Below are 228,569 nucleotides of genomic sequence, written 5' to 3'. Positions count from 1 at the left end.
TCATTACCTACTGCATTTCATAACTCATAAGGCTGTTCATAGCCAATTACTTAGATCTAAATGATAGATTTTACGCGAAAAGCTCATTAGGAATTTGATGAAAGCTCATGAGCTTTTTGCGACAAGTTAATTACCCTGCGAGATAGTGGACGAATAAAGCAAATCGCCTAACTTTGTAGCAGGCTCCTCTCCCCGATGGGAGACCGTAGTTTTTTCCACTATAAGACAAGTATATAGCACACTCAGAGCAACGACAATCGATATAGTATGGTTCCTTTCGTCCACCTACACGTTCACTCACAATTCTCAATCCTTGATGGGCAAGCCTCCGTCTCGGCTCTCGTAAAGAAAGCCATCGGGGATGGTATGCCCGGTATTGCCCTTACGGATCATGGGGTTATGTTTGGGATTAAAACATTCTTCGATGAGTGCAACAAGGTCAATTCAAAGCATCGCTCCCGCATCTCCGCACTCAAAAAAGAGATAAAGGAGTTGCAAAAAAAGGAGTCTCTCACTCCCGAGGATAAGAAACAAATAGAGAAATGGGAACAGGAGGTAAGTGAGGTAGAGCGCCAGATGTTTAAGCCAATCTTCGGCTGTGAGGCCTATTGTGCACGACGTACTCGCTTCGACAAGGACAAAGACGTACCGGATCCCTACAACCCCAGCCGCTCCATAGACCGAAGCGGATGGCATCTTATCCTCCTTGCCAAGAACAAACAAGGGTACCTCAATCTCTGCAAAATGGTATCCGCATCATTTACCGAAGGAGAGTATTATCGCCCCCGTATCGACAAAGATTTGCTTGAGCAATACCATGAAGGGGTTATCGTAATGAGTGCCTGCCTGGGGGGAGAGGTCCCTCAACACATCCTAGGAGGGCATCCCGAGCGAGCAGAAGAGGCCGTGCGTTGGTTCAAAAATATCTTTGGAGAAGACTATTACCTAGAGGTGCAACTCCATCAAACGGATGACCCAAATGCCAATCGAGAGACTTTTGTGCAGCAGCTGGCTGTGAACGAAGTGATCTACGATATTGCAGAGCGCACGGGCGTAAAGGTGGTGGCAACGAACGACGTCCACTTTGTCAATCAGGAGGATGCCACGGCGCACGATATGCTCATTTGTTTGGGTACGAAGAGAGATCTAGACGACCCCCAGCGTATGCGTTATTCGCAGCAAGAGTGGCTCAAAACTCAAGAGGAGATGAATGCGGTGTTTGCAGATCGCCCCGAGCTTCTCTCCAATACGCTGGAAATCCTAAACAAAGTAGAGTTCTATTCCATCGAAAATCCGGCACTCATGCCGGACTTCCCACTGCCCGAGGGGTTTGATGATGCTGACAAATACCTTCAATACCTCACCTACGAAGGGGCTAAAATGCGCTATGGCGACCCCATCCCCGAGGAGGTAAAGGAGCGGATTGACTTTGAGTTGAACACGATTAAGTCGATGGGATTCCCCGGATACTTCCTTATCGTGCAAGACCTCATTCAGGCAGCTCGAGACATGGGAGTGTGTGTGGGGCCGGGGCGCGGTTCGGCAGCAGGTTCGGCCGTAGCCTATTGCCTCAAGATAACGAACCTAGACCCCTTGAAATACGGCTTGCTCTTCGAGCGATTCCTCAATCCAGATCGTATCTCCCTCCCGGATATTGACATAGACTTCGACGACTCCGGGCGTGCAAAGATCCTCCAATGGGCTACCGAGAAGTACGGACACAAAAACGTGGCTCAGATCATCACCTTTGGCGAAATGAAAGCCAAAAGCTCGATTGCCGACGTTGCGCGCCTAAAACATATACCGGTAGAAGAGAGCCGACGCATTACTAAGCTCATCCCCGATAAGTTTAGTGATAGCGATATGGAGCTTATACACAAGACGCCCGGCTATGAAAATGCAAAGGGCAACGTAACTATCGAACTATCTACTTTAGTCGTACCCGAGCTAAAGAAACTACAGGTCGGGAGCAATACTCAGATACAAGATACCTTCAAGTATGCACAGAAGTTGGAGGGGAGTATTCGCAATATTGGGGTTCATGCGTGTGGAGTGATCATCGGGAAGTATGATATAAGCGACGTAATCCCTATTTCGACTTCTTTCGATGAGAACGGAGAAAAGGTATTGATTACCCAGTACGAGGGTAAGGTGATCGAGTCCACAGGTCTTATCAAAATGGACTTCTTAGGACTCAAGACGCTCAGTATCATCCGAGAGGGATTGGAGAATGTAAAACACCGATTCCATAAGGATATTGACATAGACCACATTCCTCTAGACGACGAGAAGACATTCAAACTCTTCTGCGAGGGACGAATGGTGGGGATCTTTCAGTTCGAATCCGCAGGGATGCAAAAGTATCTGAGAGAGCTACAACCCGATCGATTTGAGCTACTCATTGCGATGAATGCCCTCTATCGCCCGGGGCCGATGAAGTATATCCCTCAGTACATTGCCCGAAGGCACGGTAGAGAGGAGATCATCTACGATGTGCCGGAAACCAAGGAAATACTTGAGGAGACTTTTGGTGTAACCGTATACCAAGAGCAGGTAATGCTTCTATCTCGCTCTCTTGCCAATTTCACACGTGGCCAGAGTGACTCCCTCCGCAAGGCGATGGGGAAAAAGAAAATTGAGGAGATGGAGAAGCTCAAGGCAGACTTCCTCAAAGGGGGCGTAGAGAATGGGCATTCCAAAGAGGTCCTAGAGAAGATTTGGATGGACTGGGAGGACTTTGCCAAATATGCCTTCAATAAGAGTCATGCTGCTTGTTATAGCTGGCTGGCTTACCAAACGGCTTACCTCAAGGCGCATTATCCGAGTGAGTTTATGGCGGGCAACTTGAGTTGCAATCTCAATAATGCTCCGGAAATAGCGAAACTCATGAAGGAATGCAAGGCAATGGGCATCCACCTTCTTTCTCCCGACGTAAACGAATCGATGCAAAAGTTCAGTGTCAATAGCAACGGCGACATACGCTTTGGACTTAGCGGCATCAAAGGGGTAAACCAAACAACGATCGATAAACTCATCGAAGATCGAGAGCAAAATGGCCCCTTTACAAGCATCTACGACTTTGTCGCTCGCATCCCCCGACAGTTTATCAATAGGAAAACGATGGAAGCATTCGCCCTCTCCGGCGCCTTCGATAGCTTCGGTATTGAGAGAGAGAGCTTCTTTGCACCTCCTGTCAACTCCCGTGAGGATTCATTTATAGCCACCCTGCTTGCCTATGGTCGCATTGTGCAAGAGGAGAGTTCGTCTCAGAGCATGGGGCTGTTTGGAGAGAGTGAGGAGCTTTCGATCCCAGAACCGGAAGTCCCCCAAGCCGAGCCTTGGAATAATCTTACCAAACTCAGTAAAGAGTACGAACTTGTTGGTATCTATATTAGTTCGAATCCCCTGGAGCCTTACCGCCTTATCCTAGATAAGCTTTGTACCGTAAAGCTTGATGATCTCGACAAAAAGGACTTGGAGGAATTCAAAGACACCAGGATGGTATTTGCCGGATTGGTCACAAATGTGGTGGAAGGCCTGACCAAGACAAACAAACCCTATGGTCGCTTCACCCTCGAAGATTTGTCCGGTTCTCACGAGTTTGCCCTCTTTGGGAAACAGTACCTTGAGTACAAACATTTCCTCAAAACCGAGATCTTCCTGATCTGCCATGCCAGTGTAAAACCGTGGCAATTCAAGAAGCCCGATGAACCAGAGCGATTCGACCTTTCTTTCAACTCAATTGAACTTCTGACCGACGAATACTATTCTTCAATCAAAGAGGTTGAGTTATTCATCCCCTATAAAGAGATCGACGAATTGTTTGTCAAAGAGTTTATCACCGAGATAGATGCCCATGGTAGTGAGAAAGGCAATAATGCCCAAACAAAGCTTATCATATCCTTCTGTGATGAGTTTGGCAATCCGATAGAGAGGTACCTAATGACCGAGAGAGCATTCACTCTAGGCACTTGGTTGGTAGATCTTTTGGAGTCATTCGAGATCCCTTATTCCGTAAAATAGAGTATATTTGTAGTATAAATAAATTAGTAACTAAAGAACAGTTTGAACTATGGCAATGCAAATAACTGATACGAACTTTGAGGCACTTCTTGCCGAAGGTAAACCTATGATCGTAGATTTTTGGGCTACTTGGTGTGGTCCTTGTCAGCTTGTTGGTCCTATGATTGACGAGCTTGCAACCGAATATGATGGACGCATCATCGTAGGTAAGGTAGATGTAGATAGTAACCAAGACTTGCCTGCACAATTCCGTGTACGCAATATCCCTACCATCTTGTTTATCAAGAATGGAGAGGTGCAGAATAAGCTCGTGGGAGCACAATCAAAAGCTACCCTCATCGCAGAGGCAGAGAAGCTTCTCTAAAAAGAATCAGAACCTTAGCCCTGATATATTGAGGCTGATATAACGGGTTGATTCCCCCCTCGGGGATAGAATCTTCCTATTAATAGACAGGGAAACAGCGGAGTCCGTTTTTGGAGTTCGTTGTTTCCCTTTTTGTTTTCCTAATCCCCTCGTGCTAGAAGAGCCGACATCCGCCCCTTTTTCCCACTCAATAGGAAGCGACAAATCACGTAATCAATAGGGTAGAGTACAGCCTAATTATCCGTTGCTACTGCCTGAGATTCCCCTAGAAGTTGGCTAGTTTCTCGCTCAATCTTGCCTAGAAAAAACTTACTTCTCAAGCAGATTTCTTTCCCTTTTAGGGCAAAGAGCGGTATGCAGAAGGGAATACAATTCCCTCCAGCACACATAATCCGAAAATGTCGAGAGATAAAATGGGACAGCTCCTTTGGCTGCAGAAGTGTTATTAATGGGGGAAAAACGAAAAGTAAGATAGATCGTATACCTCCGCGCTGCCCTCGGGCTAAAATGAGGGGTATTTAGGGGCCCTGTACATGTCTTTTGGTGTTGGATTTAGCAGACGTTTAGGACGCGTAAACGCCTGGTAAATGTGTGGTAAATAATAGGAACTCAATGTCTTGCTTGTCTAGTTCCATCGCTTAGTTATATCATTTTTATTTGTATCTTCGCAGTAGGAGAGCAATAAGATGATCGCACGGGCAGCGATAGCCGAGGCTATATCGGAGGTTCGAATCCTACCCTTATTGCTCTCTTTCTATTTTTTCTAGCTTTTTAAGCTCGCCGATTGGAGTTCTCCCCGCTGTCCTTAGGATATTATGATTTATGTGTTTTTTATATTTTACATCTAGTTAAGTAGTGGTTAATCATTTACTTCTCAAGCTGCATTTTTTTTTAGGGCAAAGTAGTGGCATACAGAGGGGGATAGAAGCCCCTCCGGCACACATGATCCGAAAATGTCAGGAGATAAAAAGGAGACAGCCCCTTTGGCTGCAGAAGAGTTATTTACGCCAGAAAGATGGTTGCAGGATGCAGATTACCGTAAAGACCTCTAGGCGCCCTGCCAACATGATGAAGCTCAAAATAATCTTTTCAAACCCTGTAGCATAGGCAAAATGCATAGAGAACTTACCGAACGAAGGTCCTACGTTACTGATGCAGGTGAAGGCGGAAGAGGCGGCTGTAATAAAGTCGTTGCCAGAAATGGTTAAGGCGATGGTACCAATCAAGATCAGCGTGATGTACAAGGAGATAAAAGCAAGCACCTGCACCACATAATCGCCCGAGATACTATTGCCATTGAAGCGCACATTCGTTACCATCTTGGGGTGGATTCGCTTCTTAAACTCGTTGTTTAGGTTCTTCACCATCACCATAAAACGGCTCATTTTAAGCCCTCCGGCTGTAGACCCTGCACATCCACAGATGGCCATCATTATCATCCCTAAGCAGAAGAAAAGAGGGTGCCACTCATTCATATCTGCCGTGACATATCCGGTACTACTAATTAGGGAGATGACTTGGAAAGCAGCGTGACGGAAGGTGCTTTCGGCCGTGTCGAACAGATTTTGGTACGAAAGCCAAGCCGTAGAAAGTATGATGCAAATCCCCACGAATATAGTAAACCAGCGAAACTCTTCGTCGCGGAAAAGTTTGCCGGGTTTTTTCCCGAAAAAGGTAAAGTAGAGCAGGGTAACATTAAGGCTCCCAATGAACATGAATAGGGTAATGAGGTACTCTATATAGGGAGAATTGAACTCTAAAATACCATTGTCTCGAGTAGAATATCCTCCCGTAGAGACGCAAGTGAATGCATGGCAAATGGACTCAAAAAAATTCATTTTTCCACACATTAGAAGGATGGTAAGTAGAGCCGTTAGCCCCAAATAAACAATCGAAAGTCTTCTTGCCACCTCGGTGATACGCGGCATGAAACGATCGTGTTTGATACCCGTAGTTTCCGCATTATAGAGCAATCCTCCTCCAGAGCCTAGTGTAGGCATAAGGGCCAAGGTAAAGACAACGATACCAATACCTCCCTGCCACTGTATAAGGCTACGCCAAAGAAGAATCCCGTGGGGTAACTGATGTACTGAGGTGAATATGGTAGCTCCGGTAGTGGTAAAGCCGGATACAGTCTCAAAGAAAGCGTCAACAACAGTAGGGGTATAACTCCCAAAGACAAAGGGAAGCATTCCTATCAAAGAGAGTATTAACCAAGTGGTTGTAACCGACAGCATCCCTTCTCGGATCCCTGTATTCCGATTCTTTTTTGCGAGTTTCCCATAGAAGAAAAGAAACGACCCTACAACTGCCATGATGCCAATTGTATAGAGGAACGGCATTGCATCCCCCCCTCGTGTATAGAGTGCAACAACGAAACAAACTAGCAGAAAAAGGGTCTCAAAAAGGCACATACTGCCAACAACCGAGGCAATAAAGGGGAAATTAATCCCCGATGACTTAGATCTTTGAGCGTGAAGAACCGAGAACATATGTGCTTGTGGTTTACTCCTCGAATAGAGCTTTTACCTTGTCGATAGCAAGCTCGTAACAGAATACAACTACCAAATCGTAGGGTTCTATAATAGTATTACCATCAATCATATGAGGTACACCATTGCGCACCATTCCTCCTAGAGTAATTCCCTTGGGGAGTGCTAAGTCTTTTACAGGCTTTCCTGTAATGGGAGAGCCACGACGTGCAACGATCTCGGCAACGTCGGCATTGGCTATCGTCAGACACTTTACGGTGCTTGTATCCTGCCCCAAGAGAGAGCGGTATATGTAGCCGGCAGCTATCAGTTTTTTGTTGATAATAGTACCTATATCAAGCCGTTCTGCTAGAGGTATGTAGTCTATATTTTCTTCTTTGGCAATGGTTTTGAACACCTCGTATCGTTTGGCTGCTAGGCAGGCTAGTACATTTGTTTCGGAGTTCTCCGTTAGAGCCATAAAAACCTGGGCGTTTCGTATCCCCACCTCTTCAAGTAAAGCAGGATCTCTACCATCCCCATGATAGAGGGTAACATTAGAGGGGAGTTTGTCCCGAATTTCCTCTATACGGCGTTTTTCTTTCTCGAATAGAATAAACTCAATACTTCTATTCGCTTTGGCAATGGTACGCATGGCGATGCTACTGGCTCCCATCACGACCACGCGCTTTACCTCTACTTTCTTCTTACCGGCTAGCTGCCTTACTTCGTCTATATCGCTGCCTATGGCCGTAAAAAAGACAATATCTCCGTGTTCTATAGAGGTTTGTCCCGAGGGGATAATGGTCTCAGTCCCACGTTTAATGGCCACCACATGGAATTTTTTCCGCTCTACGTGGGGGAGTTCGATCAGCTTCTTTCCTACGAGTTCAGAGCCATTGCGTACCTTTACTCCTAGTAGTACAATATTGCCATTAAAGAGCTCTATGTATTGTCTCGCCCAAGGGTTTTGGAAGGTTATATTGATCTCCTCGGCTGCAAGTTCTTCCGGATAAATAAGACTGGTAACGCCAAGTCCCTCAAAGAAACGTGTGTATTCGGGGGCTAAATATCGGTGGTTGCTTACACGAGCAATCGTTTCCGGAGCACCAATAGAAGCTGCCAAAGTACATGCCAAGATATTGGTAGGCTCGTCTGGCATTACGCTAATGAAAAGATCGGCGTGCTGCACATTGCAATCGCGTAGATCATGCGCGTCTGTGGGATCGCCCACCACGGCAAGAAGCTCCGCAGAATTCGACAATCCACTCAAACGCCTAGGATCGGGATCCATCAGCGTAATATCTTGTTGCTCCTCTGCCGATAATTTATTGGCAAGGTGTGTGCCAACTTCTCCGGCTCCGGCGATTACAATTTTCATCGAAGTTGTTCTTTAAGCGAGAGAATAGTCTGTGCAATACTCTGAGCATCTATACCAGAGAACGAATACTGCTCTCTAGGAGTTCCGTGAGGGATGAATTGGTCGGGTATTCCCAAGCGTTTAACACGCCCTTGGTAGCCCATCTCGGCGAGGGTTTCGAGGACAGAAGATCCAAGACCTCCGTGTACAGCGCCATCTTCTACCGTAATTACGGCTTGATAATGGGTTGCAACATATTCGAGAAGGGTAGTGTCCAGTGGCTTGAGGAACACCATATCATAATGAGCCGGTATAGCCTCTCCTTTTTCTTTGAGTAGCTCTATGGCCTTGCTTACTTCTGTGGCAATAGCTCCTATAGATAGAATGGCAATCTTTTCTCCCTCCTGAAGTAATTCACCTTTGCCAATGGGTAATATTTCCATGTTATTACGCCACTCCGGACACGAACCCGAGCCCCGTGGATAGCGTATGGCAAAGGGCCCGTCTTGCCCCTTATAGGCTGTGTACATCAAGTTGCGCAGCATGTGCTCGTTACGAGGAGCAGCTATCGTAAGATTGGGGATGCAGCTGAGATAGGATAGGTCAAAAGCCCCCTGATGGGTAGCTCCATCCTCTCCGACGAGTCCGGCTCTATCGAGACAGAGCACTACATGATAGCGAGGGAGACAGACATCGTGGATCAATTGGTCATACGCTCGCTGTGCAAACGAAGAATATATGTTGCAGAAGGGGATCATTCCCTCTCGTGCAAGCCCTGCGGAAAACGTTACTGCATGCGACTCTGCAATACCCACATCATAGCTCCTCTCAGGGTGAGCTTTCATCATGTAGGTCATAGAACAGCCTGTAGGCATAGCCGGGGTAATCCCTGCAATACGCTCATCTTGATCGGCAAGTTCAACTAATGTTTGTCCAAAAACGTCTTGAAACTTAGGAGCCTCTCCAGCCTTCTTTTTATCGAGTCGCTCTGCCGTAAGAATATCAAAATGCCCAGGTGCGTGCCAAATAGTTGGGTGCTTCTCAGCAGCAGGATAGCCCTTTCCCTTTATCGTGCGAATATGGAGAATCTTGGGCCCTTTTAAGTCCTTTATTTTACGCAATACCTCTACCAATCGGAGGATATCATTCCCATCTATTGGACCGAAGTAGCGAATACTCAGTCCGTCAAAGAAAGAGGATTGATTGTTAGAAAAGAGACTTTTAATGCTATTATTTAGGCGTAAGATATTACGCTTGTTGCCATCGTTGATAAGCTTTATATGCTTCAGCCCTCGATAGACATCGTATCGAACTGTGTTATAGGCATGGCTCGTATTAAGATCTACGAGGTAATGATTGAGCCCTCCTACGTTAGCATCAATAGACATATTGTTGTCGTTGAGGATAACTAGGAGGTTGTTGGGGAAAGAAGAAGCATTGTTCAGCCCCTCAAATGCCAAGCCCCCTGTCATAGAACCATCCCCAATAACAGCAATTACGTTGCGCTTTTCTTTATTGAGTTCCGCCGCAACAGACATCCCAAGAGCCGCTGATATAGAGTTGGAAGCATGCCCTGCGGGGAATGTATCGTACTCACTTTCATCGGGGAAAGGGAAGCCCGCTATACCTCCCCACTGACGCAAAGTCTCAAACTGATCGCGTCGTCCTGTGAGAATTTTGTGCGCATAGGCTTGATGCCCTACGTCCCATACAATACGATCGTAAGGGGTGCGGAATACATAATGCAGAGCTACCGATAGCTCCACGGCTCCCAAGCTAGACCCCAAGTGCCCCGGGTGCTGCGAAAGGACATCAAGGAGGAAACTTCTAAGTTCTCTACAGAGTTCCGAAAGCCTATCCGGAGAAAGGGATCGAAGGTCTTTAGGGGAGTCTATCCCATTAAGTAATGGATAGGGAGTAGCCATATTAATGCTCTTTTGAGGTAAAGAAATGCGTTAGTTGCTCTTGAGAAAGGGTTTCTTGGCTCCCTTCTGCCATGTCTTTTAGGGTAAACATTCCCTGCTTTAGCTCTTCGCTACCGGCCAATATGACATAGGGAATGGCAAGACTATCGGCATAGCTCATTTGCTTTTTAAGCTTGGCAGCATCGGGATAAATCTCCACGGAGATACCATCAGCTCGGAGTTTTTGCACGATAGGAAGCATCTGCTGCACCTCTTCTTTTCCAAAGTTAATAATGAGCACTTGGGTAGAGGTATTTGTGGTCGTAGGGAATGCATCCAGCTGCAGGAGGACGTCGTATATACGATCGGCGCCAAAAGAGATACCTACCCCGGACATTCCATCAAGCCCGAAGATGCTCGTGAGATTATCGTATCTCCCTCCTCCTGTAATGCTCCCAATGGCTACATCTTTGGCTTTTACCTCTAGAATGGCTCCCGTATAGTATCCTAATCCACGAGCCAAGGAGGGGTCAAAAAGGATTTCTGTTGTAAGGTGCTGGGAGGCTAATCCCTCGAATATAAAACTCAATTCTTCTACACCCTTACAGCCAATTTCGGAGGAAGCGAGTAGGATAGCCAAGGCTTCTAGTCGCTCCCTATTTTCTCCCTCAAGGTGGAGGAAGGGCTGGAGACGTTGGATGGTATCGTCGGAGAAACCTTTGGCACGAAGCTCTTCCATTACTCCGTCAAGCCCGATTTTGTCACACTTATCCATAGCAATGGTAAGCTCTGTGAGCTGATCGGGGACGCCTACCACCTCTGCAATCCCCGCGAGGATCTTGCGGTTATTGAGGTGCAGGCGTGTTGCTATTCCTAAACGAGAGAATACTTCGTTGATAATCAGAATTAATTCTATTTCGCACAAGAGAGAGTCTGTCCCGACCACGTCGGCATCGCATTGATAGAACTCTCTATAACGCCCCTTTTGAGGTCTGTCTGCTCTCCATACAGGCTGTATTTGAAAGCGTTTGAAAGGGAATGTTATCTCATTTCTGTGCTGTACGACAAAGCGAGCAAAGGGCACTGTAAGATCATATCGAAGCCCTTTTTCGCTTAGTTTATTAGCGATGTGAGGTAGGTTCTTTTCATCGAAATCCTGTTGGGTTACATCGCTCAAGAAGTCTCCGGAGTTGAGCACTTTGAAGAGCAAACGATCGCCCTCTTCTCCATACTTCCCCATCAAGGTCGAAAGTAATTCGAGAGCCGGAGTCTCTATTTGTTTGTATCCATACAAGCGATACACGTCGCTGATGGTATTGAATATATAGTTGCGACGCTGCATCTCAAGAGAGCTAAAGTCGCGAGTCCCTTTTGGTATAGATGGTTTATTCATTTTAGTCTATGCTTAAAGTAGGCAATACGTTGATATATTGTAAGTGTAACAGCATATTCATTGCGTTCGTCTTCGGGATATCGGGTGCAATAGGAGGGAGTCCACTCCGTAAGATCAAACTCCGGGAAATAGGTATCTGCCTCTGGGAATCCCTTTTCTACACGAGAAAAATAAATCTTATCTGCTAGGGGAAGGGCTGCAGCATATAGTTGCGCTCCTCCTATAATAAAGACCTCTTCTTCCCCGGCTACAGCCTCCAAAGCCGCTTGTAGAGTAGAGTAGCACTCAACCCCATCGGGCGGAACTAATGTAGAGGAGACAACGATATTACGTCTATTGGGTAGTGCCCCATTGGGGAGGGAATGAAAGGTGTTTTTCCCCATAATGATGGCATGCCCCGTTGTTGTTTCCTTGAATCGTTTAAGATCTCCGGGTAGATGCCACAATAGATCGTTGTCTTTTCCAATGGCATTGTTGGCAGCCACGGCTACTATTATAGATAAAGTCATAATATGCTTATACAGCGATGGGAGCTGCGATATGAGGATGAGGGGTATAATCCAATAGTTTGAAGTCTTCAAACTTAAAATCTTCTAGATTGCGCACTTCCGGATTCAATTGCATTATAGGCAAAGGGTGAGGAGTACGCGTTAGCTGTAGAGACGTTTGTTCCAGATGGTTGCAATACAGATGAGCATCCCCGAGAGTATGTACAAAAGTTCCCGGCTTAAGCCCTGTTACTTGGGCTACCATCATAAGGAGTAACGCATAAGAAGCGATGTTGAAGGGCACGCCAAGGAATACATCCCCCGAGCGTTGATACAGTTGCAGACTTAGGCGTCCATCGGCTACATAAAACTGCATTAAACAGTGACAAGGAGGGAGTGCCATCTGATCGATTTGGGCAACATTCCAAGCACTAACTATCAATCTTCTACTATCGGGAGAGGTGCGAATATCCTCTACTACTCGAGCTATTTGGTCATAGGTCTCCCCTCGATTGTAACTAGGCCAAGAGCGCCATTGCACTCCGTAGATGGGGCCTAGATTTCCCTCGGGGTCTGCCCATTCGTCCCAAATAGAGACACCATGCTCTTGTAGGTAGGCAACGTTAGAATCTCCTCGCAGGAACCAAAGAAGCTCGTATATAATGCTCTTGAGATGAAGCTTTTTTGTGGTAAGCAATGGGAACCCGTCTTCCAAATCGAACCGCATTTGGTGCCCAAAAATACTTTTAGTACCTGTGCCCGTACGATCGGAGCGCAAAGTCCCCTCGTCCATAATCTTTTGGAGTAATTCTAGATACTGTCTCATAATCAAACCAACAGCTAATAAGGCAAAGATACAAAAACTAGAACTATTACCGAGGAGCCTTCTTGTACAAGAAGATGGCGATTATAGCATAGATGGCATTGGGCATTTGAGCTGCTACAATAGGGGATAGGGCACCCGAAGTCGAGAAACTAGAGGCAAGGGTAAGAAAAAGTATATAGGTAAAGCTAAGAGCAATACCAATAGCGAGGGAAAGCCCCGTTCCCCCCTTGCGCTTTCGGGAGGAGAGCGAAACGCCTATTATAGTGAGGATGAAGGCAGCAGGAATAGCTGCATAACGTTTTTGCAGCTCTACCTCCAGCAGGTCCACATTCGTTGCCCCTCGAGATTTTAGTTCCCCGATATATCGGTGGAGCACGGGGGTGGTATAGGTCTCGGCATCTACGGCAGAGATAAGGAAGTCTTGGGGCTTTAGGTTAATCGTGGTATCAAGTTGAGTTCCACGTTCCAAAGTGTCCCTTTTTGCTCCATATCGAGTAATACTATAATCGTATAATCGCCAAGTATTAAGAGTGTCGTACTCTGCCGTTTGGGCGGTAAGTCTGCTCTTTATTGTATTGTGCTCGAACTTATCCAACATAAAGTTGTAGCCCGTTTTATTATCCGCACTATAAGAATGGATATAGGCAAATAGGCTAGGGGAGACCTGTATCTGTACACTCTCCGCATAGGTTTGACGCTTATCCCTAAAGTATTTATTCTGAAAATCGTTGCGAACACGGCTCCCGGGAGGGATAACAAAGCTGCTCAATAAGAACGTGAGTAGGGCAATAATTGCCGCCGAAAAGAGGTAAGGACGCAATAGCCTTTTAAAGCTCACTCCGCTAGCCAATATAGCAATAATCTCAGTCTTCTCTGCCAGTTTAGAAGTAAAGAAAATAACTGACAAGAAAACAAAGAGAGGGCTAAACATATTTGCGTAGTAGGGTACGAAATTGAGGTAGTAATGGAAGACAATTTCGTACAAAGAGCACTCCGGATTGAGAAATTTGGAGATACGCTCATTGATATCGAAGACTATGGCTACAGATAATATCAGCAAGATAGACGAGAAATAAGTCCCTAAGAAAAGCCGAATGATGTAACGATCCAATCGGAGAAACATCGGCTTAGAAGGGTTTAGTATTCCATGTCTTATATACCTCTTGACACTATCTATACGCATACCACTTGCAAAAGTAAGAAACTCCCACTACATGATCTAAACTAGACGCTGTAGTGGGAGCTCTTAATCAATGTGTGTTGTCTCGCAAGGATTCGAACCTTGACAAACAGAACCAAAACCTGTTGTGCTACCATTACACCACGAGACAAAACCGTGAGCAACTCTTATCGAATTGCGAGCGCAAAGGTAGTAACTAATTCTCGATTGTGCAAGTACCTATAGGAGAAAAATCACAGATTAGTGATTATGTGAAGCCTTAGATGATGAGTTGGTCCATCGTTCGCTTGGGTACATGATGCACTTTATCCTCCGTGCGATAGTAGCGAATATCTCCATCGGGAGTAGGGAGGGGCTCTATAATAACCTCCTCAATGGGCTTGCCTAGTGCCACCACAGTAATAGGGGTGTAACGGTCTGTATCCAAGGATAATAGGTCGGACATTTTTGCACTATCAAATGCCGCTAAAATACATCCTCCGTAGCCAGAAGAGCGTGCCATTAGCGTAAGAACCTCAAGCTGAATGCCTTCATCAAAACGGGAAGAAGCCGAAATAGTGCGATCTAATACCTGTACAACAAAAGCAACCGGACGTTCTTCTGGAGAAGGGCCTTGCCAATCCGGCAAGTATGCAGCCCAGTGGAGTAATGCAAAAATGGCATCTACTTGGGCTTTGTCTGTTACAATCCTATACTTTAGAGGCTGGGCATTCTTTGCAGAAGCAGTGTAGCGTAGAGCCTCTATCCAAGATCTAATTTCTTCTTCTGAGAGCTGCACGGAAGAATCAAAGCGTCGGTAACTTCGATTGCTCTCAAGTAATTCGAGCAGTTTCTTTTTCTCCATCATAATAGTTCTGTTTCTATTCTTTATGTACTTACTATATAAGTTGTAAGGAGCAAAGCCTTGTGGAGTAGCACAAGCTTGGCTCTTGAGCACAAACAACCCTTCAACCTTTATTATTCCAAACACAAACCGAACATAATATGTGTTATAGTTGAATTGAGGAATACTTATACCTGCAAAGCCCCGATAAGCTCTGCCACGTTCGTCATCTGGTGACGCTCCATATAGGATTCTATTCCATCTGCAATCTTTTGTGTTACAGAGGGATCTACAAAATTGTAACACCCAACTTGAATTGCAGAAGCACCGGCAAGAAAGAATTCAATCGCATCCGAAGTAGAAGCAATTCCTCCCATACCAACGATAGGGATATGCACCTTCTTTGCCACCTGCCATACCATGCGTAGAGCTATTGGTTTGACGCAGGGACCCGATAGGCCTCCTGTAATTGTAGATAAAATAGGACGGCGCTTCTCGGCATCTATAGCCATCCCAAGTATGGTATTTATAAGGGAAAGACTATCTGCCCCGGCATCCTCTACAGCCCCTGCAATCTCCGTAATATCAGTGACATTGGGAGATAGTTTTACCATTAAGTGCTTAGAGTAAACAGCCCGTACTGCACTCACAACTTCATAGGCACCTTTGGCTGTTACACCAAAAGCCATACCACCCTCTTTTACATTGGGACAAGAGATGTTTAGCTCTATGGCCGGTATCTTATCTAAGGTAGCCATAAGGGCAGAAGTCTTAACGTAGTCCTCTATATTAGAGCCACTTACATTTACCAATACTTGTGTATCGTAATCCTTTATTTCGGGATAAATATGCTCTACAAAATAGTGCGCGCCCTTGTTTTGTAACCCCACAGCATTGAGCATTCCCGAAGGGGTCTCTGCCATCCTTGGATAGGGATTCCCCTCTCGAGGCGACCAAGTGGTACCTTTTACGACAATCCCCCCGAGCCTATTTAGATCCAGAAAATCACAATATTCCGTACCGTAACCAAACGTTCCGGAGGCAGTCATTACAGGGTTTCTCAATACCAACCCTTTCCCAAGATCTATAGTTGTATCTATTGTATTGCTCATGACCATAGTAATTCTTCCGTTCTAAAGACAGGCCCTTCTGTACATGTACATTTATGCCCTTCGGTTGTATTTTCTACACAGCAAAGGCAAGCCCCGATCCCACAAGCCATTTTATTTTCGAGGGAAACTTCGCAAGGAATGGAATGCTGCTTTGCCCAGCGAGCTACGCTTTTCATCATAGGGAGAGGACCACAAGTATATACACTACTATATATATATATAGGTGTAGCACATATACTGTGATCAGTTACTCGTCCTTTTTCTCCGAAGGAGGCATCTTCTGTAGTGCAATAGAGATTCCCTATATTTTTGAATTCGTCTTGCAATACGAGAAGAGACTTCGTACGAGCTCCTAGCAAAAACGTAGGTTTGATACCCTCTTGTTGCAATTTTTTCCCGAGCATGAGTAGAGGGGCAATTCCTACACCTCCTCCTATTAATAGAGGAGTCTCCCCAGAGAAATCACGGGAATAAGAGAATCCGTGTCCTAGAGGAGCAATCAGATCAATAGTTGCCCCTGGAGAGAGAGTACACCAATAGGACGACGCCAAACCCACTTTTTGTACAAGCAGCACAAGGCAACGCGTCTCGCTATTATAGTCACATATAGATATAGGGCGGCGCAGAAATGCACCACTTTCTTTGGCGAGCAATTGTGCAAATTGCCCCGGCATCATCTCTCCTTGATAGGTCTTTGGGAGCTGTAATTCTAGCTTATAGTAACTCTCATTGAGTGCGCTATTGGATAGAATTATACTTTGTAAAATCTCTTTCTTCATTCACTGAGGTGTCATTCGTTTCTCTCAGCAAAGATACAGCCTACAAGTCAAATGAACCATTATTTGAGCACAAAGGTCTCAAAGCTTCCATCCGAATAAAAGACGCGAATTTCGGTAATACTCCTTTTTTCTGTAGAACTTTGCTGCAGAAGGGTCTCGGAGACGACCTTACTGATCAATTCCTCCGGTATTTCTCTAGGTGGAGCTACTTTTTCTGCACCGTTTTCCCAGCCTTTTTGATTTGTATTTTGCTGAAATACAGAAGTATCAATTCCTTCTCTAAAGCTATTTTCGAGGAATAAACCCTCTCTATTTTGCGATATTTCTATTCGTTCCTCCCCCTGCCCGAGAATAATCCATGTAGGATTCCATTCCGGGAAACCATTAGCGATTTTTAAGAGAGTGGACAAAGAGGGTTTGTTTCTATTCTCTAATGTTTGGGAAAATGTAGCAGGAGGAATACCCGCTTGTTCTGCAAATGTTTTTGCTGTCATTCCCAAAGACTCCATCATGTAGCGAAGCCTCTGAGTAATTTGGTCTATAATGGCAGGTATATTGTCCATAATTTCTAGTAATTCTGCATTCTCATTTCCATGCTGCAAATGTACAAATGATTTTCCACTTTATGGTTATGGCTTTGATTTTTACAGAATGTCCATTCTCCTCAAATGCATCTGCGATTCTCATTCTTTGAGTATGCATATACAGATTATACCCTATATTACTTCTCAATAAAAGCACTATTCTACTCTTTATCAACATAATAAGTTGCACTTATGCAGTCTACAGAATAGAATGAATAGCAATTGAGGAGTAGTCACCTAAAATCCGGATATAGAGTTTCAGTATACAACTATACTAGATTCATTTTCAGATACTTATTTACAATTTCAAGCCTATTATATTATAGAAAACCAGGTGATTTCTCAATTAAGAATCAGAGAGAAAATGCAAATCAAACACATCCGAATCATTATGATAAAGACGTGTTTTTACAGCCACTTACGTGGTTTTGAAAAACACATGCAGTAAAATGCAAATGAAAACATCGTAAAATCATTCATTTGACACACGCAAATGAAGAAATCAAAATAACTGATTGAAACTCTCCTCTTCCCTTTTGAGGAGTGAAAAAAGTGCCTGATTTTGCTTTTTCAATATTTCTATCCTGATGAGTGGTGAGGCTAGAATATTGAAAAATTGAAGCCATATGTTATGTTCGATTCAAGACGTCCTAATCGAGGATCTAGACGAGGGGAGATTTTCTCCAACAGCCTCCTCCCCCTAACCACCCTCCATGGATATGAAAAATTAAAAGCAGAGGACTTGAGAAGATGGTAACCTAGAAAAGAAAATTATTCTGGATAGAAATAAATTCTATTCTACCCTACTTCTTGCAGAAAATAGGGATAAAAAGGAAAGAAAACCAGCGAAGAAATATTCAGAGGAATAGGCATAAAAAAGTACCCCCTGGACTATATCAGAGGGTACTTTACTGCAAAGAAGGGAAAGATCTCCCCTCCTCTATTTCGAGTTGGGGAGGTCTACGAGTGCGAGAAATTCATCTTCGGATAGAAGAGGAATACCTAGGGCAAGGGCCTTCTCTCGTTTGCTGGGGCCCATATCCTCTCCGGCCAAGATAAAGGAGGTTTTCTGGGAAATAGAAGAGACTTTCTTCCCTCCTAACTGCTCTATAATCTGCGTATACTCGTCCCGAGTATGCTGGCTAAAGGTTCCACTTATCACGATAGATTTTCCCTCCAGAGGGCGCGAAATCGCTTCAGAAAAGCCTTCTTCCGAGGGGTTGGATAAGGTCACTCCAAACTCTTTGAGGGCTGCAATAATCTTCTGATTACGCTCATCGGCAAAGAAAGAAACAATACTCTCAGCAATGCGTTCACCAATGCCGTCAATAGTTTGTAGCTCCTCTTGGGAGGCTTCCATCAGAGATTCGATCGAATTGAAGGTGCGAGTTAGGATTTTTGCCACGTTTTCTCCTACATAGCGAATGCCTAATCCAAATAAAATAGCAGGGAACGGACGCGATTTGGATTGCTCTATACTACCGAGAAGATTCCCCGTAGCGCATTCCTTAAACCCATCAAGAGAGAGAATATCATCGGCTGTAAGGCGATACAAATCACAGATGGATTTGACAAAACCGCGGCTGTAAAGGGCATCTATCGTCTCGGGGCCAATGGTAATATCGGCAGCCTTTCGTTGCGTATAATGCTCTATGGAGCCCTTTATTTGCATAGGGCACCCTAGTTTATTCGGACAGAAATATCCGACTTCACCTTCAGCCTTTATAAGGGTCGTACCACAGTCCGGACACGTAGAAGGAAAGACGATTGGCAGGGCATCAGACTGCCGAAGAGATTTGTCAACTCCTGCTATTTTAGGGATGATTTCACCCCCTTTTTCCACATATACATAGTCCTTTTGATGCAAATCCAATGAGAGGATAAAATCAGCATTGTGTAGGGTGGCTCGGCGTACTACCGTGCCCGATATCAGTATGGGAGCAAGGTTTGCAACGGGGGTAATAATCCCGGTTCTTCCCACTTGATAGGAGACATCAATCAACTGAGTAGAGGCCCGCTCCGGTTGGTATTTATAGGCGATAGCCCAACGTGGGCCTTTGGCCGTAAAACCGATTGTTTGCTGTAATGCAAGGGAATCCACTTTGAGGACAATTCCATCGGTGGCGAAAGGAAGGGATCGACGAGCTGTATCCCAATGGTCAATAAAAGCGTATATATCCTCTAGCGTAGAGCACTGGGTACTGTAGTCCGAGACTTTTATTCCCCAAGACTTTGCCAAACGAAGACGTTCTGCATGGCTATCTATATCTAGCCCATCCACCAATAAATAATAGAAAAAAGCATCAAGTCTGCGCTCTGATACTACGCTGGTATCTAACTGTTTTAAGGTGCCCGATGCAGCATTTCTCGGATTGGCAAATGGGTCTTTTCCCTCTGCTAAGCGTTGGCTATTTATCCGCTCAAATTCGTCGTATGGGAGCAAAATCTCTCCTCTCACTTCTACTCTAGGGGGGATATTCTCCCCTAATAGCCGAAGGGGGATTGAGCGAATTGTGCGAATATTGTTGGTAACATCGTCGCCCTCAATGCCGTCTCCTCTCGTAATTGCTTGGCTAAGCTCACCATTGAGATAGATCACGGCGATGGAAAGACCATCGAACTTGAGCTCGCAATCTAGGGTCAAAGAGCCTCGCCCCGAGTCTAATCGCTGCCAAAACTCCCGTACCTCGTCATAATTGTAGGTATTGGATAACGAAAGCATGGGGACGGAATGCCGCACCGACACAAAACTAGGGTTCCGATCACTTCCTACTCGTTGGGTAGGAGAGGTGGGGGTAATAAGCTCGGGATGTTGCGCCTCCAGATCAATCAATTGTTGCATCAGACGATCGAATTCTACGTCAGAAATCAGAGGCGTAGAAAGTACATAATAGCGATAATTATGCTGTTCGATTTCGCTCCTTAGCTGCTCTATTCTCTCTTCTACTCCGGGCATAATTGATATATAATTAGATCTTGATACGCACCATGTTGCCACTGCCATTGGGGTAATTGAGCTACCCTTTTATAGTGGCTTTGATCAAAAAACATCACGGCTTTGGCATTGTCACCTACTACTTCCGCATACAATTGATACAGGCGTAATAGATCAAAAGTATAATGCTCTACGCACGACAACATCCGTCTTCCGTAACCCTTATGCTGCCACGAGGGTAGCACAACGAGCCCCACGGCAGCTCGCCGATGGAAATGGTCGTAGTTGTAAAGCTCTATGTATCCTATGGGGATGGGATTTTCCTCTCCTGGGAACTTTACTTCTGCAATGAGCATGAGGGATCCATTTTCTATGAGATGCGAATTGCCAAGCTGCACAAACTGCTGCGCCTGGTACCTTGCCAAAGGCTCGTATAGCGTGTTACTTTCGGCTAGCAATGGATCATTTTCCCAAGAGTGAAGCAACTGGGCATCCTCCGGCTCTACAAGGCGTAGAGCAAGTTCTTTGTCCCTCAAACAGTCTAATCTCATTGGCTTGCCTACTTAATGGATTATACTCTCCTTTTGTCCGTTTTATCGGAAAGACTGTGTGAAGTCACTCCTATCTCGTAAGGCTCTTGCGAGGGTAACTTCATCCGTATATTCTAGTTCATCCCCCATAGCAATTCCTCTTGAGAGCAAACTCACATGCACCCCTAGAGGGGCTAAACGTTTGTATATATAGAAGTTAGTAGTCTCCCCTTCCATGGTGGGGCTGATGGCTAAGATAACCTCTTTTATTTGCTCTCTAGGAACGCGCTCTACGAGAGACTCTATTTCTAAGTCTTGGGGAGCAATGCCGTCAATGGGGGATATAACCCCTCCTAATACATGGTACAAGCCTTTGTACTGTGCAGTGCGTTCGATAGCCATAACATCGCGGATATTCTCCACTACACAGATGGTTTGTGTATCGCGAGAGGGGTCGGAGCAGATCGGACAACATGGGCTATCGCTTATGTTATGACACCTTTCGCAGTAGATAATATTCTCCCTCAATTCTATGATGGAGGAGCCTAATAAATTGGCAAAGCTCTCCGGTCGGCGCAAAATATAAAGAGCCAACCGAAGAGCTGTTTTCCGCCCGACACCGGGCAATAATGATAGTTGGTCTACGGCTTTTTCGAGCCACTTAGACGGATATTTCGAAGTCATTTAATCGTCGAAAACATCTAAGTCGTTACCCTCTTTGTCGTAAAACTTATAGTCTAAGAATGCAATACTTTGGTCTTCTACCAACTTAAGTCCACGGGAATACTTCTTACGCCATCGAGAAAACTCAGATGGAGAGAAGATCTCATGTCTCTGTAGGTAGGCAGCAACATAGGGGTTTACATGCAAATTGCATTGTCTTACATTATGATTCTCTATGAGGTCGGCCACCTTTTTTTCTATCTGCTCAACAAGGAGTATTGAGGCTTGCATTTTGCCCGTACCCATGCAAGTAGGGCACGTTTCTTCGGTATGCTCGGTAGTTGCTTCGCGCACTCTTTGGCGCGTTATCTGCATGACACAGAACTTGCTAAGTGGGAGAATGTTGTGTTTAGCCCGATCTGTTTTCATAAGAGCCCTCATGTGATCGTATAACTGCTTACAATGCTGAGGGTCGTTCATATCGATAAAGTCTACAACAATGATTCCGCCCATGTCTCGCAATCGAAGTTGACGTGCAAGTTCTTCCGCGGCAGAGAGATTCACATCCAGAGCTGTATCCTCTTGCGCATTCGACTTGCGCGAGCGATTTCCACTATTTACATCAACCACGTGCATTGCCTCCGTCTTTTCTATAATGAGGTATGCCCCACCCTTGTAGGTAACAGTGCGCCCAAAGAGTGATTTTACTTGCCTGGTTACGTCGTAGTGATCGAAGATAGGCTTGCTATTGTCGTAGTACGATACTATGTCTGTGCTATCGGGAGCTATAGTCGAAATATAGTCCTTAATAGCCCCATACATATCCTTGTCGTTTATAGCAATTTCCGTGTAGGTAGCGGCACTAAAGGTATCCCTTAATAGACTTAGTGCCCTATTGGGTTCTGCACATATGAGCGCAGGAGCTTTTGCTCGAGGGAGCTTCTTAACGCTATCGTTCCATCGATTGACCAAACGATTAAGCTCCGCATGTAGCTCTAGAGCCTTTTTCCCTATTGCCGAGGTACGTATCACTACTGTAAATCCCTCCGGTTTAATACTCTGTATCAGGCTTTTAAGCCGCTTACTTTCTTCCTTTGAGGAGATTTTTTTCGATACAGAAACCTTATTGCCAAAGGGGAATAACACCATGCTGCGCCCTGCAAGAGATAGCGTAGTAGACAGGCGAGCTCCTTTGGTCGAGATGGGCTCTTTTGTTACTTGTACCAATAGGGTTTGACCGGCAGATAAGACATTCTCTATCTTACCCTCGCGAGGGAGGGAAACACCCGGCGCTACCTTGGTGAGAGGGGGAAGATTACGGCCTTGAGCTATCATCTTTAGGTAATTTTCGGTAGCTCCAAACTCCATCCCCAAATCATAATAATGTAAGAAAGCATCCTGCCCAGACCCTATATCCACAAAAGCTGCATTCAGCCCAGGCATAATCTTCCTTACCTTTCCGAGGTAAATATCCCCCACGGCGCAAGAAGAGTTGCTCTTTTCTCGCTGAAATTCCACGAGTTTACGATCCTCAAGAAGGGCCATAGCCACTTCTTTGGGTCGTACATCAATGATTAATTGACTATCCACGTGTTTACTTTGTTTACTTGTGATATAATCTTTGGTAGTCTGCTACCAATCCTAGAGAGGAAGAAGGGATTTTATCTGCTTTGGGGCAATATCCCATCTTTTTCTCCTTAGGAAACAAAAACTCGGGCTCTCGTACTGTCTCCCCCATTATAACCACGCAAGAGGGATACTACCCACATTTAGGAGTTCCCTCTTACGAAGAGCCTGCAAAGGTTTCAGCACAAGCCCGAACCCTAAAACAGCCCAAAGGCTGCAGGGTTACTTCTTCTTATGACGATTCTTCTTCAAACGTTTTTTACGCTTGTGTGTTGCCATCTTGTGTCTTTTTCTCTTCTTACCACTTGGCATATTGTCTCCAAATTAAAGGGTGAAACTTACTTTGTTTATTGTTTTTGGTAGCTCTCAACGCTATGTTAATAGAGCCACTTTTGATTTATTTCTTGATCTCTGTTCCCCCCAGCATCTCAGAGAAAACTTTAGAAGGCTTGAAGCTGGGAACATTGTGCTTCGGGATAATAATAGCCTCCTTCTTTGAGATGTTGCGAGCTATCTTCTGAGCTCTCTCTCTAATAACAAAACTCCCAAACCCTCTGAGATAGATATTGTTGCCCTGAGCCATCTCATCCTTGACAACATCCATAAAAGTCTCTACGGTACGCAATACTTCGTCACGATCTAATCCTGTTCTCTTAGCTATCTGAGCCACAAGGTCTGCCTTTGTCATTACTATCTTAATTTATAATTATCTGATACTCTATACAGTTTCGGTGTACAAAGGTAGCAATTAATTCGCTTGGAAATACAGGCTTGTAGTATTTTCCTATCACGGGGAAATGAAGCACAAGTGAGAAACGGAGAAAATGCTGCTGCCCTAGACTTAAAAAAGTATAGGCCTAGAGCAATATTTTTCTTGGCTGGAAACAGAAAATTTCTCAGGTAGAAACCGGGGGTATTCTTAGGCTAAATATTTTTTGATACTAGCCTAGTTTTCTGATGGCTTTGCCTTAGTCCTAATGCTTCGGCTAGGGGGCAAAGAATCCCTTCTAGAATAATTAGATCTATCGGGTTAGGCTCCAGAAGATGCCTCTTACTGCCCCCTTCTCTAAAACTCTAGAATCTTTTTCGCCAACTATTCGTGCTAATCACTTATAAATTGGTAACTTTGGGGCGAAAACTAAATCTGCTCACCATTTAACCTTTGCTCAGAGGCTAGGTGGGTGCGGGTAGAGTTTGTTATTTAGGCAACAGATAACATATAATATAATGACAGGAACCATGAAGAAGGCTATTACACTAGCCGAGCTCACCGCCAAGTTTCACGACGGTATGTCTGTGATGATGGGCGGATTCTTGGGGAATGGAACCCCGGAACGAATTGTAGACGCCCTCGTAGAGAGCGGCGTTAAGGATCTCACTCTCATTACCAACGACACCTCGTATCCCGAAAAGGGTTGCGGTCGTCTCATTGCCAATCATCAAGTAAAGAAGCTCATTGTATCACATATTGGTACGAATCCTCTAACGGGAGAGCAGCTCAATGATGGCTCGTTAGAAATCGAGTTTAGCCCTCAAGGTACTCTAGCTGAACGCATCCGCTGCGGAGGCTCTGGGCTTGGTGGTGCACTCACTTCTACAGGTTTGGGCACTGTTATTGCCGAAGGTAAAGAGTTGGTAAAGGTTGATGGAAAAGAGTATCTACTTGAGAAGCCCATCCGTGCTGAGTTTGCTTTTCTCAAAGGCTCCATTGGCGATGAAAAGGGTAACCTCGTGTATAAAGGGACTTCGCAAAACTTCCAACCTCTCATGGCAATGGCTGCAGATACCGTTGTAGTAGAGATTGAAGAGTTGGTGCCGGTAGGAGCTATAGAGCCCCATGCTGTGCATACCCCCAGTATCTTTGTAGATCATATCGTAGTAGATAAATAACCCATTATTAATAGGAGTGTAAACTATACTAATACAATAAGTTTATGAGTAATCCAAAATCTATGATTCGTCTGCGTATGTCTCAAGCAGATGCACACTATGGTGGCAATCTTGTAGATGGTGCACGTATGCTGCAGCTCTTTGGTGATGTGGCAACAGAGCTTCTCATTATCCAAGATGGTGACGAAGGTCTCTTTTGTGCCTATGACAACGTAGAGTTTCTAAACCCCGTATATGCAGGAGACTACATCGAAGCTGTAGGGGAAATAACCCATGTAGGTAATTCTTCTCGTAAGATGACGTTTGAAGCTCGTAAGGTAATTAAGCCTCGTCCTGACATTAGCGACTCTGCAGCCGACGTATTGGCAGAACCCATCGTAGTATGTCGTGCTACAGGTACCTGTGTGGTACCCGTTAAATGCCAGCGTAATAAATAAGGTATAGTTCGGTATGGAAAAACTCATTATTACAGCTGCCATTTGTGGTGCAGAGGTAACCAAAGAACAGAATCCTGCGGTACCCTATACTGTAGAAGAGATTGTGCGTGAGGCCAAAAGCGCCTACGATGCCGGTGCTGCCGTTGTACATATCCACGTACGCGAAGATGATGGAACGCCCACTCAGAGCCGAGATCGCTTCAAAGTATGCATGGATGCTGTGCGTGAGGCTTGCCCTGATGTTATTCTTATTCCCTCTACCGGAGGAGCTGTAGGGATGACTGCAGAAGAGCGTTTGCAACCCACAGAGCTATTCCCCGAAATGGCAACATTGGATTGTGGTACATGTAACTTTGGAGACGAAGTTTTCGAAAACACCATGCCCATGATGCGCGCCTTTGGGAAGAGAATGCTCGAAAATAATATCAAGCCCGAGTACGAATGCTTCGAAATGGGACACTTGGATACCATCTTACGTATGGCTACCAAGGGCGAAGTTCCCGGTGATCCTATGCAATTTAACTTCGTATTGGGCGTTCCGGGCTGTACTCCTGCAACAGTAGAAAATCTTGTGTGGCTGGTTAATCGCATCCCCGCAGGTTCTACTTGGACTGCCACAGGTATTGGCCGCAGTGCTTTCACATTGGCCGCTCCCACCATCGTAATGGGGGGAAATGTTCGCGTTGGTTTTGAAGACAATCTGAATATTTCTCGTGGAGTGCTTGCTCGCTCTAATGGAGAGTTGGTAGAAAAAGTGGTGCGTCTATCTCGTGAATTGGGTCGTGAGATCGCCTCGCCTGCCGAAGCTCGTGCCATCCTCTCTCTTCATCCTCTCAAGTAGTTATTTATCATTAAAACGATTAATTCAATATAATTCGCTCTATGCAAAAAAAAGGCAACAAATACGGTACGCACCGCGTACTCGATCCTCAAGGCGTACTTCCACAGCCTGCCAACAAGATTGACAACAACATGGATGAGATCTACGACAACGAGATTCTCATTGATGTACAAACCTTGAATATTGACTCTGCTAGCTTTACACAGATCCACGAGCAAGCCGGCGGCGATAAGGCAAAAATCGCAGAAATCATGCTCGGCATCGTAGAAAAGCAAGGTAAGCACCGCAACCCTGTAACAGGTTCTGGTGGTATGCTCCTCGGGACTGTTGAGAAGATTGGTGATGCTCTCAAAGGCAAAATCGATCTCAAAGAAGGAGATAAGATTGCTACTCTCGTATCTCTATCGCTTACTCCCCTTCGCATTGATAAGATCAAGGAAATTCGCCCTGATGTAGACCAAGTGGACATTGATGGTAAGGCTATTCTTTTCGAAAGCGGTATCTATGCTAAGATCCCTACAGACCTTCCCGAAAAGCTAGCTCTCTCTGCTCTCGACGTGGCTGGTGCTCCTGCTCAAACAGCTAAGCTTGTAAAGCCCGGCGATACAGTATTGATCATTGGTGCCGGTGGTAAGAGCGGTATGCTCTGCTGCTACGAAGCCATGAAGCGTGCCGGTGTTACAGGTAAGGTAATCGGTCTTTGCCACTCTCAAAAGAGCGCAGACCGTCTCAAAGCCCTCGGCTTCTGCCACACTGTATTTACAGCAGATGCTACTCAACCCGTACATGTAATGGAAAAAATCTCTGAGCTAACAGGTGGCCAAATGTGCGATGTTACAATCAATAATGTAAACATCCCCGATACAGAGATGACAAGTATCCTCTGCACCAAAAACGATGGTGTAGTATACTTCTTCTCTATGGCAACCAGCTTTACCAAGGCTGCTCTTGGTGCAGAAGGTGTTGGTAGCGACGTTACGATGATTGTAGGTAATGGCTATACAAAGGGTCATGCCGAAATCACGCTACAAGAACTCAGAGAAAACGAAGCTCTCCGTAAGATCTTTACCGATCTTTACGCATAATTTGACCTAGAGAGATAGATGTAGGGCATCTCCTAGAGAGGGGAGGTTCTACATCTGTTTCCAAAGCAATCACGCTCTTTTTTGGGGCGGGTTCTCCCCCTCATTTGCTCATCTGTTTACCTCCGCTGCCCGGCTCACAATTAAGGTACTGAGGTCAACTTCGAGAGTAACTCCCTACTAGGGAGGGTTCGTGTTTGTTTCTTTCCTCCTTTAAGGCAACCTCAGATATTATCTCAAGAATATCTCCGAAATGAACGAAAGTAGAAGAAAATACTATTTCCCTGACGTAACCGATGAACAGTGGAACGACTGGCATTGGCAGGTGAAGAATCGGATTGAGACACTCGATGATCTCAAAAAGTATGTTACTCTCACCCCTGAAGAAGAGGAGGGAGTACGAGAGTCTCTCAAGAGCCTCCGTATGGCTATCACCCCCTATTACCTTAGCTTAATAGATCCCAACGACCCTAACGACCCCGTACGTAAGCAGTCTGTACCTACGGCCAACGAGCTAATCATTAGCGAAGAAGACCAACTTGACCCTCTAAGTGAGGATGAAGACTCTCCTACTCCGGGGCTTACACACCGCTATCCCGATCGTGTACTGTTCTTAATTACAGACATGTGCTCAATGTATTGTCGCCATTGTACACGTCGTCGGTTTGCGGGACAAAAAGATGCGGCATCACCTCGTGAGCGAATCGATAAGGCTATAGAATATATCGAACGTACCCCCGAGGTACGAGACGTGCTACTATCCGGAGGAGACGCTTTGATGGTTAGCGACTCTATGATCGAGTATATCTTGCAGCGTTTGCGTGCTATCGATCATGTGGAAATTATCCGCTTTGGCTCTCGTACTCCCGTAGTTTTGCCACAGCGTATCACTCCTGAGCTAGTGGAAATCCTCAAGAAGTATCATCCCATTTGGCTCAACACACATTTCAATCACCCCAATGAAATTACGGCAGAGTCGAAGGCTGCTTGCGAACGACTAGCCAATGCCGGAGTACCCCTTGGTAACCAAACGGTATTGCTCCGAGGGATTAACGACTGCACCTACGTAATGAAGAAGTTGGTACATGAGTTGGTAAAGATTCGTGTACGCCCCTACTACATCTATGTATGTGACTTGTCTCGTGGTATTGGTCACTTCCGTACTCCCGTATCTAAGGGTATTGAGATCATAGAAAACCTTCGTGGGCACACCTCCGGATACGCTGTTCCTACTTTCGTGGTAGACGCTCCCGGTGGTGGAGGGAAGATCCCCGTTATGCCCAATTATATCGTATCTCAGGCTCCTAATCGGGTTGTACTTCGCAATTACGAAGGGGTACTTACCACCTATACAGAGCCTGCTCATTACGAAGAAGAGTGCCATTGTCCCGAGTGCGAAAAGCAACGCAAGGATGGTGTGGCAGCTCTGCTTGCCGGGCAACAGCTTGCCATCGAGCCTAGTAAATTGGCTCGTAAAGAACGCAACCGCAAGCGTCAAGAAGGTAAATAATCACGTTTCTCTCTCCATCAATGCCTTTTATATCAGGCCTTACTCAGCTGCGTAGTCTTTCCATCGTAGGAATGGCAAAAAACACAGGAAAGACGGAATGTCTTAACTATGTTTTGCGTCGTTTGTGGGAAGAGTATCCCCAAGTAAGTTTGGCATTGACCTCTATTGGTATTGATGGGGAGCGTCGGGATCAAGTAACTCAAACCGATAAACCCGAGATTTGTCTACACCCCGGCACTCTCTTTGTTACGGCCGAAAAGTTTTATCGTAACAAGATGGTTGCAGCGGAGGTGGTAGGTATCGATGAGCAATACACCACTTCTCTCGGTCGAGCCATCTATGCAAGGTCTAAGGGAACAGGCAAGGTACTGATTGCAGGCCCTGCCTCAACAGGAGGTTTGAAACACATTATAAGGAAGATGCGAGATAGGAACATTGATCTAACCATTATCGATGGCGCCCTATCTCGTATCAGCCTAGCTGCTCCCTCCGTGTCAGAAGGAATGATTCTAGCAACAGGGGCAGCTTATAGTGTACAACCGGAAGAGTTAATCCGCAAAACACACCATCTCTATCGGCTTATACAACTGCCGGAGTTTCCGTCAAGAGCTATTGCAGAGAATCTCGCAGATGCAGAGAGAGGGATGTTTGTGATTGATGCTGAGGGGAATGTTTTTGAGACAGGATTTGTTTCTGCCCTGTCGGATCGAATTTGGCAGGATGTGGAATGGTTGCAACGGGGGGATACCCTTTTCGTTGCAGGCGTAGTCTCGGATCTTCTTTTGGAGAAACTCAGAGTGATAGATAGCCATCGAATGCTTGTAGTACGAGACTTTACTCGTCTGTTCGCTTCGCCTCTTGCCATCGACAAGTATCTCTCTTCGGGGAAGGAATTGCGCGTGCTCTATGGCACTAAGCTCATGGCTGTTACCTTTAATCCCCTAGCCCCCTCCGGCTATCGGCTTGATTCTGAAAAGATGTGTACACGCTTGCAAGAGTCGTTGGGTGTACCCGTATATGATGTATGTCGGTTATGAATGTATTGCGGAATAGTATAGAGTCTATTGCGGGTCTTCGCTTTGTTGTAAACTCGCTAGAGCTGGCCTCCTCCTCCGGTAGGCAGGCTCTTCTAGAGACTTCTTGGACTTCGAGTAGAGAAAATATACTGCAACGCCTCGAAAAAGTAACGCGCTTCTATAAGTATTTAGAGGACGAACAGAGTAACAAGGGGCTGCAAGAGTTACATCTTCTACTGCAAGATGTACGCAATATAGCCGGCTCTATTGCTTTACTAAAAGAGCGGCGTAGCAGTTGTAGTGATGTAGATTTCTATGAGCTTAAGTGCCTTGCGCTGGTTGCAGCCAAAGTGAGTCGCTTAGCAAAGATGCATTCTCTTCAATTGGAAGATATGCCCTCTTTAGAAGCTCCTCTCTCTATCCTCGATATCGATGGAGAGCGTCTTCCCTCTTTCTTTATCTCTGATGGTTATAGTGCCACCTTAGCGCAGCAACGAAAAGAGATAGAGAGAGCTGAAACGGACGAAGAGCGAGACCGATTAGCTATGGCCGCAGCTCAGGAAGAGGATCGGGTGCGTCGCCGTCTGACGAAAGAGTTAGCCCCCTTTGCCGATGACTTTAGTCGCGTACTTGGAGCTCTGGCAATGGACGATCTTTTGCTGGCCAAGGCTCGCTGGGCTTATGAGCATCACTACTGCTGCCCTACCCCTTTATCGGCAGATTCAGAGACTAATTTTTGTGATCTAATTCACCCGGAAGTCGCTGAAAAACTGGCAGAACGTGGAGAGCACTTCCAGCCGGTATCCATTCGCTTTGGCGCGCATCCAACCCTTATAACAGGAGCTAACATGGCAGGAAAGAGTGTATTGCTTTCTGCTATTACATTGGCACAAGCTCTTATGCAATACGGCTTTTATGTACCGGCAAGGGAAGCTAAGATTGCTGTTGTAGATTACATCATCAGTTCTATAGGAGACGGCCAAAACTTTAACGAAGGACTCTCCTCTTTTGGTGCCGAAGTCTTGCGTCTCAATAACATTGTGCAAGCCATTAAAGCTGGCAGTGTCCTCTTGGTTCCGATAGATGAACCTGCCCGCACTACAAATCCGGACGAAGGCTGCGCCCTCGTGGACGCCCTCGTGAGGCTATTTGCAAAGTACAATGTACGCTCCGTTATCACCACACACTATAGCGGTATATCAGCACCTTGTTGCAGATATAGAGTGCGTGGATTTATAGAAGAGAGGTTGCAACTCCCTCTCGAAGTAAATAAGCTAAACAAATACATTGATTACTCCCTAATCAAAGACTCCTCAGATACAGCCCCACACGAGGCTGTACGTATTGCTGAGATTTTGGGTATTGATAAAGAGTTGCTCCAGTACTGTAAAGAAAAATTGAACTTATAGAGAATGAATAAGAGTAAAGTAGGGATAGACTTCTCTAAAGTAGAACGCGCCCGTCATACAGCTCGCGAGATTGCCAATGAGGTACAAGAGTTTGTAGATAGGTACACTACGGTGGCAGTAGAACGTACGCTCTGTCGCTTTATCGGCATTGACGATGTTGATGCCAATGGAGTTCCCCTCCCAAATGTTGTTGTAAACCATCTTCACGAGAATAAACTTCTATCGGATGGGGCTCTGTTTTATATAGCCAATGCCATGGCAGCAACGGGGAAAAATCCCCAGCAGGTGGCAGAAGGTGTAGCAGAGGGAACTATAGATCTAAAACGCTATCCATCGCTTGATAAAGAGGGTGTAGCTAATACCTTAGAACCCTATATCCTAGAGGGGATAAAGAAAATTGCCGCTAAGCGAGCTCGCCGTGAAGAGTATCTTCGTACCATAGGCGAGGGACCTCAGCCTTATTTATACGTGATCGTAGCTACAGGCAACATCTACGAAGACGTAGTGCAGGCTCAGGCAGCAGCTCGCCAGGGGGCCGATATTATTGCGGTTATCCGCACCACGGGACAAAGTTTGCTCGACTATGTACCCTATGGAGCAACCACAGAAGGTTTCGGAGGTACGTTTGCTACTCAAGAAAACTTCCGCATCATGCGTAAGGCTTTGGATGAAGTGGGAGAAGAAGTTGGACGTTATATCCGTCTCTGTAACTACTGCTCCGGGCTCTGTATGCCCGAAATTGCCATCATGGGAGCGTTCGAAGGGCTTGATGTTATGCTCAATGATGCTCTCTATGGTATCCTATTCCGAGACATCAATATGCAACGTACTCTTGTAGACCAGTACATGAGTCGCGTTATCAATGGCTTTGCCGGAGTAATCATCAACACCGGAGAAGACAATTACCTCACTACGGCAGATGCTGTGGAAGAAGCCCACACCGTACTTGCCTCCGACCTAATTAATGAGCAATTTGCTCTAAAAGCAGGTCTTCCCGAGGAGCAGATGGGACTTGGGCATGCCTTTGAGATGGATCCTATGCTAGAGAATGGCTTCCTTTATGAGCTCGCTCAAGCTCAGATGACAAGGGAGATATTCCCTAAGGCTCCGCTCAAATATATGCCTCCTACGAAGTTTATGACAGGGAATATATTCCGTGGCCACATACAAGACGCTCTCTTTAATATGATTGGGATCTGGACACATCAAGGCCTTCAACTCCTTGGGATGCCTACAGAGGCTATCCATACCCCATTCATGAGCGACCGCTACCTCTCTATCGAAAACGCGCGTTATATTTTCAATAATATGCGATCGATTGGCGAAGATGTAGAGTTTAAGGAAGGGGGAATCATGCAAACCCGCGCACGTTTGGTCCTAGACAAAACAATTAACCTCCTAGACGAAATCAATCAACAGGGTATCTTTACCGCCCTTTCTAAGGGTACATTCGCTGATGTAAAGCGTCCTATTGATGGAGGAAAGGGGTTGGATGGTGTTGCTTCCAAGGGAGATCATTACTACAATCCAACGATTGAATTGATGAAAAACTTTAGAATAGAGGGTAAGCTATGAGTGGTGGATTATATTCGATGGAAGAAAAGGACTTTGACCGCACGCTAGACTTAGCGAAGGTAAAGCCCTATGGAGATACAATGAACGATGGTAAGATACAGCTGAGTTTTACTCTACCTGTACCCATCGGTGCAGAAGCAGAAGAAGCAGCAAAGCTACTACTCAAAGAGATGGGTTTACAAAACCCCATGGTAGTTTTCTCTAAGGAACTTACCAATGGATTTACCTTCTTCAACTGCTATGGCAATTGTAGTCACACGGTAGACTACTCTAATATTTATGTTCCTAAAGTAGAAACTACCACTTGGGATATGGGCGAGACGGATGATTTTATTCGTACGAATATAGGTCGTCCTATCCGCATTATAGGAGCAAGTACAGGTACCGACGCTCACACTGTGGGTATTGATGCCATTATGAACATGAAGGGATTTGCCGGCCATTATGGTCTGGAGCGATACGACATGATCGAGGCTCTCAATCTCGGAAGCCAGGTGCCCAACGAAGAGTTTATCAGCAAGGCCCTTGATTACAAAGCCGATGCTCTACTCGTATCACAGACCGTAACACAAAAAGATGTACATATCAAAAACCTTACAGAACTCGTAGAGCTTCTCGAAGCAGAAGGCCTGAGAGATAAGGTTATATTGGCTTGTGGCGGTCCGCGTATTACGCATGAGCTTGCCAAAGAACTCGGGTATGATGCAGGTTTTGGTGCTAATACTTTTGCCGACGATGTGGCATCCTATATAGCACAGGAGCTCCACCGTCGTATGGAAGAAGGGTTAGTAGAAAAGTAAATCTCTGAACAAGACAAAAAGAAGAATCAATTAAAAGCATATAGCCATGGACAAGAATGAAATAAGAGAGACTATTGCACGGCGTGTAGCTCTCGAACTAAAAGATGGAGATGTAGTTAACCTCGGTATAGGACTACCGACAATGGTTCCCAATTACCTTAAAGCCGATGTTGAGGTAATGCTCCAGAGTGAAAATGGAATGATCGGCATGGGACCTGCTCCCAAAGAGGGAGAAGAGTCTGCAGAGTGGACCAACGCCGGAGGCGGTTTTATTACAGCGGTACCGGGTGCCGCTACATTCGATAGTGCTACTTCGTTTGGGATCATCCGTGGTGGACATGTGGATGTAAGTATTTTGGGAGCTCTCGAAGTGGATGAAAACGGAGACCTCGCAAACTGGATTATCCCGGGTAAAAAAGCGCCGGGTATGGGGGGAGCAATGGACCTCCTCGTAGGTACTCGTAAAGTAATTCTTGCCATGGAGCATACCGCCAAAGGAGCCCCAAAGATTCTCAAAAAATGCCGTCTCCCTCTTACGGCACAGGGACAAGTAGATTTGATTATCACAGAAATGTGTGTGATTGAGGTACGCAAAGGTGAGGGATTGGTAGTAACGGAGCTTAATGAGCACTTTACTCGCGAGGAAGTTATTGCAGCTACAGAAGCTTCTATTATCTTTGCGGAAGATTTGCGCCCAATGCGCCAATGAGAAGAGAGACTATTATTAAGAATCAAATAAATCACTATGGATTTTTCACAAACTCCACAAGAGCAACTGTTCTTGCAGATGATCACTGCTTTTGCAGAGAAGGAAGTAAAACCCTTAGCTGCAGAGATTGATGAACAAGAACGCTTCCCCATCGAAACAGTTAAGAAGATGGCGAAGTTGGGTATTATGGGGATCCCCATTCCTACTCAATATGGCGGTGCCGGTGCAACCAATCAAATGTACTCTATGGCTGTAGAGGAACTAAGCCGTGTATGTGCTACCACTGGGGTGGTCGTATCGGCTCACACCTCTTTGTGTTGTGCTCCTATCCTTGAGCATGGTACTGAGGAGCAAAAAATGAAGTATCTACCCAAGCTTGCCTCTGGTGAGTGGATCGGCGCATTTGGTCTCACAGAGCCCAATGCCGGAACAGATGCCTCTGCTCAACAAACCTTCGCTGTAGACAATGGTGATCACTGGGTACTCAATGGTACTAAGATCTTCATCACCAACGCTGAGTATGCACACGTGTACATCATCTTTGCAATGACCGATAAGAGCCAAGGTAATCATGGTATTTCTGCATTTATTGTAGAAAAGGATATGCCCGGCTTTAGCATTGGTAAGAAAGAGCTTAAGCTCGGTATCCGTGGATCTGCTACGTGTGAGCTTATTATGGAGAACTGCATTGTTCCCAAAGAAAACCTCCTCGGCAAAATCGGCGGTGGCTTCAAGATTGCCATGAAGACCCTCGATGGTGGTCGTGTTGGTATCGCATCTCAAGCTGTAGGGATTGCCCGCGGTGCTATGGACGAAACTGTTAAGTACACTAAGGAACGTAAGCAGTTTGGTCGCAGCATTGCCAAGTTCCAAAACACACAATTCCAGCTTGCAGATCTACAAACTCGCATCGAATGTGCTCAGCTTCTCATCCGTCGTGCCTCTTGGCTCAAGGATGCCCAACTCCCCTACTCTGTAGCTGCAGCCGAAGCAAAGCTCTTCTGTGCAGAGACAGCTATGGAGGTAACAACTAAGGCTGTACAGTTCCATGGCGGTTATGGCTATACTCGCGAATATCCTGTTGAACGTATGATGCGCGATGCCAAGATTACAGAGATTTACGAAGGAACCAGCGAAGTTCAACGCATGGTTATTTCTGCAAACCTATTAAAATAAGAAGGAGGACTATAGATGTTGAAAATAGTTGTTTGTATCAAACAAGTTCCCGATACAACTGAGATTAAGCTCGATCCCGTAAAAGGAACGCTCATCCGTGATGGGGTACCTAGCATTATGAACCCCGATGATAAGGGTGCGCTAGAGCAAGCCCTTCTCTTCAAAGACAAGTTTGGTGCTGAGGTAACCTGTATTACGATGGGACCTCCTCAAGCAAAGGAAATCATCCGCGAAGCTTTCGCTATGGGTGTAGACAAGGGATATCTTGTAACAGACCGTCGTTTTGGTGGTGCTGATACCCTCGCAACAAGCTACACCCTCTCTCAAGCTCTTCGTACTCTTGAGTATGATATTATCTTGGCTGGTCGTCAGGCTATCGACGGGGATACGGCACAAGTTGGTCCTCAGATCGCTGAGCAACTCGACCTCCCCCAGGTTACTTATGTTGAGAACGTTGAGTTCGATGGTAAGGACCTATTGACCGTTCGTCGCAATGTAGAAGAAGGTCACGAAGTACTCGAAGTAAAGCTTCCTTGTATGCTTACTTTCCTTGCTTCTGCCTACGAACCTCGCTACATGAACGTACGTGGTATCATGGAAGCCTTCGACAAAGAAATTGTTGAATTGAATGCCGATAGCTTCCCCGTGGATCCCGAACGTTTGGGTCTTAAGGGCTCTCCTACGAGCGTTAAGAAGTCATTTACCAAGGGAGCTAAGGCTATGGGGACTCTCCACGATGAGATCACTCCGGAAGAAGCTGCCGATATTATTATCGAAAAACTCAAAGAGAAATTCATTATCTAATGCATACTATGGACAAGGAACAATATAAAGGAATTCAAGTCTTTGCGGAACAACGTGAGGGTGTAGTTCAGAACGTTGCATTCGAGCTAATCGGTAAGGCACGTGAATTGGCAGACTCTATTGGAGAAAAGGTTACAGCTGTTCTTCTCGGACAGAATGTAGCAAACCTCAGCCAAGAGCTCATTGCTGCTGGTGCAGACCGCGTACTCCTTGTTGAGCACGATCTCCTCAAAGACTATGTAACAGAGCAATACGCACAAGCTATTACGCACCTCCTCAATACATACAAACCCGAGATATTCCTCTTAGGAGCTACAACGATAGGTCGTGACCTTGGTCCTCGCCTCTCTGCACGTATGCACACCGGTCTTACAGCAGACTGTACCTCTCTTGAGATCAACGAAGATCGTAATCTTCTCATGACTCGTCCCGCCTTTGGTGGTAACCTCATGGCTACGATTATCTGTAAGGAACATCGTCCTCAGATGTCTACAGTGCGTCCCGGCGTGATGCGTAGAAAGGGAAGCGATCCCTCTCGTAAGGGGGAAGTAGAAAAGGTAGAAGTACCTTTTGACGAATCGAAGTGCCGCGTTCGCTTAGTACGTAAGGAGCGTGAAGAAAAGAACCTCATCGATATTACAGAAGCACACGTTCTCGTATCAGGAGGTCGTGGTGTTGGAACCAACGATGGTTTCGAAAAGCTCACCGCTCTTGCAGCAACCCTCGGAGCAGAAGTTTCTTCTTCTCGTGCAATGGTTGATGCAGGCATTATGTCACACGATCGTCAGGTAGGTCAGACAGGTAAGACTGTTCGTCCTGATCTCTATCTCGCATTGGGTATTTCTGGAGCTATTCAGCACCTTGCAGGTATGGAAGAGTCTGAATACATTATCGCCATCAATAAGGATAAGTTCGCTCCTATCTTCCAAGTTGCAGACCTTGGTCTCGTAGGCGACCTCCACAAGATTGTACCCATTCTGAACGAAAAGCTGAAAGTAGAACTTGCTAAGTCGGGTCGCTAATCCCGCTTAAAAAGATTTGCTATGAGTACTTCGTACACTACAATTCGTCTCGATTGTAATGGTGCTATAGCAACGCTTACAATCGACCGACCAGAAAGCCTCAATGCGCTCTCTCGTAAAGTATTGGAGGAGCTAGAACAGGCTTTGCACGAAGTCGCTAGTAATACGGAAATCCGCGTCCTTCTCCTCACCGGGGAGGGGCGCGCTTTTGTTGCCGGAGCCGACATTGCCGAGATGCGTTCACTCTCTCCATCCGAGGCTAAAGACTTTGGAGCGTTGGGTAGTCGAGTATTTCGCACGATCGAATTAATGCCAATGCCGGTTATTGCAGCCGTCAATGGATTTTGTTTGGGAGGTGGGTGTGAAATGGCTCTTAGTGCAGATATCCGTATTGCTTCGTCTAAGGCAAAGTTTGGACAGCCTGAGGTTGGCTTGGGTATTACACCCGGCTTTAGTGGCACTCAGCGATTGCCTCGTACAATTGGTGTAGGGAAAGCAAAAGAATTGATCTATACGGGTCGAGTTATCAAGGCAGACGAAGCTCTTGCCATAGGCTTGGTCAACCAGGTTGTGGAGCCAGAGGTGCTTGTAAATACGGCTCTTGAGCTTGCCCAAGAGATTGCATCCCAATCGCCCAATGCGGTGCGCCTATCCAAAGAGGCTATCAATAGAGGCTTACAAAGCGACATTGACACAGGCATTGCAGCAGAGAATACGCTCTTTGGTCTTGCCTTTGCACATCCCAATCAACAAGAGGGGATGTCCGCATTCTTGGAGAAGCGTAAACCTCAATTCTAAATCAAAAGGATGAACATTCTCCCCCTCTTGGGAGGTTGTATTCAAAATTAATACTACAGATAAGATGAAAATAGCAGTTATCGGTAACGGTACCATGGGTGCAGGCATTGTACAATGCGCAGCTCAGCACAATATGGATATCGTAATGAAAGGACGCAGCAAGGAGTCTCTTGATAAGGCAATGCTCAAGCTAAAAAAGAACTTTGCACGTCTCGTAGAAAAGGGTAAGATTACAGAAGAACAATCTGCTCAGTACTATGCTCACATTAAGGCTACACAAGACTTTGCAGATATAGCCGACGCCGATCTCATTATTGAAGCTCTCTCCGAGGATATGGAGGTAAAAAAGGCAACGCTTCGCAATCTTGATGGTATCATCAAACCAGAAGCTATCTTTGCTACCAACACGTCTTCTCTGAGTATTACAGAACTAGCCTCGGTAACGAATCGTCCTGCAAAGGTGATTGGTATGCACTTCTTCAATCCTGTACCTCAGATGAAGTTGGTAGAAGTGATCAGCGGACAATGTACATGTCCCGAGGTGCTCGCTGTGGTTCTTGACCTTTGCGCACAACTCGAAAAGACCGCAGTGCGTGTGAGCGAAGCTCCCGGGTTCGTTGTAAATAGGATTCTTATCCCCATGATTAACGAAGCTATCGGTGAACTTGCTGATGGCGTAGCTACTGCAGAAGAGATTGATGCCGCTATGAAGCTTGGAGCCAATCACCCCATGGGTCCTCTCGAATTGGGAGACTTTATTGGGCTTGATGTTTGCCTTGCCATTATGGAAGTGCTTCATAATGAGTATGGCGACGATAAGTATCGCCCCCATCCTCTCTTGCGCAAGAAGGTACGCGCCGGTCAGCTCGGACGTAAAACGGGATATGGCATCTACGATTATTCTAAATAAGATCGCCACCGTTTAAGATCGTTCTAAGCTAAACAATATAGTAGGGTTGAGTGCACCATGGGGTGTATTCAACCCTATTCTTTTCTATTCATTTGCCTTTGAGAGGTACTTCGAGGCTCCCTTTTGGAGAAGACGTCAGAGGATGTCGGCACTCTTCCTTCTCTTTACCCAGAAAAGCTAGCACCCCCACAAAAGACTCCATATCTGCCCAAAAATCTTCCCCCCTCTTGCCTAAAAATGAAACCGATTTCACCCAAAAGGAGGGGACACTTTCAGCTAAAAAGGGCCCCAATTCTACCTGAGAAAGATTTCTATTTTAGCTAAATACTAGAAGAGTACTACTCTAACCTTTTTCTCTGTACATGAAATAAAACCTTTAATCGCACATCTTCCCTTTTCCTTATTACAGGAGAAAGAGATACAAGACCTAGTCTATTTTGTATCTTTGTAATAACTATTCAGAAGACCATTTGAGTAGGAAATAATTGACTCCTCTCCCAATAGTTCCCTCTATGATTTTGCCCCCTCCTGCACAAGCCATTTCCCCTCATCTCGGTATTTCTCCGGCAAAAGAAGTCCTCACCTTTATCTTGAGCCTCCTTTTGGGGTTTGGATTGTTTGGTGCAATTTACACCCTGCTTTCTCCCCTATTATCTCACTCGATATTTGGTATTGCCATTACGCAAAATATCGTTGTTTTTTTGGGGGCAGCATCGCTCTATGCCTATTTTGTATTCCGCAAAAAGGCTCCCAAAGCATTGGGTCTAACAGCTCCACAACCTATTATACAAGGCAAAAGCAGATGGTACGAAGGAGGAATTATATTGGGAATAACACTCCTTGTTTGGGGAATATCAGCCCTGTTGCAATATGCCGCGGGAGAAGCTATCGAAGCACTACCCAAAGAGGTAGGGGCATGGATAACCCAATACGAAGAAAAAAGTAGATCCATGCTAGAGATGCTGCAGGGTGATGGCTCTGTAGAAAGTCGCTTGAAACAGATCCTTATCATCGGTATGCTAACGGGCGTTTGCGAAGAGATTTTGCTGAGAGGGGCTTTACAACCTCTGCTTATTCGCCTAACTCATAGCCCCCCCGTTGGCATCCTCTTGACAGCTATCATCTTTAGCTTATTACATCAGTCAGTCCTTAATTTTCTTCCCATTATGGTACTAGCCCTTTGGTTTGGATGTCTTCGTCACTATTCCGGCTCTATAGTTTGGGGGGTACTTATCCATATACTCAATAATAGCTTGGCTCTCTTTTAATCGCTTATCATGATGCAATCTCAAGAAGACTCTTTCCTTTCTCTCCTTGCCTCTCGCTGTATCGATCAATATGGGGCTGAGCTTCATCAATGTTGTTTTGTATTCCCATCTCAGCGTGCCGGCACTTTCTTTCGCTATGAGCTAAGTAAACGCCTAACTCAACCCTCCTTTTCTCCACAGATTATTACAGTAGAGAGCCTTACTGAGAAACTATCCGGACTCAAATCAGCACAACGTACCCAACAAGTTTGCCTTCTCTATCGCGAGATTGTAACCCTAAGAGAAGAACTCGGATTTCCCCTTGATGAGAAAAGCAACCCTCATCTCCCCTTTGATCATGCTGAGAAGCTTTTGTCGGACTTCAACGATATAGACAACTACCTCGTAGAGCCGGACGAGATTTTCCACAACTTAAAGGCTCTAGATGATCTTACCTCCCTCAATTATATAAGCCCGGAGCAAAAAGAAGCAATCGAAATCTTTTTTGGGTACCTAAGCAAGGTTAATAGTGATAAGAAAGAACGCCTTGAGGAGCTATTCTCGGCGATGACCACCGAGATGCAACTTCTCTATCATCGTTTTCGTGCCACCCTCGAGAGTTTAGGATTAGGGTATAGTGGGATGCTTGCCCGCCGTGCTGCAGAACTAAGCGAAGAGACTTTTGACAGGAATCTACAAAAGCTTCTCTCCCCATCTGTTAGGCATATTATTGTTGCAGGATTGTATCACCTATCAACAGCCGAACGCGAGATACTAAAACGCCTGAAACGCACCAATAACCACTACTCCACCTCATTTTATTGGGAAGAGGTGAAGCTTGCGAATCATACCACCCCCTCCGACTGGAGCTTTCTGATCGGAAAAACGATGCAAGAGAGTAAGCAAGAACTAGGAGGCGAGTGGCTAAGTACCCAAGAGAGAGGGGTACCCAAGATAGATATTGTACAGATCCCTTCGGATATAGGGCGGAGTAAGTTAGTGCCTACTCTACTCCAAGAACTCATAGACGATGCTCCACGTGCTGTAGAAGATTTGCAATGTGCCATTGTACTCCCCGAGGTTAATACGCTACTTCCATTGCTTGATGCTCTACAAGGGATTTCCCATCCCATCAACATAACCATGGGGTATCCCCTCCATCTCTCCTCGGTGGCGGTATGGCTCCATAGATATATTGAGCTGCAGCAGTTTACCCGATGGAGTGAAAAAGGGGAACTACTCCCACTTGACGCTCTTGAGCATCTCATCAAGCATCCGCTAAGCAACCTTTTGGTAAGTAGTGAGGAACTATCTCCGCTCAATGAGGCTCTTCGATATAACTATTACTATATCAGCTATCAGAAGATATGCACTCTTTACCCTCAAGGCTTTCCCGAGCCACTTCGCCTTCTGATTGAACCCATATCTGAGAAGTCAGCCCTAATCCAAAGGCTTATAGCTCTACTCGACCGGCTTGCCTCCCTGCTGCACCAAGAAGATAATGATACTGAAGAGGGGGACTCAAAGGGAGGCTCCGAGCACGTTCACTACATCCGAGTGCTTGAGATAGAGTTTATCAAAAAACTAAGAGACCTTGTTATACAAGTGGGTAACCTACTCCCTTTGATGGGAGATACCGCGGAACGCACCATTCTATACCGTCTTCTCTTTAAGTTGGTAGAAGAGGAGACCCTCCCTTTCGAGGGAGAACCGCTGGAGGGGTTGCAGATTATGGGATTCTTAGAGAGCCGGCTCATTAACTTCGACTATCTCATTATCCCCGAGAGCAACGAGGGAGCACTTCCTCACAAACGCCCTATCAACAGAGGATATATCCCGTACAACGTGCGCTTGGGATACGATATGCCTACCTATCGCTCCGATGATTATACGGAGGCTTATTACTTCTATCGACTTGTAAGCCGTGCCCGTAGGGTTTTCTTTATTGTGGACAGTAGAAGTGAAAAAGAGCCCTCTCGTTTCTTGGCACAGCTACGCTACCTCTTCCATCTCACACCCCAAGAGCATACCGTAAAGGTATCTATGCTGGCGACTCAAACGCCCAAGATTGTCATCCCTAAGGATGAGGCGGCAATGGCAGTCCTTAGGGAATACACTACGAGCAATACGGACGACGTAAAGAAAGCTCTATCGGCTAGTAGCCTCTCTACTTATGCCCTGTGTCCTCTGCAATTTTACTACAAATACATACGAAAGATTCCCGAGGTGGAAGAACGCACAGATCTACTCTCCCCGGGGGATTTTGGTACTGTTATACACGACGTAATGCAGCACCTGTATGAGCCCTATGAGGGTAAGTTGCTTTCTTCTCAAGACTATGAGTGGTTGATCGATCCGCATACCTCTCTGCCGAGAATCAGTACAATAGTAAACTCCTACTATGCCCAAAATGTACTGCATCAAAATAGTACTCCCAAAGGAATTGAGGGGATGCACCAAATGTACATTAGGATGATAATGGAGGAGATTTACGCTGTCTTGAAGTTTGATGCGCAGTACATCCGAAGGGGGCATCAACTCGCCTATGTAGCCTCCGAGCAGCGAATTGATATGATAGAGCCTCTCCCAGAACTGGGGATTGATGTACGCTTCAAGGGCTTCATCGATAGATTGGATGAAGTAGATGGTCTCTTGCGCATTGTGGATTATAAAACGGGGTCGGACTCCCAAACTTTCAAAGATTGGAGTCAACTCTACTTTGCTCAAGAAAAATCTCAGCACCGCAAGGCTATTGCCCAAATCTTCCTTTACTCGGAGGCCGTTCTCCGCTTGGAGGAAAACGGAAGGGCTCAGCAAGAGGGGCTAAATTGGCTACAACCTAGGCACAATCGGGTACAACCCTCTCTATATCAACTAAAGGGAATGTGTAGTAATAAGGAGCACTACAATCCCCTAATCAGGCTTAATCAAACGGAAATAGAGGACTATGCAACCTCAGAGATACGTGATTCGTATTGCCATGAGCTGCACAAAGTCCTCCTCCGTCTCTTCTCTCTGGATGTACCCTTTGCTCAAACAGAAGACGAAGAAGCATGCCGTTATTGTGCTTTTAAGGCTATTTGTGCCCGCTAATGTATCTCTAATAGCTCATAAAGTGCTTACTTTGCATAGCCGATAAGCGTATCGGACCTATTATTTTGAGACAGAAAAGACAATACATATATATGGCAACAAAACAAAATCTTTTTGCAGACTTCTCTCCTACTTCGGCAGAAGAGTGGAAAGCAAAAATTACTGCCGACCTCAAAGGCGCTCCCTACGACAAAAAACTCGTATGGCGCACCAAGGAAGGCTTTGACGTACAACCATTTTACCGCCGTGAGGATCTCAATGGATTGCTCACCCCAATGGTTGCTCCCGGCGAGTATCCCTATGTACGCTCTACCAGACTTAACAACGAATGGTACACGCGGCAAGAGATTCATGCCTCTTCGCCGGAAGAAGCAAATCGTATAGCTCTTGATTTGCTCTTCAAAGGCGTAGATGCTCCCTCATTCACCCTTGCCGCCTCATGGATTACCCAAGAGGGGCTCTCTGCACTCTTAAAAGATATCGAACCAACAGCTATTGAATTAAACCTTAGCTGCTGTGTATCTCAAGCCGCTCGCTTGGCTCGTGAGCTTACCCTATACTTCCAAGGTAGAGGGATCGATCCAGCCCAAGTTATTGGCTCCATCAACTACAATCCATTTAAGAGAGAGCTTGTGCGTGGGAAGCGCAATCCCGATTGGCGTGCCGAGGCTCGTGGCGTTGTAGAAGCAGCTCAAGCCCTCAAGGGGATGCGAGTGCTACAAGTAGATGCCTATATGCTCGCTAATGCAGGGGCATACATAACTCAAGAACTAGGCTATGCCCTAGCCTGGGGAGCAGAGATACTTTCCGCTCAAATAGAGGATGGCTATACTGTAGAGGAGGCAACAAAACGTATCAAGTTCAATTTTGGCATCAGCTCTAATTATTTCATGGAGATTGCCAAATTCAGAGCCGCACGTTGGCTTTGGGCGGAGATTGTGGCAGCACATGGCGAAGAGTATCGCGAGGTGGCAAAAATCAATCAACACGCCGTTACTTCACAATGGAACATGACTCTCTACGATAGCTACGTGAACCTACTTCGTACACAAACAGAGGCCATGTCGGCAGCCCTTGGTGGTGTAGACTCCATCACGGTACTTCCCTTTGATACTCCTTATGGTTCGAGTGACGACTTCTCCATGCGCATCGCTCGCAATCAGCAACTTCTACTCAAAGAAGAAAGTCACTTCGACAAGGTTATAGACCCCTCTGCCGGCTCTTACTATATCGAAACTCTAACCTCAAACATTGCTCACAAAGCATGGGAGTTGTTCCTCTCAATTGAGCAGGAGGGCGGTTTTGCTGGGGCTGTGCGAGAAGGCAAGGTACAAGAGAGAATCAACGCAACCAATCGCACTCGACACGAAGCGGTGGCACAACGCAAAGAGTCTCTACTCGGTACCAACGAATTCCCCAACTTTGGAGAAACGGTACACGATAAGGTTCCTCAAACAAAAACACATCACCACTCTTGTGGTGTAGACCACTCTAAGGAAGAGAATGTACTCGCCTTGGACTTCAGCCGTGGGGCTTCGGACTTTGAGGCACTACGCCTTAGTACGGAGCAGGCTACCAAGCAACCCGTGGTTTTCATGCTTACGATTGGTAACCTTGCCATGCGCCTTGCTCGCGCCCAATTTGCTGGCAACTTCTTCGCTTGTGCCGGATACAAACTCATCGACAACCTAGGATTCGACACTATCCAAGAGGGGGTAGACGAAGCATTTAGCAAGGGGGCAGACATAATAGTACTCTGCTCTAGCGACGATGAGTATGCCACCTACGCTCCGGAAGCCTATCAAGCCATCGGGGGGAAATGCCCCATGGTAGTAGCTGGGAATCCGGCTTGTCGCCCTGAGCTAGAGGCTCTGGGGATTGAGCATTACATCCATGTGAAGAGCGATGTTTTGGCTACACTCGCTAGTTTCAATAAGCATTTTGGCATCTAATCCGTAGAGTAATATTATGTACACAAGACCCAATTACGCAGCTATCGACATAGATAAGCAGGGCTTTACTACGACCCCTACGGTACAAAGTATGCCCTCTATAGAAGACGAGGCTTGGCTTACTCCTGAGCAAATCCACGTTAAGAAAGTATATACCCACGAGGATATAAAAGACCTAGAGCACCTCGATTTTGTATCGGGGATTCCTCCCTATTTGCGAGGTCCTTATAGTGCTATGTATCCTCTCCGCGCTTGGACTATCCGACAATACGCCGGATTCTCTACGGCAGAAGAGTCCAATGCTTTCTACCGACGCAACCTTGCTTCGGGGCAAAAAGGGCTCTCCGTTGCCTTTGACCTTCCGACGCACCGTGGATACGATGCGGATCACCCCCGAGTAGTAGGAGACGTTGGTAAGGCCGGCGTTTCTATCTGCTCTCTAGAGGATATGAAAGTTCTTTTTGATGGGATCCCTCTATCTAAGATGTCCGTTTCGATGACGATGAACGGAGCCGTTCTTCCCATCCTTGCCTTCTACATCAATGCCGGTCTAGAGCAAGGGGCTAAGTTGGAAGAGATGGCAGGTACCATCCAAAATGACATCCTCAAGGAGTTCATGGTGCGTAATACATACATCTATCCTCCTGAGTTCTCAATGCATATCATTGCGGATATATTTGAGTACACTTCGCAAAAGATGCCCAAGTTCAACTCCATATCCATCTCAGGCTATCATATGCAAGAAGCCGGGGCTACGGCAGATATCGAAATGGCCTATACTCTTTGTGATGGAATCGAGTACCTCCGTGCCGGGATTAACGCAGGGATAGAAGTAGATAAGTTTGCTCCTCGTCTCTCCTTCTTCTGGGCTATCGGGGTAAATCACTTTATGGAGATTGCCAAGATGCGTGCCGCACGTATGCTTTGGGCAAAGATTGTCAAAGGTTTTGGAGCTACCAATCCCAAGAGTTTGGCTCTTCGTACACATAGTCAGACGTCGGGATGGTCGCTTACAGAGCAAGACCCCTTCAACAATGTAGGACGCACTTGTATCGAAGCCATGGCAGCTGCTCTCGGGCATACTCAGTCTCTACATACGAATGCGTTGGACGAAGCTATTGCCCTCCCTACGGACTTTTCGGCTCGTATTGCTCGTAATACTCAAATCTACATTCAGCAAGAAACCATGATCTGCAAGGAGATAGATCCTTGGGGCGGTTCCTACTATGTAGAGACGCTTACCCACCAGCTTGCAGAGCGTGCTTGGCAACATATCCAGGAGGTAGAGGCCATGGGAGGGATGGCCAAAGCCATCGAAACAGGGCTTCCCAAGATGCGTATTGAGGAGGCTGCTGCTCGCACCCAAGCTCGCATTGACTCTCATCGCCAGATTATTGTGGGTGTAAATAAGTATCGTTTGGAGAAAGAAGCTCCTATCGATATCCTTGAGATTGATAATACAGCCGTGCGAGAGCAACAGATTGCTCGCCTTAAGGATTTGCGTAGCCACCGCGACGAAAAAGCCGTACAAGAGGCTCTTGCTGCTATTACTCAGGCTGTCAAAACAAAAGAAGGCAACCTACTAGAACTTGCCGTAAAGGCAGCATCTTTACACGCTTCTCTAGGAGAAATCTCAGATGCATGTGAGGCAGTAGTAGGTCGCTATAAAGCTGTAGTTAGAACGATTTCCGGAGTGTATTCAAAAGAAACTGGTGAAGATAAAGACTTCGCCTATGCTACTAAGTTAGCAAAAGAATTTGCCCAGCGTAATGGGAGACAACCACGCATTATGATTGCAAAAATGGGGCAAGATGGTCACGATCGTGGAGCCAAAGTGGTAGCAACGGGATATGCCGATGTTGGGTTCGACGTAGATATGGGACCTCTTTTCCAGACTCCGGAAGAATCGGCTCGTCAGGCTGTAGAGAATGACGTAAACATACTTGGGGTTAGCTCTCTTGCTGCCGGGCATAAAACTCTTATCCCTCAGGTTATCGCAGAACTAGAACGCCTTGGGCGCCCCGATATTATCGTAACGGCCGGAGGTGTTATCCCCGCTCAAGACTACGATTTCCTCTATCAAGCGGGAGTTGCTGCGATATTCGGGCCGGGTACTCCCGTTGCCTATTCTGCAGCAAAATGCCTCGAGTTACTCCTCGAAGAGGGGGATAACAAGTAGACTCTAGCCCTTCTTTCCCTTTAGGTATCAATCGGAAGTCTCTTTTCGGTTGATACCTTTTTTGTCAATACTGCTCCAAGAGACGAAAGCGAGCCCCATACATTTATCCTTATCACTTGCGACAAGGTACTCGGATATTGGGTAGGTCTTAGTACTTTTGTAGCCAGAGCAGAACTATATGATACGCATCGACATTATAACGGTACTCCCGGAGATGATAGAGCCTCTCATAGGGTATTCTATACTAGGCAGAGCGCAGCGAGAGGGCTTTGCCAAGATTGTTTTGCACAATCTTCGGGACTACTCTACCGACAAATGGCACCGAGTAGATGACTATCCTTTTGGGGGAGAGGCTGGAATGGTGATGAAAATAGAACCCGTTGTCAATGCCATAGAGAGCCTACAAAAAGAGCGTACCTACGATGAAGTTATCTATACATCGCCCGATGGGGAACGCTTCAGTCAAGGTATGGCAAACGATCTAAGCCTTAGAGAAAACCTCCTTATTTTATGTGGGCACTACAAGGGTATCGACCATCGCATACGTGAGCATTTCATCACCCGAGAGATATCTGTTGGAGACTATGTACTCACGGGAGGCGAACTCCCTGCTGCTCTTATGACTGATGCTATCGTGCGTCTTTTACCGGGCGTATTGGGGGATGCAGAGAGTGCTCTGAGTGATACATTTCAAGATGATCTACTAGCCCCCCCCATATACACACGCCCTGCCGAATTTAGAGGTTGGCGCGTACCCGATATTCTACTAAGTGGGCACGAAGCCAAAATCAATGCCTGGCGAGAGAGCCAAGCGCTAGAGCGCACAAAAAGGCTTCGCCCCGACCTCCTCGAGAAGTACAATAAAAAACCATAGCACTACGATAATTATGTCACAGCTAACCGAACAAACCGTCGCTCGTTACCTCCTAGAGGTCGAAGCCGTAAAGTTACGTCCTAATGAACCTTTTACTTGGGCATCAGGCTGGAAGAGCCCCATCTACTGCGATAATCGTCGCACCCTATCTTACCCTTCTGCACGCGATTATATCAAGATGGCAATGGCAAAGGCGATTGCCGATCGTTACCCTCAAACGGAGGTAATAGCCGGAGTTGCTACGGGAGCCATCTCTTGGGGAGCTTTAGTGGCAGATGCTTTACACCTCCCTTTTGTGTATGTACGCTCTCAAGCTAAAGACCACGGAATGCAAAATTTGATTGAGGGTTATCTCCCCGAGCAAAGCAAAGTACTTGTGGTAGAAGACCTTATTTCTACGGGAGGTAGCAGCCTCAAAGCGGTAGAGGCTCTGCGTGCGGCAGGTGCTGATGTATTAGCCCTCTATGCCGTGTATACACATGGTTTTGCCGTGGCTGAAGAGCTGTTTGCCGAAGCAAAAGTGCCCATGCATACACTGAGCAACTATGGAGCCGTTCTTACCGAAGCAGAGAAAATTGGATATATCACACCCGATCTCAAACCTCTACTCGATGAGTGGCGCAAAGATCCTGCACATTGGCGTCAATAGTTTTTTGGAGGAATAATAATTCGTCTCATGTCCGACTTCAAAAGCAAGAAGGTTGGCATTGATGCCCCTTGTGAGGCAGTCTTTGCCAAACTTTCTAATCTAGAAAATCTTCGTTCGCTTGCTCCGCTTGCAGAAAGCAAGGGGATTGAAATAAAAAATATCACCTCCGATAGTTGTTCGCTCGGTGTGCCCAAAGTTGGGGATATTGCCCTATCTGTAGAGAAGCGTGTACCCCATTCGCTCATTCGTCTCGTAGGGCAGACAGTCCTTACCTCCTCTCTTAGTATTGAGATACAGCTCTCTTCGGAAGAGGTGTCTAGCACAGGGTTAGTCCTTTTGTTGGATGCCGATATCCCTTTCTTTGCTCGCATGATGGTAGAAAAACCTCTCAAAGAAGGGTTAGACAAAGTGGCAGAAATGCTCACTAAGGTGCAGTATACATAAACAAAAATCAATGCTCTCATGGTGCATCCCAAGTCTCTTTACCTGTGGATTACCCTTCTACTCCTCCCTTCGTGTGGTGTAGATGTGCGTTCCACTGTACCCGATGCACCGGTGTACTACGAGATAGACTTTGCATCGTCGGAGGCAATCCCTTTGCGACAACCATCCGGTTACCTTCGTATCGAAGAGCGCACCATAGAGAATAGTGCCATAGGGTTTGGGGGACTGCTCGTTGTCCATAGTATGCTTGAGAATGGAGTTTACTATGCCTACGACCTTGCATGTCCGCACGAGGTGAGTGCAGATGTACGTCTTTTTGTGAATGATCAATTGGAAGCTGAGTGCCCCCAATGCCATAGCACCTATAGTATCCTCTATGGAGGAGGAGGGCCTACAGGGGGACCAACAAAAGCTCCTCTTAGGAATTATGCCACTCAGCGCACCTCACGTGGTCTCCTTGTTTACAATCGCTATTAGTCCTCTGTTTGCATGATCCGTCTGTACCGAGTCCATCCCCCGTTTCCTCAGATAAGGCTGTTATTTGCCCTTATCTTCTTGAGTGTTTTTCCGATCAAAGACCTCTTGGCTCAGTCTGATTACGCAATTGGTACAGCAAAAGACTTTGGCGATATAGAACTTATCAACCGAGGAGAAACCCTCCGAGGATTTCGTCTGCATCCCTACACAGGTGCTCCCTATCAGAGTAATATTGATACCATGGCTCTCGATTACTACAGACGAAAGATGGTGGAGGGGAAAGGGCTTGCCATGGGATACACCGGCAATCTAATTAGCCCCCGCCACTTCAAAACTTTCTTTGATAGAGAGCCCGACTATGCCACTTTTAGCTTTGGATCGGCTTATCAAGGAATCCTTTACCACCCCGATAACCTACTCTTCTACAACACCAAATCGCCCTATACCAACATGCTCTATCAGCGCAATGGTACTGCAGAGCAGCGAGAGGAAGAGCTTGATATGACCATGGCGGTGAACCTTGGGAAGGCGTTCAATTTTGGAGGAGACTTCAACTATTCTTATTCCAGAGGTCAATACATTGCCAACCACTCTAGTGGGGTGAGTTATCGACTTTTTGCCAGTGTCCTACTCCCTAGATATGAATTATTTACCTCGGCTGGTAATAATTATATCAAGCAAAACGAAAACGGAGGCTTGGCAAAAGATGGCTATATAGACTCCCCACAAGAGTACGGATCCGGGCGTACAAATATTAGCTCTATTGAGATGCCCGTTAAATACTCTTCGGGTGTTGGTAATGCCATGTGGGTAGGGCATATCATGTTGGCTCACCGCTATAACTTAGGCTCTCTTCGGGACTTCCGTAGGGGCAGCACCCTCCCTAATGGCACAATTACGGAGCGAGATACAGCTCTTTTTGTTCCTGTTGGTAGCATCGGGCACCGCTTTTCGTACGACCGTGGGGTACGTCTTTTTATCGCAGAGAGAGCCAATTCTCTTCCCTCTGTTTATGGGCAAACATATAATCATCTGTGGCGGAAACCCGGAGCAACTCAGGATACCCTCTCCTTCCATCCGCTGGACTCCACTCGCATGGTTCAGTTTGCCAATACTTTTTCCTTATCCCTTCGCGAAGGATTTCGCCCCTGGGTAAAAATGGGGCTTACAGGCTATGCTCGACTCGAAAACCGTGCGTTTTATGTACAAGACTCAATTCCCGGGAAACAAGAAACCAAAGAGTTTGCCACCTATATAGGAGGACGAGTTGAGCGGCATAATGGTACCGGATTGAACTTTGACGCAGGAGGGGAAATCGCCGTCTTGGGTGCGGATATTGGCTCTATGCGCTTCTCCGGCAATGTATCATCCCAATTTTCGCTTTGGGGAGTACCAATTGGTATTGAGGCTGATGCCCGCTTTCATTTCCTCCGAGTACCTCACCTATGGCGTCATCATCACGGATCCTATGTGTGGTGGGATAATGAATTTGGTTTTACAAAACAACTCGTAGTGGGCGGGAAGCTCTCCGCTCCTCAGTGGGGTACTGAGTTATCACTGCATTCGGCTACACTTGCCAATACGATCTATTTTGATGCAACACGCCGCGCCCAGCAATATGCCCCTCCCATCGAAATACTTGAGGGGAGACTAAAGCATCGGTATCATTGGGGTATTTTGGGGTGGCAAGCTGAGGTCGCCTATCAGCTGTCGAGCAACCAAGAAGTAATGCCTTTGCCTACCCTTGCGGCCTATGGGTCACTTTATCTAGACTTCTATACGGCACGCGTTATGCGCACGCAGTTGGGGATTGATTGCCACTATCACACTCAGTACTATGCCCCTTACTACGAACCTGCGGTGCAGCAATTTATCAATCAGCAAGAAGTAAAGATTGGGAACTTCGCCTTGCTTAATCTCTTTGCCAACTTCAAACTAAGAAGGGTGCGCTTTTTTGTGATGCTCTACAATGCCGGAGAGATGCTGATTCAACCCTCTAAACGCTGGTCTTTGGCTCACTATCCCGTCAATCCAATGACTCTCCGCTTGGGTATCAATTTCGATTTCAACAACTAACGGAGCCTGCCATCTCGCAAGAATGCCCTATCTTTGTTGCAAAGAAAAAAGGAACAAATAAGAATCTCCCACCAATAGATGTACCGACTCGTAAGCCATCTTGATAAGCTGCTTGCTCTGCACGATTGTGTGATCATACCTTCGCTAGGGGCTATTATCAAAGAGTATGTACCGGCTCACTACAGTGATGCAGAGTACATGGTATATCCTATGGAAGAGTGTTTCCATTTCAATGGGGAGCTTCGCGAGCGTGACGGACTTCTCGATGATTTGTATGCGAAGAGCTACCACGTAAGTATGCGCCGAGCACGCAATTTGGTAGATACTGACGTGGAAGAGCTTCGTCGCGATATGATTCGTCTTGGGGGGATCTCGATAGGTCATGTAGGGCGTCTTATGATTGGGGCGGATGGGAAAATGGATTTCCAACCCGAACGTAATCGTCTCCCTCTTGGGTATGGAGAGGCTTATGGGCTTAGCACCTATACCCTACCTCGTTTAAGTGAAAAGACCCTTACTTCCCTTGCGATAGAGGAGGCAAAGCCCCTTGTAGAGGAGTTGGATGCCACCACAGAAAAAGCAGATCCCTTGCAACAAAAGTCGGATGCTAAGTACCTACATTTTCGTGTTTCGCGCCGCGTTGTGGGTTGGGCTGCCGCCGTTGCTGTGCTCCTTGTCTGCCTACTCCCGGTAACCACCCACCCCGTACAAGAATACTTTAGTGCGAGCTTTGTTCCCACAGAGACGCAACAAACATCCATTTTGCCGGGAGAAAAAACTTTGCAACAGGGTAAGAATGCTACAGAAACTACCTGCAAAGAAGAAAATTATCAGGCAGAATCCGAAGAATTATCACCCAGTTCTCTAGGGGATTATTACGTGATAATTGGATCTTTCCGAACTGAAGCCAAGGTGAATGAATTCCTAGAGGCTCATAGAGATAGTGCCTTTGCGGCCTCCATGGGAGCCGTAAAAAAAGGAAAGAATCGCCTGATCTACGCTAAACGCTTTACTTCAAGCGACGAGGCAGAGAGCTATCTTGCCACCCTTCGCAAGTCCGGAACGGAATACTCCGAGGCTTGGTTGCTCCACTATTGTGAGTAATCTCTACTCTCCTACTTATCTCCTCCAGAGGCGTGGTGCCCCAAAATATCGTTGATGAAATGAAAGCCTTGGCAAAAAGCCTTGGCTTTGTTGCTTTAGGGATTGCGAGGTCTCACCCCGTTCCTCAAGAGGTACGCGACAGCTATATATCCAGCCTACAAGAGCAGGGCGTTGGGGACATGGGATACTTGGAGCGCAACCTAGAAGTACGATTCGACCCGGACAAACTTGTATCGGGAGCTAGGAGTATCATTGTAGGAGCCTTTAACTACTTCCCGGAAAAAACACAACGCACCGATGCTCCCCAAATTGCCTACTACGCCTATGGAAAAGACTACCATCGTGTAGTAAAAGACAAGCTATTTACTCTACTCAAGTACCTACAAGAGCGAATAGATACTCCCTTTTCTTCGCGTGTTTTTGTGGACTCGGCTCCTCTGATGGAACGCTATTGGGCGGTACAATCCGGGGTAGGAAAAGTGGGACGTAATGGGCTTCTCATAGTCCCTCATTTCGGTTCGTTCTGCTTTTTGGGAGAGATTGTAACCACTCTAGAACTACCGGCAGACGCTCCCAGCGAAGGCTCTCCCTGTGGTCGCTGTATGCGCTGTGTAGAGCATTGCCCTGCCCAAGCAATTAGCAAAGATGGTAGCTTCTCACCAACACGTTGCCTTAGCTATCAAACCATTGAGCACCACGGGAGCCTCGAACCCAAGGTGGTGGCACAACTCGGAGAGCGTATATATGGCTGCGATGCCTGCCAATTGGTATGCCCTCACAATCGCTTTGCTTATCCGCATCAAGAGGGGCTATTGAAACCTGCTCCCGACCTATTGGAAATGACAAGTGAGGACTGGAAAAATCTGGATAACGAGACGTTCGAACAACTTTTTGAGCACTCTGCCGTCCAACGTGTTGGGTTTGATGGACTCCGTCGCAATATCAATTCGCTACTCATCTCCGAAGAGACGGAAGCCTCTACTCAAAGTGAAAAGTGAGTAGAATCATGCGAGGGGTAGCACTTCTCAGTGCCTGAGTAAATCGAAAGCGAGCATCATCTGCTATATCGGGTCGCTCGTGCTGTATCACGTCTCCTAAGCCATAGGAAAGAGACAACTCAGGACAAAGTTTGAAGAAGGGAAGATAGATATCACAGCCCACCCCCACCTTAAGACCATATTCTACAGGCTTAAAATGAACAGCATCCCCTCGCTTTTGTCCGATTTGCAATGCGGCATAACCTCCGGCGAGCATATAGGGACGAATGTTGTTCATCCGCTGAGAAGAGTACTTAAGCAACAAGGGGAACTCTATCAGATTGGAGCGAGAGGAGAGCCGTTCGATCTGATTTTCTCCATCGGAAAAAGAGATGGCTCTCTCGGATAAATGCAGTGTAGGCACAAAGCGAAGCTCCCAGTTGAGTTTAATAGTATAGTCTGCAATCAGTCCCACAGAAAAGCCTGGGGTATAGTCCATAACCTCTCCATACAGAGGGGCACTCGGTGCTCCACTTGCTGAAGAAGAGGTTGATCCCGAATTTATTATTGCGAGATCCTGCGTGTGCATCCCCACATGAAACCCGAGATGAAACACACGATAATCCGCATAAGGGCGGCGCTGGACTACTTGCTTTTGCCCCCTTGCAACCGCTACACTCCCCCCTAAGAATAGAAGGGTTAGTAGGAACCATCTCCATAGAGAAGAGGTGTATTGTGCGACTAACTTACGTACTACCACGCTGAGATAACGTGTTAGCTTGGCTTTTTATTGTACTTTTGCTTGTCGGATATACTGCAATGAATTAGTAGACAATAGTATGATAGAAGTAATCAATTTCTCCGATCGCCCGTCGTTGATGAGTGACTATATGGCTGAGCTCCGAGATGTGAATATACAAAAAGACTCTATGCGTTTTCGTCGTAACATAGAGCGCATAGGAGAGCTCCTTGCCTACGAAGTGAGCCAGCATCTCAACTATGCAAAAGAGGAAGTACAGACACCGCTTGCCATAGCACACAATTATCGTCTGCAAGATCCTGTGGTTATCGGTACTATCTTGCGAGCCGGACTACCCTTTCATGCCGGTTTCTTGAATTACTTCGATCATGCAGAAAATGCCTTTGTATCAGCCTATCGTAAATACAAAGACAAACTCAAATTCGACATTTTTGTAGAATACATTGCTTGCCCCGATCTTACGAATAAGGTACTCATTCTCACAGACCCCATGCTTGCAACCGGCGGAAGTATGGAACTTGCCTATCGTGCTTTGCTCTCTCATGGCAAGCCCCGCCAAGTACACTTTGTATCGGTAATAGCTAGTCAGCAAGCCGTAGACTATCTAAGAAACGCCATCGATCCGGATACCGATGCAACTATTTGGGTAGCTTCTATAGACCCCGAGCTTAACGATCACTCCTACATTGTACCGGGGTTGGGAGACGCCGGAGATCTCGCCTACGGAGAGAAACTCTAATCATTTTTCTCATTGGCATCTACGCCCTCTCCTATTCAACTTGAGTTACTTGCCCCTGCAGGGAATGTAGAGTGCGGTTTGGCAGCTCTCTCCTCGGGGGCAGATGCTATATATGTAGGTGCTCCCAAGTTTGGAGCCCGAGCGGCAGCCAATGTTTCTTTATCAGACATACAGCACCTTGTCTCCGTAGCTCATCGCTATGGAGCAAAGGTTTACGTCGCTTTCAATACCATTCTATATGACAACGAGCTCTCAGAGGCTGAGGCACTCATTCGTCGTCTCTACCTTATAGGCGTTGACGCTCTTATAGTGCAAGATATGGGGCTTTTGACCCTTGATTTACCCCCTATTGCCCTACATGCCAGCACACAATGCCATAATGCCTCAGTAGCTCAATTACAACGCTTAGCCGCCTTAGGTTTTGAGCAGGCTGTACTCGCTCGTGAGTTGACTATTGAGGAGACGGCCGTGCTGCATCAAGCGGTTCCCGACCTTCGTCTAGAGACCTTTGTCCATGGTGCTCTCTGTGTCAGTTATAGCGGTCATTGCTATCTCTCCCAGGCATTTGCCGGCAGAAGCGCCAATCGAGGAGCCTGTGCTCAGTATTGCCGATTACCCTACACATTAGAGGATGCTACAGGGCGCAAGATTGTAGAAGGTAGCCACCTCCTATCCCTCAAAGACCTGAATAGATCGTCTATTCTCTCCCAACTGGTAGAGGCAGGTGCCGTTAGTTTCAAGATTGAGGGCCGGCTCAAAAATGCCTCTTATGTACGCAATGTCACAGCCTATTATCACCAACTTTTAGAAGGCATTGTTACGGCTCAACCTGAGCGATATTCAAGGTCTTCTCTAGGACGAGTTTCCCTCTCTTTTACTCCCGATCCTTTCAAGAGCTTCTCGAGAGGAGCCACCACGTACCAACTAAGAAAAGGGGACTTTAGTGAGATATTAATACGCCCAGAAAGTCCTAAGAGTGAGGGAGAGTTTATCGGGGTTGTCTCCAAAATAGAAGGGAATAGCCTATGGCTCGATCGCAGTTGTGACCTTGCCAATGGGGATGGAATCGCCTTCTATACCCCTACAGGGACGATGGAAGGGACGCGCATTAACCATCTGCAAGAAAAGGGGAAAATCGTTGTAGACAATCCAGGGAATCTTAAGCCGGGAACAAGGATCTATCGCAATTATTCAACCCAATTTGAGCGCGTAATCAATCGCCCCGATAGCTCAGAGCGATTGTTGCCCGTGAAGCTCAAATTTGGAGTTCTTCCCTGGGGATTTGTGCTCGACTTGGAGATCGACAACCCCCAATCCAAGGTAACAACACGCGTCACACTACCCCACAAGATAGAAAAAGCCATGCAAAACGGGGAGGTTCGTCTGCGGGATGCCCTTGCCAAATTAGGTGGAACCGGCTTTTTCTCCACTGCAATTGAAGTCGATACAAAGGGATTTTTTGTGCCCTTGTCTGTTGCAAGTTCACTAAAAAGATTGGGTGTAGAGGCTCTTGATAGAGCCCTTAGGTTGCATCATTTGGCCCATCCCATTTACCGACCTTCTTACGCAAGTATCCCACAAGCTATAGGCACCGATGGTACCATTACCTTTGATTACAATGTAGCCAATTGTGCTGCAAAAAAAGCCTACCAGAGCTGGGGAGCTCGCCAGATTGCCCCTGCATATGAAGTCTCTCCCACAAAAGATGCTCCCCTTATGACCTGCCGGCATTGCATTCGCCGACATTTGGGTTATTGTACACGCAGCAAGCGAAAGATGCCTTATAAGGAGCCACTCTACCTTGTACACGGCAAAGAGCGTATCCGTCTCGCATTCGATTGCAAAGAATGCAACATGAAACTTTACTCTGCCCAATAGGCTGGACGTTTGTGTATTGAGATTGCCTAAAAAGTATTACCTTTGCAGCCAGTCTGCAACCGCTGAGCACAGCAAAGTCTAGTCGAAGCGGGTGTAGTACCCTAAGTTTAACTCGTTAATTGATAAAACGAAATGTATCTAGACTCAGCAAAGAAGAAAGAAATCTTCGAAAAACATGGTCAATCTGCTACTGACACGGGTAGCGTAGAGAGCCAAGTTGCTCTTTTCACTTACCGCATTGCCCACCTTACAGAGCACCTCAAAAGCAATCGCAAAGACTTTGCAACGGCTCGCGCTCTTAAGATGCTCGTTGGTAAGCGTCGTCGCTTGCTCGACTATGTAGCAAAGAAAGATATCGAACGCTATCGTAAACTCATTGCAGAATTGGGTATCCGTCGTTAATCGAAATTCCATTCTGCTTCTCTCGAAGAGGTGCTCTTAGGGTCTTTCCTAGGGTCTCTTCTATAAGAGTGAATCATTGCCTCTCTCTTCTTCGTCTTCGCCTTGTGCGTAGCATGGAAGGGAGAGGTTATTTGTATTAGATCATTGATATTTTCTGACAGTAATCCCCGAACTCATACATTATACATATATTTGTGACGGGGAATGAGAGTGTATCCGACTAATAACTCTAAAATTCCTCCGGGTATACCCGTATTTCTCTTAGGAGGCATTGGCTCCGTAAAGATTAGAGAGAAAGACTAACGACAAGTAGGAAAACAAACGACAAACTAACGAAAATGAAAGATTTTTTGAAGATGTTCTTAGCCTCGATACTTGGCTTTATCGTGGCATCGGTGATACTCACCTGTATTACAGCTTTCTGCATGATGGGTTTCATTGCCGTTGTGGCAAATCAATCTCATAAGAGTGTAAGTATCCCAAAAGAATCTCTCTTGGTAGTAGATCTATCTTCAATCAAAGAGATTGAAACGGACTCTCCTTTCGATAATTTCTTAGGCTCAAAACGAGAAAAGAGTCTTACACTTACCGAAGCTATCCGCAGCATCCGATATGCGGCAGAAAACCCACGCATTGAGGGGATTTACCTTACAAGTGCTATGCCTGAGGCTGGTTTGGCTTCTATTGACGAGCTACGTCGTGCCCTCAAGGACTTCAAGAAGTCCGGTAAGTTTGTTATTTCCTATGCGGACCAATACAGCCAAAAGGGATACTACCTAGCCTCAGTTGCCGATGAGATCTATCTCAATCCCCAAGGGGCTGTGGAGCTTGATGGCATGTATGTATCTAATGTCTTTTACAAGAATGCATTAGAGAAGTTTGGTGTAACTATGCAGGTATTCAAAGTGGGTACTTATAAGGGGGCGGTAGAGCCTTTCCTTCTCGACAAACTAAGCGAACCTAACCGAGCTCAGATCACCTCATTTACCTCCGAACTTTGGAACAATATGCTACAAGGGATCTCTCAGGAGAGAAATATTGCCCTTGACTCACTCTCTAGACTTGTAGATCGCGCTCCTATGTTCCTATCACAGCAGGAGCTTGTAGCCTCAAAACTAGTTGACAAACTCTGCTACGAGCGCGAGGTCATCAAGATGTTTGAGGATGAGTATGGAATAAAAGAAGATCACTTTGTAACTCTCAATCAAGTATATAACAGTGAGCGTCGCTACGACAATTCCGGAGATGGCACAGTACAGGTACTATTTGCCGAAGGGGAGATTACTTCAGGGGTTGAGTTTGGTACCATTACCGAGGCTCTTGTAGGTCGCCTACTAAAAGCGGCAGATGACGATGATATTGATGCCGTAGTTCTCCGCGTAAACTCCCCTGGGGGTAGCAGCTATGTCTCTGACCAAATTTGGGACGCAGTGCGCTATACCAAGAGCAAGAAACCTATTGTCGTTTCTATGGGAGACTACGCAGCATCCGGTGGTTACTACATCTCTTGTGCCTCCAACTACATCTTTGCCGAACCTACAACCATAACAGGTTCTATCGGGATCTTTGGATTATTCCCCAACTTTGCAGGGACTGCCCAAAAGTTCTCCGTTACCGAAGATGGTGTAAAAACAGCAAAATATGCCGATTTTGGCAATGTATTTCGTCCCATGACAGACGAAGAGCGAGCTTTGATGCAAGCTTACATTGAGCGAGGCTACGATACGTTCCTCTCCCGTGTTGCAGAGGGACGCAAGTTAGAAAAGTCTCAAGTTGACCTTGTTGCACAAGGACGCGTATGGACTGGGAAGCAGGCATTGGCCCGCCACCTCGTAGACGAACTCGGAGGGCTGGATGAAGCCATCGCCAAGGCTGCTGAACTTGCAAACATAAATACGCCCTCGGTGTGGTACGAGTCAAGTCGTCAAGACAAGTTCTCAAACTTAGTGGATCGTTACCTGTTTGAAAACTCCGATAACTTGGTACGTACTATACTTACCGAAGAAGAAATCGAAGCTCTCAAAAAAGCTCGAATTATGCGCAGTAGTACCGGCGTACAAGCTCGTATGCTGTACGACATTCAGTTTTAACAAAGCAGATTAATCGCACAAAAGAGGAGCAAGAGACCCCTAAGAGGCATACCAATCTAGCGTTGGTCTCTTCCCCTCTTGCCCATGAGGTAGCGCGAAACGTATGAAATGAAACCCGTTGGCACATCCCCTTGGCTCGCCCCGGCTGCTGCACTCTATGGTGCAGGAGTGAGGCTACGCAACTGGCTCTACGACCGTAATATACTTTCCGGTAAGAGCTTCCCTATCCCTATTATCTGTGTAGGGAATTTGGCTGTTGGGGGAACGGGCAAAACTCCTCTAGTGGAGTATCTAATAGAAACACTCCAAAACGACTACAGAATTGCCGTCGTAAGCCGAGGATACAAACGAGCCTCCAAAGGGTTAATACACGCAACTCCTGAGTCTACAGCACGTGAGATAGGAGATGAACCGAGGCAAATACTCCGCAAATACCCCCATATTACAATGGTTGTGGAGGGGAATAGGAATCGAGCCATTGAGTACATTATGACTCTTCCTGAAGGGGAACGCCCACAAGTTATCCTTCTAGATGATGGGTTCCAACACAGAGCGACAAAAGCTTCTCTAAGTCTATTACTCACAGATTGTCAGCATCCATTTATGAGTGATAGGCTACTACCGGCAGGGAGACTTCGCGAACCTATAAAGGGGAGACTTCGTGCGGATGCCGTAGTGATAACACGATGCCCTAAGGATATGTCTCCCATGGATCAGCGCATTATGGAGCGGAACCTATCACTTTATTCTAATCAGACAGTCTATTTTTCGACGATTCAATATGGTCAGTTGTCTCCTCTATTCCCAGAAGAGGCAATACCCCAACTGATCCAAGAAACTCATACAGCACGTGTTATCGCCATTGCAGGTATTGGGCAACCTGAGCTTTTCTTTAGAGAATTGTCTCGTAGATTCTCTCAAGTAGAGACTCATACTTATGCAGATCACCACGTATTTTCTCCCCGAGAGATCGCACAAATGGAAACATGGCTGCGCTCTTCTTGCGATTTCATCATTATGACAGAAAAGGATGCCATGCGCCTAGAGGGTGGAGATTACAAGCTCTCCCCTCTTCTCCGGCAACGGATTTACTACCTTCCCATCCGAACTCTATTTTTGGGACGTAGTGCAGAGCGGCTGCAAGAATTACTGCACACCACGCTACGAAAGTACTATCCCAGATAAATCACTTCCAACACTTACTACATCTTACGTATATGCCAACTCCTATTGCAGAATTGGGCGAGTTTGCCCTGATCGATAGACTAACCCTCCAACACCAAACAACCCAATCTTCTACCCTCAAAGGCGTAGGGGATGATGCCGCTGTACTCTGTGCCCCTGAAGGACAAGTGCAAGTGGTAACAACAGATTTACTTCTAGAGGGAGTGCATTTCGACCTAACCTACGTGCCCCTCAAACACCTCGGGTATAAAGCCGTAATGGTCAATCTATCTGACGTTTTTGCGATGAATGCAAAACCTGCACAGATAACCGTCTCTATTGGTATATCCTCCAAATTTTCTGTTGAGCAGATCGACGAACTCTACGAAGGTATCTATCTTGCTGCCTCGCGTTTTGGCGTGGATGTAGTGGGTGGTGACACAAGTGCCTCTCTCAATGGACTTGTTATCAGTATCACGGCTCTCGGCTATGCTCGCCCAGAGGAGGTTGTGTATCGTAGTGGAGCTAAGCCCACAGACCTCATTTGTGTATCGGGGAACTTGGGTGCTGCCTATATGGGATTGATGCTCCTAGAGCGTGAAAAGCGTGTGTTTGAAACGGATCCAACGCCCTACTTCACGCCAGATTTCGATGGTAGAGAATACCTCATAGAACGCCAATTGAAACCCGAAGCTCGAGGGGATGTGATCTCTACACTACTTTCCCACGGCATACGACCCACGGCCATGTTGGATATATCGGATGGTCTCTCTAGCGAACTTCTTCACCTCGCACAAGCCAGCCATGTGGGTATCAGACTCTACGAAGAGCGAATCCCCATAGATCACGAAACATTTGCTGCGGCAGAAGATCTGCACCTCTCCCCGATTGCCGTTGCTCTCAATGGTGGTGAAGATTATGAACTCCTATTCACCGTTCCCCTATCCTATGCCGATCAGATCCGAACGATCCCCGGAGTGCATATCATCGGACATACAACAGAAGCCGACGAGGGATGCCATCTCATTACCGGAGACGGATCGCTCTCGCCCCTAGAAGCTCAGGGATGGAACGCCCAACAAAAACTCCAAGAAAACTCTCAAAAATAACTCCTCACACCAACAATGATCAAAACAAAAAGGCTGGGAAAATTCACCGCTTCCTTCCGAACGATTGGAGAATATACCCTATTGATGCGACAGGTGTTTAGTCGCCCTGCTCGCTGGAGCATGTTTTTCAAGCAACTGGTACGAGAGATTGCAAAGATTGGACTAGACTCCATTCTCATTGTGATGATCATCTCTTTCTTTATTGGTACGGTTATTACCATACAGCTTGCCATCAACATTAGCTCCCCTATGATCCCTCGCTTTACGATTGGCTACTCTACAAGAGAGATCGTATTGCTAGAGTTTTCGTCCTCCATTATGTGTCTAATCCTGGCGGGAAAGATCGGTTCGAGTATAGCATCCGAACTCGGGACTATGAGGGTCACAGAGCAAATTGATGCTCTAGAGGTAATGGGCATTAACTCGGCTAATTTCTTGATTCTCCCCAAGATTATAGGGCTTCTGCTCTTTATCCCCGTACTCTCTATTATCAGTATGGCCACGGCTATTGGGGGTGGATTCTTAGCAACCTGGCTAACCCCCTCACTCACGGCAGAAGACTTTGAGTACGGTATGCAGCTCTACTTCAATCCCTACAACGTACTCTACTCTGTCATCAAAAGTCTTGTATATGCCTTCATTATCACCTCCGGCTCTAGTTACTTCGGCTATAATGTAAAGGGGGGTGCCTTAGGAGTAGGGGTAGCGAGTACCAATGCTGTGGTAACAAGCAGCGTACTCATCCTCTTAGCCGATGTGTTACTCACTAATCTCTTGCTCATCTAACGGACTATGATAGAAGTAAAGAATCTTGTCAAAGAGTTTGAGGATAAGCAAGTCCTCAAGGGTATCTCTACTGTCTTTAAGAGTGCCACCACCAACCTTATCATCGGGAAAAGTGGGGCGGGTAAGACTGTATTGCTGAAGTCTCTCATCGGACTAGTTACCCCCACTAGTGGAGAAATTCTTTTTGATGGGGAGGGCATTCTTCAGTTCGATAAGGAGAAGAGAAAGCAACTCTACCGCAAGATGGGGGTGATGTTTCAAGGGTCGGCACTATTCGATAGCATGACTGTGTTGGAGAACGTACAGTTCCCCTTAGATATGTTCCTCCGCAAGCCTCTCAAAACTCGCCGATCCATTGCCCAAGAATACCTCAAGAAAGTGGGGTTAGCAGATGCTGCTGCCAAATATCCCTCTGAGATAAGCGGTGGTATGATGAAGCGTGCTGCTATTGCTCGTGCCTTGGTAACAAGACCCAAATACCTCTTTTGTGATGAACCCAACTCGGGGCTAGACCCTAAGACCGGCGGGCAAATAGACCAACTCATCCATGACCTGACCAAAGAGTTCGAGGTAACGACTATCATCAATACGCACGACATGAACTCGGTACACAACATCGGTGAGAATATCATATTCCTCTACCGTGGAGAGAAAAACTGGGAGGGCTCTGCCAGCGATATCGAGAAGACGGGGACACCCGAACTAAAGCGGTTTATCTTGTAACCACCCTGAAGGAAGCAGGAGAACAAATAGGCTCGGGAGGGTAGCTCCGGACCGAGTCGAAAAGACGTAAGAAAAGGGTCGACACTTGTGATAAAAGTGCCGGCCCTTTCTTGTCAAAAGGAAGCTCTCTCTGGAGGACCTATTACAATGGTAATTAGCTTGTCGCAAAAAGCTAATGAGCTTTTGTCAAATTCCTAATGAGCTTTTGTCAAATTCCTAATGAGCTTTTCGGAAAAAGCTAATGAGCTTTTGCCAGATTCCTAATGAGCTTTCAGGAAAAAGCCATTTGCAGCTTAATTTACACCGCTATATAGCTTGATTACCGGCTATTCCTTTTCTTCAAGAATCTCCGCTATCTTTTCATACGTCTTCCCATTTCGGATTGTAATGTACTTATAGAAATCTTGTTTCATCAGTTTCCTATGATATGTGGTTTTCAGGTATTCAGCCTCATCATACTTTCCCCAAAATATCGCATTTCTACCAACATAAACTATCTCGTTGCAAAATTCTGATTGGGTTATAAAATCTACAATGACTGATTTTTCAACTTGATTGGGAATAAAAAGGACATCCTTTCTTGCTAAATCTTCCCCCCACCAACTAGGTAAATCCGCTCTTTCTTCTAAATAATCTTCCTTGCTAATCAGAGCAAAAGGAATGGGAAAGTCATAATTTCTTTCTAATACATCTGCTATCTTTGAGATGCAACTTTCAAGACTTTGAACACTTTTGAAAAACAAATTTCCACTATTGATGTACGAATCAACACCCTCAAATCCCTCATCTGAAAGTGTTTTTTTCAAATCACTCATGGAGACTTTGTGTTTTCCGCCCACATTGATACCTCGCAATAAAAGTATATATACCATACAACTCATTCTCTAAAAGATTTCTTACCAATCATATTCTCTTTCCATTGTTGTTTAAGTAGAAAAACAATAGACCCTATCGATAGAAAAAGGTTGGCCTCTCAAAAGGGAAAGAGAAGCCAACCTTTTCAGTATGGTTCTAGGTTCTATATCTATTCAGGCAGGTCACTGCCATCGAAAGCAAAGGGCAAGAGTCCTCTATTGTCGTGGAGTACGAGGGCTTGTTCTTTGCCTACCATAATCACCTTAAAAGGCTTCTGGTGCCTACTACTCGTCTCCATAAGCACTTGGCGACATGCTCCACAAGGCGTTATGCTCTCTACTCTATCTTCTTCACTAAAGGCCACCAACAATAGGATCTCCACAGCCTCATTGGGATACTGCGCTCCGGCTGCGAAAAGAGCCGTACGCTCAGCACACAAGCCCGAGGGATAGGCGGCATTTTCTTGATTACTCCCCACTACGACCACGCCATTAGAGAGCAGAAGAGCGGCTCCTACGCGAAAGCGGCTATAAGGGGCATAGGCATTACGAGCAGCCTCTACGGCAGCCTCCTCCAAACGAAGGAGCGTGGCATCGAAGTCTTTTCGTTGGATTCGTTCGTAAGGGATAGATAGTGTGTGCATTGTTATAGAGAATCAGAATTTATAACCAAAGGTGATTGTTGCACGAATATTGCTGTTTGAGAGCTTTATTGCATTGGGGGTAGAGAATACATCTTTCTTGAGAGGAGCTCCACTACGATCTGACAACATCGGGAATGCGTAAACATAACTATTATTCTGTGCTCGTACTAAAGAAGCATCTATATAGAAGTCTCTAGAGAAGCGATACCCTACCCCTCCACCAAAGATCCATTGGGTCTTTTGAATGGTATAGTGTGGGAGTGTACCTGCTACAAGCATCGGAGTTTGGCTACTGCCCTCGAAGGTGGTAAGTCCATTCCCAGGCTTCATAGGAGTGGTAGAATAAGCCCATCCCAAACGCAGACTGAGCGCAGGCAATACGCGCACTTCGCCCCCTACACGCACGGTATGTTGCGATCCGTAATGAGATTCAATGGCCCTATTATCCGAACTAGCCGAGACTGACCCCGGGAACTTAAGACGCATCATACTGTAGGGCATCAAGTCATAATCCACACTGATGAGAGCTCTATTGCCAAAGGTATAGGCGAGCCCCACTACAAATCTACTGGGAGTGGTAACAGAATAGGCATTGCTCCCCTTAGGTGTTTTCCCTTCGAAGCTGTACACCTTCTTTATATTCTTCCCATCATCAGTTAGTGAAGTATAGCGAGTTCTTGCCGTAGCATAGTAGCGATCTTCCAGAGAAAGCCAAGTGGGAGAATGGTAGGCAAGACCGATTCGTAATCCATCGGTAGGGCGCAATATTGTACCAATACTGAGTCCAAAACCGCTCCCTGTGGTAGCTAATTCGTTGTAAAGCTGAAGGTAGTCATCGTATGAAAAGTCTTCGCCGTAGGTAGATGCAAGTTGCTTCTCTACAGAAGTGTACTTGAGTGATGCACCCAGATAGTAACGATCTCCCCAGTTGTAGCCGAAGTTGAAGTCGTAGGCATTCACAGCCCCCCTCTCCTGCATCTGTAAGGTAGCACGTTTGGGACCAAAGGGAACCTTAGAACCCGATCCATCGGGGTAATAGAAGTTAGTAGTATAAGGGCCTGCTCCTCCAGCACCCGGATTGATGAAAGCGGCCTCATAACCAAGAATCGTCATCCACGAAGCATTGGCGTTGTAGAGTCCACCTTTTTGAGGGTCGTAGAAACTATCGTAGCGGAGGTCATCGGGAGTAATCATTGCAGTATAGTCTGCAATAGAAAAGGGAATTCCCTTGACACCATTATAGTCGAGAAGAGTGCCCTTAGGATTCGTTTCTGCTTCGAAATCTCGATCGTACCTAACTACTCTATTGCGACTAATACCAAACGAAAATCCATTGCCCGTAGAGGGGTTATAGTAAGAAGAAATAAAGCCTATCTGGGGAATTTTTACGTTACTAGTACTATGTTTTAATTCTTGATTGTACCAAGATGCCGTTGTAGCACGGTTCGAAAACCCGAAGGACATCGCCATTTCCGATCTGTGAAAGACGGCTCCACCTGCGGGGTTTTGGGATATAGAGGAGAGATCTCCCCCTAAGGCAGCAAACGCTCCCCCCATAGCTTGAAAACGAGCCGACCCGTCTATTTCAGTTCTACTTAGAGAAAAAGCATCCGTCTCACTCTGTGCATAGACCGAGCCCACCCCCACAAGAGAGCAAGCCACGATCCCCAAATACATTTTCAAAAGTCCATTCATGATCTATAATAATTGCATTGGTGTTTATCTATTTCTGCGGATATATCCTCCCAATTCTTAGCGACGTCCTCGAGAAGTTGTTGACGAAGAACCTCCTCCATCATAGCTACCGCGCGAAGAGCTGCTCCCACTACTCTGTGAAGAAGAGCCTGAGTCAAACGAACGGTGCTGCTGTATGGTTTGCTGCGAAGAAGAGGTACTGCGTCTTGGCTCCGAAGGAGTATCGTAAGTGCCTCTACGCTGAGGTTGGTAAGACTCGTATTGGCTTCTCTGCGAACGAGAGGGCACTTCTCTTTGCTCTATACGTTGCTGTGAGCGGTCTATCCGTTGGGGTGTTGTTCCTTCGTATGAACCGCGACGCGCGGGGCGTTCGGTAATACCTTCGGTACGACGGCGCATTGGCTCATCCGTGGATACGCGCGAATTGTTCGTGCGAGAGTCTTCTCCATAAGAACCACGAGCGTTGCCTGAGCGAGAGGGACGATACTCTCTAGGATTATAGGAAGTATTATCCGTTACACGATTGGCGTTTTCTGTCCAATAATTACCTCGTGTTTCGTTTACCGCTTCTAAGCGACGAGCCTCACGATCGGAGAGCTGCTGATTTACAGAAGAAGCTGTAGTCACTGAGCCTCCGTTATTGCGAGAGCTATTACCTGCAGCCCCGTAATATTCGTTATTGCGACGACCATTGGGAGTTCGATTTACAGAGTGGTAATAGGAGCCAACATAGGGGTCATAGCCATAACTACCATAATATCCGCTATAATAACCATCTATAAATCCCTGGTGATAGCCATTGTGCCAAGCATAGTAGGGGTTGCTATAGTAGTCCCAAGCTGAGCCCCAACCCCAGCCCCAAGAGCTGTATCCCCACCAACCATACCTGCGGTAGCGAGGGTAAGAAGGCCCATACCATACATAATACCAGTAAGGATCGCCATACCAAGGCGAGTACCAAGAATAATACCCTGGGTAATACCCTGAATAGTAACCGGGATAGCCCCCATAGTAATTGGAGCCACAACCATAGCCACAATTACCGCAACCGACTCCGAAGTAGATGTTCACATCTCCACCTCCGTAGTAGGAGCATTGATCACAATTGTAGCCACAACCGTAGTAATCTTCGTCCGTGTATATGACAATACTATTCCCTCTTTGTACAACAATGGTAGAGGGGTCATGGAAGCGTGCAATACGATCGGTATAACGGCCCCGTGAGGAGCGTGGGCGAGTTTTGTAGTCACCTCCTCTTTCTCTAGAGGCATATTGCTTTGAGGTATTGTTCCCTCTCCTTACAGAACGCCTAGAAAGAGAGTCGTTTGCATTCCCCCTCCGGTTGTAGGCGTCAATATCTCGGTCGGAAGGATCATCGTAATAGTCCTCTTGGTCATATTCATCCTCGTAATTGTCGTACGCATAGCGAGAGTTTTCTCTATTGGCACGAGCCCACTCTTCTTCGCGTTGCCTACGCTCTCTCGCAAGTCTCTCACGTTCTGCTTTTTCGCGAGCTGAGATCGCCTTACGCTGCTCCTGCACCTGCTTCTGATTGTTGTAGATATCATCAAAATCCCAATCATTCTGAGCAGATGCCGAGGTTATTCCCAAAACTGCTATCCCCATGAGGATTAGCCATCTGTTTCGTTTCATAGTCCTTATAATTAAAGTGTTGATGTTATTCTTTTTGCTCAATAGAAGCCCTCCCGCACGGAGAACCGGAGATATTCATTCTATCTCTCTATACTCTCTAGTATTAGACAGCTTCGTAGCACCAATGTTTAAATATGCCAGACCACTATCCGCGGGTAAAGATACACAAATCCCGCAACTAGAAGACACAATGCGCCCAAAGAAGAAAAAAAGACAGGCTGATAATGAATTTCATATTGGCTAGAAATAGAAACTTTTCTGGGCAGAACTCTCCCCTCTTACTGGCTGAAAAACATTTTGCTACAGGCCTAAATCCGAAAAAATTCTACCCAGTCTCTTTTTCTGTTTTCACAGCACATCTGATGTTTATACCAGGCACCTGCCATCTGCTGCAAAATGATTACTTTTGCAGGCAGCACTCTTGTTTTTTGCCTCTCTCTAGAGCGAGAAAAACAGAGGAGCGGAAGATTTTTATAGACAATAAATACACTCATAAAATAGAATAGGATAAATGGCTCAAGAAGATCTTTTCAAGAAAATAGTATCCCACTGCAAAGAATATGGATTTGTATTCCCCTCTTCGGAGATTTACGACGGGCTGGGAGCAGTGTATGACTATGGGCAATATGGCGTTGAGCTGAAGAATAACATAAAAGCCTTTTGGTGGAAGAGTATGACTCTATTGCATGAAAATGTAGTGGGGATAGACTCAGCCATATTTATGCATCCCAAGATTTGGCAAGCCTCAGGGCATGTGGATGCTTTTAACGACCCCCTTATCGACAATAAGGACTCGAAAAAACGCTATCGTGCCGATATCTTGATCGAGGATTATCTCGCCAAACTTGACGAAAAAATAGACAAGGAAGTTGCAAAAGCTGCAAAGCGTTTTGGAGAATCTTTTGATGCTGCACTCTATCGCGAAACCAATCCCAGAGTACAGGGCTATCTAGCCGAGAAAAACGAAACACTAGAGCGATTCTCCAAAGCACTCAACGACAACGATCTTGAGGCAATCCGCACCATCATCATAGACAAAAATATTGTTTGCCCCATTAGTGGCACCTGTAATTGGACAGAAGTACGCCAATTCAATTTGATGTTTGCCACAGAAATGGGCTCTACGGCAGATGGTGCCTCAAAAATCTATCTGCGGCCGGAGACGGCTCAAGGGATCTTTGTTAACTACCTCAATGTGCAGAAAACAGGGCGTATGAAGCTCCCCTTTGGGATTGCCCAAATAGGGAAAGCCTTCCGCAATGAGATTGTGGCCCGTCAATTTATCTTCCGTATGCGTGAGTTTGAGCAGATGGAAATGCAGTTCTTTGTAGCTCCCGGTGAAGAGATGAAGTGGTTTGAGTACTGGAAAAAGACACGTATGGCATTCCACAAATCACTCGGACTGGGCGACAACAAATATCGATATCACGACCACGAGAAGCTAGCGCACTACGCCAATGCAGCTACAGATATTGAGTACGAAATGCCATTCGGATTCAAAGAAGTAGAAGGAATTCATAGCCGTACCAACTACGATTTAAGCCGTCACGAGGAGTTCAGCGGAAAGAAACTCCGCTACTTCGATCCTCAAACAGGAGAGAGCTATATACCCTACGTAGTGGAAACCTCTATCGGGGTAGACCGCCTATTCCTCAGCTTGATGTGTGGTGCTTACTGCGAAGAGCCTACAGAAAATGGTGAGATGCGCATCGTACTACGCCTCCCAGCGGCCCTAGCTCCCATCAAACTCGCTGTACTCCCACTCGTACGCAAAGATGGTTTGGACGAAAAGGCACGCGAAGTGGTACGTGAGCTTCGCTTCGACTTTACTTGTCAATACGACGAAAAAGACTCCATCGGGAAGCGTTATCGTCGTCAAGATGCCATAGGTACCCCCTATTGTATCACTATTGACAATCAAACAATGGAGGACAATACTGTTACCATCCGAGAACGCGACACGATGGAGCAGCACAGAGTTGCTATAACAGATCTCCGCAAAGAAATCGCCCAAAAGGTGGATATGGGGACTTTACTACGGAAAATAGCTTGTGACAGCCATGAATAAGAGAATATTTCCAATCTTGATAGTTGTTGCCACTTTGATGGCAGCACTGCTACCTGCATGCCAGAGCTCAGTAGACTCCTCTGAGGAGTGGCGTCGCCGTAACGAAAAGGCCTTTGCAGACTATGAGAGCAAAAGTGAGTATAAAAAGGTTACGACAGATGGCTCTCTTCCCTACGTCTTTATGAAGACCAAGACCAAAGGCACCGGTACAGAGCATCCTATATCCACCTCGCGTGTGATTATCCACTATGCTATGTACCTCCTTGTTTCTACATCGTCTACAGGTACAGCGCCCTTGGATGGTAACTTTGATCAAGAACAGGGGTTACGCCTTTCACTCAATAGAGGAGAGAAACAAAGGGCGATTGCAGGTATGCAAATTGCACTCCAAAATATGGTAGTAGGAGATCATACCGAGGTGATTATCCCTTGGTATCTAGCCTATGGTGCTAAAACTACTAAATCACAGAACATTAACATCCCAGGTTACTCAGCTTTGAGGTACGAGATTCGTCTTGATAGCATCGTACCTGAATCTGCTGAATAACTCTCCCAAGAGGTAGTCTATATTATTTGCAATCCAACTAGATATTAATGGTATCCAGACCCCATATTCTTATATCTAACGACGATGGTATTCACGCCCCCGGCATAGCAGCCCTGAGCACTATGCTTCGCACAATTGGGGATGTTACCGTTGTTGCCCCAGAGGGAGCGAGATCGGGAGCTTCGTCTCAAATCACCTCTTCCCTGCCCTTGAAACTGACCAAGATGGAAGAGGAAGAGGGCTACCGAGTCTATCGCTGTACCGGCACTCCTGCCGATTGTGTAAAGCTAGCTCTTAACGTACTATTCTCAAAAGAATGCCGTCCCGATCTTGTTGTGACCGGAATTAACCATGGGCGTAATGATGGTATCTGTATTGTTTATTCGGGTACCGTTGGGGCAGCTCTAGAGGGCTGTATTGCGGGTATTCCCTCCCTAGCGGTATCGGTCAATGACCACGGAGAGGATGCGGAAATGCGCTATGCCGTAGCCTACACAAGCTCACTAGTCCGTTGGATGCTCTCGAACAAAATACCAACACATACGATGCTCAGCCTCAATCTCCCTAGTACTGCACCCTTGGGATTCAAGGTGGCTCCACAGGCAGTAGGGCGCTTTAGAGACGAATTCTTAGAGAGCACAAATGGATCCGGGGGACGAGTATACTGGATGGTAGGAAGCCAAGTAAAAACAGAGGATGAACCCAATACGGACTGGGATCTCTTGGAGGAAGGGTATGCAACCCTCACGCCTATCCGTATTGACATGACCGATAGGAATTTCTTGCCTCAGCTCCATGAGGCATTTCGCGATGGTCTCCCCGAATAAAATCACATCCCCACGATGCGATATTTCTTGATAGCAGGAGAGGCTTCGGGAGACCTTCATGGTGCTCACCTCATCAGAGCCATAAAAGCTGAAGATCCTTCGGCTACATTCGCATTTATGGGCGGAGATCAGATGGCCTACGAAGCGGGGAGACGACCTATTGTCCATTATAGTAAGGTTGCCTTTATGGGGTTTATTTCAGTTTTGAGGCATCTCCCCGAGATTCGCTCTGCAGCTCATCTCGTACAGCAAGAGATCAAGGATTTCGATCCACATGTTGTAATACCCATCGACTACTCCGGGTTCAACTTTCGTTACATTCTCCCTTTTGCGGACAAGGCATTGCCCCGCACTTCCGTCTTTTACTACATCCCTCCCAAAGTGTGGGCTTGGAAGAAAAGGCGTACAAAGAAGCTCCGTACCCTTTGTACACAAGTGCTGAGCATCCTCCCCTTTGAGGAGGAATTTTTGATTCGCCACAAAGTCAATGCCTACTATGTAGGTAATCCGTGTGTAGACGCAGTGGGAAAGTATTGGGATACGTGGGGCGACCCACAAGCAAAAGTAGACCTACTCGATAAAACACCTCAACTCACAATAGAGCATCCGATTGTAGCAATACTCGCAGGGAGCAGACGTGCAGAGATAAAACAAAATCTGCCTCTTATGCTCTCCACCCTACGGACTTATTACCCAGAGTATCAATGCGTCATAGCAGGAGCCCCAGGCATTGAGGTAGAGTTTTATACCCCACTCATCCAAGGACATAAGGCAGAAGTCCTTTTGGGACAGACCTATAGCATCTTGGCAGCAGCAGATTTTGCCCTTGTAACATCGGGCACCGCTACCCTAGAGACGGCACTCATCGGGACTCCTCAGATAGTCTGTTACCGAAGCATCGGATCTCCTCTTGTCAATTGGGCTTTTTCGCGCTTGCCTATCTCCTACTTCTCTCTGGTAAATCTCATATTAGACACCCCTCTACTAGAAGAGCTACTTGCGGCCAAAGCAACTCCTGAGCATCTCCATAGTGCTATTGAGCGACTTCTAGCCTCAACACAACAGATCTCAGAAGGCTACGCACGCCTACGTTCCCAGCTCGGACGTGTGCCGGCTGCTCGCACTGCTGCCCAAGTTATCACTCGCTCTATCATTCATTAGTAACAAAGACATCACGCTATCTTTCGATGAAGAATATCCGCAATTTTTGCATTATTGCCCATATCGACCACGGTAAAAGTACCTTGGCAGACCGTCTTCTTGAGTATACAAAGACCGTATCCGGCAAGGACCTTCAAGCTCAAGTACTCGACAATATGGACTTGGAGCGCGAGAGGGGTATCACCATTAAGAGCCATGCCATACAGATGGAGTACGAAGAGGGAGGAGAAAAATACATCCTCAATCTGATAGATACTCCGGGACACGTGGACTTTAGTTACGAGGTCTCAAGATCTATTGCCGCCTGCGAGGGTGCTCTCTTGGTGGTAGATGCAACTCAGGGGATCCAGGCTCAAACCATCTCCAATCTATACATGGCGATAGAGAATGACCTGACCATTATCCCTATTATCAATAAGTGTGACCTAGCGAGTGCCACTCCCGAGGAAGTAGAGGATCAGATTGTAGATTTGCTAGGGGAATCTGCCGAAAACATCATACGAGCAAGCGGCAAGACCGGCATGGGAGTTGAGGCTATTCTTCATGCCATTGTAGAGCAAGTCCCCCCTCCAAAGGGAGACCCGGAAGCCCCCCTTCAGTGCCTTGTTTTCGACTCTGTTTTCAATCCATTCCGAGGAATTATCGCGTACTACAAGGTGGTCAATGGCTCGATCAAGACAGGAGATAAAGTAAAATTTATCGCCACAGGTATGGAGTATGAGGCCGACGAAGTAGGCGTACTCAAATTGGAGATGGCACCCCGTAAAGAGGTAAAAACAGGCGATGTTGGCTACATTATATCAGGGATAAAAACAAGTAAAGAGGTACGAGTGGGCGATACCATCACCCATATAGCGCGCCCGGCTCTGGAGGCGATTGAGGGTTTTGAAGAGGTGAAACCGATGGTATTTGCAGGGGTATATCCTATCGAAACAGAGGATTTCGAAAATCTTCGTACCTCTCTTGAGAAATTGCAACTCAATGACGCCTCCCTTACATTTACCCCTGAGAGCTCGGTAGCATTAGGTTTTGGATTTCGGTGCGGCTTCCTAGGTCTGCTCCATATGGAGATTGTACAGGATAGGCTTGACCGAGAGTTCGGCATGAACGTAATAACCACAGTCCCCAACGTTTCTTACCAAGTGTACGACAAGAAGGGGGCAATGAGCGAAGTGCATAACCCTTCCGGCCTGCCAGATCCCACCCTAATTGATCATATCGACGAGCCCTATATCCGCGCTACCATCATCACTCAAGCTGCCTATATTGGCCCCATCATATCCCTCTGTATGGATAAGCGAGGCATTCTCATCAAGCAAGAGTTTATATCGGGGAATCGCGTAGAAGTACTCTTTGATATGCCCCTAGGAGAGATTGTTATCGACTTCTACGACAAGCTAAAAAGTATCTCTAGAGGATATGCCTCTTTTGACTATCATATCAGCGACTTCCGCCCATCCAAACTCGTTAAGTTGGATATATTGCTGAACGGAGAACCCGTTGATGCCCTCTCTACCCTAACCCACATAGACAACAGTGTGTCCTTCGGGCGGAGGATGTGCGAAAAGCTCAAAGAACTTATCCCTCGTCAGCAATTCGATATTGCCATACAAGCAGCTATCGGAGCAAAGATCATTGCACGAGAAACGATCAAAGCCGTACGTAAGGACGTAACCGCCAAGTGTTATGGGGGGGACATTTCGCGTAAGAGAAAACTTCTAGAAAAGCAAAAAGAGGGAAAAAAACGAATGAAACAGATTGGTACAGTAGAGGTGCCTCAGAAAGCATTCCTTGCTGTACTCAAACTCGACTAGACCTATAGAAACATAAGGTCGGAGGATCAGATATGGCAAAAAACGACACAAAGGGAAAAAAGAGTAAGGCCTCTTCGAGCCAAAGTGCAGTAACAGCACTGGATGGGCATATACCCCCTCAAGCGGTAGAGCTGGAGCGTGCTGTGCTGGGAGCAATACTACTTCAACCCGGAGTTATGGGCGATGTAGCAACGATTCTTAAGCCGGAGAGCTTTTATGTAAGAGCACACGAAACTATTTTCAGGGTGATTTGGGAGCTCGAAGCGAATCAGAAGCCTATCGACATGCTCACCGTCACAGAAGAACTTCGTCGTACAGATCAGCTCGAGGAGGTAGGTGGAGCCGCCTACATTGCCAACCTTACAACTAGTGTGGGAGCGACTGCCAACGTACTCTATCACGCCCATATCGTTGCCGGCAAAGCCACGAGCCGCAATTTGATTTCCTTTGCCTCCGAAGTTCTCACCAAGGCGTACGAAGATTCTATTGAGTCTGAAGTACAGATGCAAGAGGCCGAAGCGGCTCTTTTTGAACTCTCAAAACAGAATATCCAGCAAGATATTCGCCGAGCCGACTCGCTTCTAGAAGAAACCATATCGGAGATACAAGAGGCCAGAAATATAGGAGATGGTATTAGTGGTATATCCTCCGGCTTCCCTGCGATAGATAAGATGACCGCAGGGTGGCAAAAGTCCGATCTCATTATCATTGCAGCGCGTCCTGCCATGGGTAAGACGGCATTTGTCTTGTCAATGGCCAAGAATATGGCTATCGACCTAGGTATACCGGTAGCTATATTCAACCTCGAAATGAGTGCGAAACAACTTATAAAGCGTCTCATCAGCAACGTATGTGAGATACCGGGAGAGAAGTTAAAGAATGGTCAGATGGAAGCCTATGAATGGACGCAACTCAGTACCAAGCTACGAGATATTCAAGACAAACCTCTCTATATAGACGACACTCCGAGCCTCTCTGTTTTCGAGTTTCGTACCAAAGCTCGCAGGTTAGTACGGGAGCAACATGTAGAGCTTATTATCATAGACTACTTACAGCTGATGAATGCCCAAGGTATGAGCTTTGGTAACCGAGAGCAAGAAGTAAGTACGATATCCCGCTCTCTCAAGATCCTAGCCAAGGAGCTAAACATTCCCATTATAGCCCTTTCTCAGCTCAACCGTACCCTAGAAACACGACAGGGGGACTCCAATAGTAAGAGACCTCAGCTCTCAGACCTTCGTGAGTCCGGAGCCATTGAGCAAGATGCCGATATGGTATGTTTTATCCATCGTCCCGAGGTATACAATATCAAGGTTAACCCCGAAGACAATACATCTACCCAAGGGATGGGCTTCTTCATTATCTCAAAACATCGTAATGGACCTATCGGAGACGTAAAACTCATATTCCGCGGTGAATACACAAAGTTTGCCCCCTACGATAGCGTTAACTTCGTTACCATCGATAGCGGTATCGGAGGAAACTTTTCGCCCATTGCCCTTGATGGGAATTCCGTTCCATTCTAATACCTATCCATGCTTCCAGATACAATGGTATTACAGGGTAAGACAGCTTTGTTTTTCACCTTAGGGTGTAAACTAAACTTTGCAGAGACCTCTACCATAGGTCGGCAATTGCGAGAGTTGGGAGTAGTATTGGCTACGGAGGGCTCCTCTGCCGATATATGTATCATCAATACCTGCAGCGTAACGAGTGCGGCCGATCGCAAAGATCGCACCCTCATCCACCGAGTAGTTCGGGAGAATCCACATGCAGCCGTGGTAGTCATGGGGTGCTATGCCCAACTGAAGGGGGAAGAAATTCTCAACATCCCGGGCGTAAATATAGTAGTGGGGGCTGGCAGAAAAAGTGAAGTCGTAGAGCATCTTATTACTTTCTTCTCCGGAGAAGGGGTGACACCTACCAATAAGCACCACTACGCAGGTGAGCGGATTCATCTACACCGCTTCGAAGAGGGCTGTAGCAGCGACGACAGAACGCGACACTTCCTAAAGGTACAAGATGGCTGTAACTACGGCTGTACCTATTGTACCATCCCCAAGGCTAGAGGGGTAAGTCGCAATGGAAGCATTGCCTCTTTGGTTGCTCAAGCAGAAAGAGTGGCCCAAGAGGGAGGAAAAGAGATTGTACTTACAGGAGTCAATATTGGGGATTTCGGCCGCTCCACAGGCGAACGATTTGTAGACCTAGTGCGGGCCTTGGATCAGGTCGATGGCATAGAACGCTACCGCATTAGCTCTCTAGAGCCCGATCTGCTCTCCGATGAGTTGCTCGAAGTTGTAGCTCAATCAAGAAGCTTTATGCCCCACTGGCACCTACCGCTACAGAGTGGTAGTGATGCCGTACTAGCCCTAATGAAAAGGCGGTACCGCACCCAGCTTTTTTCTGATCGTCTGGCGTGTATCAAAGAAATGATGCCGGAAGCCTTTATTGGTGTGGATGTAATTGTAGGGATGAGAGGCGAAACTCCTGAGTTTTTCGAAGAGAGTCTTGCCTATCTTGAGGGGCAACCTGTAACACAACTCCATGTATTTAGCTATAGTGAACGCAGTGGTACACCTGCTCTATCCATACCTCTCGTAGTATCTCCCGAAGAGAAAAAAGAACGTAGTAAAGCCCTTATCGATCTATCGAATCGTAAGCTAAGCAGTTTTTACAAAGAGCACGAAGGAGAAAAGCGTCCCGTACTTTGGGAGCACTCTTGTGTAGATGGTAAGATGTATGGTTTTACAGACAATTATATCCGACTAGAGCACGAATTTTGCCCCGATATTGCTCTATCAGGAGCTATCACACAAGCCACAATTGGGACGGAAAAAGAGCCGGGTATAGCCTTTTGCTCCCTAGAATGAAAAGATTATGAGCACGGCACCTCTTATCACCATAGGGATCCTCAACTGGAATGGGAGCCATCTGCTCCGTAAGTTCCTCCCCGATGTTGTACGCTGTACGCCTAGTGATAAGGCTTGCATTGTGGTAATTGACAATGGCTCTACAGACGACTCCATTGAGGTCGTGGAGAGGGGATTCCCATCCGTAAAGCTCCTTAAATTCTCAGAGAATTACGGATTTGCAAAGGGCTACAATCAGGCTTTGGCACAATGCGAGACTCCCTATTATTGTTTGCTTAATAGTGATGTAGCCGTGACAGAAGGATGGCTAGATGCTCCTCTTGCTATGCTTGAAGCAAATGCTCGTCTCGCAGCAGTACAACCGAAAATACGAAGCTTTCACCATCCCTCTCAGTTTGAATATGCAGGGGCAGCAGGAGGCTTCATAGATCATCTAGGGTATCCGTTTTGTCGAGGTCGGGTATTCGACACCATAGAGGAGGACAAAGGGCAGTACGATACAGAGGCTTCTATTTTTTGGGCTTCGGGAGCCTGTCTATTTGTTCGCCGTGATGCTTACCTCCAAGTAGGCGGATTAGATGAGCGATTCTTTGCTCATATGGAAGAAATTGACCTCTGCTGGCGATGGCTACGGAGTGGCTACGAAGTGAGATATACCCCCAATAGCACAATATATCATTTGGGTGGTGCCACTCTTAGCACTAGTAATGCTCGCAAGGTGTATCTCAACTTTCGCAACAACCTTCTGATGCTCTATAAAAACCTTCCTAGGAAGCAAGCAAAAAGACTTCTCCCCAAACGTATGCTACTGGATGGGCTATCGGCAGGCATGTATCTAGTCAAAGGAAAATCTCGTTTCGCTTGGGCTATCTACAAAGCTCATAGAGACTTCAGAAAAATGAAACAGCACTACACTCCCCCTCTTGCTGCTCCACCAGTGCAGCTAAGCAGCGTATATCCACACTCTATTGTCTGGCAATACTTCTTCTTGGGCAAGCGACATTTCTCCGACTTAAAGCCCTAAAACGGGAAATTCAACACTACATCAGAAAGCTATCTCACTACTTTTGGGGATAGCTTTTACTTGTATAATATGCTGGGCTAGCCTATCTTTGCATTGTATTACTAATTGATTGTAAGAAGCATGTCACTACGCATAACGCAATTCTACTCGGCAGATACGCTCATGAGCGATCTTATTTGTGAACGATACGACCTCCTACTCGTTATTACTCGCTTTGGTATCCCCCTTGGGTTTGGAGACCAAACTATACGCGAGGTTTGTGAGGAAAATAATGTACATGTAGAGACACTTATTGCTGTAGTCAATACTATTGTATCCCATAATACCAAGCCCAGCCGAGAGCTGCTTGCATCGCTTTCTCCTATGGCTTTAGTGGACTTCTTGAAGCGTTCTCACCATTATTTCTTAGACTATCGCCTACCCAAACTTTTGGTGCACCTCCGTCGTGCCATAGAGGGCGGCCCCGAAGAGATCGTATTTCTCATCAATAAATTCTTCGATCAATATGTAGCTGAGGTGCACAAACATATGGGATATGAGGATAAAAACGTGTTCCCTTATGTACGTGCTCTAGTAGATGGTACTCAAAAACGGGGTGCCGGGGCATACAATATAGACATATTCTCTCGCCGGCATGATAAGGTAGAGGCTCGTATTGGAGAGCTTAAGAATATCTTGATCAAGTATTTCCCCGATGGTAGCGGCTACGAGCTAACTAGTGTGTTGCACGAGCTATTCTCTGCCGAAGATGACCTCGCTACACACAACTTTGTCGAAGATTTCCTTTTTGTTCCTCTTATCCGTTCGATGGAACAGAAGCAAAATTCATAATCCCTCATACCCTTGGGGCTAAAGTCTTACTCTTAGAGGAAATAAAATTTGAGATGATACAAAGCGTACATAAACTACTCATCGTAGAGCCCAATCCGGTAATTGCTTTGGGGATAGAAGCGGTGATCAAACGATCGAATAAGTTCAGAACGCAGATCGCATTTGAGATTGATATAGATAGCATTATCTCTAGCATTCATTTCTTTACTCCCGATATTATCTTGATGAATCCCATCATAATGGGGGTACACTTAGACGAACGATTCTTGAACACAGCACACGCCAAGATCTTGGCGCTTACCACCGGGTCCGTTGATCCCTCCTTGCTTTATAGCTACGATGCCACCATCAATATTGGAGACTCTGCTGAATCCATCCTGCAAAACCTCCTCTCGGTTATTAGCCAAGCCGAAAACGAAGAGATGGATCTAGACAGCGAACGCCTACTCTCTCCGAGAGAAAAAGACGTAGTGGCTTACGTGGCAAAGGGGCTTACCAACAAGGAAATTTCTACCAAGCTTTCCATCTCTATTCACACTGTAATTACCCACAGACGCAATATTGCCAAGAAGCTTAAGATCCATAGCCCTAGCGGACTCACGATCTATGCCATCGTCAATAAGCTTGTAAATATCGACGAAATTCATACCTAGTAATAGGGGTATATTTTCCCAAAAGGTCTCCCCAGAGAGTGTGTTCTCATCCCCCGAATACTCTCTGGGGATTCTTATAAAAAGGGGCTCTTCTCACACACAAAATAACGGGCAAGTCATTAGCAAGTAGCGCTCAAGGTCTTGCTTTTCTAGTTCCATGATTTATTTATCTCGATTTTATTTTTACCTTTGCATCAAAGATTGGTGAGATGGGAACCATACCCATCACGCCCCTCCTCCGCCAAAGGCCTCTAGACCTTTGGCGGTTGTATTTTATGGGGGCATATTACTCTTATCTGCTCTCTAGCTAAGTTTGTAGTCAATAATCGATGCTACTTGCCTTTGTGCGCAGCAGTGGCTCCCCTCTGTCCGTAATAAAGAGGTTCAAGACAAGTAGGTGCGGTATATATCATAAGAGTGGCATCTGCTCTTTTCCCTTTTATTTCAAGCCTTAATCCATATAAAAAGGGGCTCCTCACAAGAGAAGCCCCACTCTATAACCCTAAAAGAGTTTCTATTTTAGAGATAGGTGTTTAGTCATCCATACGTACAAACTTGAGGCTCGAATCGAACTTCAATTCCAACCCATTGGAGAGTTCCACTTGGTAACCACCTCTCCTGCGCTTCTCGATCTGCCTAATGGAGGTACCGGGGAAATTCTTAGCCACATAGTTAGAGATGGCATTTGGAACGATATTTTTGGGGACTATACCCGGCTCAGCATCAACGTCTTTCCAAATGCCTTTCCCATCAAACTCTATGCGAGTACCATCCACCAACACAACTTCGTAGCTCTTACCGATCAAGTCATTATCGACAGTCACATAAGAGACTTCCGACGTAAAGTTCGCTTTCACAAACTGCTGAGCCACTTTGGGCAATTGTGCAAAGGGGATAGGTCTGTCATCATCTTTCATAGAAGTAAGTGACAACATTAGGGTTAGGCTCACAAGCGAAGAGAGCACCAATAGAATCTTCTTTTTCATTTTCTTTCTCATTAAATCAATACTAAAACTAAAGACACGTCCTGTCCTTATTTACACACTAAACAGAGTCGGTATAAATAAGTTCAAACCTCTCTGAATTATGTGATACATACCAAAAATCGCCTCGGGAATAAAAGGAGAAAATCAATACCCTCCCATCAATTTCGCGGCAAACATAATACAAAACATTCGAATACAAGCTCTTTTTATTAGCGCCCCATAGAGAAGCTGGGAAATAAAAAGCTGATAAAAATCAAAAGGTTAAATTCTACCCCCTGTAAATCAATACCTTGAGATAACACTTTTCTTTGATACATCCATATTTTCATCACAGAAAAAAGTGACAAGAAAAATGATTGACAAATCGAAAGTATGACTAGAGTAGAGAAATCACAGTGCTAGTCAGGCTGAAAATATAAGGATATGTACCACTAAATCCTTTGTAGGGAGAAAAATCTAAAGTACAGGCCTAGAGCCCACTCCCTTATTGGGCAAGAATTATTTCTGTCTAGGGTGAAAATCCTACACAAGTTACCCAAAATCTTTTCTGATTTTACCCAGAGTAAACCGATGTAACTCACTCCCAATCTTCAGGAGAATTTTCATTGAGGACCGGGAGAAAGGGACGATTTTATTGAGAGGAAATAGCACTTCTCTGCTCCCAATTAACCTGAAAGCTAATTAGCAACCTAACAATTACTAATGACCCATCTTATAAAAGCTCATTGGCTTTCTCTCAAAAGCTCATTAGTAATCCGACAAAAGCTCATTAGCTTTTCATTAAAAGCTCATTAGGAATTTGACGAAAGCTAATTAGCTTTTGACTGAAAGGTAATGTTGATACAACACCACCGATAAAGCCCCAAGAGAAAAGGGCATAAAAAAACTCCTGCTCTACCGGAGTGAGAGCAGGAGCTATAGAAGTGATTTATCTCCCTAAAGAAAGGGAAATAAGATTATTCTTTAGATACTCTTAAGCTGCAATTGCTGCTGCAAGTTCGGGAGCAGCACCGAAGATCAAGATAGCAACGAGAAGGGCAAGAATAGCGTAGAGCTCGGGGAATACGGCCATCACCATAGTTGCACCGAATACGTTGTCACCACCACCAATCGTCTTGATACCATTAGCACAAACTTGAGCCTGACGAATAGCAGAAAGAAGACCTACAACACCAAGGGTAAGACCTGCACCAAAGATAGCCCAAGCAGCGATAATGTTGAGGCCGGCACCGAGTTGTTGTACAAGGCCAAGAGCCATAAAGAAACCAACGAAGCCGTAAAGACCCTGAGAACTAGGAAGAGCTGAAAGAGCAATGTACGAACCCATTGCATCGGGATTCTTCTTCATAGCACCAACGGTAGCATTACCGCAAATAGTTACACCAATTGCCGAGCCAATACCAGTGAGGGCCACCATGAGGGCAATTCCTAAGTAGGTTAGAACGTTAATCATACTTTGAACTGTAATTAATTGATTGAGTTATTTGATTTTTCTATTATTGATTACTTGAAAGGAGTGTATTGACGCCCCCCACCTTCAAACTCTGCATTCTTGTAGAATTCAACAAATGTAAGACGTAGAGGGTGCACCAAAGAGCTAATCATACACAGCCCAAAATTGAGACCATGACCAAATAGCAAAATGATTGCCATTACCACAAAATTGAGACCTACAGGGAGCCCTCCGCCCACTTGTACGGCAAGGTTATTAAACACCCCACCCAAGATACCACCAGTCAAACCGATAGCAAACAGACGAATGTACGAAAGCGTATCTCCCAAAAGTCCGGAAGCATTGTTGTACGTTGCCCACAAACCGGAACCAAAATTGAGGAAGATATTCTTGCCTGGTGTATTGTAGAATAAAGCAATAACAAAGGCGAGAGCAGCAATCCCCAAGAGGACTTTTGATGCCATAGCAAGCATAGGATTACCTTCACCCAGCATCATCGCTACGAGCCCAAGGCCTCCGAAGAGGATCAAGATAGCCCAGCAATAGGTAGCCAAACCATATTTGAATCCCTTCTGTACTTGCGTCTTATAGCCGGCAATAAACTTACCGAATACAATCTGAATAAGCCCCAGCACAACGGACAAATACATCATTGTGTTCTGGTTGAGGATGTAGGTATCGGGCACAGAGCCGAGTATCGTACCTCCGGTCCAAGGCATTACCATACCAAAGACAGTCCCCATGAGAGAACCTACGATGGCGGTAGTTCCACCTAACCACATGAGCATACTACACACCGACTTAACGCCATCCTCTTTAGCTTTCGTCTTAGCAACGGTGGCTCCTATCAAAAGCAATAGTCCATATCCACCATCTCCAAAACAAAGAGCAAAGAAGAGCATAAAGAAGGGAGCAAATAGTGCCGTAATATCCAATTCCCCGTAATTAGGAAGCGAATACATCTTCGTTATCATCTCGAAGAGACGAGCATAACGATTGTTTTTAAGCTTCACAGGGACATTGTCATTCTCTTGGATCTCTACCTGCTCGTAGTAGCAAGGTACTCCATCTAGAGCGGGAGCAATTTTGTCTGCCACTCTCTCGGGCACCCAGCCCTCCAATACCATAAGGGTATCGTTAGCCTCGGGTTCCGCCTGCAAGAGAGCATTGGCGAAATCAAAATCGCGCTCGATGAATCGATCATATCCATCTAGTTCGCCCAAGCGAGTATCAGCAAATTCAACAATCCTATTATGGGTCTCTTCTGCCTCCTGCTGTAGGGTTTCCAACTTCTTTTGCATCTCATCCATAGAAGCCGTTGGAGCCTTTACCTCATCGGCTTCGGGGCGAACGTCGCCACTTTGTCCAATCGTAACAAAGTAGGCTTGAGCGCGAAAATCATTAACCTTTACGGCGCGATACTCCTCAATCCATTCCTCCTTGAACTGCTGCGAAGCCACTACATAAAAATGCAGCTTGTAACCAGCATTCTCAAGTTTCTTCATCAGATCGAGGTCATACTCACCCCAAATACTCCAATAGTCGATCTCACGTCGTTGGGCAGCAATCTGGTTAGCCAGATTCCTTTCCTTCTCCATGAGCTCCTCTATCTCAGACCTCACAGCCACTCCTTGCTCCTCAGATTGAGGGAGGATCATAGAAACCTCCGGAGCATCTTTGGATCGCAATGATTTTACACGACGACGCAGGTCTGCCAAGTCTTTACGCTTAGCGAGGAGGGCTTGTAGGTTATCGAACTGCTTAGGGCTCTTAGTTTCCTTGATATGTACCACACCAAGCTCACGAAGACTCTGCAAAAAGCCCTCATACTCTCTGTGGTATATCAAGAAAAGATACTTCTGCATTTTTTCAATCATAGCAGTGCCTCCTTTTCTTTGCGTTCGCGTTCTTCAATATTGGCTCGCATGATCTTCTGAGACGATTTAGAGAGACTCTCTTCATCTTCAAGGTATCGCTTAATCTTACGAATAGCATCCTTATACCCTGGGATCTGTACCTTCTCAAAAAGATTTACCTTCTGAGTGGTCTTCTTACGAGCATACTCCAAGAATTCTAGTTTGAGGCCAAGGAACTCAGCTTCTATACCAGTAGTAGCAAGCACCTTGAGCAACTCTAGTCCCTCAGAGAACCACGAAGGAGAATTGAACAAACTAAATGGCTTCACCTCGAAGTCTATCTTATCCAAGACCGGCACTATAACACCGGCAATCTTCTTGGTAGACAACTTCACATCCTTCACAGATATAAGCTCCGGATTAAACTCATTCCAAAGCCCTACCATGTGCTGATAACTAGAGATGCCATCTTCTAACTTTTGTTCCAATTTCACCACTTCGTCTTTCGTCTTCTTCACCTCAAGACGGAGAGCACTCTCCTTACTTTTGATCGTAGGGAGCGTACGCACTCGCATCTTCAGCTGCTTCTCTTGCTGATGGAGCGAAGTTTTGTTGTATTGAAACTTAATAGCCATGACTCTTATCTATCAGGCTTTATTCTCACCAACCCAATACTTCTCTACAAGAGACTGCTTGATGTTTACTTCTGCAGGAGTAAAGTGCTCTCCAAAAAGTTTCCAAGCAATATCGAGCATTTCAGTCGTATCAACATTCACGTCAATAGCAAGCAATTGTCGAGAATAATCGTCTGCAAAAGCAAGAGAACGATTATCGTAGTCGGTAAGGTCGAAACCGTTCTCCATCTTCGTTTGTGCATTGGCAGCATCGGAGAATAGACGTACGGCGGCATTCATCACCTGAGGATGGTCGTCACGAGTCTTCTTACCAATTACAAGCTGCTTCAAACGAGAGAGAGAGCGGAATGGGTCGATAATAACCTTACCCACATTGCTATCCTTTCGGAGGTAGAGCTGACCCTCGGTAATATACCCCGTATTATCGGGCACAGCGTGGGTGATATCGCCACCACTCAACGTAGTAACGGCAATAATGGTGATAGACCCACCATCGGGGAATTGTACCGCCTTTTCGTAGATCTTAGCAAGGTCTGAGTAAATCGAACCCGGCATAGAATCCTTCGAAGGAATCTGGTCCATACGATTTGATACGATAGCCAAAGCATCCGCATAGTTGGTCATGTCCGTAAGGAGCACGAGCACCTTTTCGTTCTTTTCTACCGCAAAATATTCAGCTGCTGTAAGAGCCATGTCTGGGATAAGCAGACGCTCTACAGAGGGGTCTTCGGTTGTATTGATGAAGCTAACAATACGATCGAGAGCACCAGCATTGCTAAAAGTGTTCTTGAAGAAGAGGTAGTCGTCGTTGGTCATCCCCATCCCCCCAAGAATAATCTTATCACTCTTGGCACGCATGGCCACCATAGCCATTACTTCGTTAAAGGGTTGGTCCGGATCCGCAAAAAATGGAATCTTTTGTCCAGTTACGAGGGTATTATTGAGGTCGATACCTGCAATACCGGTTGCAATCAACTCAGAAGGTTGCTTACGACGTACGGGGTTTACAGAAGGACCACCAATTTCTACTTCACGTCCTTCGGGCTGCGCTCCTCCATCGATAGGAAGACCATAAGCATTGAAGAAGCGTCCTACAAGCTGATCGCTCACCTTGAGCGTAGGAGCCTTGCCGAGGAATACAACCTCTGCATTGGTAGGAATACCTTCAGTACCCTCGAATACCTGGAGGGTAACTTCGTCGCCAACGATTTTTACGACCTGAGCCATTCGTCCATGGATCAAAGCCAACTCGTCATTACCAACCCCTGTAGCACTTAGCATACAAGTTGCCTTGGTAACATTCGAGATCTTGGTATATATCTTTTTAAAAGCTTGTGTTGCCATATTAATTTTCTCTATACGAGGTCTCTCTTTCCCTGGAGATTACTTGCCACTCTTGGCAATCATCTCTTCGCATTGTGCCAAGTACTTCTTAAAGTCATCGCTCTCAAACTCTGAGTAGTTCATCTGCTTGAGGACGTTGATAAGGCCCTTAAAGAACGCCGTTACCTGATTGAAATCTTCAAACTCAAACTCGGTATGGCAGATCTTTGCTACAAGATCCAACATATACTTTTGGCGAGCAAGAGGAGAGTTACAATCGATATCGTCGAACGCATCCTGCTGAAGGATTACGAAGTCAATAAGCTCCGCTTTCCAGAAGGTAATGTGATACTCTACAGGTACCCCGTCGTCCCCTAAGATGTTGATCTGCTCAGAAATTTCCTTACCACGCTGCAAACGCATCTTTAGCTCATTTACTTTTTCGAGCCAATCGGGTGCAATGTGTTGCGAGATGTACTTTTTGAACTCAGGATATTCGAGATACTTAGAATAACTATCAATAGGATTAACGGCCGGATAACGCTTACGGTCGGCACGCTCTTGCTCTAGAGCGTAGAAGCATCGAGCCACCTTCTTAGTGTTTTCTGTCACAGGCTCCTTAAGGTTACCCCCGGCAGGAGATACCGTACCAATAAAGGTTACAGAACCGGTCTTACCATTTTTGAGATAAACGAACCCAGAGCGAGCGTAGAAGTTGGCTACGATGGCCGAAAGCTCCATTGGGAAAGCATCAGGTCCAGGAAGTTCTTCCAGTCGGTTTGACATCTCACGAAGAGCTTGTGCCCAACGAGAAGTAGAGTCCGCCATAAGGAGAACACGAAGACCCATTGTACGATAGTACTCAGCAATAGTCATAGCCGTGTACACAGATGCTTCACGAGCCGCAACAGGCATGTTTGAGGTATTAGCGATAATGATCGTACGCTCCATGAGCTTACGTCCGGTGTGAGCATCTACAAGTTCTGGGAACTCAGCAAAGATTTCCACAACCTCATTTGCACGCTCACCACAAGCAGCCATAATCACGATATCTGCCTCAGCTTGCTTAGAAATAGCGTGCTGCAACACGGTCTTACCCGTACCAAAAGGTCCAGGAATAAAGCCCGTACCACCCTCTACGATAGGATTGAGTGTATCGAGCGTACGTACTCCGGTTTCGAGCAACTTAAATGGACGGGGCTTCTCTGCATAGCAAGGAATGGCTTTCTTTACGGGCCATTTCTGAATCATTGTAACAGAGTGCTTTTCGCCATTCTTATCCTCAAGTACTGCGATTTCTTCATCAGCACGATACTTGCCGGCAGGCTTAAGGCTTACAACTTTGTACTGCCCTTCGAAAACAAAGGGAACCATTATCTTGTGGGGTTGGTAGTTTTCATCAACCTCACCAAGCCAGCCACCTGCCTCTACAAGATCACCTACCTGAGCGAGAGGTTTGTACTCCCACAATTTATCTTGCTCTAGAGGATAGGTATAGGTACCACGTTGTAGGAAAACCCCATCCATCTTATCGAGGTCATTTTGCAGACCATCGAAGTTCTTGGAAAGGAGGCCGGGACCGAGAGTTACCTCCAACATATGACCAGCAAACTCAGCCAGATCCCCTACCTTCATACCACGAGTACTCTCAAACACCTGCACAAACACCTTGGCACCGATGATCTTGATCACCTCACTCATCAGGCGAGTTCCACCCACCGTGATAAAGCAAATTTCGTTTTGAGAGACTGGTCCATCTACCTCAACGGTCACAAGGTTGGACACAATCCCCTTAACAACTCCTTTTGTCATGGATATATTATTTCTTTTGATTTCTCTTGAACTCGTTGAGAGAGTCGTTGCTCTCCTTTTTGAGTGTTGCTACAATGGAACGGAATGTTTCTTCTCCCGTTTTCTCATTGAGCTCCGTCCAGCGCTCTATGATACGTAGCTGTAGATAGTATGCCAAGATGGTCTCAACATTGAATGTGCGATCGAAGACACGCTCCTCTAACCAATTCCATTTGAGGACATCTAACATGCGCTCCCGACGAGTAATATCAGTCTCATTTTGCACCGAAGAAAGAGCAGCAATGTACTCCATTTCCTCTTCGGAGAGACCAAAGTTTGTAGCTGTTGACGTCTTTAATTTGCGCTCAACCTCGGAGTCTCCCACGATATAATCTTTGGGATCCCAACCTAGATTGCGACTTGTAAAGGCTGCAAACACATTCCTTATGTCAAGATTAAGACGCGACCACTCTGCTACAAAACTATTTTTAGCAGGGAGAGCGAACTTGGTATAATAGTAATCGGCAAGTTTATCCTCAAGGCGAAGGGGCCACATACGTACCTCTTCCTCATCGTCTTGTAGGTCATCTTCCTCGTCCTTCTCTATCACAAAATCCTTAAGAAAATCTATGATATAAGCTGGTAAATGGTGCTTAGGAAGTCTCGTACCCTTCTTGAGAGCGTCCACCACTGCAGCAACCTCCTCGTAAGAAAGTAGCTGAGGTTGTTCGTCTGCCTCCAACGCTTTCTCCGGAGATTCGAGGTAATCGATAAGGAATCGATTATCGCGCTCCCAGCGAAGCATCTCCAAAAGCTTAAAATCGCTTGAGGTAAGTACCTCTCTAAGCTCCTCTACAAAGAGCTCCGAAGAAAAGGGGAGTTTTCTATCGTCTACACCAATATTCGGTAAACCCGATATTGTGGCATAATACTTTGCCATGGTGCACTTAGAATAACATTTCCACAAGACGAGGACGCAAGAAGCTCTGGAAGAAAGACTTTAGTTCTTCTTCTCCAAACTGAATCTTGTACGAGCCATCTGCGGGTTTTAGGACAAAATTGGTTGCCGTACCTGCTACTTCGTTAATGGTAACGCCCTTATTGAGAAGGTCCTTAGCATTTGAGGCGAAATACTCTTCTAGCCCCTTGGCATCGGCTGTTTCAATTACAACATCGTTTCCAGGAGTCCAATTTTCAACAATCTTGCGAATAACTTCGCGCATAAAGTTGGGATCTTCAGCAGCTGCTTTTACGTTACCTTGAGCAATCTTGTCGGTAATAGAATTTGCCACAGAAGCCTTCAAGGCATCCAGGGTTTGAGCAGCATAGAGTTTGAGTTCTGCCTCAACATTCTTTTTGAGTTCATCAGATCTCTTCTCAGCCTCACGGATGATTCTCTCAGCTTCTGCTTTAGCTTGGTTGAGCATTTCGTCGCTTTTGCTCTGAGCATCAGCCACGAGTCTATCAGCTTCTAGCTTCCCTTTTTCAACCCCTTCGTTGAAAATTTTGTCAGTTAGTTCCCGGATCTTAGCATCCATATCTTATCTATGTTATAATTTGTATTCCCTATTTTCATAGAAAACTACAACTCCTCTTGCACACCAAAAGTAGCAACAGGAGCCATACCCTCTATACTCCGCGCAAAGGTACAACAAAAGCTTGATTTATAGGCCTATTTGGGTAGTGTCCCAACAAAGGCCTACAGACCAAGCTTGACAAATAGAAACAGAGAAAGTCTATTTTACATACTTAATGTAATCTCCATAACCCTGCTCCTTCATTTTCTCCAATGGAATGAAGCGTAAAGATGCACTATTGATACAATAACGTTCCCCTCCCAATTCTTTCGGTCCATCTTCAAAAACATGACCAAGATGGCTCCCCGAAGATTTACTCCGAACCTCTACACGCACCATTCCATGTGATGTATCCGTACGTTCCACCAGAAGTTTATCGTCTATAGGACGTGAAAAAGCCGGCCATCCACAGCCACTTTCAAACTTATCTGTAGAAACAAACAGGGGCGTACCATCCACCACGTCTACATAAATCCCCTTTGCATAATGATCATAATACTCATTTTGGAAAGGAGGCTCTGTACCCTGCTCTTGAGTCACTTTGTACTGCATAGGAGTTAGCTTACGGCGCAACTCGTCCTTATCCACATAGCGTTGTGCATGTGCTCTTGCTATTTTATCTTTTCCTATGTGGCAATAGCCCGAAGGATGTTTCTTTAGATAATCTTGATGATAAGCCTCGGCCGGATAAAAATTCTTCAAAGGAATGCACTCCACAACAATAGGCTTAGGATACTTTTTTGCCAAAGTTTGAAGCATCTCCTTGGCTACCACTTCATCCTGAGCATTAGTATAATAGATACCCGTTCGGTATTGACGCCCAACGTCATTGCCCTGCCGATTGAGAATAGTAGGGTCAATTACATCGAAATACAATCCTAAGATAAACTTTAGAGGAACCACCGAAGCATCGTACTCAACACGAATTGTCTCGGCATAATCGGTATCTACATCCTCGTATTTGGGATTTGGACGAGTGCTATTAGCGTAGCCAACAGTGGTCTCTACCACGCCCTGTACTCCATCAAAATAGCTTTGCATTCCCCAAAAGCATCCTCCTGCTAAATAGATTGTCTTTAGATTCTCTTTTGCGGGATGAGGAGCTTGGGCTTCTATTACGGGTTGGTTTACTGCGATCATTTTGTCTGTTGTTTAGTTACTACTTTCTCTACTCTCAAAACGGATAATAACTTGTGATGGTTCACCATTAAACCCAAAGAGAAGAATAGAATTATGAGAAAAAGGGAATCGCATACAGCAGATAGAGAAAATAAAAGGAGGACTTGATCGCCTCAAATCCTCCCTTTTCTTTCTATTAGTAGACCTTATTGTCCGTGTTTATAACACAAACTAATTAGTCGAGCTTGTGAACCACGATACCGGAACGGAGCTTAGGCTCAAACCAAGTTGTCTTGGGAGGCATAATGTTCCCCGTATCAGCAATATCCATAATTTGCTTCATAGTAACAGGATAAAGAGCCAAAGCAACCTTCATCTCGCCGCTATCAACACGCTTCTTTAGCTCGCCGAGGCCACGGATACCACCAACGAAGTCGATTCGCTTGTCTGAACGCAAATCCTTGATACCCAAAATCTCATCCAAGATTAGATTAGAAGAGATGGTAACATCCAATACCCCGATGGGGTCGTTGTCGTTATAAGTACCGGGCTTTGCTGTGAGCGAATACCATGTACCACCGAGATAAAGAGCGAAGTTATGCAACTTAGCAGGCTTGTAAATATCGGCACCCTTCTTTTCTACGATGAAGTTCTTTTCCAAAGCTTTTAGGAAGTCAGCTTCGCTCAAACCATTGAGATCTTTCACAACTCGGTTGTAATCGATAACCGTCAGTTGGTTTGCGGGGAAACAAACGGCCATGAAGTAGTTATACTCTTCGTCACCCTTGTGATTGGGGTTATTCTTTGCTTTCTCAGCACCCACGAGGGCAGCAGCAGCCGAACGGTGGTGTCCATCAGCAATATAGAGAGCTTCGAATCCTGCAAAAATCTCTGTGATACGCTTGATATCAGCTTCTTGATCGATGATCCAGAACTTATGACCAAAGCCATCAATATCAGCGACAAAATCGTAAATAGGAGCAGCATCGGTGTAACGAGCTACGATAGCATCAAGTTCAGCATTGTCGGGATAGGCAAAGAAAACGGGCTCGAGGTTAGCGTTGTTTACACGAACGTGCTTCATACGATCCTCTTCTTTGTCTCTACGGGTAAGCTCATGCTTCTTGATTACACCATTCATATAATCTTCTACCCATGCACCTACTACCAAACCATATTGAGTCTTACCATTCATGGTTTGAGCGTATACATAGTAGTTTTCTTTGGCGTCTTCAACAAGCCATCCCTTCTGTTGGAAGAGATCGAAGTTCTCACGAGCCTTGGTATAAACACGTTCATCGTGCTCATCCGTACCTTCGGGGAAGTCGATTTCGGGCTTGATGATATGATAAAGAGACATCTCATTTCCTTTTGCTTCAGCACGAGCTTCTTCGCTGCTGAGGACGTCATAAGGACGAGAAGACACCTTCTCTACGAGGTTAACGGGAGGACGAAGTCCCTTGAAAGGTTTAATTCTAGCCATACTATATACTCAAAGAAAAAAATCGAAATAAGGGGAGACATGGTATCTCTACGATAAAAACCCATGTACTCCCCCTCTCTATCGATCTTTTTGTGTTCTAATACTACAAAAAAGAAATTACTTGTTTACACGGAACTTTTCCACACCATTGGCTATAAAGTCAACGATTTGGTTAGCAGCTGCAATACCTGCATTGTTGTTGGCTTCGCCGGTCTGTGCACCCATCTTTTTGGGAGTAGAGAAGTAACGATCGCCGAGGGCAGCTACCATAGCTTCGTGGTTAGCGGGCATAATGTCCGTGAGATAGCGAAGGTCTGTACGCTCTGTGAGAGCCTTTAGTACGCCCTCTTCGTCAATAATCTCCTTACGAGCAGAATTGATGAGAACGGCATCCTTAGGCATCTTCATAAGAAGATCGTAGTTGATAGACTTAATCGTCTCGGGAGTAGCAGGAGCATGGAGCGAAATTACATCGCAAGTAGCGAACAATTCGGGCACAGTAGCAATAGGAGTTGCACCCGATTCTTTGATAGCTTCTGCAGGCACAAAAGCATCATAAGCAAAGATTTCCATACCAAAGCCTTTGGCGATACGGGCCACATTGCGACCCACATTACCATAAGCCAAGATACCCATCTTCTTATCCTTTAGCTCACTACCCGACTTGCCATTGAACTGATTACGAGCATTGAATACGAGAAGACCCATCACAAGCTCAGCCACAGCATTTGAGTTCTGACCGGGAGTATTCATTACACACACGTTGTGTGCGGTTGCCTCTGCAAGGTCTACATTGTCATAACCGGCACCTGCACGCACTACAATCTTGAGATTCTTTGCGGCATCAAATACTTCCTTATCAATTTTATCACTACGGATAATGATAGCATCTACATCGGCAACAGCTGCGAGGAGCTGGCTCTTTTCGGTATACTTTTCTAGCAATACAGTTTCGTAACCTGCCTTGCTTACAATATCCTTAATCGCTGCAACAGCAGGAGCAGCAAAAGGCTTTTCTGTGGCAATAAGAACCTTTGTCATAACAATATATTAGGATTAAAAAAAAGTGCTCTGCTCACTAGACGAGACCTCTAGAAGAACTAGAAGCATCTAGAGAGCTAGAGCACTAAGATGTGATTAATTAGTGTTTGCTTTCGAACTCCTTCATAGCGTCAACGAGAGCCTTCACGCTATCCATTTCGAGAGCGTTGTAGAGGCTTGCACGGAAACCACCTACCGAGCGGTGACCCTTGATACCGATCATGCCACGCTCTGCAGCGAAAGTGGCGAACTCAGCTTCGAGTTCTTTGTATTCGTCGTTCATCACGAAGCAAACGTTCATGATAGAGCGATCTTCGGTAGCTACAGTACCACGGAATAGTTTGTTGCGGTCGATTTCGTTGTAGAGGAGCTCAGCCTTGTCGAGATTGCGCTTTTCGAGTACCTTGAGACCACCCAACTCTTTGTACCACTTGAGGGTTTGGAGAGCTACATAGATGGGGAATACAGGAGGAGTATTGAACATAGACTCCTTCTTGATGTGAGTGTTGTAGTCGAGCATTGTGGGGATAGGACGCTCGAAACGACCAAGTGCATCCTTCTTTACAATCACGAAAGTAACACCGGCAGGAGCCAAGTTCTTTTGTGCACCACCATAGATAAGATCGTACTTGCTGATATCTACAGGACGGCTGAAAATATCGCTAGACATATCGCACACCAAGCGAGCCTTGCAGTCGAAGTCCTTGCGGATTTCACTACCATAGATGGTATTGTTGGAGGTGTAGTGGAAGTAGTCTACATCTTCGGGGATAACGAAGTTCTTGGGGATGTAGGTAAAGTTCTTATCTTCGCTAGAAGCCAAAACTTCTACTTCTCCACCAAATACCTTAGATACATATCCGGCTTGCTTGATAGCATTTGTAGCCCACGTACCTGTGTTGATATAGGCAGCCTTCTTGTGCATAAGGTTAAGAGGTACCATATAGAACTGAAGGCTTGCACCACCTCCAAGGAAGATAACTTCGTATCCTTCGGGGATATCGAGAAGTTCCTTAAAGAGCTGAGCAGCTTCTTCGATCACAGCGGTAAACTCTTTACCGCGGTGCGATACTTCAAGTACAGAAAGACCTGTACCTGCAAAATTCATTACTGCATCAGCAGCATTCTTGATAACCCCTTGATTTAGAATTGAGGGTCCGGCATAAAAATTGTGCTTTTTCATCACCGCAACTGTTTTTATTGATTACTTATATTAGTCTATTCCTATTATCATACGAAACCGAGGCTTGGAATGTTGCACATCCCCCAACCCCTAAGCACCTACAAAGGTAAACTAAACATTTGAATAAAGCCAAATACACCCTAAGACATCCCTCTTTCTTCACAAAGAGGACTCCAAAAGAAGCATTCAGGATGCTGCCTGAAAAGAAAAACTTTCTTGCCCTACAACAAAAAAATTCTTGGGCAAAAGAAAAAACTTTTCCAGGTAGTTTCCGGGTACAAATCCAGCTGATTTCTCCCTGCCCTACTGCCCTAAATATTTTATTTCCTTGGGATAGCCCTTAAGATCTGCGCAATACAAGTGAAATAAAATTAGTACAGGAAGCAACATCCTCCCCCCCTTGTTCACAAAAAAAAAAGAGTCGACCCTTTTGCTAGAAAGGCCGACCCCTTTTTGAGGAAATCAATGAAGAGGTACTATCCCCTAATTAGCGGGGAGATAAAATCCTCTAAAGCGAAGGTTTAAAATTCATTCGGACTAAATGCGAGGCACAATCCACCAAAATTACCCGATTGATCCACCTGTACCATCACATTGTTTTTACGATCGATATAGGTAGGTATGGCCGATTTCGAATACTTCTCCCAACCTTTTCCGGTAAAGAACTTCTCGATATAGGTTGAGTTAATCACTCTTACATCGTCAGTAAACAGAAGTGCTATTGCATACTTACCGGTATAATCTCCTTCACCTTCCCATACAATCATCATGGGAAAATCTTTTGAGGTTGTATTAACAACGTCACCGAGCTCATTCTTATCAAGAGACTTAAAGTAAGGTTGCTTCTTGTACAACTCAAGAGCTTCTGCCAGTGTGTATTTGCCAAATTCGAGGATTGGCAAAGGAATATCCAACTCCTCTTTCATAAAGGAATCTGCCATCTGGGGATTGCCTTTGAAGAACTGCACTTTGGGAACGAATGCGCTTCCATCCGTAGGTTTATTTAGCTCAGCCACAGCAGCCATATTGGTGTCCTTATTATAATACACAGGATTACCGTGGTCAGAAAGTGTGGTGATCAAAAATCCCATAGAGCGCATATACTCTGTAACATCATCGGGTTTAGGACGCTTATCGGGAGCTACAAAGATAGCGCACTCCTCTACGAAAGATTTGGTTTTCACATCAAACCAATAACGGGTGCTAGGGAAGTTAGGGTTACCGGTCTTAAAGGAATAGACACCCTTGTCCGCCATCGTTGCTTCGGGATCAAGAGTGTGTCCCATACGAGCCTCAAAGCGAGTTACCATATCAAGGGTATTATCAAGCCCCATAAGAGGAGCCCAAAGCCCTGTTGCATGCCCCTTCTTATCAATACGAGACCATGATGTAATAGCCTCATCAAAAGGAGCGAAAACATAAGAAATATCGCTATCACTACGATGCGAAATGAAGACGACCCATCCACGTTGTTTATGAACAAATACCCCTTCTGTTGCCAACTTGGTCGCAGTCTTTTCTTGTACAAAACCTTGACTTAGGAGGCTTGCTACAAAAGCTCCTTCGGACTCTGTATTTGCAATCTTTTCCATGGCATAGCGATACTTGCCCTCAGCATCAAACTGGAGGTAAATGGTACGGGCTAGCCCTTGGTCTCCATTTATCTTGACTGTGAGAGTACGTGCCTCGGCATCTTTTGTCACAATCTGCCCCAGCTGTTTGGCCTCAGCTTCGAGAGCATCATAGCTCTTACCGAAAAGGGAGCTAGGGAGCGTTACCAAAATAGGAGCGGGCTTCGGACCTGGAATTTTACCGCAAGCGGCCATCAAAAGCGTTAATACCACAAGGAGTGTAGCAGGGAATAACTTTCTTGTCATTGTTCTGATTTTGACTTATTTATCTACTATATATTCGATTTCCAACAAACCATGCTTAGCATGAAATTCTCTTAGAGAGAATATGTTTTACAGCTTCTCAACCTAGCCAAAAAGGCGCTATTGATCCGCAACAAACATCCATCTCGGGACAAATGTAACTTGATTTTATATACTTTCACCATATTGAGAACGAAATCTGCACCACTCCAATAACACATTAAACATCCGCATGTCTTTCGCTCCAAGACGTTGTTTTTAGGTCAATTCCACATAATACTCTCATAAAAACCGAATAAAACTGAAAGAAAAGACAGAAAACATTGTTCTTTCACAGGAAGGCATTTCTCTTTTCGAAGATGCTGAAAAAGGGGAGAACGAAGATGAAAATAACGCCCCAAGGCTAGGGAATATAAGGGGTTTTAGTTGCACGATGCGACTAAAACGTGCAACTTTACTAAAGACAACATTCATACAACGATATATTACTACTTTTGCAACAAGCAACACCACACAACATAGATAAAGAAAGGAGAGTTGTATCCACATCCTTTACGAGGTTGGGTATGACATTACTTATAAAAAAGGACGTATGGAAGGGAGTATCACTCCACAACAAATAGATATTGGTGCCATCATATCGGCAAAGTGGGGGCAAAGCGTTCCGCACTTTGTTGTGCGATTGGTAGAGAGACTTATCCATCAGCGAGAAATCAATGAGATACTGCGAGACCATGGGCACCTGCAAGGCGTTGCTTTTATGGATAAGCTGGTGGAGATTTTTCGGCTTTCTCTGGGTTTTGTTCACGAGGAGCGTTTGCCACAAGACAAACGTGCTCTTTTCGTCTCCAATCACCCTCTAGGAGGGTTAGATGGCATCTGTCTTACTCACATGCTCGCAGGGCACTATCAATCAGACATTCGCTACATTGTCAACGACCTCCTAGGGAATCTCAAACCTCTAGAGTCCATTTTTCTCCCTGTCAATAAGTATGGTTCCCAGAGCCGTAGCTCCATTGAGAGAATGAATGCCGCTCTAGCAGGCGACCTTCCGGTGATCACTTTCCCTGCCGGTCTTTGCTCTCGCCACTTTGATGGTCGCATCCAAGATCTCACATGGCAAAAGAGTTTTGTGCGTCATGCCGAGGAGTTCCATCGTCCCATTGTACCCCTCTTTTTCGAAGGTTATAATAGTAAACGCTTTTATAGGATAGAACGAGTGCGCAGAAGCCTCGGGCTCAAATTCAACATCGGCACTGCACTACTCCCCGATGAGATGTTTCGTGCCCAAGGCTCGTCATTCCGGGTTTGGGTAGGAGAGCCTATCCCCTATCAAGAGCTACCCTCAATGGGGAAACGCTCGGCAGATATTGCCCTCGCCATTCGCGAACGTGTATATCGTCTCCCGCAAGAGAGTACGCCATCGTCCCTCTAGTTATTCACCTCAACCACTTTATTGCAATAATCTATGCAACCCATTATAGCCCCTATTGCTCCGGAACTTATCATGGGGGAACTTACCCCCGACAAGTTGCTTCGCCCCACAAATAAAGGACGCAATAACATTTATATCTTCTCAGCACACGAGGCTCCACACACCATGAGAGAGGTAGGACGACTACGAGAAGAGGCCTTTCGTGCCGGCGGTGGGGGCAGTGGTCTTGCGTGTGATATCGATGAGTACGACCTAGATCCTCTGGGCTATAAGCAACTCGTAGTTTGGAACCCCGAGGCTCAAGTGATTGTAGGAGGCTATCGCTATATTTTAGGTTCCGACGTGGTAAAACATCCGAAGGGTACCGATATACTTGCCACTTCTCATATGTTTGACTACAGCGATGAGTTCGTACGAGATATTCTTCCCTATACAATAGAGTTGGGACGCTCGTTTGTTTCTCCCGACTTCCAGTCTACCCGCTTTCACCACCTCTCCATCTTTGCATTAGACAACCTATGGGATGGCTTGGGAGCACTCACGGTACTCAATCCTGAGATTCAGTACTTCTTTGGTAAGGTAACTATGTATGCCAATTACAATCGTCGTTGTCGCAATCTCATTTTACACTTCATGCAACGCCATTTCCACGACGATCGCCACCTCGTTACTCCCAAGCAACCTCTAACCGTTGATGTTGATCCGGAGGAGATGGATCGGCTATTTTCAGCAGGAACTCTCAGTGCCGATTATCTAGCACTCAAGCGCGAGGTTCGCAAAACAGGCATCAGCATTCCACCTCTCTTCAGTGCCTATATATCCCTCTCACCCCAACTCCTCTTCCTCGGCACAGCGATTAATTACGAGTTTAGCGAGGTGGAAGAGACAGGGATTCTGATCCGTATAGATCAAATTTTAGAAGAGAAAAAAGAGCGACACATCAATACGTTTCAGAAAACGCCTCACCCCGCGAGCTAGAGCAATAGAGATGGCACAACACAACGACCTTGGCGTATTGGGCGAACGAGCTGCCTACCGCTATCTAGAACAATTGAAGTACAAAATACTCGATACGAATTGGTCTATTGATGGCAAGAAGGAGGTGGATATTTTTGCCACAGACGAGAGAGAACTCATCGTTATTGAGGTCAAAACGCGGAACGAAGATTATTCTGTTTCTCCATTGTCGGCAGTTACTAGGCGTAAGCAAGCCAACATAATATCCCTTACAAACGCCTATATCCGTCTAAAGGGCATTACCCTACCCATACGGTTTGATGTGCTCACAGCCGTTTTCCATCCCTTTGATCAATCCTTTGATATAGAGTATTATAAAGATGCCTTTAGGGCAACAGTACGAAAGAAATACTAGCCAAGAAAAACAAAACAGCACTAGAAAGCACAAGTTTGCATACTTGAAGATGCCAATTTGCTCTCTTATATTGCAACTAACATACACCTACCATAATATTTTTAATACCTTTGCATATAAAGAGTAAAGGTTATTATATGGAAACAACATATACTATAGGCATAGATATTGGAGGAACCAATACTGTGGTAGGTGTAGTAGCGACTAATGGCACTATTCTTGCTCGAGAAAAATTCCCGACACGTTCTTGTGGTGCCAATTTCACTTGTTTTACAGATAAAATAGAGAGGTATATTCACGCGCTTACCCAGCAGTATAATCTTGCCGGCAAGATTGATGGAATTGGGATTGGTGCTCCCAATGGTAACCATGGAAATGGTACCATAGCCTTTGCCTCTAACCTCCCATGGAAAGAGCCTTTTCCCATCGTCCAGCTGCTCCAAGAGCGAACGCATCTACCCGTTGCCCTTATAAACGATGCCAAAGCTGCCGCTATTGGAGAACGCACCTACGGAGCGGCACGCGGCATGCGCGACTTCATTATCATTACCTTGGGCACTGGTGTTGGGAGTGGTATTGTAGCCAATGGAGAGCTTATATTTGGTCATGATGGACTAGCCGGAGAACTGGGACATTTTATAATTCGCCGTGGGGGTCGCCCCTGTGGTTGCGGACGTTGTGGATGTTTAGAGACCTACTGTTCGGCACGCGGTATGGCAAGCACTGCGATAGAATTGCTCCAAGAAAGTACAGAAGACAGCCCTTTGCGCCACATCCAAGAGGAGGAAATCACGAGTAAGGCCGTCTATGATGCCGCCGAAGCCGGGGATCCGATTGCTCAAAAAGTATTCGAGATAACAGGTGAGATATTGGGCGAAAGTTTGGCAGATTTCATGACCTTTTCGAGTCCGGAAGCGATTATTCTCTTCGGAGGAGTTACGGCAGCCGGGGAGCGATTGCTGCAGCCCATCCGGAAAGCTCTTAACAAAAATCTTCTCTGCGTTTACCAAACACCCAAATTACTTCTCTCTCAACTTCCTACCGATGATGCCGCCATATTAGGCGCTGCAGCTGTAGGAGTAGAGGTAGCCCTCCGCGCTAGTGGACAAAGTAAAGGCGCAATGGCTTCGTAGTAATATTGCATCCTTTTCAAATTAGATATCAAACTACTATGGCAGAAAAATCACATCCTATTGCTCTCGTAACAGGGGCTACATCGGGTATCGGTCGTGCAACAGCTTTGAGGCTGGCACACATGGGATACGATGTTATCATTACAGGTCGTCGTGGCGAGCGTCTTGCTGCCTTGAGTCAGGAGATAGAAAAAGAAACAAAAAGCCGCACATTGCCTTTGGTTTTTGATGTACGCTCCTTTGAGGAAGTTCAGAAGCATTTAGGCACTCTCCCCTCGGAGTGGGCTGATATTGAAGTGCTTGTAAACAATGCCGGATTGGCCGCTGGGATGGAGCCTCTACAAGACGGCTTGGTAGATGATTGGGAGCGAATGATTGACACCAACATCAAGGGGCTACTCTATGTAACCAAAGTGGTTTCTCCTGGGATGATCGCTCGTGGGCGTGGTCATATCTTTAATATTGGCTCTATTGCAGGGCGTGAAGTATATCCTTCCGGCAACGTGTATTGTGCGACCAAACATGCTGTGGATGCTCTCTCTAAGGGGATGAGAATCGACATGCACAAGTATGGGATAAAGGTAACTCAGATAGCACCCGGAGCGGTAGAAACGGAATTTTCTCTCGTTCGCTTCCATGATGATGCGGCTCGTGCTGAGAAAGTTTACGAGGGCTATACGCCCCTCACTGGCGAAGACATCGCTTCTTGTATAGAAGCTGCCCTCCGCTTACCCGACAACATTTGCTTGGCAGATATGCTTGTTCTCCCTAAGGCTCAAGGATCTAGTCGAGACTTCCACCGCAAATAACACCCTGCGGATACCCCTTTTTATCCCTCCATACTACATTATCGCGGAGGATTTAGTCCTATTCTGAGGGGCAGTTTGGGAATTGAGAGTTACGAGATCTCGCTCCCCAAGCCGCCCTTCTTTGTTATGGGTAAAGCTCCAATACAAAACATCCTTCCCCAAACATTTCGATCACGAACTGGGTAAAATCTTCGTAATGTCCCAGCCCAGATTTTTCTGAATTCTGCCCTGTAAATATTTTTGTCTTGCCCAAGATTGCAAAAAGTTCTACTCAGTTTTCAGGCAAAGTTTGGGCAAGATATTTTGGGGACGTCTCCACGCCTCTAAGGGGAGCTAACAGGATTCGTGGAGGGCGCTCCTCCTTCACCATGAGGGGAAATAAACAACCATTCAACCCCTCGACAGGCAGTTCCTTTCAATCTCTGTTACACATCATCTTCACAACCCCTACATTCGTTCTAATTAATTCGGTAGCATATAGGGGTATAAGTCATCTATTATAGTTACTTTTGTAGGGAATAATTCCGTTGTATTACTTCAGGAAAGGAGTTTGTAATAATATCAGTCGTTGGAATATGGACACAAACAAGTTAGTGTATGTTGCCCTTGAGCTAGGTAGCTCTCATCTCAGCGGGCTACTTGCCTACAAAGATGCTCTAGGGCGCGTTGTGCCTATGGCTTCGCGTCGGGTGGAGAGTAAGGGCAGTATCGTACATGGGACTATCTACAACATAGATGTAGCAAGCGCGATAGCCAAAGAGATCATCAAAGACTTCGACCAAGAGCTAGAAGGCAGTGGTTATAGCATATCCCAAGTCTACATTTCGATAGATTGTCGTTCTCTTCATTCTCTACGACATATCGTCTCTCACAGCTATGATGGGGATGGAATACTCGCCACTGAAGAGCATGTAAAGGAGCTGGAAGAGGAGGTGCTAAAAGAGCAATTTGATGGATACGAAATACTCTCCGTACTCCCACCCTACTACCATGTGAATGGACGGAGAGAAAACTCCATTGTGGGAATGTTGTGCCGAGAAGTGCGCGCCTACTACACATTGCTACTTGTACGAAAGACCTATGTTCGCCTCATCACCGACTTGGTAGAAAAGAGATTGCGTCTAAAACTCGCCGGTATCTTAGCAGCTCCTATCTGCGAAGCGCAGGTAATTTTGAGTCCCGGGATCCGGCAAATGGGATGCGCTCTTGTGAATATCGGAGCCGATTGTACTACGGTATCTGTCTACAAAGAAGATGCTCTAGAGTTACTGCGCGTTTACCCTGTAGGAGGGAATGCTGTAACGGGCGACCTCACTACGTTGCATATCCTACGAGAGGATGCTGAGGAGATCAAGTGCAACCGACTTAGCACAGTAAGCGAGATGAAAGACGGAGATTATTTTGTAGAAATTCCCTCTTTTATCGGCAAAGAGGCTCAACAAATTAGGCTCTTAGACCTCAACCGCTGTGTACAGGCCCGCATGAAAGAGATTATTGCCAATGTACAAGCTTTGGTAGAGAGCTCCGGAGTGGCTAATCGCATCGACGGAGGATATATTTTCACAGGCGGAGGTTGCCTCATTGGCCGCTTCAATCGTCTACTAAAAGACATGGGAATTAATGACTCCATACAGATCACCTCTGTCAACGACAAACTCTTCTTTGCAGAGCCCAATACGGATGAGTTTTTTGCAAACCCCTCTCAATATGCAAGTATTGTAGGCGCCATTTATTGCGCCACAAAGGGATGCTTAGAGGTTGCCAATACGGTGTTCTCTAGCCTGCCCCAAGAAGAAGAGTTTGAAAACGAGCCCTCAAAGCCTCTACAACAAGATGAACCTCTCAACGTATCTGCCGAAGGAAGAACAACGAGACGTGAAGAATACACAAGAGAAGAGGACGAGGATTCAAACGGCAAATTCGACCCAACAACTAGGAGAGACGAGAAGAAAAATAAATTCTCTATTGGGAAGGTCTTCAAAGATTTCCTTGACGCGGCTTCTAACACACAGCCCGAAGACGAAGAAGAATAAAGAGCAAGCACTAGAATCGAAAACGACATGTTTCCAGAAGATAATAAGGATATAAATGATACTCCACTCAAGAGAAGCGAAGAGGGTTTTTCGATTGAGTTTGATGTAAACTCAGATAATGCTTCAGAGACACCAACTCTAGCGCCCGCCCAAGAAACTGTCTCTCGAGATTTGATGGAGGAGCACGAAGAGGTACTAAAAGGGGGACTCCCGTTCGACCTACTTACCACCTCCATGGCAGAGCGCAAGCCTATAAAAATTGTGGGTATCGGCGGTGGGGGTGGTAATGCAGCTGAGCATATGTACCTAGAGGGAGTAGAAGGTGTAAGCTATCTAATCCTCAACACTGATGTACAGCAGCTCAACGACAATAAGATCCCTCACAAAATCGTACTTGGGGAGAATGTAACAAGAGGACTTGGTGCCGGTGATACGCCTGAGATTGCTCGCCAAGCAGCTCAAGAGAGTGCGAATAAGATTAGAGAAGCCCTCCGCGATGGCAATACAGAGATGGTATTCATCACAGCCGGCATGGGGGGTGGTACCGGTACCGGTGCTGCCCATGTCGTGGCTAATATTGCCAAGAAGGAATTGGGACTTCTCACAGTAGCCATCGTCACTATCCCGTTCGCTTTTGAGGGATCACACAAGATTATAAAAGCCCTAGAGGCGGTAGAAAAACTCAAAGAAGAGGTAGACTCCATCCTAATTGTCAATAACGAACGCCTCCGTCAGTACAACGCAGCGCAAAAGAATTCCTTTACCAAGTCTCTCTACATAGGGGACACCGCTGTATCTAAGGCAGCCAGTAGTATTTCCGATCTCATTATCAATCCGGGGTATATAAACCTTGACTTTAATGACGTAAAGAAGACGCTGAACAACGGAGGGGTAGCTATCATTAGTACCGGTATTGCAAGCGGAGAAGATCGTCTTAAGAAAGCTATTGATGACGCTCTCTCCTCTCCCGTTCTCAACAACAACGACATTACCCAAGCCAAGCGTGTGCTGATAGCTATTGCCCATGCTCCCGACAACGACGAAGATCCAACCTACAACTTTCAGACGGAGGAACTGGATGCACTCAACGACTTTACCTCGGGGATGCAAGACTATAAACTCATACCCGGGTTTTACGAAGATAAGTCTCTCAAAGAGAATCTACGAGTAACCATTTTGGCTTCGGGATTCGATCTCTCTGCCACTATCGAAAGTGCCAATCTGGGAGACCCTATTGCCAAGAGCGAACTACTGCAGCGACATAAAAATCAACAGCAACTCATCAATAAATACTACGAGGGAACTCAGTCGGTCGATAACTTCAATCGTAAACTTCGTGGGCACCTCAACCTTCCCTTTATCCTCAAAGAAGAAGAGCTTGATGACGATGAGTTTATAAATGCCCTACTCAACACTCCTGCGTACAATCGTAATCATGAGGAGCTTGAGAGCCTGCGCAAACTGAGGAATCCCGACATGGGAGGAGGAGAAAACAAAGCGAGTGGCTTCAGTGGTACCAATGCCATTGACGATAAGCCCCTCGTAAGCAATGTTATCGACTTCGACTAAAAGTGAGAATATCCCTACTATACTAACTCTATTTATCCGTAATGTTCTATGAATCTATTCGATCAAATAAGTGAAGATATAAAGAGCGCAATGCTCGCTCGCGACAAGGTAACTTTAGAGGCTCTACGTGGAATCAAAAAAGAATTCCTCGAAGCAAAGACGGCCAAAGGAAGCAATGGAGAACTACCGGATGACAAGGCTCTTGCCATCATTCGCAAACTACTAAAGCAAAGACGCGACAGTGCCGAAATTTACACGCAAAATGGCCGTCCCGAGCTTGCAGAAGCCGAACTTGCGGAAAGCCTTGTACTTGAGCGTTATCTTCCCAAACAACTGAGCGAAGAAGAGCTCATGCCCATAGTGCGAGCTGCCGCCCAAGAGAACGGCATTACAGATCCCAAGCAAGGCGGTCGTCTGGTAGGTATCCTCTGCAGGCAACTAGCAGGGAAAGCGGATGGCAAACTCATTGGAGAGGTTGTAAAAAAGGTACTAGCTTCTGAATAAATCCTATACAGAATTAATCTCTGTATGGTGTACACAGTGTAAGTATTATATGTCGTATTTATTGATATTAGGAGGAGGAGAAAGCGGTGTAGGTGCCGCTATTCTCGCACAAAAGGTAGGGCTTCCTTGCCGAGTTAGTGATAAGGGGAAATTGAATCCTCAGTACCGAAAGGAACTAGAAAAACGAGGGATTCCCTACGAAGAGGGCAAGCACTCCCCCGATTGGCTCCTCGGTGCCAACGAAGTAATTAAGAGCCCCGGGATACCGGATTCTCTCCCCCTAATTCAGGACTTTATAAAGCGTGGAGTCTCTGTTATTAGCGAAATAGAGTTTGCCTCTCGATACCTACCGGAGGATACAAAGGTCGCTGCCATTACGGGTTCGAATGGTAAGACCACCACCGTCAATTGGGTTACTCACATCCTAAAAACAGCAGGATACGATGCTGCTATGTGCGGCAATGTTGGGTTTTCCATGGCACGACTTGTTGCGGAAGATCCTCACAAATACTATGTAGTGGAAATGAGTAGTTTCCAACTCGATGGCACCTACAAATTCCATCCCAATGTGTCCGTACTGCTCAATATTACCCCCGACCACTTAGATCGCTACGAGCACAAGTTTGAGCTGTATGCCCTATCCAAGATGCGTATTACTCAGCAACTTGGCAAGGGAGATAGCTTTATCTATTGGGAAGAAGACGCTTTCATAAAGAAATACTTGGAGCAACACACAATGGAGTGTTCCCTACTCCCATTCTCTCTACAAGCTGGTGGAGCAAAAGCTCTATATGAGATCGATAAAGAAACGCTCCATATAGAAGCCCAACACGACCTACCGGCTTTCTCTATCCCCAAGCGTGATTTAGCCCTTGTGGGGAAACACAACCTACTCAATGCAATGGCTTCTGCTCTCGTAGCTCGTGAGTTTGGGGTGAGCAATGAATGCCTCGGCAAAGCTCTAAGAGACTTTAAGAATGTTCCTCACCGTATTGAGTTCGTAGCAGAGATCAATGGCGTACGCTATATCAATGATAGCAAGGCAACAAACATCCAAAGTACCTTCTATGCCTTAGAGGCGCAAACTGCCCCCGTGGTACTAATCCTAGGAGGGACAGATAAGGGAAATGATTATTCGGAGATCGAAGATGTAGTGCTCAGCAAGTGTCGTGCCCTTATATTCATGGGTATAGACAATGATAAGCTACACCGATCCTTCGATGGTAAAATTGCTCAAATACGCGATGCCCGATCAATGGATGAGTGCTTAGCCCATGCTCAAGAGCTCGCCCAGTCCGGAGATGTAGTCCTACTCTCCCCTGCGTGTGCCAGCTTCGACCTTTTCAAAAACTACGAAGATCGAGGAGAGCAATTTAAGGATAAAGTGCTAGCGACTAAGGATAGATAGCCTCCCCCAAACAGAGCGGTATATGCCAATAGATGTAGTATCGAAAGCCGATGGATTGCGTAAGAGTTTCTTTCGCTCCAATCGTGTAATTGTCAGTCTTTTCCTTGTACTTTGGGCTATTGCTGTGCTGGTACAATTCAGTGCTATCAGTTTCTTGGCAGGAGAAGAAGGGCGAACTTTTTTGGGAGTATTAGTCAAATCTTTGGGGATCATGCTCAGCACGCTGGTGCTATTCTTTTTGTTCTCCAGTATCCAGCGCCGTGATAGATTGATAAATACAGGGTGGCTAATCTACCTTCTCTCTGTGCTTGGGATAGTACTGGTTCCCTTCATCGGATTAGAGATTAATGGGGCCCGACGCTCCCTCCCCATGCCCATAATCGGTTCTATTCAACCCACAGAGTTTTTCAAAATTGGGATTGTCTTTGTGGCTGCCATGGTATTCGGGGATTTCAATCACCCCATCAGCCGATTGGCAGACAAGCTAATGAACCTACTAAGAAGGGTCTTTAGGGGGATTCCACAATTCGAGTGTAGCCCCACGGCTTCTTTCTTTATTCTGGTATTTACCCCCCTATTCTTCGTCTTCTCCCATGCTCTATCTATGACTATCTTTTTGGTCATTCTCTCCTTAATACTCGTACTATATGGGGGTAAGGTCGATCGCTTTTTTATCAGGGTAGTGCTAGGTATGGTGATCGTTGCAGGAGTAGGATTCTTAGCCATAAAATATACTCCGGATAGTGCGGTGCGTGGCACCAAACTCGAGCGCATGATCACCTGGAAAAACAGATTGGAGCCCGACCGTGCAGGCTTAACAAAGGAGGAATATAATGCCTTGTCGAAGACTCAGCAAGACTCTCTAAACTACGTAATAACAGACGCCACGATGCAAGAGAAGTATGCAAAGATGGCAGTAGCAAGAGGGTTACACAATGGGATACAAGGAGCGGGGAATAGCAAGATGCGTCACTTTATGCCCGAGATATATAACGACTTTATTTACTCTCTTATCATCGAGGAATATGGTTATTTGGGGCTTATCGGGGTACCCATCATATATCTATTATTACTACTCTACATTCGCCAAATAGCCCAAGACTCAAAATATCGCTTCTACGAAATTGTCCTCTACGGCCTCACCACGAGTATCGTGCTCCAGGCTCTTGTCAATATGTTTGTAGCCACTGGTATGATCCCCGTTACAGGTCAGACGCTCCCCCTTATAAGCTATGGAGGATCCTCTCAGTGGGCAGTATCCATTCAGTTTGGGCTTATTGCGGCCGTTGTCTCCATTATTTACAAGGAGAAAATGGCTGACAAAAGAGAACAAGAGGAGCGCGAAAAAACAGAGACAGACGCTATTATCGAAACCTCCCAAGCCCCTATTACAGAAGAGCTAGAAGGCATCGAGGAAGAAACAATCAACGAACATGAATAAGTCAATAGAGCGGATTATCATATCAGGAGGAGGTACCGGGGGACATATATTCCCGGCCATAGCTATTGCCGATGCGGTACGAGCCCGGTACCCCAACGCCGAGATTCTTTTTGTAGGAGCTGAGGGGCGCATGGAAATGGAGCGAGTGCCCAAAGCCGGCTACAAGATAGAAGGGCTCTCTGTTCGTGGTCTCGATCGTAAGCGTCCATGGCGCAATTTCAAAGTATTGCTTGACTTCCTCCGTTCGGAACAAAAGGCAAAGAAGCTGGTAAGGGAGTTTAATCCTCAAGTGGTAGTAGGTGTGGGAGGATATGCTTCCGCCCCTACACTTAGAGCGGCTCAACGCTTAGGAGTACCCACCCTCATCCAAGAGCAAAACAGCTTTGCGGGTAAAGCCAATAAGATGCTGGCTACTCGAGCAAAGTATATCTGCGTTGCCTATCCCAATATGAACCGCTTTTTCCCAGAAGAATCCATCGTCTTAACGGGGAATCCGGTTCGCCCTATCCTCGAAGACTCTCCCCTACCCGATAGAGGTGAAGCCCTCGCCCGTTTTGGGTTTACCGACGAAAAATATCCTCTACTGATGGTCGTAGGGGGAAGCCTTGGAGCTAGAACCATCAACGAAAGTATAGAAGCAGGGCTTGCACTCCTCAAGGAAAATAAGATACGCTTGATCTGGCAAACAGGCAAGGCCTTCGCCTCTAGAGCCCAAGACGCTATTAAGGCGTTAGGTCCCGATGCAGCGCAATGGATCGTATCAATGCCCTTTATTGATCACATGGAGGATGCCTTCTCTTGTGCCGATGTAGTGGTATCTCGCGCAGGGGCCACCACCATTAGTGAACTATGCTTACTAGGGAAGCCCTCTATTCTTGTTCCCTCTCCCAACGTCGCAGAAGACCACCAGACCTGCAACGCAAAGGCTCTATCCACTCGCAATGCAGCCGTATTAGTCACAGATATTGATGCTCGCAATCGGCTCGTGGATGAGGCTCTAGCCTTAATAAAAGATAAGCAGAGGCAAAATGACATGTCAGCGAATGTCAAGCAATTGGCCGCACCTCATTCAGCTCGTCGTATCGTAGAGCTTATAGAAAGTATCATCTCCCAATAGCAACTAGCAAAGCACCTATCCTATGAACAAAGATAAGCTCTATAGCCACGTATATTTTATTGGCATCGGAGGTATTGGTATGAGTGCCTTGGCTCGTTATTTTCATGCCAAAGGCTCCTTGGTAGAAGGGTATGATCTGACTCCGAGCCCACTCACGGAGGCTTTGCAAAGCGAGGGAATCTCCGTACACTACACCGATGATCCCGAGTATCTTGCTCGTTGTGCTTTCCCTCTAGCAACCACACTCGTTGTGTACACACCAGCTGTCCCCGACCATTTGGGAGAGCTACAATACTTTAGACATGAGGGTTACCGAGTAGTAAAACGGAGCGAAGCCTTGGGAGCCGCAGTGCAAGATGATCTCCTACTCGCCGTGGCCGGGACGCATGGAAAGACTACAACATCCTCGCTTCTTGCCCATCTTTTGCACCATAGTAAGGTAAAAACAAATGCTTTTTTAGGTGGAATTAGTGCCAATTATCAGTCTAATCTACTACTAGATTCAACTAGTCCTTACGTTGTAGTAGAGGCTGACGAGTACGACAGATCTTTCCTACACCTGTACCCTTATATTGCGATAGTCACCTCCATGGATCCCGACCATTTGGATATTTATGGGACTCCCGAAGGTTATCGTGAGGGCTTTGCCCAATTCATCCGACAAATAAAACCGGGAGGGACCCTAATCTATAAAAAGGGGATTACCTCCACTCCCGCAACACAAGAGGCAGTCAAGTGCTATACGTATGCTATGGGCGAGACAGCCGATAGTTACTCCGACAATATCCACTTCGATGAGGGACGTCTCTTTTTCGATTGGCACTTCCCGGAGCGAGGCATAGAATTCAAGAATCTAGAATTGGGGGTACCTATTACTATCAATGTAGAGAATGCTACAGCAGCTCTCACGGCAACCTGCTTATTAGGAGTAAGTGAAACGGAACTCCGTTCTGCACTAGCCTCTTTTCGTGGTATTCATCGTAGATTTGAGCGTTTGCTAGATACCCCCAACAGAGTACTCATAGACGATTACGCTCATCATCCTGAAGAGCTGAGAGCCTCCATAGCCTCTGTACGAGCACTCTACCCCCACGACAAGATAACGGGGATCTTCCAACCTCACCTATACTCACGTACACAAGATTTTTATACTGAGTTTGCCGCGGTTCTTTCTGAGCTAGACGAGGTTATCTTGCTGCCCATCTACCCTGCGCGAGAAGAGCCTATACCGGGTGTTTCTTCCTCTCTTATTTTAGATAGGGTCTCCACGGCGGAAAAGTCTTTAATCCCTAGAGAAGAATTGGTAGAAAGACTACGAGAGAGAGAGAATCTTAATCGAGTAATTCTAACACTAGGCGCCGGAAATATTGACCGTATCGTAGCTCCGCTGCGAGATATGCTCCTGGAGCGAAATTAAATGTCCTTGAGAATGAATCGTAAACTATTTTTCTTCATTGTAGGACTGCTCCTAATTGCTACTCTTATCACCCTGGCAATCACGACGCATCGCGATCGCAGTCACATCCATATTGTCAAGTATGTTGCCAACATACAGAGAGTAGAAGGTGCTGCCAATATAGACGAAGAGGATGTAATACATGAGCTGCAACAGATGTTCCCAAGTGGGAAAACTAAAAGTATAGACTCGATTGATGTGCATAAGATTGAGGAAAAACTAAAACAAAACGGACTCTTCGAAAAAGTAAATGTCTACTACACCCTAGAGGGAGAGTTGCATGTGGATATTACCCCCGCAGAGCCGGTATTCTTAGTGGTTAGCGATAACAAAAGCTATTATGTATCGAAAGCTCATAAATGCATCCCCGCAGAACAGCTAGGGAAGTACTCACAACCCCTACTTGTAGTGTATGGGGATGTCGATGAGCAGGAGGCTACGGGAGAAATCTATGATCTCTGTAATCTCATTTCGTCCGATGCCTATTGGAGTAGCTTTTTCACAGGCATCCGAGTACAACCAGGGAGTAAACATGTAGTAGCCGACACACAATACGATCACCTCTCCATCAACTTTGGTTCGATGGGAGATTGGAAATATAAATTGTGGCAACTTCGCACCTTCATAGACCAAGCCATCCCAAAGGTAGGTTGGCAGGCCTATAGTCAGATTTCCCTTGAATACCCCAACCGCATTACAGCTACTGAGCGCATTTCTCTCTAGAGAGGTGGACAGAGGGAACAAGATGGAGTAAGCCTCCGAAAAATTGGAGTGCTCTCCTTTTGCAAGACATTCCCCTATCGAAAAAAAGACATACATCAAAACATCTAGATAAACAAACGATAAGTTATGAACAAGATTATCAAAAGCATTCTAAGTATTCCCTTTGCTCTGGTAGTACTTCTTACTAGCTCTTGCCTCAAACCAGAGCCATGCAATAGCAAGTTTCAATTCGAGCAAGAAAGTATCACGCTCAAAATAGGTGAACAAGTTACACTAAAATTCAGTGGATATATTTCCAAGAAAACCCAGATTTCATGGAGTGTAGAAAAACCCAATGTTGCCTCTGTGGATAATGGAACCGTACGTGCCTTGAATGCCGGTACTACCAATGTGTATGCAGAAGCAACCATCAATGGAGTAAAAAAAACGGCCCGATGTACCATAACTGTAAGCCCAGAAGGTCTCAAGTTTACAGACTCCAATCTCCCTAAGAGGATACTACAACTCCATCCTGAAATTGACACGAATAAAGATGGAGCTATCACTCCGGAGGAGGCTCTTCTGCTTACCGAATTAGACCTTGAAATTAAAGACAAGACAAAGGCAACAGCAGAGGAAAAAATTACCAGTATTGACGGAATCGAATTGTTTACCAACCTTACCTTCCTCAATCTCAAAAACCAATTTATCAAAGATGCCACCCCTGTAGAGGCTCTCAAAAAGCTCGAAAAGCTCTACATTACTTACACAGAGATCCCGTCTATACAAGTAAAAGAAATGCCGGAATTGCGCGACCTCCGTCTCTTTGGCAACAAGAATATAAAGGAGATTGATGTTAGAAGCAACACTAAGCTTGATACTCTCTATATCCAAGACACTCAAATCTCAGAGATTGATGTAACCAACAATAAAGAGCTTATAGACCTCAATGTAAACCGAACAAACCTCACTCGCTTAATCCTTGCAGACCTTCCCAAACTTAATCAAGTCCTTGCCGTTAAATGTCAGATTTCTAGCGTTTCATTCAAGGGGTTACCTGCTATAGAGAAGATCTACATTGATAATAACCAACTAACGAGAGTTAACTTGAAAGACCTGCCCGCTCTCATGCACCTAAGTGTTTACAATAATAAGTTGCAGACTCTAGAGCTAGACTTACCTAAGCTCATGTTCTTACACACCCACGAAAACGAGCTAAAATCAATCGATCTTAGCAAGCTCCCGATGCTCTTCCATCTGGATATTGATAAGAATCCTCTAGTCAAGATTGATTTATCGTCCAATAAACTTATACGTGACCTAAGGTCAGAATACATCCCCACGCTTGAGGAAATAAACTTGAGGAATGGTGAGTATAACGAAGATGCCCAATACGAAATCAAAGAAGGCAATACGGGCCTTAAGAGAATATTGGTGGACAGCGGAGATGAAGAAACACACCTACGTAACCTGTTTCCTGCCGGTTCTGGTGTAGCCATCCTAGCCGAATAAGCAACACTTTTCCACGTTGAGAAGAGTATAATTAAAAACCTCTCACTCCATCTTTTGGGGTGGGAGGGTTTCTATTTATGGGCTTCCTTATGGAAAAAGCTCTCCAATTGTCAAGCATTTCTGCACTTCTTTTGATGGCTACAAGATGGCTAAGTCTAATATTCTTATTACCTTTGCAGTTGGAAAAGTCCATCGGGATGTAGCACAGTTGGTAGCGCGCCACGTTCGGGACGTGGAGGTCGGAAGTTCGAGTCTTCTCATCCCGACCAACAAACAGGAAGACGTGTTGAGTAAATCTTTATTCAGCACGTCTTTTTTATGCCTCCTATCTGACAAAACGACATTAATTGGACATTTTGTCTGACAAATCAGGGAAAGGCATATTTTTTGCATCCATGTAGAGCAAATAATTGTAGAGCAAATAATAAAGCATTGACCTATGGAAAATCAAAACAGACAATCAACAACTCAGCAACAGAGTGCTCTCAGCCTTTACGCTCGCGACCTTTGTCAAGCTGCCAGTGCGGGAAAGTTAGATCCTGTGATCGGGCGCGATGAGGAGATTCGCCGTGTGCTGCAAATACTATCCCGAAGAACGAAAAACAATCCCATCTTGATAGGAGAGCCGGGGGTGGGCAAAACAGCCATTGTAGAGGGGCTTGCACAACGTATTATTCGTGGTGACGTACCAGAGAATCTTCACGACAAAAAGATATTCTCTCTTGATATGGGAGCTCTCATCGCTGGGGCTAAATATCAGGGAGAGTTCGAAGAACGACTCAAAGGAGTAGTACGCGAAGTGGTGGAAAGCCAGGGACAGATCCTCTTGTTCATCGACGAGATTCACACCCTAGTAGGAGCCGGTAAAAGCTCCGGAGCCATGGATGCCGCCAATATTCTAAAGCCAGCGTTGGCACGAGGCGAACTGCGTGCTATCGGGGCAACCACTCTAGACGAATACCGAAAGTATTTTGAAGTAGATAAGGCCTTGGAGCGTCGATTCCAAATGGTAATGGTCTCAGAACCCGATGAACTTGCCTCAATATCAATCCTGCGAGGGCTCAAAGAGCGCTACGAAAATCACCACAAAGTCCGTATCCTTGATGAGGCCATTCTATCCGCAGTGCATCTATCACACCGCTACATCACAGATCGATTTTTGCCCGACAAAGCCATCGACTTGATAGACGAAGCGGCTGCACGACTCCGTATTCAAATCGATTCTCAACCCGAGGAATTAGACGAAATAAGCCGACGCATCAAGCAACTAGAGATCGAACGCGAAGCAATCAAGAGGGAGCACGACAAGGAAAAGGTGTCTCAACTCTCCCAGGAGATTGAAGAGCTCCGTAAGCAAGAAAGCGAACTATCATCTCGCTGGAATAAGGAGAAGACGATCATCAACACCATCCAGCAATTGAAGTCCGACAAGGAGCAACTATCCATTCAGTCCGATAAGGCCGAACGAGAAGGAGATTATGGCAAGGTAGCAGAGATCCGCTATGGTAAGATACGAGATATTGATGCCCGAGTAGAAGAAGAGCGAAAGAAGTTAGATGAAATCCGCTCAGGAGAACCTCTTATCAAAGAAGAAGTCGGTAGCGACGATATTGCCGAAATTGTAGCCAAATGGACTGGTATCCCAGTGAATCGTATGCTTACGAGCGAACGAGAAAAGCTACTCCACCTAGAGGAAGAATTGCATAAGAGAGTGGTTGGGCAAGACGAAGCGATACGCGTGGTTTCCGATGCTGTACGCCGCTCCCGTGCCGGCCTACAAGACCCTCGCCGCCCTATCGGTAGCTTCATCTTCTTGGGTACTACCGGAGTCGGGAAAACAGAACTTGCCAAGGCTATGGCAGAGGTGCTTTTCGATGACGAAAGCATGATGACTCGTATTGATATGAGCGAATATCAAGAGAAGTTTAGTGCAACCCGATTGATTGGTGCACCTCCAGGGTATGTTGGATACGAAGAGGGAGGGCAGCTTACCGAAGCCATACGACGCAAGCCTTACTCTGTGGTTCTATTCGATGAAATAGAAAAAGCGCATCCCGATGTATTCAATCTCCTATTGCAAGTATTGGACGACGGACGTCTAACAGACAATAAGGGGCATGTGGTCAATTTCAAGAATACGATCATCATAATGACGAGCAACTTAGGGAGCTACGAGATTAACCAAAAGTTTGCCCACATTACCCCGGAGAATAGGGAAAGAGTGGAAGAAGAGGCTCGAGAAGAGGTGTGGGCTATACTCAAAAAAAGTATCCGACCCGAGTTCCTCAATCGTATCGACGAAGTTGTAATGTTTAAGCCTCTCACTGCACAAGAGATTGCAAGCATTGTGCGTCTGCAGTTGCAGTCCATTGGCACCCTCCTAAAGAGTAGCGATATAGAGCTGACTTACTCAGACGCTGCCGTTACTCGACTCACGGAGTTGGGTTATAGCCCTGAGTTTGGGGCACGGGCCCTCAAGCGTGTTTTGCAAAGAGAAATCCTCAACGAACTCTCAAAAGCTTTGCTGGGGAATAGTGTTGACAAGGATCGCCCCATCCATATTGATGTGGATGCAGAGACGAAAAAGTTCACATTTACCAATATCTAAATTTTACAGCCCGTGGAGAAGAATTCCATGGGCTGTAATTCTTTCTTTTACCTTCAATAGATTCTCTACCAGAGGGGAAGTAAGAAGTCTGTCTTCTAAGAAGAGATTCTGAAACACCCCTCTAGCACACCATTGCTCCCCCTCCTCTTGCTTGAGAGATGGATGAAAGGGGGAGATTATTGTTATTGTTTTTATTACCTTTGTTTTGGTAGATAGGGAATCTCTCTTGAGGGCTTACCTACCCTAAAGGCATCTTATAAGCATAGAGATAGCAACAGATACAAGATGACAGTACAAGACGAATTTAAGCACTTTGCAACCCGTAAGCTAGGGCTCAACAGCAATACCCTACACCATTACATATCCGCAAACGGAGGTTATGTATCCCCTACTATCATAGAAGAACGCCAGCTCAATGTGGCTCAAATGGACGTATTCTCTCGTCTTATGATGGATAGGATCATTTTCCTTGGCGCGGGTGTAGACGATTATACCGCCAACGTAATACAAGCTCAACTACTATTCTTGGATAGCTCTGATCCCGGAAAAGACATCTCTATTTATATCAACTCCCCAGGAGGATCTGTATATGCCGGTTATGGGATCTACGACACAATGCAGTATATCAGTTGCGACGTATCTACTATCTGTACGGGTATGGCAGCCTCTATGGCGGCAGTACTGTTGGTAGCCGGCTCTCATGGAAAAAGGTTTGCACTACCGCACTCTCGTGTCATGATTCATCAGCCTCTGGGCGGAATGCAAGGGCAGGCCAGTGATATCGAGATCGCAGCAAAAGAGATCTTGCGTGTAAAGGGAGAGCTTTACAAAATCATCTCTGAGCACTCCGGGCAACCACTAGAAGTCATTGAACGCGATAGCGATCGAGACAAATGGATGACAGCCGAAGAGGCTCAGGCTTATGGTATGATTGATAAGGTACTCAACCCCAAGCCAAAGAAAGGAAACTGATTGACCTCTATACACACAAAGAGATAGTACTCCTCCAGTAAAAAGAGAGATGGCTCCTAAAAAGAAAGACGGCAATCATAAGCATTGCAGCTATTGTGGACGTGGAGAAGAAGAAGTAAACTTCTTGATACAGGGCGAAGAAGGTGTAGCCATATGTGACCTTTGTATCAACGAAATGAACAAGATGATCCGCCAAGCGATGGGTCCCGCTCCTGTAGATAGCACGGTAGAGAACCCTCCCAAAGCAGACCTTTGTTTTGAAAAATTGCCCCGCCCCAAAGACATAAAAGCCTTCTTAGACCAATATGTAGTTGGGCAAGATGCTGCAAAAAAATACCTCTCGGTTGCTGTATACAACCACTATAAACGGGTGCTCCAAGTCCCCAATGACGAAGATATTGAGGTAGAAAAAAGTAATATTATCATGGTAGGGCCTACGGGTACAGGTAAGACACTCCTTGCCCAGACTATAGCCCGTATGCTAGACGTACCCTTTGCCATTGCAGATGCTACCGTACTTACCGAAGCTGGTTATGTAGGGGAAGATATTGAAAGTATCCTCACTCGTCTTTTGCAATCGTGCAACTACGACGAAAAAGCAGCAGAGCGCGGGATTGTTTTCATTGATGAAATAGACAAAATCGCGCGCAAAAGTGATAATCCCTCCATTACTCGCGATGTAAGTGGAGAGGGTGTGCAGCAAGGGTTGCTCAAGTTGCTTGAGGGGTCCATTATCAATGTACCTCCAGCAGGCGGTCGCAAGCACCCCGATCAAAAGTTCATCCACGTAAATACTCGCCATATTCTATTTATCTGTGCAGGGGCTTTCGATGGTATCGAACGAAAAATTGCCAACAGATTAAATACTCGCTACATTGGTTATCAAGAAGAAGGTGAGCGTTCTCATGTTGATCCTCAGCATCTTCTCAAACATGTCTCCCATCAAGATCTTAGAGCTTATGGGCTTATTCCCGAGATCCTTGGGCGTCTTCCCATCCTTACTTATCTTGATCCTCTAGAAAGAAGTACCCTCAAGAGCATTCTTACTGAACCTAAAAACGCCATTATCGGTCAGTACGTAAAACTCTTTGCAATGGATGGAATCAAACTTCATTTTACCGATGAGGCTCTCGACTATATCGTGGACAAAACGATCAAAGAGGAACTGGGAGCTAGAGGACTTCGCTCCGTAGTGGAAACAATCATGATGGAAGCGATGTACACCCTCCCGGGTAATACCGACGTTTCCGAACTTCTCGTAACACGAGAATACGCACAAGAGCATAGCAAGGAACTACATATTCGCAATTAGAAGAGAGATTGCATTCTATCCCCCACTCCTCTAACATGGATCTAACCCTACTGGCTCATCTCAAAGAGCATTTTGGCTTCGAGACATTCAAAAATCACCAAGAAGAGATTATCTGCGCCCTATTGGAGGGCAAAGATTGTTTTGTGTTGATGCCTACCGGAGGGGGGAAAAGTATGTGTTACCAGTTGCCCGCCCTTATCTCTGAGGGGACAGCAATTATCATCTCCCCTCTCATTGCTCTTATGAAGAACCAAGTAGATGCTTTGCGTAGCTACTGTAATGACGACTGTGTAGTGCACTTCTTTAATTCGTCTCTACGCAAGAGTCAAATGGATCTTGTGCGACAGGACACCCTAGCGGGGCGAACCAAACTTCTCTATGTTACCCCCGAGTGTCTTACTAAGGAGGAGAACCAAGCTTTCTTACAATCTATTTCTATTTCCTTCTTTGCCATAGACGAGGCTCATTGCATCTCCGAGTGGGGTCACGACTTCCGTCCGGAGTATCGTAAAATACGCCCTATGATTGATGTTATAGGACGCCGTCCCATCATTGCTCTCACGGCAACAGCCACCCCCAAGGTGGAGCACGATATCCTGCGAACCCTACAAATTCCTCAAGCTCATATCTTCCGATCTTCATTTAATCGACCCAATCTTTTCTACAGCATACTCCCTAAAAATGAGGATGTTGACCGCAACATTGTTCGATTTGTCCTCTCAAACCCTCAAAAAAGTGGCATAGTCTATTGCATGAGTCGGAGCAAAGTCACTACTTTTGCCGAGATTCTTCGAATTAATGGTATCCGTGCCCTTCCTTACCATGCCGGTTTGGATGCTCAAGAGCGAGCTGCTAATCAAGATGCATTCCTTAGCGAAGAGTGCCAGGTAATTGTAGCAACCATCGCCTTTGGCATGGGGATAGACAAGCCCGATGTACGCTTTGTCATTCACTACGATATGCCTAAAAGTCTTGAGGGATATTATCAAGAGACCGGTAGAGCGGGACGAGACGGAGGAGAGGGAGTATGCATTGCTTACTACAGCCAGAGCGACATGCAACGGTTGGAAAAGTTCATGCAAGACAAGAGCAATAGTGAGCGAGAGATAGGCAAACAACTACTTGCAGAAACAAGTAACTATGCCGAGTCCGCCCTATGTAGGCGCAAGCTCCTACTTCATTATTTTGGAGAAGAATACAGAGAGGAGAATTGTGGAAATTGTGACAATTGTACGATGTCAAAAAAGAAATTAAATGCAAGTGAGTGGTTGCAATCTCTCATAGAGACGATACTCGCACTCAAAGAAAAATTCAAAGCAGAATACGTAGTAGACGTGCTAAGAGGCGTGGATACTGCGGATACAGAAGCCTATGGCCATACCGAGCTAGAGTGCTTTGGGCAGGGAAATGATGTAGATGCCGATCTATGGCAATGTGTCATTAGCCAAGCAGTGATAGGTGGATTTATAGATAAGGATGTAGAGAACTATGGTATCCTAAAGGTAACGGCAAAGGGGAAAAAGTTCCTAAAGAAGCCTACCAAATTCGAGATCGTAATTGATGATCAAGAGGATGATGAAGATGCCATGATGGGTAAAGAGGATGCTTCCGGAGAGGCAGGAGACCCCGAGCTTTTCTCTATCATGAAAGAATTTCGTAAGACGATGGCTCTACAGCTAAAGGTGCCGGCTTACGTAATCTTCCAAGATGCCTCTCTCAAGGCTATGGCTACACTCTATCCCACCACCGAGGAGGAGTTACAAAACATCCCCGGTGTAAGTTCGAGTAAGGTAAAGCGTTACGGAGCAGAATTCCTCAAGCTCATTCGCAAACATGTGGAGGAGAATGAGATAGAACGCCCCATGGACTTCCATGTACGTACGATCCCCAATAAGTCTAAGATCAAGCTCACCATTATCGAACAAATCGACCGCAAAGTATCGCTCGAAGATATTGCGTTCTTCAATAACTTAGAGATTGACGAGCTCCTCACGGAATTAGAAGAAATCGTATACTCCGGCACGGGCATCAATATCGACTATGCCATCAAAGAGATAATGGATGATAGTGATGTTTTGGAGGTATATACCTACCTCAAGCAATCAGAGACGGACTCCATAGATGCTGTTCTCGAAGAGTTTGGGGATGTCTATTCCCTAGAGGAGCTACGTCTTATTCGCATCAAATTCATATCCGAGCAAGCCAATTAACCTAGCCCAACCCCCATTTCTCTAAGCAATAAAGAAAATGAAAAGACTCAACTCCCTACGCCCTTGGATTCTAGCCATCGGGCTATCATGTGTCTCCATGTGTACCCTATTGGCTCAGCAAGTCATAGACGAAGTAGTTTGGATGGTGGGGGATGAAGCGATCCTTCGCTCCGATGTAGAATATCAAAAGCTACGCCTTCTCTCTCAAGGTGTACGGCTAGATGCCAACTCAGAGTGCGCTCTACCGGAGCAACTTGCCGTGCAAATGCTCTTCCTTAACCAGGCAAAAATTGATAGCATCACGGTAGATGATGCGATGATCAATCGCTATGTAGAAGCCAATATCCAAGGGATGATAGCGGAAGTTGGATCTAAAGAGAAACTCGAAGAGTACTTCAATAAAAGTCTAACTCAGATCCGAGAAGACCAGAGACGGCAGGCCAAAAGCGGGGAAATCGTGCGTGCCATGCAGCAAAAGCTGGTGTCGAACATCTCAGTAAGCCCGTCAGAGATACGTGCTTACTTCGCCTCTATCCCCACAGACTCTCTACCCTATATTCCCACCCGACTAGAGGTACAAAAAATTGTGCGTAAGCCCATTGTAAAGCTGTCGGAGATCGATCGCATCAAACAAAAACTTCGCGAATACTCTGAGGAAGTCAACTCTGGAAAAACTTCTTTCTCCACCCTTGCTCGTCTTTACAGCGAAGACACTCGCACCGCCCTCAACGGAGGAGAATATGGATTTGTGGCCAAAACGAGTTTGGAAAGTGAGTTCGCTCGCATTCTCTTCGATATGCCCAACAACAAACGAGTTTCTCCCATTATCCAAAGTGAAGAGGGATACCACATTGTGCAAATCATAGAAAAACGTGGTGATCTTATCAACTTCCGCCACATTCTCTTGCGCCCCAAAGTTGCCGACGAAGCCCTCGAGACAGAGGTTACCAAACTCGATAGTATAGCTGGTCAAATAACGAGTGGAGCCCTCTCCTTTGAGGCTGCTGTAGCTCAATATTCGCAAGACGAAGATACGAGCAATAGCGAGGGCTTACTCGTAAATACCAACTACCAAAGCACCTATGCCGGCAGTTCGTTCTTCCCTCTTGAGGAGCTTCCCCAGGATATTAGCCGAGAAGTGGCTAATCTGAAGGTAGGAGAGCTGTCACGAGCTTTCGTAATGATCAATGAGAAAGGCAATAGAGAGGTCTTGATAGTAAAACTTCGCAATAAGCACGATGCCCACCGTGCTACGCTTACAGAAGACTATCAAACGATCAAAGAAATGGCTCTCCAGCAAAAGCGAAACCAAGAGCTCGATGATTGGGTACGCACACAACAACTCAAAACATTTATCGAAGTTGCCGAGGGTTATCGCAATTGTGACTTCAAGTATCCGGGTTGGATTCACGATAATAAATAACCGAACAAAGGTCACACAAAAGCCATTCTCCCTCCCTAAGAGCATGGATTGATCCCTATCTCGATAGAGAATGTCGAACAAAGACTCTCACCCTCACACTAAAGAGCACGCACGGTGGCAGATTTCCACTGTGGTGCTCATTGGTTTATTTATTCTCTTCTCTTCGTTTGCCCTAATGCCACCACCTCCTACCTTAGGGGGTAACACGCAAGCAAAAGGGACACGACGCATCATCCTCGATCATGCAGATCGCCTAGAGTATAACGCCGAATTAACCCCCGGGGTGCAGCGTCTCGTTGGGAATGTACAGCTACGTCATCTCAATTGGGTAATGACCTGCGATAGCGCCTTTCTCGACCAAGAGACGGATCAATTTGAGGCTTTCGGAAATGTGGAAATACACGAGGGGGACTCTGTAACCATCCTATCGAAATACCTCAATTACGATGGGATGGCTCGGTTTGCAAGACTCAGAAACACCGTAGAACTTCGCAACTCCACTGCCACCCTCTACACCGATAGTTTGGATTATGACAGGGTTGCAGGTAAAGGGTATTACTTCGATACGGGAACCATTGTAGACTCTCTCAATACCTTAACCTCCATCTATGGGGAATACACCCCCAGTACAGACCAAGCCATCTTTCGGGATGCGGTGGAGCTTGTCAATCCCGATTTTACTCTGAATACGGACTATCTCGTCTACAATACGCGAACTAAAATTGCGGTATACGATGGGCCTACATATATTGTTTCGGACTCCGGTCATATAGAAAGCACACGAGGGGTATACGACACAGAACAAGACCTAGGTATCCTACTCGATCGCTCTATAGTATACAACACCCATGGCACCGTAGAGGGGGATTCTCTACTCTACGACAATCGGTTGAAGTTTGCAGAGGCCTTTGGTAATATGGTGCTGATTGATACCGTAAACCAAGCAATACTTAGAGGGGAATATGGTTATTATGACGAGAATAAAGAGTATGCCTTTTCTACCCAACACGCTTGGCTTACGGATTACTCAAAGCCCGACACACTCTATCTTGGAGCCGATACTCTTGAGTTAATCACCCGAAAGCAGGAGCCCAAGGACATTCGCATAACGCGAGCCTACCACAATACAAGGGTGTATAGGAATGACGCCCAAGCGGTAGCAGACTCCCTCCATTACTTCTCCATGGACTCTACAATGGCTCTCTATGGTGCCCCTATTCTATGGAGGGATAGTATGCAGCTGGAGGGAGATACAATACGCCTGCACTTTGCCGATGACACGCTACATCATGCAACAGCATGGCTCAATGCAAAGGCTATGCGCCTATTGGAAGAGGATAAGTTTGAGCAAATCAAAGGGGATTCTCTCATTGCATTCTTTGCAGATAGTAGCATACGAGAGATGCAAGCCCACGGAGAGGTAGAGATGGTGTACTATGCCTTGCAAGAATCCATCAAGCACTACTATGCGGTGGGTCGCATAAAGTCGCCCCATGTATATACCTACCTCGCAGCAGATACCCTGCAAAAAACAATCTGGCAAGGCCCCGCCTCGGGAGGGATTCACCCTATTGAGAGTGTAAGACCGGACATATCTAGGATTAGCGGCTTGGTTTGGCAGCCGGAGAAACGTCCCCAATCTCCCGACGATCTATTTACCCAAGAGCTAGATTCTCTAGGGGCTCCTATCCCTTACACACACCCTCATACCTCCACCCTCCGAGGCTTTAGCGGAGCACAAGCCGCATTGGCAGCTTATCAACTCCTAGACAAAGAGGTAGAGAAGCTAGAGACTCAGCAAGCCGCTCTAGAGCAGAAAGAGTCTCAAGACGATGGCAACGATAAGGACAAAGCGGAGCAAGAAGAGAAACTAAGTCTCTACATTCGCCGCCCCGATGACAGCACACCCTCTTGGCTGGCTCCCCAGCCTCTTGATATTTTCAATAATGCAATGAAACAACTATGGGACTCTTTTTCTTCTTCAACAATCAACGAACAAGACGCTTCGAACACAAGCCAATCTATTGGAATCAAGAGCGAGAAGCCCTAGAGGAGCGAGTTGCGCGCATCCGAAAAGAACTCGAAGAAAAAGGAGAGATCTCTCCCGACAAAAAAGTAGAACTCTACAATACAGAGACTCTTTTAGGGAAACAAATTGCCGAGCACGAGGCTAAGAAGGGAGCGCAAACAGAGGAGCATCGCACTCAGTTTGCTGACGAACTCCATTCCTCTATGTTGCAAAATATGCGCCATCTTAGTCAGCAAGAAGAGAAAGGGATATCGGGTAGAGGTAGAATAAATGAAATACTAAAGATCCTGCTCGTACTTCTCGTATTGGGAGTATTGGTATGGTTCCTCTATTATAAACAATGAGCGATATAATACATGTACTCCCCGATAGTATTGCCAACCAAATAGCGGCAGGGGAGGTTATCCAGCGTCCTGCATCCATCCTGAAAGAGCTGGTCGAGAACTCTCTTGATGCCGGTGCGAAGCGTATTATTGTGGAAGTAGAAGAGGCCGGGAAGGCGAGTCTCAAGGTTACGGACGATGGCTGCGGAATGTCTCAAATGGATGCTCGCATGGCTTTTGAGCGTCATGCCACCAGCAAAATCTCTGACGTCCAAGATCTCTTTTCTCTACGCTCAATGGGATTTCGGGGGGAGGCTCTAGCCTCTATTGCCTCCGTTGCGCAAGTTGAGCTGACGACGAGACGCGCTGAAGACGAAATGGCTACCCAACTTACCCTTAATGGCTCCGACGTTGTGAATGTACGCAACGTTGCTGCCCCCGTAGGGAGTAGTTTTATGGTGCGAAATGTCTTCTTCAATGTACCGGCACGTAGGCGCTTCCTCAAATCCAATCAGACCGAGCTAAAACACCTTATAGAACAATTCGAGCGCATCGTATTGGTCTATCCCGGGGTTTCTTTCTCCTTTTATAGTGATGGAAACCTGACGCTCAATCTACCGGCCACTACACAGCGGCGCCGTATCACAGACACGCTGGGACAGTCTGTAGATAAGGGGTTAATTCCCATCCATTTCGAAAACGAGATCTCCAATATCAACGGATTCGTATCCCTACCGGACTGCGCAAAAAAACGAGGTGCAGAGCAGTTTCTGTTTGTCAATGGGCGATATATGCGCCATCCCTACTTCCATCGTGCCATCCTCTCTGTGTACGAGAAGCTACTCTCCCCCGGCTATGCCCCCAATTATTTCCTGTTCTTTTCCATCGATCCCTCTCGTATTGATGTAAATATACACCCCACAAAAACGGAAATAAAATTCCTCGACGAACAAGCCATCTTCAAGCTCCTAGCCATCGCCATTAGGCAGTCGCTGAGCACAACTATGGCTGTACCGACCATCGACTTTGAGCATAAAAACGTGGTAGATATCCCTATTTATTCAGGGAAACAAAAAGAGGTACTCCCCTCTCCCGACCAGCCTTTGGATCCGAACTACAATCCGTTTAATTCGACAGATCTACCCACTACCCAGTCAAGTGCTAAGGGGTATTCAGCCCCCTCTCGGCGACCGAAGGTGGATTGGAAGTCTATGTTCGAGAGCTTCGAGCAACACAAAGAAAACAGGGCTACCACCTTCTCTCAAAAAGAAGCAGCCCCAATCTCTCCGGAAAGCTGCCCAGTTTCAGAAAAAAATCCACCCGAAAATCAACTTTTTTCTACCCAAGAAAATTTTTCTTCTCAGGCAGTAACTCTAGAGAAAACACCCTGCTTTCTCCACGATAATAAATACATCGTTAGTTCTGTTAGTAGAGGTGTTGTTCTCATCGACTACAAGAGAGCCCAACAACGGATTATCTACGAAGAAGTAAAGAAGGAGTTTGCCAAAGAGGGAAAAGAACACGCAACTCGTAAGCTACTTTTTCCCGAGTTATGCGCATTCCTCACAAAAGATGTTGCCCTGGTGGATGGTCTTCTTCCCGAACTAGAATCCATCGGATTCGAAATTTCTTCGCTCGGGGGAGGGAGCTACTCTATCTTAGCAGTTCCGGAAATGGTGGAGACAGATGCAAAAGAACTAGTCGAACAAATTATATCCGATGCCCTAGAGCAATCCATCTCTACTAAGGATGCTCTTATAGAAATCCTCGCCCTCAAACTATCGAATTATAGGGGGGCAATTAGCAACCTCCCAGTCTCTCCGGAGGGGATTGAAGCACTTATTGCGAAACTATTCTCCTGCCAAGAGAGCACCTACACTCCGCAGGGGAAATTGATCATGCGCGTATTGTCTAACAACGAAATACAGCAAAGCTTCGACTAAAGGCCCTGTCTCTTCACGCCCTTCTTTCTCCCTCAAGCTCTAGGTCTTAACCTCATGTGTTACAATAAGATTACTCTAGGGCTGATGGGATTGTATTTCTAAAAGGGGATAGGGAGGATAGGCCTACATTAAAAAGAAATAGCTACTTTTGCACTCGTATTGCGATAAAGGCCTATTACGGTGTCGCAGCACATAATGGGTCAAGCACTCTATGAAACAGAAACTTTTTTCTGACTTCTAGAACAGGGAAACCAAGAAGGACGCATAGAGAACCTGCCCATTGTTTTTTTGATAGTAAGGTGAAAACAATAGCCATTCCTCCTCCCAATGAGTAATGAAAGAGCAAGAGAAATGGTTCTAACCCAAGAGAAATGGAATATCACTACATGACTCAAGACGGCTTCGACCGTCTAATGGATGAAATTAGTCGTCTGGAAAGGGAGGAGCGTCCTGCCATAGCCCAAGCAATTGCTGAGGCTCGGGACAAAGGAGACCTCTCAGAAAATGCGGAGTACGACGCTGCTCGCGAAGCTCAAGGGCTGCTCGAAGCAAAGATTTCGCAACTTAAAACACAAGCTGCTAACACACGCATTATAGACGAAAGTACGATCGATACTAGCAAGGTGCAACTACTAACCAAAGTAAGAGTAAAGCGCCTTGATGACAATTCTATTATAGAATACACGATTGTGCCCGAGATAGATGCCAACTTCAAAGAGCGGAAACTCTCCGTTACTGCCCCTATCGCCCGAGGTCTTATCGGAAAAAAGGTGGGAGAAATAGCCGAAGTACAAGTTCCCATAGGGCTTCTTCGTTTCGAAATTTTGGAGATCTCTATCTAAGGGTCTCACTCCGTAGAATTACAAATTGGTAATAAGCTATGAGTTCGATTTTTTCTCGGATTATTGCAGGAGAGATTCCTTGTTATAAGGTAGCAGAGGACGAGCGTCATTTTGCATTCCTAGACATCAATCCAAAGGCCGCAGGGCATACGCTTGTAGTTCCTAAGCAAGAGGTTGATTATATATTCGACCTCGATGATGAGAGTACAGCTGCCCTCCACCTATTTGCCAAAAAGGTAGCAAAAGCCATTGGCGAGGCTATTCCGTGCCGCAAGATAGGTTCTTTTGTGCTAGGGTTAGATGTTCCCCATGCACATATCCACCTCATACCCCTACAAGACGAATCGAGCGTAAATTTTGCCTCGGGACAGCACCTTGAGCTAAGTAGCGAAGAGATGCAACGTATTGCAGACAGTATAGCACAAAAGATCAAATAAAGAAGAAACGGACCAAGCTGGATCTTCTCCTCCCCAAAAGGCAAAACCGTCTCTACCCTATCACTCCCATACAAGTTTTATTATTTGTATGGGAGTTCTTTTTTGAGTCAAAGAGATTTTAGAAGAATAGTTTAGATATAAAGTACTTCAGGAAGCAAGAGATAAGTAACCAAAGGGAGCTATTATAGAAATTCAAAATATTTCTTCTACAAAAAGGTCATTATAAAGAAAAAACTCCTATCTTTGCTAGGGAAAGATTGTACGTAATGAATTTTTTCGATTTTGACTTTGCGGACGAAGTCCTAGACGGACTGGATGCCATGAATTTTTCAGAGCCAACCCCCATACAAGAGGCGACTATTCCACCTCTTTTGGAGGGTCGAGATCTTCTTGGATGTGCCCAAACGGGTACCGGCAAAACGGCAGCTTATCTTCTTCCCATCATTAATCGAATCTATTTAGGCGAGTTCGAAGAGGGGTATATCAAGGCTATCGTAATGGCTCCTACACGAGAATTAGCACAACAAATAGATCAGCAAATTACGGGATTTGGATACTTTGTTTCTATCTCCTCTCTCGCCATATATGGGGGGACTGATGGATCAGCTTGGGCACAAGCTCAGCGGGGAGCCGAGCGCGGGACCGATATTGTTGTAGCCACCCCGGGCAGGCTAATCTCTATGCTAAACCTGCAAGCTGCGGACATATCTCACACTTCCTATTTTGTTATTGATGAGGCAGATAGAATGCTTGATATGGGCTTCTATGATGACATAATGAGCATCTGCAGACGCCTACCCAAGACCTGCCAAATTGCACTCTTTTCGGCCACAATGCCTCCCAAGATAGAGGAACTCGCTCGTAGTATTCTTAAGGATCCGGTACACGTTGCCATCGCAATATCCAAACCTCCCGAGACCATTCTACAGAGTGCCTATATCTGCTACGAAGCACAAAAATTACCCATTGTTACAGACCTCTTATCCTCAATGTCTGAAGAGAAACCAACCAAAACGGTGGTATTCTCTTCTTCAAAGCTCAAGGTACATCAGCTTGCTACTGCTCTAAAAAGCAGAGGGGTAAATGTTGCAGAAATGCACTCGGACCTCGACCAGACCACGAGAGAGCAAGTGATGCGTGACTTCAAAACGGGTTATGTGGAGGTGCTTGTAGCTACGGATATTGTAGCCAGGGGTATTGACATTGATGACATCAAGGTAGTAATCAATTACGATATGCCTCATGATCCCGAAGACTACGTACACCGCATCGGACGTACGGCAAGAGGCACTGACGGAAGAGGCGTTGCCATCACCCTTGTCAACGAAGAAGAACAACGTAGCTTTGCTTCCTTAGAGCATTTCCTAGGATACTCGATATACAAAGTCCCCATAGGGTCGGAGTATGGAGAAGCCCCTAAGTACTCCCCAAAAACATCTCAAAAGCGTTACAATAACGGAGGGAATAGACGTCGCCCGAAGGGAGAAAAGCAAGCCAAAAGAGCTTCTAACGGAAAACAAAAACAGACACAATCTGAAAACGGAACAACCCCCAAAGGACGGGTTTCGCACCGCTCTAGAAAACCCTTTTTCAGAAAAAATCGATCTAAGGGGGAAGAATAAACACTATTATCTCTATTGCCAATAATGAAGAAATCAATGAAAGAACCCATATTACTCAGTGAAGTCTCATCTGGGACAAAGGTTGGACAAACGAAAAGCCAGATCATTGCATATTGTATCGAACATGGTCCTTCTACCATTACCGATCTCGCGCATCATTTAATGCTTAGCACGCCTACCGTTACTAAGTTCATCACAGAGCTTGAGAACAAGAAGTGTATTGCCAATTATGGCAAGCTGGAGACTAATGGAGGGCGTTATCCCTACATCTATGGGTTACACCCCGAAGCAGGGATATTCATCGGAGTAGATGTACAGCACGATCGTATCCACATTGGACTTATGAATTTGGTGGGAGACATCCTCCTACAAGACTACGATATTCCTTACACGCTAAGTGATACTCCGGAAGCTCTCAGCGAACTTTGCAACCTGATTCGCTCCTTTATCTCGGAACATAAGATTGACACGAGCAACCTACTCAATATCAATGTCAATATGCCCGGGCGTATCAACTCTCTAACGGGGCATAGCTACACCTTCTTCCAACAGCTACAAAAAGAAACTTCACTTGCAGAGATTCTCAATAAAGAACTAGGTTTTAATGTTTCGTTGGACAACGATACACGTGGCATGGCTTACGGAGAATATACGCAAGGGGTAACAGCAGGCTCTGATGCTAAGAACGTACTCTACCTCAATCTGAGCTGGGGACTTGGGCTTGGCATTATCCTCGATGGTAAAATCTATACAGGTAAGTCCGGCTTCAGTGGTGAGTTTGGACATATGAGTATCTTCGACAATGAGATACTTTGCCCATGTGGGAAGAAAGGCTGTATGCAAACTGAGATTGGCGGACTCGCTCTCCATCGCGTACTCACCCAACGTATTGCTGCGGGAGAGGTATCTGTGCTTTCTGACCTCTACAACAAAGGGCAGAATATCACGCTGTCCGACATCATCGATGCTATCAATCATGAGGATGTACTCTGTCTCGAAGTTCTCGATTCGATTGGGCGTAAACTAGGTAGACAACTTGCAGGACTCATTAATATCTTCAATCCCGAAGTAGTGATTTTAGGAGGGGCATTGGCCGCAACAGGCGAGTTCCTACGCCTCCCCGTTGAGACGATTGTACGGACCTATACGCTCAATGTAGTAAGTAACGATACGTCCATCAAGATTGCCACCCTCGGGAAAGAAGCCGGGCTTATTGGCTCTTGCATGATGGCTCGCTCTCGCCGCTTTGGCAAAACAAACTAATCTAAATACGGAGGGGAGGATAAAATTTCTTCCCCTCTAATTCTTTCCCTCTTGTTGCATATTTCGCAAGAATAGTGTTACTTTGCACCGAGAGGGAGGAATAGCCTGTCAAGGCTACTCTCTCTGAGGAATATAAAACTAGATCACGATTGCCTATCGAAACATTGCTACTCTTTAGTTATTAGAAGATCATAGCAATATGAAAGATATAAAGCTGAGATCAGACGATGAGTTGATCTCACTCTATGCTGAAGGTTGCAACGAAGCCTTCGATGCACTTATCGACAGATATGACGGTGAGTTGCTTTCTTATATACGCCTACAAGTAGGCGATAGCGATGTGGCAGATGACCTGTTCCAAGATACTTTTATCAAGGTTATTCATGTGCTCCGTGCCGGCACCTATCAGATGCAAGGCAAGTTCCGTCAGTGGCTGTTTAGGGTCGCTCGTAATATGGTAATAGATCACTTTAGACGCACCAAGGCGCAGCATGTGGTCTCTATCCATGACGAAAATTTTCGCGAAGAGTATCTTGATAGACTTCCCTACCCTAGCCCTAACATAGAGGAGCAGTTGGTAGAGCAAAATCGCAGAGACCTACTACACTCTTGTGTGGCACGTCTCCCCAAGGAGCAGCGAGATGTACTCATCTTACGCTACCATAAAGACATGAGTTTCAAGGAGATTGCCGATTACACCGGGGTTAGTATCAATACAGCATTGGGACGAATGCGTTATGCTCTTATGAACCTGCGTAAGATGGCCCCTCGTCAAGCCTTTGACTAAAATAGCCAGGCTCCTTACGAAAACCTAAAGCTCTCTCCTGCCATTCGGGAGGGAGCGAAAAAGTTTTCATAAGGAGTTTTGTGTTTTTTAAGTACCGCTATTTGGATTTTGTATTGTACATTTGCAGGGAAATAGTATCGATGGATCTACATTAGGAGACATAAAGTTCTCCTTGTCGTTGTAGAAAGAATCGTCCCTTTTTCTGAACTAATCGCTAAGTAGAACTTTCCCCTCTGGGTAAGCGATTTCTTTTCGAGTTTAGTAAGTTTTTGGAATTGATCGATTCGCCATCGTATAGCCAATCATATATTATATCACCTCCGTAGTCTACATAAGCCTTTACGATAAAAGGAAAGACCAAAGGAGCACAAAGCAAAATAGCAGAAGGTAATTCACACGATGCAAACAAAGTACACTATTGTATCTCTTGATGGCAAGACAGACGAAGAGCTGCGCGCTATCTCCCAAGAGTTGGGGATGAAAGACATCCCCTCGGGCAGAGATAAACTCATTTATGCCATTCTAGACTTCCAAGCTGAACTCCAGGCAGAAGTTGGAAAAGAACAAGGAAAATCTAAAGCAGATCGGGGTAACTCTAAGCGTCACGATACAAGCAACACAAATACAACAGAGGAGAAAGCCTCCTCTCAATCTAAGGAGAAAGATCGCTCCAATAACCCAAAAGGGGCGCCAAAGGCCTCCTCGAATACCCCCTCTTCTCCCAAGCAGAAGAGTCTCTTCTCTCCGGACATGGACGACGAAGCGCGGAAAAAAGCCATCGAAGCTGCCTCAGCCGAGAGTGCAAGTCATCTAGCAGGAAATATTAAGACGGAAAGCTCCTCAATCCATCCGGCCTTACTCTCTTCCAGCTCCATCCCGGAAGAAATAGCTTCAACCATCAAACACGAAGATACATACCCCAAGGGATCAGCAGCCATCCTCCCCGACACTCCGGCCCCCCAAGAGTCTCAAGAGTCGAATTCTCCGAATAAACCGACGCAAATGGTATTCACCAATGCCAATGCCAAAGACTCGCTACTCGACTCCATCATGCCACTAATTACCCCCACAAAGGGCACAAATGGAGAAAAACCTGCAGCTCCCCAAGAGCGTAAGGGGCAGAAAAATGCAGAAAGGAGCAACCGCAATCAACACAATCGCCAAGATAAAGCGGGAAAAACAGAGAGCCACGGCGAAGAAGAAACCCCTCTATACAATTTCGAAGGAATGCTTCCTTGCATTGGAGTATTGGAGGTTATGCCCGATGGATACGGCTTCTTGCGTAGTGCCGATTACAACTACCTCTCCTCGCCGGATGACATATACCTCTCACAACAGCAGATCAAGACCTATGGGTTAAAATCGGGAGATGTGGTAGAGGGAACCATCTATCCTCCTCAAGATGGAGAGAAATATTTCCCCTTTGCCTCTCTTGAGAAGGTGAATGGGAAGCTCCCGTCGGAGATTTTAGACAGAGTGCCGTTTGACCACCTAACTCCGCTTTTCCCCGAAGAAAAATTCAAGCTCGAAAGTCTTGATGTGGCAGGCGTATTCGACAAAACAGCCATGCGCATTGTAGATCTATTCTGCCCCATAGGTAAGGGACAACGTGGGCTTATCGTATCCCAGCCTAAGACAGGTAAGACAATGCTTCTAAAGGACATTGCCAATGCCATTGCAGCCAATCATCCCGAAGTCTATGAGATCATATTGCTCATTGATGAGCGCCCTGAAGAAGTGACAGATATGGCTCGCAACGTTAATGCTGAGGTTATCGCCTCCACCTTTGATGAGCCGGCTGAGCGTCATGTAAAGATTGCAGAAATCGTGCTAAGCAAGGCAAAACGTATGGTGGAATGTGGGCATGATGTTGTAATCTTACTAGACTCAATCACGCGCCTTGCCCGAGCATACAATACTGTGCAACCGGCCTCCGGCAAAGTCCTCTCAGGGGGTGTTGATGCGAATGCTCTACAAAAGCCTAAACGATTCTTTGGTGCGGCTCGTAATATCGAACACGGAGGGAGTCTTACGATACTCGCAACAGCCCTCACCGATACGGGCTCCAAGATGGACGAAGTGATCTTCGAAGAGTTTAAGGGAACAGGGAATATGGAGTTGCAACTCGACAGAAGAATTGCCAATAAACGCCTCTTCCCGGCTATGGATATCATGTCAAGTAGCACCCGCCGAGATGATCTTCTTCTCGATCCTGTAACCCTCAATCGCATGTGGATCTTGCGGAAATATCTATCAGATATGAATCCCATCGAAGCTATGGAATTCGTTAAACAACGTATCGAATCTACGGATTCAAATCTTGAGTTCTTAGCATCGATGAATAGCTAAAAAGGCCATAGTTCAATGGTTTATAAGTACCTTCTCTCCCGATAGGAGTGGAGGTACTTTTTTGTTATGGAGAATTCTTTTTAAGGAGGCAACCTCCCCGATCAACAAGATACAGTGACACTTAATTGTTCGATTGAGGGAGCAATTATTTGGGAGTACCCTACTTTATTCACAAAAGACAGGCCTTAGTCTCATTTTTATTTGCTTAATTTGTAAGCGAATTGAGAGAGGATCCCTATACGTTGTAGGGTTGCCTCATCAAAGGAATGCGTATGGAAGATACTAACTTGATGCCCCAAGAGAAAAACCTCAACACTACAGCACCCGATGCTGCTGAGGCTACTACTCCCGAAGCTCCCGTAAACGGAGCCGACCACTCTACTGAGAGTCCTGCTTACAAAACTTTCTCTTATGAGGAAATCGAAGCTATGACTTGTCCTCAGATTGTAGATGCAATTGCACTGATGTCTCAATCTGAAGTCTTACCCTCTCGCCGTGATGTCGACGCCCTAAAAAAGGGATTTGACAGGAAAAAAAGTGCGTACGAACGCGCGGAGACAGACGAAGCGAAAGCCCAACTCGAAGAGGCAAAACTACACGAGAGTCGCTTACACGATATCCTGGAGACCTACCGACTTCGCTACCAACAAAACCTAGAGGAGGAGCGAAAGAAGCAGGAGGAGAACTACGAACTCAAGCGTCAACTCATTGAGACCTTGCGCTCCATCGTTTCGAGTCAAGACGACTTTTCGACCATCCGTACGCAATACTACGAACTAGAGGAGAAGTGGAAAAGCATTGGCCAAGTGCCCGAGGCAAAGTACAACGACCTCCAAGCCGAGTATAGTAGATTGCGCGAAGAATACTACGATCTTCGTCAGATGAACGAAGAGAGCCGCGCCTACGACTTCCGCAAAAATCTCGAAGCCAAACAAGACCTCATAGCACAAGCCGAAGAGCTCAGCACTCGTGAGGATATCATAGATGCGTGCAAAGAGCTACAGCAACTACACCGCGAGTGGAAAGAAATTGGCCCTGTAGAAAAGTCTATGCGTGAGGAGATTTGGGCTAGATTCAACGAGCTATCTCACGATCTAAATAGGCGTCGTCAAGAGTTTTTCGACAACCGAAATGCCCAAGAAGAGGCCAACCTCTCCGCAAAACAAGAGATCTGCTTGGCAATAGAGTCGCTACCCATCGATTCGTTCAATAACGCTTCAAAATGGAAGAGTGCCACCGAACAAGTGCTCAAGCTACAGGAGCAATGGAAAGAAACCGGGCACGCTCCACGCAGTGAAAGCAATGAGATCTATAAGCGTTTTAGATCGGCTTGCAATTTCTTCTTTGATACAAAAGCTCAATTCTTCCAGACCCTACGTGAACAATACGATCAGGCTGATGCCACCAAGCGCAAGATCATAGAAGAGGCAGAGTCTCTTGCCCCCAGTACGGATTGGAACAAGAAGGCTAAAAGGCTCAAAGAGCTACAAGAGGAATGGAGAAAGGCAGGACGTTCGTCCAAGCGCGTAGGCGATGAACTTTGGGCTCGCTTCCGCACAGCATGCGATACCTTCTTCGAAGCTCGTAAGAAACAAGGCAATGCACGCAATACAGAGCAGGTAGCCTGCCTAAAGGAGAAACGTGAAATCATTAGTGAAATTGAAGCACTAACAGAAGAGGAAGGCACTCCGCAAGAAGAAATGCGCAGCAAACTTAACGCCCTTATGGAGCGTTTCAATGCTGTGGGGCATGTGCCTTATCGCGATAAAGAAAAGGTGTACAACGCCTACTATCGTGCCGTAGACAAAGTGTACGAAAAGTTCCAAATGGAGCGCAATCAGCGCCGTCTCGAAGCCTTTGCCTCGGATATAGACAGCATGGGTGGAGACCTTAAGAAGCTAGAGGATGAGCTAGAAAGACTCTACCGCACTCGCGAACGCATGTCCAAGGAGCTGCAAACCTCTACCGGCAATCTAGATCTCTTCTCGGTATCGTCTAAATGGGGCGACTCCGTGATGCGAGATATAGAGCAAAAGCAACAACGCTTGAAACGAGATCTAGCCTCTGTGGGCGAAAAGATCCGTCTACTCCAAGAAGCAGTGAAGGAAGCACGTGCAGAGAACAAATAAGATCCTCTTGTCACTACTTCGGACATTCACGAATAACGATTAATTGTGTCACTCAAAGGAGGTCTATTCGGCCTCGTTTGAGTGGCTTTTTGTTTCTAAAAAGAAGATGAATTTGCAAGAAGAGGGAGAGCATAAAGAGCGACTTCTAATTACAGGAGCAACAGGTTTTATCGGCAAATACATCCTAGAAAAAGCTATAGAACTTGGGTTTGATGTATGGGTGGCAGTGCGCAAAGAGAGTGCAAGACAACACTTCGAGGGGCTACCTATCCACCTTTTGGAAGTTGATTTCTACTCTGTAGATCAGATGGCGCAGCAGTTCGCAAAGATTCCCCTCTCGCTATCCACCGAGGCTCCTTTTCGCTACGTTATCCACAACGCAGGTCTTACCAAGACGCCCCATAAGAGAGAATTTCAGGAGGTCAATGCCGAGCATACACGCCGTCTACTAGAGGCTCTTGAGCGTATGCCTGCTCTACCCGAGAGGTTCGTACTGATGAGCAGTATGGGTAGCTATGGAAAGAATCGTAGCCATCACCCCTTGGATGCCTCTATGCCGCACGAGCCGAATACGCTCTACGGAAAAAGCAAACTCCTCGCCGAACACTATGTGCGCCAGTCGGACTTTCGCTACACCATCCTCAACCCTACCGGGGTATATGGATTTGGCGACCAAGACTATTGGCTCTCCATCGATACCATGAAAAAGGGATGGAGTTTTCTATCAGGACGCAAGCATCAACAGCTCTCTTTTGTATATGTGCGAGATCTGGTGCAAGCGCTATTCCTCGTAATGACTCACCCCGATGCCGAAGGGAAAAATTATCTCGTTTCGGATGGGCAAACGTACGACGACCACGACTTCACCCTTTTCGCATCAAGGCATATCCATCGCAAAGTGCGCGAAGTGCGAGTTCCCCTCGGCATCATATATATAGCATGTGTTTTGGGAGCACTCTACGGAAAGCTCACGGGGCATCCCATTGCACTAAACTTGGATAAATATCCCATCCTCAAGCAACGCAATTGGCAGTGCAATATCGCTCCCCTTCTAGCCTTAGGGTATCGCCCCCAATACGATCTAGCCAAGGGACTTGACGAAGCATTCGCTCTTGCCAAAAAGAAGGAGGGACGCTAAAACTTAGCCGTCGGAGGGCACTTTCCACCCAATCCTCCAACAGACAACTTGACCTAGAATAGAAAAGGAAAAACTCCTGCCCTAAAAATAAAAATTTATAGGCTGATAATTCACCGATTATCAGCCTATTTTTGTATCCATTTCTGCCCAGAATCCCTCCCCAAACCACCCTAGACAAAAAGAGATTAGCACCCGATAAAAGTAATTGGTCTGCATCTTAATTCATAGCACCCCAAAAAGAACTACACTCCAAGCCAAAGAGGTCAAATACTTTATTAACCTTATCAAGGCGAAGTGTGGTCTTTTCCTACTTCAATTCACGAACGATGCGTAGACCCTCTCCAGCTTTCTATAATAGATCTACTTGTATCAATTTTATTCTTTGCACATCTCTTTCACGTACTGCGCTATGATCGTCCTCACTTGCATCTTATATCAATTGATTGAAGTATCCTCATTCTGAATATAGACCCATTTTTCCGTTTTCAGGAATACAAATTCCATGGAAAACAGTTAGAGTTTTTCCCCCAGATTATCGAGTATTCTAAAGCCAATTCTGAACTCATCTTCAATTTTCAACAGAAGTAGAATCAGTAGCATAAGAAGGATGAAATAGTTCTTGGCATGGACTTGCACATCGTCACCTACAGGTATTACTCCATGTGCATATTGGTTCCGGATAGCAGGGCCATTAGTGTATTTGTTATTATTGAGATAGTAAGAGAACAGATTACGCTCAGATTCGCAAAGCAGGTGGTCGTCAATTTCTAACAAATCATCTTCTTTCCATTTGTCTAGCAATTCACGAACAGGCTTGCTGTGATGCCAATACGATACTACACGATTGCGCCAAAGGCAACCTAGTATTTCAATTGCAGATTGGTTGTTAGGTTTTAGTACCCCTTGTTCATCAATCCTAACATACCCTTCAGCAATTAATTTGTTTATCTTATTCTTATGGTAATCTTTCTTATAAACTGAATAAGGGACTTCACAACTTGTGATAAAATCATAGAAGTTATGAATCCTTGTAGTATCAAATCCATCAACAACATGAAGGACTTCTGCTGTTCGGAACAAAAGCATCATCGGTTCTAAAATCTCCAAGGAATTCCTCTTGATCACGTAATACTTATTTTCAAAAAGACTTTTAGCATCTGTGGGTAGCAATGGTTTTCCCAAAGAGAATAGCCTCGGATTTATATCTCCCTCTTCTACAAACAAATTATATTGTTTTGAAACTGAATCCAACTCAGGTATGATAGTTCGACATTTGACCACCCAATCTGCATCTTCTGCTGGCAATGCTAATTGCAAAGCTGGATAACCATAGTATTCCTTAAAATGATTCTCGTAGAAGTTTTTCACTAAGGATTCCAGCCTACACTCCATTGCAGGAAGCACTCGCGAATATAGGTTTGTATTAGCTAATGCGAAGAAGTTCTTGAGCCGACAACTTTGATTCATGAAATAGGCATCTTTGCCATGATCCATACAAGCCCATTCCAAACCACCAGTTTCAGAATCTTTATTGACGAGGTTTATCAGACAATCCTCACCCAGCAGACCGAAAAGATTTCCAAAAACGAGAATCTTCTCCGTTTCGTTCAAGCCCTCAATATATTTCCAGCTATGAACTTGTATAAACCCATTTTCTCGTTTCCCTATTCTGGTTGGTGGAATATTATCACTTCTATCATACTCTACACCATACTTGAGATGAATTGCGGTTGCCTTGTCAAACAACTGCTCATTCATTCGCTTTTCCACATCTTGTGCAAGAAGTCTCGTTTTTGGAGAAAGAACAATCTGATCAGCATTGTCCTTTATCTGCATCACGAGCCTCACGTAGTTGAGGTTAGGCTCGCCCTGGTTCAAGAAGTCTACAATAATCTGCTCCTTGTCGGCAGATGTCAATGATGCGGGGAAGAAGTACGTCCCACCATTATCATTTAAGTTGCTGCGTGCATATTGATCCAAGAGGATATGAGCAGATAGACTATTACTCTTCATCTTGCTCTTGAGATATTTCGCGAACTTATTTACGATCCGTTCCTGTTGCAGAATCAGACGCAAATTGCCATCTTCAGTAAGCACCTTGTCCAAAAAAGGCTCATCAAGCAAATCTAAAAGATCATAATTAGCGACTACCTCCCAGAATGATTCTGTATAGCTCCAGTCTATTAACTTGTAATAATCATATAGTGCTTCTTTTGGGATAGCTAATAGATATCTCACAATAATTTCTGAGAAACTCTTGACCATTGATTTCAAACTATCAATATAATCCTCTTTCCAAGTTGATAGATGGTTGTCACGATCTATATGTTTTTTGATGTGATAGAGTTCCAGAACATCATTGATATCCTTGACGAATTTTGATGCCTCAAAATTCATCAATAGGTCCTCTATTTGCTGTAAACTCCAACCTATGCTCAAATCATGTTGGGAATAGTATTGTACTCTATGTCTTTCCATATTTATATCTATGAATTTATAATAGGTGCTATCTCCCTCACATACTACGCTATGCTTGTTCTCCATCATATAGGGATAGACCTATACCTTATTAGGAGTAAATATAAGGAACATAAATCTATTATCCCCCTTTTCAGGGATATTTTTAGCTCTAAAAGTCTAACACAACCTTGCAACGATAAAGAGAAGTTCTAATGAGAGGAGATTGAAGATAGATGACTATATTCATACATATATTTATCTCTTCTGATAAGGCCTTTTGATAAAGAGGATGGCAAATGAGAAAGATCCATATTCTCTGCTAATTTAATCAATCCTGACAAAACAAGAGATATAATGGAAGAAGGAAAGCAAAAGGAAACATACAAGAGAGGGGAAAAAAAAGAGACATGCAAGACGCAAACACTTTCGCCGCCAAAGCCAAAACAACCTTGAAATAAAAAAAACCACCACACTATTGCCGAAGATAAAAATAAAAACTATCCTTACGTGCGATTAAGACTAAATATTATAGCAATATGAAGCTAGAAAAGTTTTTATCTATCCTCGGTTGGATAGCTACGGCAACAGCCATGGCGATGTACACTTCTTATATCCCACAGATTGGATCCAACCTTGCCGGACATAAAGGCGATTGGCTGCAGCCAATGGTAGCAGGCATCAACTGCACTCTATGGGTAGGCTATGGATTCATTCGCAAGAAGAAGGATTGGCCCATCGTTATAGCCAACCTCCCGGGTATTATCTGTGGCTTCTTGGCCTCCTTCACAGCCATGTAAAAGAAATAATGTCCTAGCGGAGAGACAAACGAATAACAGAACGATAGAGGAAATTCAGCAATAGCTGATTGTTCAGAAAGCAAGACCTCAGGAGTGCAACAAGGCATATCCCGAGGTCTTTTTATTTAAGCGCAAATAAATTATATCTGTTGCTACTCTCAATAGAAAAGAGCCCGCAGGGAAGTCTCCCCCACGAGCTCTCTCAAAGTATATATCAGACTATACGTCTAGATTTTATTACTCTACAATAGTAACCCATCCATAAGGATCTTCTATATCACCATACTGAATAGCACGGAGGCGATTATAGAGTTCTTCGCAACGCTTACCCGGCTTACCATCCTTAGAGATCTGGTAAGTCTTGTTTTCATCGAGGTCATCAATACGAAGAATAGGGCTGATCACTGCAGCAGTACCGCAAGCTCCGGCCTCTTCGAACTCTGCAAGTTCGCTTTCGGGTACATGACGACGCTCTACATTCATACCCATATCCTTAGCGAGTTGCATCAAACTCTTATTGGTGATAGAGGGGAGGATAGAGGTGGACTCGGGCGTAATGTATGTATTGTTCTTGATACCAAAGAAGTTGGCAGGGCCGCATTCGTCGATATACTTCTTTTCCTTTGCATCAAGGAAGAGACATGCAGAGTAGCCCTTGTCGTGAGCAAGTACCGTAGGAATCATACCAGCGGCATAGTTACCCCCAACCTTGATCGTACCGGTACCCAATGGAGCTGCACGGTCATAGCCACGCATAATAGCCATAGGAGTAGGCTTGAATCCTTCTTTGAAGTAAGGACCAACAGGAGTTACAAATACGATAAAGAGATATTCGGGAGCCGGCTTAACACCAACTTGAGCACCAAGCCCTAGAAGAAGAGGACGGATGTAAAGAGATGCACCACTCTCGTAGGGAGGAATGAAACGTTCGTTGAGTTTAACAGCCTTGATGCAAGCCTCTTCGAAAAGTTTCTGAGGTACGGGTTGCATCACAACACCCTCTGCTGAGCGGATCATACGCTTAGCATTCTCGTCTATACGGAAGATACGCACCTTTCCATCTTTGCCCTTGAAAGCCTTTAGCCCTTCGAAGGCTTCTTGTCCATAATGAAGGCAGGTTGCCCCCATATGCATGGTGATCGTTTCTTCGGAAGACACTTCTAGTTCTCCCCATTTGCCGTCGCGGTAGTAGCAACGTACGTTGTAGTCGGTCTTGTGATAACCAAAACCCAAAGATGACCAATCAAGTTGTTCCATAATACAGTACGTATTTGAGATTTGTATAACTCCTACAAAAGTAGCCATTATCGGTTAAATGACAAAGGTTTTACCGAAGGTCTTGCCTCAAATATACCTTTGTGATAAGCTCGTTGCCCATTGACATAGGTACTTTCGACGCTATGATGGAAGCTATAACCTTCAAAAGGCGACCATCCACAACGGCTCACAATACCCTCTTTGTTTACCTCTGTATTCTCCCGAGGATTGATAAGGACGAGATCGGCATAGTACCCGGGGCGAATATATCCTCGCTCTTGTAGCGAAAATAAGTCACTAGGGCGGTGACACATCTTATCCACCACCAACTCTCTAGACCACAAGCCCTGCTCAGCAAGTTGCAGCATTACGAGTAGAGAGTATTGAACGAGGGGTCCACCCGAAGCTGCCTTGAGAGCTCCTCCTTCTTTCTCCTGCCAAAGATGAGGGGCATGGTCCGTGGCTACTATATCCAACGCTCCGTCTATCAAACCTTGGCGCAACGCCTGGCGGTCTGCTTCCGTCTTTATGGCAGGATTCCATTTAATACGTGTGCCAAGGCGAGCATAATCCTGATCCGTAAACCAAAGATGATGCACACAGACCTCACTTGTAATATGCTTTTCTTTTAAGGGGAGGTCATGGCGGAATAAAGCTACCTCTCTAGCTGTACTCAGATGCAACACATGGAGGCGAGTGCCATACTTTGTAGCTCTATCGAGCGCCTCCGACGTACAGCGGTAGCAGGCCTCGTCACTACGAATAAGGGGGTGGCAAGTGATAGGAGGATCCTCTCCATAACGCTCAACGTACAGGGCTCTATTACGGCGAATTATCTCTTCGGACTCAGAGTGAATGGCTATGAGATGAGGGCTCTCTGCAAAAAAAGTCTCTACTGCCTCTCTACGATCCACCAACATATTGCCTGTAGAGGCTCCCAAAAAGAGTTTAATCCCGGGGATTATCTTTAGATCTAGAGAAAAAAGGCTATCTGCATTGCTATTTGTTCCTCCCACAAAGAAGGCATAATTTGCCCAAGAGACCTCGTGCGCATGGTCGCGCTTCCACATAAGAGCATCGTACGACGTGGTGGCGGGGTTCGTGTTGGGCATATCCATAAAGGAGGTTACCCCCCCGGCTATGGCTGCTCTACTCTCGCTCTCTATATCTCCCTTGTGGGTAAGCCCCGGGTCTCTAAAGTGTACTTGGTCGTCAATTACTCCGGGAAACAACCACAACCCCTCACAATTTTCTATCTGAGCATTACGCGCCTCTTCGGGGATTTGTGTTAGGGGCATTATCCCTTGATAAATTGCCGCAATGCGCTCCCCATCAATTAGTACAGATCCGAAGAAAGTTTTTCCTTCGTTTGTTATCTGAGCATTAAGTAGTAGTTGTTTCATAGTAGTTCGTAGTGTTTGGATATTTCCCCCGGTCGTTCCTTAATTTGCTTTGCGGTGCGGATATCCTTTGAAAGTATGCCATAAACGCAACTTGAGTACCCCCGTGAACGCTTCGCCAAAGATGGAACTGCTCATCTTGGAGACCCCTAGTTTGCGATTGATAAAGATGATGGGCACTTCCGTTAGCTTGAAACCGAGACAAGCGGCTACGTATTTCATTTCGATTTGGAAGGCATAGCCTTTGAAATGGATAGCATCAAGATCAATTGCCTCTAGCACCTCCCGACGATAACATACAAAGCCGGCCGTAGTGTCGTGTACCTTCAACCAGGTAACGAAACGGACATAATAAGAAGCCCAGCGGCTCATCATGATACGATTACGAGGCCAATCCTTCACGCCTCCACCCTTTACATAGCGAGAGCCCACAGCCACATCATACCCTTGATCGTGACACGCAGCATAAAGACGAGGGAGGGCTTCTAGAGGATGACTAAAGTCGCAATCCATCTCGAAAATGTAGTTATACCCCTCAGAGAGACACCATTTGAAGCCTGCAATATAAGCCGTACCCAAACCGAGTTTTCCCTTTCGCTCCAACAGATGGAGACGCTCAGGGTATTTCCCCATCTCCTCTTTTACGATGGAAGCCGTACCATCAGGAGAGGAATCATCCACAATAAGTATCTCAAAATTACCCTCTAGAGCAAATACTTGGGTAATCATATTGGCGACATTTTCTCGCTCGTTGTAGGTGGGGATGATAATAATCTTATCCTTCATACTATAGCGCAACTCTCCTATAATTGCTATCCGTTTCTTTAGTTGCTACAAAGGTAACACAAAAGAAAAAGAGAACATATCACCTATCTCCTACAGACCTCACCTATGCAAGGATTAATGTACCTTTGCCCTGAAAAAGAAGACAAGCCCCAGGGGAATTATACGCACCCTCACCCCAAAAAGAACATCATGCATGATCTAGACAAACAGATAAACCAAAGGCTCGAAGATCTGGCAAAGAAGGAGAACCTCCGTCACCTCTCTCTCCCTTACTCCTCTCTAGGGAAATGGATTGTAGTCAATGAGGAGAAGCGTCTCAACCTATCCGGCAACGACTATCTCGGGCTTACTGAGCGTGATGATCTACGTGAGCAGTTCGCCGCCCTTCATCCCAACTGTAGTAGTCCCTCAGGCAGCACTTCTTCTCGCCTTCTATTGGGGAATTATGAGGAGGCAGCTCTTTTCGAAGAAGAAATAGCAAAGGCTCTGGAGCACCCGGCTGCCCTACTTTTCAATAGTGGATACCATCTCAATACAGGCATTCTCCCTGCATTAGCCCATCTAGAGGGCGTAAAAGTATATGCAGATAGGATGGTACATGCAAGTATTATTGATGGGATACGCCTAAGCCGGCTCCCCTTCACACGTTTTAGACACAACGATCTTGAGCACCTTACGGAGCTATTAAAAGAGGATGAAGGGAAGTATCGTATTTCCATCGTTGCCGTAGAAAGTCTCTACAGCATGGATGGCGACGAAGCCGATCTCGAGGCGCTTGTTGCTCTAAAGAAGAAGTATCCCTCTCTTGTTATCTACTGCGACGAAGCACACGCCATAGGCACCCACGGAGCCAACGGATACGGATTGGCAGAAGAACAGGGAATACTTGCCGATATTGACATACTAGTGGGCACTTTCGGAAAAGCCCTAAATAGTATGGGAGCCTATGCCGCAATTAGCACCCCTCTCAGGGAGTACCTCGTCAATATGGCTCGCCCCCTTATTTTCTCTACAATGCTACCACCGGCTGTTATAGCTTGGAGCCGATACATATTCGCATTATTGCCCCAATTAGGAGAAGAGCGTGCTCAATTGAGGCAAGTAAGCCAATATCTCCGTTCGTCTCTCCAAGAAAAAGGATACTCTTGCCCCGGGGTGGCTCAGATCTTGCCCCTAATTATAGGAGAAAATGGGGCTTGCGGTCTTTTGGCAGAGAGGCTACAAAAGGGAGGATTTGAGGTAAAACCGATACGCTACCCCACCGTAGCTCTCGGGACAGCGCGCCTACGCCTTTCTCTTACCGCAGCCATTACCCCTGCCGATCTCGCCCCAATGCTACAAATGCTAGAGTCTCTCCGATGAAACAGCTCCTATTCCAAACCACCCCTACACCGGCACCCTCCCTCCTCATCTTTTGTAACGGATGGGCTATGACTCGCGCCGCTATAGAACACCTTACACTCCCCCTCGGGTATGATCTCCTGCTCGTAGAAGACTATAGGAGTCAAGACTTCTCTTTCGACTTTTCTCCCTACTCTCATGTAGATCTTGTAGCCTGGTCTATGGGAGTATGGGCAGCTACTCTACTTCATCAGCGCAATAAACTACCCCATCTCTCTAGAGCCATTGCCATTGCAGGTACCCCCTATCCAAGGCACGATGATTGGGGGATCCCTTGTGCCATCTTCGACGCAACAAGAGACCATCTCAACGAAGGGAATAGAGAACGATTCAACCGACGAATGTGCGGAGGTAAACGGCTACGGCATCTATTCGAGTCCCTTAAAACACGCTCTACCGAAGAGTTAAAAACAGAATTGTCTTACGTGGGAGCGCAACCACCTTTCCCCATTGAGCAGGGGCAATCACCTTGGACTCATGCTATAATCCCCGTCAAAGATCGCGTCATTCCCTCTTGCAATCAACTTGCGTGGTGGCATAATACGGGAGTAGAAGTCGCTACACTCCCCAAAGCTGATCACTACCCTTTTAGTGCATTCTCCCATTGGGAGGAACTCCTCTCACCCGATATACTTCCTCATGAATAAAGCCCAACAAGGTATCGCCCGCTCCTTTGCTCGTGCAGCCTCATCCTACGATCGGCATGCCCTTGTGCAAAATCAGATTGCTCAACACTTGGCAGCTTATCTACCCCAAGGTGCAGAGTACGACCATATTTTAGAGTTCGGTTGCGGTACAGGCCTACTAACCAAAGCCCTGGAGGGAAGAATTAAAGCCCAACATTGGTTGCTCAACGATCTTAATTCCACCATTACAGAAAAGGCAGAACAGTACCTAGAGCACCAAACTTACACAAAACTCATAGGAGATATATCCGAAGTATTATCCCAAATTACTACTCCGCTAGACCTCATCGCTTCTGCTTCTGCCTTGCAATGGATAGAGGATCCTTTTCTTCTACTTACTAAAGCAAAAAAACTCCTTACCCCCCAAGGGACTTTGCTCATCTCTACATTTGGGGAACGTAATCTACACGAGTTGCGCACCCTCACGGGGCGAGGGCTCCACTATTTTCCCTCGTCGGCGTATAGGGAGTTTTGCTCACGAAACTTCAAAGATGTGGAGGTGCAAGAAGAGGAGGTAGTACTTCGTTTTTCTTCGTTGTTCGATCTTCTGCATCATCTACGAGCCACCGGCGTAACCCATCTCCCCAATGACAATATTTCCTATCTTTGCGGTCGTACCCAGCTAGCCCAGCTAGAGAAGGAGTACACTACAAAGTATCCTCACGCTCAAGGAGGAGTCTCCTTGACCTATCACCCCATATATATAAGGTGTAGCAAAAAGCTCCTCTAAAGAAACCCTCTAAGCAAACATAGAACTAAAGAAACAAATATGAAACGAACAAAAATCTTTACTGTCATTGCATTGGCAGCCCTTACATTCCTTGCCATCGGCTGTAAAAAGGAAAGCAAGATTACAGGTATAGTATCCCCCGATATGAAGGGCGAGATGCTACGGATTTATGACCTAGATCAAGAGGATAGCACTATCGCATTAGACAGCATCACCCTTGATGGCTCCAATTTTGAATACGTGTTCAAAGGCGAAATGGGCAAAGTATATCGTCTCATTTCTACCAACGAAAGTATCAACGCTATGGTGGTAGCAGAAGCCGGGACTCTTACCCTAGACACTACTTGCAACGCTTTCCGTGGTACACCTATCAATGACGAGAATGCCGATATCTACAAAAAGATACAGGAAGGGATTGCCCAAGGAGGTGACAATTGGATCCAAGAAGTCTACACTCTTTCTGAGCAATTCTACCTTAAGTATGCGGACGTAAAAGCAGGCTTTTTGGGCTACTACCTCTGCAAAATGACCTGTGAAGAAAGCAGCAAATTAAGCGATCTATTAGACAAAGCAGGGGAAGCCCTCAAGGCTATGCCTCTGATTAAGGCAGATATCGCACTCTTTGCGAACCTCAAAGAAACGATGCCCGGCAACCAATTTAGGGACTTCTCGGGCGAGGATATGGAAGGTAATAAAGTATCTCTCAGCGACTATGTAGGCAAGGGTCAGTATGTACTTGTAGATTTTTGGGCATCTTGGTGTGGTCCCTGCCGTAAAGCTATCAAGAATGAACTCCTCGCCATCTACGAAAAGTACCGCAACAAGGGTCTTGGCATCATTGGCGTAGCAGTATGGGATGGCAAAGAAGATCATCTCAAAGCTGTAGAGGAATTGGGTATCGCTTGGCCTCAGATCTTCGATACTGAGGGGAATACAGCTACCGAACTCTACGGAATTACGGGTATCCCCCAGATTATGCTCATTGGCCCTGATGGTAAAATCGTTGCTCGCGATTTGCACGGGGACGCTATCGAAGAGATAATCGCTCCTCTTTACGAAACCACGAGCGACACAAAATAATAGACACTGCACTCTCCTCCCCGCATAGGGAAGAGTCGAAAGAAAGGTGCTGCATAGGGATATCCTTTTCCCTATGCGGCATTTTTGTTATATCGCTGTCCGGTAAAAGAAACAATAAGGGGCTGGTTTCCACAAATGGAAATCAGCCCCGGTTGTTTTACCTTTGGCGTTAGCGTTAGAATGTACAATAGTAAGACATGAGTAAAAGTCCAACTTTTACCGGACAGCAATAATTTCAAACCTTTTTATGCTCCGGGAAAAGGGGTATTGCCAAACCTGCTCAGATGCCCTTCTTGAGTGAGGCAACGTGGTTCCATGTGCCGCCATTGAGGACGTTGTCAAATCCATTGCGTTCGAGGATGACATGGGCTTGAGAGCTGCGGCCTCCACTAAGACAGAAGACTATGATCGACTTCTTACCCTTGAACTTGTCAAGCTTCGCTTCGATCTGATCTAGTGGAATATTGACTGCACCGGGGACACTGCCCGAAGCAAATTCGCCGGCAGAGCGGACATCGACCAAGAATGCACCATCCTTGATGGCCTCGATGAGTGTCTGATCATCGGGACGAGAGAAAAGGCTTTTGATAAGTTTGAACATGAAAAAGTTATGATGTTTTGTAGGAGTGATAAATGACATTATTATTTGGACATCCTGCTCTGACAGACAAAGTCTGTCTTTGGGATGCTTGTCTGAGAGATGGCTTCGAAGCCTCCATCGACATTCGTGAAGTTGCGATACCCTCTTGCCTGAAGGATGCTTGAGGCTATCATGCTGCGGTAACCACTGGCGCAGTAGAGGTAGACATGTTGGTCACGAGGGAGATCTGCTATCCAGTCGTTGATGTAGGCGAGGGGACGGCTGTAAGCCTCTTCGACGTGCTCTGCCGCGTATTCGCCCTCCTTGCGGATATCAACGATGATGCCCTCTTTGAGAGGGAAGTGTGCGGCAAGGGTTTCTGCAGAGATGCATTCGACATGATCGATCTCTTTGCCCGAAGCCTTCCAAGTCTCGAAACCTCCGTCAAGGTGGCCAAGGACATTGTCAAATCCCACACGACTGAGCCTTGTGATGACCTCTTCTTCACGCCCCGGTTCGGTGATGAGGACGAGGGGTTGTTTGACATCCACGATCATGGCACCTACCAAAGGTGCGAAGTCTCCGTCAATACCGACGTTGATCGAACGAGGGATGAAACCTTGTGCAAAGGTCTGGGGAGATCGCGTATCGAGTACCAAGGCGTCGGACGCTTCCACAAGCTGTTCGAGCTCTGTCGCCGATAGGGCAGATTGACCACGCTTCAGGATATGTTCGAGGCTGTCATAGCCTTGCTTGTTCATTGCCACATTGCCCCCGAAGTAAGCGGGAGGAGGGAGGAGACCCTCGATCACAGAAGCGATGAAGGTTTCTTTGTCAGGTTGCTTGAGGGCATAGTTCACACGCTTCTGGTTGCCAAGGCTGTCCACGGTTTCCTGCATCATGTTTTTTCCACAGGCCGACCCCGCACCATGACCGGGATAGACCACGATGTCGTCCGAGAGTGGGAGGATCTTTTCGTAAAGACTGTCATAGAGCAGCCCCGCAAGTTCTTCCTGAGTGAGGTTGGCTGCCTTCTGTGCCAAGTCGGGACGCCCCACATCTCCCAAAAAGAGGGTGTCGCCACTGAAGAGTGCCGTCTCACGACCTTCTTCATCGATGAGGAGGAAGCATGAACTCTCCATCGTGTGTCCCGGAGTGTGGATGACCTTGATCTTCGCCTTGCCGAGCTCAAAGGTCTGACCGTCTTCGGCCACGATGGCATCGAAGCCGGCCTTGGCCGTAGGACCATAGATTATGGGGGCTCCCGTAGCATGGCTCAGGTCGAGATGACCGCTCACGAAGTCGGCATGGAAGTGTGTCTCAAGGATGTACTTGAGTCGGACACCGTCACGCTTGAGGCGTTCAATATATGGATTGATCTCACGAAGAGGGTCAATGATGGCGGCTTCGCCCATGGAGGTGATGTAGTATGCACCTTGGGCGAGACAGCCTGTATAGATTTGTTCTACTTTCATAATATGTTCGGATTGTTTTGTTATGATGCAAAGATGAAATGTTTTTCTTCTCTGTACAGCTACTTTGGTCACATAAGGGTGTTTCTTTAGGAGAATATCGTCTCTTTCAGGATGATGTATATACCCATGACAAAGACGAACCACCCAAAGGCAGGCTTGAGTCTCGCTCCATCGATGCGGTGAGAGAGCTTCATGCCCAAAAAGATACCGAGGATCGCAAATGCGGTGACAGAGAGGAGGAAGCCCCAGTCAAGATCCCTCAGTCCGCTCTCGCCCAAGAAGCCCAGCAGGGACTTCGCAGAGATGATAACGAGAGAGGTGCCGATGGCTTGCTTCATAGGCAGTCTCCCGAGAATGACGAGGGCAGGGATAATGAGGAAGCCACCACCTGCACCGACAAGACCTGTAAGCGAACCTACCACGAGACCTTCGATGAGGATCAAGATGTAGGGATACTTGCGGTGAGTCCGGGCCGATTGTGGGGACTTGGGACTTTTTGTTGTCGGACGGATCATGCTGATGGAGGCCACGAGCATAAGGATGGCGAAGAGGAGCATGAGCATCATACTCCTATCGATGATGAGATCCCCCAGCCTGAGGACCTCTTGCGGTATGGCAGGGACAAGATAAGCCCTCGTTAGGAAGACGGCAACGATCGACGGCAGACCGAACAGGATGGCTGTGCGCACATCCACAAGCGAGTGACGGTAGTAGGAGATACTCCCAATGATGCTCGTGGCTCCTACGATGAAGAGCGAATAGGCCGTACCCAAGATCGGGTCGATGCCAAAGAGATAGACCAATACGGGGACGGTGAGGATACTCCCTCCTCCTCCGATAAGTCCGAGCGAAAGACCTATTAAGATAGAAGCTAAATAACCTGCGATGTACATAATGAGCTCGGTTTGATTAACGACGCAAAGGTCGTCATAAGCCGCACCCCATACAGCTACTTTTGTTACATAAGGGTGATTTTGTTGCGCCCGAGTCGGACCGCTCCCGACTCTTCGATCTGTTTGAGCAGTCTCGAGACCACCGCTCGGGCTGTTCCGAGTTCCGTAGCCAACTGTTCGTGTGTGATCTGTATGGTATTGCCCTCGACGAGTTCGGCCTTCTTGTGGATGAGGTGCAACAGGCGTTCGTCCATCTTCTTGAACGCTATGGCATTGATCGTCTCGAGGAGCTCTTCAAACCGCTTGTGGTAGGTGCGGAAGATGTAGTTGAGCCACTCGGGGTGCTCTTTTATGAAGAGAGATACCTTGCTGATCGGCAAGAAGAGGATTTCTGCATCATCCTCGATCTCTACCTTGACCTTGCTCGTCTCGTTGTGCAAGCCTCCGAGGAAAGACATGATACAGCTCTCTCCTGCTTTGATGTAATAGAGCAGGATCTCCCGCCCATCGTCCTCGGTGCGTATGACTTTCATAACCCCTTTGATAACGATGGGTATGGAGCGGATGTGCGAGTTCTCGTTGAGGATCACACTGCCCGCCTTGTAGGTCTTTAGGATACCATGGGTGTAGAGCTTTTCGACGAGTTCGGGCGAACTGCGAAATTCGGTTATGTCTTCTAATTGCTTCACAGGGACAAACGTAATAAAAAAACATGACTTCGCCCCGGCTTCAGCTTTAATGAGGTTATCGACTAATAGCCTTTTACTTGTCGTATGTATTGTGCCGGTGCCGATCCCCTCCACCCGATCCGAGGGAAAAACCTTCCTCCTCTACTATCAACTTTTTCAGTACACCACGAGGTGCTGCATGGAGACAAAAGTCCTCTATGCGGCATTTTTTATTAGACAATCTTATTCGCAAAAATGATGTACCTTAGCGAAGAAACAAAAGAGGACAACCCTTATGAATACATTCTTTATCCTAGGTTTGATTGTGCTAATATTAGCCCCCGTTATATACCGCTTCCCGATGCTGCTTGCCGGCTATAATACCATGTCTAAGGAGGAGCGTGCAAAGATTGATGAGAAACGCCTCAAAACATATGCCGCAGGAGGGTTGGCAATATTGGGGCTCGTTACGATGCTCTTTGGTTTCCTGCCGGAGGGGGCTAAGTGGGTAGATATCTCTTATGTGTGTTTTATTCTTGTATTCCTAGTTGTCTTTCTTGTAGCAACAAACAGCAATCGTATGCAGAAAAAATAGCCCTGTAAACCCAATCTTCATGCCTAATTTATTTTCCTTAATAGGGTAATTTCCCGAAAATTATAGGCCAGAATAATGAAAAAAATCAGCCTATTTCTATTCAAATTCCACCCTACATTCTGAGGCACTCTCTTGCTCAAGGAAGAGAGGGGCTTGAGGTATAATTTCTAAAAAAGCGCCCTACACAGAAGAAGTAGAAGTCCACTTCCATGAAAGTTTTCTGTGACATTTGCTCATTGGTAGGGTGTTCAGACACCTCAGAAGACTGCATTAAAGTTTCATGTTTGTAGAGAATTTGCTACTTTTGCCCCAAAATAAAATGTCAGATAGGTATTTGAACTTATAACATGGAATCGAAAAAAGAAAAAGAGACGACTGCCGGAGAAGTTATCTCGCGTGGCGAACAGTTTGCAGAACGTTACTCCAAGCCCATTATGTATGGCGTATTAGGAGTTATTGTTGTGGCCTTTGGTATATGGGCATACATACAGTATGTAAGTAAGCCTCGTGCAGCTAAGGCTTCGGCAGAATTGTTCCGCAGCGAGGAGCAATTTATCATGGGTGCAGATAGTGCTGTACTCAAAGTAAACGGCGTGAGCGAAGAAGGCGTCCTCCGGATTATCGACGAATACTCCGGCACTGCTGCTGCCAACCTTAGTCATCTCTATGCAGGCATTGCCTACTACGATCTTGGGAAATACCAAGAAGCTTTGGATGAACTCAAGAAATTCGATGCCAAAGACAAGATGGTAGCTCCTTCTGTTGTACGCCTCATGGGCGACTGTATGGTTGAGCTAGACAAATTGGATGAAGCCGTAACCTACTTCGAAAAGGCCGCATCTCTTGCCGATAATGATGTAGTCTCTCCCGGCTGTTTACAAAAGGCAGCTCGTGTGTACGAGGTACAAAAGAAGTACGACAACGCTATTGCAGCCTACGAAAAAATTGTAGACAAGTACTACACTGCTTCTGAAGTAGATCAAGCAGAAGCAGATATTGTACGCGTTAAAGCTCTTGCCGGCAAGTAATAAAATAAAGGGCATACATCTGGATAGATTATGCCAAGCATAAATAAAAGAAGGGGAGGTACCCAGAGAGAGTCGTGAGAAAATATCACCCTCTAAAGGTACGCTCCCCTCTCTATTTGTAAAACCATTACAATAGTAAAACCCATCAAGACCCTATGACAAGTCTCGAACCAAACCACGCGGAGACTCACTACCAATTGCGCAGTTGCTCCGCCAAAGAAGTACATATTGCCGTAGCCGTAGCCGAGTGGAATAACGACATCACATTTGCCCTACGTGACGGAGCCTTGGCAGCATTAGAAGCCTCCGGGGTACCCAAAGAAAATATCAAAGTGGCTTACGTACCAGGGGCCTTTGAACTCACATATGCAGCTGCCTCCTTCCTCCAAGCAGAGACACTATACGATGCTGTTATCATCTTAGGTTGCGTAATTAGAGGAGAAACTTCGCATTACGATTGTATTTGTGATGGCGTGAGCTATGGTATTACCTCCCTCAACAGAAATGCCTCAGCACCAGTCATTTTCGGTCTTGTAACTACCGAAAACAAGCAGCAAGCTCTCGATCGTGCCGGCGGGAAATTAGGCAATAAGGGTACAGAAGCTGCACTGACGGCACTAAAAATGATTGATTTCTCTTGCGAGATTAATCAATAGTTTGTACCTTTGCACTCGGTTCAAGTTCGGAGAGCGATCTTGAGTGCAATTAGGGCAGTTACCAGAGTGGCCAAATGGGGCTGACTGTAACTCAGCTGGCTTACGCCTTCGGTGGTTCGAATCCATCACTGCCCACGCACAGAATACACTTCTCCCTAGCAATTGTTTAGGACAAGAAGGAAATGCGGAAGTAGCTCAGTCGATAGAGCATCAGCCTTCCAAGCTGAGGGTCGCGGGTTTGAGCCCCGTCTTCCGCTCTATCCTCCACAGGGATTATGATGAATCTATATGATTTATACAACCCTTTGGAGGATTTGTCGTAAAAGAAAGTAGCTTATCCTACTCTCTTACACGTGGGTGGCTCTGTGCGCCTATGAGGTCGCCCGGATGGTGGAATGGTAGACACGAGGGACTTAAAATCCCTTAGCTATTGCAGCTGTGCGGGTTCAAGTCCCGCTTCGGGCACCCTAACCCACTCCCCAAGTTGGTAGGCAAGGGATTTTACGAGAGGGATCCGCCTTGCAGAGATCTAGAGCACATAAGGATACGAGAGTATCCTTTTTTATTTGTACACATCTAGTTCCATCTTCCCCCTCCTCTTGCAGTTGAGACTCCCCACATCCAAAGAGAGAAAAACAACCGCAATAGGAATACGCACATCAGCCCCCAGTCTTTCCACGCCCCTCTCCCCTCTATTAGGCTTTATACTAGAGCCTATAAACCGAAAAACACGAGTGAGAAACTTGGTCATCTCAAAAAAAATGCTTTACTTTGCACCCGATTACGGCTCTGCATGGGCGCTTGATTGTATAGAAGTAATGATGCTAAACTTCGTATCGAATAGCAATATGTGCAGCAAGTAATTGACAATGAGTATAATAAGAAATAACGACTATACAAAGAGATGTCTAAGGCTTGTCAAATTACAGGTAAGCGTGCGATGGTGGGAAACAATGTATCGCACTCTAATCATAAGACGAAGCGTGTCTTCAATGTAAACCTCTTCGAGAAGAAATTCTATTGGCCGGAACAAGATTGCTGGATCCGTCTCAAGGTTTCAGCAGATGGTCTTCGTTTGATCAACAAAATCGGTCTTAACGAAGCTCTAAAGCGTGCCGCAGAAAAAGGATATATAGGCGCATAAATTCATAGGCAGCAATAGCAAAGAATCAATATGGCAACTAAAAAAGCAAAGGGGAATCGCATACAAGTAATCCTCGAATGCACAGAGCATAAAGAAAGTGGTATGCCGGGCACTTCTCGTTATATCACCACCAAGAATCGTAAAAATACAACTAACCGCTTGGAGCTAAAGAAGTATAACCCGATCCTTAAGCGTTATACTCTTCACCGCGAGATTAAGTAAACATAGGAGAGAAAAGAAATGGCAAAGAAATCCGTTGCAACTTTTAGAAGCGGTAGTAAAGATGGCCGCGCCTATTCTAAGGTAATCAAGATGGTAAAGTCTCCTAAGACGGGTGCATATTGCTTCCAAGAGGAGATGGTACTTAACGAAGCAGTACAAGAATTCTTTAAGTAAGGGTATCCGGTTCTTCTCCACCTCTTAGATCTCTTTTCAAAAAGAGCAAGATAGAGTTTCCCTCTAGGGAAGAAAAGAAGAACTAAGAATTACTTTTCATCTATAAAGAGAGCTGTATTAGGATTAATCCTGATACAGCCCTTTTCTTTTTAGGGGATACCCTCACACGAAGGAGAGTAATAAATAGGCGCTCCACCTCCCCTCCCTTTTCTCTTTCATAGAAAGAAGAGAGTATCTTTGTGGAAAGAAAAAGAGAAGAAAGAAGATGGCACATGCAAAAGAGCGAATTATACTAGGAGTAGACCCAGGAACGCAACTCATGGGGTATGGACTGATTCGCATTACTGCATCTCAACCCAAACTTTTAGCATTGGGAGTAATAGAACTAAGCAAATACGAAGATCATTACCTCCGTCTAAGTCACATCTTCAGTCGAATTACTGGTTTGATTGAGGAGTTTTTACCCGACGAGATGGCTCTCGAGGCTCCATTCTACGGAAAGAATGTACAGAGTATGCTCAAACTCGGAAGGGCGCAAGGCGCCGCTATGATAGCAGGGCTGCAACGCGGGCTGCCCATTACAGAATATGCACCACTACGCATAAAGCAGTCCATTACGGGGAGTGGCTCTGCATCAAAAGAACAAGTAGCTGCAATGCTACAGAGAATACTCTCTATACCAGAGACTGACATGCCCAAGCATCTTGATGCCACAGACGGCTTAGCGGTAGCACTCTGCCACTTCTATCAGACGAGTAACCCCCTGGCCTCGTCAGACAAAGTCATCCGAAACTGGTCTGATTTTGTCAAATCCAACCCTAACAAAGTACATGGACTCAAATAAACAAAAAAAATCCACCTCTTCCAAGAAAACTTTAATTCACTGAATATCAAACAGAAAAATAGAGTAAAACAAAAGAATATCATCTCCAACTCTCTCTTCACACTGCCTACGTATTGCAGGAATAAAAAAAAGCAGTACCTTTGCACTCGCGGGTGAGTCCTATACGGTCAGCTCCTTGTGATCCCCCCAGGGCTTGATCGCAGCAAGGGTAGCAGGTTGTAGCGACGCGATATAGGTTGCTCACCCCAACCCTACGAATGCCTCTTTAGCTCAGTTGGCCAGAGCACGTGATTTGTAATCTCGGGGTCGTTGGTTCGAATCCGACAAGAGGCTCAAAAGTGATAGTGGAAAATCCTCTCCCAGTGCTATGATGGCATCTTGGAGAGGATTCTTTTTTTATCAGACATCATTCCAAATCTTCGCCTCTCTCCTACCCTATGAACTTTGAACTAACAAGCCAATACAAGCCAACAGGCGATCAACCGGAAGCCATCAATCAACTTGTTGCAGGGCTCAAGCAAAACATACCGGCACAAACTCTCCTTGGAGTCACGGGTTCCGGGAAAACCTTTACCATCGCCAACGTAATAGCGCAAGTCAATCGTCCGACCCTTATTGTGAGCCACAACAAAACCTTGGCGGCACAGTTGTATAGCGAGTTCAAAGCCTTTTTTCCCCACAATGCGGTGGAATACTTCGTCTCGTACTACGACTATTATCAACCGGAGGCTTATCTGGCAACCACAGATACTTACATAGAAAAAGACATGGCCATCAATGCCGAGATAGAAAAGATGCGCCTACGTACTACGGCGTCTCTACTATCCGGCCGAAGGGATGTAATTGTCGTTTCATCGGTATCATGCTTGTATGGTATGGCCGATCCTGGTGTTTTTTCGGATTGTATCATCACATTAAAACGAGGGATGACCTATCCAAGAAGTCGGCTCATGCGCGACTTGGCAGCAAGTTATTATATCAACAACAAGGCAGAGTTCACCTCTGGATGCTTCCGAGTGCATGGCGATACTATTGACATTTTTCCGGCGATAGAAGGGTATGACGGTGTAGCATACAGGGTAGAATATTGGGACGATGAGATTGACTCTCTCTCTGTTATTCACCCCGTCTCCGGCGCCGTACAGGGAGAACTAGACAACCTAAGCATTTACCCTGCCAACCTATTTGTCACCACCAAAGAGCAAACAAAGCAGGCCATCGAAGAGATTAAAAAGGATCTTGCTCTCCGTGTAGAAGAATTAGAAAGCATGGAGAAGCACTACGAAGCAACTCGCCTACAAGAGCGTGTGAAGTACGACGTGGAGATGATGAGCGAGATTGGCTATTGTACCGGGATAGAGAACTATTCTCGCTACTTCGATGGGCGAAGTGCAGGAGCTCGCCCCTTCTGTCTCCTCGATTATTTTCCTCAAGACTTCCTACTCGTAGTAGACGAAAGCCATGTAACCATTCCCCAAGTGCGAGCTATGTATGGCGGAGACAAGGCTAGGAAAACCTCCCTTGTCGATTATGGATTTCGCCTCCCGGCTGCCCTAGACAATCGCCCTCTTACGTTCGACGAATTTAGAGAACTTACCCCCTCTACCATATATATAAGTGCAACGCCTGCTGAGTACGAATTAGAAGAAAGTGAGGGGGTAATTGTAGAACAAATCATACGCCCCACAGGCTTGCCGGACCCCATCATAGAGGTCAGACCCACGGAACACCAAGTAGACGACCTGATGGAGGAAATACAGCAGAGGCGAGAGCATCATCAAAGGGTATTGGTCACAACCCTTACCAAACGAATGGCAGAGGAGCTGAGCGAATACCTCCAGAGGGCCGGCATAGCTACGGCCTATATCCACAGCGATGTAGACACCCTAGAGCGAATACGCATCCTCGACGAGCTTCGAAAAGGGGTGTTTGATGTATTGGTAGGGGTCAATCTTCTCCGAGAAGGACTAGATCTTCCCGAAGTCTCCCTCGTTGCCATCCTCGATGCCGATAAGGAGGGATTCTTGCGTTCGCACCGCTCTCTCACTCAAACAGCAGGTCGCGCAGCTAGGCATGTAGAGGGGAAGGTACTTTTCTATGCCGATAAGATAACGGAGAGCATGCAGCAAACTATTGATGAGACAGCGGACCGAAGAGAGCGACAGCTTGCCTACAACAAAGCGCACAACATAACGCCTCGTCAAGTGGTCAAATCGGGGACAAGCCTAGTCTCCGGTAGCGACCTACCCTCTGCCCTCCCCGACAAAGTCTACATTGAGTCTAGCATACCCACAAAAGATCCTATGGTAGAGCATCTTAGCGCATCCCAGCTCCGAAGCCTACTCGATAGTACTCGCAAAAAAATGTACGAAGCAGCAAAGGCTCTCGACTTCTCGGAGGCAGCAAGACTAAGGGATGAAGCCAATAATCTAGAGGATAAGCTCCTAAAGTTAGAAAGAGCTTCCTAGAACTTTAGCTGTAGAGAGTAGCCTAAGATTCAAATATTTGTAGTACCTTTGCACCCGAAATGTGAATGTAAATCATTAATAGAAACGTCAGTATGAACAGTTACGAAACCGTTTTCATCCTTACTCCCGTTTTGTCTGATCAACAGATGAAGGAAACGGTACAGAAGTTCGTCGATCTTCTCAAAGAACAAGGTTCTGAGATCGTGAACGAAGAAAACTGGGGACTCAAGATGCTTGCGTACCCCATTGACAAGAAGACAACAGGCTTCTATCAATTTGTTGAGTTTAACGCAGAACCCTCTGTGATCAAGAAGCTCGAAGTAAACTTCCGCCGCGATGAACGCGTTTTGCGTTTCCTCACTATCCGCCAGGATAAGTTCGCTCGTGAGTATGCCGAGAAGCGCAGAAATCTCAAGTCTAACAAGTCAACAAATCAATAAGCCATGTATAGTAAAAATAAGGGCGATATCCGCTATCTAACCCCCATGTCGGTGGATTCTAACAAGAAGAAGTATTGCCGTTTTAAGAAAAGTGGCATCAAGTACATCGACTATAAAGACCCCGAATTCCTTAAGAAATTTCTCAATGAGCAGGGACGCATTTTGCCACGTCGCATCACAGGGACTTCGCTCAAATTCCAGCGCCGTATAGCTCGTGCTGTAAAGCGTGCCCGCCATTTGGCTCTTTTGCCTTTTGTTACCGACTTGATGAAATAACAAAGAGAGGAGATAGAAACATATGCAAGTTATATTAAAGGAAGACGTCCTCAACCTTGGGTATAAGGACGATATTGTAACCGTTCGCGACGGATATGGTCGCAACTATCTGATCCCTCGTGGCATGGCTGTTATAGCTAGCGAATCTGCAAAGAAGGTGCTTGCCGAAAGCCTCCGCCAACGTCAGCACAAGCTTGCAGCCATCAAGAAAGCTGCTGAAGATCTTGCTGCTAAACTAGAGGGTGTTACTCTCTCGCTCAAAGCTAAAACATCTAAGTTTGGTGTTATTTTTGGTAGTGTTACTAGCATCCAACTCGCGGAAGCTCTCCAAGAAAAGGGCTTTGAGATCGATCGTAAGAGCATCTATCTAAAGAACCCCGTGAAGGAAGTTGGGAACTACGAGTGCCAACTCCGTCTCCACAAAGAAGTGCAAGTAAGCATTCCTTTTGAGGTTCTTTCTGAAAACTATCAGGAACTAGAAATCAAGAAGGAGGAGATCATAGAAGAAACTCCTGCTGTAGAAGCAGCTCCCGAAGTTACAGAAGCTCCAGAGGCTACTACAGAAGCATAGGCTAGAATATAAGTATCGCTCTCGCTCCTCTAGGGAGGGGGTAGGCCTTACTCTCAGGCACTCTATAGTCGCGCACTATAGTCGAAAGTTGCACAGACAAAGGTTAGCAGTACCCTTAGCGATATGATATTTGCACAACATTACCGACCTCTAAACCCTGTACAAACAAGGGTCTGGAGGTCGGTTCTTTTATTTGTTTTATAAGCGAAACGTCCTCTTCCTATATTGAGGGCTTGGGCAAAAGACTTTCCTTTTTGGGCTATGATTGAATGGATTAAAGAGGTGTTTTGGACACCGTCCGACATACAAACCATTATTGCCATTTGCCTTGTTTGTGCCGTAGGGCTGATGCTGGCAAAAATAAAGATGGGCAAGATATCCCTCGGGATCACCTTTGTATTCTTCGTGGGGATCCTTGCTGCGCATTTTGGGTTGCGAGTAGATCCCACAATGCTCACTTTTGCACAAAACTTTGGATTGGTACTCTTTATCTATTCGCTGGGTGTACAAGTTGGCCCCTCGTTTTTCCCCTCGCTCAAAAAGGGAGGCATTACAGATAATCTTCTCTCGGTACTACTAATTGGCATTACCCTTGTGCTCTGTTGGGGCATTTATGCAGTAGTCGGCATTCCCATAACAGAAGTAATTGGTATTATGTCTGGGGCAGTAACCAACACGCCGGTATTGGCAGCGGCACAAAGCACACTTGCCGGCATTGATCCCAGCTCTACAGATGCTCAATCGAATATGGCGCTGGCATGTGCTGTAGCTTACCCTTTGGGAGTTGTAGGGATGATCCTTGGGATGGTGATCCTCGGAGCTCTTCGCAAAAAAGGAGAAGAGAAAGGCTCTTCCGCCATCCAGCACAATACGTTTATCAATGAGTTTATTGCCAATAACCCTGCCATCCTAGGACGCACTATTGCAGCTATTGCACACGATGTGGATGCTAAGTTCGTTATTTCTCGCATTTGGCATAACGGAGCCGTTGTTTTACCCACCTCTCAAACCATTATTACGGAAGGGGATCACCTGCTTGTTGCTTCGCATAAAGAGGATGTTCGAACGATAGAAATGCTTTTTGGCACTAAGGCTTCGAAGGACTGGAACCGAGAAGACATTGATTGGAACGCCGTAGACAAACAACTCGTCTCCAAAAGACTCATCGTTACGCGCCCCGATCTTAATGGAGAAAAGCTAGGCTCTCTCAAGCTCCGTAATCTCTACGACATTAACATAACGCGCATCTATCGATCCGGTATTGAGCTATTTGCCTCACCCTCTCTGCGCCTTCAGCTAGGCGACCGACTCATTGTGGTAGGAGAAGCCAATGCTATTGCCAATGCCAAAGAGAAGATTGGAGATGAAGTAGGCGTACTCGATGTCCCCAATCTGATTAGCCTATTTGTAGGATTGGTACTAGGGTGCGTCGTTGGATCAATTCCTATATTTATCCCAGGTATCTCCATGCCCATAAAACTAGGATTGGCCGGAGGCCCTATTGTCATAGGAATTCTAATGGGAGCATACGGGCCTCGCTTCCGACTCTCGACCTACATAACCAATAGTGCAAGTTTGCTACTACGCCAACTTGGTATCGTGATGTATCTAGGTTGCCTAGGGCTGGCAAGTGGAGCGAATTTCTTCGATACCATTGTACATGGCAACGGCTGGCAGTGGGTGCTGATAGGGGCAGTTATCACCATTCTACCCATATTGATCGTCGGCTGGATTGCTATGAAGTTTTCCCGTCGCTCCTATGGAGCTACTTGCGGGATGCTGTGTGGGAGTATGGCCAACCCCATGGCTCTAGATTATCTTACAGACAAAGTACACGATGATAGCCACAATGTAAGCTATGCTACGGTCTACCCTCTCTCTATGTTTCTACGGATCATCACGGCACAAATTCTTTTGCTACTTATTGTATAAGCAATCAATCTCTCAAAAGCCTCTAAAGGGAGCAGGGAAAAATAACGCACCCTCACCCCTCTATTGGTTGCCATACAAATCGCAGTATTCTTGGGAATTCATCCCTCCCAAATTATAGAGGAGCATCAAAAGTCCTATGTAAATTAGCTTTTCACTCAAGTAAAAATACCATGTCTACAACGTACAATCGCAATGTTGATCTTCTCAAAGGGGTAGCTATACTTCTTGTCGTCGTAGGACACTCTTTCTACTTTTCTTTCATCGAACATGAAAGCGCGATAGCATTCATAGCCCTAGCGAGTATACACATGCCCCTATTCTTTGTTATATCGGGGTATCTGTCAGGATGTAAAAACCCCAGCACTGCGAACTTAACATGGATTCCTAAATACATCAAATCCAAAGCACAAAAATTACTCCTACCGCTCCTTATCATACCCGCCTTGTATGCCTTATGCATGAATGCGAATGTCGAAGCGGCTCGAGTATATTACCTAGAGTCCATTGTACCTAGTACGATGCATGCAGGGTATTGGTTTACGCTGGCCCTATTCCAAACATTCTTGTTCTTTCTTCTCTTCAAGGTTCTGATCCATTTGACTATTAAGCTACCCTTTTTCTCTCGAAAGGGAGAAAATTTGTTCCTAGAGCTTTTCTGGATGATTGCAATCATCCTACTTGTCCGTCTCTTTATAGCTCCCAGTCTACTCACGAGCCACGAAAGAATCTACAAAATGATTAGCTTTTCTAAAGTCGATGACTTGCTTCCCTATTTCTTCATAGGGTACTTACTATCTAAAAAAGAAAAGTACATCTCTTTACTCAAGTCCCCCATACTTGTGGCGATTGCAGCTTGTCTGTTTTTCCTGTTTTTCTACGATAAGATTGCCTACGATCGCTGGAGATACGACTATGTCATAACCATTTCGGGCTTAATTATCCTCTACAATGTAGTGACACGGCTACACTTCAGAGATGGAAAGAAAACCATTTCTCATCTATTCATCTACTTAGGTAAGAACTCTCTTCCTATCTACCTCATACACTATTTCCTCCTTCCTGAGCTTCCCATGGTCAAAGAATTTCTAGATCAAATTGGGAACCCCAACCGAATATTCCTTGTCGAAACAACACTAGCAACCCTCAATGCCCTCTTCGTGATCGGCGCCTCCTTATTTGTTACTAAAGCGATTCGACTGAATAAGTATCTTGCATTTTTGCTCCTTGGGGATAACTTACCTCAAAGAGAACGCTTCAAAGGAAATTCTCAAGAGGAAGCGTAGTGTATACGTCATTATAAGAGTTACGCCTATATGGCAAAATAACTATTTTTTGTGAGCCATATACTACCTTTGTAGCATGAAAGAGATCGAAATTGCAGCAAAAACAGAGCTACATTCTCTAGAGATAATGGCTCCGGCAGGTTCATACGAATCCTTAATGGCAGCCATCAACGCCGGAGCTGATAGCATTTATTTTGGCATTGAAGGGCTTAATATGCGCTCCAAAAGTGCCTATAACTTTACGAGAGAAGACCTTTATAAGATCACTGAGATCTGTCGCAAAGCCGGGGTAAAGAGCTACCTAACCGTCAATACCATCATTTATGATGGTGATATGACCTATATGCGGCAACTCATTGACGATGCAGCGGCAGCCGGCGTATCGGCTATCATTGCCTCCGATGTTGCGGCTATGACCTATGCACGCAAAGTAGGAGTAGAGGTACACCTCTCTACACAACTTAATATATCCAATACAGAAGCCCTGCGCTTCTATGCCCAATTCGCCGATGTAGTGGTACTTGCCAGAGAACTCAACATGGAGCAAGTGAACGCCATACATCAGGCGATAGAAACAGAACCAATTACAGGCCCCAAAGGCGAGGCGATCCGCATTGAGATGTTCGCTCACGGAGCCCTCTGTATGGCTGTATCAGGCAAATGCTATTTAAGTTTGCACGAGCTGAATAAGAGTGCCAATCGAGGATCGTGTGGACAGATTTGCAGACGAGCTTATCGCGTATATGACAAGACGAGCGACGTAGAACTAGAGGTGGAGAACGCCAATATCATGTCACCCAAAGACCTCAAGACTATTCATTTCCTAAACAAGATGATAGATGCCGGAGTACGCGTCTTCAAGATCGAGGGGCGAGCACGAGGGCCGGAATACGTAGATACCGTAGTACGGTGCTACCGAGAAGCGATAGAGGCAATCTGCGAAGGCTCCTATACTCCCGAGCGCATTGCGGAGTGGGATGCTCGGCTATCCACTGTCTTCAATCGGGGCTTTTGGGATGGATACTATTTGGGGCAACGTCTTGGAGAATGGACGCCTATTTATGGCTCAGCCGCTACCAAACAAAAGATATACAAAGCCAAAGTGACCAACTACTTTAGCAAACTAGGAGTAGCAGAGCTAAGCCTAGAGGCAGGCAGTTTGGCTGTAGGGGATGAAATCCTAATCACGGGACCAACAACCGGCCTGGCACGCATCACTTTGCAAGAAATTCGCTTCGATCTACAGCCCGTAGAGCGAGGGGAACAAGGTACACGGGTATCTATCCCTGTTCCCTCTAAGGTGCGCCCCGGAGATCGTGTATACCTCTTCGAGGAGCGGACAGAGCGGCAAGAATCCTTTGGAACAGAAACACCAAACAAATAAATATAAACCATTAAACCTACTAATAGAGAGATGAAAGACCAGAATTACCTCTTCTCAATTGATCTAAAAGTACGCGACTACGAGTGCGATTTGCAGGGCGTTGTAAACAATGCTAACTACCAACACTACATGGAGCATACCCGTCACGAGTTTCTGGAGTCGCTGGGGGAAAACTTTAGTGCAATGCACGATGTGGGTATCGATGCTTTTGTGTATAAGGTATCCATTACCTATAAGAAGTCGCTTCGCAGCGGAGATTACTTTAAAAGCGCGCTCAATTGCTACAAAAAAGGAGCTAAACTCATCTTCGACCAATACATCCTATTCCCCGATGGGACAGTGAGCGCCCAAGGGGAAATAGAAACAGTTGCTGTACAGAATGGCGTAATCACCCGAGGGGAAGTATTCGACAAGTTACTAGAGGGAATAGACTCGAATAGATAAAATTTATTCTACTCATTTTTAGACAGATAGCGAGGTTGAGAAAATATTTTTCTCAGCCTCGTGCAGTATTTAGGGGTTTCGTGCATTTACTCTATAGAAGCCTCTCCAAACAGGAAGAGTCCGAGGAAGGAGTTTCTAAACAACAAGAAACAGAAAGAAAAAGCTAAGGCAAACAAAATAGAAGTTCGCGAGGGAGCGAAGCAAAGACGAAGTAATGAATCCAACGAGCCCAACACACCAACACTCCGGAATGCGCCCAACACACCAACACACACTGCGCCATACTAAGTTTTTGTTCTTACTCCTGTTTGTGGTCACGATTAGCGGTTGTTCCCTGGGTCCTCACGAAGGCCTCATTTGGGATTATCGTAACGAAAATCTTGAGATTGCTCTTGTTGATGATAAAGGGCAATCGCTGATCGACCCAACAACTGACGAGGGGCTCGCCCTACTCGACTCTATCTCCATTGATTACGATGGTAAAAACTATCCCCTTCACGATCGTATCAATAGAGGCTTGCGTGCAATGATAGAGGGATACAGAGACTTCTTTTTACGCCAAAACTCGGGTCGTTACGTTCTTAGCTTTGGGGAGTTCCAACCTAACTATAAGGATCTACAAGTATTGTACCTTAACCTCCCCGGCGGGGAACGTCGCCGCATCTCCTTTATCCACACCCTCAAAGGGAATAGATTCAACAGTTCGGTTTGGATTGACGATGAGCTGGAACCTCAAACCAAAGAACTGAACAACGTAATCATTCACCCTCAAAACAATGGAGCCGCTTTCCGTGTATCGAAGAATGCAAAAGCAGCCCCTGTCACCTTATATATCCACCCGCGCTTGCCGGATAGCTGCCTTTACAAAGACAATCTAACAAATGATCTCTCTATTCCTAGAAAGGAATATTCGTTCTACAAGATTACTTTCCGTGGCAAAACTTACCCCCTCTTAGAAGGGAATAAAATAGAAGGACTAGGGCTCACAACAGGCAACAGTCGTTTCCTCCTCGCCCACCAAAATCATTTCAAATCTCCCTATTTAGCTTTTGGTCCTTTCCGACCCGAGGATGATATACACAATGCAGAAATCGTTGTTAGCTATCGTGGTAAAGAACATACAATCTTGCTCAACTGCTACCTCAACGAGAAGAAAGAATCTGTATATGAAGCCTGGTTGGGTGACGAAAACAAGAAAAATATTTTCTACTTTCGCAGCGGACCACTTGTAGAAGTAGACTGGAGGTAATGACAGAGCAGGAATTGTGCGATGGCTGTAAGGCTGGTAATCGGGAAGCATACCGAGAGCTTTACCATAACTATGCACCATTCTTGCTACACCTAATACAGCGGTATGTAGGAGACTTAGAAATTGCAAAAGATCTGATGCACGATGCTTTTCTTTCTATTTATCAGAAGATAGAAAAGTTCGAATACCGAGGAGAAGGTTCTCTAAAGGCCTGGCTCTCACGCATCTGCCTCAACGACAGCCTCATGTGGCTCAGGCAAAAGCAACGCATTACCATACACTCCCTTGATGAGGAACTGGATGCAAATCAAGAGATACCCTACGATACCCCACAAGAAGAAACAATAGAGAGTATCAGCGAAGAGGTGCTACAAGGCTTTATACGCGAGCTCCCCGATGGCTATCGTACCGTCTTCAATCTCTACGTTTTTGAGGAAAAGTCCCACCGAGAGATAGCCCAGTTGCTCAACATTAATGAGCGCTCCTCCTCCTCCCAATTAGCACGTGCTAAGAAGCTATTAGCGCAGAAAATAACCTCTTGGCAGTGCAACAACTAAACAACACACCACACCTCCTTCTCCCAAAGAGAGAAGAGCTAAAGAGATAAGAACTCGATAGAATGAACAACAACACACCACAGAAACCGCTAGAGCCTTGGCTCCAAGCTCTCAAGAAAAAGGTGGCAGATGCTCCTCAAAAGGAGAGTCTACCCTTCGATCTTGATGCTGAATGGAGCAAGCTCGAAGCGAGTTTGCCCAAAGCGTCTACGCCCCTCGCAGCACACAAGGGGGGCAGACTCCTTAGGTTCAAAAAGTGGTCTGGAGTAGCCGCCTCCGTAGCTCTGTTGCAGCAAGGGGCTAAGATACTTCGCTATAAGGGTTATGGTGCAGTAGCTGCCGCCACCCTGGTAGTAGGGATTGCCGGGCTTACTTGGGTGATGCTTAAGAAGCCCAATATGCCCCAAGAAAGCCCAACGCCCGCAATTGCACAGAACGAAATTGTAGAGCCCTTGGTTCCTTTAGCTCCGGAAACGATAGAGGAAATCCCCTCCTCTCCGGTATCTCCCCAACCCTCTCCTATAGCAAAAAAAGAGATGGTAGAACAGCCTTTTGTAGAGACACAACCTCAGGCAACTCAAAGCGAGGAGTCCCTGCCTCAAGAGGAGACTCTCCCGACTGAGAAGGCTCCTAGAAATACATTTATAGGTCCGGAAGCTCCTGAGGATAGAAATCCCCGACGAGAATTGATAGCTGATGCCAACCCACGCACCAGCTCTCAAATAAGAGCGGGACTATTTGTAAGCAATGTGGCGGCTTCAAAAAGACATGGCGACATGTCATCCCCGGCGGGTAGTGAGTCTCAGCTTATGTCGCGTACTCTCAATCAACCCATATCCATCCCAGGGTCGGCTTTTGCCTATGAATCAGCCTCTTTTACACACAAACTCCCATTCAACTTGGGAGCTAAAGTAAGTTTCGGTCTAGGTCGTCATTTCTCTCTAGAGACAGGGCTGGTCTATACCTTTTTGCGCAGTGATCTAAACAACTACAAATCCATGGGGCATAGGGCAATGCAGCAAATCCACTACCTCGGTATCCCCATTGGATTTAATTTTGCATTCTACAAAAATCAAGATTTCCGCGCCTATGTAGGAGCCTCGGGGCGTTTGGATAAAGCAATAAGTAGCACCTTGATGGGAGAAAACCTTGGAGAAAACCCATGGCAAATCTCACTACAGGGGAAGATGGGGCTATCCTACGATATTGTACCCAACTTGGGTCTGTTTGTAGAAACAGGAATGGCTTATTACTTCGATGACCAAAGTCGTCTACAAACATTCTACAAGCAGCATCCCCTAACCTTTGCAATATCTGCAGGTATCCAATTAAACTACTAAACTGATTTTATATGCTTATGAGAACAAATCTTCTACGCAACTTTCTATTGGGTTCTCTCACACTCCTAGCTTTTTCAATTAAGCCTCTACAAGCTCAAACGAGTGAAAACACACCGGTAGTTTCTACTACTCCGGAGGTATCGTCTTCCCTCCGCACTCACAACAACATGTGGTACTTCAAGCCTTTTTCTCTCCTCTATGGAGCTCAAGTTGGCTATATGAATAATGTGCGTGATCGCGTTTTTGTTGGAGGAGAAGTTGCTTTTGGTGCCTGGAATGGAGCCCCCTATTCCATAATGGCAGTCCCTTCTCTCCGCTATTACTATAGGCTGGGAGACATTACTCGTTCTTTTGCTGCATACATCTCACTAAAAGCACAAATAGGTTGCTACTATAGGCTAGCAACAAAGACTCCTTACGATCAAGAGAAAAGTAAAAGTACCGCTCTATTCGTAGGAGCCGGGATAGGAACCGGATTCCAAATCGCTATTGACAAAGCAGGGAGACTCCACATATTCTCAGAAGGGACACTCCGCCTCAATAACCTCGAAGGCGATAGGGAGTTGCCCTCTCTGGATGGCGACCACAATTTTAGCAGCAGACTAACCTACTATACCATGATGTGCCCCACATCGCCTATTGAGTTATCAATCGGGGTTTCTTACTTATTCTAAAAACGATCTAAAAGATAAGACACACACCTTCACTTGATTTGAGGTGGGCTACTATTCTTTCCCGAGGATAGTAGCCCCTTCTGTTTTTCTCCCCAAATAAGTTTTTGAAAAGGCTCTCCGAGCTAGGTCTATCCTCATTTCGATCTGCCCCTCATACTCCCCCTGAGAATCTATCGTAGCTTCTCCCTTCAGTCTACAAGGAGAAAGGGAATGTAAAAGCAAAAATTATTGTACCTTTGGGATCGGTATAGGCTGCTACTCCGAGCGGGAAAAGCACGTAGAAAAAGAAAAAAATGCACCCAAAACTCCCTTAGGGAACTGGGTGAAAACGAAATAAAAATAGACTGAAAAGGGGAAGCAAAAGCACCCTACATTGGAAAGAAAATTAGCGTACAAATTTAGGATACAACTCCTACCCTTCTCTAAGGGAAGAGACTAAGGAGAATTGCAACCTAGAGCACTATAGATATGGAAGATATAGAAGATCGAATAATAAAGATCGACATAGAGACCGAGATGAAAACAGCCTACATTGACTACTCAATGTCGGTAATTGTGTCCCGTGCTCTACCTGATGTTCGCGACGGATTTAAGCCTGTACATAGGCGCGTACTCTACGCGATGAATGAGATGGGCAACGTATACTCTCAGCCCACACGTAAGTCTGCCAAGGCGGTTGGTGAGGTACTTGCAAAGTACCACCCCCACGGTGATAGTGCCGTGTACATGACCTTGGTACGTTTGGCCCAGCCTTGGAACCTCCGATACACGTTGGTAGATGGCCAGGGGAACTTTGGGTCGGTAGACGGAGACTCGCCCGCTGCAATGCGTTATACGGAGGCTCGCCTTACAGAACTTGCCGGGGAAATGCTGCGTGATATTGATAAGGAAACCGTCGACTTCCAAAATAACTTTGACGATACTACTCAAGAACCAACAGTACTCCCAACGCGTTTCCCCAACCTACTTGTCAATGGGGCTTCGGGGATTGCTGTAGGGATGGCTACCAATATGGCTCCCCACAACCTGAGGGAGTGTATTGATGGGTGCGTTGCTTACATTGATGCAGGAGGTGCTCTAGAGGTAGCTGATCTTATGCGTTACATCAAGGCCCCAGACTTCCCCACAGGAGGGTTTATCTATGGCTATGCCGGAGTAAAAGAGGCTTTTGAGACAGGTAGAGGACGTATCGTACTAAGAGCTCGCACAGAGATAGAGACCGATAGCAATGGTCGTGAAAATATCATTGTAACAGAGATTCCCTATCAAGTAAATAAAGCCCAACTTGTAAGCGATATTGCTCAATTAGTTAATGAGCGTCGTATCGAAGGGATCTCCAATATTAGTGACGAATCAAGCGGTAAGGGCGGTATGCGCATCGTAATAGAAGTAAAGCGCGATGCCAACGCTTCGGTGGTGCTCAACCATCTTTTCAAGCTCACTCCCCTACAAAGCTATTTTAATGTAAATAACATTGCGCTCGTAAAAGGGCGCCCCTGCCTACTCAATCTGAAGCAACTCATCGGAGAATTTGTAGATCACAGGCATGACGTAGTGCGTCGCCGTAGTATCTTCGACCTCCGAAAAGCACGAGAGCGTGCACATATCCTAGAGGGGTTGCTCATTGCGGTAGACAACATTGATGAGGTTATCCACATCATACGCTCTTCCGAGAATGCTCAGGAGGCTCAAGAGCGACTTCGTGAGCGTTTCGAGCTATCGGAGCTACAAGCTAGAGCCATTGTAGACATGCGTCTGCGTGCTCTTACGGGACTTGAGAGCGACAAACTCCGCGCAGAGTTTGACGAACTCATGAAAACGATCCAGTACCTCGAAGGTCTTCTTGCCGATGACAATCTGCTTATGCAGGTGGTGAAAGACGAACTACTAGAGGTTAAAGAGAAGTTTGGCGACCCCCGTCGTACTGAGATTGTCTTCTCTAGCGAGGAATTCAATCCCGAAGATTTCTATGCAGATGATGAGATGATCATAACCATCTCACACCTAGGATACATCAAGCGTACTCCCCTAAGTGACTTCCGTAGCCAAGCACGTGGCGGGGTCGGATCAAAGGGTTCGACAACGCGCGAAGAGGACTTCATTGAGTACATTTACTCTGCCTCTATGCATGCCACTCTACTACTCTTCACGACCAAGGGTAGGTGCTTCTGGTTGCCCGTCTACAAGATTCCGGAAGGAGCAAAAAGCACCAAAGGACGAGCAATCCAAAACATCCTCAACATAGAGGCGGACGACCGCATTACGGCCTGCATCCGCATCAAGAAACTCCAGAAGGACCCCGAGTTTGTGGCTTCGCACTACCTCGTGTTTGCGACCCAGCAGGGGATGATCAAGAAAACTCCGCTAGAGGCTTATTCTAACCCCCGAAGCAAGGGTGTATTCGCCATCAAACTAAACGAAGGCGATAGCGTAGTAAGCGTTCGCCTCACCAATGGTAAGACTGAGATACTTCTTGCCAACAAGGGAGGGCGTGCTATCCGATTCCCCGAAAGTAAAGTACGCTCAATGGGGCGCGTTACCACCGGAGTACGTGGGATGATCTTAGACGAAGGAGGAGAAGACGCCATCGTAGGAATGGTAGCACTCAAAGACCCCGAAAAAGAGACTATCTTGGTAGTAAGTGAGTGCGGTTATGGCAAACGCACGACCCTCGATAGCTACCGCATCACCAATCGCGGCGGTAAGGGGGTGAAGACTATGCAGATCACAGAGAAGACAGGATCCCTCGTGGACTTCCGCTCCGTAACAGACGAACTCGACCTAATGATCATCAATCGTAGTGGAGTGGCTATACGCATGCCTATGTCTTCCATCAACGTGATAGGACGTGCTACCCAAGGGGTTAAGCTCATCAACCTATCAAGCCGAGGAGACGAAATTGCCTCTGTATGTATTGTTGCCAGCGAAGAAGCTGAAGCAGAAAAAGCCCTACTAAAGGAAGGAGCTTCCGGTGAAGAAGTAAACCTCACCTCCGAAATAGATTCTAATGATTACGAGGAGATAGAGGACGACCTCCAAGAACAAACATCAGAAACAGAAGAGGATAAAACAGAATAACAGAACAAAAAGAACTTACCATAGAGGGAAGAGGAACCTATCGAACCTCTCCTATCTCGTAGGATCCTTACTCACTAAGGTCAGTGTAAAGCGTATAAACTATAAAAAACTATTCGCAATGAAGACAACGAAGAAAGTAATGTCTATTGTATTGACAGCCCTCATGACTAGTGGGTTTGCCATGGCACAAAAGGCTAATGTAAAGGGAGCTGAGAAGATTGCCGATAAAAAAGGAGATTACAACGAAGCTCGTGCTCTTATCAAAGCGGCTCTCGAAAACGAGGAAACAAAGGGCGACCCCAAAACAATGTACATTGCAGGGTATGTAGAAGAGAGCAACTTTACAAACGAAAATGTAAAGCAACTAGAGGGAGTAGAGCCCGATCGTGCTCAGATGAATAAGGCCCTTCTAGATATGTTTGGCTACTACATGGGTACCATTGATATGGAGACTGCCGCCAATGGTGGTAGTACAGCACCTGGGAAATATGGTAAGAAGATTAAGGACGCTTTTGCCAATAACCTTCTCTATTTCATCAATGCAGGGGGGTACTACATGGAGAAGCAAAATTACAAAGAAGCTCTCCGTGCGTTCTCAGCATTCAAGCAAATAAAGAAGCTTCCTATGTTTGTAAATACTCCGATAGCAGCTGTAGACTCCAACTCCATGATGGTGGATTTCTTCTCTGTGATCAATGCTTATCAAACAGGGGATAAGCAACTTACCATCAAGCTTGCGGAGGAAATCAAAAATGTAGAATACCGTCGTAATGATCTTATACAGATCCTCTCTCAAACCTATCTTGAGAGTGCTGATACGGCAAAATACATTGCAACAATGCAAGAAGGGCTTGCCTTGTATCCTAACGAATCGTACTACTCAGTCAATCTTATCAATACCCTCATACAGATGGGACGCACAGAGGAAGCTATTTCTCTTTTAGCCTCTGCCATCGAAAAGGCTCCTAACAACGCTCAACTCTATGACGTAATGGGGAAACTCTATGAGACAACCGACGAAGACAAGAGTCTTGAGTGGTATGGAAAGGCTCTCGCTATTGACCCTGAATTCACGGAGTCGAACTTCAACATGGGACGCGTGTATTACAACAAAGCTGTAACTCTTAAGTCGAGCGACAAGTACGATGCAGCTACCGACAAGAAGATTACCGAACTCTTCCAAAAAGCGCTACCCTACTTAGAAAAGGTATACGAGAAGAATCCGGATCAGTGCTACTACATACTTGCTCAAGTGTACTACAATCTCAAAATGGGAGATAAGTACGACGTTATCAAAGCTGCCTATGGGCTATAATTGATAGTTGTAAAAGGACAAGGCTATAAGAAATTTAATCTGTAAGACATCATAAAAAATTTATTGGTTTCTCTTGCTGTTGCTCTCATCTGCACAGCAACAGCGTCCGCACAAATGTTCAATCTTCGTGTAGAAGCAGGGCCTGTATTTTCATTTTCTTCACTCGCCGAACATGGTACTAAAGTCCACAGTGCAGGCACAAAAGTAGGATATCATGTAGGAGCATTGGCAGATATAAGTCTTACTAAGGGCCTTTATGCAAGTACAGGATTATCCTTCGAAATGAAAGGGAGCAAGGATCATTCTTACCTGGATGGGAAAACTTTGAAAGTCAGCAAAGAAGCCCTGAATGAGATTACAATGCACTATCTACAGGTCCCCATTAATGTAGGATATGGCCTATCTCTCACTCCCAGCATTCGTTTCGCAGTACAAACTGGGCCTTATTTTGCTGTAGCTCTAGGAGGTACGCAAAAAACAAAATCCAGGATTACAGAAGCAGTAAAGAGCTTCAATATATTCAAGGAAGGGGTCTTTGGGCTTGATAAGCCCAACCGCTTCGATCTTGGGTGGGGAGCTTCTGCTATGCTATATCTTGGCAGCATTTATGGCACCATAGGGGCAGACTTTGGCTTCCTCAATGTAGCCCAAACAGATCCGTCAGGAATTGCAAATGAGCTAAAGGGGTTGTCACTGAAGAACTCTACCGTTCATATCGGACTTGGCTATTGCTTCTAAAGCATCTCGCCTGTAGAGAAAATAGTTTGTAACTTTGCGGGGGAATACGTATTGGGGTATCTCAATGGGTATTTCCCCTTTGATATTTATAAAAACGGCATTTGGCAATGAAAAAGACTCTCGTAATAGTGGTTCACCCCACACTCTCCACCTCAACTATAAATAAGGCTTGGAGCGAAGCTGCTTGTGGGCATGCTACGCTTCATTTTCTCTACGATGCTTATCCCAATGGAGCCTCTTTTGATATCGCCGCCGAGCAAGCTCTCATCGAAGCTCATGACCGCATTGTTTTTCAATTCCCACTCTATTGGTACGCAGCACCCTACCTACTAAAAAAATGGCTCGACGAAGTTATTACTTACGGCTGGGCATATGGCGAAGGCGGTGATAAGATGGAGGGAAAAGAGCTAGCAGTAGCAGTCTCCTGTGGAGGGAAGAAAGAAGAATTTTCCGAAGGAGGAATACAATGTCATTCCTTGGCTCATTATATGCAGATTTTTGACGGGATTGCAGCTTTTGTTCGGGCTAAATATATTGGGTTTCATGCCCTATACGACTCTTACAATCCGGCAACAATAGAAAAATTGGCAGCCAATTGCAGTGAGTACGTTAGGTTTCTAGAGCAAGACTAACCTACAAAGAGACCTTTCGTTTGATTTCCACAAAATAGCAACCATACAAAGAGAGAACACTATGACAAAGAAATCTGCTTCTACAGAGTACACCGTGCATCTAGAAGGGGTACAGGTGGCTCGCGCAGAAAATCAACTTATACACAATGTTACGATACGTCTGGCGCATAACGAATTTGCTTACCTATCGGGACCTGTGGGGGGAGGTAAGAGTTCTCTCTTAGAGCTTCTCTACGGAGAGCTTCCCCACACCCAAGGGAAAGCTTATGTCTTGGGCTATAATCTAGCTCACCTCAAGCGCAATGCTCGCCAGGCTCTTCGCCGTCGGATGGGTATTGTATTCCAGTCTTCGGATCAATTACTTTACGATCGTACAGTAGCAGCCAACCTCGACTTCGTACTTCGTGCTACCGGGAAATACCCTCGTCTCGAACGCCAGCAGCGCATAGAAGAGGTTCTCGACAAAGTTGGGATGCAGGGTAAAGGTTACAAGATGCCCCACGAACTCTCGGGAGGGGAAGCCGAGCGTATTTGCATTGCACGCGCACTCATTGTCAAGCCCGAGCTTATCTTGATGGATGAACCTACAGCAGGACTAGACCCCCAAACCGCTCTATCCATCGGACAACTTGTGCAACAAATATCTAAGGAGGGAACGGCTGTGCTCATGGCAACACACAACCACGAACTCATGCGAGAACTCCCCGCGCCCACCTACACCATAGACGCTACTTCTCGCTCTTTACAGCTCTCTTTCCCCGAGGGGATGGAGCCTACAGAGGCCTAATTCGGTTCTATCCAAAAGGCTCTTTCTAGTTATCTTAATCTCTACGATACCCTATGATTGTACTCAAGTTTGGCGGTACTTCGGTAGGTAGTGCACAACGTATACGGGCAGTGGCACACTTGGTCTCTGCTATTGCAGGGCGCAAAATCGTGATATTATCAGCAATGTCCGGAACCACGGACGCTCTCGTTCAGCTAGCACAGCGGATTATCAATGCCCAGTGGCAAGAGGCCGAGGAGGCTGTTGCTGCCCTAGAGGCTCGCTATCATTCTGTGATAGAGGAGCTCTTTGAAACACCCGCCCTCCGTAAAGAAGTATGGCAAGCCTTAGCTCCCATTTTCGCAGAATTACAGAGCCAAACGCACAACGAGGCTTTTACTCAGAACGACGAAAAGCGTATTCTCTCTCGGGGGGAAATCATCAGTACCACCCTTATGGCATTTACTCTGCGCGAGTATGAAAATCTAAATGCCGTACACCTTGATGCTCTCTCCTTTATGCGTATCAACCACAATGGAGAGCCCGAGCCACAACACATAGAAAAACATCTAACCCCCTTACTTACAGCAGCGCCCGACCCCAATGCTCTCTTCTTGACAGAAGGGTATATCTGCATCAATGCCTTCGGCGAAATAGACAATCTACGCCGTGGAGGAAGTGACTATACAGCTACCCTTGTAGGAGAGGCAGCTCATGCTAAAACGATAGAGATTTGGACAGATATAGATGGGCTCCATAATAACGACCCTCGGGTTGTAAACGTAACTAGCCCTGTACGCCGTCTCCACTTTGGCGAAGCTGCGGAGCTAGCACACTTTGGCTCCAAAATACTCCACCCCACTTGTATAGAGCCGGCTCGTCGTGCCAATATCCCAATACGCCTACTCAATACACTCGACCCACAGGCTCCCGGTACCCTCATTTCGTGTGAGACCAGTCGCGATATGGTCAAAGCTGTATCCGCCAAAGACGGGATTTCCCTTCTCACTCTACGCCGCCACCCTCATATTAAGAGTGGGTCTCCTCTATCCGATTATATTATTGCTATTACCCAATTGATTGCAAAACATAACCTGTGTGTAGACCTCCTGACAACGATGGGGGATAGCTATCTCATCGCCGTAGAGGAGGCTCCCGAGGTTGCCCTTTTTGCAGAAGAAGCCGAGGAATGGGGTTCTGTTCTCTACCAAAGGGATATGACAATCGTTGCTGTTGTGGGGGATATGGGCTGGGATCGCATGGGCTTCGAGTCCCGCATCCTAGATGCCATTGATGATATTCCCATTCGTATGATCTCCTACGGAAGCAGTAATTACAGCCTTGTACTTGTAGTGGGCTCTGTAGACAAAAAGCGTGCTATGATTGCGCTCTCCGATCATCTGTTTGCCAATATCAATCTACAGTCTCCCGAAATTGGCTAAGCAGCCTAGCGTCTACTACTCCTGCATGACACTACGACAAGTCCTACACCTCGTCCGTCCTCATACCCTACCCGCCTCCGTTGCCCCCGTCGTTACGGCTCTTGCTCTTGCAGCCTTAGATGGGTTCTTTTGCCCTACAACCGCCATTCTCACCGTGCTAGTGGGGGTATTAGCTCAAATCGTAAGCAACATTGCAAACGATCTATTTGATTTCAAAAAGGGAGCGGACGGAAAGGATAGAAAAGGCTTTGAGCGACCTCTTTCCCTTGGTAAGGTTAGCTATCGGGAGGTCAAATGTCTACTTATTATCAGCATCGTTGCAACCGCTCTTACGGGCATTGCCTTAATCCTACTTACCTTCCCTTGGCTTTCCATTGTGGGGGCACTCGTTATCCTAGGAGCCATTGCCTATACGGGAGGCCCCTTCCCTTTTGCCTATCATGGTTTGGGAGAAGTTATGGTGTTTCTCTTTTACGGATTGGTAGCCGGTGGGGGTACTTACTACATCCAGAGTGGGACACTCTCCTGGGAAGCTATAGCACTTGCCTCTGCCATGGGGTTTGCCAGCTGCAATATACTCGTTGTCAATAATTATCGCGATGTGGCAGAAGACGCCCTCTCGGGGAAGCGCACCCTTTTCGTACGCTTTGGAAAGTCTCTTGCCCCCAAGCTCTACCTTGCCAACCTACTCTTATCCGTACTTCTCCTATTCCCCTTTTATTCTATTATAGGGATGCTATCTTCGGGGATTTATCTTGCCCAAATGATGCACCTACAACGTACAATGCTCCATACAGAGGGAGCGCAGCTCAATAAGGTACTAGTACGAACGGCGCAAGGAGTCGTGCTTTTTGCCCTCAATGCGTTGATTGTAATCTTCGTTCACTACCAATGGGGCGCGGCTCTCGGAGGGTTGCATCATCACTAAACCTCTAGGCGGAATATACTACAGAGAATGCATAACACGTTAGTAGGATATATGGAAAGAAACAATCCTCTCTCCCCTCTCATGGCACATCTCTCGGTGGAAAAGATCTTTTCTACCCCTCTTCTTTGGGCAGTATTGCTCGTACTTTTACTCCCAACTTCGCGCGCTAAAGCTCAAGAGAGGGAACAGTCTTTTACGTTCCTCAATATTCCAACATCAGCCCAAACAATGGCTATTGGCGGGCTAGCCCTCACCTATGTAGATGGGATGGATGGGCAAGCTTTTGACAACCCGGCTCTATACGGAGAAGAAGCCGCAGGGCGCCTATTTCTCTCCTACCTCAACTACATGTCGGGGGCACATGGCGCCAACGCTATGTATGGGCTCCCCGTGGGTGAGCGCGGTGCGTGGGCTGTGGGCGTGAGAGCTCTGAACTATGGGAAACTTACAAGCTACGACAAAAACAACATACAAGGCTCTACCTTCTCCGCTACAGACGTTGCTCTGCAAGGGGTATTCAGTTATGAACTAACTGATAAGCTACGAGGAGGAGTTGCCCTTAAGATGCTATACGGCAATATCGAACGCTGCAATAGTTTTGGTGTTGCGGTAGATGCCGGAGTGAGCTATTACGATGGAGAGAAAGGTCTCTCTTTGGGTGCTGCAATCACGAATGCCGGAGCAACAATCAAAGGATACAGTGAGAGAAAGACTCCTCCGGCTTGGGATCTCAGGCTCGGTTTCTCCCAACGCTTTCTACATGCCCCTTTTCGCATCCATGCTACAGCCTATGGACTTAATCCTGTCATCCTCCGCTCTTCGCTCAGCACCTCCCAAAAGTTTATGACTCGCCTCGTTCGTCATTTCACACTGGGAGCCGAGTACCTTATGGACGATAAACTGTGGATTGGTCTAGGCTACAACCCTAGAGTTGCTCAAGATCTCAAGGTACAGAATGGCAATCTCCTCTCAGGGTTTTCTCTTGGAGTTGGCTTCAACCATCGCGCATTTCGCCTAGGGATCGCAGCTTCGCGCTACCATCCGTCTTCTCTTAGCCTCATGGTTACGTTTTGCACGAACTTTGGTAGCGATCAGTATGTTTTCTAATCAGGATAATTCATATAAGTCTCTCTTCATATGACGGATAGGAAGATCACGATTGCCATTGACGGCTATAGCTCCTGTGGCAAGAGTACAATGGCGAAAGCCCTAGCTAAGTCTCTGGGATACATCTATATTGATAGTGGAGCCATGTATCGCGCTGTTACACTCTACTCTCTACGACACGGGATGTGGAACCAGGGGGAAGTGGATCAAGAGCGCCTAGCTAAGGACATGCCTCAACTCAAGGTAAGTTTTAAGCGAGACAGCCAAGGACAACTACGTACACTACTCAACGACGAGGATGTAGAAGAAGCTATCCGCACGATGGAGGTATCCAATCATGTTAGCCCCATTGCCGCACTTCCCTTCGTGCGCTCAGCATTAACCCTACAGCAGCAAGCCCTAGGAAGAGAGAAAGGAATTGTAATGGATGGGCGAGATATCGGCACCACCGTTTTTCCGTTTGCCGAACTTAAGATATTTGTCACTGCTCGCCCCGAGGTACGTGCCCAGCGTCGTTTTGACGAACTACGAAGCAAAGGGGACACGACCTCTACCCTTGAGGAGGTCCTCACCAACCTAAAAGAGCGAGATCACATCGACTCTACTCGTGCCGTTTCTCCGCTACGCCAAGCCGAAGATGCCCGAGTGCTCGACAACTCAGAGCTCACCCTAGATCAGCAAGATGCAGTTGCTCTCTCGTGGGCTAGAGAGACCATTGCCCAGTGCTCTGCCTCAAAATGATCACCATCGAAATAGATCATCGGTCGGGTTTCTGCAACGGTGTCGTTCATGCCATCAAGAAAGCCGAGCGAGAGATGGCCTCAGCTCCTGAGGGAGAACTCCTCTATTGCTTGGGGGATATTGTACACAACAAAAATGAAGTCGATAGGCTCGAGAGTATGGGGCTTGCCACCATCGATTACGAGCAATTCAATGCTCTCCGTGGCAAACGTGTACTCTTTCGGGCACATGGGGAGCCACCTGCCGTATATCAAGCCGCCCGAGAGCGAGGAATCACAATTGTAGATGCGACCTGCCCCGTAGTGCTCCAGCTGCAAAAGCGAATCCGCAAATACTATCAAGAGGGAGCAGCACAGCACACCCAGATTGTCATATTTGGCAAGAGAGGACACGCCGAAGTCAATGGACTAGTAGGGCAAACCAATGGAGAAGCCATCGTGATACAAGAGCCTGAAGAGATTGAGCAACTCGACTTCTCTCGCCCCATCTCCCTTATATCCCAAACGACAATGTCTCTCGAGACCTTTGGAGAAATTGTAGAGAAAATTAAGGAGCGAATGCACCCGGGCGTAGCCTTTACCTTCGCCGACACCATCTGCCGACAAGTAGCCCTCCGCATCCCACACATCCAAGAGTTTGCCCTGTGTCACGATCGCATTTTCTTCATTGCGGGCAAGAAGAGCTCGAATGGGAAGGTGCTATTTGAGAAGTGTCGCTCAACCAATCCTCAGACCTTTTTTCTCGGCTCCCCCGAGGAACTAACCCCCGATATGCTACCATCCGGAGAAGACGAAAGTATCGGTATCTGCGGGGCAACCTCCACTCCAAGATGGCAAATGGAGGCCCTAGCCAAGCATCTACAGCAGCTGCTCCCCAATAGCCAAATCCGCTAAGCAGGGGGGCTTCATCCTCCCATCTCTTTTCCCGAATCTAAACCTGAATTTTACAGATTTCTCCTTACTAAAATAACGATCCGTCTAGTAAGAGATTATAAATCTTCCGTCCCCACCCGAAATTTCGACACGTCAGGATTTACTTTTCAGCACGTCATAAATCATTTTCCAAGTATGGAAAATGATTTTCGGCACCTCAGAAGCGGTATAGGATCCTGAAAAAGAATTACAGTCTCCACAAAGAGGGGGTATAATACAAGTGAGGGTCGGACAAGTCCGACCCCCACAAAATTGAAATTCGTACTAGGCTCTAATATTAGATAACCTTGCTGACTACATGACCGATACGTACGATGTAGGCATCCTCGCCGGGAAGAGCTACTTCTATTTCACGATCACCAAGTTCATTTCTGTACACAATTTGTCCCATTACGTCATAGACGTAAACGGCATCCCCATTAGGATTGGAAATGGAGAGGACTCCATTAGCCAAACGAGCTGTAGGCTCCGTAAGAACAAGTGGAGTATTTGCAGTAACATTGCGTACCAATCCCATTTTTGAGAAGTCACTCACGATAAGATCTCTTTCAGTAGCCTTAACAGCCTTAACTCGGTGATAGAGAGCATCACCCTGTACATCCTCGGGTACAGTCACATCAATCGAAGTACCATCGAAAAGAGGCTCACCAAAGTATGGTGCAAGGTAAGACTCTCCCTTCTTAAAGTTTTGTGTTACCTTGAAGTTATCCACAAAAAGATACTCGGGCCCTTTGACTGCGAAGAGAGCAATGATAGAACGCTTGCTACCATTCTTAAGTTGTACTCGATAATCTTGCCAACGATTGATAATGGGCATCTCATTCTCCTCAGCGGGATATACAAGATCTGCCTGCTCATAACGCTCTGTCTCTTCGTTGTAGTTGAAGAGGGCAAGAGCAGCTTGTGGGAATTGGTTACTTTGCTTGGCATAGGCACTATAGAGACTCATAGAGACATTCACCACGCCACCTCCATGTGAGAGATCTAACTCAGGAGACTGCATAGAAGCACTAACTCCATGGTTGATGTACTGCCAGCCATCAAAGCCGACATAGTCCGTACAGGGAGAGTAAGAGTACATCTCCCATCCCGGCATATGGAGGTCTTTCGGGAATGCTCTACTATAGCTACCCGAGGGATGATTGTCTACTGACCATCCGGTAGAATTGCCCTCAAGATCCTTAACACCGGTGAAGTCCTCATCAATAATTGTAATCTCGGCGTCTTGGTATACTCGTCTATCATGATAAGCCATATAAGTATAGCGACCTGCGGAGGGTACCCCAGACCAAGATGCAACATAGCGTCCTGCTGTGAGTTCAGACACATCCTTGAGTTCAGGTTTAGCAATGCCATTTACAGCCTGATCAACAGAGTGGTAAGACTCTTTTGTTCCCTTTGCTGCGCGTACGTTATAGTAGTAAGTGTACTGAGGCTCAACACCCGTTACCTTGTAGCTAGTGCCTTTCACCTCTTGTCCTACGATCACATCCTTACGTACCATAGGTTGCTGCCCCATAGGATTGGGAGGGTACATTGGATCGGGTTGCATACAGTAGACATCAATGAAATAGCGATCAGCTCCTTCAACGGCTTCCCAATTGGCAACAAAGCTATCACCCGTGAAGCTGGTGTGAGGAGTAACCTTTGGAATAGGTAGATTGGGCTTCATTTTGAAAATCTCAACATCGTCGAAGAGAATATCAAAATGGAAATCTCCTGTCTCAGCAATTTCTCTACTCTTAGGCATTACCATAAAGCCCATGTTGACAATGGTGCTGTGTCCGGCACCGGCAAAAGTCATTTCATACGTATTCCATTCTTTCGAAAGCGTAGTGATCTCAGGAGTAAGCTTACGTAGAACATCCCACGAACCTTTATAAGTTGGGAAATCACTATCGCAATACCAAGAGGTCTCGGCTGCTTCTACAAATAGCCGTACAGCACAAAGCTCTGGATCAATCTCCTGCGTCACCTTAGCCCTAAAGCGTAGAACAATGATATTATCACTATTGGGCTCCTCCTCGTGGAGAATTACATTCTTAAGATCTAGAGGTGGCGTATTAAGTTTTGCACCCTCCTTACTCCCTAGGTGGATAGTACCTCCGGCAGCGTGGGTATAACCCTTGCCCTTACACTCTTCAAAGGTAAGATCCTTGAAAGATCCACCCCAACCACGCCAATGGGTATACTTAGGGTCTATATTTTGCCATATGCGATACTTATAGGTCCCATCAGGAGCACAGATGGTACCGACAGTGTCCGGTTCGGCCTCTGTACCGGCAGTCATTAGCGAGAAGTCCTCTCGGTGGAAGAGGGTTAACTTGCCCATAGATTCCGAGGGATGAGAGCCTTCCCGAAGAACCGATGGTTCATTTACGACTCTAATCTCCACCCCCGTATCGCGAAGATTAAGATTAGCTTTTCGGCTCTGAAGTTTCTGAGCCGAGAGCGACGCTACTGTTGTCATCGATAGGACAACAGACATAAGTGTAATCGTTCTTTTCATAGATCCTTACTAACATTAAGTGAATATGATATAGTAAGACCGACTACAAGAAGAGAAGCTTTTTCTCTAGCATCGTAATCGGTCTTTATGAATTAAAGGTCTAATAGAGGATAACTTTATGCCGCTCTATCTCTCCTGCAGCATCTGACACTACTAGCACGTAGACACCCGGATAACCTCTATAGACGAGCTGGTCTTGTGCTTGTACAAGCCGGATTCCCTCCAAGCTATAAAGGACTAATTGGCTATCAGGATGGGTTGCCGTGATCGTCTGATCCGCAACCGCTATATCCGTAGCGGTATTGCTAGTTACTGACTCTACAGCATTGGCTTGCCCCATCTTCATCTGTCCTATCAGGAGGTGGAATTGATCTACAGAGCGATCTCTAAATGCGAGACGAACCTCCTTACCTACATACTTTGAGAGGTCTACCTTGTGGGCATGTAAAACACAATAAAAACGCTCCTCATCGTCAATAGTTTCCTTCATATCTAGAATCTCCTGCTCCGCCTCAACTTGGTAGATAGGCTCAGTTGCAAGGAATTTCTCAGGAGTTGTTGCCTCAGCATCTGCAACAATATAAAGAGCGTAAGAAGCAGGCATTTTGGCATCCTCTGACGCAGCAACCCAGTGGAACCAAGGAGTACCCTCCTCTACCTTAAAGGAAGGAGTAATGAGCCAGTGATCTGCAGGCTTATTGGGACGTTCATTCACATACATACCATCCTCCTTGATTTGACGACGGAAGGCCGAACTGGACATGAAGAATGTGTAATTGCCACCACCCTTAATCGGTAATACACGATCTATAAAGCCCCTGTCGATATTACATCCGAAAGACTTTGCTTGGATATTAGGCATAAGAAGACTCATGTCGTAGATCAAGAAGTCTCCCGTACGGTTGGGAGGGAAGAAAGAACCTGCACGTCGCTTGTAGACCGAAGACTTACGATCTGTACGATACTGATTAGGCTTATCGATCTCGGGATCATAGGTTTCGTTGATCCACTTGAGAATGGGCATTGTTCCATTGATGTGATATTTGTCAGCCTCAAAGAGGGATACTCCTCCATCGTTAAGAGTTGTGATGAACTCGGGCGAAGTACACTCGGCATGTGTCTTAGCCTCTCCCAGTGAATACCCTAACTGAGCATCGGCAGAGCCATCAGACTTCACGATGTAGCGATCCTTGTTATAGAAGGTCTTTTTCACAGTGAGTGGGAATCTATTCCCTGTATGGAAAGCACAGATAGGTCCAAAACATCGAGTATAAGAGGCCATTGTCTGACCATAGCTATAGGAGTTTGAGATCAACTGATGAGCAATAGGACCATTATCATCCGTTAGGTTGTAAGCAACAACCCCGATCAAGCCCGCGGAGTTCGTACCCATTGAGGAGACGTCTCCCGCATTCATACAACTCTTAAGCTCCGGATAATCAAAAATAAAGTCTTGAGTAGACTGAGGCATGTATCCAATGATACCTCCAGCAAATCCATCCTTTGCCCAGATGTCTCCAAAGTTGGCACAACCTATTATAGTAGTATTGGGCGAAGAAGCAATGATCCCCCCTGCGGTCTTGTGTATACCCTGACCATAAACAGCGACATTGGCATAGTTAACGCACTCGGTAATCTTCATGTTTTTTCCCAAAGAGGAGCCGGCTATACCTCCACCACTACTCCAGCAAGAGATTCGCACGTCAGGCCCTACCTTACAACGAGTGATCGTACACCCTTCGGAGATACGCCCTGCAATGGCACCTACAGATGCAAATCCATAGATATGCCCAGAGGCAATAACTACATTCTTAACGGTAGCTCGGGGACCGAGAACCCCAAAAAGGCCTACGGCCATATGAGCCTCATCTCCTTCTACTTCTAGCTGTTGCTTATCATAAATGTAGAGATTGTAGATCTTGTGCATGCCCCCATCATACTCTCCTTGGAAGCAACGATTCTCATCTCGATGGAAATCTTCAATAAGAGGTCCTCCAATGGGCAATACAGGAGTACCCTCAGAGAAAGTAATATCTGCTGTCTGCTTGAGATATTTCCCGGCAAAGCTATTGGATTTATCAACCTGATCAGCTAACGTACGGAGGTCCTGCTCCGTAGCAATTTGGTAGGGATTCGATTTAGAGCCATCACCCCCAGAGAAGAGACCTTGCCCAAAGAGAGTGTGCGAGGTTCCCAATAACAGGAGTGAGACTACTGATAATTGTTTTAGTAAACGCATTACTTATATCTGTATTATAGTAGGTGTTATTTATTTGCAAAGTCTATAACATGCCCTCCATCCCAGCTCTTCCATAGTGAGAAGGACTCAGAGATGAAGGGCATAGGAATGAGACTACTTAGCAATGACCTTCGTAAAGATCACAGAACCATCTGTTAGCTCAAGGCGAACTAGATAAACACCTTCTTGTATACCGGTAGCTGAAATCATATGACCAGCCATGTCATAAACCTTCAAATCGGTATAAGGTACATTTACCTCAATAGATCCGTCTTGTACCGTTACGTGAACATTCTGATTAGCTATCATATCTACAGCATCAAAGCTAGAGAAAGAAACTCTCCTTTGTGCGGCGTTAAGAACCTCATTACCGAGGAGTCGCATATCATTGTTTTCTACGTTATCATTGGTAGGAAGCTCTTGGTAGTAGTGTAGGAATGCAATTACATTAGCCTGCTTCATGGCATCCTCTAGGGTATTATTACTACCCTCTAGAAGGATTGCATTTTCTGCAAGCTTACCTGTCGTAGCATTTGTAGAATTGATGGGGAACTCCTTGACAATCTTGAAGTCTCCATTCTCTTCAAACTTCACTTCAGTACCCTTGAATCCTGCATCATCCACATATCTAAGTACATTGGTGTGTACAAAACCTGGGATGGGAGAGGCACTATACTTCTGATCACGGGGTGCTATCTGATCTTGAGTAACCATGATCGTTAGATATACAGGGCGTGAACGATCCAGACGAGCTGAAGCATGTCCTTCTACAATAACGTTGAGTTTATTGTCATCCTTCTTGAACCAAGGTTTCACCTCTAGGCGTACAGAAGCAGGATTTCTCTTCGCATCGTCTACGACCTTCTCTAGCTCTGTTTGATTCTTTATGATACCACAGACAGAGCCATTCTTGCCTCTTGCATCGTCGAGTGCAGCTACAGGCTTACGATTGAACATATTGGTCGGAGAGCTGGGTCTTACCAAAGTTATATCACCATTATCATTCCTCACACCATAGAATGGAGCCAAGCCCTTGCTATAGGGATGCTCCATAAAGTCGGGAGCAAAGAAGGAGTGATGAGATACCACAGCCAAATTCTTTCGGATCTTCTCGTTTTCGGGTTTGTTGATAAGATCTTCCATCCATTTTACACCAGCGGGGCAATACTGACAAGCCTCAGAAGTAAAGACCTCTACAAGTGTCGTACGCTCAAAAACTTCGTCTCTTCTGAGAAGTTCTAGATCAGCTGTTTGGGTTGAAGGGGTCTTGAGAGCGACTCCATTTACTTCAAGGAGTTTGACAGTTAGCTTAACCTTACCAGAGATACCTTCATGATTGATTGCTTGCAACTCAACAGATTGTGTCAAAGAAGAGGGTACGTATTTGTCTAACTCTATAGTTTGTTCCTGCTTTTTACCGCCTAACTCTGTCTCAACCTTAATAGTAGTGATATCCTTGATACCGGAGTTGAAGAGAGATACAGTAGGCTTCAACTCTTCATCTGTGAAGGCGAATGCAGGTACTGTTAGGCCACGCAACTCACCACGATTTTGGATTGTGGGATCTACAGTCTTAGGTTCAACGATGATCTGCATCAAGAGAGGACCTTCCCACTTGTTCACCTTGCTATTGAACTGAGCCTCACCAATTGTATAAGTACCCCAGTTTGTTGCAATCCAAGCAGAGTTGGGGTCTTCTCCGGGAGTAAGGTAGCTACGTACGAGGATCCCACCCTTAGCGGCAGCATCGTAAGCGTAAGCCCCTGCAAAGAACTCGCTTTCCTCTGTAATTAGATAGGGATTAGTAAAGAAGAGACTATTCCATCCATCCTTAAATTTGCCCACAGAGGTCACCTCGATAGGATCCCAAGGAGTAATAACTACGGGATTATTGATATCCGTTCTATCAAGAGTCAATACTGTCTTAGCAAGGAAGATACAAGGGAGTGTGACATCGAAGTAACCAGGATTGTCATTAACCTGATTATCTTGCAAACAAGCAGCAGAGGCAAAGCGAATACCTACTACCTTGCTACCAATATGATCCTTAAGCAACTCCTTAGTTATCTTGATAGCACCACCATGGTAACCTGCCCAAGATGGACCTGAAGGCTCTACAGCTTCGTAGTTAGGAGCCTCATAACCACAATATCCTACATAGAGGTAATTATTATCCTCTTCAACATTGTCAAAAAAGGATGGAGCAGAGTACATCGACTTGTTTAGGTTACGACGATCTCCATAAGATGGTGAATTATCGGTGTACAACATACGATAGGCAACGCGCTCACCATCTGCCTTTGCTGCATTAAGATCTAAACAACGAGAGTCAATGGCAGGAGCATTATTCTCCTTTGTAAAGTCATACGAATACTTCACTTTATAACGCTCAGGACCCAAAGGTATATCTTCAGGATTATCACTATGAGACTTCACTTCTTGGTATGGGATGATGAGGTAGTAGGTACTACGGAAAGATGTTTCACCCTTCTTAAGCTGCTGCTTTACAGTAAGCTCTCCAGAGAATTCTACCTCTGCAAAGTCATTGATCTCAATAACGATACGGTTGCACCAAGTACCACCTTGGAAGTCGAAGTTAAACTTATGAGTCTTACCATCATTGGGGAGAGTAAAGTCCTTAACACCGGGTACACCACCGCTGTAGTTTAGCTCTTCTCCGTAACCAAAGATTTTCATCCTGACAGATTGTCCATTAGCCTGTAGTGCCTTTGCGGTAAACTCTACTGTGTACTTTCTGTCTCCATTGGAGAGATCCATAATAGGAGATGTAAGACGTGCATTAGCCCCAATCATATCAACGGGCAAACCGGATCCTTCCATATCCTTAGCATTGATAGAGAACCCATTAGGAGTCCAATAGAGCAACGCCGTACTCCAGTCCGGTTGGGAGAGTTGGTCATTGAGGAGGGTCTGCACGTAAGATACTTGCTTTCTAGTACCATCAGGATTGGGCTTAATGGTTGCATTAGCGATCTTATAGACGCCATCCTGCTTAGCCTTAATCTCTCTAGTGATGATGGAACGGAAGAATACCTCGTTCCATGGAGTTCCATCGCTATTCTTCTGCTGAACACTGACATTACTCCAAGTAGCAGTGAAGCTATTGGATGTCACATTCGTGGGAGACTCCAGAGCAGGAGGAGCCAAAGAAATCTTCCATCCCTGCTGCTGAGCTGAGAGCGATAAGGATGAAAGGAATCCGCAATAGATAAGGAGACACAATGTGTACCATAATCTACTGGTAAATGAGAAGTTTTTTTTCATTTTGTTCGATTCTATTTGTTACTAATCAGTTAATTCGAATAATAGCCCCCATAGCAATCCGTCTTGAAGCGTATTGCTATGGGGAATTAGGATTCTTTATCTAAGGGTGTAGACTACTTTATAACCTTGTATATGTGTCCTTCTACAAGTACATAGTAAATACCCTCTGGTAGATCGCCAATAGCGATAGGCGAGGTCTCAACCTGACGAGCGAGAATAAGTTCGCCGAGCGTATTGTATAGAAGTGCTTGAGTAGGAGCTGATAGTCCATTGATATATAGTTGTCCTCCTTGTATGAACACCAAATAGTCAGCGTTAGAGGGTGTCTCAACAGCATTATTCTTCACTAGGATTGCTTCAATCTGCAGGTCCTTAGACACGGTAAGGTTGATAGAGAGCTTCTTAGCTCCTTCAGTATAGTCAGCACCATTGATCACCCACTTATCTAACTGCCATTTAGACCCATCAGGCACGGATACTTGACAAGTTATCTCAGTACCCTCGGCTACCTTAGAGCCAGAGGCGATCTCCTCTTGCGTCTTAGTATTGGTTACCATTAGCTTACCTTGGGTCTCGGGTTTAATACTATAGGATAGTGTGTACTCAACAACCTTCTTGATAAAGGTTGCTTCTACTGTCTGATCCTTATCCATCGTAAGCTCGATCGTGAGACCTTTGTCTGATAGCGTAGAGCCATTGACAACCCATTTCTCCAGTTCAAAACCATCGTTAGGCGTAGCTGTGAGTTGCACCTTAGTATCTGTATCTACATCAGATCCCGAGGCGATAGTCTCGCCATTCTCTCTGTTTGCCACTAGAGAACCATTGGCACCGGCAGTATAGGTTAGCTTGTAAGATGATGGAGCCGGAGCTACACAAATCACCTTGATATTTGTCTCTCCTTCAATGAAGAGTGTAGTCTCCTTAACACCGGCAAGATCCTCCCTTAGGACGTTGTTAATGAACCACTCCTTAACTTCGTTCGTTCCTGGGTTAATCCAAACTGAAATCTCCGTTCCCTCTGGGATACGATCTCCACTCTTGGGGAAGGTAAATTCAGTATCCTCTGGATTCTTTTTGTACTTAATAAACATAATACCACCCTCTATCGGCTCTATCGACCAAGTTACTGGATACTCAACAGCTGCCCCCTTCTTAAAGGTGACACGGATATTCATAATACTCTCTACCTTGGTCTCTAGTTCTGTCTTACCGGCATAGAACTGCTGGGGCTCATCATTGATATACCACTGGTCTACTTCGTAACCCTTGTCTGGCTTTGCTGTTATGATGATACTTACTCCTGCAGGTATCGTTTGCCCCGATTCAAATGGGGTGATACCAGATGGTAGATAGACCTCAGCCTTTTCGATAGAGCCGTGTTCCTCCGCTGCATAGTTGACTTGGTAACCAGACTTTCCGGGCTTGAAAGTGACATATATCAATGCCGATTCTCTCACTGTAAAGAGATATAGATTGGGATCCTCCGCAGAGGGTTGTACCTCCTGATTGTTGTAGTACCACTTATCAACCATATAGTCAGGAGCAGGCGTAGCGCGCACAGTAAGCTCTGCCCCCTCTTGAATATCCCTTTGCCAATCAAATGAAACATTATATCCATCTTCGGGGTCTACGAAGGTTGCTGTTATACTACCACCTTGTCCCTTCTCTAGTGTGATCTGGTGCTTGGGAGGACGTTTCTTAAGAACAGCTTGTACAGTGAGATCTTCAGTGAGGATCTTTTGGAGTCTCTGTGGCATATAGAGATTAGGTTCTTCCTCTACCCCATTGACAATCCACTTATCAACCTTATAGCCCTCATTGGGAGTAACAAAGAAAGTCACCTGCGTCCCTTCGGGCAACTCTTCTCCCGTAGTAATCTCAGCATCCCAACCGTTCTTAGGGTAGGAAGCCTGTATACGACCATTCTCATCCGTTGAGAAGTTGACCTTGTAGTATTTAATCTCCTTAAAAGTAACCTCTATGTCTAGGGGAGTACTCGTAAACGTCCACAATTCTGCAGAAGAACTTTGTGGCCTACCATTAATCATCCATTGTTCTACAGCATAACCAGGGTCAGCCTCCGAAACAATATGGACACTCTTGCGTGTGGGCAGTATATCTCCACTCTCAAAAGGAAGCCAATTATAATCGGCATCCATACGTTCGGACTTTGTAATCTTACCACCGGGGCCGGCTTTGAACGTAACCTTAAAGCCCTCTGCAGGAAGCGGAGCAACCTGTGCTTGTAGATTGTTCTCCCCGCTCTGTATCGTATACTTAATTTCCTCTAGGTATGGAAACTTCTCGTCTCCGTTGACACTCCATCCTTTGATATAGTGCGTCTCATAGTTAGTAAGATTAACCCGAAGTGAAATCTCCGTACCCACAGCTAGAACATCGCCAGACTTGACCTCTTGATAGTCAAGTGTGCTGGCAGACACAGCTCCCCCTTCTGTGGAGGAGAAGTTAATCACTGCTGTTGTTTGAGCCATACCCGTCAGAGCTATGGAAAGCAGTGCAAGCATCATTAGTAATGTTTTTTTCATAAGCAAAGAACACCTAGTTACAGTATATAAACCTTTGTATCAAAAAGTTAGCGGAACCTACAACGATGAATCCGTCTGCGCTTCCCAACTACTCTCTTGAATTTGGGGCTAAAGTTATGAAATAATCTGAGAAAGGCAAAATCCAATCACTCTTTTTCTTGTATAAACATTTTCCTTACAAATAGAAATATATCTAAGCAATCTTCTTACAACTTGAAAACACACAGATAACATGGTGATTTCTAAGCATCTTCTTCAGCCTCTACGAGGTTACCTACTTCTTCAATAGCAGCAAATACTCCGAATCTATTGTATAACAGCCCATATTTAACTTGTCCGCCTGCATCCTTTTGCTTTTTTTGCTAGTCAACAGAAAAATTTCCACTTTGGGATACAAATTTGACAGATCCTCCCAGTGGTAAAGAATCTTCCATGAGATTAGCTGTAATCAACGAGAAAGACGTAAGTTTGCAGCCACAATTGACAGATTAAATCCTATAGAAAACTGGTTATAATGACAAAGACAAATAGACTCACCTCGCTCCTCGGAATAGAGAAACCTATCATATCGGGAGGAATGGTTTGGTGTAGCGGTTGGCGTTTGGCAGCTGCGGTAAGTAATGCCGGAGGGCTTGGACTCATCGGAGCCGGCTCCATGCACCCCGAGACTCTCCTTGAGCATATCCAAAAGTGCAAGCAAGCGACAACACGTCCCTTTGGCGTAAATGTACCGCTCCTCTACCCGGAAATGGACAAGATGATGCAGATAATTATGGATGAGAAGGTGCCCATTGTGGTAACTTCTGCCGGGAATCCCAAGACTTGGACGGGCAAACTGCACGAAGCAGGATGCAAAGTACTGCACGTTGTTAGTAGTGCCAAATTTGCTCAAAAGGCAGAAGCAGCAGGAGTAGACGCCATCGTAGCAGAAGGTTTCGAGGCCGGCGGTCACAATGGTAGAGAGGAAACAACCACGATGTGCCTTATCCCCTCCGTTGTAGACGCTGTGACAATTCCCGTCGTGGCCGCGGGTGGTATTGCCTCAGGACGTGCCATTGCAGCAGCTCAGTGCCTAGGGGCGGAGGGAGTACAGATTGGTACCCTTTTTGCTCTAAGCGAAGAGAGCTCGGCACACCCCGAATTCAAGCAAGCTTGCTGCGCTGCAGGTGAGGGAGACACCGCCTTAGTACTCAAAAAGCTTGCCCCAACTCGATTGCTAAAAAAGGGCTTTTGGGAGCAGGTAGTAGCCGCAGAAGATCGTGGAGCAAGTGCCGAAGAAATGCAGGAACTACTAGGTAAGGGTCGCGCCAAAAAGGGGATCTTCGAGGGAGACCTAGCTGAGGGAGAACCGGAAATTGGACAGGTAACCGCTCAGATTTCATCCATCCGAACGGTGGCCGAGATCATGCAATCTCTCAGCGAAGAATATGACAAGGTAATGGGCTAAAGCCGTTATCCGCAAAAACATTCTCTCCCGAAGAGAGAGAGTACATATAAGGTGCTATTGAGGAGAATCACCCCTTTAGCACCTTTTCTTTTGCCCCGTCCGGCTCGTGGGCATACCGCCTCAGCAAACGAGGGATCTGGTATAGCACCATCAGAATACTCGTAATGCCGGCCAAAGTATCTGCTATAGGCATGGAGACCCAAATCCCTTTGATCCCCATAAAAGTGGGGAAGATAAGAAGGCAGGGGATAAGGTAAACGACCTGACGGGTGAGGCTCAAAAACATCGATTTACCACTCTTGCCTAAACTCTGGAAAAACTGCACACTCGTGATTTGTACGCCAATAATAGGGAATGCCATCATGGCGATCCCCAGAGCCTGGGTTGTAAAAGTAACAAGGGCACCATCCCCTTCTCTAGAGAAAGCCTGTACAATTAAACTGGGAGTAAATAGGGCCATTGCAAAACCAGTAGCCGCAACAGAAACATTCAGCAAGGCGGCTAACTTATACGTATCTATGGAGCGGCGTATCTTACCTGCCCCCAGGTTGAACCCGACAATCGGCTGCATCCCCATAGAGACCCCCACCATAAATTGGATGAACAACTGAGCAATACTAAGGATAATTCCATAGGCAGCTATGGAGATATTAGCTTCTGCAGTAGAGGCGGCATAGTACACAAAACTCCGATTCATGATGATGTTGATAAGACTATTGACAATCATCATAACGAAGGGAGCAATGCCGATAGAAACAATCGCCAACATCATCTTAAAGTCCGGACGATAGTCGCTCCAAGAACGAGAGAAGTGGAGCGTATGACGCCGATTGAAGAAGTGACTCATAACAAACATCGCAGCCACAATCTCCGAAATAACAGTAGCCCAAGCCGCTCCCTTTATTCCCCAACCAAAACCAAAAATAAAGATGGGGTCTAGGATACAATTGAGCACAGCCCCAAGGAGCATCGAAATCATGGCTTTATGGGGATAGCCGGATGCTCGCATGATGGCATTGTAACTGAAACAAAGGTCTGATACAATATTGGCAGGGACTACAATATAGAGATACTCCTTGGCGTAGGGAATAATTATGTCGTTAGCCCCAAAGAGATGCAACAGAGGATCCATAAAAAGCAGAACCATGGAGCATATAGTCACATTGAAAAGGAGCGTGAGCATAATGGCATTACTCAAAAGACGCTCTGCCGTCTTATGGTCGTTTCGCCCTAGATAGATAGAGACGCGCACAGCTGCCCCACTCCCTACCAGCATGCCAAAAGCCACCAAGAAGAGAAGAATGGGCAACGTTATTGCCATACCGGCTAGAGCATCATCTCCGGCTCCCTGCCCTATGAAGATGCGGTCTACTATGTTGTAGAGAGCATTGACTACCGCTCCTATCACCGAGGGGAGAGCGTAAGTGAATAGGAGGCGCGGTATGGGAGCGTTTTCGAGTTTGTGGAGTCTCTCTTCTTCTCTACTCATCTGTTTTTCGTTATAGTTCCACTATTGTTATACCGGCTCCTCCGAAGCGTACATCTTCGTCGTAGAATCGGAGCACATAGGGACGCGTGGGAAGCATCTGACGAATGCTCTGGCGTAGGGCTCCGGTGCCCGTCCCATGCAGAATACGTACCCGATGACACCCTACTTGTATTGCCTCATCGAGGTAGTACTCCACAGCTTGTAGGGCGTCTAATGCACGCATCCCCCGCACATCAAGTTCTTCTCGGAAGTTTGTTTTCTTCTCGTGGATATGCTCGGTTATATTACTAGAGGTGCGCTCGGTGAGAGCCGATGTTTTGGGTGTATTCCCCGCCACTCGCTCCAACTTACTTACATCGATCATTGTTTGCATAGTTCCCCCGAGAGCGACGAGAGCCTGACGCCCACGAAGCTCTAATAGAGTGCCCTCTATACCGTTTTGTGATACGATCCGCACCTTACATCCCTCTTCTAAGGGTAGAGGCTTGGGCGTTTTGGGAGAAGTCTGGGCGGCTTCGTCGGAGGCTTTGCGGCGCTTCTCTTCTTTTCGTTTACGCCTATTCTCTATACGTTGCCACTCTCTATCAATGGCCTGACTAGCCTCCGATTGAGCCGCTTCGCCATGAGCGAGAGTTGTCTCTTGGGCGAATTGCTGCAATTCTTGCCGTGCTAGGAGCGTTTTTTCGCGCTCGGCATTACTCTCTTTAATTTCTCGAATGGTGCGCTCAATACGGGCGTTGCTCTCCTTGAGTAGGCGTTGCGCTTCGTCTTGGGCTTGAGCCAGCACCTCTTTGCGTGAGGAGTGCAACTTGGCAAGAGCGGAGCTATACTTTTCTATCTCCTCCTCAAGCTGCCTCTCTTGGCGGCGTATATTGTCGCGCTTCTTCTCCCAATAGCGTTTATCTCGAGCAATCTCTTGTACGTACTTATCCGTATCGAGCATTTCTTTCCCTACCAGGCTCTCCGCCATCTCCAACACCCCTTTGGGTAAGCCCGATTTCTTAGCAATCTCAATAGCAAAGGAGCTACCGGGCTGACCAATCGACAGGCGGAAAAGAGGACGCATAGCCCCTCGGTCGTACAACATAGCTCCATTGATAATGCCTTGGTGGCAAGAGGCGTATTGTTTGAGGTTGCGGTAGTGTGTAGTAATAAGAGCAAACGACTTGTGTGCATTAAACTCCGCCAAAAGAGCTTCGGCAATAGCTCCACCCAACTCAGGTTCTGTACCGGCTCCGAACTCGTCTATGAGCAAAAGGGAACGCGGGGAAGCGATCCTGCAAAAGTGACGCATGCTCACAAGATGCGAACTATACGTACTAAGGTCGTCTTCGATGCTCTGATCGTCGCCAATATTGATGGCAAGAGAAGAAAAAAGACCGGCTGTAGAGTCAGGATGTACCGGGATAGGCATCCCCATTTGCAGCATATATTGTAGTAAAGCACAGGTCTTGAGACATACCGATTTTCCCCCGGCGTTGGGTCCCGAAATGAGCAAAATACGCGCATTCGGAGCCTTGAGTGCCAAATCAATAGGTACCAACTCTCGTTGCTCGGCTTGTAGAGTAAGACGGAGAAGCGGATGCCGCGCCTCTTTCCAATCTAGGTAGGGGCGTGGTTCTATAACGGGAACAATGGCTCGCTCCTCTTGAGAGAAACGGGCGATAGCAAAGAGAGCATCGAACACCCCCACCAAGCGGTACATGGCAAATAGAGAGGGGATATGGGGGCGCACATCATCGGCAAGGAGTATCAGGATACGGATAATCTCCCTGCGCTCGGCTGCGTCTAGCTCTCGCATTCGATTGTTCGACTCGACAATCTCAATAGGCTCTATAAAGACCGTCTTCCCACTACTCGACTCGTCATGTACAATCCCGGGGATATTCCGCTTATAGCTTGGATTCACAGGGATTACGGGATGCCCATCTCTCAGAGAAGGGCGAGCCTCTTCGTCTGCCCAGCCCTCACGTATTGCCTGTGCCAATAGAGAGCGAATCTGCCGTGCCATGCTACGCTCTACAGACGAACGCTCCGTGCGGATAGCTCGCAGCTCCGGAGAGGCTGAGTCTTGTATTCGGCCAAAGCGATCGAGCAGGCTATCAATCCGCTGAGCGATATGAGGGAGCAAAAGCCCCTCGGGGAGCAGTTGCAAAAGTGCAGGATAGCGAGGCGGTTCTTGACTCTCGGAGTCTTTCGCTTGCTGATAGCCCAAAAAACGATAGAGATGCTCCATCGTGCGAATGGCTTGCAAGAGATGCGGCAGGCGATCTTCACTCAGATAAGTACCCTCAGGGCGTATCCCATCGAGGGAGCTCCGAAGGTCTTCGAGCGAAAGAGAGGGAAAGTCTCGCCCCTCTTGTAGTATGAGAAGCAACTCCTTTACGCGCTCCAACCGCTGCAAAATAAGGGTAGAATCATCCTCTGCACGGAGGGCATCAATCTCCTCCTTCCCCATCGAGCTACATGTTTTTTTCTTCAGTAGCTCACGCACTTGGTCGAACCCGACCTTTTCTTCAAAGGCTCGAGGATAGGTTTTTAGTAGAGCCATAGGGGACTAGAAGTGAAAGAGAGTGCGGAAGAAGTCGTTGCCATTAGCATAAAGCAAAAGAGCAAGAAGCAATACAAAACCTATCTTGTTGGCTTTGAGTATCGTCTTATCACTCACCCTTCTACGAGTAATAATCTCCCAAAGCGTGAAGAGAATATACCCACCATCCAGCATCGGGATGGGAAGGAAATTCATAAAGGCAAGAATGACCGAAAGAAGGGCTGTAATACTCCAAAAGCGATAGGGATCGAAAAGGTTGTCAAATAGTTTCCCTATGGATATAAAGCCTCCCATCTGCTGGGCCCCTTCCTTGGTAAAAACATATTTCATGTCGCCTACATACCCTTTGAGCGTGGTGATAGCTCGAGAGCAACCTGCCGGCACACTCTGCAACAGGGAGTATCGTATCTCCTCGGTAGGATATATCTCGTTTATATCCGCAAGGAGTTGTACGCCAATGCGCCCTGCGGTATCGGGTTGGAGCGTAGCCGTAAGGGTATCTCCGGCTCGGAGTAATTGCAACGAATGCACCTGATTGCGTTGCTCTCTAAAGATAAGCTGGGCATCCGTTGCATCCACAATCGGGAGGCTATCTACCTGCAAGAGGATATCCCCTGCCTGCATACCCACTCTTGCTGCAGCAGTATTGGGGAGTACGCTGTCTACGATAAAAGGGATCTGAATGCCCATAAAGCCAACCCCCTCAGCCATCACCTGCTGCATCATATCACCAGGCATTACAATAGTTTTCTCTACGCCCTCTCGCTGCACTACCACTTTTTTTGCGGTAATCACATCTCGAATAAAGTTATTCGAAAGGGCATCAAGAGGCTTTCCATCGGCTGAAAGGATTATGTCATTATCTTGGAATCCTGCCTTATGAGCCGCGGGTGAAAAACTCATCCCGGCTGTAATATTGGCACTCGATAAGGAGGTATCTCCCCAATGGAGGGCAATACCACTATAGATAACAACGGCAAGAATCAGGTTAAACAGGATACCCGCAATCATGATAATGAGCCGTTGCCAAGCCGGTTTCGCTCTAAATTCGTAGGGTTGAGGCGTAGATTTCTCATCTAACTCTAGGAAACGCTCGTCCACCATACCGGCCATAGAGCAATAGCCCCCAAAGGGGAGCCAGCCTATGCCATAGACGGTGCCACTACGCTTCGATCGGTACTTAAAGAGCGCCCTCCCCCAGTCGAAAAAGAGGAAGAATCGCTCCACTCGTACCCCAAAGAGACGTGCCGCTAAGAAGTGCCCCAGCTCGTGAAAGACAACCAAAATGCTCAGTGAGAACATCAATTGCAACGTTTTAATTAGAAAGGCAACTAGCATAAAATCGAGAGGATTATAGGTGAAGAAACCCTCGGAGAGAGGGTCCTGTGGTAAGCAGAATAGATACACTCATTCATGCTTCAAAGGTACAAAAAAAGAGATGGTAGGCCTATTTCGAAAAAGTTTCTAGGCAATATAGGAGTCCATTTCCACCCAAAAAAGATAGAATTTTAGGGTAGAAATGGAGTGCACTTTAGGGCAGAAAGTTTTTATAAATCACCTGTAGTTTCTAGCTCCGAATGGTCTAGTATGCGATAAGCAATAGACCCCATACTATCCGTTTGGAAGACTCCTCCCTTAACAGAAACCTTGGCTGTACCCCGATCAATACCAAACCAAGCTCCCACCATATTTACACGAAACGTGGCCTCACATATCATCCCGACAGGAGAGGAAACCCACGTGGGAGTGGTCTTTGAGATAAGCTCTATGCTCTTTACCTTGTAGTGCTTATGATTGTAGGTAGTACGCACAGAAGCCTCATGCTCCAAAGCCGGCATAATCGAATCTATTGCACGCTCTATCTCCATATTAATCAGCTTCTTGCGTTTAGCATCGGTATGCTTTTCCCACAGTGTGGGTATGCTACTGAATCGCGACTGCTCAAAGTGAGACTGCCGAGCTTCTACCTCTTCATTAAACTCTTTGAGGGAAGAATAGCTACCTGTTGCCATGGCATCAATGGCTTGTATCTCGTCTCGAAACTCCAAGAGATCCGGCTCATACTCCTTAGCATTGGGGTACTTATTGAGCAGATATTGTACTTCCGAACTCCTTAGTAGCAGCAATAGTTGCTGAGTATTTTCGAGGATCTCCCGAAGGGGATGCCCAATATCGGAAGTGATTAGTTCGTATTGATTACGAATATGAAAGAGCCTGCATCTATCGCGCTGATCCGCCAAAGCGCTACGTTTTTGGCGCAACTCCTCCACATGAGCATTCTTAGGATGCTCCGTAATAAATAGGTCAAGACGGCCTATGACAGAGGCGAGAGACTCTTCACTAGCCAGGTTCCCTTCCGCCTGCAATTGCGCAGTCTCTTGCAATAACTCTTGATAGAGTTTTTCTTTGCTTTTGCGCCCACAACTCACAAACAGGAGGGAAGAGGTCAGCAAAATGGAGCAAAAAAAAGTTCGTGTGATACGCATATTATGTTTCCGGTTGGCTGCTAATCTGTTTTCTAGTTTCATTCTAATAGCGGAGAAAGATTCACCATAGAAAGAACAAACCAAAAGGGGAAAAAGATTGCAATCGCCCCTCTTTCGCATCGGCAAATATACATCTTTCTTACTACTAGCTGTGCTGCTCTCTCTTTTTCTTCCCTAGCGAGGGAGGTATTGTCTCCCACACCGATAGATTCCCGCTTTTACCCTACCTCTCCGAGAAAGGCAACAGAATACGACATTTAGCAGCAACTTCTCCCTATCCGATACGTGCATTAGTCACTATAATATTATTACCTTTGTTCTATAGCTGTAAATAGCAAGAAGAGAAGACAATGAAAAAGAAGTTCAGAGAATATACACAGCCCGACTTCTCGGGCATCAACAAAGAGATTCTAGCTAAGTGGGAAGAGGAAAACCTCTTTGCCGAGAGCCTTCGTCAACGCACTGATGCTCCTTCGTTTATTTTTTACGAAGGGCCTCCATCTGCCAACGGCATGCCCGGTATTCACCACGTAATAGCTCGTTCTCTCAAGGATATTTTCTGTCGCTATAAAACCATGAAAGGGTATCGTGTAGACCGCCGTGCAGGATGGGATACACATGGTCTACCCGTAGAGCTCGGCGTGGAGAAGCTCCTAGGTATTACCAAAGACAGTATCGGCAAAACCATTAGTGTGGCCGAATACAACGCAACCTGCCGTCGCGAGGTAATGAAATATACCGCAGAGTGGGAGCAACTTACCAAAAAGATGGGCTACTGGGTAGATATGGATCACCCCTATATTACCTATAAAAATAAGTATATTGAGACGCTTTGGTGGCTTCTTGCAGACCTTCATAAGAAGGGTTTTCTCTACAAAGGATACACCATCCAACCCTACTCCCCGGCTGCCGGTACAGGGCTTAGTACGCACGAGTTGAACCAACCCGGGTGCTATCGCGACGTAAAAGACACAGTCTGCACGGCTCAATTCAAAGTCTTAAATCCTAAGAAAGAATGGAGCAACTGGGGCGACGCCTACTTCTTGGCTTGGACTACCACTCCCTGGACTCTTCCCTCCAACACCGCCCTCTGTGTGGGCCCCAACATTGAGTACGTAGCCATTGAGACCTTTAACCCCTACACTTCTCTCAAGCAAACCATCATCATGGGTGCCCCCCGTGTAGAGGCCTATTTCGATCCCAAAAATCAGGTCGAAGAGCTACCCGAAGTTGCTCCAAAAGAGGTAAAGAAACTCCCTTGGCGCATAGTAGGTCACTACAAAGGAAACGAGCTTGCCGAGCTACAATACGAGCAACTCATCCCCTGGGTTAAACCCGACGAAGGAGCCTTCCGCGTAATTACGGGAGACTTTGTAACTACAGAAGATGGTACCGGCATCGTTCATATTGCCCCTACATTTGGTGCAGACGACCGCCGAGTAGCACAGCAAAATAACATCCCATCATTGGTACTTATTGACCGCGATGGGCAAGAGCGTCCCATGGTAGACCTCAAGGGAAGATTCTATAAGATAGAGCACCTCTCTAAGGAGTTTGTCGCCTCTAGAATAGACCTCCCCCTCTACGATGTGTATGCCGGGCGATATGTAAAAAACGCCTACTCTCCCAAATCCATTGACGATAAAGAGAGCCTCGACATAGACATCTGTGTCATGCTTAAGATGGAGAATAAAGCATTCCGCATTGAGAAGCATACCCATAACTACCCCCACTGCTGGCGTACTGATAAGCCTATTCTCTACTATCCTCTCGATAGCTGGTTCATTCGCACTACAGCCTGCCGCGAACAGATGATCGCTCTCAACAATACCATCAATTGGAAGCCTGAGAGCACCGGTTCGGGTCGCTTTGGCAAGTGGCTTGAGAACCTACAAGATTGGAACCTCTCGCGTAGTCGATTCTGGGGTACGCCTCTCAACATTTGGAGAAGTGAAGATGGCACCGAAGAGCGTTGTATCGCATCTGTAGAAGAGCTCTACCAAGCCATAGAAGAGTCTATTGCTGCGGGAGTGATGAAAAGCAATCCTTTCAAGGGCTTTACTCCAGGCGATTATAGCGACGAAAACTACGAAAAAATCGACCTTCACCGCCCCGTGGTAGACGAGATCAAGCTCGTCTCTCCCTCTGGTAAGGTGATGACGCGCGAACAGGATCTCATCGACGTTTGGTTTGACTCGGGGGCTATGCCCTATGCTCAGGTACACTATCCCTTTGAGCATAAAGAGGAGATAGAAAGTGGCGAACTATTCCCTGCCGACTTCATTGCCGAAGGGATTGACCAAACTCGAGGTTGGTTCTTCACACTCCATGCGATCTCCACTATGGTGCGTGGTAGCGTTGCCTTCAAAAACGTATTGGCCAATGGATTGGTTCTCGATAAGAACGGAAACAAGATGAGCAAACGTCTAGGCAATGCTGTAGACCCCTTTGCCACCATTGAGCAATACGGATCAGACCCCCTCCGCTGGTATATGATTACCAATGCTTCCCCGTGGGATAACATCAAGTTCGATCCCGAGGGAATCAAGGAGGTAAGCCGCAAGTTCTTTGGCACCCTGTACAACACATACCAATTTTTCGCCCTCTATGCTAACCTCGATGGCTTTATAGCAAGTGAACAACCCCTGTCGGACAGCGAGAGACCCGAGATCGATCGTTGGATTCGTTCGCTGTTGCACAGTCTCGTTGCCGAGGTTGACCAGCATCTTGCTAACTATGAACCCACCAAAGCGGGCAGAGCTATTGACGATTTTGTCTCCATAAACCTAAGCAACTGGTACGTACGTCTATCACGCAAACGCTTCTGGGCTGGCGAGATGTCTCAAGACAAACTCAGTGCCTACCAAACGCTTTATGAGTGCCTTACGACCATTGCAAGGCTCATCGCTCCCATCGCTCCATTCTATGCAGATCACCTCTATCGCGATCTTGTAGGAGACGGACGTTCTGTACACCTTGCAGACTTCCCCGAAAGCCGTCCTGAGCTTATCGATCAGCAATTGGAAGAAAGGATGCAAATAGCTCAAGAGCTATCGTCTATGGTGCTCGCACTCCGCCGAAAGGTTAATATAAAGGTGCGCCAACCTCTCAGTTTGATTATGCTTCCGATCTCCAATGAGGAAGAAAAGGCTCAGATAGAGGCCATTCGCTCCCTTCTCCTTTCTGAAGTCAATGTAAAGGATATAAGCTATGTAGATGCCTCCGAGAGCATCTGGAGCCGACGTATCAAGCCCGACTTCAAAAAGCTCGGTCCTCGCTACGGCAAGATCATGAAGCCCTTGGCTCAAACTATTGCCGACCTACAAGCCTCGGAAATTGCAGCTTTAGATCGTGACGGATTCTTAGAACTGACCGTTGCAGATACAGCTGTACGACTAGAGCGTAGCGACGTAGACATCATCGTAGAAGACATCCCGGGATGGCTCGTTGCAACCGAAGGCACGCGTACCGTTGCCCTAGATGTTACGCTCACAGAGCAACTCATCGAAGAAGGATTGGCGCGTGAGTTTGTCAACCGTATACAAAATGTACGCAAGCAGGCAGGCTTTGAAGTGAATGATCACATCGATATCATTGTGCTCGCAGGGAGCAAAATGGATCCTGTGCTTCAGCATCATCACGACTACATCGCCCGCCAGGTGCAAGCAGAAAGCATCCTTCTCAGCGATACGGTAAGTGATGCCGTAGAGCTCGAATTCGACGACTTCTGCCTGTCAGTGAGCGTAACCAAAAATATCTGATTAAGGTAAACTCCTCTTCTTAAATGCAATGAGTTTAACTTCTCAAGACTTGCTTTCCCCCGAAGATTTACGCCGCAAGAGACTCACCCAGTCTCTTGTGGTGTGGGGAGTTATCGCGCTTTTACTTATCATCGACCAAGCTATCAAGATATGGGTAAAGACCCATATGATGCTTGAAGATGACATCCCGATATTCGATGGGTTTCATCTGCATTTTGTTGAGAATGAGGGGATGGCATATGGGATTACTCTAGGTAGTAAACTCTTCTTGACCCTCTTTCGCATCATAGCCATGGGGCTACTCACTTGGGGGGTAGCTCGGCTGATCCGTAGTGGCAAGTACTCTACATGGTTTTTAGTTGTACTCGCCCTCATCACGGCAGGAGGGGTCGGGAACATTATAGACTCCCTCTTTTATGGGTTGATGTTCTCCTCCAGTCAGGGCACCATTGCCGAGATTTTCCCCAAAGACGGCGGCTATGCTCCTCTGTTTTATGGGCACGTTGTGGATATGTTTTATTGCCCACTGATTGACTGCACCCTACCCTCGTGGATTCCTTTTCTAGGAGGAAAGGAGTTTACATTCTTCGATCCCATCTTCAATTTTGCAGATGCGTGCATCAGCGTTGGCGTTGTGGCTCTCATCCTATTTTGCCGCACACCGCTATCTCTTGCCCTCGAGATGCTTTCACCCAAACGTCGTCGCCACACCACTCCCCCCGATAACGAAGAGTAACTATGCTACGCTGCGCTCGTTATCTGCTGGGGTCTCTTGCCCTTCTCATCACCCTAGCCGGTCTATCAAGCTGCGGTGACAAGTGGCAACGCAAGCTAAGTGATAAGAAGCTCAGACAACTCATTGGCGAACTCTACAAGGCCGATTGCCTCATGGACAATCTAGGCAACAGCATCAACGACACAATGCGACTTGCCTTAGAGGATCAGATTTTTGAGAAGTACGGGATTACACGATCCGACTTCGATAGCATCGTATATCATTACAACATTGATAAGCCCCTCTACTTTGCCGACATAGTACGACGCGCCTCCCAAGACATTGATGAAGAATTGGGATCTATCCAAAAGGGCAACCCTTTCTCCCCAGAGGATTTTGTTTTGCAGCCCTTCTTCGGCGACTTAAACAGCCACAATATCCATCAAATTGTCCCAGAATCTTACTACCCTCGCTATGTTAGTTTCCTGAGCAAAGCCTCTTGGCTAACGCATAGTGCCGTAATAAATGATACAATACCGGCGGGTAGTTCGATAGAGGTCACGATTGATGTACAAGGCCTTCCCGAGAAAGTGATAGAAAAACAATTGGCACCCATTCTTGAGATAAGCTATTATACTGATGATTCTCACCAAGTTGCCATTCAAACTCCGCTCAAGAGTGCCAACGGACAGACCTATTGTACTCTCGAATTCAAGGAGGATTTTCCGGCAGGACGCCTAACCATCTCTCTATTCGAGCTTGGAGGGAAGGGATTCCCTGCCTATACGCTTTACATTCGTAGCCTACGAGTTTCCTTTACCTCGGGGAAAGGTCCGATCCATACATCCTCAGGCGTAGAAGATGAACTCCTTTTTGAGCGACTTCCCATCACACAAGAGACCTTCAATCCACAACTTAATCCAGAACCCTAGTTCCCCTTTATTTTTATACAGACCCTCCGTTTATAACCCTATGAACCGATCTATCTATTTCTTCATCCTCCTCATCTTCTCGGTATACACCTTAAGTGCTCAAAAAGCAGCACACCGCATCCCCATTGCCTTTTATAACGTAGAAAACCTCTTCGACTGCAACGATGACGCCAATGACGATACCGAATTTCTTCCACAAGGCAAGCGAGAGTGGACGGAGGAGCGCTACCAACAGAAGTTGAATAATCTAGCTCATGTATTGGGTGATATTGCAGACAAGGGAGGTGCCGTTGTGGGGCTTGCCGAAGTCGAGAATCGCCATGTGCTAGAAGATTTGGTACGAAACCCCAGCATTCGAAAGCGTAATTACAGCATCATCCATTACGATTCTCCCGACCCTCGTGGGATAGATTGTGCCCTCCTCTACGATGCTAAGATCTTTCACCCCAAGAGCAGTGGTGTGCGCTTTATAGCACTACCCGAAGAATCTAAAATACCCACCCGAGACATTCTCTTTGCCACAGGCACCATAGATAATGAGTTATTTCACTTCATCGTGGGGCACTGGCCCTCTCGCTATGGTGGCGACCCCGCCTCGGCAGGGCGACGTATGGTGGCCGCCCAAACCATGCGCCAAGTGGCAGACTCACTCCTCAGAGAGTACCCCGGGAGCAAGGCAATACTGATGGGAGACTTCAATGACGATCCCTTCGATGCTTCCGTAGTAGAGGGGCTCAATCTCTGCCAAACTATCGAAGAGACCCATGCGGCAGATCTTTTCTCTCCCATGCTCTCTATGTATCGCCAAGGCGCCGGAACTCTCGCCTACAAAGGGAAATGGAATCTTTTTGACATTATGGCAGTCAGTGGCAATCTCCTGAAAAAAAATACACAGGGGCTCCATTTATATCAGGATCCCGAGAGCCATCAACTCGCCTATATATTCCGCCGCGACTATCTTCTTCAGCAAACTCCGAAGCACCGAGGAGAGCCTTTGCGCACCTTTTCCGGCAACAATTATTTAGGAGGGTACTCCGATCATCTCCCCGTCTACCTCTACCTCACCAAGTAACTACACCTATCCGCTCTTGATATGAAGATGCTCGACCTCCATGCTCAATACCTATCTCTCAGAGAGGAGATAGACCAAGCGATAAAAAAGGTGCTAGAGAAGACTGATTTTATCCAAGGTGAGGAGGTAGGTTTGTTCGCTCAGGAATTAGCAGACCATGTAGGCTGCCGCTATGTTATCCCCTGCGCCAATGGCACCGATGCTCTACAGATAGCCTTAATGGCTTTGGAGCTAAAGCCGGGTGACGAGGTGCTTGTACCGGCCTTTACCTATGCGGCAAGTGCAGAAGTGGTAGCCCTACTCGGCTTGGTACCGGTACTTGTGGATGTAGACAAAGAAACCTTTTGTCTTGATCCCGAGCAACTAGAAAAAGCACTAACCCCACGCACTCGCGCCCTTATTCCCGTACACTTATTCGGGTCTATCTGCCCCATGGAGCCAATACTTCGCTTCGCACAAGAGCACAACCTCTACGTAATAGAAGACAACGCACAGGCCTTGGGGGCCACCTATACCTTCTCCGATGGTCGAAAGGCTAAGTCAGGCGCTTTGGGACATATTGGCTGTACCTCTTTTTTTCCCTCCAAAAATTTGGGATGCTATGGCGATGGGGGGGCTATCTTTACATACGATGCTCACCTTGCCGAAAGGCTCAAGATGATTGCTAACCACGGTCAGCGCACAAAATATAAACACGAAGCCATTGGCTGCAACTCACGGCTAGACACACTACAGGCGGCGATCCTAAGATGTAAACTTCCCCATCTTGCAGAGTATGGAGAGAGGAGATGCGAGTTAGCTCATCGCTACACAAAGGCTCTACAAGGGGTAGAAAACATTATTCCTCCCCAAGAGATGCCCTACACAACGCACGTATATCACCAATATACCCTACGGGTACTCAAAGGGAAACGAGACCAACTACGCCAGCATCTCTCGGAGCAAGGTATTCCCTCCATGGTCTACTATCCTCAACCCCTACACCGCCAGCCTGCATTCGCCCCCTTAGTGCATTGCCCTCAACCCCTTACCACGGCAGAGCAACTCTCCCTTGAGGTGCTTTCTCTACCCATCTATCCCGAGTTCCCCCTAGAGGAGCAAGATCGGGTAATTGCAGCCATCCGACAATTTGTATAGAAGCCAATACTCATAGCCTTATGGACGTACCCACAGCACACTATCAAGCTCACCCCACAGCCATTATAGACGAAGGTTGCTCCATTGGTAGCGGCACCATCATTTGGCATTTCTCGCACGTTATGCAAGGGGCTACCCTTGGCAAGAATTGTTCTCTAGGGCAAAATGTAGTCGTTTCTCCCGGTGTCGTACTTGGGGATGGTTGTAGAGTACAAAACAATGTATCTATCTATACCGGAGTACATTGTGCAGAAAATGTCTTTTTAGGCCCTTCTTGTGTTTTCACCAACATCCTCAATCCTAGAGCTTTTATAAGCAGAAAAGAGGAGTTCCTCCCTACTCGGATAGGATGCGGAGCCTCTATCGGAGCGAATGCAACCATCCTATGTGGCATTTCCATCGGAGCTTATGCCCTAGTAGGTGCAGGTACTGTGGTACTCAGCGATGTCCCCGACTTTGCCCTTGTGGTAGGGAATCCTGCTCGACAAATTGGATGGGTAAGCCGCCATGGCGAACGTCTCAATTTTGACGAAAAAGGCAGAGCCCAATGCCCCATCACCCAAGAAGTTTACCAACTCTCTAACTCTAAAGTATCTCTAGTCGAATGAAAAATTTCGCCATCATAGGGGTTGCAGGTTACATTGCCCCTCGTCATCTCCGTGCCATACAAGCTACCGGTAATCAACTCATATCTGCCTACGATCCTCACGACAGCGTCGGCATCATCGATAGTTACTTCCCAGAAGCCTCTTTCTTTACCGAACAGGAGCTATTCGACCGCCACAACAGCAAGTTGCAAGGTACCCCAAAGCAACTCGATTATATCTCTGTCTGCTCCCCCAACTACCTCCACGACGCCCATTGTCGCTACGCTATGCGTCTTGGGGCGGAAGTAATTTGCGAGAAACCTCTCGTGCTAAATCCGTGGAATATAGACGCACTACAACAAATTGAGAGGGAGACGGGGCACCACGTTTATAACATACTACAACTGCGTCTGCACCCCTCTATCATCGCCCTACGCGAGAAGGTACAAAATGGAAATCCTGACAAGATATACGACGTAGACCTCACCTACATTACCTCACGTGGTATGTGGTACTACACTTCGTGGAAAGGGGATGATCGGAAAAGTGGAGGTATTGCAACGAACATCGGGGTACACTTCTATGATATGCTTACTTGGATCTTTGGCTCTGTACAACGCAACATCGTGCACGTAATGAGGCACGATCGCTGTGCAGGATACCTAGAGCTAAAGAGAGCCCGAGTGCGTTACTTCCTCTCTATTAATGCCCAACTACTTCCACCCAATGCCGTGGAAGGAGAGAAGCGAACCTACCGAACCATCAATATAGACGGAGAAGAATTTGAGTTTAGTGTTGGCTTTACCGAGCTGCACAACGAGAGCTACCAACATATATTGAAAGGAGAAGGATTTGGATTGGAAGAGGTACGCCCCTGTATCGAAATTGTGCACGACATACGCCACAGCACCCCCATTGGTCTCAAGGGAGACTACCACCCCCTAGCGAGCCAACCGCTCACTCCACACCCTTTTTACCACTAACCCACTCTAGTCTTTTCTAGAGGGTTTCGTCTCCATAAAGGTGAAACGCTGGAGTGGAGAGTGCCCCATTTTCTCTATCGCCTGTCTATGGGCAGGGGTGGGATATCCTTTATTGCGATCCCAACCATAGACGGGGAATCGCTTGTGAGCAGCCAACATATAATCGTCTCGATAGGTTTTGGCAAGGATAGAAGCTGCGGCAATAGAAGCTAGGCGACTATCCCCTTTTACGATGCACTCATGGGGGATATCAAGGTAAGGATCGAAGTGATTGCCGTCAATAAGCAAACGTTGGGGCGTAATGCCCAAGGCGGCTATGGCTCGGTGCATGGCCAAGAATGAAGCGTGGAGGATGTTGTAGGTATCAATCTCTTCTGCCGAAGCACGCCCAACAGCCCAAGCCACAGCTTGCTCTTCTATTTGGGGACGGAGGCGATAGCGAGTGCGCTCTGTCAGCTTTTTCGAGTCGTTAAGTTCTGGCAAACAAAAGTCATCCGGCAAGATTACAGCTGCCGCAAATACATCCCCCACAAGGGAGCCTCGTCCGGCCTCGTCGCAACCACACTCTATACAGCCATCTGCCAAGAAATGCAAGTCCAGCATCCTCAACTACGCCTTGTCAAAAGAAACTAAGAGCACGACGTAAAGCCGCAACAAAGGCATGTACATCAGCCTCAGTATTGTAGAGTGCAAAGGAGGCTCTAAGGGTAGAAGTTACCCCAAAACGATCTAAAAGAGGCTCGGCACAATGATGACCGGAGCGCAACGCAATCCCTTGTTGATCCATCAAGAGAACCAAGTCATAGGGATGTACTCCATCTACTACAAAGGTCAGTACAGCCTCTTTGTTGGGAGCAGTACCAATCAGACGTACCCCTTTGAGGGAAGAGACCTCGTCTACAGCCATACTGAGCAAGTGCTTTTCGTGTGCGCCAATAGCCTCTAGACCAATACCTTGTACATACTCAATTGCTTTTGCTAGAGCTACCGATCCCACAAAATTGGGAGTGCCGGCTTCAAACTTATAGGGTATGGTATTAAAGGTAGTTTGCTCAAAAGTAACTTTCTCAATCATCTCTCCCCCAAATTGGTAAGGGGGCATTTTCTCCAGGAGCTCTGCCTTGCCATAGAGCACTCCTATGCCAGTGGGAGCATAGAGTTTATGACCGGAAAATGCATAAAAGTCACAATCCAAATCTTTTACATCCACGACCTCGTGAGCAGCTCCCTGCGCCCCGTCAATTACCACCACAGCCCCAACAGCGTGTGCCTCTGCAATCATTTCCCGAATGGGATTGATCGTACCTAAAACATTACTTACGTGTGCAATGGAGACAAGGCGTGTACGCTCCGTAAGCAGAGAGCGATAGGCCTCTTGATCTAGAGAGCCATCGTCGTGGATGGGGATAACGCGCAAGGTACAACCACGACGGAGAGCCACTTGCTGCCAAGGCACTATATTGGAGTGGTGCTCCATCGTACTAACTATAATCTCATCCCCTGGCTGGAGGAACTCCATTCCATAGGTAGACGCGACCAAATTAAGGCTTTCTGTAGTACCTCTCGTGAAAAGGATTTCCCGGCTATCGGCTCCTATAAACTTGGCTACAGTAGCTCGTGCAGCCTCATGTCGCTCTGTGGCCTCTCTACTCAGACGATAGACCCCACGATGTACATTGGCGTTGCACGTTGTATATGCCTCTACGAGACTGTCAATTACCACTTGAGGCTTTTGTGTGGTAGCGGCATTATCTAGGTAAACCAAAGGCTTACCATTCATCTTGGTATGCAGGAGAGGAAAATCTTTGCGATAGCTCTCCACATCATACCTACTCTTTATTTGCTCCATTGCTTTGCATCTAAAATCCACAACAAAGGTAGCTCTATTCAATCGTATCAAGAGTACTTTCGGAGAAATTCTAGGTTAAAAAGCAAAAATTTCTTGCCCTATATGTTGGTCACATTCTAGCTGAAAAACAAGAATTTTTAGGCCTAAAAAGAAAAATATTTCAGCCTGCAAAACACCTCCTTTTCAGATGAAAGAGGAAACCTCCGACACTTCCTCCATTTACACAGGTAAAAGAAAATCTATACCAGCCCCAATCTTCGACAAAGAGAGTGAAGCAAATCGGTTACTTTTGTAGACAAGAATCTCGATAAAGATATACCGCACTCTAGTATGGTCATTGCCCTACTCTCACTATTCGTAGCATTGGGATTAGCAGCCCTCTTTACCTACAAAAGGGTTTCGCGTCACCCCCATACAACGTCCTGTAGTAGAGAGATTACAATCAAAGAGAAAACCATTTCGAAGCGTCCTCACTCTATCGTCATTTTTGATACCGACACTACAGGACTTCCGGACGCCCCTATCCAACGAGAAAAGGATAGCCCGGAACTCATCCAGCTTGCCTGGTGCGTACTCGATAGCCATTTGCGTGAGATAAAACGTTGCAACAGATTTATATCGGGGATCAATGTCCCCTCAGAGGCTACTGCCATACATGGTATCACAACTGAAGAGCTGAAGCAAAAAGGAGAAGCGGCTAGGGATGTTTTGCTAGAATTCCTGAACGATTGGGATGGTGATACCCTATTGGTAGCACACAACTTAGCTTTCGATCTCCATATCCTAGGGAAAGCTCTTGAGAGAGCCGGTTGCACACAAGGGCAAATACGCAAAATCTCTTGCCATGCTACTCAATACAGCTATTGCACCATGCTAGAAACATGTAATTTGTGCAAGCTACCACACCTAGAGCACACCAACGCTAGATCCATTCCCCACCAAGAGCCATACAAATATCCACGATTGGGAGAGCTACATTCTTTCCTTTTTGGCAATGATCCCACAGGCGAAACGCACGATGCCGTACAAGACCTCGACACTTGCATACGCTGTTTTTGTCAACTAATCAAAAGTGGACACATTTGCATCAAAAGGGAGAAGTAAAACCCTTCCTCTTTGAAGATTCTCCAATATCTGGAGTACCCAATCCATGCGATTTAACGCAAAAAATTTGGCTAGACTATATTAAATAACTATGTTTGCAGTCGTAAAGAACAAGTCGTTTAATCTAGAAATTTATGGTAAGCTACAAAGAACTCGGATTGGTAAACACCCGTGAGATGTTTGCTAAAGCCATGAAAGGCGGTTATGCCATCCCTGCCTACAACTTCAACAACATGGAGCAGCTACAAGCTATTATCCAAGCTGTTGTAGAGACCAATTCTCCCGTTATCTTACAGGTATCAAGTGGAGCTCGTAAGTATGCTAATCAGACCCTTTTGCGCTATATGGCACAAGGTGCTGTAGAGTATGCTAAAGAGTTGGGACAACCCAATCCCCAAATCTGTCTCCACCTTGACCATGGTGATACTTTTGAGCTTTGTAAGAGCTGTATCGAACTCGGATTTTCTTCCGTAATGATTGATGGGAGCGCCCTTCCCTATGATGAAAACGTAGCCCTTACACGCAAGGTTGTAGACTATGCTCATCAGTTTGATGTAACAGTAGAGGGTGAGCTAGGGGTGCTCGCAGGTATCGAAGACGACGTACAAGCCGAAACTCATACCTACACAGATCCTGCTCAAGTGGAAGACTTTGTAAAGAAAACGGGAGTGGACTCCCTTGCGATCTCCATAGGCACATCACACGGAGCTTACAAGTTTACCCCTGCACAATGCACCCGCAACGAAGAGGGCGTACTCGTTCCTCCTCCACTTCGCTTCGACATCCTTGAGGAAGTACAGCGTCGTATCCCAGGGTTCCCCATTGTTCTTCACGGCTCTAGCTCCGTGCCTCAAGATAAGGTAAAGATTATCAATGCCAACGGTGGTGCCCTCAAAGACTCCATCGGAATCCCCGAAGAGCAACTCCGCAAGGCTTCTAAGACGAACGTCTGCAAGGTTAATATTGACTCCGATGGCCGTCTTGCTATGACCGCAGCCATTCGCGAAGTATTCGTTAATAAGCCTGCAGAGTTTGACCCTCGTAAGTACTTAGGTCCGGCTCGTGATAGCCTCAAAGAGCTATACAAGCACAAGATCTGCGACGTGCTCGGGTCCAACGATAAGCTCTAATACAAAACAACGCTCCCCATTCTAAGGAGAGTTTTTATCCAAAAATCCCGCCTTTTATCTTTGATAAAGACGGGATTTTTGCATTTCCATTTTGCGTACTAAAGGAGAAGTCCTTATCTTTGTAACAAGAAAAAGAGAATGTGAAAAAGAGAAAGAGTCGTGTTTAAGTAGGGGAAATGATACCGGAGTAGAATAAGAGGATAATCCATTGGGTTGCTAAAACTTTTGTGTTCAGCCATTTTTATACAGAAATGGTTATACTCCTCCCTCATTTCTTTTGACAAACAATCTCAATACAATACCATTAATTAGCTATTATCAGCAAAAGCGAATAATAAACACGATCGGGAAAAGAAGGAGATGAATCACGAGAAAAAAAACAGAAAAAGGAGGTTTAAAAATGGGGTTCAGAAGTTGCTGCAAAAGCGACTTTTTCAGGACTTCATAGATCGTCGCTATGTCCTTTTATTCGACACTCTACTAGGTACCCTCAGTGCTCTACTCGTTGGGTTATGTGTTAATTGGGTAGCCCCAGACTCTTTTGTGGATAAAAGTTATTGCACTATCACCACGGGAGTGGCACTTGTCTCCACATTGCTCACGACCTACCTCTTCCGTACCTACAAGCAAGCATTCCGATTTTCTTCTTTGGATATTAGCACACGCACCTTTTGGTACATCGTCTGCAACACATTATCTGTAGGGATTCTCTCCACAACCATCCTACTATTAGTTAATGCAGAGGTCAATCTCCAAGTTCTACTTTTACATTCTCTGTTATTCTTTTTACTATTCTTCATTGTATTCTTTTTCATGACAGTGCTATCTCGTGCCTGCTTTATCATATTGGCGCGCTGGGGTACTGCAGGAGATCCTACCACAACCAAGGTCACCACCTTCGTCGTTATCTATGGTACAAATGAAGAGTCTGTATCTCTTGCCAACCTACTTGAGCGTAATCGCAACTACAACGTAGTAGGTTTTTGTAGCAAGAGGAAGCACGAAAGCACCTTCACTATAGCCGGTAAACCCATCCTATATGTCTCATCACGGAAAGATATCGCCATACTTATTAAACGACATGGAGTACGTGCCTTTATCTTCTCCAACAAAGACGACCTATTCGCCGAGCGTAATGGATTAGTAGAAGATTGCCTCGCCCTCGGGGTATCTGCCATGCTAGCCCCAGAGATAGAAAAGACTACTCCTACCCTACTAGCTGAGCAAGGGGTACGCCACATCAACATAGAGGATCTTCTCCTGCGTGACGAAATAAAACTCGATATGACCCCTGTGAAGCAGTTATATGCAGGGAAGACAATCCTCGTAACGGGAGCTGCCGGAAGCATCGGGAGCGAGATTGCTCGTCAGGTAGCCGGGCTAGACATAAAACACCTCATTCTTTTCGATAATGCAGAAACGCCCCTCCATAATATTCGCTTAGAGCTACAGAAGAAGTTCCCTAATCTTCAGTTCTCTCCCATCATTGGGGATGTTCGTAGCAAGGAACGCGTAGATATGGTATTCCGGCGTTTCCATCCCCACATCGTGCTCCATGCTGCCGCCTATAAGCATGTGCCTTTGATGGAAGAAAACCCCTGCGAAGCCATCTTGGTTAATTGTATGGGGACCCAAAATATCGCCGATCATTGCCTCAAGTATGGAATAGAAAAGATGGTAATGATCTCTACCGACAAAGCTGTGAACCCCACCAATGTAATGGGAGCCACCAAGCGAAGTGCCGAGATGTACGTACAGGCTCTAGGGCATGCCATAGAAGAGGGCAGGATAGAGGGGAAGACCATCTTCTTAACCACCCGATTTGGCAACGTACTGGGCTCTCAAGGTTCTGTGTTTCATCTATTCCGTGAGCAGATAGCCAATGGAGGGCCTATCACCGTTACCCACCCTGATATTACGCGCTACTTCATGAGCATCCGTGAGGCATGTCACTTGGTACTACAAGCCAGTGCACTGGGGGATACAACCAGGATATTTGTTTTTGAGATGGGTGAGCCTCACAAGATTGTAGACCTAGCTCGCAACATGATACGCCTAGCTAGACTCATCCCCGATGAACAAATAGAAATCAAATATACAGGGCTGCGTCCCGGAGAGAAAATCTATGAAGAAGTTCTTGATAGTAACGAGCACACCATCCCCACCAAGCTACCCAAGATCAGAATGGCAATGGTACGCCCCAACGATTTTGAAGCCGTTGCCTCTCAATTTGAAGAACTAAAAAAGAGATCTTACGACGTAGATATAATTGGCTCTGTCGCCACTATAAAAAATCTCGTCCCGGAGTATCGTAGCAACAATAGCGAATTTGAGAAACTCGATAAGCCACGCCCCGACAAAGAGACTAAATAAGATATACAGAGTATGAAAAGGATCCCTCTCGGTAGATACACCGCCCTCTCCTATCCTCTAGGAGAAGTGCAATATCTACAGGGAGGGTGTTTTTCGTCTTTACTCTTACTCTAGAGGAGATCAAACCGCACTCAAAATAGGAATAGATATGGAAGAAAACAAATCCTCAAGACTACCCGACAACGCCTATCGGCCTCTCCACGAGGGAGAGAAATACACCCCGCTCCTCCCAGCTCGGGAGAACCCACGAGAAGTCACCTCTTATTCGGTGCTTATGGGTATTATTATGGCTATCCTGTTCTCCGCAGCCACAGCCTATCTCGGTCTTAAAGTGGGACAAGTATTTGAAGCGGCTATCCCTATTGCTATTTTGGCTGTAGGCATCGGCTCTCTCTCGGGCAAGAAGAATATGCTCGGGCAAAACGTAATCATTCAATCCATCGGAGCCTCCTCAGGGGTTATTGTAGCAGGTGCCATTTTCACTCTTCCCGCCCTCTACATTTTGCAATTAGAGGCAGGATTTTGGCAAATCTTCCTCTCTTCTTTTGTGGGAGGATGCCTAGGGATACTCCTTCTCATTCCCTTCCGTCGCTACTTTGTACAGGAGATGCACGGTAAGTATCCATTCCCGGAAGCAACGGCTACAACAGAGGTACTTGTAACGGGCGAGAGTGCCGGTAAACAGACCAAGCTACTTGCTCTTAGTGGACTCATTGGAGGTCTATACGACTTCATCATCAGTACTTTTGGTTGGTGGACCGATGAGATTTCCACTCGTATGATGGCATGGGGAGAAACCCTTGCCGATAAATACAAAATGGTCTTCAAGCTAAACACCGGAGCGGCAGTACTCGGGCTTGGCTACATCATTGGGTTACCCTATGTGGCAATTATCTGTGGGGGATCTTTCCTTGTTTGGTTTGTAATTGTTCCCCTCATCGGGTACTTTGCCCCCGGCATGACACTCCCCGTAGGAGATGGCATAGACCTAACAGTAGGAGCCATGAGTGCCGAACAAATCTTTGCCAACTACGCACGTCCCTTAGGGATTGGAGGCATTACCATGGCAGGGATTATCGGCATTCTCAAGTCTTCGGGCATAATAGGACGCGCCGTAAAACTGGCTGCTAACGAATTGGGCAACAAGCGAGATTTGAATGGTCCTACCCTTCGTACGGAGCAGGATCTATCCATGAAGTTCGTACTCATAGGTATCATTGCGGCTCTTATTACCACCTTTGTTTTCTTCCAGTTTGGCGTCATTCATAACATATCGCAGACGCTTATTGCTCTTCTGATTGTATTCGTCATCGCCTTCCTTTTCACCACCGTTGCTGCTAATGCTATCGCAATAGTGGGGAGCAACCCCGTCTCCGGCATGACCCTTATGACCCTTATTCTCACCTCTGTAATACTCGTAAGCGTGGGTATCCAAGGAGAGCGTGGGATGATGGCTGCCATGATTATCGGCGGTGTTGTATGTACAGCCCTCTCTATGGCAGGAGGCTTTATCACGGACCTCAAAATTGGTTATTGGCTGGGAACAACCCCTCAAAAGCAGGAGAAATGGAAGTTCCTCGGTACTTTTGTTTCGGCTCTAACCGTAGCAGGAGTAATGATTATCCTCAGCAAAACCTACGGATTCGAAGGCGAAGGAGCCCTAGTAGCCCCTCAAGCAAATGCTATGGCAGCTGTGATTAAGCCCTTGATGGAAGGTGGTGAAACTCCGTGGATTCTCTATGCAGTAGGAGCTATCCTCGCCCTTATCCTCAACTTTATAAAGGTGCCGGCTCTCCCCTTCGCCCTGGGTATGTTTATCCCATTACAACTCAACGTGCCCCTCTTGGTTGGAGGTCTAATTAGTCATTTTGTAGGTTCTCGCAGCAAAGACGCCTCTATCAACAAGGCTCGCAGAGACAAGGGTACGCTCATTGCATCAGGATTTATCGCAGGCGGAGCTCTCATGGGGGTTGTAAGTGCCATCCTCAAATTCAACAATGTAGATCTCTTCGCCTCCAAGTGGTATGCCACCCCCTCGGCGCATTGGCTCTCACTGGCTATGTATCTGCTTATCATTGCCTACTTCGCATGGGACGCAATCCGTGGTCAAAAAAAATAATCTTTAAACTCTCTAGCATCTATCAATATGGATCTCAAAGAACGATTCCTACACTATGTAAGCTTCGATACCCAAAGCAACGAGGCTTCCGATACATTCCCCTCTACAGATAAACAATTAGTACTCCTCCGTGCGCTGCACGACGAGATGATTGCGCTCGGGCTTACCGAGGTCTCCATGGATAAATATGGCTATGTGATGGGGAGCATTCCGGCAACAAAGGGAATGGAAGATCGCCCCGTCGTTGGGTTTATCTCGCACGTAGATACAGCCCCCGACATGAGCGGAGCCAACGTAAAGCCTCAGATTATTGAGAACTACGATGGCAAAGACATCCGCCTCAACGAGAGTTTGATGATGACCATGGCAGACTTCCCCGAGCTTTCTTTCTACAAGGGTCATACCCTCATTACTACCGATGGTACTACCCTACTCGGAGCTGACGACAAAGCCGGGGTTGCCGAGATTATGACCATGGCTGAGTACTTTATGACCAACCCTCAGATAGCTCATGGAAAAATCCGCATCGGCTTCACTCCCGACGAGGAGATAGGACGTGGTGTAGACCACTTTGATGTAAAGCAATTCGGTGCCCAATTTGCCTACACGGTGGATGGAGGGTTCGAGGGAGAGCTTGAATACGAAAACTTCAATGCAGCTTCCGCCAAACTTTCCATTCAGGGGCGTAATATCCACCCCGGCTCTGCCAAAGGTAAGATGCTGAATGCCCTACAAATTGCTTGCGACCTCCATGAGATGCTTCCCGTAGGGATGCGCCCCGAGCTGACCGAGGAGTACGAAGGGTTCTTCCACCTTATCCACCTCTCCGGCAGCGTAGAGTCTGCCGAGATGGCATACATCATTCGCGATCACTCTAGAGAGCTATTCGAGGAGAAAAAACAGATCATCTCGGCAGCAGTTAGCTACCTTAATACCAAGATGGGCGAAGAGGTTATCTCCCTAACCCTCAAAGACCAATACTACAACATGAAGGAACAAATAGCCCCTTATCCCGAGCTTATCAAGCGTGCCAAGCAGGCGATGAAGATGGCAGGGGTTACCCCTCTTGTCAAGCCAATTCGTGGAGGGACGGACGGAGCCAGACTATCCTACATGGGTCTCCCCTGCCCCAATCTATTCACGGGAGGCATGAACTTCCATGGCAAGTACGAGTATTGCTCCCTTACTACGATGTACAAGGCCATGAAGACAATTATCCACCTTGCGAGCCTATTCTAGCGAACTAATTGTACTACTTCGTTTGTTACCTCTATAGGTACAAAACAAAGATTATAACAATGAATACAATAAGTTATCCCAGTGCAGAAGCCACTGCCAAGAAGCTCGCGGAGCGTATACAACAAGAGGTAGAGAAAAGCGAAGTTTACTACCTCGCACTTACAGGCGGATTCCCCGCAATTCCTCTATACCAAGCTCTTGCCAATACTCCTATAGAGTGGTCTAAAGTGCAGATCTATTATGCTTCGGAAGTGATGAGTGGGCAACAAAAAGGACTCCATCACCTCGTGGCTAAAGCTCATCTCTTTGATAAGATAGAAATTCCCTCCTCCAATATCCATCCCATCAATACGGATAATGCCCCCGAGGCCGAAGCAGAGCGCTATGCTCAAGAGATCCTAAAGACCCTACCCAAGGTGGGTGGAGCGCCTCGCTTCGATATGGTGCTTATGGATATGACTAAGGACGGACATGTTGCAGGCATCTTCGCAGGTCAGCATGATATCTTCCTCGAAGAACCAATCGCTTTTGCCAACGCACACCCCTCCCATGGCGATCAGCATGTAACCCTATCCATTCCCACGATTGAAGGGGCTAAGGGGCTTGCGCTCTACGCCTTTGGGGGAGAAGCCCGATTTGCTATTGGCGATATCATCAACCTTCTACCCGAAGCAAAAGAGTATCCTGCCAACTTCATTGCCTCTCGCTGCCCATGGATCTACCTCTATGCCGATGCAGAGTCCATGCGTGAGAAAAGCTACTCCATCTATTAATCCCTAAGGGAGAGGGGGTATCCCCAATACTCCTGATATACCTAGGAAGGCGAGACTACTCCCCCATAACAAAGAGGCGGCTACATTGCGTAGTCGCCTCTAATCTTATCCTCCTAAGCCCTCTTTCAGGTCAATATCACTACTATTTGCGATAAAAAAGTCCTCTCAGCACCTATAAATAGTGATTGTACGGCTATTCCGGAGTCTCTAACTTTGCATCGTAAACTAGTAATGTTAGAAATTAATAGACACAAACGATGAAAAAGATTGGTATTTACTTTGGATCCTCAAGTGGTACGACTGCCGATGTAACAAAGACCATAGCTAAGCGTCTCGGTGTGGATGCAGCAGACATTCACGACGTAGCTTCCGCAGACGCTGCTTCTATGGCAAATTATGATGTTCTACTCCTCGGTAGTTCCACTTGGGGTATGGGCGACCTCCAAGACGATTGGGAAAGCTTCCTCCCCAAAGCTAAGGGACAAAACCTCGCCGGCAAGTGCGTGGGTCTCTTCGGTTGCGGTGATTCTTCCTCATATAGCGATACATTCTGCGACGCCCTTGCTACCATCAAAGAAGAGATGGAAGGGACTAGCTGCACCTTCATTGGCGAAGTAGCTGCTGAAGACTACGGCTACGACGAAACTCGCTGCGAGCAGGGTGGTAAGCTCATCGGTCTCCTCCTCGACGAGATCAACGAGTCGGACAAGACGGGCGACCGCATTGACAACTGGGTAGCCGCTCTCCAACCCAACCTTTAATATCCGCTCTACACTCTTTTGCACCCAAAGGTTATCTGATATGGAAGAGATCATCGCAACTCAGGCTCTTGATGCCGACATGAAGGTGTTTTCGCACCTCGTGTATGAGTACGAAAAAGGAGTACGTAACCTCGTGCTTTATACTATTAGTGAAGAGTATACTCCCCTTGCCCTAGGCAAGCTCAGCCATAGAGAGATTGAGTACTTCGTGCAACCTGTGCCCAATAAAAGCTGTGTAAATATCTTTTTTGGGCGCAGCGAATGCCTCAAGACCCTCAAGAAGTTCCTACGCGAACGCCCCCTCAATAGTCTCTCCCCGGAGGAGGATTTTATCTTGGGAGCCTTGCTGGGATACGATCTTTGCCGCCAATGCGAGCGGTACTGCAAGAGAGTGGAACACGCCGAGAGCGTGCGAAAAGCGAGCGAACAACCTATGCTCATATACACAAACATTTGAGCGCAGAGATTGTTAAGGACTCCACACGAGAGACTTCTCGTTAGATTGGGATGTTTTTAGCAAGAGAGTGTTACCCCCTCTTCATCTTCGTGATGGAGAAGGGGTAACTTCCTTTTTAAGGGAAAAGACTAAACTGCTAGTAGCAAAAAATGTGGTAAGTTTGCTCCACAATATAAAGCACACACCGATGAAACAGTATAGACACCTTCTCTACTCCCTTTTACTACTCACCCTCTCATGGCAAGCCCACGCTCAGAACCTCTTTGATGCAAAGGCAGCCGATAGCGTTACCCTGCACCCTAGGGTGTCGAACAACGATACCACGTACTACGCAGCCCTCCCACAGATAACCGTTCAGCACCACTATCGCCTACGCTTTGCCCCCCTTACGAGAGAAGAGCAAAATGACAATTGGCGGCAAATACGCGATGTAAAGAAAGTACTCCCCTATGCCAAAAAGCTCACGGCTATCATGATGGAGACCTACGAATACCTAGAGACTCTGCCCAACGATCGTGCTAGGAATCGCCATCTCGACCGAATAGAGAGCGATTTGGTAGAGGAATACAAGCCGATCATGAAGAAATTCACACTCCGGCAGGGACTTCTGCTTATTAAGCTAATGGATAGGCAATCGTGCAGCACCGGATACGAACTCATCAAGGCTTTCTATGGAGGGTTCAAAGCCTCTATGTACAATATCTTTGCCGGCTTCTATGGGGGAGACCTCAAAAGTAAGTATGACCCACGCTTCAATCGAGAAGATGCTCTTACCGAACGCATCATTTATCTCATAGAGCACAACCAGCTGTAAGAGCCGACCTCTCATTCATAAGAATGGTATTTGTCTAATCCACGAATACTGTTCACGTACAAACTGGCAATCAACTTTTCGAACTAAAAAATATACATCGATGAAACAGAAAGTTTTATTCATCCTATTAAATGAATACACAGATTGGGAGGGAGCTTTTCTCTCCACGGCTCTTCATGTGGGCGTGATACCGGGCGGTGAAATAAAATACGAAGTGCATACCATTGCCCCGACATCGGACGCAGTCCGTTCCATCGGAGGTTTCAGAACCTTGCCCGATTATTCTTTCGAGAATATGCCGAAAGATTACGCAGCCTTGATACTTATCGGAGGTAACCATTGGGATGCATTAGAAGCAGAACTTGTTACACCATTGGTACAGGAGGCTTTGGACAAAAACAAAATCATAGGGGCAATATGCAATGGTGCTTCGTTCTTATGTTCGCACGGATTTCTCAACAATGTAAAACATACAGGCAATGGCCTTGACCAACTCAAACTCTGGGGTGGTGAAAAATACACAAATGAAGAGGGATATGTAGAAGCACAAGCCGTCAGTGATAGAAACATCATTACGGCAAATGGGCTAGGACACTTAGAATTCACTCGTGAGATGCTTCTATTACTAAAAGCGAATAGTCCGGAAAAGATTGCCATGTGGTATGATTTCTACAAGAATGGATTTATGAGATAATAGTATATAGGAAAGGGCTTGTTCCATTCTGGGAATAAGCTCTTTTCTATAACAAATCTATACCTTGACTTCATCCGTCCTTTTCCTTCTCTCTTGCAATCTTTTGATCTATGATTTGAGCGTAGTTTTACGTTCTGGCAATGAATGCCCTATTATGTTAGCATTTCTCTCCATCCAAATACCGACCTCTAAAGCCAGCCTTACAAACAAAAGCCTCCCGACAAGAAAGAATCCACCGAGCAGTTGAAAATGTGCAGGGTCTTCTCCTAGAACTTCATAATACAGTCTCAAGAGATTCCTAATGAGCTTTCGAGAAAAGGCTAATGTGCTTTCTCGGGATTCCTAATGAGCTTTCAAGAGATTACATTTCATTGGGGACAATACTACAAAAAAGAAAAGCCCACGCTGCAATGTTTGCAACGTGGGCTTTGTCTCCTAAAATCCCCTCTGATTTTGAGTACATCTCGTTTGCATCCCCACCCTCTTTTTATCGGACTAAGAAGAAAAAGGCGATGCAACGGAGGTGTATTTCCCGTCCCTATCTATCAAGCCGACGTTGATTCCAGGTATATCCACAGCAGCGTCGTCATCACTATCCGAGTTATTGAGGTCGTTGTGGGATTCACCCATACCAAAACATTTGGGTAGCTGAAACAATCCGACAATAGCAACATGGAACTCTTCTGCCATTAGCTTCAAGTCTTGCAAAATGGATATGAGCTCCTCCTTTCGAGACGTCGCAAGAGAGGATGGACTCAAGAGCTGGATATAGTCCACAAGCACGTAGTCAACAGATGTTCTTTCGAGTTTGCTACGGATTTGATCTAAACTAATTTGTGGCGTATCATCAATGACGATTCTACTCTTTAGATCCTGCAACTCATTCTCTTCTATCTGAAGTTTCATTCTATCAACAAGCCGCGATTGACTCATCTCAAGCGAAAAATAGAGTACCCTTCGAGTGCTCTGAGCCAAACGTAAAGCCACCGAAATAGCAAACGCTGTTTTGCCAACAGCCGGAGCACCTTTTACTATCGTCAGGGTACCTGCCGGAAAATGATTTAGAATAAAATCGCTAGATATGTTCTGAGAGTGCACGAATAATTTCATCTAGAAGCCTTTTTGATCCTTCGATACATCCATCTGCATCTTTACATTGTAGATTCAGTAGATTCAACCATCCTATCCAAATGACCTTTTCTTTGGAAATGTTCGGTTTGAATCCTGCATCAATACGTTGTAGTCTTGACAATATCATCTCAAAATCATCAACTTTCGGTTGATTCTCTTTTTGATACCTTATTCCTATGCCCTTATTACCTTCCTGATTAATCAACGCAAGAATGAGCCAGTCATTTCCACCCGAATCCTTAATAGAAAAACGTTTCCAATCTTCTTTTTCCTCAGACACCTCCAAATTCAAATTGTATTTGCAGTAATTGCATAGAGAGATATAAATATGCTTCCATTCGAAATGGGTTTTAAGCTTTATCTCTTTTCTATCATTTCTCTTTTGAATGAATACATTGATGAGCTCTTTCGTAGTCATGTTCCAAGATTCGAGGTCAATGGGCTTAGAGTCGATAGCAAATGCATTACCCAAGGCTTTCCCAACCAATTCCTTTTCTTCAGATGACCAATAAGAGCTAGTGTGCTTAATCCCATACACTGGGATATTGCCAATAACTCCATATTCTAGCTTTGCTGTATTGGATAATAGAGGCTGTGTATTACGAACAAGAAGATGTATACAATTTTCCCCTCCTAAACAGATAATGTGCTTAGGCTGTATAATTTCGATTAAACTTTTGGTATATCTGATTGAATCTCTTTGCGCTTCCCGTACTCCACTATTGGCTAGTCCGCTCTCTTTGTGTGTAGAAAAGAATGTTGCATTCGTGAATACAAATGTCTTTTCATCGTCCAGAAGTCCCCCATTGCCAGAATATTCTAATATTGAACGTAGGGTCTTTAATATCCTAAATCCTTGGATTTTTACAGGGTTACCATCGACAACATTCCCATCCAATATATCACTACTTTCCTTGAATCTGTCAGGTTGAAAACGTCCACCAAAACCAGGATTGATACCTATTACCATCAGGTGTACCGGTTCGTCCTCTGATATTAACCTTAAATTGGACTGTGTATAAAAGTCCATATCTAGCTCTTTGGCTTTAGGGTAATAGAAATCATATGCCTTCTTAGCCCAGTCTTCTAGTTCTTTCTGAATCTCCTCCATAATATATCTGTAAAGATTTTAGAATCCTGATAAAATAACAAACAATCCTCTCGGGACTACTTGTGGTCAGCACAAACCAGATACACTGATACTATACGCTTACTCTAGTCCGTAAATCTCACTCCCCATAACAAAGATACCATAAGCTCCCAAAACAACATCATTTCCCATAAAACACGACATGCTGTGTTTAGGGCGGTTAATCTGAAGTTTGACCGCTAACAAATATCTCCCGACAAGAAAGAATCCGCCGTGCAATTGACAACTTGCAAGACAATTCTCGCAACTTGATAACACACTCTCAGGAGATTGCTAATGAGACTTTCGTGATTAACATGCGCGCCACCTTCAGATTTCGTCTTCTCTTTCTATTTATATGAAAGCAGTAACTTTGTTAGGCATCAGAAAGTATAGCTTATGAGACAGAAATTCACTTTAATCACATTAGGAGTAAAAGACTTTCAAAAGGCATTGACTTTTTATGAGGGGTTAGGCTGGAAAAGGTCGGAACATAGTCAGGAATCCTACGCCTTATTCCCTTTAGGCGGGATTGTTTTGGGATTATACCCACTGCAAGAATTAGAAAAAGATACCACATTAAGCTATCAACAGGCAGCCTTTTCAGGCATGACCATTAGTTACAACGCTACATCGGAGGAGGAAGTTGATGCCGTGATGCAAGAAGCTGAACGGCTCGGAGCTACCATTGTAAAACCTGCACAAAAGGTATTTTGGGGAGGATATAGTGGCTATTTTAAGGACTTAGATGGCTATGTGTTCGAGGTTGCCTACAATCCATTTTGGCAGATTGACAGAGAAGGAAATCTTGTCTTATAGTTCATCAACAACGGACAAAGAGCAGACAATTAAGGAACTAACAATGAATAGTACATGGAAATTAAAACTCATAATATAGAGGATACAAAGGTGGCTGAAATTATAACTGACAAAGTAATCTTAAGATCCACTGAAGACGGATTAGATTTGTTGGGTAACCTATATTATCAGGGCTTTGACAAAATCATTATTCACGAGAAGAATATTACACCTGAATTCTTTGACTTAAAAACTAAAATAGCAGGAGAGATCCTTCAAAAATTCGCACAATACCAGATGCCGCTCATAATTGTTGGCGACTTTTCTAAGTATAAGAGTAAGAGCCTGAATGACTTTATTTTTGAGAGCAATAAGAGCCAACAAATCAACTTTATTAAAGACTTAAGCAACATATTATAGTCTTATTCTGTCAAATGCTATATTCCTCTCGCCCTAGGTTAGCATGATTTTCAGCCTAGAACTTTCCAAATTGTAGCCCTAGATTTTTTCCGCTGCTGCCCAAGAAACTTTTTCTTTCTGCCCTATACTCCCCCTAAGTATAGGGCTATTTTTTCTTCAAATTCACGGGAGGGGTCAAAAGAGGTTTTCACACCCTATTTCAGGAAATTGGGCTATTAGAGCCCATTCCCCTATCTATCAAACAAATTCAGTACATTTGTATCCGTTCTCCTAGGTAAGAAGGATCATACTATAGAAAACTTAAAACAACAAATAGAAAGTATTATGAAGACTCTCATTAGGATGTGGGCATTAACGCTCCTACTGCTCTCCGTTTTGAGTGCAGGGCTTATCATTGGCTGTAAAAAAGGAAGTAAGAAAACAGCTGATGAGGAGGCCAATAAAGCAACTACGGAGCAAAATTATAAGAACCTCAAGACAGTTATCGATAGCACGTATAGCGATTGGCATATCATTATACAAGAGGCAGAGACGGATGTCAAGATAGAGGGGTACGATGAATTTGATAGGATAGTCCTCGTTAGCATTTCAAAAGATGGAGAGGTGCTATTCGATAAAGAAGAGTTCACGAAAACTAGTCTACATAGTTCTCTTGACAATCACTTCCAATTATCCGACGCATATCTCGAGCAAATTACCAATACAACGGTATACATCTCCTTAGGGGCTTTTATTCCGGAAACGGACGAAGGTCTTTACTTCATGCTTGCCTTCTCGAAGGATGGTCACTTCAAGAAGTATTTACACCCTTTGGCTATGGACGATTCGGACTTCATCGTGGACTTTTACATTATGTACACGCATGAGAACCTCCAGAACCCCGTGGACAAGGCTTCACTCCAGCAAATAGCAAAAGCTTATGGTACCCCAAACTTTATAGAGCAACTAGAGAAAGAGGGATCCTTATCCATCTATCCGCCCGAGGTTGTCTCTCGCTACAAGCTTGACGTTCAGATAGAATCCGAAAGTACGGAGGAGTATAACGATACGTATCATCCCTGCAAAGTTCTCTTCTATCCCCACGAAAGCGATAAACTCATTAGCACTATGAATGTTGAGCTAAAAGGGCGCAAAGGGGAATATGACGGAGTATACTACGACCGCATAGAGCGGATTAGCCGCTAAGCAACACCTCCTCTGCAGAACCACGCTCCAGGACTACACTCCGCTAGAATACCCCTTCCGGAGATAACAGAAAGGGCTGACTCCATTCTCTGAAGTCAGCCCCTCTTTTTCTCTGTACTGCTCGCAGCCCAACACCGCAGGGCCGCCCTACGATTCCCCAAATTCCCCAAATATCAACTCTAAAACAAACGAAAAAGCATGAGCGACCTCCTGCGCCATCAAGAGAGTAACCCTCAAACTAATGCCTTCTCTATTCTCGGGATTTAGTCTTATAGTATCCTTATTCTCAATTTATTACAATCTTCGTCTCAGAAGTATATCGGCGATGAGCTCGAGTAAAGTCAAGCTGCCCTTACTTCGTTGGACTCGGTTTGTTTTTTACAGTTCGAGTCCTTGCATTTTATCTTTTCGGGGAGAGAGCCCTTAGCGATACGAAGTACATGACGACGATAATTCTAACCATCAACCCTTCCTCTTCAATAGTACGATCAAATGGAATGAATTTCATTTCGAGTAGAGCAAGAGGTCGAAAAGGCAGGAAAGGATTCTTCAGGAAATCACGCAATCAGAAAGGGGGTAGTCTCTTCTCTGCCGTCTTCTCTTGCTTGATAACAAGAAGATCGTTGGCCAGCAATTCTTCTAATTCTTGTGCGATGTACTTTATGGTGCTTGTCTATCTTTATTGTTACCTTTGTGGTGAGGGCGACTTCGGTTTTACCGCTCAACCTCGATTGCAGGGGCTAATCCTTTTATTTAGGGATTAGCCTTCTATATTTTTAAACAGCAGTGTTAGACTACCACCCTTCTCTTCTAGACAAATAGTCTACCATTTCTCCTCTAAGTAAGGTATCTGCTCTCTTTCTTCCCAAAAGAGGGAAAATGAACTCCCGAGAGCATACTACCCTCGCCCTCTAGTCGCAGCCCCTCCTGGTGATAGTCCCCCTCTCCCCCCGGGGAACGGAAAGTCCGCTGGGGGTCGCTGGGGATTTTGCAGGTTCGGGCATAATCTTGTGTGTTTGTATGGTTTATCTCAACTCTATACACGACATATAGAGCGATAGGTATAGCAGCTCCGAGAGCGAGTGGCAACGGACCAACAGCAGACACAGAGAACATAACAGAAAGAAGGAAAGTCGAATACAAACATCTCGAGAGCAACGCTAAAAATGCCTTTGATAAAAACACTCAAGAAGAAGCAAAGCAAGATCGGGGACAAGGCTTGTCACCTGAAGAGTTCTTGCTCATCAAAAAGGCTGTACATAGTCGTTTCAGATTTGATGAATATAAAGGAAGACATACGCTTGTGCTCGCTCTTAAACTAAATAACGAAGAATGGGCTAAATGGTGTTTCCAACTAGAATATGGAATAGGCAAATATGGAAAATCTAACCGATTGGTTACATCGGGAATCATAAACGGACGCAATTTGCCAAAAGAAATAAAATAGAAAAGAAGCAGCGGGGCAGGAATCGAACCTGCGATACGAAGGCCTTAGGAGAAAGACTCCTAAGGCGTTCCCCAATACCTACTATGGGCATCCGCGCTACTTCTTTCTATTGCAAAGATAATAATAGTTAGCATCACGTCGCATAATGTGGTAAGCCAATATCTCTGAATAAGAATTCTTAAGTTCAACATTAGCAGAAGCGTACTCATCCATACTTTTCAGCACATCCTTATGCAAAGCGCAAAACACCTGCGTAAGTGCATTACCAGGCATATTGCATACAATACGTCTTGCTTGCTCGAACAGAAATTGAAGGGAATAAATGTTATTTGATCTTCTTCAAGCACAAAGGAACTCCTCTTAAGTTCCATAGTATCTCAGATGGAGACCTTGAGAGATTCTTGGATAAGGAGTAAAAAAAGAGGTACAAGTAAGCAGAATCATAGGAACTACAGTCCAAGCCATGCAAACTCACACCTCTTTCTATTGCGAAGATAATAATAAAATCGGATTATACAAACTATGGATCTCGACAAACTCAAGATAGAGGTAGCATTGGCAAGAGAGCTTGCCCTCTTGATGGAGCAAGAGACCACCCATACCTTTCGCACTAAGCAGAGGGGCGGTAGGGCGTGGAAGCCCTCCAACATCTCGGCCAACCTCTTAATCAGTAGCTCCGTGCTCCGTAATAGCATCCACCACACGGCGGTGGGTAACCAAGTCGAGGTAAGCAGCCCCCTGCCCTATGCCAACATCCACAACCAAGGGGGACGCATCCCCATCACCGATAGGATGCGAGGCTACTTTTAGGCAAAGTTCAAAAAGACCAAAGACCCGATATGGCGAGCTCTCGCCTTCACCAAGAAGACCCATATCGACATCCCCCAACTCCAATTTACGGGGGGCTGAGTACACCGATCAAGCCTCTGACCAAGTGGTCGAGCAAACACTCGACCTAATAGGAGAAGTCAAAGCTCGTGTCAAATAAAGAGGGGCTACCCTCTATAGTGTGTGAGAGTAGCCCCTGGTCGTTAGATAAAAGGTAGTAGCCTCTAGAGGGCTAGGCGTTGTCAGATGGGGAGATAGGTTGTGTAAACTCTATATAGATCTCGTTCAAGATCCCACGGGGTCTCAATCAAACTCCCGTGGGAAGTCAATCATACCTCCATCATATTAAGTGGGATGGTCTCCCAACCCGTTGCGCCCTTGCGTTGAGCAGAGACGAAGGTCTTAGAGGTATAGGGCTGATAGCTTTCCTCTATAATCTTCCCCCCCTCGAGAAGTCGGGGATCTTGCCGTTTGTCCGCTAGGTGGCGCAGTTGGATTAGCTGCGATGGCTGCAACACGCCTCTCTTAGCGAGGGCAAAAATAAACCCGACTTAAAGCGTTTTGTACTTTTCGTTTTCCCCCGTAGTTGGATGGAGAGCTCCAAAGGCTAGGGATAACATCCTGTTCCAAAGGGGCCTAAGGAAGGCTCTACGAAAGGCACAAAAACAAAGAAGGGATCCCCAAGCTCTTCGCTCGAAGATCCCTTCACTCCCCCTCTCTCTGACTTCAGAGACACTCCTTCAGAAACTCCCCTCCTTACAAAAAAAGAGAACCCCCAAGCATTCCTGCTCAAGGGT

The 228,569-nt window shown here is 46.2% G+C and carries 189 protein-coding genes and 7 tRNA genes; 139 read left to right on the top strand and 57 right to left on the bottom strand.

What is annotated here, in order from left to right; translation table 11 throughout:
- The first annotated feature begins 267 nt into the window (after window positions 1–267).
- Both dnaE and trxA read left to right on the top strand, forming a co-directional pair.
- Window positions 268–4,023 carry a DNA polymerase III subunit alpha gene (gene dnaE / locus ACTTHR_RS00980; protein WP_442604852.1) on the top strand — a complete coding sequence of 1,252 codons (3,756 nt, stop codon included), beginning with the start codon at window positions 268–270 and terminating at the stop codon, window positions 4,021–4,023.
- A gap of 49 nt (window positions 4,024–4,072) precedes the next feature.
- Window positions 4,073–4,387 (top strand): thioredoxin, encoded by a 315-nt coding sequence (gene trxA, locus ACTTHR_RS00975; protein WP_004334189.1) that lies wholly within the window; start codon window positions 4,073–4,075, stop codon window positions 4,385–4,387.
- A gap of 998 nt (window positions 4,388–5,385) precedes the next feature.
- Here trxA and ACTTHR_RS00970 read toward each other — a convergent pair.
- The 17 genes from ACTTHR_RS00970 to ACTTHR_RS00890 all read right to left on the bottom strand — a co-directional run bounded on the left by ACTTHR_RS00970 (window position 5,386) and on the right by ACTTHR_RS00890 (window position 23,749).
- On the bottom strand, window positions 5,386–6,879 hold the full coding sequence (locus tag ACTTHR_RS00970) for a TrkH family potassium uptake protein (protein WP_442604851.1): 1,494 nt from the start codon (window positions 6,877–6,879) through the stop codon (window positions 5,386–5,388).
- 13 nt (window positions 6,880–6,892) lie between these two features.
- The gene (gene trkA, locus ACTTHR_RS00965) at window positions 6,893–8,239 is read right to left on the bottom strand and encodes a Trk system potassium transporter TrkA (protein WP_442604850.1); all 1,347 of its coding nucleotides are present in this window, start codon (window positions 8,237–8,239) and stop codon (window positions 6,893–6,895) included.
- Complete coding sequence (dxs, locus tag ACTTHR_RS00960) at window positions 8,236–10,143, bottom strand: 1-deoxy-D-xylulose-5-phosphate synthase (protein ID WP_442604849.1); 1,908 nt, start codon at window positions 10,141–10,143, stop codon at window positions 8,236–8,238. Before dxs ends, trkA begins: the two co-directional genes overlap by 4 nt.
- Window position 10,144: 1 nt before the next feature.
- The gene (hisS, locus tag ACTTHR_RS00955) at window positions 10,145–11,515 is read right to left on the bottom strand and encodes a histidine--tRNA ligase (RefSeq protein ID WP_442604848.1); all 1,371 of its coding nucleotides are present in this window, start codon (window positions 11,513–11,515) and stop codon (window positions 10,145–10,147) included.
- A complete protein-coding gene (locus ACTTHR_RS00950) occupies window positions 11,512–12,024 on the bottom strand; it encodes a dihydrofolate reductase (protein ID WP_276772776.1) in 513 nt (170 codons plus the stop codon). The genes hisS and ACTTHR_RS00950 overlap by 4 nt, the downstream gene beginning before the upstream one ends.
- Before the next feature lie 7 nt (window positions 12,025–12,031).
- Complete coding sequence (locus ACTTHR_RS00945) at window positions 12,032–12,829, bottom strand: thymidylate synthase (RefSeq protein ID WP_424776957.1); 798 nt, start codon at window positions 12,827–12,829, stop codon at window positions 12,032–12,034.
- 46 nt (window positions 12,830–12,875) lie between these two features.
- Window positions 12,876–13,952 carry an LptF/LptG family permease gene (locus ACTTHR_RS00940; protein WP_442604847.1) on the bottom strand — a complete coding sequence of 359 codons (1,077 nt, stop codon included), beginning with the start codon at window positions 13,950–13,952 and terminating at the stop codon, window positions 12,876–12,878.
- Between the two features lie 137 nt (window positions 13,953–14,089).
- Window positions 14,090–14,160: transfer RNA gene (locus ACTTHR_RS00935), tRNA-Gln, on the bottom strand.
- A 108-nt stretch (window positions 14,161–14,268) separates the two neighbouring features.
- Window positions 14,269–14,856, bottom strand: coding sequence for a nitroreductase family protein (locus ACTTHR_RS00930; protein WP_442604846.1), 588 nt, complete (start codon window positions 14,854–14,856; stop codon window positions 14,269–14,271).
- 164 nt (window positions 14,857–15,020) lie between these two features.
- Window positions 15,021–15,944, bottom strand: coding sequence for a dihydroorotate dehydrogenase (locus ACTTHR_RS00925; RefSeq protein ID WP_442604845.1), 924 nt, complete (start codon window positions 15,942–15,944; stop codon window positions 15,021–15,023).
- Window positions 15,941–16,723 (bottom strand): dihydroorotate dehydrogenase electron transfer subunit, encoded by a 783-nt coding sequence (locus ACTTHR_RS00920; protein WP_442604844.1) that lies wholly within the window; start codon window positions 16,721–16,723, stop codon window positions 15,941–15,943. The genes ACTTHR_RS00925 and ACTTHR_RS00920 overlap by 4 nt, the downstream gene beginning before the upstream one ends.
- Before the next feature lie 59 nt (window positions 16,724–16,782).
- The gene (locus ACTTHR_RS00915; RefSeq protein ID WP_442604843.1) at window positions 16,783–17,325 is read right to left on the bottom strand and encodes a helix-turn-helix domain-containing protein; all 543 of its coding nucleotides are present in this window, start codon (window positions 17,323–17,325) and stop codon (window positions 16,783–16,785) included.
- 922 nt (window positions 17,326–18,247) lie between these two features.
- Complete coding sequence (gene ligA, locus ACTTHR_RS00910; RefSeq protein WP_442604842.1) at window positions 18,248–20,263, bottom strand: NAD-dependent DNA ligase LigA; 2,016 nt, start codon at window positions 20,261–20,263, stop codon at window positions 18,248–18,250.
- Entirely contained in the window at window positions 20,251–20,793 is a 543-nt protein-coding gene (locus tag ACTTHR_RS00905; RefSeq protein ID WP_442604841.1) for a GNAT family N-acetyltransferase, read from the bottom strand. The genes ligA and ACTTHR_RS00905 overlap by 13 nt, the downstream gene beginning before the upstream one ends.
- A 42-nt stretch (window positions 20,794–20,835) precedes the next feature.
- Entirely contained in the window at window positions 20,836–21,456 is a 621-nt protein-coding gene (gene recR / locus ACTTHR_RS00900; protein WP_276772801.1) for a recombination mediator RecR, read from the bottom strand.
- Complete coding sequence (locus tag ACTTHR_RS00895) at window positions 21,457–23,025, bottom strand: Rne/Rng family ribonuclease (RefSeq protein ID WP_276772803.1); 1,569 nt, start codon at window positions 23,023–23,025, stop codon at window positions 21,457–21,459.
- A gap of 433 nt (window positions 23,026–23,458) precedes the next feature.
- Window positions 23,459–23,749, bottom strand: coding sequence for an HU family DNA-binding protein (locus ACTTHR_RS00890; protein ID WP_004334174.1), 291 nt, complete (start codon window positions 23,747–23,749; stop codon window positions 23,459–23,461).
- Between the two features lie 551 nt (window positions 23,750–24,300).
- Between ACTTHR_RS00890 and ACTTHR_RS00885 the strand changes: the two genes are divergently transcribed.
- From ACTTHR_RS00885 to queG, 26 genes are all read left to right on the top strand, one after another.
- Complete coding sequence (locus ACTTHR_RS00885; RefSeq protein ID WP_442604853.1) at window positions 24,301–24,951, top strand: CoA transferase subunit A; 651 nt, start codon at window positions 24,301–24,303, stop codon at window positions 24,949–24,951.
- A gap of 44 nt (window positions 24,952–24,995) precedes the next feature.
- Entirely contained in the window at window positions 24,996–25,388 is a 393-nt protein-coding gene (locus ACTTHR_RS00880; protein WP_004334096.1) for a hotdog fold domain-containing protein, read from the top strand.
- A gap of 13 nt (window positions 25,389–25,401) precedes the next feature.
- Entirely contained in the window at window positions 25,402–26,229 is an 828-nt protein-coding gene (locus ACTTHR_RS00875; RefSeq protein WP_442604840.1) for a 3-keto-5-aminohexanoate cleavage protein, read from the top strand.
- Between the two features lie 41 nt (window positions 26,230–26,270).
- Entirely contained in the window at window positions 26,271–27,314 is a 1,044-nt protein-coding gene (locus ACTTHR_RS00870) for a zinc-binding dehydrogenase (RefSeq protein ID WP_442604839.1), read from the top strand.
- 250 nt (window positions 27,315–27,564) lie between these two features.
- The gene (gene ablA / locus ACTTHR_RS00865) at window positions 27,565–28,821 is read left to right on the top strand and encodes a lysine 2,3-aminomutase (protein WP_281676929.1); all 1,257 of its coding nucleotides are present in this window, start codon (window positions 27,565–27,567) and stop codon (window positions 28,819–28,821) included.
- Between the two features lie 71 nt (window positions 28,822–28,892).
- Complete coding sequence (locus ACTTHR_RS00860) at window positions 28,893–29,858, top strand: hypothetical protein (protein WP_442604838.1); 966 nt, start codon at window positions 28,893–28,895, stop codon at window positions 29,856–29,858.
- Window positions 29,855–31,246, top strand: a complete 1,392-nt coding sequence (locus ACTTHR_RS00855) for a MutS-related protein (protein ID WP_442604837.1) — start codon at window positions 29,855–29,857, stop codon at window positions 31,244–31,246. Before ACTTHR_RS00860 ends, ACTTHR_RS00855 begins: the two co-directional genes overlap by 4 nt.
- 3 nt (window positions 31,247–31,249) lie before the next feature.
- Window positions 31,250–32,821 (top strand): lysine 5,6-aminomutase subunit alpha, encoded by a 1,572-nt coding sequence (locus ACTTHR_RS00850; protein WP_004334103.1) that lies wholly within the window; start codon window positions 31,250–31,252, stop codon window positions 32,819–32,821.
- Window positions 32,818–33,621: an OAM dimerization domain-containing protein gene (locus tag ACTTHR_RS00845; RefSeq protein ID WP_004334313.1), complete on the top strand. Its 804-nt coding sequence runs from the start codon at window positions 32,818–32,820 to the stop codon at window positions 33,619–33,621. The genes ACTTHR_RS00850 and ACTTHR_RS00845 overlap by 4 nt, the downstream gene beginning before the upstream one ends.
- Before the next feature lie 46 nt (window positions 33,622–33,667).
- Window positions 33,668–34,330 (top strand): 3-oxoacid CoA-transferase subunit B, encoded by a 663-nt coding sequence (locus tag ACTTHR_RS00840; RefSeq protein ID WP_442604836.1) that lies wholly within the window; start codon window positions 33,668–33,670, stop codon window positions 34,328–34,330.
- 36 nt (window positions 34,331–34,366) lie between these two features.
- The gene (locus ACTTHR_RS00835) at window positions 34,367–35,506 is read left to right on the top strand and encodes an acyl-CoA dehydrogenase (RefSeq protein ID WP_004334333.1); all 1,140 of its coding nucleotides are present in this window, start codon (window positions 34,367–34,369) and stop codon (window positions 35,504–35,506) included.
- 18 nt (window positions 35,507–35,524) lie between these two features.
- On the top strand, window positions 35,525–36,310 hold the full coding sequence (locus ACTTHR_RS00830; RefSeq protein WP_040581076.1) for an electron transfer flavoprotein subunit beta/FixA family protein: 786 nt from the start codon (window positions 35,525–35,527) through the stop codon (window positions 36,308–36,310).
- 8 nt (window positions 36,311–36,318) lie between these two features.
- Entirely contained in the window at window positions 36,319–37,332 is a 1,014-nt protein-coding gene (locus tag ACTTHR_RS00825; RefSeq protein ID WP_442604835.1) for an electron transfer flavoprotein subunit alpha/FixB family protein, read from the top strand.
- A 21-nt stretch (window positions 37,333–37,353) separates the two neighbouring features.
- Window positions 37,354–38,130: an enoyl-CoA hydratase-related protein gene (locus tag ACTTHR_RS00820; protein ID WP_442604834.1), complete on the top strand. Its 777-nt coding sequence runs from the start codon at window positions 37,354–37,356 to the stop codon at window positions 38,128–38,130.
- 64 nt (window positions 38,131–38,194) lie between these two features.
- Window positions 38,195–39,040 (top strand): 3-hydroxyacyl-CoA dehydrogenase NAD-binding domain-containing protein, encoded by an 846-nt coding sequence (locus ACTTHR_RS00815; RefSeq protein ID WP_040581068.1) that lies wholly within the window; start codon window positions 38,195–38,197, stop codon window positions 39,038–39,040.
- A gap of 512 nt (window positions 39,041–39,552) precedes the next feature.
- Complete coding sequence (locus ACTTHR_RS00810; RefSeq protein WP_442604833.1) at window positions 39,553–40,308, top strand: CPBP family intramembrane glutamic endopeptidase; 756 nt, start codon at window positions 39,553–39,555, stop codon at window positions 40,306–40,308.
- A gap of 9 nt (window positions 40,309–40,317) precedes the next feature.
- Entirely contained in the window at window positions 40,318–43,380 is a 3,063-nt protein-coding gene (locus ACTTHR_RS00805) for a PD-(D/E)XK nuclease family protein (protein WP_442604832.1), read from the top strand.
- A 92-nt stretch (window positions 43,381–43,472) separates the two neighbouring features.
- Window positions 43,473–45,332: a methylmalonyl-CoA mutase small subunit gene (gene mutA / locus ACTTHR_RS00800; RefSeq protein WP_442604831.1), complete on the top strand. Its 1,860-nt coding sequence runs from the start codon at window positions 43,473–43,475 to the stop codon at window positions 45,330–45,332.
- A 16-nt stretch (window positions 45,333–45,348) separates the two neighbouring features.
- A complete protein-coding gene (gene scpA / locus ACTTHR_RS00795; protein WP_004334366.1) occupies window positions 45,349–47,511 on the top strand; it encodes a methylmalonyl-CoA mutase in 2,163 nt (720 codons plus the stop codon).
- Between the two features lie 181 nt (window positions 47,512–47,692).
- On the top strand, window positions 47,693–48,385 hold the full coding sequence (gene trmD / locus ACTTHR_RS00790) for a tRNA (guanosine(37)-N1)-methyltransferase TrmD (protein WP_311140224.1): 693 nt from the start codon (window positions 47,693–47,695) through the stop codon (window positions 48,383–48,385).
- Window positions 48,386–48,398: 13 nt separating this feature from the next.
- Window positions 48,399–49,034 (top strand): orotate phosphoribosyltransferase, encoded by a 636-nt coding sequence (gene pyrE, locus ACTTHR_RS00785; RefSeq protein ID WP_442604830.1) that lies wholly within the window; start codon window positions 48,399–48,401, stop codon window positions 49,032–49,034.
- Between the two features lie 27 nt (window positions 49,035–49,061).
- Entirely contained in the window at window positions 49,062–49,478 is a 417-nt protein-coding gene (locus ACTTHR_RS00780) for a hypothetical protein (protein WP_314863779.1), read from the top strand.
- A gap of 18 nt (window positions 49,479–49,496) precedes the next feature.
- Window positions 49,497–49,955, top strand: coding sequence for a hypothetical protein (locus tag ACTTHR_RS00775; protein WP_281676950.1), 459 nt, complete (start codon window positions 49,497–49,499; stop codon window positions 49,953–49,955).
- Window positions 49,956–50,060: 105 nt separating this feature from the next.
- A complete protein-coding gene (locus ACTTHR_RS00770; RefSeq protein ID WP_442604829.1) occupies window positions 50,061–52,031 on the top strand; it encodes a putative porin in 1,971 nt (656 codons plus the stop codon).
- A gap of 78 nt (window positions 52,032–52,109) precedes the next feature.
- Entirely contained in the window at window positions 52,110–53,135 is a 1,026-nt protein-coding gene (locus ACTTHR_RS00765; protein WP_442604828.1) for an SPOR domain-containing protein, read from the top strand.
- Between the two features lie 59 nt (window positions 53,136–53,194).
- A complete protein-coding gene (gene queG / locus ACTTHR_RS00760; protein ID WP_442604827.1) occupies window positions 53,195–54,133 on the top strand; it encodes a tRNA epoxyqueuosine(34) reductase QueG in 939 nt (312 codons plus the stop codon).
- Here the strand turns inward: queG and porT are convergent.
- Window positions 54,114–54,872, bottom strand: coding sequence for a type IX secretion/gliding motility protein PorT/SprT (gene porT, locus ACTTHR_RS00755; RefSeq protein WP_304285312.1), 759 nt, complete (start codon window positions 54,870–54,872; stop codon window positions 54,114–54,116). The two genes, queG and porT, sit on opposite strands and share 20 nt — an antisense overlap.
- 82 nt (window positions 54,873–54,954) lie before the next feature.
- Between porT and upp the strand changes: the two genes are divergently transcribed.
- From upp to ACTTHR_RS00715, 8 genes are all read left to right on the top strand, one after another.
- Complete coding sequence (gene upp, locus ACTTHR_RS00750; RefSeq protein ID WP_424777034.1) at window positions 54,955–55,611, top strand: uracil phosphoribosyltransferase; 657 nt, start codon at window positions 54,955–54,957, stop codon at window positions 55,609–55,611.
- A 12-nt stretch (window positions 55,612–55,623) separates the two neighbouring features.
- Window positions 55,624–57,489, top strand: coding sequence for a peptidase U32 family protein (locus ACTTHR_RS00745; RefSeq protein ID WP_442604826.1), 1,866 nt, complete (start codon window positions 55,624–55,626; stop codon window positions 57,487–57,489).
- A gap of 132 nt (window positions 57,490–57,621) precedes the next feature.
- Complete coding sequence (gene rpsO, locus ACTTHR_RS00740) at window positions 57,622–57,891, top strand: 30S ribosomal protein S15 (RefSeq protein WP_004334214.1); 270 nt, start codon at window positions 57,622–57,624, stop codon at window positions 57,889–57,891.
- Window positions 57,892–58,229: 338 nt separating this feature from the next.
- Window positions 58,230–59,981: a signal peptide peptidase SppA gene (sppA, locus tag ACTTHR_RS00735; protein ID WP_442604825.1), complete on the top strand. Its 1,752-nt coding sequence runs from the start codon at window positions 58,230–58,232 to the stop codon at window positions 59,979–59,981.
- A 108-nt stretch (window positions 59,982–60,089) separates the two neighbouring features.
- Window positions 60,090–61,166 (top strand): tetraacyldisaccharide 4'-kinase, encoded by a 1,077-nt coding sequence (gene lpxK, locus ACTTHR_RS00730; protein ID WP_442604824.1) that lies wholly within the window; start codon window positions 60,090–60,092, stop codon window positions 61,164–61,166.
- A gap of 32 nt (window positions 61,167–61,198) precedes the next feature.
- Window positions 61,199–62,254, top strand: coding sequence for a thiamine-phosphate kinase (gene thiL, locus ACTTHR_RS00725; RefSeq protein WP_442604823.1), 1,056 nt, complete (start codon window positions 61,199–61,201; stop codon window positions 62,252–62,254).
- A gap of 15 nt (window positions 62,255–62,269) precedes the next feature.
- Window positions 62,270–63,040 (top strand): MlaE family ABC transporter permease, encoded by a 771-nt coding sequence (locus tag ACTTHR_RS00720; protein WP_004334249.1) that lies wholly within the window; start codon window positions 62,270–62,272, stop codon window positions 63,038–63,040.
- A 6-nt stretch (window positions 63,041–63,046) separates the two neighbouring features.
- The gene (locus ACTTHR_RS00715) at window positions 63,047–63,763 is read left to right on the top strand and encodes an ABC transporter ATP-binding protein (protein WP_276772888.1); all 717 of its coding nucleotides are present in this window, start codon (window positions 63,047–63,049) and stop codon (window positions 63,761–63,763) included.
- Between the two features lie 326 nt (window positions 63,764–64,089).
- Here ACTTHR_RS00715 and ACTTHR_RS00710 read toward each other — a convergent pair whose 3' ends face one another.
- The 4 genes from ACTTHR_RS00710 to ACTTHR_RS00695 all read right to left on the bottom strand — a co-directional run bounded on the left by ACTTHR_RS00710 (window position 64,090) and on the right by ACTTHR_RS00695 (window position 68,609).
- Window positions 64,090–64,635: a DUF1697 domain-containing protein gene (locus tag ACTTHR_RS00710; protein ID WP_442604822.1), complete on the bottom strand. Its 546-nt coding sequence runs from the start codon at window positions 64,633–64,635 to the stop codon at window positions 64,090–64,092.
- A gap of 152 nt (window positions 64,636–64,787) precedes the next feature.
- Window positions 64,788–65,261 (bottom strand): cytidine deaminase, encoded by a 474-nt coding sequence (gene cdd / locus ACTTHR_RS00705; protein ID WP_442604821.1) that lies wholly within the window; start codon window positions 65,259–65,261, stop codon window positions 64,788–64,790.
- A gap of 12 nt (window positions 65,262–65,273) precedes the next feature.
- The gene (locus ACTTHR_RS00700) at window positions 65,274–66,956 is read right to left on the bottom strand and encodes an OmpP1/FadL family transporter (RefSeq protein WP_442604820.1); all 1,683 of its coding nucleotides are present in this window, start codon (window positions 66,954–66,956) and stop codon (window positions 65,274–65,276) included.
- Between the two features lie 57 nt (window positions 66,957–67,013).
- Window positions 67,014–68,609, bottom strand: a complete 1,596-nt coding sequence (locus tag ACTTHR_RS00695) for a hypothetical protein (protein ID WP_442604819.1) — start codon at window positions 68,607–68,609, stop codon at window positions 67,014–67,016.
- A gap of 511 nt (window positions 68,610–69,120) precedes the next feature.
- Between ACTTHR_RS00695 and ACTTHR_RS00690 the strand changes: the two genes are divergently transcribed.
- The 10 genes from ACTTHR_RS00690 to ACTTHR_RS00645 all read left to right on the top strand — a co-directional run bounded on the left by ACTTHR_RS00690 (window position 69,121) and on the right by ACTTHR_RS00645 (window position 80,407).
- Window positions 69,121–70,677, top strand: a complete 1,557-nt coding sequence (locus tag ACTTHR_RS00690; protein ID WP_442604818.1) for a glycine--tRNA ligase — start codon at window positions 69,121–69,123, stop codon at window positions 70,675–70,677.
- Entirely contained in the window at window positions 70,670–71,224 is a 555-nt protein-coding gene (locus ACTTHR_RS00685; RefSeq protein ID WP_311140187.1) for an FKBP-type peptidyl-prolyl cis-trans isomerase, read from the top strand. Before ACTTHR_RS00690 ends, ACTTHR_RS00685 begins: the two co-directional genes overlap by 8 nt.
- Before the next feature lie 47 nt (window positions 71,225–71,271).
- The gene (gene surE / locus ACTTHR_RS00680; protein ID WP_442604817.1) at window positions 71,272–72,051 is read left to right on the top strand and encodes a 5'/3'-nucleotidase SurE; all 780 of its coding nucleotides are present in this window, start codon (window positions 71,272–71,274) and stop codon (window positions 72,049–72,051) included.
- Window positions 72,052–72,066: 15 nt separating this feature from the next.
- Window positions 72,067–73,212, top strand: a complete 1,146-nt coding sequence (gene lpxB, locus ACTTHR_RS00675) for a lipid-A-disaccharide synthase (RefSeq protein WP_442604816.1) — start codon at window positions 72,067–72,069, stop codon at window positions 73,210–73,212.
- A gap of 26 nt (window positions 73,213–73,238) precedes the next feature.
- Entirely contained in the window at window positions 73,239–75,026 is a 1,788-nt protein-coding gene (gene lepA / locus ACTTHR_RS00670; RefSeq protein WP_004334342.1) for a translation elongation factor 4, read from the top strand.
- Window positions 75,027–75,058: 32 nt separating this feature from the next.
- Window positions 75,059–76,552 carry a replicative DNA helicase gene (dnaB, locus tag ACTTHR_RS00665; protein ID WP_004334062.1) on the top strand — a complete coding sequence of 498 codons (1,494 nt, stop codon included), beginning with the start codon at window positions 75,059–75,061 and terminating at the stop codon, window positions 76,550–76,552.
- 9 nt (window positions 76,553–76,561) lie between these two features.
- Window positions 76,562–77,899 carry a tRNA (N(6)-L-threonylcarbamoyladenosine(37)-C(2))-methylthiotransferase MtaB gene (gene mtaB, locus ACTTHR_RS00660; RefSeq protein ID WP_442604815.1) on the top strand — a complete coding sequence of 446 codons (1,338 nt, stop codon included), beginning with the start codon at window positions 76,562–76,564 and terminating at the stop codon, window positions 77,897–77,899.
- A gap of 7 nt (window positions 77,900–77,906) precedes the next feature.
- On the top strand, window positions 77,907–78,923 hold the full coding sequence (locus tag ACTTHR_RS00655) for a glycosyltransferase family 2 protein (RefSeq protein WP_442604814.1): 1,017 nt from the start codon (window positions 77,907–77,909) through the stop codon (window positions 78,921–78,923).
- A 120-nt stretch (window positions 78,924–79,043) separates the two neighbouring features.
- Complete coding sequence (locus ACTTHR_RS00650; protein WP_442604813.1) at window positions 79,044–79,754, top strand: hemerythrin domain-containing protein; 711 nt, start codon at window positions 79,044–79,046, stop codon at window positions 79,752–79,754.
- A 53-nt stretch (window positions 79,755–79,807) separates the two neighbouring features.
- Window positions 79,808–80,407: a response regulator transcription factor gene (locus ACTTHR_RS00645; RefSeq protein WP_442604812.1), complete on the top strand. Its 600-nt coding sequence runs from the start codon at window positions 79,808–79,810 to the stop codon at window positions 80,405–80,407.
- Between the two features lie 533 nt (window positions 80,408–80,940).
- Here the strand turns inward: ACTTHR_RS00645 and ACTTHR_RS00640 are convergent.
- From ACTTHR_RS00640 to serC, 12 genes are all read right to left on the bottom strand, one after another.
- Complete coding sequence (locus ACTTHR_RS00640; RefSeq protein ID WP_442604811.1) at window positions 80,941–81,393, bottom strand: PepSY-like domain-containing protein; 453 nt, start codon at window positions 81,391–81,393, stop codon at window positions 80,941–80,943.
- A gap of 973 nt (window positions 81,394–82,366) precedes the next feature.
- The gene (locus ACTTHR_RS00635) at window positions 82,367–82,846 is read right to left on the bottom strand and encodes a V-type ATPase subunit K (protein WP_004334321.1); all 480 of its coding nucleotides are present in this window, start codon (window positions 82,844–82,846) and stop codon (window positions 82,367–82,369) included.
- 50 nt (window positions 82,847–82,896) lie between these two features.
- Window positions 82,897–84,723, bottom strand: a complete 1,827-nt coding sequence (locus tag ACTTHR_RS00630) for a V-type ATP synthase subunit I (protein WP_442604810.1) — start codon at window positions 84,721–84,723, stop codon at window positions 82,897–82,899.
- Entirely contained in the window at window positions 84,720–85,337 is a 618-nt protein-coding gene (locus ACTTHR_RS00625; RefSeq protein ID WP_004334374.1) for a V-type ATP synthase subunit D, read from the bottom strand. Before ACTTHR_RS00625 ends, ACTTHR_RS00630 begins: the two co-directional genes overlap by 4 nt.
- A gap of 12 nt (window positions 85,338–85,349) precedes the next feature.
- On the bottom strand, window positions 85,350–86,681 hold the full coding sequence (locus ACTTHR_RS00620) for a V-type ATP synthase subunit B (RefSeq protein WP_442604809.1): 1,332 nt from the start codon (window positions 86,679–86,681) through the stop codon (window positions 85,350–85,352).
- Between the two features lie 39 nt (window positions 86,682–86,720).
- Entirely contained in the window at window positions 86,721–88,472 is a 1,752-nt protein-coding gene (locus tag ACTTHR_RS00615) for a V-type ATP synthase subunit A (RefSeq protein WP_442604808.1), read from the bottom strand.
- Window positions 88,473–88,479: 7 nt separating this feature from the next.
- Window positions 88,480–89,391: a DUF2764 family protein gene (locus ACTTHR_RS00610; protein ID WP_442604807.1), complete on the bottom strand. Its 912-nt coding sequence runs from the start codon at window positions 89,389–89,391 to the stop codon at window positions 88,480–88,482.
- 7 nt (window positions 89,392–89,398) lie between these two features.
- Entirely contained in the window at window positions 89,399–89,989 is a 591-nt protein-coding gene (locus tag ACTTHR_RS00605; RefSeq protein ID WP_304285855.1) for a hypothetical protein, read from the bottom strand.
- Window positions 89,990–90,187: 198 nt separating this feature from the next.
- Entirely contained in the window at window positions 90,188–91,168 is a 981-nt protein-coding gene (gene msrB, locus ACTTHR_RS00600) for a peptide-methionine (R)-S-oxide reductase MsrB (RefSeq protein ID WP_311552101.1), read from the bottom strand.
- Between the two features lie 214 nt (window positions 91,169–91,382).
- The gene (locus ACTTHR_RS00595; protein ID WP_314812588.1) at window positions 91,383–92,630 is read right to left on the bottom strand and encodes a DUF1015 domain-containing protein; all 1,248 of its coding nucleotides are present in this window, start codon (window positions 92,628–92,630) and stop codon (window positions 91,383–91,385) included.
- A gap of 117 nt (window positions 92,631–92,747) precedes the next feature.
- The gene (locus ACTTHR_RS00590; RefSeq protein ID WP_004334053.1) at window positions 92,748–93,671 is read right to left on the bottom strand and encodes an NAD(P)-dependent oxidoreductase; all 924 of its coding nucleotides are present in this window, start codon (window positions 93,669–93,671) and stop codon (window positions 92,748–92,750) included.
- 100 nt (window positions 93,672–93,771) lie between these two features.
- Window positions 93,772–94,854, bottom strand: coding sequence for a phosphoserine transaminase (gene serC, locus ACTTHR_RS00585; protein WP_040580986.1), 1,083 nt, complete (start codon window positions 94,852–94,854; stop codon window positions 93,772–93,774).
- Between the two features lie 119 nt (window positions 94,855–94,973).
- On the opposite strand from serC, the gene ACTTHR_RS00580 reads away from it, so the two are divergent.
- Window positions 94,974–95,198, top strand: coding sequence for a hypothetical protein (locus tag ACTTHR_RS00580; RefSeq protein ID WP_442604806.1), 225 nt, complete (start codon window positions 94,974–94,976; stop codon window positions 95,196–95,198).
- A 177-nt stretch (window positions 95,199–95,375) separates the two neighbouring features.
- Here ACTTHR_RS00580 and ACTTHR_RS00575 read toward each other — a convergent pair whose 3' ends face one another.
- A complete protein-coding gene (locus ACTTHR_RS00575) occupies window positions 95,376–96,731 on the bottom strand; it encodes a hypothetical protein (protein WP_442604805.1) in 1,356 nt (451 codons plus the stop codon).
- Window positions 96,732–97,320: 589 nt separating this feature from the next.
- Here ACTTHR_RS00575 and ACTTHR_RS00570 point away from each other — a divergent pair.
- From ACTTHR_RS00570 to ACTTHR_RS00420, 31 genes are all read left to right on the top strand, one after another.
- Window positions 97,321–98,163 (top strand): 1-acyl-sn-glycerol-3-phosphate acyltransferase, encoded by an 843-nt coding sequence (locus tag ACTTHR_RS00570; protein ID WP_442604804.1) that lies wholly within the window; start codon window positions 97,321–97,323, stop codon window positions 98,161–98,163.
- Window positions 98,164–98,196: 33 nt separating this feature from the next.
- Window positions 98,197–99,141, top strand: coding sequence for a GNAT family N-acetyltransferase (locus ACTTHR_RS00565; RefSeq protein WP_442604803.1), 945 nt, complete (start codon window positions 98,197–98,199; stop codon window positions 99,139–99,141).
- 10 nt (window positions 99,142–99,151) lie between these two features.
- On the top strand, window positions 99,152–99,535 hold the full coding sequence (locus tag ACTTHR_RS00560) for a YraN family protein (RefSeq protein ID WP_004334134.1): 384 nt from the start codon (window positions 99,152–99,154) through the stop codon (window positions 99,533–99,535).
- A gap of 137 nt (window positions 99,536–99,672) precedes the next feature.
- A complete protein-coding gene (locus ACTTHR_RS00555; RefSeq protein WP_442604802.1) occupies window positions 99,673–100,668 on the top strand; it encodes an ROK family protein in 996 nt (331 codons plus the stop codon).
- A gap of 38 nt (window positions 100,669–100,706) precedes the next feature.
- Window positions 100,707–101,477, top strand: coding sequence for an SDR family NAD(P)-dependent oxidoreductase (locus ACTTHR_RS00550; protein ID WP_304285933.1), 771 nt, complete (start codon window positions 100,707–100,709; stop codon window positions 101,475–101,477).
- Between the two features lie 575 nt (window positions 101,478–102,052).
- Window positions 102,053–103,510: a cell division FtsA domain-containing protein gene (locus tag ACTTHR_RS00545; protein ID WP_442604801.1), complete on the top strand. Its 1,458-nt coding sequence runs from the start codon at window positions 102,053–102,055 to the stop codon at window positions 103,508–103,510.
- A gap of 27 nt (window positions 103,511–103,537) precedes the next feature.
- Entirely contained in the window at window positions 103,538–105,079 is a 1,542-nt protein-coding gene (locus ACTTHR_RS00540; RefSeq protein WP_314862411.1) for a cell division protein FtsZ, read from the top strand.
- 48 nt (window positions 105,080–105,127) lie between these two features.
- Window positions 105,128–105,583 (top strand): GatB/YqeY domain-containing protein, encoded by a 456-nt coding sequence (locus ACTTHR_RS00535; protein WP_442604800.1) that lies wholly within the window; start codon window positions 105,128–105,130, stop codon window positions 105,581–105,583.
- 49 nt (window positions 105,584–105,632) lie between these two features.
- Complete coding sequence (murD, locus tag ACTTHR_RS00530) at window positions 105,633–106,991, top strand: UDP-N-acetylmuramoyl-L-alanine--D-glutamate ligase (RefSeq protein ID WP_442604799.1); 1,359 nt, start codon at window positions 105,633–105,635, stop codon at window positions 106,989–106,991.
- A 22-nt stretch (window positions 106,992–107,013) separates the two neighbouring features.
- Window positions 107,014–108,432 (top strand): FtsW/RodA/SpoVE family cell cycle protein, encoded by a 1,419-nt coding sequence (locus ACTTHR_RS00525; RefSeq protein ID WP_442604798.1) that lies wholly within the window; start codon window positions 107,014–107,016, stop codon window positions 108,430–108,432.
- Complete coding sequence (gene murG / locus ACTTHR_RS00520) at window positions 108,425–109,549, top strand: undecaprenyldiphospho-muramoylpentapeptide beta-N-acetylglucosaminyltransferase (RefSeq protein WP_442604797.1); 1,125 nt, start codon at window positions 108,425–108,427, stop codon at window positions 109,547–109,549. The genes ACTTHR_RS00525 and murG overlap by 8 nt, the downstream gene beginning before the upstream one ends.
- Window positions 109,550–109,571: 22 nt before the next feature.
- Window positions 109,572–110,966 (top strand): UDP-N-acetylmuramate--L-alanine ligase, encoded by a 1,395-nt coding sequence (gene murC, locus ACTTHR_RS00515; RefSeq protein ID WP_442604796.1) that lies wholly within the window; start codon window positions 109,572–109,574, stop codon window positions 110,964–110,966.
- Window positions 110,967–110,978: 12 nt separating this feature from the next.
- A complete protein-coding gene (locus ACTTHR_RS00510; protein ID WP_442604795.1) occupies window positions 110,979–111,728 on the top strand; it encodes a cell division protein FtsQ/DivIB in 750 nt (249 codons plus the stop codon).
- A gap of 126 nt (window positions 111,729–111,854) precedes the next feature.
- A complete protein-coding gene (locus ACTTHR_RS00505) occupies window positions 111,855–113,219 on the top strand; it encodes an Ig-like domain-containing protein (protein WP_442604794.1) in 1,365 nt (454 codons plus the stop codon).
- Window positions 113,220–113,412: 193 nt separating this feature from the next.
- Window positions 113,413–113,488, top strand: a tRNA-Pro gene (locus ACTTHR_RS00500).
- 170 nt (window positions 113,489–113,658) lie between these two features.
- Window positions 113,659–115,827, top strand: coding sequence for an ATP-dependent Clp protease ATP-binding subunit (locus ACTTHR_RS00495; RefSeq protein ID WP_315598968.1), 2,169 nt, complete (start codon window positions 113,659–113,661; stop codon window positions 115,825–115,827).
- 285 nt (window positions 115,828–116,112) lie between these two features.
- Window positions 116,113–116,799 (top strand): ATP-dependent Clp endopeptidase proteolytic subunit ClpP, encoded by a 687-nt coding sequence (clpP, locus tag ACTTHR_RS00490; protein WP_442604793.1) that lies wholly within the window; start codon window positions 116,113–116,115, stop codon window positions 116,797–116,799.
- Window positions 116,800–116,848: 49 nt separating this feature from the next.
- Window positions 116,849–118,111 carry an ATP-dependent Clp protease ATP-binding subunit ClpX gene (gene clpX / locus ACTTHR_RS00485; protein ID WP_442604792.1) on the top strand — a complete coding sequence of 421 codons (1,263 nt, stop codon included), beginning with the start codon at window positions 116,849–116,851 and terminating at the stop codon, window positions 118,109–118,111.
- A 35-nt stretch (window positions 118,112–118,146) separates the two neighbouring features.
- On the top strand, window positions 118,147–120,321 hold the full coding sequence (gene recQ / locus ACTTHR_RS00480; protein ID WP_442604791.1) for a DNA helicase RecQ: 2,175 nt from the start codon (window positions 118,147–118,149) through the stop codon (window positions 120,319–120,321).
- Between the two features lie 37 nt (window positions 120,322–120,358).
- Complete coding sequence (locus tag ACTTHR_RS00475; protein WP_304285224.1) at window positions 120,359–121,744, top strand: peptidylprolyl isomerase; 1,386 nt, start codon at window positions 120,359–120,361, stop codon at window positions 121,742–121,744.
- Window positions 121,745–121,814: 70 nt separating this feature from the next.
- Window positions 121,815–123,794, top strand: coding sequence for an OstA-like protein (locus tag ACTTHR_RS00470; protein ID WP_442604790.1), 1,980 nt, complete (start codon window positions 121,815–121,817; stop codon window positions 123,792–123,794).
- Window positions 123,707–124,117 (top strand): hypothetical protein, encoded by a 411-nt coding sequence (locus tag ACTTHR_RS00465; RefSeq protein ID WP_276772988.1) that lies wholly within the window; start codon window positions 123,707–123,709, stop codon window positions 124,115–124,117. The genes ACTTHR_RS00470 and ACTTHR_RS00465 overlap by 88 nt, the downstream gene beginning before the upstream one ends.
- The gene (mutL, locus tag ACTTHR_RS00460; RefSeq protein WP_442604789.1) at window positions 124,114–126,039 is read left to right on the top strand and encodes a DNA mismatch repair endonuclease MutL; all 1,926 of its coding nucleotides are present in this window, start codon (window positions 124,114–124,116) and stop codon (window positions 126,037–126,039) included. The genes ACTTHR_RS00465 and mutL overlap by 4 nt, the downstream gene beginning before the upstream one ends.
- 371 nt (window positions 126,040–126,410) lie before the next feature.
- Complete coding sequence (gene greA, locus ACTTHR_RS00455) at window positions 126,411–126,881, top strand: transcription elongation factor GreA (protein ID WP_442604788.1); 471 nt, start codon at window positions 126,411–126,413, stop codon at window positions 126,879–126,881.
- A gap of 38 nt (window positions 126,882–126,919) precedes the next feature.
- Window positions 126,920–127,318, top strand: a complete 399-nt coding sequence (locus ACTTHR_RS00450) for an HIT family protein (protein WP_442604787.1) — start codon at window positions 126,920–126,922, stop codon at window positions 127,316–127,318.
- Window positions 127,319–127,584: 266 nt separating this feature from the next.
- Window positions 127,585–128,940, top strand: coding sequence for a DEAD/DEAH box helicase (locus ACTTHR_RS00445; RefSeq protein WP_442604786.1), 1,356 nt, complete (start codon window positions 127,585–127,587; stop codon window positions 128,938–128,940).
- Window positions 128,941–128,976: 36 nt separating this feature from the next.
- Window positions 128,977–130,203, top strand: a complete 1,227-nt coding sequence (locus ACTTHR_RS00440) for an ROK family transcriptional regulator (RefSeq protein ID WP_276772996.1) — start codon at window positions 128,977–128,979, stop codon at window positions 130,201–130,203.
- A gap of 199 nt (window positions 130,204–130,402) precedes the next feature.
- A complete protein-coding gene (locus ACTTHR_RS00435) occupies window positions 130,403–130,990 on the top strand; it encodes an RNA polymerase sigma factor (RefSeq protein WP_442604785.1) in 588 nt (195 codons plus the stop codon).
- Window positions 130,991–131,389: 399 nt separating this feature from the next.
- Complete coding sequence (gene rho / locus ACTTHR_RS00430; RefSeq protein ID WP_442604784.1) at window positions 131,390–133,339, top strand: transcription termination factor Rho; 1,950 nt, start codon at window positions 131,390–131,392, stop codon at window positions 133,337–133,339.
- Between the two features lie 272 nt (window positions 133,340–133,611).
- Window positions 133,612–135,468 carry a DUF349 domain-containing protein gene (locus ACTTHR_RS00425; RefSeq protein WP_442604783.1) on the top strand — a complete coding sequence of 619 codons (1,857 nt, stop codon included), beginning with the start codon at window positions 133,612–133,614 and terminating at the stop codon, window positions 135,466–135,468.
- 106 nt (window positions 135,469–135,574) lie between these two features.
- On the top strand, window positions 135,575–136,606 hold the full coding sequence (locus ACTTHR_RS00420; RefSeq protein ID WP_442604782.1) for an NAD-dependent epimerase/dehydratase family protein: 1,032 nt from the start codon (window positions 135,575–135,577) through the stop codon (window positions 136,604–136,606).
- Window positions 136,607–137,119: 513 nt separating this feature from the next.
- Here the strand turns inward: ACTTHR_RS00420 and ACTTHR_RS00415 are convergent.
- Window positions 137,120–139,084 (bottom strand): hypothetical protein, encoded by a 1,965-nt coding sequence (locus tag ACTTHR_RS00415; RefSeq protein ID WP_442604781.1) that lies wholly within the window; start codon window positions 139,082–139,084, stop codon window positions 137,120–137,122.
- Window positions 139,085–139,602: 518 nt separating this feature from the next.
- Here ACTTHR_RS00415 and ACTTHR_RS00410 point away from each other — a divergent pair.
- Window positions 139,603–139,863 (top strand): hypothetical protein, encoded by a 261-nt coding sequence (locus ACTTHR_RS00410; protein WP_442604780.1) that lies wholly within the window; start codon window positions 139,603–139,605, stop codon window positions 139,861–139,863.
- A gap of 237 nt (window positions 139,864–140,100) precedes the next feature.
- Here the strand turns inward: ACTTHR_RS00410 and ACTTHR_RS00405 are convergent, their stop codons facing one another.
- From ACTTHR_RS00405 to ACTTHR_RS00395, 3 genes are read right to left on the bottom strand one after another with little or no spacing between them, the layout of a single operon-like run.
- Window positions 140,101–141,120, bottom strand: coding sequence for a branched-chain amino acid aminotransferase (locus tag ACTTHR_RS00405; RefSeq protein ID WP_276773012.1), 1,020 nt, complete (start codon window positions 141,118–141,120; stop codon window positions 140,101–140,103).
- A 47-nt stretch (window positions 141,121–141,167) separates the two neighbouring features.
- Window positions 141,168–142,523: a dihydroorotase gene (locus tag ACTTHR_RS00400; protein ID WP_442604779.1), complete on the bottom strand. Its 1,356-nt coding sequence runs from the start codon at window positions 142,521–142,523 to the stop codon at window positions 141,168–141,170.
- A gap of 39 nt (window positions 142,524–142,562) precedes the next feature.
- Window positions 142,563–143,306, bottom strand: a complete 744-nt coding sequence (locus ACTTHR_RS00395) for a polyprenol monophosphomannose synthase (protein ID WP_314824713.1) — start codon at window positions 143,304–143,306, stop codon at window positions 142,563–142,565.
- Between the two features lie 105 nt (window positions 143,307–143,411).
- Here ACTTHR_RS00395 and ACTTHR_RS00390 point away from each other — a divergent pair, with 105 nt between their 5' ends.
- Genes ACTTHR_RS00390 through ACTTHR_RS00375 form a run of 4 tightly spaced genes read left to right on the top strand, consistent with a single transcriptional unit; the run spans window position 143,412 to window position 147,203 of the window.
- Complete coding sequence (locus ACTTHR_RS00390; protein WP_442604778.1) at window positions 143,412–144,668, top strand: aminotransferase class I/II-fold pyridoxal phosphate-dependent enzyme; 1,257 nt, start codon at window positions 143,412–143,414, stop codon at window positions 144,666–144,668.
- Window positions 144,665–145,354: a DUF452 family protein gene (locus ACTTHR_RS00385; protein WP_442604777.1), complete on the top strand. Its 690-nt coding sequence runs from the start codon at window positions 144,665–144,667 to the stop codon at window positions 145,352–145,354. The genes ACTTHR_RS00390 and ACTTHR_RS00385 overlap by 4 nt, the downstream gene beginning before the upstream one ends.
- A complete protein-coding gene (gene bioC / locus ACTTHR_RS00380) occupies window positions 145,347–146,123 on the top strand; it encodes a malonyl-ACP O-methyltransferase BioC (RefSeq protein ID WP_442604776.1) in 777 nt (258 codons plus the stop codon). The genes ACTTHR_RS00385 and bioC overlap by 8 nt, the downstream gene beginning before the upstream one ends.
- 39 nt (window positions 146,124–146,162) lie before the next feature.
- Window positions 146,163–147,203, top strand: a complete 1,041-nt coding sequence (locus ACTTHR_RS00375) for a TlpA disulfide reductase family protein (protein WP_315598987.1) — start codon at window positions 146,163–146,165, stop codon at window positions 147,201–147,203.
- Between the two features lie 280 nt (window positions 147,204–147,483).
- On the opposite strand, the gene ACTTHR_RS00370 is transcribed toward ACTTHR_RS00375, so the two are convergent.
- The 4 genes from ACTTHR_RS00370 to ACTTHR_RS00355 all read right to left on the bottom strand — a co-directional run bounded on the left by ACTTHR_RS00370 (window position 147,484) and on the right by ACTTHR_RS00355 (window position 150,840).
- A complete protein-coding gene (locus tag ACTTHR_RS00370) occupies window positions 147,484–147,804 on the bottom strand; it encodes a rhodanese-like domain-containing protein (protein ID WP_314812552.1) in 321 nt (106 codons plus the stop codon).
- Window positions 147,805–147,845: 41 nt separating this feature from the next.
- Window positions 147,846–149,258, bottom strand: a complete 1,413-nt coding sequence (locus ACTTHR_RS00365; protein ID WP_442604775.1) for an MBL fold metallo-hydrolase — start codon at window positions 149,256–149,258, stop codon at window positions 147,846–147,848.
- Between the two features lie 86 nt (window positions 149,259–149,344).
- Window positions 149,345–150,151 (bottom strand): sulfite exporter TauE/SafE family protein, encoded by an 807-nt coding sequence (locus ACTTHR_RS00360; RefSeq protein ID WP_311552886.1) that lies wholly within the window; start codon window positions 150,149–150,151, stop codon window positions 149,345–149,347.
- Window positions 150,152–150,216: 65 nt separating this feature from the next.
- Window positions 150,217–150,840, bottom strand: coding sequence for a Crp/Fnr family transcriptional regulator (locus tag ACTTHR_RS00355; RefSeq protein WP_315555718.1), 624 nt, complete (start codon window positions 150,838–150,840; stop codon window positions 150,217–150,219).
- Between the two features lie 274 nt (window positions 150,841–151,114).
- On the opposite strand from ACTTHR_RS00355, the gene ACTTHR_RS00350 reads away from it, so the two are divergent.
- The 33 genes from ACTTHR_RS00350 (at window position 151,115) to ACTTHR_RS00190 (ending at window position 179,740) form a co-directional block, all read left to right on the top strand.
- Complete coding sequence (locus ACTTHR_RS00350; protein ID WP_442604774.1) at window positions 151,115–151,414, top strand: DUF3784 domain-containing protein; 300 nt, start codon at window positions 151,115–151,117, stop codon at window positions 151,412–151,414.
- Window positions 151,415–151,761: 347 nt separating this feature from the next.
- Window positions 151,762–152,442, top strand: coding sequence for a tetratricopeptide repeat protein (locus ACTTHR_RS00345; protein ID WP_004333386.1), 681 nt, complete (start codon window positions 151,762–151,764; stop codon window positions 152,440–152,442).
- A 155-nt stretch (window positions 152,443–152,597) separates the two neighbouring features.
- Entirely contained in the window at window positions 152,598–153,098 is a 501-nt protein-coding gene (ribH, locus tag ACTTHR_RS00340) for a 6,7-dimethyl-8-ribityllumazine synthase (protein WP_424777030.1), read from the top strand.
- A 52-nt stretch (window positions 153,099–153,150) separates the two neighbouring features.
- Window positions 153,151–153,233: transfer RNA gene (locus tag ACTTHR_RS00335), tRNA-Tyr, on the top strand.
- 49 nt (window positions 153,234–153,282) lie between these two features.
- Window positions 153,283–153,355: transfer RNA gene (locus ACTTHR_RS00330), tRNA-Gly, on the top strand.
- 124 nt (window positions 153,356–153,479) lie between these two features.
- Window positions 153,480–153,563, top strand: a tRNA-Leu gene (locus tag ACTTHR_RS00325).
- Window positions 153,564–154,002: 439 nt separating this feature from the next.
- Window positions 154,003–154,242 (top strand): 50S ribosomal protein L28, encoded by a 240-nt coding sequence (gene rpmB, locus ACTTHR_RS00320; protein WP_004333471.1) that lies wholly within the window; start codon window positions 154,003–154,005, stop codon window positions 154,240–154,242.
- 30 nt (window positions 154,243–154,272) lie between these two features.
- A complete protein-coding gene (gene rpmG, locus ACTTHR_RS00315; protein WP_004333464.1) occupies window positions 154,273–154,464 on the top strand; it encodes a 50S ribosomal protein L33 in 192 nt (63 codons plus the stop codon).
- Window positions 154,465–154,482: 18 nt separating this feature from the next.
- On the top strand, window positions 154,483–154,638 hold the full coding sequence (locus ACTTHR_RS00310) for a DUF4295 domain-containing protein (RefSeq protein WP_297947802.1): 156 nt from the start codon (window positions 154,483–154,485) through the stop codon (window positions 154,636–154,638).
- Between the two features lie 265 nt (window positions 154,639–154,903).
- Window positions 154,904–155,482: a crossover junction endodeoxyribonuclease RuvC gene (ruvC, locus tag ACTTHR_RS00305; protein WP_304285788.1), complete on the top strand. Its 579-nt coding sequence runs from the start codon at window positions 154,904–154,906 to the stop codon at window positions 155,480–155,482.
- A 259-nt stretch (window positions 155,483–155,741) separates the two neighbouring features.
- Window positions 155,742–155,815 (top strand) — tRNA-Thr (locus ACTTHR_RS00300).
- 104 nt (window positions 155,816–155,919) lie between these two features.
- A complete protein-coding gene (uvrB, locus tag ACTTHR_RS00295; protein ID WP_442604773.1) occupies window positions 155,920–157,950 on the top strand; it encodes an excinuclease ABC subunit UvrB in 2,031 nt (676 codons plus the stop codon).
- A gap of 92 nt (window positions 157,951–158,042) precedes the next feature.
- On the top strand, window positions 158,043–158,390 hold the full coding sequence (gene rpsF / locus ACTTHR_RS00290) for a 30S ribosomal protein S6 (protein WP_004333484.1): 348 nt from the start codon (window positions 158,043–158,045) through the stop codon (window positions 158,388–158,390).
- 3 nt (window positions 158,391–158,393) lie between these two features.
- A complete protein-coding gene (gene rpsR / locus ACTTHR_RS00285; RefSeq protein ID WP_004333478.1) occupies window positions 158,394–158,666 on the top strand; it encodes a 30S ribosomal protein S18 in 273 nt (90 codons plus the stop codon).
- Between the two features lie 22 nt (window positions 158,667–158,688).
- Window positions 158,689–159,237 (top strand): 50S ribosomal protein L9, encoded by a 549-nt coding sequence (gene rplI, locus ACTTHR_RS00280; RefSeq protein WP_442604772.1) that lies wholly within the window; start codon window positions 158,689–158,691, stop codon window positions 159,235–159,237.
- A 261-nt stretch (window positions 159,238–159,498) separates the two neighbouring features.
- Entirely contained in the window at window positions 159,499–161,169 is a 1,671-nt protein-coding gene (locus ACTTHR_RS00275; RefSeq protein WP_442604771.1) for a putative transporter, read from the top strand.
- 170 nt (window positions 161,170–161,339) lie between these two features.
- A complete protein-coding gene (locus ACTTHR_RS00270) occupies window positions 161,340–162,452 on the top strand; it encodes an acyltransferase family protein (protein ID WP_442604770.1) in 1,113 nt (370 codons plus the stop codon).
- A gap of 76 nt (window positions 162,453–162,528) precedes the next feature.
- A complete protein-coding gene (locus ACTTHR_RS00265) occupies window positions 162,529–163,836 on the top strand; it encodes a peptidase U32 family protein (RefSeq protein WP_442604769.1) in 1,308 nt (435 codons plus the stop codon).
- A gap of 30 nt (window positions 163,837–163,866) precedes the next feature.
- On the top strand, window positions 163,867–164,280 hold the full coding sequence (locus tag ACTTHR_RS00260) for an acyl-CoA thioesterase (protein WP_314812541.1): 414 nt from the start codon (window positions 163,867–163,869) through the stop codon (window positions 164,278–164,280).
- Window positions 164,281–164,494: 214 nt separating this feature from the next.
- A complete protein-coding gene (locus ACTTHR_RS00255; protein ID WP_442604768.1) occupies window positions 164,495–165,529 on the top strand; it encodes a hypothetical protein in 1,035 nt (344 codons plus the stop codon).
- Window positions 165,529–166,086: an RNA polymerase sigma factor gene (locus ACTTHR_RS00250; protein ID WP_442604767.1), complete on the top strand. Its 558-nt coding sequence runs from the start codon at window positions 165,529–165,531 to the stop codon at window positions 166,084–166,086. Before ACTTHR_RS00255 ends, ACTTHR_RS00250 begins: the two co-directional genes overlap by 1 nt.
- 62 nt (window positions 166,087–166,148) lie before the next feature.
- Window positions 166,149–167,426: a hypothetical protein gene (locus ACTTHR_RS00245; protein ID WP_442604766.1), complete on the top strand. Its 1,278-nt coding sequence runs from the start codon at window positions 166,149–166,151 to the stop codon at window positions 167,424–167,426.
- 17 nt (window positions 167,427–167,443) lie between these two features.
- On the top strand, window positions 167,444–168,100 hold the full coding sequence (locus ACTTHR_RS00240; RefSeq protein ID WP_442604765.1) for a hypothetical protein: 657 nt from the start codon (window positions 167,444–167,446) through the stop codon (window positions 168,098–168,100).
- 468 nt (window positions 168,101–168,568) lie between these two features.
- On the top strand, window positions 168,569–171,178 hold the full coding sequence (gene gyrA, locus ACTTHR_RS00235; protein WP_442604763.1) for a DNA gyrase subunit A: 2,610 nt from the start codon (window positions 168,569–168,571) through the stop codon (window positions 171,176–171,178).
- Window positions 171,179–171,296: 118 nt separating this feature from the next.
- A complete protein-coding gene (locus ACTTHR_RS00230; RefSeq protein WP_442604761.1) occupies window positions 171,297–172,493 on the top strand; it encodes a tetratricopeptide repeat protein in 1,197 nt (398 codons plus the stop codon).
- A gap of 63 nt (window positions 172,494–172,556) precedes the next feature.
- Window positions 172,557–173,231, top strand: a complete 675-nt coding sequence (locus ACTTHR_RS00225; RefSeq protein WP_304285819.1) for a porin family protein — start codon at window positions 172,557–172,559, stop codon at window positions 173,229–173,231.
- Window positions 173,232–173,338: 107 nt separating this feature from the next.
- Entirely contained in the window at window positions 173,339–173,863 is a 525-nt protein-coding gene (locus ACTTHR_RS00220) for an NAD(P)H-dependent oxidoreductase (protein ID WP_304285820.1), read from the top strand.
- A 61-nt stretch (window positions 173,864–173,924) separates the two neighbouring features.
- Window positions 173,925–174,650, top strand: a complete 726-nt coding sequence (locus ACTTHR_RS00215) for a cell division ATP-binding protein FtsE (protein WP_304285821.1) — start codon at window positions 173,925–173,927, stop codon at window positions 174,648–174,650.
- A 53-nt stretch (window positions 174,651–174,703) separates the two neighbouring features.
- Window positions 174,704–176,071, top strand: coding sequence for an aspartate kinase (locus tag ACTTHR_RS00210; RefSeq protein ID WP_442604758.1), 1,368 nt, complete (start codon window positions 174,704–174,706; stop codon window positions 176,069–176,071).
- A 25-nt stretch (window positions 176,072–176,096) separates the two neighbouring features.
- Complete coding sequence (gene menA, locus ACTTHR_RS00205) at window positions 176,097–176,999, top strand: 1,4-dihydroxy-2-naphthoate octaprenyltransferase (protein WP_442604757.1); 903 nt, start codon at window positions 176,097–176,099, stop codon at window positions 176,997–176,999.
- A 51-nt stretch (window positions 177,000–177,050) separates the two neighbouring features.
- A complete protein-coding gene (gene porQ / locus ACTTHR_RS00200; RefSeq protein ID WP_442604756.1) occupies window positions 177,051–178,106 on the top strand; it encodes a type IX secretion system protein PorQ in 1,056 nt (351 codons plus the stop codon).
- A 30-nt stretch (window positions 178,107–178,136) separates the two neighbouring features.
- Window positions 178,137–178,847, top strand: a complete 711-nt coding sequence (gene cmk, locus ACTTHR_RS00195; protein ID WP_442604755.1) for a (d)CMP kinase — start codon at window positions 178,137–178,139, stop codon at window positions 178,845–178,847.
- Entirely contained in the window at window positions 178,844–179,740 is an 897-nt protein-coding gene (locus tag ACTTHR_RS00190; protein WP_442604754.1) for a 4-hydroxy-3-methylbut-2-enyl diphosphate reductase, read from the top strand. The genes cmk and ACTTHR_RS00190 overlap by 4 nt, the downstream gene beginning before the upstream one ends.
- Before the next feature lie 316 nt (window positions 179,741–180,056).
- On the opposite strand, the gene ACTTHR_RS00185 is transcribed toward ACTTHR_RS00190, so the two are convergent.
- From ACTTHR_RS00185 to ACTTHR_RS00170, 4 genes are all read right to left on the bottom strand, one after another.
- A complete protein-coding gene (locus ACTTHR_RS00185; protein WP_442604753.1) occupies window positions 180,057–182,288 on the bottom strand; it encodes a hypothetical protein in 2,232 nt (743 codons plus the stop codon).
- A 100-nt stretch (window positions 182,289–182,388) separates the two neighbouring features.
- Window positions 182,389–184,527 (bottom strand): hypothetical protein, encoded by a 2,139-nt coding sequence (locus ACTTHR_RS00180; protein ID WP_442604752.1) that lies wholly within the window; start codon window positions 184,525–184,527, stop codon window positions 182,389–182,391.
- Between the two features lie 114 nt (window positions 184,528–184,641).
- Window positions 184,642–187,812 (bottom strand): hypothetical protein, encoded by a 3,171-nt coding sequence (locus tag ACTTHR_RS00175; RefSeq protein ID WP_314824992.1) that lies wholly within the window; start codon window positions 187,810–187,812, stop codon window positions 184,642–184,644.
- A 113-nt stretch (window positions 187,813–187,925) separates the two neighbouring features.
- Window positions 187,926–190,361: an InlB B-repeat-containing protein gene (locus tag ACTTHR_RS00170; protein WP_314824993.1), complete on the bottom strand. Its 2,436-nt coding sequence runs from the start codon at window positions 190,359–190,361 to the stop codon at window positions 187,926–187,928.
- 514 nt (window positions 190,362–190,875) lie between these two features.
- Here ACTTHR_RS00170 and ACTTHR_RS00165 point away from each other — a divergent pair.
- Entirely contained in the window at window positions 190,876–191,808 is a 933-nt protein-coding gene (locus ACTTHR_RS00165) for an NAD(P)H-dependent flavin oxidoreductase (RefSeq protein ID WP_314824994.1), read from the top strand.
- A gap of 67 nt (window positions 191,809–191,875) precedes the next feature.
- Here the strand turns inward: ACTTHR_RS00165 and ACTTHR_RS00160 are convergent, their stop codons facing one another.
- The 4 genes from ACTTHR_RS00160 to ACTTHR_RS00145 form a co-directional block, all read right to left on the bottom strand.
- Complete coding sequence (locus tag ACTTHR_RS00160) at window positions 191,876–193,297, bottom strand: MATE family efflux transporter (protein ID WP_314824995.1); 1,422 nt, start codon at window positions 193,295–193,297, stop codon at window positions 191,876–191,878.
- Between the two features lie 10 nt (window positions 193,298–193,307).
- Window positions 193,308–195,848 carry an endonuclease MutS2 gene (locus ACTTHR_RS00155; RefSeq protein WP_442604751.1) on the bottom strand — a complete coding sequence of 847 codons (2,541 nt, stop codon included), beginning with the start codon at window positions 195,846–195,848 and terminating at the stop codon, window positions 193,308–193,310.
- 6 nt (window positions 195,849–195,854) lie between these two features.
- Window positions 195,855–197,186 (bottom strand): RIP metalloprotease RseP, encoded by a 1,332-nt coding sequence (gene rseP, locus ACTTHR_RS00150; protein WP_442604750.1) that lies wholly within the window; start codon window positions 197,184–197,186, stop codon window positions 195,855–195,857.
- Window positions 197,187–197,395: 209 nt separating this feature from the next.
- Window positions 197,396–198,334, bottom strand: coding sequence for a hypothetical protein (locus ACTTHR_RS00145; protein ID WP_442604749.1), 939 nt, complete (start codon window positions 198,332–198,334; stop codon window positions 197,396–197,398).
- Between the two features lie 350 nt (window positions 198,335–198,684).
- Between ACTTHR_RS00145 and ileS the strand changes: the two genes are divergently transcribed.
- Genes ileS through ACTTHR_RS00110 form a run of 7 tightly spaced genes read left to right on the top strand, consistent with a single transcriptional unit; the run spans window position 198,685 to window position 207,521 of the window.
- Window positions 198,685–202,095, top strand: coding sequence for an isoleucine--tRNA ligase (gene ileS / locus ACTTHR_RS00140; protein WP_442604748.1), 3,411 nt, complete (start codon window positions 198,685–198,687; stop codon window positions 202,093–202,095).
- A 28-nt stretch (window positions 202,096–202,123) separates the two neighbouring features.
- A complete protein-coding gene (locus tag ACTTHR_RS00135; protein WP_442604747.1) occupies window positions 202,124–202,831 on the top strand; it encodes a lipoprotein signal peptidase in 708 nt (235 codons plus the stop codon).
- A gap of 2 nt (window positions 202,832–202,833) precedes the next feature.
- Entirely contained in the window at window positions 202,834–203,742 is a 909-nt protein-coding gene (locus ACTTHR_RS00130) for a DUF4296 domain-containing protein (protein ID WP_442604746.1), read from the top strand.
- 40 nt (window positions 203,743–203,782) lie between these two features.
- Complete coding sequence (locus ACTTHR_RS00125; protein WP_442604745.1) at window positions 203,783–204,814, top strand: endonuclease/exonuclease/phosphatase family protein; 1,032 nt, start codon at window positions 203,783–203,785, stop codon at window positions 204,812–204,814.
- A 21-nt stretch (window positions 204,815–204,835) separates the two neighbouring features.
- Entirely contained in the window at window positions 204,836–205,951 is a 1,116-nt protein-coding gene (locus tag ACTTHR_RS00120) for a DegT/DnrJ/EryC1/StrS family aminotransferase (protein WP_442604744.1), read from the top strand.
- Window positions 205,952–205,971: 20 nt separating this feature from the next.
- On the top strand, window positions 205,972–206,559 hold the full coding sequence (locus tag ACTTHR_RS00115) for an acyltransferase (protein ID WP_442604743.1): 588 nt from the start codon (window positions 205,972–205,974) through the stop codon (window positions 206,557–206,559).
- Window positions 206,556–207,521, top strand: a complete 966-nt coding sequence (locus tag ACTTHR_RS00110; RefSeq protein WP_442604742.1) for a Gfo/Idh/MocA family oxidoreductase — start codon at window positions 206,556–206,558, stop codon at window positions 207,519–207,521. Before ACTTHR_RS00115 ends, ACTTHR_RS00110 begins: the two co-directional genes overlap by 4 nt.
- 6 nt (window positions 207,522–207,527) lie before the next feature.
- Here ACTTHR_RS00110 and ACTTHR_RS00105 read toward each other — a convergent pair whose 3' ends face one another.
- Both ACTTHR_RS00105 and ACTTHR_RS00100 read right to left on the bottom strand, forming a co-directional pair.
- Window positions 207,528–208,124 (bottom strand): ribonuclease HII, encoded by a 597-nt coding sequence (locus ACTTHR_RS00105; RefSeq protein WP_442604741.1) that lies wholly within the window; start codon window positions 208,122–208,124, stop codon window positions 207,528–207,530.
- A gap of 16 nt (window positions 208,125–208,140) precedes the next feature.
- Window positions 208,141–209,370, bottom strand: a complete 1,230-nt coding sequence (locus ACTTHR_RS00100; protein WP_442604740.1) for an aminotransferase class V-fold PLP-dependent enzyme — start codon at window positions 209,368–209,370, stop codon at window positions 208,141–208,143.
- 330 nt (window positions 209,371–209,700) lie between these two features.
- Between ACTTHR_RS00100 and ACTTHR_RS00095 the strand changes: the two genes are divergently transcribed.
- The 10 genes from ACTTHR_RS00095 to ACTTHR_RS00050 all read left to right on the top strand — a co-directional run bounded on the left by ACTTHR_RS00095 (window position 209,701) and on the right by ACTTHR_RS00050 (window position 220,834).
- The gene (locus tag ACTTHR_RS00095; RefSeq protein ID WP_442604739.1) at window positions 209,701–210,474 is read left to right on the top strand and encodes a 3'-5' exonuclease; all 774 of its coding nucleotides are present in this window, start codon (window positions 209,701–209,703) and stop codon (window positions 210,472–210,474) included.
- Window positions 210,475–210,608: 134 nt separating this feature from the next.
- Window positions 210,609–211,604, top strand: a complete 996-nt coding sequence (locus tag ACTTHR_RS00090; protein WP_004334804.1) for a class II fructose-bisphosphate aldolase — start codon at window positions 210,609–210,611, stop codon at window positions 211,602–211,604.
- A gap of 360 nt (window positions 211,605–211,964) precedes the next feature.
- Window positions 211,965–213,977, top strand: a complete 2,013-nt coding sequence (locus ACTTHR_RS00085; RefSeq protein WP_442604738.1) for a polysaccharide biosynthesis protein — start codon at window positions 211,965–211,967, stop codon at window positions 213,975–213,977.
- Between the two features lie 148 nt (window positions 213,978–214,125).
- Window positions 214,126–216,096, top strand: coding sequence for an OPT family oligopeptide transporter (locus ACTTHR_RS00080; RefSeq protein ID WP_442604737.1), 1,971 nt, complete (start codon window positions 214,126–214,128; stop codon window positions 216,094–216,096).
- 27 nt (window positions 216,097–216,123) lie between these two features.
- Complete coding sequence (pepT, locus tag ACTTHR_RS00075; RefSeq protein WP_442604736.1) at window positions 216,124–217,335, top strand: peptidase T; 1,212 nt, start codon at window positions 216,124–216,126, stop codon at window positions 217,333–217,335.
- A gap of 59 nt (window positions 217,336–217,394) precedes the next feature.
- Complete coding sequence (locus tag ACTTHR_RS00070) at window positions 217,395–218,108, top strand: 6-phosphogluconolactonase (RefSeq protein ID WP_442604735.1); 714 nt, start codon at window positions 217,395–217,397, stop codon at window positions 218,106–218,108.
- Between the two features lie 257 nt (window positions 218,109–218,365).
- Window positions 218,366–218,869: a flavodoxin gene (locus ACTTHR_RS00065; RefSeq protein ID WP_276775274.1), complete on the top strand. Its 504-nt coding sequence runs from the start codon at window positions 218,366–218,368 to the stop codon at window positions 218,867–218,869.
- 40 nt (window positions 218,870–218,909) lie between these two features.
- Window positions 218,910–219,326: a DUF2023 family protein gene (locus ACTTHR_RS00060; protein WP_004334768.1), complete on the top strand. Its 417-nt coding sequence runs from the start codon at window positions 218,910–218,912 to the stop codon at window positions 219,324–219,326.
- A gap of 187 nt (window positions 219,327–219,513) precedes the next feature.
- Entirely contained in the window at window positions 219,514–220,140 is a 627-nt protein-coding gene (locus ACTTHR_RS00055) for a DUF4294 domain-containing protein (protein ID WP_281676795.1), read from the top strand.
- A gap of 100 nt (window positions 220,141–220,240) precedes the next feature.
- Entirely contained in the window at window positions 220,241–220,834 is a 594-nt protein-coding gene (locus tag ACTTHR_RS00050) for a type 1 glutamine amidotransferase family protein (protein WP_297947147.1), read from the top strand.
- Between the two features lie 495 nt (window positions 220,835–221,329).
- Here ACTTHR_RS00050 and ACTTHR_RS00045 read toward each other — a convergent pair whose 3' ends face one another.
- A complete protein-coding gene (locus ACTTHR_RS00045) occupies window positions 221,330–221,944 on the bottom strand; it encodes a DnaB-like helicase C-terminal domain-containing protein (RefSeq protein WP_442604734.1) in 615 nt (204 codons plus the stop codon).
- A complete protein-coding gene (locus ACTTHR_RS00040; RefSeq protein ID WP_442604733.1) occupies window positions 221,910–223,076 on the bottom strand; it encodes a hypothetical protein in 1,167 nt (388 codons plus the stop codon). Before ACTTHR_RS00040 ends, ACTTHR_RS00045 begins: the two co-directional genes overlap by 35 nt.
- A gap of 417 nt (window positions 223,077–223,493) precedes the next feature.
- On the opposite strand from ACTTHR_RS00040, the gene ACTTHR_RS00035 reads away from it, so the two are divergent.
- The 4 genes from ACTTHR_RS00035 (at window position 223,494) to ACTTHR_RS00020 (ending at window position 226,944) form a co-directional block, all read left to right on the top strand.
- Complete coding sequence (locus tag ACTTHR_RS00035; protein WP_377457103.1) at window positions 223,494–223,913, top strand: VOC family protein; 420 nt, start codon at window positions 223,494–223,496, stop codon at window positions 223,911–223,913.
- 54 nt (window positions 223,914–223,967) lie between these two features.
- On the top strand, window positions 223,968–224,312 hold the full coding sequence (locus ACTTHR_RS00030; RefSeq protein ID WP_314670264.1) for a DUF4180 domain-containing protein: 345 nt from the start codon (window positions 223,968–223,970) through the stop codon (window positions 224,310–224,312).
- A 324-nt stretch (window positions 224,313–224,636) separates the two neighbouring features.
- Entirely contained in the window at window positions 224,637–225,497 is an 861-nt protein-coding gene (locus tag ACTTHR_RS00025) for a hypothetical protein (protein WP_442604732.1), read from the top strand.
- 1,012 nt (window positions 225,498–226,509) lie between these two features.
- Window positions 226,510–226,944 (top strand): hypothetical protein, encoded by a 435-nt coding sequence (locus tag ACTTHR_RS00020; RefSeq protein ID WP_442604731.1) that lies wholly within the window; start codon window positions 226,510–226,512, stop codon window positions 226,942–226,944.
- Window positions 226,945–226,950: 6 nt separating this feature from the next.
- Here ACTTHR_RS00020 and ACTTHR_RS00015 read toward each other — a convergent pair.
- A tRNA-OTHER gene (locus tag ACTTHR_RS00015) sits at window positions 226,951–227,041 on the bottom strand.
- Between the two features lie 425 nt (window positions 227,042–227,466).
- Between ACTTHR_RS00015 and ACTTHR_RS00010 the strand changes: the two genes are divergently transcribed.
- The gene (locus ACTTHR_RS00010; RefSeq protein WP_442604730.1) at window positions 227,467–227,754 is read left to right on the top strand and encodes a phage virion morphogenesis protein; all 288 of its coding nucleotides are present in this window, start codon (window positions 227,467–227,469) and stop codon (window positions 227,752–227,754) included.
- A 347-nt stretch (window positions 227,755–228,101) separates the two neighbouring features.
- Here ACTTHR_RS00010 and ACTTHR_RS00005 read toward each other — a convergent pair whose 3' ends face one another.
- Entirely contained in the window at window positions 228,102–228,287 is a 186-nt protein-coding gene (locus ACTTHR_RS00005; protein ID WP_442604729.1) for a hypothetical protein, read from the bottom strand.
- Window positions 228,288–228,569 lie beyond the last annotated feature (282 nt).

Source organism: Porphyromonas endodontalis (assembly GCF_052173515.1).
Classification (GTDB): Bacteria; Bacteroidota; Bacteroidia; order Bacteroidales; family Porphyromonadaceae; genus Porphyromonas; species Porphyromonas endodontalis_A.
Note: the sequence above shows the minus strand (reverse complement) of the source record. Positions and strands in the feature narration are given on the sequence as shown.

Bases quoted from the DNA above. Each gene is read 5' to 3' on its own strand.
- thiL (WP_442604823.1), top strand. From the start codon at position 61,199: ATGCCAACTCCTATTGCAGAATTGGGCGAGTTTGCCCTGATCGATAGA.
- pyrE (WP_442604830.1), top strand. From the start codon at position 48,399: ATGTCACAGCTAACCGAACAAACCGTCGCTCGTTACCTCCTAGAGGTC.
- ACTTHR_RS00645 (WP_442604812.1), top strand. From the start codon at position 79,808: ATGATACAAAGCGTACATAAACTACTCATCGTAGAGCCCAATCCGGTA.
- ACTTHR_RS00470 (WP_442604790.1), top strand. From the start codon at position 121,815: ATGTCGAACAAAGACTCTCACCCTCACACTAAAGAGCACGCACGGTGG.
- ACTTHR_RS00720 (WP_004334249.1), top strand. From the start codon at position 62,270: ATGATCAAAACAAAAAGGCTGGGAAAATTCACCGCTTCCTTCCGAACG.
- ACTTHR_RS00905 (WP_442604841.1), bottom strand. From the start codon at position 20,793: ATGAGATTAGACTGTTTGAGGGACAAAGAACTTGCTCTACGCCTTGTA.
- ACTTHR_RS00925 (WP_442604845.1), bottom strand. From the start codon at position 15,944: ATGAGCAATACAATAGATACAACTATAGATCTTGGGAAAGGGTTGGTA.
- ACTTHR_RS00685 (WP_311140187.1), top strand. From the start codon at position 70,670: ATGAATAAGAGAATATTTCCAATCTTGATAGTTGTTGCCACTTTGATG.
- ACTTHR_RS00210 (WP_442604758.1), top strand. From the start codon at position 174,704: ATGATTGTACTCAAGTTTGGCGGTACTTCGGTAGGTAGTGCACAACGT.
- ACTTHR_RS00135 (WP_442604747.1), top strand. From the start codon at position 202,124: ATGAGTTTAACTTCTCAAGACTTGCTTTCCCCCGAAGATTTACGCCGC.
- ACTTHR_RS00260 (WP_314812541.1), top strand. From the start codon at position 163,867: ATGAAAGACCAGAATTACCTCTTCTCAATTGATCTAAAAGTACGCGAC.
- murG (WP_442604797.1), top strand. From the start codon at position 108,425: ATGAATAAGTCAATAGAGCGGATTATCATATCAGGAGGAGGTACCGGG.
- ACTTHR_RS00445 (WP_442604786.1), top strand. From the start codon at position 127,585: ATGAATTTTTTCGATTTTGACTTTGCGGACGAAGTCCTAGACGGACTG.
- ACTTHR_RS00360 (WP_311552886.1), bottom strand. From the start codon at position 150,151: ATGTACATCGCAGGTTATTTAGCTTCTATCTTAATAGGTCTTTCGCTC.
- ACTTHR_RS00345 (WP_004333386.1), top strand. From the start codon at position 151,762: ATGGAATCGAAAAAAGAAAAAGAGACGACTGCCGGAGAAGTTATCTCG.
- ribH (WP_424777030.1), top strand. From the start codon at position 152,598: ATGACAAGTCTCGAACCAAACCACGCGGAGACTCACTACCAATTGCGC.
- ACTTHR_RS00385 (WP_442604777.1), top strand. From the start codon at position 144,665: ATGAAACAGCTCCTATTCCAAACCACCCCTACACCGGCACCCTCCCTC.
- ACTTHR_RS00825 (WP_442604835.1), top strand. From the start codon at position 36,319: ATGGACAAGGAACAATATAAAGGAATTCAAGTCTTTGCGGAACAACGT.
- ACTTHR_RS00405 (WP_276773012.1), bottom strand. From the start codon at position 141,120: ATGGAACAACTTGATTGGTCATCTTTGGGTTTTGGTTATCACAAGACC.
- ACTTHR_RS00875 (WP_442604840.1), top strand. From the start codon at position 25,402: ATGGAAAAACTCATTATTACAGCTGCCATTTGTGGTGCAGAGGTAACC.
- dnaB (WP_004334062.1), top strand. From the start codon at position 75,059: ATGGCAAAAAACGACACAAAGGGAAAAAAGAGTAAGGCCTCTTCGAGC.
- ACTTHR_RS00090 (WP_004334804.1), top strand. From the start codon at position 210,609: ATGGTAAGCTACAAAGAACTCGGATTGGTAAACACCCGTGAGATGTTT.
- ACTTHR_RS00870 (WP_442604839.1), top strand. From the start codon at position 26,271: ATGCAAAAAAAAGGCAACAAATACGGTACGCACCGCGTACTCGATCCT.
- murD (WP_442604799.1), top strand. From the start codon at position 105,633: ATGTCGTATTTATTGATATTAGGAGGAGGAGAAAGCGGTGTAGGTGCC.
- ACTTHR_RS00610 (WP_442604807.1), bottom strand. From the start codon at position 89,391: ATGGCAAAGTATTATGCCACAATATCGGGTTTACCGAATATTGGTGTA.
- clpX (WP_442604792.1), top strand. From the start codon at position 116,849: ATGGCTCCTAAAAAGAAAGACGGCAATCATAAGCATTGCAGCTATTGT.
- ACTTHR_RS00710 (WP_442604822.1), bottom strand. From the start codon at position 64,635: ATGGTATATATACTTTTATTGCGAGGTATCAATGTGGGCGGAAAACAC.
- ACTTHR_RS00155 (WP_442604751.1), bottom strand. From the start codon at position 195,848: ATGGCTCTACTAAAAACCTATCCTCGAGCCTTTGAAGAAAAGGTCGGG.
- ACTTHR_RS00060 (WP_004334768.1), top strand. From the start codon at position 218,910: ATGGAAGAGATCATCGCAACTCAGGCTCTTGATGCCGACATGAAGGTG.
- ACTTHR_RS00170 (WP_314824993.1), bottom strand. From the start codon at position 190,361: ATGAAAAAAACATTACTAATGATGCTTGCACTGCTTTCCATAGCTCTG.
- ACTTHR_RS00550 (WP_304285933.1), top strand. From the start codon at position 100,707: ATGGCAGAAAAATCACATCCTATTGCTCTCGTAACAGGGGCTACATCG.
- mtaB (WP_442604815.1), top strand. From the start codon at position 76,562: ATGCTTCCAGATACAATGGTATTACAGGGTAAGACAGCTTTGTTTTTC.
- rpsF (WP_004333484.1), top strand. From the start codon at position 158,043: ATGAACAGTTACGAAACCGTTTTCATCCTTACTCCCGTTTTGTCTGAT.
- ACTTHR_RS00435 (WP_442604785.1), top strand. From the start codon at position 130,403: ATGAAAGATATAAAGCTGAGATCAGACGATGAGTTGATCTCACTCTAT.
- ACTTHR_RS00115 (WP_442604743.1), top strand. From the start codon at position 205,972: ATGGACGTACCCACAGCACACTATCAAGCTCACCCCACAGCCATTATA.
- ACTTHR_RS00255 (WP_442604768.1), top strand. From the start codon at position 164,495: ATGAATCCAACGAGCCCAACACACCAACACTCCGGAATGCGCCCAACA.
- ACTTHR_RS00850 (WP_004334103.1), top strand. From the start codon at position 31,250: ATGAATAAGAGTAAAGTAGGGATAGACTTCTCTAAAGTAGAACGCGCC.
- ACTTHR_RS00350 (WP_442604774.1), top strand. From the start codon at position 151,115: ATGAATACATTCTTTATCCTAGGTTTGATTGTGCTAATATTAGCCCCC.
- ACTTHR_RS00555 (WP_442604802.1), top strand. From the start codon at position 99,673: ATGGAAACAACATATACTATAGGCATAGATATTGGAGGAACCAATACT.
- ACTTHR_RS00970 (WP_442604851.1), bottom strand. From the start codon at position 6,879: ATGTTCTCGGTTCTTCACGCTCAAAGATCTAAGTCATCGGGGATTAAT.
- ACTTHR_RS00950 (WP_276772776.1), bottom strand. From the start codon at position 12,024: ATGACTTTATCTATAATAGTAGCCGTGGCTGCCAACAATGCCATTGGA.
- ACTTHR_RS00265 (WP_442604769.1), top strand. From the start codon at position 162,529: ATGAAAGAGATCGAAATTGCAGCAAAAACAGAGCTACATTCTCTAGAG.
- ACTTHR_RS00855 (WP_442604837.1), top strand. From the start codon at position 29,855: ATGAATGTATTGCGGAATAGTATAGAGTCTATTGCGGGTCTTCGCTTT.
- ACTTHR_RS00110 (WP_442604742.1), top strand. From the start codon at position 206,556: ATGAAAAATTTCGCCATCATAGGGGTTGCAGGTTACATTGCCCCTCGT.
- ileS (WP_442604748.1), top strand. From the start codon at position 198,685: ATGAAAAAGAAGTTCAGAGAATATACACAGCCCGACTTCTCGGGCATC.
- ablA (WP_281676929.1), top strand. From the start codon at position 27,565: ATGAACGAAAGTAGAAGAAAATACTATTTCCCTGACGTAACCGATGAA.
- ACTTHR_RS00775 (WP_281676950.1), top strand. From the start codon at position 49,497: ATGGTGCATCCCAAGTCTCTTTACCTGTGGATTACCCTTCTACTCCTC.
- ACTTHR_RS00495 (WP_315598968.1), top strand. From the start codon at position 113,659: ATGGAAAATCAAAACAGACAATCAACAACTCAGCAACAGAGTGCTCTC.
- ACTTHR_RS00885 (WP_442604853.1), top strand. From the start codon at position 24,301: ATGAAGAAGGCTATTACACTAGCCGAGCTCACCGCCAAGTTTCACGAC.
- ACTTHR_RS00565 (WP_442604803.1), top strand. From the start codon at position 98,197: ATGCAACCCATTATAGCCCCTATTGCTCCGGAACTTATCATGGGGGAA.
- ACTTHR_RS00310 (WP_297947802.1), top strand. From the start codon at position 154,483: ATGGCAAAGAAATCCGTTGCAACTTTTAGAAGCGGTAGTAAAGATGGC.
- ACTTHR_RS00815 (WP_040581068.1), top strand. From the start codon at position 38,195: ATGAAAATAGCAGTTATCGGTAACGGTACCATGGGTGCAGGCATTGTA.
- ACTTHR_RS00945 (WP_424776957.1), bottom strand. From the start codon at position 12,829: ATGAGACAGTATCTAGAATTACTCCAAAAGATTATGGACGAGGGGACT.
- ACTTHR_RS00395 (WP_314824713.1), bottom strand. From the start codon at position 143,306: ATGAAGGATAAGATTATTATCATCCCCACCTACAACGAGCGAGAAAAT.
- ACTTHR_RS00630 (WP_442604810.1), bottom strand. From the start codon at position 84,723: ATGATTGAAAAAATGCAGAAGTATCTTTTCTTGATATACCACAGAGAG.
- ACTTHR_RS00525 (WP_442604798.1), top strand. From the start codon at position 107,014: ATGCCAATAGATGTAGTATCGAAAGCCGATGGATTGCGTAAGAGTTTC.
- mutL (WP_442604789.1), top strand. From the start codon at position 124,114: ATGAGCGATATAATACATGTACTCCCCGATAGTATTGCCAACCAAATA.
- ACTTHR_RS00635 (WP_004334321.1), bottom strand. From the start codon at position 82,846: ATGATTAACGTTCTAACCTACTTAGGAATTGCCCTCATGGTGGCCCTC.
- mutA (WP_442604831.1), top strand. From the start codon at position 43,473: ATGGCAACAAAACAAAATCTTTTTGCAGACTTCTCTCCTACTTCGGCA.
- msrB (WP_311552101.1), bottom strand. From the start codon at position 91,168: ATGATCGCAGTAAACCAACCCGTAATAGAAGCCCAAGCTCCTCATCCC.
- ACTTHR_RS00240 (WP_442604765.1), top strand. From the start codon at position 167,444: ATGAGAACAAATCTTCTACGCAACTTTCTATTGGGTTCTCTCACACTC.
- ACTTHR_RS00125 (WP_442604745.1), top strand. From the start codon at position 203,783: ATGAACCGATCTATCTATTTCTTCATCCTCCTCATCTTCTCGGTATAC.
- ACTTHR_RS00765 (WP_442604828.1), top strand. From the start codon at position 52,110: ATGTACCGACTCGTAAGCCATCTTGATAAGCTGCTTGCTCTGCACGAT.
- cmk (WP_442604755.1), top strand. From the start codon at position 178,137: ATGACGGATAGGAAGATCACGATTGCCATTGACGGCTATAGCTCCTGT.
- ACTTHR_RS00165 (WP_314824994.1), top strand. From the start codon at position 190,876: ATGACAAAGACAAATAGACTCACCTCGCTCCTCGGAATAGAGAAACCT.
- menA (WP_442604757.1), top strand. From the start codon at position 176,097: ATGACACTACGACAAGTCCTACACCTCGTCCGTCCTCATACCCTACCC.
- ACTTHR_RS00860 (WP_442604838.1), top strand. From the start codon at position 28,893: ATGGCAAAAAACACAGGAAAGACGGAATGTCTTAACTATGTTTTGCGT.
- cdd (WP_442604821.1), bottom strand. From the start codon at position 65,261: ATGCACACACTATCTATCCCTTACGAACGAATCCAACGAAAAGACTTC.
- ACTTHR_RS00590 (WP_004334053.1), bottom strand. From the start codon at position 93,671: ATGACAAAGGTTCTTATTGCCACAGAAAAGCCTTTTGCTGCTCCTGCT.
- ACTTHR_RS00535 (WP_442604800.1), top strand. From the start codon at position 105,128: ATGAATCTATTCGATCAAATAAGTGAAGATATAAAGAGCGCAATGCTC.
- lpxK (WP_442604824.1), top strand. From the start codon at position 60,090: ATGAAACCCGTTGGCACATCCCCTTGGCTCGCCCCGGCTGCTGCACTC.
- ACTTHR_RS00695 (WP_442604819.1), bottom strand. From the start codon at position 68,609: ATGAAACGAAACAGATGGCTAATCCTCATGGGGATAGCAGTTTTGGGA.
- pepT (WP_442604736.1), top strand. From the start codon at position 216,124: ATGGATCTCAAAGAACGATTCCTACACTATGTAAGCTTCGATACCCAA.
- ACTTHR_RS00160 (WP_314824995.1), bottom strand. From the start codon at position 193,297: ATGAGTAGAGAAGAAGAGAGACTCCACAAACTCGAAAACGCTCCCATA.
- ACTTHR_RS00810 (WP_442604833.1), top strand. From the start codon at position 39,553: ATGATTTTGCCCCCTCCTGCACAAGCCATTTCCCCTCATCTCGGTATT.
- ACTTHR_RS00540 (WP_314862411.1), top strand. From the start codon at position 103,538: ATGTTTCCAGAAGATAATAAGGATATAAATGATACTCCACTCAAGAGA.
- ACTTHR_RS00270 (WP_442604770.1), top strand. From the start codon at position 161,340: ATGTCTACAACGTACAATCGCAATGTTGATCTTCTCAAAGGGGTAGCT.
- ACTTHR_RS00440 (WP_276772996.1), top strand. From the start codon at position 128,977: ATGAAAGAACCCATATTACTCAGTGAAGTCTCATCTGGGACAAAGGTT.
- ACTTHR_RS00930 (WP_442604846.1), bottom strand. From the start codon at position 14,856: ATGATGGAGAAAAAGAAACTGCTCGAATTACTTGAGAGCAATCGAAGT.
- uvrB (WP_442604773.1), top strand. From the start codon at position 155,920: ATGAACTTTGAACTAACAAGCCAATACAAGCCAACAGGCGATCAACCG.
- recR (WP_276772801.1), bottom strand. From the start codon at position 21,456: ATGACTTCGAAATATCCGTCTAAGTGGCTCGAAAAAGCCGTAGACCAA.
- dxs (WP_442604849.1), bottom strand. From the start codon at position 10,143: ATGGCTACTCCCTATCCATTACTTAATGGGATAGACTCCCCTAAAGAC.
- ACTTHR_RS00780 (WP_314863779.1), top strand. From the start codon at position 49,062: ATGTCCGACTTCAAAAGCAAGAAGGTTGGCATTGATGCCCCTTGTGAG.
- ACTTHR_RS00890 (WP_004334174.1), bottom strand. From the start codon at position 23,749: ATGACAAAGGCAGACCTTGTGGCTCAGATAGCTAAGAGAACAGGATTA.
- ACTTHR_RS00055 (WP_281676795.1), top strand. From the start codon at position 219,514: ATGAAACAGTATAGACACCTTCTCTACTCCCTTTTACTACTCACCCTC.
- ACTTHR_RS00640 (WP_442604811.1), bottom strand. From the start codon at position 81,393: ATGAAAAAGAAGATTCTATTGGTGCTCTCTTCGCTTGTGAGCCTAACC.
- ACTTHR_RS00715 (WP_276772888.1), top strand. From the start codon at position 63,047: ATGATAGAAGTAAAGAATCTTGTCAAAGAGTTTGAGGATAAGCAAGTC.
- ACTTHR_RS00840 (WP_442604836.1), top strand. From the start codon at position 33,668: ATGGACAAGAATGAAATAAGAGAGACTATTGCACGGCGTGTAGCTCTC.
- ACTTHR_RS00190 (WP_442604754.1), top strand. From the start codon at position 178,844: ATGATCACCATCGAAATAGATCATCGGTCGGGTTTCTGCAACGGTGTC.
- ruvC (WP_304285788.1), top strand. From the start codon at position 154,904: ATGGCACATGCAAAAGAGCGAATTATACTAGGAGTAGACCCAGGAACG.
- ACTTHR_RS00575 (WP_442604805.1), bottom strand. From the start codon at position 96,731: ATGACAAGAAAGTTATTCCCTGCTACACTCCTTGTGGTATTAACGCTT.
- ACTTHR_RS00230 (WP_442604761.1), top strand. From the start codon at position 171,297: ATGAAGACAACGAAGAAAGTAATGTCTATTGTATTGACAGCCCTCATG.
- lpxB (WP_442604816.1), top strand. From the start codon at position 72,067: ATGCGATATTTCTTGATAGCAGGAGAGGCTTCGGGAGACCTTCATGGT.
- ACTTHR_RS00145 (WP_442604749.1), bottom strand. From the start codon at position 198,334: ATGCGTATCACACGAACTTTTTTTTGCTCCATTTTGCTGACCTCTTCC.
- ACTTHR_RS00450 (WP_442604787.1), top strand. From the start codon at position 126,920: ATGAGTTCGATTTTTTCTCGGATTATTGCAGGAGAGATTCCTTGTTAT.
- porQ (WP_442604756.1), top strand. From the start codon at position 177,051: ATGGAAAGAAACAATCCTCTCTCCCCTCTCATGGCACATCTCTCGGTG.
- hisS (WP_442604848.1), bottom strand. From the start codon at position 11,515: ATGAATAAACCATCTATACCAAAAGGGACTCGCGACTTTAGCTCTCTT.
- ACTTHR_RS00880 (WP_004334096.1), top strand. From the start codon at position 24,996: ATGAGTAATCCAAAATCTATGATTCGTCTGCGTATGTCTCAAGCAGAT.
- ACTTHR_RS00655 (WP_442604814.1), top strand. From the start codon at position 77,907: ATGAGCACGGCACCTCTTATCACCATAGGGATCCTCAACTGGAATGGG.
- ACTTHR_RS00605 (WP_304285855.1), bottom strand. From the start codon at position 89,989: ATGGATGCTAAGATCCGGGAACTAACTGACAAAATTTTCAACGAAGGG.
- ACTTHR_RS00940 (WP_442604847.1), bottom strand. From the start codon at position 13,952: ATGTTTCTCCGATTGGATCGTTACATCATTCGGCTTTTCTTAGGGACT.
- ACTTHR_RS00065 (WP_276775274.1), top strand. From the start codon at position 218,366: ATGAAAAAGATTGGTATTTACTTTGGATCCTCAAGTGGTACGACTGCC.
- ACTTHR_RS00545 (WP_442604801.1), top strand. From the start codon at position 102,053: ATGGACACAAACAAGTTAGTGTATGTTGCCCTTGAGCTAGGTAGCTCT.
- rplI (WP_442604772.1), top strand. From the start codon at position 158,689: ATGCAAGTTATATTAAAGGAAGACGTCCTCAACCTTGGGTATAAGGAC.
- sppA (WP_442604825.1), top strand. From the start codon at position 58,230: ATGAAAGATTTTTTGAAGATGTTCTTAGCCTCGATACTTGGCTTTATC.
- surE (WP_442604817.1), top strand. From the start codon at position 71,272: ATGGTATCCAGACCCCATATTCTTATATCTAACGACGATGGTATTCAC.
- rpsR (WP_004333478.1), top strand. From the start codon at position 158,394: ATGTATAGTAAAAATAAGGGCGATATCCGCTATCTAACCCCCATGTCG.
- ACTTHR_RS00390 (WP_442604778.1), top strand. From the start codon at position 143,412: ATGCAAGGATTAATGTACCTTTGCCCTGAAAAAGAAGACAAGCCCCAG.
- bioC (WP_442604776.1), top strand. From the start codon at position 145,347: ATGAATAAAGCCCAACAAGGTATCGCCCGCTCCTTTGCTCGTGCAGCC.
- ACTTHR_RS00625 (WP_004334374.1), bottom strand. From the start codon at position 85,337: ATGGCTATTAAGTTTCAATACAACAAAACTTCGCTCCATCAGCAAGAG.
- ACTTHR_RS00045 (WP_442604734.1), bottom strand. From the start codon at position 221,944: ATGAAATTATTCGTGCACTCTCAGAACATATCTAGCGATTTTATTCTA.
- ACTTHR_RS00375 (WP_315598987.1), top strand. From the start codon at position 146,163: ATGAAACGAACAAAAATCTTTACTGTCATTGCATTGGCAGCCCTTACA.
- rpmG (WP_004333464.1), top strand. From the start codon at position 154,273: ATGGCAACTAAAAAAGCAAAGGGGAATCGCATACAAGTAATCCTCGAA.
- ACTTHR_RS00175 (WP_314824992.1), bottom strand. From the start codon at position 187,812: ATGAAAAAAAACTTCTCATTTACCAGTAGATTATGGTACACATTGTGT.
- lepA (WP_004334342.1), top strand. From the start codon at position 73,239: ATGAAGAATATCCGCAATTTTTGCATTATTGCCCATATCGACCACGGT.
- recQ (WP_442604791.1), top strand. From the start codon at position 118,147: ATGGATCTAACCCTACTGGCTCATCTCAAAGAGCATTTTGGCTTCGAG.
- ACTTHR_RS00180 (WP_442604752.1), bottom strand. From the start codon at position 184,527: ATGCGTTTACTAAAACAATTATCAGTAGTCTCACTCCTGTTATTGGGA.
- gyrA (WP_442604763.1), top strand. From the start codon at position 168,569: ATGGAAGATATAGAAGATCGAATAATAAAGATCGACATAGAGACCGAG.
- trxA (WP_004334189.1), top strand. From the start codon at position 4,073: ATGGCAATGCAAATAACTGATACGAACTTTGAGGCACTTCTTGCCGAA.
- ACTTHR_RS00400 (WP_442604779.1), bottom strand. From the start codon at position 142,523: ATGAAACAACTACTACTTAATGCTCAGATAACAAACGAAGGAAAAACT.
- ACTTHR_RS00100 (WP_442604740.1), bottom strand. From the start codon at position 209,370: ATGGAGCAAATAAAGAGTAGGTATGATGTGGAGAGCTATCGCAAAGAT.
- ACTTHR_RS00095 (WP_442604739.1), top strand. From the start codon at position 209,701: ATGGTCATTGCCCTACTCTCACTATTCGTAGCATTGGGATTAGCAGCC.
- ACTTHR_RS00560 (WP_004334134.1), top strand. From the start codon at position 99,152: ATGGCACAACACAACGACCTTGGCGTATTGGGCGAACGAGCTGCCTAC.
- ACTTHR_RS00220 (WP_304285820.1), top strand. From the start codon at position 173,339: ATGAAAAAGACTCTCGTAATAGTGGTTCACCCCACACTCTCCACCTCA.
- dnaE (WP_442604852.1), top strand. From the start codon at position 268: ATGGTTCCTTTCGTCCACCTACACGTTCACTCACAATTCTCAATCCTT.
- ACTTHR_RS00275 (WP_442604771.1), top strand. From the start codon at position 159,499: ATGATTGAATGGATTAAAGAGGTGTTTTGGACACCGTCCGACATACAA.
- ACTTHR_RS00620 (WP_442604809.1), bottom strand. From the start codon at position 86,681: ATGGCAACACAAGCTTTTAAAAAGATATATACCAAGATCTCGAATGTT.
- rpsO (WP_004334214.1), top strand. From the start codon at position 57,622: ATGTATCTAGACTCAGCAAAGAAGAAAGAAATCTTCGAAAAACATGGT.
- ACTTHR_RS00070 (WP_442604735.1), top strand. From the start codon at position 217,395: ATGAATACAATAAGTTATCCCAGTGCAGAAGCCACTGCCAAGAAGCTC.
- ACTTHR_RS00370 (WP_314812552.1), bottom strand. From the start codon at position 147,804: ATGTTCAAACTTATCAAAAGCCTTTTCTCTCGTCCCGATGATCAGACA.
- clpP (WP_442604793.1), top strand. From the start codon at position 116,113: ATGACAGTACAAGACGAATTTAAGCACTTTGCAACCCGTAAGCTAGGG.
- ACTTHR_RS00025 (WP_442604732.1), top strand. From the start codon at position 224,637: ATGAAGACTCTCATTAGGATGTGGGCATTAACGCTCCTACTGCTCTCC.
- scpA (WP_004334366.1), top strand. From the start codon at position 45,349: ATGTACACAAGACCCAATTACGCAGCTATCGACATAGATAAGCAGGGC.
- ACTTHR_RS00570 (WP_442604804.1), top strand. From the start codon at position 97,321: ATGGAAGGGAGTATCACTCCACAACAAATAGATATTGGTGCCATCATA.
- ACTTHR_RS00415 (WP_442604781.1), bottom strand. From the start codon at position 139,084: ATGGAAAGACATAGAGTACAATACTATTCCCAACATGATTTGAGCATA.
- ACTTHR_RS00615 (WP_442604808.1), bottom strand. From the start codon at position 88,472: ATGACAAAAGGAGTTGTTAAGGGGATTGTGTCCAACCTTGTGACCGTT.
- rho (WP_442604784.1), top strand. From the start codon at position 131,390: ATGCAAACAAAGTACACTATTGTATCTCTTGATGGCAAGACAGACGAA.
- ACTTHR_RS00365 (WP_442604775.1), bottom strand. From the start codon at position 149,258: ATGAAAGTAGAACAAATCTATACAGGCTGTCTCGCCCAAGGTGCATAC.
- trkA (WP_442604850.1), bottom strand. From the start codon at position 8,239: ATGAAAATTGTAATCGCCGGAGCCGGAGAAGTTGGCACACACCTTGCC.
- ACTTHR_RS00030 (WP_314670264.1), top strand. From the start codon at position 223,968: ATGGAAATTAAAACTCATAATATAGAGGATACAAAGGTGGCTGAAATT.
- ACTTHR_RS00410 (WP_442604780.1), top strand. From the start codon at position 139,603: ATGAAGCTAGAAAAGTTTTTATCTATCCTCGGTTGGATAGCTACGGCA.
- ACTTHR_RS00245 (WP_442604766.1), top strand. From the start codon at position 166,149: ATGAACAACAACACACCACAGAAACCGCTAGAGCCTTGGCTCCAAGCT.
- ACTTHR_RS00050 (WP_297947147.1), top strand. From the start codon at position 220,241: ATGAAACAGAAAGTTTTATTCATCCTATTAAATGAATACACAGATTGG.
- ACTTHR_RS00010 (WP_442604730.1), top strand. From the start codon at position 227,467: ATGGATCTCGACAAACTCAAGATAGAGGTAGCATTGGCAAGAGAGCTT.
- ACTTHR_RS00130 (WP_442604746.1), top strand. From the start codon at position 202,834: ATGCTACGCTGCGCTCGTTATCTGCTGGGGTCTCTTGCCCTTCTCATC.
- ACTTHR_RS00650 (WP_442604813.1), top strand. From the start codon at position 79,044: ATGTCACTACGCATAACGCAATTCTACTCGGCAGATACGCTCATGAGC.
- ACTTHR_RS00185 (WP_442604753.1), bottom strand. From the start codon at position 182,288: ATGAAAAGAACGATTACACTTATGTCTGTTGTCCTATCGATGACAACA.
- ACTTHR_RS00690 (WP_442604818.1), top strand. From the start codon at position 69,121: ATGGCTCAAGAAGATCTTTTCAAGAAAATAGTATCCCACTGCAAAGAA.
- ACTTHR_RS00845 (WP_004334313.1), top strand. From the start codon at position 32,818: ATGAGTGGTGGATTATATTCGATGGAAGAAAAGGACTTTGACCGCACG.
- ACTTHR_RS00920 (WP_442604844.1), bottom strand. From the start codon at position 16,723: ATGAAGAAAGAGATTTTACAAAGTATAATTCTATCCAATAGCGCACTC.
- ACTTHR_RS00475 (WP_304285224.1), top strand. From the start codon at position 120,359: ATGAAAAGACTCAACTCCCTACGCCCTTGGATTCTAGCCATCGGGCTA.
- greA (WP_442604788.1), top strand. From the start codon at position 126,411: ATGGAATATCACTACATGACTCAAGACGGCTTCGACCGTCTAATGGAT.
- ACTTHR_RS00505 (WP_442604794.1), top strand. From the start codon at position 111,855: ATGAACAAGATTATCAAAAGCATTCTAAGTATTCCCTTTGCTCTGGTA.
- ACTTHR_RS00595 (WP_314812588.1), bottom strand. From the start codon at position 92,630: ATGGCTAGAATTAAACCTTTCAAGGGACTTCGTCCTCCCGTTAACCTC.
- ACTTHR_RS00510 (WP_442604795.1), top strand. From the start codon at position 110,979: ATGAATCGTAAACTATTTTTCTTCATTGTAGGACTGCTCCTAATTGCT.
- serC (WP_040580986.1), bottom strand. From the start codon at position 94,854: ATGAAAAAGCACAATTTTTATGCCGGACCCTCAATTCTAAATCAAGGG.
- ACTTHR_RS00835 (WP_004334333.1), top strand. From the start codon at position 34,367: ATGGATTTTTCACAAACTCCACAAGAGCAACTGTTCTTGCAGATGATC.
- queG (WP_442604827.1), top strand. From the start codon at position 53,195: ATGAAAGCCTTGGCAAAAAGCCTTGGCTTTGTTGCTTTAGGGATTGCG.
- ACTTHR_RS00105 (WP_442604741.1), bottom strand. From the start codon at position 208,124: ATGCTGGACTTGCATTTCTTGGCAGATGGCTGTATAGAGTGTGGTTGC.
- ACTTHR_RS00700 (WP_442604820.1), bottom strand. From the start codon at position 66,956: ATGAATGGACTTTTGAAAATGTATTTGGGGATCGTGGCTTGCTCTCTT.
- ACTTHR_RS00120 (WP_442604744.1), top strand. From the start codon at position 204,836: ATGAAGATGCTCGACCTCCATGCTCAATACCTATCTCTCAGAGAGGAG.
- murC (WP_442604796.1), top strand. From the start codon at position 109,572: ATGAACAAAGATAAGCTCTATAGCCACGTATATTTTATTGGCATCGGA.
- ACTTHR_RS00465 (WP_276772988.1), top strand. From the start codon at position 123,707: ATGGGACTCTTTTTCTTCTTCAACAATCAACGAACAAGACGCTTCGAA.
- ACTTHR_RS00215 (WP_304285821.1), top strand. From the start codon at position 173,925: ATGACAAAGAAATCTGCTTCTACAGAGTACACCGTGCATCTAGAAGGG.
- ACTTHR_RS00080 (WP_442604737.1), top strand. From the start codon at position 214,126: ATGGAAGAAAACAAATCCTCAAGACTACCCGACAACGCCTATCGGCCT.
- ACTTHR_RS00035 (WP_377457103.1), top strand. From the start codon at position 223,494: ATGAGACAGAAATTCACTTTAATCACATTAGGAGTAAAAGACTTTCAA.
- ACTTHR_RS00425 (WP_442604783.1), top strand. From the start codon at position 133,612: ATGGAAGATACTAACTTGATGCCCCAAGAGAAAAACCTCAACACTACA.
- rseP (WP_442604750.1), bottom strand. From the start codon at position 197,186: ATGCTAGTTGCCTTTCTAATTAAAACGTTGCAATTGATGTTCTCACTG.
- ligA (WP_442604842.1), bottom strand. From the start codon at position 20,263: ATGCCCGGAGTAGAAGAGAGAATAGAGCAGCTAAGGAGCGAAATCGAA.
- ACTTHR_RS00250 (WP_442604767.1), top strand. From the start codon at position 165,529: ATGACAGAGCAGGAATTGTGCGATGGCTGTAAGGCTGGTAATCGGGAA.
- rpmB (WP_004333471.1), top strand. From the start codon at position 154,003: ATGTCTAAGGCTTGTCAAATTACAGGTAAGCGTGCGATGGTGGGAAAC.
- ACTTHR_RS00820 (WP_442604834.1), top strand. From the start codon at position 37,354: ATGAGTACTTCGTACACTACAATTCGTCTCGATTGTAATGGTGCTATA.
- ACTTHR_RS00085 (WP_442604738.1), top strand. From the start codon at position 211,965: ATGAATCACGAGAAAAAAAACAGAAAAAGGAGGTTTAAAAATGGGGTT.
- ACTTHR_RS00805 (WP_442604832.1), top strand. From the start codon at position 40,318: ATGATGCAATCTCAAGAAGACTCTTTCCTTTCTCTCCTTGCCTCTCGC.
- ACTTHR_RS00420 (WP_442604782.1), top strand. From the start codon at position 135,575: ATGAATTTGCAAGAAGAGGGAGAGCATAAAGAGCGACTTCTAATTACA.
- ACTTHR_RS00040 (WP_442604733.1), bottom strand. From the start codon at position 223,076: ATGGAGGAGATTCAGAAAGAACTAGAAGACTGGGCTAAGAAGGCATAT.